This is a genomic window from Natrinema sp. H-ect1 (genome assembly GCF_041821105.1).
In the GTDB taxonomy this organism is placed as follows: domain Archaea; phylum Halobacteriota; class Halobacteria; order Halobacteriales; family Natrialbaceae; genus Natrinema; species Natrinema thermotolerans.
The window spans coordinates 1-187,822 of the sequence record NZ_JBGUBA010000006.1; the positions used below are offsets into that span (position 1 = coordinate 1).

Below are 187,822 nucleotides of genomic sequence, written 5' to 3' on the forward strand. Positions count from 1 at the left end.
TCCAGCAACATGGCAACTACTCCTATCAAACGTATATCCGGCGGTTAGGTGAGTCTCGCGGCGGTCTCGTTGGAAGCGAACAGCAAGCCGGATTGCGAAATTTTCAGAACTAATCGATGGTGGACCGGTCTTCCACTTAGAGATAGTGGTGCTAAAGCCACTAACAAAGGAGTCTGGGAGACTCCCCTCTCGTATTAATATTATTATATAATGTTTCTATGACGAGGGGGTAATAGCGGTTTCAAATACCGGTAGTTCGGCCTTCAAATGAGAGGTTATCGACATTCTCTTGGAGCAATTCGCGTGTACGTTTGTATAAACGTGTTCGGTCCTCACTGGCTATCTGTGCGCCGGTAAGATGCATTGTCCCAACTATCTGAGGTGAGGATTCAGCAGATGAAACTACCAGACGTTCTCGACCGCGTTTTTCGAGGACTTTGCTTTCGAGATCAAGCCGGTCAATTACTTTATCAAATGTTCTAATTCCAACAGTTAGAATCACATTTGGATCAACTCTATATATTAGTTCTTCTATATGATTCCAGCAGAATTTTTCTATTGCTAACCGCCGATCACTCGGTAGTGCGTCCCATTTGTCAATATCTGGTGATCGGAAGAAAATCACATTCGAAGCGACGCTATTATTCAACACTTCTTCATGTTCGCTAAAGAGTTTCTGCATCTCCTCGGCTAAGTCCCAATCGGAGTTTACGTAATGGTGTGTGTCCGGCGTGGAGAAATCACCATCATGTTCGGAACTTTTTCCATCTCCACCTGGCTGGAACCCCAGAATCAGGAGATCGGTCTCGGCATGTACCGGACTGTAGAAGGTTTTCACCCCATATGGCCAGTCATCATGCTCTTGGTCCCAATACTCCCACACATCTCGCTGAACTTCCGCCGCCCATTCCTCATGAGACATATTATTAAATTCTATTGAAATTACTAAAGCATTGTCATACAGTATTACTCGTCGTTAAAGTAGGATAAATTCTATCTGTACTGACTGTGGGCCCCACAGTATATTTAAATTCGTTATTTTCATCTAATGAAAAGGGTCGATAGCTAGTTCCCCTGCTTCACTACAGCGCTTCATCCACCTCCTGTAACGCGTTGATTGCTTGCTGGAGATGCTCTCGTAGCTCATTGCTGCCACTGGCATCATTTGCTATCGGTCAGCCGTCGCGGCCGAACACCGGCAATGGAAATCGTATGCATATGCTCGCTTGATCTTGTTGAACATCGTGTGCCACGAGATCCCGAGGACGTCCGTCACAGCACTCCGGTCACAGACACGTTCAAGTGCTTGCCTGACTTGCTCGTCTTCCATGCGTTGCAACAACAGTTGCTGGTCATCCGGGATGTGGCCGCGCACCGAGTTCTCAATCTGTTCGGTCAACCCCCACTCGCCGGTCTCGACGTCTTTATCGACGATTTGCTGGTCACGCGACTCGGCGCGGTTGTCGAGTCCCATCAGCACCCATAATCGCTCGCGGACTGCCGACACGGACAACTCCAACGTCAGTCCGGACGCGATGTCCCCGGTTCGCAGCGGCCCGTTCGCCGCGAGGAACCGCAGAATTTCGATGTCCTGCGGTAACAAGACACTTTGATCTTCGTCCGTGATCTCGACCGGCGAGTCAGCCGGCGTGGATTGTTGATGCAGCCAACTGTGACACGCGCGGCACAGCAGGGTGAGGTTCTCCATGTCGTGCTCGTTCCCAATCAACTGGTGTATCGCTTCAATCCGGATACCGATCGTAGCTACGATTCTGGACAGGGTAACGAGGCGTACTGGTGAGTGTGAACCGCGGGTTGCTACAGCGATTCTGCGAGGTCTTCTAACGCGTCGATCGCTGTTTGTACCTCGCGGTGCACGTCCCTGGGTGGTGTTTCCCTCGACGTGTCTGCCTCACCAGCTTGGTCGGGTCCCGTCGCAGCAGCCGGTCGTGTCTCGCTGGTTCCCCACGTCTCCATGGGTTCTAAGTCGTCGTCAGCATCATCGCGTTGGTGTTGCGTGTCCGCCGCGTCACTCTGCTGAGCCGCGGTTGTCTCCGGTTGCTGCCCGTCACTCTCCTCTTCCGACGGCCGCCCACCGCGATTGAACACGTCCAAGGGGAAATCGTACGCACATGCTCGTTTGTGCTTGTTGAACGTCGTTCGCCGTGAGATCCCGAGGACGTCAGTGATCGCGGTTCGATCGGAGTTCCGCTCAAGCGCTTGCCTGACTTGCTCGTCCTCCATACGCTGCAGCAACAACTGCGGATCGTCCGGGATGTGGCCGCGCGCCGACGTCTCGACCTGCTCTGTCAACCCCCATTCGCCTGTCTCGACGTCCTTATCAACGATTTGCCGGTCACGCGACTCGACCAAGTTATCGAGCCCCATCAACACCCAGAGCCGCTCACGCACCGACGACACCGACAAGTCCGCCGTCAACTTAGCTGCGATGTCACCCGTCCGCGCTGGCCCAGCGTCTGCGAGGACTCGCAAGATCTCGATATCCTGCGGTAACAGCACGCTTTGATCCGCGTCCGTGATCTCAACTGGCGAGTCATCAGGCGTGGACTGTTGATGCAGCCAACTGTGACACGGCCGGCACAGCACCGTCAAATTCTCCTTATCGTGCTCGTCCATCCCGTCCGGATCCCGCTCAATGTGATGCACGTGCAGCGTCGCTAACCCGCCTTTCTCAGGCCCGCGCCGCCCGCACGCCTGGCAGCGATGTGAATAGTCATCCAACACGTCCTCACGGGTCTCAGGATCCACCGTCTCGTGACACTCGTGCGGATCCGTCACCTCCGACTCATCACCATCACTCTCAACAGTACTCGTACTCGATTCCTCATCGTCAGGTCGTGGCTCAGGTTCAGCCATCTTTGTTCTCGAACAACCGCAGTCACTCACACTCGATACGACCGCGTCGCGCTGCAATCGACTGGAACTGGAATATCGCTTCAATCCGCACCGCATCCAGTTACGACCCGTCTGATACTGCCTCTCCACACCACACCCCGCAGTCACGAGTCGCAACCGGGGACAGGCCTGTTACTCATGTGTGGTTGCAGTCAATGATTTGAGTTTGAAGTCGGATTTCGAGCAGTACTCTTCGGCAAGCCGGCCTAACTGCCGGGTGCGCAGCACGTCCACGACGTTATGCACGACGAGGTCATCGAACCGCCCGTCCTCGAACGCTGTCACCGCTTCACTACTCTCCACGAACGGATCCAACTCATTGTACTCCCCGTCGCACAGCGTCTCGTAGACACCTGCCAAGTCACGCCGCTCATCATCCCCAACGGTCGTGTTGAACCGGTTCGTCACGACCGGCAGTAGATCTGCATAGGGAACATCCCGGAACGGCCACTCCACACCAACTCGTGCGAGTCGCGTCCGAAGGAACGGTAAGTCGAACCCTGACTTCCACAGTTCAGCGTTGAACCCGACCAGCAGCACGTCATCATCAACCAGTCGGTCCGCCGTGAACGACGCGACCGCCTCAAACAACGCTCGTTCAGACTCGTGGGTCGAAACACGCACGCGCGACTCGACGCGATCCCGCACCGCGTCCTCGACGTCCGGCGCAGCCCGCCCGTCAGTCTGCACGAACACGCGCACCCCAAGCGGCACCGCGAACCCAATTACCGTTACCTCGTCATCCACGGCGAACCCCGTCGTCTCAATATCAAACGCTACCTGCTCCAACGTCACGCCGCATCACCTCCGTCGTGTGCGACAACGCGTTCCGGAACGCGATCAGCGCCCGGCGGCCACACGCGAAGCTCATTGAACCCGAACTTGGAGTGTGTCCCAACTCGGTATACACCGTTGACCGCCGTTCGAACCGGGTTCGGCCCCGTGTACGGCACGAGCTGCCCGTGATCAACCGTCCGCACCGCGTACGTCTCGTTCCCGTTAACGAACCGCGTCTCCCGGCACCGTAACTCGGACTCGTCATCGACACCCCACCACCACGGGATCGACTGCGAATCTCCGCACGGATGCTCAGTCTCTAACACGTACGGCGTCACCAATTCGATCCAGCACGTCTCGTCACTGCCCTGCGCTGCTTCCAACCGCGAGAAATCCAGCGCCTCCACATCCACGAGCTGTGTCTCCACGACCGACAGTTCCCCAAATCCGTAGTTCCTCGCCCCGCCGACTCGCACGCCGTCGAGCACGTCCTCAGACAACGGGAGAACGTCGTCGCTAGGCTGGGCGTGCAAGTAGCAATGCAGGTACCACGACATGGACCGCCGATGATCTCGCATCTCCTCCGGGCGACCGAACCAACACGTCGAATCGAACGCCACGCGATCACCGTGGGTCTGTAGGTCATGCGTGTTATGCGCGTCCCGCGGGCGCGAGTCCAACAACCAACGCTGCGCCGGGTCACGGAACACGAACAAATCCTCGTACGACTCCACGTCCGGCAGCGACTGGCCAAGCTTCCCCGCGTACCCATCCTGCGAGGCAGCAGCCGGGTACTCCCCATATTCACCTGGTAGGAATACGCCATGACTCACGCTCAACGCTCGAGCGACCTGTTCATCCACGCGGCGCGCGATCGCGTTGAACAACGCGTTTCCGGTTACGAAGTACGGGTGCCCGAGGTACTGCCCGTCCAACTCGAACAGGACTTGCTGCAGTCGCGTCACGCACACCACCTCCCAGACCGACACCACGCAGCACTCACCGGTCCGCGCCGGCACCATCCGGTCAAACCACCGCACACTCCGTTTCCAATGCACCCCGCTCGAGCGGACTTCTTCCAAAAGCCCGGCAGGAGAGCAGGACTCCAGTCACGCACACCATCACGCCTCGACACGTCATCAAGAGACTCACTCACGGCGACCACCTCCCGATCCAGCACCGCCACGATCACGCTGAGGGTCCAACGTCAGGTCGAACTCCGCGGTGAAGTCCTCGATGTACTGCAGCGCCGCCGACCACGACCGCACCCGGCGAAGCTGCGCATCCAGCACACGCCATCGACGCGACGCGTCCACATCGAACGGGTGTTCCGGAAGCCGCGCCCACGTATCAGCGAACGACCGTGCCGGCACGTCACCCAGTCGCGCCGCCGGCCGGCCATCTGGGTCACCCGTCACATGGAACGCGAATTCTGGCGTTGCCAATACGGTCCGGTGGGGCACGATCTCCGGCGCAACGCCACGCGGCGTCACCGCGACGCACAACTCATCGAACTCGAACCCTGCTCGGTAGTTATCCAAGAGTGCTGCCGTAAGCAGCGTGTGGACCTTCAACGACGTGTACGGGTAGTACGGCGACTCGCTGAACAACGCCGGCACCGACGACTCCAACCACGCCGCGTGGAGTTCTTCCGCATCATCGCACCCGACCAGCTCACGTAACGCAGCATCAACATCACCTACTGTCCCGGTCGTCGACGCTACCTGTCCAGTCAGCAGCGACAACCGGAACCACGACTGGTGTGCGTCCACCGATTGCTCAGGCTCCCCACGAGGCCGACTCAACAACGCCGCGTCCGCATCCGCACCGTGCGGGACCTGCTCGTTCACCCGCACACCACGAAGCTCGTCCTCCGCATGCTCATGCGACCGCGACCGCGCCTTATGCACATCATGCCGGTACACCGCCACCAGCGGCTCCACGGAATCACTCGACACAGACACGTCACTCATCGGACCACCGTCACTCGCACCAGCCTCCTCATCACCAGAAGCCGCGTCCTGTTCCGCTGCCGCCCGCAACTCTGACGCCGGCGGCTGCAACTCATCCAACGCACCCGCAGCAGGTTCTGCGTCGCCACCCGACATGTCCTCATCTGCAGCCTCTTCCGCCTCCGCTTCAGTCGCCGCCCGCAACTCCGTCGCCGGCGGCTGCAACTCGTCAAGCCCATCACGCGCATCCTCGGGCTCGTCATCACCACGATCCGTCACGCCGACTCACCTCCGACGATCGACTCCGACTCATCCGGTATCGGCACGTCCGCATCACGCGCCGCCACACGCGCCTGTAACGCCCGCACGAACGCCGGTCGGCACTCCGACGCCCACACCTCATTCTTCCCCTCCATCGCCGACGTCGCAGCCTGCGCCCGATTAAACACGCGGCGAACCTCCTGTTCAGTGTACAGCGGGTTGATCACCCACGTGTCCGCGATTCCGGCACCGAAGTTCCTCGCGCCTCCGACTTGGAACTCGAACTGATCACTATGCGCGTCGAGGAACGACACGGCCTCCAACAGCAACCCGACGAACTCCGGCTTCAGCTCGCGGAGCGTCAGCTTCCACGTTCCCTCAACGTTCCCAAGCACGTCACGGTCTGCTTGACGGAGCGGCTTCCCGCCGTCCTCATCGTTCCGCGACCGAACCTGGTTCGAGATTTGTCGGTAGTGCGCTTCCGCCTCTCCGTCTAGGACATCCACTTGTCTCCGGATCGGCGAAAACGACACCGGGCGACGCAGCAGTTTGCCCGGCTGATCACCGAACCCGCCGAACACGTCGTACACCACGCACCCATCATCGTGATCGTCAAGGCAACTGCCCTTCTCGTGGTACCCGGAATCGAGATCCCTCTGGTACACGCCTTCACGCATGTAATCCGCATTCGACTCACCCGGATGGCACGCCGTCGCACCAGCAGCCTGGAGCACCTGCTCACAGCCATGCCGCAGCCAGCCCGACAACGTGAACGGCGAAATCTGGCCCTCAATCTGATTCATCGGATCATCCGCCTCATACCGGTCTGCTGAGGCATGGTGTCTATCCGTCACGATCCCATCACCAGGGGACAGCAGATCAATTTCGAGGCCGACGTACAGATCTGGGAGCAGCATCTCGTCGAGTGATCGCGGGAGATCCAGGTCGATGTCCAGATGCGACACGTCCAGCGCAGACTCGTCACTCAATGTCATCGCCCCACCTCGCATTCCCCGCTCGACGGATTCAGGTCAATCTGGTCCTCACCAGTCACGCACTTCCGAAGTGACTTCGTCGCTGCCGCGCTCACCCCAAGCACCCTTGGAGCCAGCAGAACCGGCCACGACGACTGCGTCGCCCCATCAAAACACCACCCAACACGGCCCTCGACAAGTAACTCGCGCACGCCGAGCGTGAACTCCGACGAGTATTCGTCCCGATCGTCATCACACAGAACGTACCCGACGTGAAACATTACTTCGCCAGCCGGCTGGAACACGTACGTAACAACCGGCTCACCCTCACGAATAGAAGAGCCGCACACCAAACATGTCGCGGCCCCTTCCCCGAGCGAAATCTGTTTTATTTTTGATATGTCTTCAGTTAGCCTATCAGCAACTTCTTCATCCTCTGCAGTTAATTCTTTCATGGGTTCTTTGGTGCTGTTGCTGAGAACCCGCCTCGGCGGCCCTAACCGCCGGGATTTCTCCGAGAGACGAGTTCTCACTCAGTTCTTGAGTCCTCACCGTCTTAGTAGTTTGTATATTCGCATACGTTTGCCTATTCGCAAAGTTTGTGTATTTGCAAATGGTGGGTGTATTTGCAATGAGCGACGGAAGCAAGGACAAGATGGCGCGGACTCGAGCATTACTGACAAAGACTGATAGAAAGCAAATCTCGAATACAGAGGAGGTCGATGAAAACAAGCGGTATCAAGCGATTTCACGTGTTAGGAGCCGTATCCAAGATGAACTTCCTAAAGACGTAGAAGTACTACGGGAACACCATCCAGAACTCTATGAAGAACTACAGGATGTAGTCTGCCAGGGAGACTCTAAATGACGATGTGAGGAAACACTTCGGCCGTGCAACCTAACGACTTCCATGACTGTAGCAATCAAAGGAATATTCCAAGACATGGAAAACATCGCTCGCCATTCATATCTGGTGCTGGCTCAGGTATCGGACCCTTCCAGTCTGGCCGTATACCGCCGACAATCTGACGGCCAGCCTCTATGGTCGCATCAAAGATGCATTCAACCATGATTCTGTCTCTCCGGAAGTGATGATTGGATTGCAGCTACCGTGACTGATAACCAGTATGACTGCCTACATACGTTCACCAGCCGTCCATTGGTTAAGTCCAGTGATACCCGTCCGTATCGAATTTATCTCGCCTCCATATCTTCTTCGCCACAGTAATATTTTAAGAGGTAATTCGGGCCCCTCATAAGATATACCGAATTATAATTTATCTGTCAATAGTTCGCGTTTTGAGAACATTCCACGGGCACGGTTAAATCGTATAACATTTAGTAAATTATTTCCAGCCTTACTCGTTTTGTCAGAGTTGTGCCGCTCAGCGAACTCTTCGACACGCCAGCGGTTAAGTCGCCGTTCATCTCGTCCGGCAATCTCGCTGACGAAGAGCGACTAGTTCACTTCCCGGCCACGACGAGAGTACACGCAGGCCTCCTTAACGCGATGTTAGAGCGTGGCCAGGACCTCATCGTCGTGACGCCGTCCGACAGAGCCGAATTTCTGCATCTCCATGCCCTTGAAGCACTCTTCGGACCCGGGGTAGATGGCCGTAACGCGGTCTTCCTGCTCAGCTCCAACACGGAATTCCGCGAACGGTTCCGGCAGCTTGCTCCGGCATCAATGCGGCCGCCACACGACAAGTCTCGCTACGCGCGTGAAGAGACCCCGATAGCTAACGTGACGAAAGACGGCTCTCTAGCGACAGTAACGAAGAACCTGAACTACCCCGACAAGCCTGCGCGGTTTCTCTTCTCGTACACAAGCACGCGTATTCCTTCGGATGATGTCGGAGACCGGGTTCGATGTGTAATCTACGACGACTCTGTGAAGTACGACGAAGAACGCCTCCTCCGATTATTGAAATGGAAACAGCGAAACGATGTACCCGCGATAGTCTACTTCACGAGCAATCCGACGTCAGACCTTGTGGAGAAACTACGTGGACGAGCGTTCCTCTGGACGTGGCCACCTCGGCTGTTGTCTGCCGTAGTCGAGAGTGATCGAGATAATGGGTACGAATGGATAGGTACCGACGAGGAAGTGAGTCCGACAACCCACCGTGCGCAGGTCGTCGCTAAGCGGGAGCAGAACCGCGTTTCGGGGCTTTCTATCGACGTCCATACGTGCGGTGACGGAGATCTCCTCACAGCCCTAAAACGGGCAAACGACCGTCGAGCGAGGTTCGAGTATTTAGCGCGAGAGCTGGACGCCGACATCCTCAAGCGAGGTCAGCAGCTCGTGCGGTACACTCTGGGGAGTTTCCGCGAACTCTTGACCCCCCTTGACGTGGCCGACTTTCATGCCCGGCGGACGACGATATCAAGCCGGCTCGCGCAACTTGGTCGGTTCGCGGGCCGCATCGCGTCCGATCCCGAGGCTAATCCCGCCACCGGCACGTTCCGGGATGTAGTCTCGGCTCTCGAAGAGTTGGAGGAGCTTTGGGACGATGTTCCTGCGAGCGACAAGAAACAGGGCGTGCTAGTTGACAACCTGCTCTACGGTGCACTCGACAGAGGGGACTCGATTTCCGTCGTTACTGCGACAGAGAGTCAACAGCAAGCACTCAAGACGTTCCTCCAGTCGGAGCACGCTGCTCTCTACCGTGACCTGGGTGACGACCTCTCGATACACGACACTCACAGTATTCGCTCGGCAGACCCGACGGACCACGTCGTCCTATATGGCGCACTTAGGTGGGGCGACCGTGGTCTCCTCCGAACCGCCGTCGCAACAGACGCTATTGTCCTGGCGTATCCCATCGAAATGGGTCTCCTCCATTCACAGGTGGACGCCTTGGAGGATTCCTTTGAGTCGATTGCGGACACGAAGTTCTGGAACGTGATCGACAACCTGACCCGTATCGCTACGGACGAACCCGCGGATGTCGAACGTGTGAACATCGACCTCCCCGAGTACGAGGAGCCCAGTACGAGCGATCTCGGTGAGGACATCTCCGTAGACGATGCCGAAGGAGAAGACCTGAGTGAAATCGTGCGAGGGTACGAGACAGATTACGAGGACAGCGAAGACTTTGACCCTACTGAGTACGAGACGTCCTCCACGCACCAGACGACCACCTCTGGGGGACGGACAGAAACCGACTGTCTTGATGTCCACTTTGACGACGGACTGTCCATGCATCTCCGCAAGGGTACCGAAATCTACACCGTACGCGAAGGCCACGACAAACTGTTCAAGAAGAACGCCTCGCGCCTCAAGGAACACGATGTCGTCGTCCACCTGGAAGATACCGACGAGATGCGTGACCAACTGTACGCGTTGATTCGTGAACGCGGAGACGTCGGACTGTACTACTATGCGAACCTGTGGAAAGTCAACCTTGAAGCCGCCTTGGAGAAGACCGGTGACGACCTAGACGACTTCGTTGAGAAGATGGAGCAACAGGGTCTCGACAAGAACCGCGGCACCTACGAGCGGTGGTACGAGATGGAAGTCCACCGAACACGCTCGAAGAAGAGCTTCTGGGCTATTGCCGATGCGTACGATCTCGACGGTGTGAAAGAGAACTTCAGCCAGGTGTGGAACGCCGTACAGGAGATGGAGACAATATATAGTCGTCTGAAGAAAGCACTCAGACAGACAGCACTTCGATCTGCCGCCAACGGAACGCTAGACGACGTAATGCTGTCGGAGAGTCCGGACATCCGACTCAGCGACTTCGAGATCGGAAAGTACCTCTTCCGACTCAACATCCAATCGATAGAGGAGGGTGTTGAGGCCAAGAGTTCACAGATAGGACGATTACGTGGGTTCTGACCACTTCGTATAGTCTCTGGTCAGTCGAGACCTTGTCTAAATGAACTGTGCCATCTGGTTTCTGCTGCTGCGCACCTCTAGTCACAGGCTGTTATACGGCGACTGGACTGAGTAACCTACTCCCCAGATAGATTTGTCATCCGGGATCGGACTCCTTCCCTAAACTTATGATACTTTGCTATGACGAGAGCATATGGGCCTTGGGCCGCGTGAAATTCCACCACAATCCGACTCCCGTGGATACGTTCGACCACCGGACGACGCGTACGAGATAGACGAAGACGACAAGGAGTATCAGCAGCACCAAGCTGTCAACAACGTTCTACTAGAACGACTCGTCGAACGAATCACGGGACGAGGCGACTACGGTCAGACCGTCTACGACGTCAACCCGAAGGACCAGTTCTTTGCGGGCGCATTAGCGAGCCAGTACCAGTACCGCGAAGCCCAAGAGTCCGACGACGCGTTCGGGAACATCGCCACGCGAGTCGCGCCCTTCACTATGGGGCTCCAGTTCAAGCTCCCGGCGTCAGTTCCGGACGACGAGACGGTGACGATCAATCCGACTGCGAAGGTCTACTATCGCCGTCTACCGACCTACGAGGAGCAACAGGAGTTCGGGGGGCCCGTCGGATTCGATCCGGAGATTGCTGAAGACGATGCGCTAACACCGCCTGAGGAGGACGAAGAGTCCGAGGACGAGGAATCCGAAGAGTATGCCGGAGACGAAACGTCACTAGAGGAACTCCGACCAGTGTACGAACGAGTTCAGATTGAAGCTGGCCCTCTCACAGTTACCGCAGGCGACCTAAAGCGAGCTGCAAAGTCCGACAGCGAGCTGCCTCCACTCACTGCTGACGATGCGCTGACGGACGCGATGGAGACCTACCGGCAAGACGAGCGCCGGTACCGGGAGCCGGACCCGCCTGAAGAGGTAGACAGTCGTAACGAGGACAAGATTCCGGAAACTGCTCTGGAAGACGAGGAAACCTTCGAGACGTTCTTAGAACAACGCTTCAGTGGAGACACGCCGACGCCGGTGTGGGATTTCGAGATATCTCTTACAGCCCAATACGACGAGGACGACATCATCGTCTCCATTTCCTTCGTGAACAAACACGGTGTTGAGTATCCCGATGCGCTCAACCCTAAAGGCGAGGAGTGGCGGGCTTTCTTCTTTGACGTCAACTCCGAAGTTTCTGTCGAGGAGACCCCGATTGAGCCGTTCGTCTCCGACGAGATCAGGAACGAGTACCATTACGACCCCGAGATGGATGGTCTCGGACGCAACTGTAGCGTCGAACGAACCGATCCCACCACGATAGAGACGGTGACCGTTCCGATTCACGAGCAGCGGAAGTACCGTAGCCGAGAGACTCTCTCAGCCCCGTTCAGCGACTTCGCGTGGGGGACTATCGAGACGCACTTAGACCGCATCTCTCGGGAGATGGAAGAAGCCCGGGAACAATACGAGTCAATGCGCTCCGAAGTCCTGACCGACCGGAGCGACGAAGCACGCGAGAAGTTCGACGAGAACCTGGAGGCTTTTGAGAAAGAACGACGGCGCTTCGACCAAGGCCGGAAGCTCATCCGGGACGACGTAGGCCACAGTCGAGCGGCGTTTAAGTTTATGAACCAGACGTTCGACCAGATGGGGACGAAGTACGAGGAGTGGTACCTCTTCCAAATCATCTACATCGTCATGGCCATCCCGGACGTAGTGGCCCAAACCGAAGATATCGACGCTGAGGACCATTGTTTGGACGAGGTTGACGTGATCTACTTCCCTACCGGTGGTGGGAAGACCGAGGCATACCTCGGCCTCGTCGTCTTCACTGCGTTCCGAGATCGACTCAGGGGGAAGGCTCACGGGACGACGGCGCTCACGAAGTTTCCCCTCCGGCTGCTCTCTCTCCAACAACTCCAGCGCATCGCAGACGTCTTCGCGCAAGCGGAACTGATTCGCCGTCGTGAGTGCCCTGAAACCGACGAGTTCAGCCTCGGGTACTTCGTCGGGAGCGGGAACACTCCGAACCAACTGATGGAGACTGACGAGGACGGCAACCTCACCGACAACATCAGTCTGGTGAAAGAGGAGGACAGCCGCTACGCAGAGAAGTGGAAGATCGTGACGACGTGTCCGTTCTGTGGTGAGGACGCCGTCAAGCTGGACGGCGACTACGACCGGATGCGCCTCCTCCACATCTGTACGAACGACGACTGCGACGAAGAGGAGCTCCCAATCTACGTGACGGACCGAGAGGTATATCGATACGCTCCGACCTTCGTGGTGAGCACTATCGACAAAATCGCTGTCGTCGGGATGCAACGTCGTTTCCGTACCCTCTTCGGCCGGTTGAAGAAACGCTGTCCGAAGCACGGGTTCTCGGGAGAGAACCGATGCTTGGTGGCGAACCGGGGGTACTCACGGTACAGTTGCGACGAAGACGTTGAGGACGTTGACCCAGTGGACCCGCCGTCTATCCTGATTCAGGACGAACTTCACCTCCTCCGTGAGGAGTTCGGCGCGTTCGACTCCCACTACGAGACGTTCCTCCAGGAGTGGGCCAACCGGGTCGGTGACGGCTGGGACATCAAGAACGTCACCGCGACGGCGACGATCAAGGGTGCTGAGAACCAGGTTCACGCCCTCTACTGGAAGGACGTGAACACCTACCCCTCTCCGGGCCCACTTCTCAAACAGTCGTTCTACGCGTACGAGGACCCCCACCGACTCGGTCGTCGCATCGTCGGTTCGGTCCCGCACAACGTATCGCGGACGTACGCACTGGTCGAGGTTCTCCGTGAGTACGCTGATATTGTCCAGCACTACCAGCGGAACCCGGACGAACTCTCGGCGGCATTAGAACGAGAGCACCATCGCACGACACCGCACGGGGAAGTCGTTGACCTCGGTCTTCCCGACGAAGATTCAGAGAGGCGGAACGCCATCCTAGACATCTTGGAGTACTACGATACGCAAATCGCGTACAATATCCAGAAAGTAGACAGCGACCGTCTCCAGCGTGCTGTCCCCTCCATGATCAACCCATGGCTGGAGACGCGGGAAGAAGAACGCGACCCGCTGAACTCCGTAGTGATGAGCGGTGAAACGGGGTTCGATGTCGTTCGTGACGTGTTAGGACGTCTTGAATCGGAGGATCCCGACGACCCCGTGGACATCGTCAACGCGACCAGCATGATCTCCCACGGCGTTGACGTAGACACTCTGAACTTCATCTCGTTCTTCGGGATGCCACGACAGACGGCGGAGTACATCCAGGCGTACTCTCGTGTCGGTCGCCACGTCACGGGTACCGTCTTCGACTTGTTCAACCCGGTCCACGTCCGCGACCGCTCTCACTACACGCGGTTTGACCGGTACCACGACTTCCAGGACCTCCTCGTCGAAGCGACCCCGCTAGAGCGCTGGGCCGAGTTCGCGGTGAACTGCACGATGCCGGGTATCTTCGCTGCGACGCTCCTTCAGTACTACGACGAGCAACTGGAATCCTCTGCCGGGCGCGTGTACCTCTACGACTCGTTCCGAGAGGCACAGCGTGCGGGCGATCTCGACAAGGACGAACTCCTCGAATTCGTGAAGCGGTCCTACTGTGTCACGTCCGACCAGCGCCCTGAGTGGGCGGAGGATCGGACGGTCGATCTCTACGAGAGGAAAGTTGAGCGGGAGTTCGAAGATATCTGGGAACGATGTATGTCCGGCCACCCGAAGGACGGTTACCAAGGTTGGATCGGGAACATGATCAAGCGTAGTGAGGACGACCGAGGACCGATGCGGAGTCTTCGGGACATCGACGAGCAGCTCCCGATTGACGTCGATACGGGTACCGCACAGGTGCTGAATATGTTCGACAGGAGGAAGTAACGATGGCAGATTCAGAGATGAAACGCGGTCTGGCACAGGTGATGTACCGATTCGGTCCCGAGTCGCTCTTCGACTATGGGCGGCGGGGACTATCGATGAAAGTGTCCCGTTGGGAGACCGACAAGATCGACTCGCTTGACGCGAACTACGTCGCGGAACAGATCGCCACTCACGCATCTAGTTTCCGGAACGACGACGAGGATCCCTGGGTAGACCTCACGGTAGACGACGTGGATTTCCGACGACCGAACCGCGTCGTCGGATCACTCTACCCGCTGACCATGTACTGTCAGAACCGGAGTTGCCACCGCGTCGTGAGTAAGAAAGAGCCCAGTCACTTCGTCTACACCAACGGGGAGTGCCCCGAGTGTGGCGGTGAACTCCGTCAACTCGCCTTCGTTCTTGTGCACGACTGCGGGAACATGATGTCGATTAACCCGCAACCCTGCAGCAACCCGGACCACGGATACGACCACATCTACCTCAACAAGCAGAACATCAACGACCCCCTTTCGTGGTACTTCTACTGTGGTGAGTGTGGCGACTTCTGTGGGAACATGTCGAAGCGTTGCACCAAGTGTAACAAGGAACGCGTCTACTTCCGTCCGATAGCGAGCAACTCCGTCTACTACTCCCAAGGCGACGTCCTCGTCAACCTTCCAATCGACCAACGATACAGCGGCGACATCGAATACGGTGAGAGCTGGGCCCGCATACTGATGGCCGCTCACCTTGGTGACCTTAACGACGTCGTTGAAGAGGAGGGGAAGACCTACGAAGAACTCGGCCGGATGACGACGGACGAACGCGACGCGAAACGCCGGGAGAAGCAGATAGAGGAGCTGAAGGAGAAAGTGGGTGCAGATCAGGTCGAAAAGATGATCGAGAGCGGAGTGGATCTCGGAGACGTCTTCGACGTCGCGGAAGACACGATAAAGGGTTCGACGCGAGAGGAGGTTGTGGAAAAGAACCGCGAACGTGTCGAGCTCCCCTCCCAGCGAGACGGCGATAGTGACGTTGATCAGGCGTACTCGACGCTCTCTCACGAACTCTTCACCTATCTGCGCTCGACTCAGGGATACGAAGGGAATCTAGACGCTACGGACGGGATGGAGCGGCAACCCACTCCTCTGTCCCTAGACGGTCTCTTGGAGCAGGATGATTTCCTCGAATCGAACCCGGAGGCAGAGGTATACCCGGAAAAGCTCCAGAAAGTGAACATCGCGTCGGCGTGGGTCGTGGACAATCTCCCCCTGCTGAACTACACGTTCGGGTTCACCCGCGACCGCCCCGAACGGTCGCGGACGGACCTGCAGCCCTTCCCACATCCCCGGGGTGAGGACAGCACTCCCGTGTACGTTGACCAAACGCCCTCTGAGGCAATCGTCCTCCAAGTGGACCGATCCGCGATCATCGAGTGGCTGGACGAGAAGGGCGCACTGCGTGGTGTTGAGCGTCCCGATACAGACGATGAGAGTGACCTCAAGGAGTGGTTCTTGGAGAACGTGGACACCAACGAACTCCGTGACCACTACTCGCCCATCGAAGACGGTCTCACACGGGAAGTGTACACGCTCCTCCACTCGATGAGCCACGCGTTGATGCGGACGGCAAGCGGACAGTGTGGTCTCGACAGTAACAGCATCTCGGAGTACGTGATGCCGAGCGTTCCGGCGATCTTCCTCTACGCGAGCAGCACCGAACACTTCTCCCTAGGAGGGATGCACACACTGTTCAAGACGAGGATTCACCCATGGGTAGACGAGACTATCGCGGACGTCCAGCAGTGCGTCTACGACCCCGTGTGTGAACACGAGGATGGTGCCTGCCACGCGTGCCTTCACATGAGTGAAGTCGCTTGCGAGAGCGCCAACGGGAACCTCGACCGCCGATATTTAGTCGGCGGCGACAGAGGTCGAATACCCGCGTTCTGGGAGTCAGGATACGTGTGACCGACGACCACGACGCGATTTGTACGAACTTCGCAGTGGTCCGCCAGTTCGACGACTTTGACCGTGTCGTCGCTATCCGAGACACCATCTTGGCTCTCGACCGCAGCGCCGTAACTCGGGACGACGTAGATCGGGGGTTAGAAACACCGCTGACTACCCGAGAGGCGGCTGCCCTCTTCACCTGTCTCCAGAAGAACGGAGCAGCGACTCAATCGGCGACTGACGAGCGGGGTTTTGCGGACTACACTTTCGAAGTCGATCCCTCTGAAGTAGACCGAGTACTGACCCAGCAAGCCGCGGTGATTGCATCTGACGGTCGTTCCTCCCACACGGGCCAGGACGACGTCGTCAAGTTCGTGGCTACACTTCCAGGAGGATTCGAACCGACCTCCGCACGCGTCCGTTCGATCCCCGACATCGCCTCTACGATCCGTAACCAGGTGTTCGACGCCGATTCGTCGGTACGGATCGCCAACCCGTACTTCGATCCATCACTCGAACTCGTGTCCGACCTTGCGAGTCTCCCCCGGCGAGGTGTCGAGACACGACTACTGACCCGAGAGACCGCAGACGAGGAAGGCGATACACGAACGACGCTCAACAAGATGTGGGACTTGATCGACGAGGACCACCGCGACAACTTCGAGGTGAGAGACCTCTATCGATGGGACGAGAGACAGGGGTCCCAAGCGTTTGCGACTCACGCGAAGATCGTGATCGTTGACGATAGGGTCTGCTACGTCGGAAGCGCGAACCTGACCGATACGAGTCTCTCGACTAACTTTGAGTTCGGCGTCGTCGTCGAAGGTGACATCGTTGAGGACGCTGCGACAGTGTTCGACGAAGTGTTCGAGTACTCCCATCCAGTTGAACTGCCGATATAGCCGGTGAAACTCCTTGAATTGCGGGTTTACGGGCTATCTGCCTTTGATGTCGTCTACCTCGTTGAAACCTTCAGGAGGCGATAGGTTTCTATACAGCGCGTCTCAGTCAGAGACTGACTTTGACCAGATCAAATTAGAAGCCAATCCCCCTGCGATAGCAAAGTAATATACTTCTATCGAAACGGTCGATATCAGGGCCATAAGAGGAGACATTGTATTAATCCAGAAGTATTATACTTGAGTGGGGTGTGTGGCTATACAATGCCTGAAATATCGGTATCTGGCGAAAGTATGGAGAAAGTGAATGAGATAACTACCGAGCTGCACCAAGCTCAGAAACTGATTAACCAGGGACGGCCCCGGATCATGGAGGAAATGATCGAGGTAGAGGAGGCGCTGAAAAGCCTAACAGAGAATCGTAGAGGCGTCAGACGAAACAAGATTGAAGACAAGGTGGATATAGAAGGCAGCGTGTATCAGCACTTGCAACTATTGCAGTCGTACGGAGTGGCCTCATCAAGCGGCCAGGGCGGTAACTGGAAGCACACCGGCGAATAAATACCAATGTCGAAATACTGGCTTGCCCTCCATAAACGCTTGAGCGGAAGTGACATTAACGACAGCGAGGATGCATGGAGATATCGGAGATTTACGACTAATGGTTGTAAGATAGATCCCCAATGGGAGGAAGGTCGGTATAATACATGCCATGATATTCCACAAAAAGCATCCAAAGGTGATTGGATATTCGACGCTGTTTGTCCTAAGAGCGCTGTAGATCTACGAGTAATCCGATCAGCATATGAAATTACTGATGAAAGAGGAGGAGTACTTCATTTTGAGTCGTATCACTTCCTGGATGGTGATTGGAAAGAAGGGATCGTGTTGACTAATCGGCGAGGTGCGCATGAAGTTGATCCTCATCGTGGTCAGGAGTGGATTAACGTTATTCAGAATTTGGAGACCTATAGCCACAATCTTGCTGGTGAAAAATCTCAATCTCATTCAAGCAGTAAGTGGGATGAGATGGTCACCCGGACACCACGGGACTAATCCTCTACGATATTATCAATTTAGACTCCTAGGGAATGAAAAGTCTCACACGACCGCTTCTTTCGGGGAGAATTGGGTAAATCATGTGATAAACTCCGCGTCGTTAACGATCTCCTTGCGTATTAACGTGCAAGATACGACCTTTGTAGCGCTTCTTACCAGTTGCTGAGGGTTTCAACAGAGCCAGAAAGATACTTATGGGAGTAGCAAATTGGTGTTAGTACACTTACTCTCACGTACTTCGTGTCGAATACTCAAACGCCCGTTCCCGAGGTAACACGGTAATGCATCCGGACGCCCCACCGGACGAGTCTAACGTCCTCGAAAAAGTCGAGACTGCCCTGAAACAGGCAGTAAGAGAACACTCCGACCTAAACTGGGAGTACGGGACTCGGATCAAGCGACAGAAGTACACGTACCTTGCGGTTGAACACTTCACCGGTGACGACGAGACGTTCCCGGTCACGTATAGCTGGTACAAGTTCGGGGCCGTGATGCCAGCAGCTCCGAAGTCGGGAACAGTCGGTCCAGCGAGCACGCAGATGCCTACACCGGACGCACGGGAGTCGGGGATATTCACGGCGGCCTTCGACGACATCGTCGATTTCTACCGACGCAGTGACTTCACACCCGGGTTAGACCAGGACTGGTGGTACGCGAGCGACCTGGACTTCCTCGCGGCGTTCTACGAGTCACACGCGCCAGAGGAGTATCGGGACTTGTACCTGGGGAACGTGGCGCTCCGACAGCACCTCAATTCCGCCTTAGAGGAGGTTCGGACGGCTCAGCGAGAATCATCAGCAGGTCGGCCTTCTCCGGTGTTCGGAACAGAACAGTACGAGGACGTCGGGCGTGCTGCAGCTCGAATGCACCTCGGCTTGGTAGGTATCGATTTCCTGAGTCAGACTCTCGACGAAGTTCGAGAGTTTACGAATCTAGTGGAGGACGCATTTCTTGTCCTCAGTCAGACGCGTGCTTCAGAAGTCACGGAGTCACAGGTGGCCGTGCTGGAAGAACTGAAGCGGGTCTACAACGAGTGGATCTGGGAGTATCCCGCCCTTTTGATGTCGAAAGAGACTGCGAAGGGCCCGAATGCCCCGACCTTGCGGAAGTGGTCTGCCCAGAAGCACTTCTCTGTGGAGGACAACCTACAGAAACACATCGACAGTATTAGCCAATCGTGTGTGGATGCTGGTCTAGTTCCGACCTCGGATCAGTACCCGGAACACGACGACGACGTGGAAACTATCGGTCGAGCCGTCGCACTCCAGGCGATGCGTCGAGATGAGTGAAATTGCACCCGCAGGGGACGTAGAGGACGTATTCACCGATACCTGCGTGTTGTTCGCTTACGCTGTCGAAGGGGAGGCAGATGCAAGAAAGCTCTTCGAAGACACCGCTCTCGACAAAGTAGCCAGCGAGCGCATCAAACGCGAGTTCGTCTCGGTAGCTGATCGGCACCAAGACATCCACCGCGAGCTCCTAAAGTTTGCTGCGACGGACGATCTGGACGAGTACGAGCCCACCGATCTGGACCAGAAGAACGACGTTCGGTACGTCATCGACCTATACTCCGACCTCACCGATATGGACGACGTGGAGGTGGTTCGTCGATTGAACGAACTGATCAACCGGCTGGAGAAAGCGAGAGACGAACTCTTCGACACCGACGGAGTCCTCACTATCTTGGCCCTGGATGGAGTTGACGCTCAGCTGGTTGGCCTGCTACGTGGTGTCGTCGAGAACGAGGACGATATCAGAGTTCTCTGTGATGCAGCCGCGTGGAGCCGAGACGGCGGCTCGGGTACATTCCTCACCGAAGACACTGAAGACCTCTTGGGGAGCGACGAGGATACAGGAAGCGCTGTAGAAGGTGGTGAAGCGGATGAAAGCGGTGATGGTCTCCCCGACTCCTTTGCGGATTTCTTGGGCCCAGAAAACAAGTCCGTACCGGAGCGAATCAACGACCAGATAGTGAGTCGCTACGATACTGACTCAGCGTTAGAAATTCTCTCGATAGAAGATTTTCTCACTATTGAGGCTAAGTGAAAGGTCCTTACCGAGACTCGGCAACAATCTGTCTAATCATCTCTCGTGCCTCGTTCTCCGACAGTCCTTCGAGCTGAACGTTCGTCAGTGCGTGATTGAACCGCCGTGTCGTCTCGTCTATGACACGCGACGGTTCGTCTGCGAGTTCGTCACACATGGCTCGAACGGCGGGTTGGTAGCGCGCGAACCAGCGGTCGAACACCTTGTTGACCATCGTCTGGTTGGCAAAGACCGAGTCAGTCGTCGAATAATCGTCGCCACGCGAAGTGAGTTCCGCGATCCACCAGAGACGGTGGATGGCGTTCGAGTACAAGTCAGAGCCTGCACCGAGGAATTTCTCCCTCATCGCTTCCTCGGAACGATACTCCCAACGGTGTCGGACGAGATCGGGATACCGGACGACTGCTAGCCAGTGCCAGAGGCCCGGATCGCCGGCGGTTCGTCTCGTGATGTCGAGACCACGGTGAATCTCTTCGGCGAGTGCGCCGTCTATAGCTGTATTATACTCCGGGTACTCCTCAAGCACTTGCTTTACTGCCGAATCAATCCTGTCCAGGTCGGCCGTCGGATGACCTGGCATGGGCTCCACGTACTCGTTCAGTTGTTCGTCGGTGAGCGTCACCTCACCCTTCATGAATGGTTCACCAACGAGGCGACGTCCGTCTTCGGTCAATCGGTGTAATTCTGTCTCGGTCACGTTAGATCTGGAGGCCTTCCTCCATGAGATGGATCAGTTGCTCTCGGGGGTTTATGTACTCCTGAAGTTCGCTATCGATTCGTTGTATCACGTGGGGTAGGGTCTGTGGGTCAGAGAGATCGTCGCTAAGACGGTGAGTTGCCTCCGACACGTCGCTGGTATCGTAGAGGTTACGAGCAAACGTCTGAAGTACCATCTCCTGCCACTCGTGTTCAACGTCACCCTCTGCGTCTACGGCACTCCCAGCCCGAACAAGCAGTTGCACCCACACACCGTAGCTCACCTGGTCGAGTATCACGTCACGCATCCGAGCCTCGGCCCCGACAGATCCTCTACTCTGGAGGACCTCGGCAATACGAGGATGGTCGGAGTTGATCCACAATTTAGGACGACTCTCGTTCCGGAAGTCGAGGTAGTATAGCTTGTTCCCATCTGGGAGGTGAGCATTTTGTGAGAAACGCACTCGCTCACCATCAATGGCGGCTCGCTCTTCGTCGTCGGGGCGGTCAACGACGACGTAGTACAGCGTCCCACTAGCGACGCGGAAGTTCTTTTGCTCTGCATAATCGTTTGATCCTTCTCCCGGATGAGATTCTGTGCGAACGAGATACGGACGTAGTTCGACAGTCCCTCGGACAGTGCTCTTTGGAACTTCTAGCGTGATGTTGTATTCACCGGGCGTCGTAGGAGCTTCAGAAATGATGACCCGGTCACGGTAGATCGTTTCGTGACAGCGAATGGCCACATAGAGCTTGGCCGGAGGCTGTGCCCGTTCGTCCTGCGGAAAGACTGCTTGAACCGTCTCCTCAGGCAGGCGTAGTTTCCCGTAGAGAGTGATGGTTTTCCAACCCGGATCATCACTACTGTCAGATGACGACACTGCCGACGCGAGGTCAATCTCTGTCTGTGCTGGGTTCAGTTCAAGTGCTGTTTTATTCCCGTCGTCAACGGTGAATGAGTCCAGTTCGAAGTCTATTCCCTTATCCCGATAATTGAACGGAAGTGTCGTAGTACGGTGTCGCTGCGAGTGCCTGGTCACGCTTGATCCCCCTCTGGTGTCTGTAACTCTGCGAGTATCTCTAGTTGTGTCGCGCCGACATCACCGTGTACTAAGTCAGCGGCTTCATCAGAATGGGAACGACCAGAGAACGAGACTTCATTGACGTGTTCGTCGGCGACAAGGTGAGCACATCCATCGTCGTACGACACGGTCACGCCGGATTGTTCGATCTCGACATAGTCAATAGGAATGTCGTCGTAACGGGATCCGTCCTCACCAACACCAGTGAGTGAGATGTCGGCACTCCATCCATCGAACTCCTCTGAGAGTACTTTAATTCGACCAGAGATCGTCCATGCGTCGCCATTGAAGCGAGACGAGCTGTCAATCTCAAAGGCAGGGTCGGCGGGCGACGTCGTGGATCGTGGATTCCCACTTCCGTGGATCGGGAATCGATTCAGAACGTTGTCGGAGAGGGAGTCACCGTTGCTGCCCTTCGAGATCAAGTGACGGAGGCCGTCGCGCAGCGTTCCGAACATATCGTCGAGTGCCATCCGGAAGCCACGTTGATACTGCTCACGGAGGTTCTCGGTGGACTCCCACTCGTCGTGTTCGGGTGGTTCGGCGAACCGGAGGAACCGGTCGATTTCTCGGTCACTCTTGGATGGAGTCCCTTCCGGCTGTGCTTCACCAGCGGCTAACACGCCGAAGAAGTTTCGGTCACCATAGGCGACACGGCTCTGGTCGTAGTACTTGACCACCATCCCTGCTCCCCGGAAGAGCGCGACATTATTCAGGTACGCATCGTTGTCTGCGGGGGATGCGAGACGTGCCGACAATCGGACTGAGCCGTCGGGAGTCTCGGCTCCATCAGCACGAGGCGGGAGCTTAACGGGAATATCAAGTCCAGCAACATCTCCGGGGTCTACCAGCGTCTGGGCGTCCGTAGTTCTCTCGTCGTAAGCCTCAACGAACGGTCGGATCGCCGGGACGCTCTCTACATCGGCTGTCTGTGTCTCGTCTGGCGTTTCGACCGTGATTTCGAGGTCTCCCCGATAGATCGCTGGCCAGAAGTACTTGACCGAAGCGTCAACGAATTCCTGTGCGAGGTCTTCAACCTCTGGTCGCTCGTCCCGCGTCGGATCCTGAAACTCAACGACCATAGCGCTCGTTCCACTGACAGCGGGCCGTTCTACGTGCAGTTGTTCTGCGAGCCGCGATGCGTGCTCTCCCCAGAAGGACTCTGGGCGAGGGCCATCGTCTGTCTCAATAGGCTGGCAAAGCCACCCCGCACCTTGGTACGTCGTGTCGTCCTTCGGGAGTTGGTGTGTCGGGAACTTAGAGCGGGCGATGAGTCGCGGAGAATCGTCCTCACGCTCACTGTGTGCGAGGTGCGAGTTGAAGACGACCGTCGAAGCACCCGAGAACGTCCAGAGTACGGACTTACCGAGGCCGTACGAGCCGCCGGCGGTATCGTCTTGCTTGCTGCTGTAGAGTTCGTCGCGGACTAGCGCGGCGTAGTTCGAGTCTTCGTCCCAGCTTCCGGTCAAGCCGGTCGTGTTTCTGTCTTCAACGACGAGGAGGCGGAGTTCGGAATCAGGGTCGTTGACTCGTTTAACGACCCGTTCGTAGCGATGGCCATTATGTGTGTCTGCGACCGCTCGCATCCGTTCACCGAGTCCATCGTCCCAGCCGAGTCCGTCAAGGAACTCCTCTTTCTCGTCACCCGTGAGCGTGACGAAACGGAACGTCACTTCAACTGGATCGCCATTCGAGAGGCCCTGATCGTTCGCGTTTTGGAGGACCTCACGGACGAATGCCTCGGAGTCATGGTCAACGGCGTGTTTGGTTGGATCGTCGCCGTAGCGTGGTGCTCCTGGTCCACCACTGAAGAAGAACCACTCAACCGCTTCGTTGATTTGTATCTGCTCCTGATCCATGTGAGAAACCGGTATGTTCGTACGGAACTAAGACCACCTAGTTAGTATTACTGTTACGAGTTGATGTAGTCCAGTCAGTCGAAATGAGCAGGGGTTCTAATCGGGTGATCTCACCGACTTTTCGCGCGGTAGGAAGTAGTCGGGATGGTGTTGTTACCGAACGCTTATATGACGATACACGGGAAAGAAGGTTATGAAGGTAGCCGCAGTGGATCTGTTCTGCGGGGCCGGCGGACTTAGCTATGGCCTCCAACAAGCCGGCATCTCGGTCGTTGCAGGGATTGATCAGGACCGAGACTGTGAGCACCCGTACGAACAGAACATAGACGGCGAATACGTACGAGCGGACATCCGCGCGTTAGCACAGGATCCCGAACCAATCGCACAGATGTATCCGTGGGATGCGGACCTAAAGGTTCTCGCAGCATGCGCGCCTTGTCAACCATACTCCACGATGGGGCATTCGAAGGGAGAGGGCCATGAGGACCATCAAAAATGGGGGCTGCTAAACGAGGTGTCACGGATCGTAGAATACGTCGAACCAGACGTAGTCGTCACCGAAAACGTACTCCAAGTGAAACAGGAAGATGGCGTCTACGACGCGTTCATTGAGAGCCTTGAATCCCAAGGTTATCAAGTCAACAGCGACGATAACAAGAACGTCTATTGTCCTGAATACGGAATCCCACAGAAACGGAAGCGGTGGGTTGTCATGGCGTCCAAGCGGGGCCCCCTCTCTCTGCCCGACCCCCCGATTCAGAACGAGGACGACTACCCGACGGTCAAGGACACGATCGATCACTTGCCACCAATCGAAGCTGGAGAAGTTAGTGACGTGAACGACGTACATAGAGTACGTTCTCTCTCGAAAAAGAACCTGGAACGTATCGATAACATGGAGCCCGGCGGAGATTGGACTCTCTGGGAAGAGGCGGGCCTTGACCACCTCCTTGCAGACTGCCACCGGAAGGCAAGTGGACGGTCGTACAAGGCACCCTACAGCCGGATGCGACCCGACGAACCCTCTCCGACGATCACGACGCAGTTCTACAATTACGGGAGTGGTCGCTTCGGACACTACGATACAGATCAGAATCGAGCACTCTCGCTCCTCGAGGGAGCATTGCTTCAGACATTCCCAGAAGACTACGACTTCTACGACGAGTGGGAGGACGTCGGCGTGTCAAATCTGGGCCGAATGATCGGTAATGCAGTCCCCCCGAAGCTCGGTGAGTACATGGGAAAGGCAATCCTCTCGCACGTCGGCGCAGCAGCGCCGTCTGTTGAGTCCACCGTCGCCGACGATTGAGTGAGAACTGATGTCGTCTGAGACGGAGCACCGATTTCAGACAAACCTGCTTGAATGGGGGAAAGAGAACCGCCGCGAATACCCGTGGCGGGAACCGGATCGAACACTGTACGAGGTATTCATAGCGGAGTTCTTCCTGACTCAGACACCGGCTGACAACGTTGCAGCGGTCTATCCGAGGTTCCTGGAACGGTTCCCCACGCTGGAGGAGCTAGCGGAGGCCAGTGAGCACGAACTCGTCGAAGCTATTGAGCCCCTCGGATTCCAAAACATGTGCGCAGAGACGCTAAAGCAGATTTCCTCATCGCACGATCTCCTCCCACCGAGCTGGACTCGCTGATGGAACTTCCGTGAGTGGGCCGGTACGTGGCGAACGCCACATTGTGCTTCGCTCGTGGTGACCGATTGCCGGTTCTTGACAGGAACGTTGAGAGGGTGTACAGTCGAGTATTTCGAGATGCATGGCCCGAGACAGAAGCAGATCAGTTGGCTTTCACGCGGAGATTAGTACCTGATGACGCCCGTGCGTACAATCTCGCCCTGCTTGATTTCGGTGCGCTGATCTGTCAGACTGAACCGTTGTGTGAGCAGTGTTTCGCCGACGAGTATTGTGTCTACTTCCAAGAATCGAGAAGGAGTACATAACGCTATGAGATCGCTAGCAGTTGTTCTCGGGATACTGTCGCATGACCAAATCGCGTTATAGATCCAGCACGACCACCGGAACTCCCTGCTGTGTGGGATTTCCGACAGAATCGGCTGAGTCGGACTATACTTTAGTACCGTTTTCAGATGGAGGCTTTAAATTGAGTCAATGTCTAAGCGCATAGCAGTGACAATCTACGTGAACGCTACACGGGTCTGCCCTACCAGATATTCTCTTAGTGGCTTCCAGCGTGCTGAACCAGTTGTGGGTGGTTCTGCGTGACATCAGATGGAGAGACCACACGCGAAGAGCCACTTATCCTCCACTGTTTCGCAGACTACGGAACGGAATCAGAGGTACTCAGCGACTTTGGAAACGTAATTCGTGTCGGAATCGATCCCAAGGATACGAACGAAAGTGCGCCGATCAAGGCAGACGCCCATATTGAAGAAAAAGAGTGGGACCTACCGATCAAGGACGGCACCACGTTTGATCTCGGGCTGTTCCACCCGGTCTGCTCACGGTGGGCCGCGACGACGAGTATCTCGGGAGATCCTGATGAGCACGAGAACATGATCCCGAGTGCACGGATACTCGCCGAGAAGTACTGTGATCACTACATCATCGAAAACGTTCCGCGCGCACCCCTCAACGATCCCGTTGTGTTGAACGGGCGGATGTTCGGTATGCCGATTGAGTATGAGCGCGCGTTTGAGACTTCGTTCAAGGTTCCACAGCCCCCCCGTGAGAAACGGTTCTTGACTACAGATGGATCGTCTGAGAAAGCTGAGACCTCGTCGTTCTTCTTCTCCGAACGGTCCCGAGAGTGGTGGGCAGCGGTCAAAAACTACTCACCAAGGTCGTATCCGAAGAGTCACATAGCGAAGAACGCGATTCCCGCGCCATTCATTTACTACCTGATTCGAGTGTGGTTGATGGTGTACGAGGACGAACAAGGAATCTCGGAGGGGCGAGTGGACTACTCCGACTACAACAAGCGGATGGACATTGAGCGCAAAAGTGAGGACAACCACCAATTAGACGAGTTCTGATGTGACACAAAACAGATATCCGATACGGACAAGTGGATCACAGATTTCGGTAAGAGGTACAGTCTGATGGGCGAGAACGAGTGTCACGTATATCTGGATCGAGAGCCAAACTCGTCATACGTCGGGGACCCGTTTGTCGGTGTGCCCATTTCCCGCGACATCGTTGAATCTGTCGCTACTCAGTATCACGTAGAGGCCGATTCACTCGCCAGAGCCCTGCGAGAAATGCGAAACACGTCCGTGATTAACGCTGAAACACTCTTCACGGGTTTTGATCCTCTTCCTGTCGGTCAAAGTGACGATGGGCTGTTGTACGTGCTAGCCGACGCGAATGGGTGTTGGGACACTGTGGCCAGCCGAATCGGACTCACAGAAGATGGCCAAGAAGCCGTAGCGGCCGCTCACGACTGGCAGGTCAGAGATGTGATTAAAGACAGAGAAGCGAGAGGTGACAGCGGGTTCGTCATCTCCTGCTCGGAGTTTCCCGCAGACGCTATTGACGATATCGTAGCGGTGGTGGCCAAGACCAGACTGACGAATCGACAGGCGACGTTTTGGATCCTCTCACAGTACGTCCCAGGTAGTGACGCAATCGCCCGAATCCTCTCGGTGCCCGAGTCAATCGTTCAGTCGGAGCTCGCCACCGTTGACCAGACTACGCGGCGGAGCGCGGCAGAGATACGAACTCTTGACGTCCCTGGACCACTCACTCGCCTTGAACCGGAGCCCCAGGCCTCAACGTGGATGGGGCTCAATTGGTCTAGATGGTTCAACCTTCAAGACTGGAAAACGCTCCGCAAAGAACTGCCACGCCGCCCAGGCCTCTATCGAGTTCGACACTCAGAACTCCCGGGATTAATGTACGTTGGGGAGTCGGGATCTAAAGGAGGCGTCCGACAGCGCGTAGGGCTAGGTCTGTCAGCCGGGGTGAACAAATCGGATCAACAGACTAGTGACAAACACGGTGCTGCCCGTCCCCTCCAGCAAATTACTGAAGTTGCGGGAGGTAAGATGGAAGTTTCTGTTGCTACACCCCCAATATCGTCGAATCGGAGACATCGCCGCGCCATAGAGGCGACTCTGGTGGCGGTTTGTCGGCGAGAAATTGGCTGGACTCCTATGGTCCAACTGAACCGAGAGCCTGCTGAGTACGCAAGCGGCTCCGACGGCGAGTTACATCATGAGTTGAGGGACATCGCAGAACGGTCCTCATATACCGTACCGTCATGGCAGCCCTGGCGTGACGTGACCGCCCCACAATGGTTGGGTCTCAACTGGACCGAGAGCCGTCCGCTCTCTGAACGAGACAGGATCGACAGTAGTGGAGTACATGCGTTTCGACTGTGGCGGGAGGATCAAACGGGGGAACGGTGGGGTCAAACGGTCCAAGAAATAGGTACAACCGGATCAATATCAAGTCGGCTGTTCAAACTGCAGAATGAGTACGGAGATGAGATGCGTTTCTCTGTCGTCGCCCTTAACGGGCTAAGCTCTGACACACAACGTCGGTCGCGTGAACTCAGAGAAGTCCGCTACGATCTCGTCGGCGCACACTATTTGGCCACTGGTACTCCCCCAAAGGCACAGTTCTGATCCTAATCGGAGGGCTACACCGGCGACGTACCGCACATATTTATGTCGGAAGGAGAGAGTTGTGGCAATTATGAATCGTAGCGCACACTTTTCCGACAGATCTGGGGTTACACCCGCTAGTGCCAGTGGGGTGTTGTGATGAGCGGTCAGTGGGGATTCACGACGTCTCGACCGACTGATGCTCGGTACGGTGACGACGTTGCAAAGTACGCGATGTCACACGGAGAACCGGGGCTGAAGACATTCGTTCGGGAGGTGTTGCAGAACTCAAATGACGCACGGTTGGACAACGATCAACCAGCACGGGTCACGTTCAAGTTGGAATCCTTACAGGGCGACGAGGCAATAGAGTATCTCAGAACACTTGATATCGAGACGTGGTCCGAACACGCTAATTTAGCGACAGAGACGGAGAGCGGTAAGCACATCGCTGAAGCAATCAAGCGCATAAAGGACGACGAGAAGATCCGTATTCTGACTATTGAGGATGAAAACACAGAAGGTCTACTCGGTGAGGAGAACGCCGACGAATCAAACTTCACCGCTCTGGTCCGCGACGTCCTGTTCAGCAGTAAATCAGGTGATACTGCTGGCGGGAGTTACGGTCTGGGGAAGGCTGTCCTCTGGCTGTACTCGGGTCTGTCACTCGTCATGTTCAACTCAACGCTGAGCGAACCTGACCCGAAAGACCAGTCCCCTCGATTGATCGGTCGGACGCGCTTGCCGACGCACAAGTCGGAGGACGGCGATACGGTGTACCAAGGGCACGGTTGGTACGGTGGTCTGAACGACGATGAGGAGGGCGCGAGGCCGGAGTCCATTTGGGGAGATGAAGCTGAATCAATAGCGGATGACCTCCAGTTGGGTCGTCCGGACGGACCGGGAACAAGCATCCAGGTTGTGGACTTCCGCGTACCTACAGCGGAAGAGCGACTGGACAACGAAGAGTTAGCGGACCAGATCACGGAGATGGCAATCGAATGGTTCTGGCCCGCGATTTATCGTGGTGATCTGGAGGTCGCAGTCAAAGTAGAGGGTGAGACGAAGCAAGCAAGTATTGACGAGTATCCGCAGTACGAACCCTTTACGAGCTGTCTGGCCGACCGTGCTAACTCGGTCAGCCAACTCAACGAACCCGGAGATGTCGCGCAAGCGACCATATCACTTGAAGTCCCAGAGAAGAGTGACGGAAGTGGCGGTGCGGATAGCCAACTTGATTTGCTAGTTCGGCGTGCAGATACGAGCGAGTATCAGCATCAGAACGAGGTGGCGTTCGTTCGAGGTTCGGGAATGGTTGTTCAGTACTACGACCGAGACCGAGTCGTCGTCGGGGACCAGGACTTTCACGCCATCCTTCTTGGTGGGCGCGCGCGACCTTGGGGAACCGATGAAAGTCCACGAGACGCAGATACTATCGTGGAAGAATTCTTGACCGCTGCGGAGCCGCCTCAGCACGACGAGTGGGTGCGAACGGAGACACTGGCGAACACCTACTCTCGGGGATTCCGAACCGCAGTAGAGGGCATCAAGTCTGACGTGACCGAGACGTTACGCGGACTCGTTGCGCCCGACGTTGACAGAGGCGCGACTGGGCCTCAGCGTCTGGGAAACCGGTTCAAAATTGGAAACGAATCACGAGGTGGTCGTTCTGATCGTGAGTCACCCAGTAGTCAGCGTGTCACCGGAAACACGAACATCTCGTTTGACGAAGTATATACACACTGGTCGTTCAACGGTGAGGTGGAGCCTTTGAGCGACCGTAACGAGATACGGGCAGTCACCGTCTCACTGGTCCGGATGGCAGAGGAGAGAGCAACGTCGGATCGCCTCCCCGTACAAAACATCTCGTCAGATACGGCAGGGGTTTCGATATCGCTCCCAGAACAGAAGGGAGTCCAAGTAGGGCGGCTGGAACCAGTACCTGGCACATCAAAGATCTCCTTTGAGGGCGTCTCAACAGAGGACCACAGACAAGTAGAAACCAGATTGAAGGTATCAGTTGACGTTGCAGAACGGAGGGACGAATAATGGCGACTGTCAACGAGGAAGTTGAAGCAGCAGAACTGGACGAAGAAGGAGAAGATAACGTCCAGACAGGTAGCTTAGTCAGCCAATCTCTCCCGCATGAGTACCAAGAAAACGCGCTCAAATTTGATGTCGAATCGTTCCAGCTAGATGGGGCCCCTCTCGGTGATAGAGGTGACCTTATTGAGGATGAGCAGTTTCTGTCGCTGGTGGATGAGAGTAGCTGGGAGACTCTGGAGTTAGAAGGTAAGGTTACCGTTGACCAGGATACTGTTGAGGATGTCTTCCCATTTGACGAGTGGGAAGAGACGCCAGGTCGTCTCGCACTGGTGAAGGAAAATCCCCTCGCAATGAGTCGAGACCGGCAGATACTCGCCGACTCTCCCTTGGATGGAGGGACCTACGAATTCACTTTGTGCATCAATCGTAACGACCACCGTGGACGAGTGAAAATCAAGCCCTTCCTCACCAGAACCAAAAAAGGCGACTCTAGTGGGTCGAAACACGCGTCCAAAGTCGGGGCACGAGTCGCTGACGGACTCTCGTGGGTCATTCGACTTGACGAGAGAGAGGACGGTGGGAGTCTTCTCATGCCGATCATAGAGGATTTCAGCGACTACGACAGCTTCCCTGACGAGAACCATATCCACTATCTCAGCCTGGAGGCACCTCGGAACCCGCAGCTCTACCTGAACGGGGAACATCCACAGGTGGTTGAGGTCTTGAACAACTCAGGGGCCACAGGTGGCCCACCACGGCTGCGTGACGTACTCTACGACTACATTGAGCACTCCGTCTGGACGCAGCTATTGATGCAGACGGCACGCGACACAAGTCCCGATACCGGCGAACCGGAGTACGGCTGGCAGGAAGACGTATTGGACATATTCTTGGACGATTTGTACCCGGATCTCGGAGACGATGAGGCGGCAATCCAACTTGCCGAGGACGTTCGGAGTCACGTCGATATCCCGAACCTTGTCCAGCAGATTGAACGTGCGGTACATCAGAAGTACGACATCCCGTCCGACACGACGAATCTGATTGAGGAGGCGATCCAAAGTGACGACTGAGCTTTACCATCTGCAGAGTGCGGCCCATCCGATGATCGACAATCGATTCCTTGCGGGCGAGCGTGAGCTCACGGAGGAGGATCTTCGTCCGTACTTACAGCCGCTAGGTCGTTCCGTAGACCTAAGTCCGGTAGACGAGCGGATTGAAGAGATCCGTACTGATGACGAGATTGACGCTCAGGACTCGCTTATTGACGCCGAGCTAGCGCCGACACTCCACCGTACTCTTGATCTGACACGCAATGAGGCGGCAGACGCCGGACTGTGGCACTACCTCTGTGTCGTTCGGTTCCCGGAGTTTGTTCACTACCGGTGGGATCACGTCTTCAATCCGGAGAGTCCAGATAACATGGAGGAGAAGTTCTTAAAGGCCGGAACGGATGCCTACTCCAACGCACTACACCGGATCTGGTGGGGTGCTGAGCTCACCTACGAGGAAGGAGAATCGGGAGAGGCCAAGGATCGGGACTACAGTAGAACGAAGCAAGTCCTCGGTTTCCAGGAACTTGCCAATGACATCCTAGACCACGACTTTGCACGGTACATCCCCGTTACGCACGCCTGTGGTGATCTCCTCTGTCACGACACACTGGACGGGATTAAGGAAGAGGGTACGTACGACGATCCACCGTCAAACAGTAATATCGTGAGCCGAACGACGACGCTACTTCGAGAAGAACTGACGGTTCGACGTGTCGAGATGATGGATGAAGACGACATTGTGGAGACAATAAAGGACCTCCGTGACGACGTGATGCGTCAGGAGGCTGGCTGGTCGTAGCGTCTAGGTCGTTTACGGTCCACCATGGAGACGGCGTGGAATAGAGAGAGTCCTTAATGAGTGTTCGTTGAAAGTCCGTTGGAGAAGAGGGTTTATGTGGGCTGGACTCCTACGGAGAGGGATGCTTGGATGAGCGATGGTGTACAAATGATGATCTTCTCTGGGATGAAACTGTGAGATGGCTCTTGGAAGGCCTAATGTACTACAGTAATCAGAAGCCACCGGTAGCACTCTTAGGTGGCGAGATTAATCTCGCTGAAAAGGAACGAGATAAAATTGAGCATTCGAGAATTAGCTCACATTGAATGGTCGTTGGTCAACCGGTAGGGGTTTCTACAGTGAGGGTAATACGATTCGTTGGTTGAACCTGAGCTGCGAATCAACGTAATCGCTTGATTGGTACAGGTATCGCCAGTAAGTGCGATCTGATAGAAAACTGATCCAGATTGTATTCTGCAAAGCGTTGAATCGTATTACTGGGAGCAACAGCGGAAATGGGAAGCCAAGTTCTGCTAACAGGCGACAGAAGCAGAGGTGAGATTGTGTTACTCGGTGTCCGCTGGATCGAAATCAACGATGAATGTATCTTCGTCCTGTACCCGGAATAGGATGCCGCGTTGATTGCCTTCCGGATCAGCAACGGGGTAGAGTTGCTCCCCGGTGTCCATCGTGAGTACAGGCGGCCGGTACCCAGAGACGGTTTCCCATCCACGATACTCCATCGCCGACAGTGCCATCGGGGTCAAATCCGTGATACGGGAACCGGTGATGGCATCCCAGTCGTCGACATCTTCTGCGTGGAATAACCCGGGCTTGTTGCCCTCCACGTCATTAACTGGGATGAGCAGCGAGCCGTCACCGAGTTCAAGTGCGATCGCTGTATCGGGGGCAGCGACTGTCCACATGAACCCGTCGGGGGCGTCGCCGGCCAAATGACGTACAGCGGTGATGACTTGGCCCTCAATATCGCTCATACCGTTTTCGTTGGAGACGGCATGGATAAACATTGCCGCCATCTGATTCGCTGTTCACCACACTCCATCCGTATTTACCTCGGTCCCATTTGGTGGACGCCCGCATGCAAGGGTTGATGTGCACAACACTCGGTAACTTACGCGGTGCGTCTATACTCCCAACGAATGATTACAATAGAACATAGTTGGTCTCACTATACTCTTCGTAAGACCGGTCGCTTACTCGCAGCGGTTGACGATTGATTCGTTGTAGTGGAGAAACGGTTTCCCGACGGTTGTTCTGATTGTCCTTGTTGTGATCGACCGTTCGTATCGGTTAAGGTCAGGTGAGCGAGGTTCGAAGAAGTGCCGAAATCATTGTCCGACGATGCAAGTGCTTGGTTCTAGTTCCTACACGGGTGGGAGATCAGCAACTGTCGCATTGGAGTTGAGTGAACCAACGTGAACAGGTTTCGGAGTGCCGATTTTCTATCCTATTGGAAACACATAGACTTATTGTCTATATTGAGTCGTCGTTGATTCGGGTAAGGAAGCTGGTTTCCGCTGGCGGGACCTGTGGTTGCCGAATGCTGAGTCTCTAAAGCGGTATCCAACGTTTGTTCTTCGACAACGACCGACTCTAGATTTAACGGGAAAGAATCATCATCTGGCATTACTACTGTTTCTGCATGCCAACTGATCGGCTCTGTAGTATCGTCCCGATGTTCGGCGGTGGGACGCGGTACGCTGAGACGTTGGATGCGGTGCTTGAGTTCGTGGAGGCACATCACCCGACAACAGACGAACTCGTTGGGTGGCATCGCGGATCGTTTGTGAACGTATCGAGCCGAGACTCGATTATGCGGCGAGTGAGTTATTTACAACAGGTTGGCTTCCTTCAGCAGGCGGATGAGCGGTGGGTGCTCGGTGATGCTGGCCGGGAGTACGTTGAGCAGGGTGATGTGGGGACGTTGCTTCGGATTATGTGTGATCGAAACGTTGGGTTGCGGAGTCTACTGTATGCGTTGTCTGCTGGGCCGATGACGCTCGGGGAGGTGAGTGACCAGCAGTTGGATACGCACCCGGAGTTAGGGTGGAGTCGCGGGGAGACGGACATGGCGAGACAGCGAGTAAATTGGTTGCGAAGCATGGGGCTCGTCGAGGAGCGAGGTGACGCGTACGTGTTGACGGATGACGGCCGGGCGTTCGTCAAGAACGCGGTTGCAGAGTGGAGTGACTCGAATTGGACGCCAGCGACGAGTAACGACGGGATGAGTACTGGGACGTACGAGACGACGATTCACGCTCGAGCGGTTGACCCTGAGTTCCGTGCGACAGTGATTTCGCGGCATGATCGAGAGTGCCCGATTTCGGGTGTTGACCATCCTGGACTGTTGGACGTGGCGCACGTATTATCGTGGAGTGACTACCCCGAGTACAGGGCGGACTTGACGAACGTGCTGCCGTTGAGTAAAACGCATCACGCTGCGTTCGACCGGGAGCTGTTCACGATCGACCGGGACTACCGGTTGCACGTGAACCCGTCCTTCGAGACGCAAAGCGAGTTATTGCAGCGAACGATTCTTGATCGAGACGGTGAGCGAGTCGCGCTTCCTGAGGAGAGTCTGAACCCGGAGTACCTCGCACAGCATAACGCGTCACTCGCGTGGGTGTAGAGATTAGCTGAACCGACGAGGTAACGTGGTGTGCGGCAGTGTTCCTGCTGATCCTAGACTCCTGATTATCTTCGATATTGTTCGCATGGCATGTAGCGGTTCTCAACGGGCGATTGAGTCCAAGCGAATATTCCTGATGAGACTGATGCGGATCACGAACAGTATCACGGCGGACATGGGCAAGTCACCGCGGTCTTGTCTGATGATAATTCGATTACCGACGATATGCGAGACTCTCGTCTGTGAAGATCCTACTACAACGATTGAAATCTAATTGAGCAAATTGAAAACCGCCCTGTAGAGAAATAGTTGGAGACGAGATATCATAGGAAACATTTCCCGAGTACTAGGGGCCACCATAACTTGATCAGAACAGATGAATCAGTTAGCGATGAACTCGCTGACACCATTGTTATATTAATTGTTCTACAATCCTATGTATGGACATCTCTGAACTCGCTCAGGAATTCGATTTTGTGGATACTGTCACAGTAGAGCGAAATGACGTAGGGAAAATCGATCTCAAAATGCCCCACCATCGCTACGAGAAATCAGACGAAACACCGGTTCATAAGCACGGGTGGGGCCCCTTCTGCAAGTTCTATATTGACACTGCCGACTATCAAAAGAAAGCTGGCGTCTACGTTTTCACGGCAAACCACAAGGTAATGTACGTTGGGGAGGCACTGGATATCCACAGTCGAATTTATAGCTATTCAAATATCTCTCCAAAGAACTGCTTTAAAGGCGGACAGCGGACCAACTGCCGAATCAACAACGCAATCCTTGAAGTAATTCGTAACCGAGGCCAAGTTGCACTCTGGGCAATCGAGACTGCAGACCGAAAACAACGGGAAGCAGCGTTAATCGAAGAATGTAGCCCACCTTGGAATTTCGAATCCCCAGCTACCATAACTGCCAACCAGCAGCAAATCACTCATACTGATGGCTCCGAAAGCGACCGAAAGTCTGCTCGTAGCGATCCTATGGTAAGCCAGCAACATGCAGGTGGCAAGTATGCACCGCTCTATAAGTACCTCAGAGAGGCAGATACTACTACTATTCAACTCACATTTGAGGGAATAGAGGAGATTCTGGATGCGCCATTACCAGAATCTGCTCGAAATTACAAGCCTTGGTGGCATCCTGCTGGCCATTCTCATGCCGAAGGCTGGGCAGAACTTGGTTGGACTGCAGACCCCGATCTTGATAGTGAAACGGTTACCTTCGAGAGGAGTAACTAGACGTTCCTCATAGCTGCAAAAATCGTGAAATCTGGTAGTCAGGCTGTTTTCTCAAACGCTAATTCGTCAGGTGAGTACGTGTAGCGCTTGATCCCGTTTTCTTCACAGTGGTCTGCGAGTTTCGACGGCCACACACCTTCGTCGTCGAAGTCACCGAGATAAGCCACGGTAACCGAATCGTTGTTTCCTCGTTCGACGACGACGGCTGTGTTCGGATCGCTGTGACTCGTTTTGATGACGCGGTCGCCTGGTACGTACGGGTTGTCGGCGAACTCTAGGTTCTCGTGTTTGTACGTCCAGAGTTTGATTTCTGTGTCGACGCAGTACGAGGCGAGAATCCCTGGGTGGTACTCACGCCAGTCAGCGGGCCCCTGATCGAGTGCACTCGGGAACGCTACTCGAACGGCCTCGCCGTCCAGTTCCTGCCCGAAGGCACTAGTGTTCTTCTCCGGCGGCATCACTTCGATGACGACGCCGACTGACGCGTCCTCGTCACTAGCCTTGATGACGCGATCCCCAGGATTGAACGGGTTCTCCGGCTTCTGATTCATGTACGCCGTGTTCGGTCCTAACTCCTGTAACTCGTTCATCGGCCGCGCTGCAAGGTGCGCTAGCTTTTCCGGCTCCTCACCCGAGTACGCCGCTTGTGTCTCCACCTTCGATTTGAGCGTCTCAGTCCGCTCCCACCCTAACAGGATCAGTGCATCCTCGTTGTCTCGATGCCAAACCATCACGATGATATCGTCATCAGGGTCGTTCTCCAGCAGGTTTGCCGGGCGAAACGCCGAGACGTCCCTCGACGTCTTCACGTCCACTTCGTACCCGAACACCTCGAAATCGTGCCCGGAGAAACTCTCCAGGTTACACCGCCGAATCGCCTCTTCGTTCTGCCACTCCCACATCTCGACCGGGAGATACTCTCGACAAAACTGCTCGAACGCGAGTTCACCGAGATTTCCAATCCGTTTCACGTCGATATCGTCGGCACCCTGTATGACGGCTTGGTGATTCGCTCGCTCCCGGTCGATCTCGTCCGGCGAATACAGATACATTACACGCAGATCATCTATTAGTCAGATATACTTTGGGTACTGGTTATCACTACTGGAGGTAGACTGACGGCACTGGATCGGTCACTGGGGATACGCGGAATCTGTATGGGGTATCCTTGATTCTTATGAGAAAGCCGATTTTCACTGTCGAGACTTATGGCCGCAGATAGAGGACTCATCTCAATGGTCTTCAAAGACGTGACCGCATCTGCTTGTATTGTGTTCTGTCAACCGGCGAGACGGCCCAAACTTTAGTGTAATCGTTTAGGTGGATAATCTAAACAAATACTACTTCAGAGAGTGGGTACGCCGAAGAGGTCTAGTCTTCGTACTCAGCCATCTGCGTCGCAACGGCATGAGCGGCGTTCGGCAACACATTCGTAATCCGGCAGTGGACGACATCGTCCTGTTCTACATTGAGTCCATCACAATTGACGAACGTTACAATGCCGTCTATTTTCCCGACTCCGCTGTCCGGGTCGCTTCCCTGACCTGGCGGATCGAAAATTTTGACCGTTTTTACATCACCTTCGGATAGTGTATCTCGTGCATCTCCCTGTTGTGCCTCTACGTGAGCAGTCTGTCGATCAAGAATAGCTGGAGCAAATATGTCTTCGATTGCGCTCATTCTATCCTCTAGCTCGTTTACTCTTTGTTCTAGCTCTTCGATGTACTTGTCTTTGTTCTTACTTGCCATACGACTCTAGAAGGATGTCTGACAGACCAAAATAGTATTGGAGTTGGTTTTCCAGTTAAGTTAAAATGTCTCGAAGATTGCTTCGTTCTGCTCTGCATCGCCAACGTCAATGTACAACTCGACGGAGGAATCCGTCTCGCCCATCTGAACGAGACACCGCTGATTCCTGCACCGGATATTATACAATTTGCTGAGTTAATCGGTTTCAACTTAGGCAGTGTTCTGCATAGGTATTGACAATAGTGGCAAAGAATTCTGGTATCCCTGTTCTCAATTTTGATTTTCTGGATGAGCTATCAGTCTGTAGGACTACTTTCCTCCTTTGTTTTGATCCCGTCATTTCCAAACGGATCAGTGAGTGAGTCAATATGGTACTTACTGTCATTATTTCCTGCTAACGATACTGTCTCAAGATCTCGAATGAAGCCCTTGAATAGGCGGACGGAATGACTCCGGTATAAATTGTATCTGTGACGCCTGATTTGAGGGTCATTCCTATACTCTGCTTCACTGTCTGGTGCCTCTGAAAGAGCTGCTAAGCGCCAATACTCAATCAATCCGTCTGCTACTCGCGCCTCTTGGAGTGGGGCTTGTGATGGCAAAATCTTGAGGTCGAGATCAATCGGCCCGTCAGAGAGGTCATGTGTTACTTCCCACGAGTCCGTGTTTCCCTGCTGCTGGAATCCGATTTGGTATCGAGGCGATCCATCCTCCGTGATCGTGATCGATCTGACTGTGATTCGGCCACAAGTTTTGAAATCCCGAATTGATTGCCACAGGGCCTGCTCTTTCCTCACCCGCTCGCTAATCTGATCCTGGACTGCCTGAGCACCATCTCCGTCATCACACCATTCAACGAGTATCTCGTGGACATCATTTGGAATCTTAGTGTCTGAGCTTGCTGTGCTTTCCGCAGTAGAGGAGTCATCCTCTCCAATTTGGGGGAGTCCATTGATGGCCAGATGCTCATCACTTAGTGTGGTCGGTTCAAGATTGAACGCATATTCTCTACTCCGATGCGGCTGTATGTTAAGAGATACGGCGAGTGATTCGCGCAGTTCGTTGTCTGCGTCGGTATATTCTTCCCCGCTGAATGGGACGGTCTGATAGTCCACTGTCTGCAGACGGCCGTATCCACTACTTTCATCAAATGATAGAATGACACCTTCTGTCTCACCCTCTCGTTTGCCTGATGTCGCGGCTGCAGCCACGTGTTCAACAGCCGGGAGGAATTCGTCTGGAAGTTCTTCTGGAGCGTCAGCAGCGAGATTCCATGATGAAACTTCAGGATGGTATCCCGGAACCTCATCACAGAACCAAACAACATCGGGATAGACAAGTAGCGCGTTCCGTACATCGTCTTTCTGAAGGTCACGATCGTCAACAGCTACCCAATCAATACCGTCTGAAGAGACGTTGAATAACTGCGTAAACCCATCTCCCGGACAGACGGTGAAAACCCAGTCATACGGGTGATCAACCCATCGCAAGTCAGTAGCCGTCCATCTACAACCGCCAGTACTGATAGAATACACCGGATTTCCGCTGTTCGACATCCGCGCTTCATCAATGTTAATTGGATGGTGCGGCCCGAGATGCCTGACCGATTTGATGGCCCCGTCTCGATCAGCGGCTTCAGTAAGAAACTCGGCCGTCTCCTCCTTACTGTAATCGGAGTTCGGACTCCACTTTTTTAGGAAACCATGGATGTCATTCGGAACGTCTACGTTACGTGACTCCGCGCCATCGGTCAGGAATTTCTCAAGTTTGTTCTTCTCTTTTCCGCTGAGCGAACTGGAGTCAATCTGCTTCTTCGTAACGTCACCTGCTTCAACTGTCGTTCCACTACCCCCAGTATAGATATGCCCCTGCTCCCAGAGGGGTTTAATCAACTGCCAACTGACACTGTCCTCATCAGTGTAGCCTAAGTCAGCAAGAAACGACTCTGCAGCCGGAGTTGCCTGTAGAGTGATAAATGAACCATCGATGTTGCTGTTGAGATAGATCCCGGAACCGTCAGCGTAGTCGTGAATGACTGGCACTGTTCTTCTCAAGAATAATCATCATACATAAGCTTTGAGTCTAGTAACCATGTGGCCTGCCTAGACGGGTTTTGGGGAGTTTCAAAGACGCATATTCTTCGAAGTGAATACGGCTGGAGACAGTAAATATAGAGTATCGAGCTTTCAGTCTAAGCTACCCTTGACCGCGTGTTCTACTATCCCCGTTCGGCTACGGACAGGTAGAGAGCGTAGTTCCCTGTCTGTTCTCCGGTCTCCTTGTCTTCTGTCTCTTTGAGGTTGATTTCGACACGCCGGCTGTAGTCTTCCATATCGACGATCCAGGAGAAGAGCCCTGCAATGGTTTCGATAAATTGGGGATCCCCTGTGAGCCGGATTGTGGAGATATCTGTAGGGAATGTACTCCCAGTGAAGTCACTCGGTTTTTCAAGCATGGCTCGACGAAGTTTTGCGCTTGATGGCCGGTCCCGGTTCTCTAACCATTCCATTGCGTCTGCTTTCTTGACGCTTCCACTGCTAGTCGTCGGTAACTCTTCTAATTCTGTTGATGATGTTTGGGTCGGTGCTCCACCATCTGTCTGTGCCTCCGCTGTGTCAGGCCGATCAAACGACGTTCCACACTGCTGGCATTCACTAATGTCCTTATCTGCAGGGGCAAGTGTCCCGCAGTTGTCACAGAACTCCATTGTTGAGACTGATCAGTAAAGCAGTACTGTTAATCTTGCGTAACTATTGCATGCTGGTAGCCTTAGTGACATTCGGTCTCTGGTTTTGTCCTCTGTTTTAGGGGGTAGTGCCGGCTATGACTCCTGATATTCCAGCGCTGAACTGCGCTATGAACCGAGTAGGAGTAAGTTCATGAGAAGACTCTTGGTGTCTCCTTCACAGTCCGCCAAACAATAATATTCATCCAATTAGAAGTACTGTCTACATGGTAGACAAGTATCGGTGGCGAAAAACTCTCGGTGACGGGGTGGTGATCGAGGTCGCGTGTAGGAGTCAAGGGGAGTTAGAGAGCCCCAGTGATGATCAATCTAAATCTCAGTTTAGCATCTTAGTAGAGAACGCTTCGACAGACGAGTTCTGTCTCAAGACTCCAAACGATGACGGAATAACGGTGGATCGAGTTTCGGACAGTTCCTGCCTTGAATTCCACGTTAGTATTCCAATTGGCTCCGGTCTCATTCGAACGTACGTACAGTCCAATGGGCAACGTGATCCGATTTATCTTCCTGGCCCTGACCTCGTAGCGAACTGTGTTGATGCGATAAATGGTGATACTGATGCCGCTAGAGCGATACTCAAGGAGTTCGCTGCTCCAACGCAAGTACCGGCGCTCTGTGGGGAGTTCCTGCCTATTTCAGAGGTTGGCGGGTTGATCGAGACACTCGCGGAAGTTAACAGCTATACAGCAAGTTTCCTGCATTCGTACCGGTACGATTTGATCCGAGGAGCGATTGTTTCCGATCACGGTTTGTCTGTCCAGTCTACTGACGAGCTAGAAGCGCTTGTCGAGAGGTTAGATTCTGTTCAGAATATTGGGCAGGTGGGGCTCGTTGATGCGATTTCAGATACGGTAGCAGCGATGCCCACCTCGGGTGAGGAGACGAAGGCGATGCTTGATTCTCAGGGGTTTGACCTTGATGCAGTAGAACGATCTAACGATGATTTGTTTTTCGCGGTGTACTTGGCACAGTTAGTCCTCACTGACGGGGTCAGAGCAGCGGAGGGGCATACAATGGAGCGGCGATGGCATCTAGATGGGAATTATAAACGGCGGAAGACGCAGGCGAAGAACGCGGAGTATCAGGACCGCGGTCAGGTCTGGCGGGAGCTTCTATGCCTCGCTGCTCGGCAGTCGTTAGACGAGTTTGCGTATGTTCTTGCGAATGCGTTGTACTGGTCGGGGGAGAACACCCATACGCATTCTCGGATGGACGAACTGCTTTTTAAAGCGGCTGCTCGTGTCGCGTCTGAAATTGGGCTTATACAGATCGAAGCGCGAGCACGGTACGAGGAGTATCTTTCACGGGGACATCGCCTTCGAAGTCAGAAATGCTATTCTCTGGCGAGAGCCGCGTTTGACCGGGCAGGCGATGTCGCAGCTGAACATGATTTTCTTCCGGCGTGGGAGCCAGTGTACACCAAGGCGACCGTTCATTCAGCGGAGTACGGATCGGCTGGCGAGCATGCACAGGCAGTAACGATCCTTGATGATGCTCTTGAACGACTCTTTGACTATGATATCGCTCCTGCGAAGCTCAACCACATCGTTCACCACTTAGAGGGGCAAAAGTTAGAGTCAAAGGCTAGATTAGCGGATTTTCAGTCAGATACTGATGACCCAGTATCGTTGCTGCAGGAGGCGTCCACGCACTACGATGTGATCGGGTTAGACCGGTCCCGTGAGCGAACCCAGCGGAAACTTGAGCAAGCAAAACGGTCTGCTCCGAGTCCGACGCCACAGAGTCCCGAGAGCGCTGAACAAATAGAGGAAACCACCTCTGAAAGTCAAGACGATCGATCGTCTACGTCAGCAACAGCAGCTAATTCGGAGACGAAGCAAAAGAGTACGACAAGTTCTGGAAAGACAGTTGACGCTGGAAAACGACAAAAGCAGGAACCACTGTCTGCACAGGCGAGTAGGCAATCGAAGCAGCAAAACCGAAAAACGGGCGGTCACGTCCGTTCTAACCACGCGCAGGAGGAATTTGAACCGAATCCTGAGTTGAATGACTTTCTCGCGCCATCAGATCCCGAGGAGGTGGGAAGTGCAGATCTTATGACATCCCCTGATAATCGAGAGGACCATCCGCATACCAGTGCAGATCGCGGGTGGGGGGACGAGAATCGAACCGGTTTTGAGGATAGCTATTAGCAGATCGGTCAGCCTCTACTGTCCAGTATTTGCCTGCTGGTCATCGTTTTCCCGATCTTTCGACTGCGGTTTTTCAACGTCTACGTTAAGATCAAGAGATGGAAAGGTCCGTCCATCAAGATCAATCGACGACGATTCTAATCGGTCAATAGTCCGTTCTGCCCTCTCAAATTTCCGGCGCACATCCATCAGAACTCCATTGATGGTCTTCTCATCGCAACCCCATTGTTCAGCAATCTCCTGTTTTGATAGTCCTGTTTCTTTCATCGATACGATCGCTGCTTCTTCCCTAGAGAGACTAGTCGGTTGGTGGAGCGCAGTATAGCTATGCCAGACACGTGCGACCTCATCTATAGTTTCTCGCCGCACACGGCCTGTGTCAGTCCAAGAATACGTCAACACCGCTTTTTCCCACTCACCGTCTTCCGTCTGAGTGATTGATACAGTGTAATAATCTTGATTATCGTGACGATAATCACTTTCAAAATCCAGAAATTGTACATGAACTTCCTCCGGATTATCTGAGGATCCGTTTTCACCTGCAGATGTCACAGGACCCGAGAGGCTTCCTTTCTCTTCAAGAACAACAGTTATCTCATCGTCTTCTCCGAGTGATTGCAGTACTTCGAATTGACGCTTCGGGGATTGCTTTCCAAGAGAATAATCTTTCAATCGGTCCATTGTGTAACACTGTACTGTGTAATCACGGTACAAATAACAGGTGGAATGTGTGGAGACCCTATCGATCCTGTACTATCTGCACCGGTAATGCTATCCGGTTGTAAATAACATGTCGTGGAAAGGATGGCAGGGTGTTTGACGGGGATATTCTGAATTCACTGGCTGAATATCCTGGGACAGTTGCTCAAGACCGGTCAATTCGGAATGATAATTACACTAGATGTAGTCTATATTTGAACGAAAGTAGTCCCGAGACCGGTTAATAGTTCCAGTAGTGAATGTATTCTAGTTGAGAAGGACTAACTGACAATACGCGAAAGGGGAAGCCATGCTCTGCCCGACCGACACCCAAGTTCTACTCAAGGTGGCTTCATGAGTCGCTCCTCGACTCGTACTTTCGATGGGACGTTGGTTACTGTCCCGTTCGGGACGCAGAACGTCGCTGAAGCAGTCCGTGACGAGTACAGCCGGCTTCTCGATAAGTATGATTCTGAGGATGTACTTGTCGTTACGGGTGCGCCGACGAGTACAGAGACGTTCCGTGATGTGTTAAGCAAGGAACTTCCGGGAGCAGCAACGCCGTACGTGACGTCGCTTGTCGTGCATGCAACGGACGTTCTTAACCAGACGGACGACCGTGTGATTCTCTCCGATGCGTTGCGACGAGAACTTCTTCACCGGTTTCTCGCGGACTACGACTGGGAGACGGAGTACCTCGCTCGTGCGTCCGAGCAGCCGTCGTTCATCGAAGACGTGGATCAAGTGATGGGTACGATTGCTTGGCAGACAGTTACTCCGACCGAGACACCGGAACTACACGATATCACTGCCGCGCTTGACGGATTCCACGAGTGGCTCGCTGAGAATGATCACGTGGAACGCGGGCAACTCATTTCGGAAGCACTCGATGTCCTTACAGCCGATTCGCAGACGAGCACCGTTGATATCGATGCGGTGCTCGCGGTCGAGTTTGAGGAGTTCTTCCCGCTTGATAGAGCGTATCTCGATGCGCTTGCGATGGAGTGTGACCTCGTTTGTATGGCTGAGGAACACGCGAGTGTTCGGCGGACGTGGGTCGAGCCGGGACCGGTGACTGGCTACGTTACCTTCCGCACACAACGGAGTGCTTCGTCGGTGACGCCGTCAACGCGGCCAGCTGCCACAGCAGCCTATTTCGCTGGCGAACCGGTCCCATCGGATCCAGAATCTGGATCCGTATCAGTGCTCGCTGCGGAGTCGAGTGATGAGCAACTCGCCGACGTTGCGAACGAGATCGAGGAACTCGTCGAGCAATCGGATTGGAGCTACGACGATATCGCGGTCACTACCAAACAAAGCGGCGCGAGCGTTACTGATAGTATTGAATCGCTCGAGCGGGCTGGTATTCCGACTGAATCGACGACTGTCACTGGGTTCGGTGATGACCCGGCGATCCGGGAACTCCTCGCGGTCGTTCGATATCTCGCCAGTGACGGTGAAGGAGGCGTTCCTGATCAGGGGCCTGCGCTTGATGCGGATCGGTTGGAGAGGATTCGAGCGATGGATGGCGTTGAAGCTCCGTTGCGTCGGTGGGCGACGGAGTCCGGGTTGAAAGCTCGGATTGCGGAGCGAGCGGCTCCGCTTGATGCGCGTGCACAGTTCGGGAATGTTCGTCGGGCGTTCCGTATGGCCGCGTTCCTCGAAGACACTGCGTTTGTGGATGCGACGTGGGAGTCATTCGAGGAGATGCTGGAACGCGCTCACGAGTATGCACCACAGCAGAACCAGACAAGCGCGACAGACCTCGACGGTGGTGTGCGGGTTGATCACCTGCAAGCGATTAAAAACGAGTCGTTCCGCGCAGTGTTTCTCGTGAATCTCGTTGACAGTGAGTATCCAGGCGACCCACTCCTCACGCGGCTGTTCCCAACCGAACGAGTCGCATCGATGCCGGACTACCCTGGCGTCACGCAACTTGCTGCGGCGGATGTCGAGGGGACGTTCTCGACTGCATCGACGGCGTCAAGCCGGCCGTTCGAACAGTATCATACGGAACACGCGCGGCGACGCCTGGCGATCGGTGCTGGCGCTGCAACAGACCGCCTGTATTGTTGTCTCTACGAGTACGAAGATACGGCGCTCGAAGAGCGGGCACAGGCATCGCGGTTTCTGACGGCAGCCTATGACGATCTCCCATGGGTCACTGAGGCCACTGACACGCGGATTACGAGTGAACAGGCTGCGGAAGACTACCTGCTGTCGCGGGTTGATGCTGCGCTCAAAGATGTCCGCCGCGCGAACAGTCAGGACGTGACGGTGTCGCTTGATGAGGTCGAATCGGAACTGGGGGAGATCCAGGAGTTGCTCGATAAGAGTGGGGTTCGCGGGGAAGAGCTTCGCAAGGCGTTGCGTGCGCGTGTTGAGTTCGCTACTGGGGAGGTGCGGCGATGAGTAACGACTCTCTTTCCCCGTCACGGTTAGCGACGTACGCAACGTGTCCGCGGGAATACGACTACAGCTACGTCCAGGATGTTAACGCGCCGGACCGCACCGAACTGTACCTTAACCAAGGGACGATCTATCACGAGACGATCGAAGACGTGTGTGAGGCGACTGAGCGTGACGACGACCCTGTGACGATCCATGACCGCGCGTTAGACATTTTCGACGCGAAGTGGGCTGAACACAGTACGGCCGATGATTACGAATCGAAGGCTCACCAAGAGTACCAGTACGCAGAGAACCGAGCTGGTATCGACACGTTCTTCGACCCCAATGGTGGTGACGGCATCGATCACGCGCGAAACTCAATCACGACAGAGTGCTGGGTAGAGTGTGAACGCAATGGTCGCGCGCTCCATGGGAAGGCGGACAACGTTCTTCGAACGGAGGACGGGCTTCACGTCATCGACTACAAGCGGAAAACCCGTGGAATGCTTTCGTCTGGCACAGCAGACTATCTCGGTGACCACCTTGACGGGAACGGTCATGAACCGAAGCGTGTTCGGAACGCGTTCCAGACGGCGACGTACATTGAGGGCGTGAAGAACGAACCGTTCTACGAGGACGGGATGGAAGTCCGGTTCAGTTTCTATGGGCTGCTCAACGACACGTCGTTCGAGAGTACCCCGTCCGGGTACCAGGTGTCTGCGCGCGGGTGGTCGAGGGAAACCACGGAAATCTACGATGAACACTATGACACGACCTGGGCGCTCATCCGCGACGCACACGACGGGATTACGAACGAAAGCTACGATCCGGCACCGTTCGACATCATTACCGAGGAGGCGTGCCCCGACTGTGAGTACCGTGAGATGTGCGTTGACCGACTAGCCACGGAGGTGCGGCGATGAGCGACGACACCGAGTACCCCTCGTGGTTCCCTGTTCCGGAGGAGAACCTCTCGCCGGAACCACAGCAGGAGGCGATCATCGACTCGGAGGCGTACCCGATGCGTGTCCTTGCCGGTGCGGGGACCGGGAAGACGTTCACGATGGTTCGGAAGATCGAACACCTCATTGACGAGCAGGGCGTGTCCCCGGACCGAATTCTTGCGTTGACGTTTACGAATAACGCTGCTGACTCGATGAGTGAGAAACTCAATGCGAAACTCGGGACAGCCGGGTACGACATTGACGCCTATACGTACCACTCCATTTGTAACGAGATCCTCACTGACTTCGCCTACGAGGCCGGGATTGACCCGGATTTCGATATTGCCACGGACGCCGAAAAGTACGCGATCGTCCTTGACGTCCTCGACGAGATCGAGTACCGGTCGGTCAAACCCAACGTGTACGGGAGCGACGGGTACGTGTCGGGAGCTGCGTCGAAACTCCTCAATTTCATCGGATCGATGAAGCGCAGCGGCATCACACCCGACGACATCGACACGTTCCTCGGCCCCGCCGACCGCGTCTACGAACTCGCTGACCTTCCCGCTCGCATTGAAGGAATCGCCAGCGACCACCTTGGTGGCCGGTCTGTGTCGAGCGTTTTGGGCTCGATTCCGGATGCCCGCTCAGACCTTGTCAACGAACGCGATGCGTTAGGGACGGACGGTCTCGAAGCCAGCGCACATGACTTCCTCGACCGGCTTATCGACCTTTGTGACGCGCTTGAAACCGCGTTCGAAGCATCCGAAGCCGGTGACCGCGACCTCCCTGAGAACGCCTACAAACTCCCGAAGTACCTCCTCGGCGGGTACAGCAGCGCACCGAAGGGCATTCCAGACGATCTGGACGTTGAGCTTACCGATCACCTCGATTCGTTCCTCTCCGAGTGTCTTACCGCTCGTGACCTCACGGCAGGCTACGCTGCATACGAGCGTGAACTCGACGAACGGGACCTCATCGACTTCGACGGTCTTGTCGTGAAAACAGCGGACCTGATGGAGTCACCGGTTGGTGACGAGATTGCCGACCGGTGGGACTACGTCTTCTGTGACGAGTTCCAAGACACGGATCGCCTCCAGTTCGACCTCGTCACATCCCTGGTTACTGAAGACAACCTGTTCGTCGTTGGCGACGATGACCAGGCGATTTACGAATGGCGTGGCGCACACGTTGCCAACATCACGGATGAACTCGACGCTGCGTTCAACGCGCTCACTGACGAACCTTTAGAGGAGAACTTCCGCTCCCGGCAGCCGATTCTCGACTTAGCGAACGAAGCCATCACGGAACTTGATCACCGCGAACGCCACAAGACACTCACTCGCGTCGATGAACCCGAGTACGACGGCGATACCATCGCCACCGTCGAGTTACCTGATGAGAACGACGATACGGACGGCGCTACCCAGCTTCGAACCGTTGTGCAGAATTTGCTGAGCGGTGCAGCTGAGAATCTCGACACGGCGTACGATCCCGGCGAGATTGCCTTGCTCGTTCGGAAAAACGACCATGCCACCCCCGTTATTGAAGAGATCGAAGACGCCGGCATCCCGTATCAGGTCGCTGGTGACCTCGCCACAGAATCAGTTGGCGTCGGCACTGTGACTGCCTACCTGAAAGCGCTCGCGCGGCCCGAAGATGAGGTGAGTTGGAATCGCGTTCTCACAATGCGGTACCGACTGTGTGACGACGACCTTCGCACCCTCAATACTGGCGACGCCCCGCTCGTCAAGACGCTCCTCGAAGCACCGCTTGACGAATTCGAAGAACCGACTCGCGTCGCGGAAGCCCGTGAGCATGTAACGGAACTTCTGGAACTCCGGGATACAGCGTCACTCTCCTACCTGTACCGTGAACTCAAGGACCACACGAACATCGAGTGGTATCTCAGCGAGCAGGAACGCCGTGACCTCGCACAGCTTACCGATGTCGTCGAGCAGTATGGCGACAGCACTGTCCAACCGCCACTCACGCCAGAGTTCATCGACTCGCTGGAACACTACGACTCGCTATTCGACGAGAGTGGTTCCAGCCCGGCGAGTCAACCCGACGTCGCCGACGACGCGGTCAACGTCATGACCATCCACAAGAGCAAGGGGCTGGATTTCCCCGTTGTTCTCATCCCGCAAATCACGGCCGACGAATGGGGACCGAGTTCGCGCACGTATGATGCGCTCGAAACCAGTCTCGCAGACGGGCCAGGAGCAACGTTTGATGAGGACTTCGTTGCGCGTGACGCGCGCGAAACGCGGCGTGTGTTCCACGTTGGAATTACACGTGCCGAAGACGTCCTCGTTCTCCAAGGCGGCCGTGAAGAAGAGGATGAGGACGACGATCCCCATCCGATCTCAGAGGCAGTCGATGAGATCCTTCCGTCACGGATTCCATGGCAGCCTGACCGCACGCACTTACCCATCTGGACTGACGTTCAAGCGTGTCTCCCAGCAGAGTCAGCGGACTGGACTGACACCTTAGCTCGTGAGACTACGGGACCGGTAGGCGGTACAATTCGGCACGAGAGTGAGAACTTATCCGTAAATGCAGCGCGCGAGCGAGTGTTGAGCCTCGCCACAGCATCCTTAGACGGTCGTCTTCCAACCGACGGTGTGCGGTCGAAATTCCGAGTCGAAGCACTCACTGGACCATCGACAGCCATGCCGGCACTCTCGCACAGTTACACATCACTGGCAGCCTACGAAGAGTGTCCTCGCAGTCATTATCTGGACTACGTGGTCAACGCGTTCCCCGATTACCAGGAGACGCAGAGTGACGACGCGGATGGTGTATCCCAACGCGAGATCGGGGTCCTTTTCCACGATACGGCAGAACAGGCCGCGAATCAAGATGCGCAGCGCCGTGAGGAGTGGTACGAAATCTGCGAACGGCTCGCCAGTAAACGACGCGGTAAGGATGCGTTGCCAGCAGCGAAGCAGTGCATCGACCGGTACTTCGAGTTAGAACTCTCCGGCTACGACTTACTCGACGCCGAACGAGAGTTCGAACTTGATCTCGACGGGCACGAACTCGTTGGATACATTGACGCGGTCTACCGGACACCTGATGATGAACTGCTCGTCATCGACTACAAAGCAACCGAACGCCACCGAGACTTACAGAGCGATAAGCAACTCCCGATCTACCTGTTAGCCTGTCGTGACCTGTATGATGAGTCAGTAACGCATGCGGGGTACGCCTACGTCGGGGAAATTGGGCCGAAAATCGAATCCAGAACGTTCCGCGAGTCAGACCTCCACGCCGTCAAGGATACCGTCACATCCAGAATGGACCAGATCGGAGAGGCATCGTTCCACCAGTACACTACAGGCAACCACTGTCAATGGTGTCAGCATAATCAGCTTCCCTGTGCCCCAGAATCACTTCCAGTTGGACCTGACTTTGAGGAATAGAATATCGATTAGGACTACTACACACTTCGTCCCTGTAGACGTTGAACGAAATGACGAAAGCTACTGTGATCGATCATTGACCCGGAACCTGAGCGGCAAATTGGGAGCCGTCTCTGCCGCTCTTCCTACGTGATTTTCGGATCGGTCGGTTACGGCCTGACCGGTGGTTCAGCGTGCGTTTCGGCATCAACAAGGCCCCTTAGATGTTAGAGGTGATCTGGAGCCGCGCTTATTGTACCAGGAGGCCACGAGTCCGGAGATGGCGTAGGTGTAATTAGCAGACAGATCTAATCTCGATGAAATCACTAAAGTTCACAAGTAGCAAGCGAGAAGAGCCGATAAATGAGGAATCGACCCGACATTGCGGAGACGGTCGAATGGTTACGGGGTCGAGGCTATTACGGAGGGCAAATCGCTCATCGGCGGGTTGTGGAGGGGCAGTCTGCGGAGACAGCTGACATCGCTGTCTCTGACTCGCTTTCGGTTGCACTGCAGCAGGAAGGGATTTCGAGTCTGTACTCTCACCAAGTCGAGGCTATTGAGGCGGTACGGTCTGGTGAGAATGTCGTTGTCGCAACGCCGACGGCATCTGGTAAAACCCTCACGTACGTCGTGCCCGGTATTGAGCGGGCGATCGAGGACGCAGGGAAAACACTCTATATCGCACCGTATCGCGCGCTGATCAACGATCAGGCCGACACGTTCGAGGAGTTTAATAATGAGCTAGGGTTTGGTGCTTCGATCGATGTTGGTGTGCAAACGGGAGAAACATCCAGAACTGTTCGAAAGGAGATTCGGCAGGCGCAACCGGATGTACTCCTCACAACGATCGACCAACTCCATCTTAGCCTACTGCCGTATGCTCACGGGAAAAATCACTGGCGGTGGCTGTTCCAGCAATTAGATACCGTCGTGATTGACGAGGTCCACATGTATCGTGGGGTCTTTGGAAGCCATGCCTCGCTGATATTTCGGCGGCTCAATCGACTATGTGACTATTACAATGCGTCGCCGCAGTACATTTGTTGTTCAGCGACGATCGGAAATCCCGTTGAGCATGCCGCAACCGTCACGGGGCAGAGCGAAGCCACGTTCACACTCGTTGATGAGGACGGGAGTGCGTCGGGTGATCGGCACTGGCTGTTCTGGAACCCGCCACTCAAGGAAGACGCCGACGGCGACCACGCAATTTCGGATCCAGCTGTCGGTTCAGACGGCGCTGTTCGTGCTGGCCATGATGAGCAACCACCCGAGCAAATCGCAACTGCTCTCGATACCGCTTCAAACGCGGAGACGGAGTCACACGTTGGGTCAGATGACCCCTCGGATTCCTCCGATGAGATTGCGCTCCCGTCCCACCAAGAAGTGGTCGGTGGGGAACGACGATCGCATCACGTTGAGTCCGTGCGTTTGTTCTGTGATCTCGTGACTAGAGGGTATCAGACGCTCGTCTTTACTGCTGCGAGGCAGGGAACCGAACAGTATGTCGATTGGGCGGACAACATGCTGCGTGAGCGAGGACAGCACGACCTTGCGGACAGCATTCATGCGTATCATGCCGCGTTGAATACGGACCGTCGCTTTGAGCTTGAATCAGAACTTCGCAGTGGCGATGCTCGTGGTGTCTGGAGTACGAACGCGCTCGAACTCGGGATTGATATTGGGACACTCGACGTCGTCTTACTCGACGGCTACCCCGGAACATCGATGAGTACATTCCAACGAGCAGGTCGCGCTGGACGTGGCGACGATGCCTGTCTTGTTGTTCTCGTTGGGGCAGATGACCCACTTGACCAGTATACGATTCGAGAGCCGGGCGAACTGTTTGAAGGCGGTGCTGAACAGGCTGCTGTGAATCCCTTCAATGATGCGATTCGCCCGGATCACGTCGTCTGTGCAGCAAGTGATCATTTCTTATCGCCAGATGACGAGGAGTACTTCGGCTCCGATCTTCCGGAGGTCGTCACAGAAGCGGAAGCCGATGATCGTCTTCGCCGTGTAGAGAGTGGTAACCGGATCCAATGGCGTGCCACGGATTCAGACGTACAGTGGAATACAAATATTCGAGCGATCGATGACCGCGAAATCGAGCTTATCGACCGGAACCGAGACGAGCATCTCGCATCACTTGAGTTCGGTGCTGCAGTACGGGATGCGCACCCGGACGCGATTTATCGCCATCAGAAACAGACCTACCGAGTTGTCGAACTAGACCTCGAAACCGACCGAGCACTGCTTGAGTCGACATCGACAGTAGAGTACACGCGAGCACTTCGAGAGAAGTCCGTTACGATCGAAGACACGTATCAGAGTCCGTCAGTCGAAACGCATGAGATGACAGCGCAAGCGACGCTTGGGGAACTCACCGTGGAGGAGACGGTTACAGGATACTTGCTGTACAGCGATCCCAGTGACGACACTCCACGGGAATGTGAGTTTGAACAGCCGTTGGAGTCCCGAGCGATCGAGACGACAGGGCTGTTCGTCACCGTTCCCAGCGATGTTGAGGCTAACATCGTCAATCAGGCAGAGTCACAAGATGAATATCTCAGCGCGCTTCACGCGATCGAACATGCGCTGATATCGTTGTTCCCGATGGAGGTGCTGTGTGATCGAGGTGATATTGGCGGGCTTTCGACGGTCAGTCATGGGCAGACAACTGGCGGGACGATTTTCATCCACGATGGGCATCCCGGCGGAGCCGGATTGACCCGTCAAGCCTTCGAACAACTTGATGACCTTCTTGAGAAGACGCTCACACTGCTTCAAGACTGTAGCTGCCAAGAGGGGTGCCCGTCCTGTATTCACTCACCGCACTGCGGGAATGCGAACCGGAATCTGAACAAGCAGTTAGCAATTCAGTTGTTAACCGAATTACAATAGCGAACTCATACCTTCCTGGGCACAACGGTAGTCCTTTCTGCGGCGAAAAATCATCCGGCACTTCAAGTTGGAACTCATCAACTATTATCTCACCTATGGGCGAGAAGGATGTGGCGCTGAGCTTCTGCACAATATTACGAGGTCAAAACGATTTCAGCCCTGATCTTCGCCACACATATCTCATTTCACACATTTGGATTACCCCTCCGATCGTACCATCAGAAGGTTTCACCGCCCATAACCTTAGATTACTAATTAATCTTTCCCGACTACAATCTGAGAAGTTTTACACACTCCATTGAGTATTTCAATTGGAGGGTGTGGGCAATGGGTTTTGGAAGACACATTGTACATATACATTAGCATTCCAAGCTGGTTCCATAGTGTGGTTCTTCATACACCATTGCAAAAATCAATTACCACTCTTCCGACCAAACCATCACCGCTTTGATTGATCCGAAATCGGTCCAATTCATCAAATATCTGTCCTTGACCAGTGCAGATTTGAGAGAATTAACCAGTGCCAGGTTTCACAGGAAGCATTACAAATATACATTGTTCCTGAGCCGGGCTGCGTATTGTGGTTTTGGCGATCCCATTCCATGTTTCAATTAGCTATTTTCGGTAGCTTAGACGGATTGAGAGAGGGGTTTCTGAAACGAGAGTTCAGAACCTGAAATACCCGGAAATCACACCCGTTCAGTAATACAGTTTCCAAGGGTGCGTTACAACTTTCAATAGGAATTAACGCAGATCGTCGAAACGACAGTTGAGAAGTCGAAATAAAGCCACGGTTTCTAAGAGTTTTAGAAACCGTGGGGACTCATATAATACTCTTATTTGACTCAGCCAGGGTTCTATACCCCCGGGAATTTTCCTAAAGTGGGCTTTGATGTAGAGGTATGGTTGGGGATTCACCCCCAGAAGCAGAGACCCTTGCGTCCGGTGGGGCCGCCCACATTCATGCGCCATGTGGGGTGGGGCTTGCTGGTTCCTGTCAGGTTGAGAACGTATACGAGAGTGTAACGACTCCCCACGAGGGGAGTCGCTGAGGGGTGGGTCTCGTACAGTTGAGTGAGACGCCGGGTGCGGCTGTGGGTCAGCAAGTTGGCTATGGCCAAGCCACAGGTGCGCGGCTGAACGGCCGCGCTTACACATTGAGCAGATGGATTTCAAATCGAGCGCCGCCGTCGGATCCCTCCGTAATTGTAATCGTCCAGTCGTGTGCATCGACAACGCGGGAAACAATATTTAGTCCGAATCCAGTTCCGTCCTCTGCCGTCGTATATCCGGCCTCGAAAATCTCGTCGCCCTCTGACTCTGGGATTCCTGGACCATCATCTTCGACATAGAATCCGTTGGCAGTTTCGCCGACAGTCACTGTTACGGTCTCGCCAGCATGTTCAATCGCGTTCCGAAACAGATTCTCGAATAACTGCTGGAGTTGATCTCGGTCAGCCGCAACCACGCGATCTGTTTCGACAGCGAGTGTTGCGTCTTTCGTCGCCACTGTACTCCAACATTCGTGAAGAATTTCGTCGAGTGGAATTTCTTCAATTTCCATTGCGTCATCACCGACTTGAGCGAGGGTGAGTAACTTTCAATGAGTGCATCCATCCTGTCAAGCGCGTTCTCGATATCGGGTATGTGGTCGCTATCGCACTTCTCTTGGAGTAACTCAAGCCTCCCCTGTGCGAGTTGAATGGGGTTCCGGAGATCGTGACTGACAATACTCGTGAATCGATCCAGACGTTCGTTTTGTTCGACTAGTTCTCGTTTCTGCTTCTTTTGTTCGGTGATGTCGCGGTCCATCGCCACGAACCGGTCTTTACCGTCCAGATCGATACGGATAAGGTGAACCTCAACGGGAATGGTCGTCCCGTCTTTCCGTTCAAGTTCGCCTTCGAACCGTTGCGGGGTGTTCGTCGGTAAGTTTTCCCAGAACGACCGTGCCTGATCCGGATCGGCGGTCGTGTCGAGTTCCCAGACGGGTTTCCCGATAACTTCATCCTCTGAATAGCCGAGTTCGGTGCAGAGACGCTGGTTGACATCGCAGATGATGCCGTTTACGTCGTGGATGGAAATCATGTCCGGGGAGTGTTCGAAGAGTGCTTCAAGTCGTGCAGTCTGTGAGCGTAACTGCTCTTCGTGCGTTTTCTTTTTCGTCACGTCATCTTGAAAGCCGACAAAATACTCGATATCGCCGTTGTCGTCAAAGAGTGGTGCGATGCGAACGCGGTTCCAGAATTCGGTACCGTCTGCGCGGTAGTTCCGGAGTTCGACAGTGACAGATGCCCTGTTATCAACTGCATCCCGAAGTTTGGCGACTGGTTCTTTGCGTGTTTGCTTGCCTTGGAGAAACCGGCAGTTCCGCCCGAGAACCTCGTCTTTCTCGTAGCCGGTAAGGTCGGTGAACTCGTCGTTCGCATAGATGATCGGGTTATCCTCGGCATGAGGGTTGGTGAGGATGATGCCGATAGATGCTTCGTTCATTGCTCGTTCTCTTACCGACAGTTCTGTTTGGACGGCCTTGTCGGTAGCTGGCTTCGAAAGCGTACAGATGAGTGAACCGTCACCCGTGTATGAGAGTGTGTGTTCAAGTTCGATTATGGTTTCATCTTTCTGGATAAACGATGTATGGCCGTGCCAGCCCCCGTCCCGAGCAGCGGGTAGCAACACATCATAGATCTCATCGACATCTTCGTTCGGGTAGAGTGTCTCCCAGTGAGTACCGATGAGTTCGTCACGTTCGTAGCCAAGTAGCTCTGCATACGCTGAGTTCAGGTATTCAAGATGGCCATCTTGACTCAGGATTGCGATCCCGTCATGAGCGGTTTCAATAGCTTCGAGGCCGCGGTCAAGATAGCGTTTAGCCCAATAGTGTTCAACAGCGTTCTGGATACGGTTAGCGAGTATCTGGTATTGTTCAGTGCCGCCGCCTTTTTGGAGGTACTCCGTGACACCCGCAGTGATCGCTTCACTCGCTATTTCTTCAGATCCTTTCCCAGTAAAGAGGATAAACGGGAGATCAGGATTTTCTTCTCGGACGTGATGGAGGACCTCAAGGCCATTCAGCCCAGGCATGTTGTAGTCACTGACAATGCAGTCAAACGTGATGTCACCATCCCGAATCGTGGTAAGTACGTTCTGCGGATCCGTTTCGGTATGGACAGCAAAGCTTTCGCATTCACGCTCAAGGAACGTAGCAACAAGATCTGCAAAGCTTTGATCGTCTTCGATATGAAGGATATCGATAGTGTTGGAACTAGGTATCACAGACGCATGGGTCGCAGAGAGTGAGTTCGGACTCATACTGAACTGATAGTAGTTAGGAATTAGAACCTATTGAATAACATGGCCTTTTCCCGGTTTACCATGAAGATGACTCCATCGTCAACATGGCAGAATAAGGGCTTTGACGGTTAATCTAACTGAGAATGATCTGGAACGCCCTCACACTGTATTCGAAGTGAAATCTGTTACAGAACCTATAGATAATCTACCCGCACACACCGTTTTCGAAATGAAACCAGGTCGTGAAACACAGATTCAAGGACTCATCCGCGATACTGCTAATAAATCTTGATTCTCCATGCCCCTTCTTCGAGTTCATTTCGATCACGGTGTCTTACCTTTTTAAATGACGGGTTCATGAAGCTGGAGTACTCCGATGTCACATACCGTTCCAGAAATGCACAGACTCCGATTGAGAAGCGCTGATGTCGGTGAATTCTATGACAGTCGAACTCCTGACTCGATCAGTGAGACACACCAGTATACAGAACCGGCGAGTACCGCGAGAGAACAGGACGGTCAGGGTATTCCTGAAGTAGAGCCCGACGCGGACCGAGTTGAGCAAGTCATCGACAAGCAACTAACCGAGCTACTCATCTCCGCAGCTGATACCATCCTGCCCGCTCTTGAAGGCGACCTATCTGACGGGTTTCGAGAGCGACTCGACACTTGGTGCGGTACGCACGGTCTCGGCGCTATCGACCGCGAGGCATCACGGACATTCGTTGCACGGCAAGCTGTCATCCACCTCTGGCTCAAGGCGGCGCTATACGAATGGTGCCATCAACGCGGCGACCTTCCTTCCCTCACGACTGATACGTGGAAGGCATTGCAACACGCGAAAAATCAAACCGGGAATCCGGGGTTCGATGAGTCCATTCTCGACGACGTTGCGCGACTCGCCGACGAGACAGCGCTGGAGACGGTCCTGACCGAACGGGATCGATTGCTGCGCTCAACGCAGCCCGCTGAGGACATCGGGCAGCTCTATGAGGCGTTGATCCCGAACGAGAGCCGTCGGGCGCTCGGTCAGTTCCGAACCCCGCGAGATATTAGGCGTCTGATGCGGGCCTGGGCGGTAAGTGGCGGCGATACCGTGCTTGATCCTGGGATAGGTGCTGGCGGGCTGTCGACGCCAATCCACCCACAATGGGACGTGAGTACTGACCCCGGACGCGTCGCCGGGATTGACCGGAGTCCACTTGCAGCCCTTATGGGCACAACAGCGCAGACGCTTGCGGGGCAGACTCACGACCTCCAAGTGGCTGACTTCCTCGATGTCGCACCCCAAGACCTACAGCGGGGCATTGATTCCGTTATCTGTAACCCGCCGTACACGCGTCACCAGCAGCTTAATGCGGAGTACAAAGATGAGATAAACACGGAAGCCGAGCAGCGGGTAGGCCTGAACGTCGCCGGGACTTCACCACTGTACGCGTACTTCTGGTATCACCTCGAACAGTTCCTGAGCGCAGGCGATCGGGCGTCAGTAATCACGCCGCATCACTTCCTCGCGGCCGACTACGGAACGTCGCTCAAACGGTTCCTGTTGCGCGAATTCGATATCAAAGCGCTACTCGTCACCGATCCAAACGGGGAGTCAGTTTTCGAGACAGCGCAGACAACCGACTTGATTGCGTTCCTCGAAGCAACCGGAGAGGAGGAAGCGACGGGGGCCACGCGGTTCATTCGCGTCGATGGCGACCCAAGCCTTCGGACAATGTTAGAGGCGGTGCGAGCCGGCGAACAAGGACCTACAGACTGGGGGTTCGTGAACTGCGTCGATCAGGCGCATCTCGAACCGGAACGGAACTGGCAACCATTGTTCGATCCGATTGACATTGACACGGGTCCGCTTACCCCACTCTCCGAGATCGCAGACATCAGTCGAGGCTTGCAGACCGGCGAGAACGACTTCTTCTGCCTCTCACAGATGACCGTCGATTCCTGGGGAATCGAGACGCGGTTTCTCTCGCGTATGCTGCCGGCACCTAGATACGTGGATGGATACGATATCCGACCGGACGACTGGGAGTATCATCGAGACCAAGAGAAACCAGTGTGGCTTCTCTACCACCTCGACGAGATCGAGGAGATCCCAGCGACGGCTTACAATCCCGAAACTGGGCGCGCCGGCTGGGATGAACAGTCGATGGACACCGATCCACGACTCCATGTGACTGAGTATCTCCGGCACGGCCTGACTGGGCACGACGACCTCCTCACGAGAGCCACCGTTCACGACCGGACGCCCTGGTACCGCGTCGAACGCGGCGATGCCGCACCGATTTTGGTCCCGCCGATGAGCCGGTCCGGGTTCCGGGCACTCCTCAACGACACGGACGCCCGGCACCTGAACAGCTACTACGGGATCTACCCGGACCCGTCGATAGGACGACCGGAGCAGAAAGCACTACTGGCATACCTGAACTCCGGGCTCGTCGATGAAGTCATCTCTCGATACCAGCGCACGTACGCCGGCGGGTTAGACAAACTCGAACCCGGCGACCTCGGAGACGTTCCAGTTATCGATCCGAGAGCGCTACCCGACGACGTCGTGACCACGCTCGCCGAGCGCTTCGACGACCTCCGAAAGGCAGCACAACGTGACGAGAACGACACAACCGAGGCGGCGCTGGTCCAGCAGATCGATACGGTACTCCGGCGGGAACTGTGCCACTCGAAGGACTGATGCGTTGCCGCGGGATTCAGTCGCCGAACAACCGAGAAAGGAACCCACCAGACTTGTCCTCGTCAGAAGCGGCCGCGGTTTCGACCGATTGATCGTTGCCTGTGTCCGTCTCTCCAACACCGTTCAGGAGTTCGTCGACAGAGTAACCCGATCCACTCTGCGAACTCCTCAGGTGCGCCGATGTAGACGCTCGTGGATGATTTCTCGGATATGAACCGTTTCGGCAGGCGCTTCTCGTAGTCATATACTTCGTACTCTTCGCGGTCGAAATCGGCGGTAATCGCATCGGGTTCTGGCTTGAACGTGACGCGGTCGCCTTGGATGTCACGCTGCCATTTGATCCGTCCCGTATCGTACGTTTTCTCTGCTGGTTCGTCAGCAGGAAAGTACTCTGGCTCCTTTCGATCGGCCTCATCGTAGAACTCACGAAAAATACGTCGAACGTCTTCAATGGTGCCATTCCACTGGTCTATGGTTGTTCGGTGAGTATCCGGCGAGCAACGTAACTGAAAATCGGTTTTTCCCGTTCTAGTACTTCTGCGAGGTCATCTTGTGCTTCTCTAAACACTTACCCATACTGTAAATTACCACTAGTTAAAATGAATTCATCTAAGAGCCGTAGTTGCTTCTCTCTATGTCAACTACCCTGTTCGCCTCTCTCAGAACCTGCGCCTGCTTGTGGTTCTAAAGAATTTGTTGTTGAAACGGTTCAGTAATCTGTTCTGGCGGTCACTAAGTCCGGTCAACTCTCCCAACTCACTTAGAAGGGACAAATGGTAATGTAAGCGAGCATATGACCAATATACGGGAGCGAGAAAAATTAATCTATACACGATATACATTCTCTATAACGAGGTTTTTTAATTGAGTGGGTGATATGCCGCTTCGTGCCAAATGACGAGTACAAAATCACCTGCCGCCATCACTGAAGCGTTGCAAGAAAAACTCGGTGATGCAGCAGAAGACGTCCAACGAGCGTATAGAGACCTCCACACGTGGATGATCGATAAGGGAAAGAATCCAAGGAGAGAAATCGGACTTAACGAATCGACGGCAAAAAACTACCTCAACCGTCTTGATCAACTCCATCGATTCTCAATCACGTATTTCGATCCGGACGATCCTACGAAAATCGAGGACGAGCATGCCGACGATCTCCTGTTGATGATTGATCGAGCAGAGATCACGAAACAACGAGGGAAGAACAAAGGCGAAGAGTACGGTGAATCGACGAAGAGGAAATTTGCCGACACTCTGGAGTGCTATTTCAGATGGCAGTATTACGAAGGGACGATGGACTACGAGTGGGAACCAAAAATCAACTTCAGTGACGAGAAAGGTGAATCCGCGTACCGATTCACCTACCGCGAACTGGGACTATTGTTTGAGGAAGCAGAGTCCTATGGCGCACTCCCATCGTACTACGATACGCCTGTTGACGAACGGGAGAAGATAGATGGTCTCGTTGCACAGCGGCTTGGAATCCCGAAAGAAGACGTGACGCGAAACGATTGGTTGCATGCTGATTGGAGTGGGAAAGTCAACTCCATGGTGACCGTTGGGTTCGATGCTGGACTCGCACCGATCGAAATCGGAAACGCCGAAACGCATTGGTACGACCCGAAGTCGAACACGCTCAAAATACCAACTAAGTACGCCTGCAAAGAACGCGAAAAAGAAGAGATAGGCCTGTCAGACAGGTCTGGAGATGTGCTGAGTGGGTGGTTTCAGGAGCGACGTCACCTCGAAAAGTACGATGGGAGCAACAAGATCTGGCTCAACAGGGAGGGAAACTCCTACCAATCCGGGAGTCTCTGTAACCTTCTGCGCAATCTATGCGAAGAAGCAGGGATCAAAACAGATGATCGGAAGATCGTCTGGTACAGTCTCCGCCAGACGATGGGGCGGAACGTGACTGCCGAGGGAGAACTGTCCGAAGCCAACGATCAACTGCGACACGAACGATACGAGACGACACAAGAGGCGTACAACCAGACCCCAGTCGAAAAGCTTCAACTCCGGCTCAACGAAACCCAGCGAAAAGCAGAGAAGGCAGCAGCAGATCCCGAATACAACCCCTTCGCAGAAGAGGCAGACGCGACCTCATCAACAGCCACTACGAACACTCGACCAGCACAGGAGACAAACGAGACAACTGCGGCAGTCTCCAAGACACATAGCGGCGGCCTCCACATCGATGCGGTGATTCCGGATACGACTGAAGCCCGTGTCGATATCACGAGGCAAATCCTTCAAGACGGGACAGAGGAGTAACGCTGCCCCACTACACTGGGAGCTACCCCATTCGATCTAACGCGTTCTTCCGGTCTTCGATCGGTGCTTGATCGTACTTCATCGTCGTTTCTGGCGACTTATGACGGAGTTGAGTCTGAGCAGCCGCGAGTCCTTCTTCACGCGCCATATACGTTCCTGTAGAATGTCTGATGGCATACCAGCTCATCTGGCGGTTCTCGGTGGAGATCCCTGCGATCTCACAGAGCCGGTGAAGCAAATTCCGGAGTGATGAGGACTGATATGGGTTGCTTCTTCTCGTCAACCAAAGCGCGTCGGTGTCGTCATACTTTTCGATCGTTGCTCGTTGTGTCAACCAGCGATCCAGCATCTCGACAGTCTGGGTCTGGAGACTAACGATCCAGTGCTCTGTATTCTTCGAGGATTCTTCTTTCGGGACTCGAAGGACACCGTTGTCGACATCAACCCACGACGTTCGTGCGCGTTCAACCTCGATCGGGCGTAGACCACCATCGAGGCTCGCGGCGACAAGGCTCGGTGTCTTCCATTTGTTCGCGCGTTTCCAGTCTGCTTCCGTCACTTCTGTTTTCGGCTTCTCGAAACGTTGTGCCAGGTATGCAGCCCACTGGTCTCGTTCGTCGCCGTGGACGCTATCACGACTAGGGACACTACCATACTCCAGTGACGCGTCACGGATGGCAGTCCGCTCTTCGCGCGTTAAGTAATCCCGTGGCGTCGTTGATTGGTTTTTGCGGGAGAACGTAATCTCTGGCTCCCACTTGTCTGCACCCCGTTGATGATGGCGCCACTTGTAGAGCATCATCAAGGCCTTCCGACACGAATTCTTGTGCGCGTTTGACTTCTGTTGGCCAGCTAAGTGGCGCAAGTAATTGTCAGCGTGGTCGTGAGTGAGGTTCGTGGTGTACCCGTCTTCCTGCTCCCAGACCCAGCGATAGAACTGGTCCATTCGGAACGCACGATTACTGACGGTTGTTTTTGCGTACCCATCAGCTGTCTTCGGATCTATACCGAATGTTAACAGCCAATCAAGGCACTGTTCTCGCTCACTCCGATAGTCGAGGAATTGTCTTTTATTTAGCAATTCTTCTGTCGTCCCAGGGATGAGCGTGACGTCTTCGAGGGGGTCGGTTGCCTGGTCCGCGTCGTTCATTGCCTGCCCTCCGTGGCGGGAACCCAGATCATTGCCTCTCGATTTCGCCAATCGCAAGACGGCAGCCGATTTTCCCCCTTGAACTTCATTGCCTCACGACGCAGTGGAATCGCAAGACGGCGTCGGGGTCGATGCACCATCTGAACCGCATTGCCCGTGAACATACGTTTACCTGTGGTTAGTTCACGGTGAAAACCACGAGAAGGCGGCGGGGTAGGATGCTCCGACAGGGATTCGAACCCTGGTCATTGCCGTGAGAGGGCAATATGATTGGCCGGACTACACCATCGGAGCGCGCTGCGTCGTGTCCCGACGCGTCGCGAGTGCATTCCATCGTAGCGCCGTCTGACGTTTAAGCATTCCGTTTCGTCCCGGGGGTGTTGAACGCTCTCACGCAGGTATTTGTCGATCGAGCTACTCTTCGAACGGCGACTTGGTCGCCTCGGGTTCGAACCCCTCGAGGCTGATGATGTTCTCGCGGCCGACGCGGAGTTTGCTGATCGTGCCTTCCTCTTCCATGTCGGAGAGCAGCATGCTCACCTTGGACTTCGACCAGCCGGTGTCCTCGACGATGTTGACCTGTTTCATTCGGCCGCCGTTCTCGCGGATGAGTTTGACGACGCGGTCCTCGTCGGTCAGTAACTCCTCGTTGGGGATCGACTCGGAGTCGTCCGCGGCGTCGGTGGCCGGATCGACGGTCGAGCCGGCACCGGTGGCCGCCCCTCCGGCAGGAGCCGCCGGTTCGTCGTCGTCAGACGCCGGTTTTCCGCCGCTGACGGGGCCGTATCGTCGGTACCAGACGGCGGCCACGACGCCGACGACGAGCAGCAGGACACCGACGAGGATCGGAACGAGGTTCCCGCCGAGCAGCCCCGCGTTGCCGTCGCCGATGGCGGCCGAATCGGGGCGGTCGAACACGACTCTCGGCCGTCCGTCGATGAACTCCCGTTTGCCGCTCCAGCGAACCGACTCCGCGTCCGTGAGCGAACCGCCGGCGTACTGGGCGTCATCGGGTTCGATCGACCGGAAGGTCAGATCGCCGGCGGCTTCGATGACGATCGCCTGATCCGCGGAGAGCGGAACCCCGTCGAAGACGTCCCCGACGACGATCCGGTCGTCCTGAACGTCGGCGAAGTTCGTCCACGTAAACGACATCTCGACGACCCCGGTCGGCGTGAACTGGTCTTCGACCCGTACCGATCGCCGGAAGTTCGTCGCTTCCATCTCCCGGCCGGATTCCTGCATGCCGGCCCGGGTCAGTTCGCGTGACTGGTTGGTAAACCGATCGTAGAGGCCCGTTTCGTTCGCCCGGAACTCCTCGGCGAAGGCCTCGAAGTTCTCCCGGGTTCTGGTCGCGTTCTCGTCGTCGGTAAACCGCTGTTCGTATCGGAACGTCCAGGTCGCGCTGCCGTTCTCGTGGACGCGGATCTCGAACGTCGTATTGTCGAACTCCCGCGTCTCCTGTCTGAGCAGTCCCCGCGAGTCCTGGGGAGCGATCGCGGCCCCAGTCTGTGGCTCGACCGGCGTCGTCGAGACGGCGTCGCCCGGCCCGCCGGCAGCCAGCGATGCCGTTGTGCCGACGGCGAGGACGGACGAGAGAACGAGAAGGACGACGAGTCCGACGGATCCCGGCCGATTCATTCGTCTTCCACTACGTGCCGGAGCTAAAAATGCTTGTGAATATCGCTACCGAACCGATGGGGTCGGCAGTTCGGTCGGTACGCTCGGCGTACCTGTCGTGGCGGACGCCACGGCTGCGTGTCGATACCCACAAACCGATCGGCCGCGTACCGCTGGCTATGATTGCCAATCTCGCGCAGGGCGTCCAGGTGTTTACCAGCAACGTCTTCCTCGTCGACGGCGACCGACCCGTCGTCATCGATACCGGTGCGAACTTCGACGTCGTCGCGGCCGCTCGTAACCACGTCGACGACCTCGAGGCGGTGATCCTCACTCACACTCACCGCGACCACGTCGGGAACCTCGCGGCGGTCAAAGACGCCTTCGGCGTCGACGCATGGGGTTTCGACCCGTCGATCGACGGCGTCGATCACGCCATCGACGACGAGGAGACGGTCCGGTTGGGCGACCACGAGTACGTCGCACTGCATACGCCCGGCCACAAGAACGACCACCTCTGTTTCTACTCGGAATCGGCCGGCGTCCTCTTCGCCGGCGACCTGATCTTCCAGAACGGGAGCTTCGGCCGCACCGACCTCGAGGAGGGCGACCGTGGGACGCTTGTCGAGAGCATCGATCGGGTCCGCGAGCGGATCGATCCCGACCTCGAGGAGATGCACACCGGCCACGGCCCGAGCGTGACGACGGATCCGTACGACCACGTCGAACTCTCGGGGCGGATGGCCCGACAGTCCTGACCTGCGGGCGTTTTTTGCGAGCTACACCCGCCCGGCGGCGTCCAGCAGTGCGTCGTACGCGTCCGCATACGTGCGAGCGATCCGTGCGGAATCGTCCCGTTCGTCGCCCCCGAGCGCCGGCAGTCGAACCCGCTCGAGGGGCTCGAGATACTCGAGAACGTCGGGGACGCGTTTCTCGACGGCACCGTCCCTGGGACTGGAACTGGCGACCTCGCAGGCGCGACAGTAGCGTTCACCCGGATAGATCCGGGCACGGCCCGGCTCGACGGCCGCGACGGCCGCGATCGACGCCGGCTCGAGGGAGTCGAGCGGGAGCGCGATGTCGCTGTAGGACTCGACGACGGCGACCTCCGTCGACTCGATCTCGGCGGCCAGCCGCTCGAACGCGGGGACGTACTCGCGCTCGGCGAGGGCGTTGAACTCGTCGACGGTCTCGACGGGGACGGCGTCGGAAAGCGGGAGCGCCTCGGCGACCCGGTCCGGAACGTCGGCGGTGGCGTTGCGAACGAACAGCGGGTCGTCGGGGTCCCGGCCGATTCGGTCGATCACGAACTCCCGGTCCGAGCGGCCGAGCAGTCCCGTCCCGCCGTCGGGAGCGGGCCGCCACAGCCGATGGACGGGGTTGAGCCGTTCGGGTAGCCGCTCGCGGCCGCCGGCCGCCGAGAGTCGCGCGGCGTCTTTGCCGTACAGTCGCCCGTCGGCGAGTGCCCGGCGACAGTCGTCGTGGTCGAACCAGAAGTCGTTGCCGGCACGGGGCTTGTAGCCGACCGCGCCGGTCCGCTCGAGGAGGCCGGCCGAGAACGTGGTCTTGCCGGCGTCGACACGGTCGGCACCGACCACGAGCAGGATCATTCCCGCAGGCCGTAGTAGCCGGGTTCGTCCTCGTCGCGGGGTTCGGCGACCACGAGGTCGTCCGCGTTGGTCATCACCCACGGAATCGCCCAGTCGAGCAGGATGTCCTCCGTCTCGCGGTCGATGTCGGCGTCCGGTTCGATCCCCTGGAGCAGGCGGGCGATCTCGTAGACGGTGTACATCCGGTCCTCCTCGAGCAGTTCCGCGGGGGTATAGAAGTCACACGGCGGGAGACTCTCGAACTCCGATTTGGGTACGGGCATACACCCTCGTACCGCCGGCTGACGCCTAAATGATTCGTTCGGGAGCCGGGACCCGGGCCGACGTCGATCGCAAGACCGGCGGGCTGTCGGACCCGACGTCGACCGATACGGCGCATCTATCGTCCGGTCACCGGCGAGACCGGTCCGGCCGGTACACTTTATTGACTCGTGACTCGAATAGGGACGATGGTACTGAGCGTCGACTCGATCTGGTTCGTTTACGTCGTCTCGACGCTTTTCGGCCTCCTGCTCGCGGCGTTGCTCTGGAAACACCGTCACCGGACCGGCGCGATCCCGCTGCTGGGGAACGTTCTGTCGGGGACGCTGTGGTCGGCGTCCCTCGCTGGGCTGGAACTCGTCGATCGACCGTCCCTCGTGTCCCTGCTGAACGGTGCGGTGTTCCTCGGCGTTGGCCTCGCAACGCTGACGCTGCTCGTCTTCACGCTGACCTACACCGGCAGAGAACGGTACGTCACGCGGCGGACGCTCGCTGCCCTCTCGATCCAGCCGGCACTGATCACCGTCCTCGCCGCCGTCAATCCGGCAGGCCTCTTCTTCGAAACGACCGAGACGGGCGTCGAGACCGGCGTCCTCTTCTGGATTCACCTCGGCTACTCGTATCTCATGCTAGCGCTGGTGACGGCGATGATCGTCGGCTTCCTCTTTCGAACCCGGTCGCTGTACCGGGGACAGAGCGCGGCGTTGCTCGTCGGGACGCTCGTGGCGTGGGTCGCCAACGGCGTCTTCGTCGTGGGCTACGTCGACTTCGATACCTCGCCGATCGGGTTCGTCGTCACCAGCGTCCTCTACACGGTCGCGATCCTCCGCTACCGACTGACCGACATCGTCCCCGTCGCCCGCGACCGGGTCGTCGATACCGTCTCCGACGCGATCTTCGTCATCGACGAGCGAGACCGCGTGATCGACGCCAATCCCGTCGGCCGGTCGCTCCTCTCGGCGTACGACGCGTCGCCGATCGGAAAATCCATCGGCTCGCTGTTCGCCGACGCTCCGAAACTGCTCGAGAGCTACCACGATCTGACTGCGACCGTGGAAAGCGACGGCCGGGAACTCGGGGTCGACGGCACCTACTACGACGTTTCGGTAACACCGATCGACGACGACCGGGACCGCTACATCGGCTGGCTCGTCATCGTCCGTGACATCACCGAGCGCAAGCGAAACGAAGTACGACTCAGACGACAAAACGAACGCCTCGAGCGGTTCGCCGACGTGGTTTCCCACGACCTCCGGAATCCCCTGAACGTCGCCGACGGCTATCTCGATCTGGCCCGGGAGGGGGACGATCCGGAGCCGTATCTCGACGAGGTCGACGAGTCGCTCGACCGCATGGAAGCGATCATCGAGGACGTCCTCGCGCTCGCCCGCCACGGTGCCGACGTCACCGATCCCGAACCGGTCTCGATCGCCGACCTCGCGGAGACGGCCTGGGAGACCGTCGACACCGGTGGTGCCACCCTGCGGGTCGCCTCGGACGCGACCGTCCTCGCGGACGGCGATCGGGTGACGCGCCTGTTCGAGAACCTGTTCCGCAACGCAGTCGAGCATGGCACGACAACCCCTGCTTCGAACGCTCAGCAGGACGCCGTCGAACACGGTTCGACGAGTCCCGACTCGCTCACGGTCGAAGTGGGTGCGATCGACGCGACCGAGGACGACGGTGAGACGGGGTTCTACGTCGCCGACGACGGGCGGGGACTGCCGGACGGAGCGGACGTCTTCGAGGACGGGTACACGACGAACGCGGACGGAACCGGGTTCGGGCTGAGCATCGTCCGCGGGATCGCGGCCGCTCACGGCTGGACCGCGACGGCCACCGAGAGCGAAGCCGGGGGCGCCCGCTTCGAGTTCACCGGCGTCGAGGCGACACCGGACGCCGACAACGAGGCCGCACCTTCGGCGTCCGACCGCCCCGAGTCAGCGACGGACACCACGTCGTCCTGACTCGCGCCGTCACTCGTCTCGCGTCCCGCCGTCGAGGTAGTGTCGGATCCGATCCCGGCTCGAGTCGGCTACCTTCCGGAACGCGACGACGCGGTCGCCGTCCTCGCGGCGGTCGGTCTCGATTTCGATGGTCAGCGACTGCTCGCGGAGGTGATCGAACAGCGCCTCGAGCGCGTCGGGGTCGCCCCTGACGGTGTGGCGCTGGCCGATCGGTTTACCGACGGCCACCGCACGGATCGTCGCGACCATCGGTAGCAGGATCGCTTCGCCGAGGCCGTGGGCTCGCTCCCGGAGCCGGTCGTCGCTCTCGGCGAACTCGGCGGCCCGAAACGCCTCGCGGACGATCCGCGAGAAGACGAAATCGCGGCCGCACTCGAACGGCAAGGAGAACGCGTAGGCCAGTTCCTCGCGATGCTGGGATGCCGTCGTGTACTTGACCATCGATTCCCCGTCGGCCGACTTCAACACGACGCCCTCCCGGCCGGCGGCGTCGAGGTCGGCGATGGCGGCCGCGGCTATCTCGACCGCGTCCGACGGGGCCGCCCGCCCGAAACACCGCGGCTGGCCGAAGTCGAACGCCCGACAGATCGCGCGCCGGTCGGCGACCGACATCGGCTCGCCGGACTCCCCGTCCCGAACGTCGAACACGCGGATGTCGTGGGGGTCGATCCCCTCGTAGTCGGTGGTCGTATAGGGCGTTTCCGAGCCGATCAGCTCCGCACAGAGAACCCTGTCCGGGTGTGCGTCGAAGAAGGGCTCAAGGTCGAGCAGGGCCCGCGCCCGGGCGGTCGTGTACGGACAGACGTAGCCGCTTCTGGTAAACGCCAGCGGCTCGCCGCCGACGGCTGCGATCCGGACGTTGAACCCGTCGAGTTTCTCCTCGACGACGACCGTCTCGGTGCCCGCGAAGAACGACTCGATGCCGGGCTCGAGAACGAGGATCCGCGGGATGCTCGGGTAGCCGCGGACGACGACGTCGGCGTCCTCAACGACGACGGTCCCGCGTTCGACGCCGTGGCGCGCGGCCGTGAGGACGTGGTGGGTCCGGCCCGCCACCGACCGCTCCTCGAAGTGTTCGAAGAGGTCCACGGGATCGTCGGTCGTGGCCGCGAGCCGCTCGCGATACGCGTCCCGGTCCATACGTCGTCCGACCACGCACCGGCCCAAAAACACCGGGCCGTCCTCGGACCGGTCGCGAGCAGCCGGGTCACGACCCGTTTTCGGGCCGACCTCTTTGTGTCGGACCGTCGAACCTCCGCGTATGTCCGGTGACCCCCCACGCCAGCGGTTCGTCCTCGACACGTCGCTGTTCATCACCGAGGAGATCCGACGGGACGACGAGGGAATAGAGACGGCCGTAATCCGCCTGCTCGACCTCGTTGCGACCGCACGGCTCGAACTCAACATCTCCTGTTATGTCCCCCCGTCGATCCACGACGAACTCGCGACGATGCTGCGCGAGCGCGACGTCGACGACGAGGTCTTCTCGCGGCTCGACACGTGGGTCGTCCGCAAGAGCCCCGACCGGTACGGCGTTACCATTCCGGCGAACATCGTCTACGAGTTCATCGACGAGATGAGCGACCGGGTCGATCGGGGGCTTCGCGTCTCCGAACAGGCGATCCGCGAGGTCGAACAGCTCGATCCGGACGAACTCGCCCACGGCTCGGGCGACGGCGACCGCGAGGAGTACATGACCGACGCCGACCGCGTCGTCTCGGACCTGCGCGACAAATATCGGCGGGCGCTCCGTCAGGGCGTCCTCGACTCCCGCGAGGACTTCGATCTGCTGATCCTCGCGCGCGAACTCGACGCCGGCGTCGTCACCGAGGACCGCGGGATCATCTCCTGGGCCGACGAGTTCGGCCTGCGGTACGTCCGCGGCGGTCGGTTCCCCACGCTGCTCGAGGAGTACCTGCGGGCGGTCAGCGTCGACGACGAGGGCTGATCCCCCGCGATGCGGTGGCGCGCGCTGGGTCGCGGTTCGCCGTCAGGGCGAACCGCGGCGCGACTTCGTGCGAGGGATGAGCGACCGACTGAAAGGAGAGAGCGTTAGCGCGGGACCGCAGGTCCCGCGAACCATCCGAACGGGTGCGTCGCACCCGTGAGGAGAAATCGGTTGGGGAGGGTGTGGTTACTCCGTGTTGCCACGGTAGCAGGACGCTCGAGCCGCTGTCCACTCGACGAAACCGGTAATCCACCCACCAAACCGCTGTTCACTCACCAACTACGCCGATTCGAGCCCTCGAGCGAGCAGTTCGACGGGGTGGACCGGCCGGTCGTACCCCTCGAGGTCACCGACCTGCGTCCGGCAGGAGGTGCCGGGCGCAGCGACGACCGTCTCGCCGTCGTTACCCGACGACTCGGCCGCGCTCGCCTCGAGTTGCTCCCGAAGCAACGACCCCATCGCTTTCGAGAGATCGTAGTGTTCGGCCTCGTAGCCGAAACTCCCGGCCATCCCACAGCACGTCGAATCGACCGGCTCGACGGCATAGCCCGCCCGCCGGAGGACGCCCACGGCGTGGTGGTCCGCGCCGCGCGCTTTCTGGTGGCAGTGGCCGTGGAACGTCACCGGCGTCCCCGCCGTCGCCGACTCGTCGACCGACAGGTCCTCGTCCAGTCGGCGCTCGTCGACGTACTCACAGACGCCGTAGGCGTTCGCCGCGAGCCGCTCCACCCGGTCGTCCGCGAGCAGCGATCGGTACTCGTCGACGACCATCGCCGCGTCCGAGGGCTCGACGAACAGGACCGACCACCCGCGCTCGAGATACGGCTCGAGGTCGTCGAGCAGCTCGCGGCCCTGCTCGGCCGCGGTCTCGAGCAGCCCCTCGGAGTAGGCGGCTCGCCCGGTCGGTCCGAGATCCGGGACCGCCACGCGAACGTCCGCGGCCTCCAGCACGTCGACGGCCGCCTTTCCGATCTCGGGATTCGAGTAGTTCGTATCCGTGTCGGGAAAGAGGACGACGCCGGCCGTTGCGTCCTCGGGTGCCACCCGCGGGCCGTCTCGCTGCTGGAACCACTCGACCAACGACTCCCGCCGGAACGTCGGCAGCGTCCGTTCGGGTGCGATTCCGATCGTCTTCTCGAGGACCGTCCGCGCGCCTGGCAGGTCCGTCGCGTGGTTCGTCACCGGCGCGAACGTACTCCCCAGCGACGCCAGTCGGTCGACGTTCGCGAACAGTCGCTCGCGCAGGCTCACACCCTCTCGCTCGTGATACCCGTGTTTGACTTCGGCCTTGAGCTTCGCGAGGTCGACGCCGGTCGGGCAGTCGCTTTGACAGCCCTTGCAGCCGATACAGAGATCGAGGACGTCGGACTGGAACCGCTCGCTGTACAGCTCCTCGGGGTCGATCTCGCCGCTGATCGCTGCCCGGAGCAGGTTGGCCCGCCCGCGGGTCGTGGCGATCTCCTCCTCGGTCGCCCGATAGGTCGGACACATCACGTCGCCGTCGGTCTGGCGACAGGTCCCACAGCCGTTACAGAGTTCGACGAGTTCCGAGAAGCCGCCCTCGTCGTCGAAGTCGAGGGTGGTCCGGGGCTCGAGCGAGGCGTAGTCGGGGCCGTACCGCAGGTTCTCCCGGCTGTCGGTCGGATCGCCGTCCCGGTAGACGACCTTGCCGGGGTTCATGCGCCAGTCCGGATCGAACGCAGATTTGAGGTCCTGAAACGCCGCCCAGAGGTCCGGCCCGTACAGCTTGGGGTTGAACGCCGTCCGCGCGAGGCCGTCCCCGTGTTCGCCCGAAAACGAGCCGTTGTGTTCGCGGACGAGGTCCGTCACGTCGTCGGCGATGGCCCGCATTTTCTCGACGTCCTCGCCTTCTTTGAGGTTCAGGACCGGCCGGATGTGCAACGTTCCGACGCCCGCGTGGGCGAAATACGCGGCCTCGGTGTCGTGGTCCTCGAGGATCTCCTGAAACCCCGCGACGTATGCCGCCAGTTCCGCGGGGGGAACGGAAGCGTCCTCGACGAAGGGGTAGGGCTTCGGATCGCCGTCCATGCTCATCAACAGCGGGATGGCGGCCTTCCGGAGCTTCCAGAGCCGATCCTGTTTCGCGGCGTCGAACGCCTCGAGCGAGTCGAACGCCGCCCCGCCACCGACGAGATCGGCCGTCGCGGTTTCGACGGCCGCAGGCAGGTCGTCGACGACCTCCGAGTCGAACTCGAGCAGCAGCGCGGCCGCGGTGCCCTCGGGAATCGGCTCGGCGTACTCGGCGTACTCCGCCGACTCGGCCGCCAGCCGGAACACCTCGTCGTCCATCAGTTCGACCGCGCTGGCCTCGAGTTCGAGCGCCTCGGGGACGGCGGCCAGCGCCTCGAGCAGGTCGTCGTAGCAGTAGACCGCGAGTGCGGTCTCGTCGGGCCGGGTCACGAGCGAGAGCGTGGCCTCGACGACGACGCCGAGGGTTCCCTCCGCGCCGACAAGGAGTTTCGAGAGGTTGAGGGCCCGGTTTCCCTCGGCGTCCTCTCGGATCACTTTCTGCAGGTTGTAGCCGCTGACGCTGCGCTTGAGGTCGGGGTAGCGCTCCTCGATCTCGTCGGCGTTGTCCTCGACGAGCGCCCGCACCGTCCGGTAGATCGCGGCCTCGCGGTCGTCTTTCGAAACGAGCCGCTCCCACTCCGGACTGTCGAGGACGACGTCTCGCGTCCGAATCAGCGAGCCGTCGGCCAACACGACCCGACACTCCTCGACGTAGGCGTCGGTGATTCCGTACCGGACCGAGTGTGCGCCCGTCGAGTTGTTCCCGATCCCGCCGCCGATCGTCGCCCGGTTCGACGAGGCCGGATCGGGCGCGAACCGCAGTCCGTAGGGCTCGAGGGCGGCGTCGAGGTCGTCCTGAACGACACCCGGCTGGACGACGGCAGTCCTGCCGTCGGGGTGGATCTCACGGATCTCGTCCATATGCCGCGATAGGTCGAGGACGACACAGCCCGGCCCCACGGTCTGCCCGGCGAGCGACGACCCCGCACCGCGTGGCAGGACAGGCACGTCGTGGTCGGCCGCGACGGTCATCGCCGCGCGGACGTCGGCGGTGTCCCGCGGGAAGACGACGCCGGCCGGCTGTGCGCCGTAGATGCTCCCGTCCGTCGCGTAGAGGACCCGCGTGTACTCGTCGAACCGAACGTCGCCGTCGACGGCCGCCCGCAGGTCGGCCGCGAGTTCCCCGCCGGCATCGTCGCCGCCCGCTCCCGTCTCGAGCGATGGCCGGTGTCGCGTCTCGTCTCGATTCTCGACCCTCGCGTCGACGCCGCTGTCCTCGGCAGCCATAGAATGGGGAATCGTCCCACGAACAGTTAAACCATGGCAGTCATTCACAGCCACTGTCCGCCAGTGAGCGCCGGACGATCGACTCGAGCGGGTTCGGCGATGGCGTCGGGTCGGAGCCGTCAGCGGCGGCTACCGGGACTGGCACAAGAAAAATTCGGGATCGACTGGCTCGTCGCTTACTCGAAGTGGTCGAGGCAGGTCTGGTACTCTTCTTCGGCCTTCTCCCAGTTGACGACGTCGAAGAAGCCGTCGATGAACTCGCCACGGTCCGGTCCGTAGTCGTAGTAGTAGGAGTGTTCCCAGACGTCCAGCGCGAGGATGGGGTGGGAGCCCCAGAGTGCGCCCTGGTCGTGCTTGTCGACCGCGACGTTGCGAAGCTGTTTCGCAACCGGGTCGTAGACCAGCAGTGCCCAGCCACCGGCGGCACCGGCAGCGGCCTCGAACTCGCCCTTCCAGCCCTCGTAGGAGCCGAAGTCCTCCTCGATGCGGTCGGCGAGGTCGCCCTCGGGTTCGCCGCCGCCGTTGGGGGACATGTTCTCCCAGAACAGCGTGTGGAGATAGTGGCCACAGCCGTTGTGGGTGACGTCGCTGAGCGCGCCCGGCGTCGAGCCGAAGTCGCCCTCCTCGCGGTTCTGGGCGAGGGTTTCCTCGGCTGCATTGAGGCCGTTGACGTAGCCCTGATGGTGCGTGTCGTGATGCCAGGTCAGTACCTGTTCGGACAGTGCCGGTTCGAGCGCGTCGTAATCGTACGGCAGTGGTGGAAGTTCGTGGTCAGCCATAGTATACACCTCATGAATCGTATCGGTTTCTCGCCTGTTAAGTTTTGAGGAGAGAGACGATATCACACTTCATAAAGTATCGCCGCTCCCGCTGGCGATTTCCCGATACGTCACCGGAACCACTACGGACTCGGACTTAAACCTTTCAGACCGTCTCCGGTCCGTCATTGCCGGTGGGACCGCGACTGGCCTGTGGTCCCAACGGGCTCGCGACAGCAAACCGCATCAGCGACCCCAACCCGACCGCTTACCGTCGTCTCCGCGTTCGCGGTCCGTGACAGGCGGTCTACGACATCTCCTTGTGATGTGCATGCTCGAGCCACTCCTCGAGCGACGGCTGTCCCCAGTACCGCACCGTCTCGCTTCGCCGGTCGTGTTCGAGAACACCGGCATCCTCGAGTTTCGGGAGGTGGACGTGTCGGAGTTCCACCCGAACGGTTTCCCGTTCGTCGGCGGGGTCCGCGTCCCGGTCGGGCGGCGACCGTTCCGAGTCGCGGTCGGCGTCCTCGGCGGCGATCCGCTCGAACGCGACGACGTTCTGTGCTAGGGCTGCGACCGTCGCGACGCCATCGGACTGCTGATTGAGGTAGTACAGCGCGTAGCGCCGTCGTCTGTTCGAGAGGAGATCGAAAACGAGGTCCAGCGACGGCATCGCGTCGGCCTGCAAGGTCGATACACCCTCCCGTTCACGCATCCACGAACCACCTACCGTCTGTTCCCATTCGAAACCACCACGGGCGTCTACTTCGGCCGCCACATTAGACTTTACGTCTGTCTGAAAATATATGTGTGACAACGTCTCAGCTCGCCGTAACTGATACTAGCGACAGCCAAAACCGGCGGTGAAGCCGCCGTTCGATCCGGAATGCGTTACTCGTAGAGCCACTCGGCGTCGTGCTGATCGTAGTCGATCAGTTCGTCCTCGTCGAAGTGGATCGCGATCTCGCGTTCGTTTGCGCCCTCGTCCTCGTGGTCGGCGGCGTGAACGACGTTCCGACCGAGGTCGAGCGCGTAGTCGCCCCGGATCGTCCCGGGTTCGGCCTCGAGCGGGTCGGTCTCGCCGATCATCTGGCGGACCTGCCGGGTCGCGTCCTGGCCCTCCCAGACCATCGGGACGACCGGTCCCGAGGTGATGAAGTCCACGAGGTCGTCGTAGAACGGCTTGTCCTCGTGTTCACCGTAGTGTTCTTCAGCCCGTTCGCGGGGCATGTTCTCGACTTTGATGCCGACGAGCTTGAGCCCGCGGTCCTCGAGTCGGGAGACGACCTCGCCCACGAGGCCGCGCGCGAAGGCGTCGGGCTTGACCATCACGAAGGTTCGCTCGTGATCGCTCATGCTTCCTCGGCCTCGGTTTCGGCGTCTTCGGCCTCGTCGGCCGCCGCTTCCTCGGTCTCGTCGACCGCGTCGTCACCGGCGGGCGCGTCTTCCTCGTCGTCGGCGTCCGTCTCGAGGTCCTCGTCCTCGTCGGTCTCGTCGGCAGGCGTCTCGTCCTGCGTGGGACCCTTGCCGCGACGACCCTCTTCGGTCCACTCCAGGTCTCGGGGTTCGCGCCCGAGCTTGTAGTTTTTCTCCGCCTTGGAGTCGACGAAGTGGAGTACGGAGCCGTCGTTTTTGACGTACATGATGCCCGTACCGGGTTCGATCTCTTCGCCCGTGTAGTCGCAGGTTCGTTTCTCGACCATTATTGTCCTCCGATGGAGTCGGCCTCGCGGGCGGTCTCGCGAAGCTGGAGTACGTCCCCTTCGCGGACCGGCCCGAGGCAGTTACGGGTGATGATGCGTCCCTGATTCTCGCCCTCCTTGATTCGGCATTTGACCTGCATGGCTTCGCCGTGCATGCCGGTCTTGCCGACGATCTCGATGACCTCGGCGGGCGTGGAGCCGCTTTCTTCCTCTTCAGCACTCATCTTTGGTCACCTCAGTCGAGGTCCTCGACCTTGTCGGCGATGTCCTCGACGTCGTCTTCTGCCTCGCCGGCGTCGACGATCGCCGCAGCGGCCGAGCCGACCTCGAGGCCGGCGGCGTGGCCGACGTCGTCCTGGGTCTCGATGAAGACGACGGGGATGCCCTTCTCCTCGGCGAGGTCGGGCAGGTGCATGACGATCTCCTCGGGGGAGACGTCTTCGGCGACGTAGACCAGATCGGCGTTGCCGCGCTCGATGGCCTTCGTGGTTTCGTTCGTTCCTTTCTTTACGCGTCCGGTGTCTCGTGCGACCTCGAGCGCCTCGAGGGCGTCGTCGGCGAGGTCGGCTGGGATGTCGGTGTTGACGTAGACTGACATGGTTGTTCACCTCTCCTACACGTGGGCTCGCGCTCCCCTGCCGTCCGGGCACTGGGTACCCGTGCCGGGCCGATCCCGGCGGAAGTCCTGTGAAGCTAGGAGCATCATCAACCCCGCGTAGGGTGTACACTCGAATAGCGTTGCCCCCCTTAAAAGCGTGTTCAAACGGATGGCGAAGTGAGACACCTCCGCACGGACGAGGTCGGTTCGGGTCGCCATCGGGTGCGAAAAATGACAGAATCGAACGGTCGTGTTCTCCCGGCCGGCGGTGGGTTCCCACACCGCCGGTGAGTACTCCGGTATCGGGGCTATCTGAACGCCGCTTTCGCGGCGTCGACGAGAACCTCGGGTTCGTACTGGTGCGTACTCACCGGTGGCACGTCCCGATCCACGTCGAGTTGGTCGTAGACGGCCGTCATCGCGGACCGTACCGAATACTCGACGGTGAACACCACGTCCCGGGGTTGCTCCGCGAACTGGCCGATGAACGCGAGGTTGTTCGATCCCGGTGGGACGACGTCCGGCCGATCGCCGGGCGTCCGCGGCATGAAGTGACTCGTGATAAACGGCATATTACAGGGGATACAGTTCGCGTCCTCGAGGACCGACGGGAGTTCATCGAGATAGCCGAGGTGGTAGCACAGTTCCTCGAGGATCTCTTCGCCGGTGCAGTTCCCCATCTTCTTCTCGACGTAGTTCCCCTCCTCTTCGGGGAACAGGCCGTATCCCCAGAAGATCTTCACGTCGTCGGGCTGGTTCGCGAAGTGGGGCTGGGCGGCGACGACGATGGACATCAGCCAGTTCGACTCGGTGAAGGTGATCAATCCGTTCCCAGGCGCTTCGCCCGTGACCTCGACGATGTGTTCGAGCAGGTCCGGCTCGTCGAGTGTGACGGTGTAAGACGGCCACTTCGTCTCCTGGACGTGGTCGGCAAACGCCGACGGCGTCCCGAACTCGGGGTTGTCCTCGGCGATGTTCTTCCACAGTTCGAAGGACGCCCCCGTCGTGTTCAGGTCGGGCGCTTCGGTCATCGATCCGAGATCCGAGCCGTCGGTCATCGAGCCGTTGGTCACGAAGACGAGATCCGTCGGCTCGACGTCGATCGTCTCGGCTACACCGTCGGCCTCGTAGTGGATCGTTTCGACGGTCTTGCCGTCCCGACCGGGCACGATATCCATATCGGTCACTTCACAGCCGCCTCGGAACTCGACGCCGTGGTCTTCCAGCCACCGCCGAATCGGTCGGACCATCGAATCGTACTGGTTGTACTTGGTCCGGTGGATCCCCTCCATGGTGTTCAACCGGGGGAACTCGTGCATGAAGCGGTGCATGTATCGGCGCATCTCCGCGACGCTGTGCCAGGGCTGGAAGGCAAACGTCGTCGCCCAGATGTACCAGAACGTCGTCTCGAAAAAGGAATCGGAAAACCACTCTTCGATCCGCGTGTCGCCGAGTTGCTCCTCGGGCGTCAGAACCAACTGGAGCAAGGAGAGGCGGTGGTCCATCTCGAGACCGTACGACGAGACGTCGAGGACCTCCTGCTCGTCACCCACTAACCGGGCGACGGCGTACGTCTGGTGTTCCTCGTTGAACTCGTCCATGACGTCCTTGATCGACCGTTCGCGGTCCTCGAGCGACGGAATCGTCTCGAGCAGGTCCCACGTACACTCGTACGTCGGGAAGTTGAGCATCCGGCCGCCCCGAATGACGTATCCCTCCTCGGGCGAGCCGGCTCCGTCGAGTGCCCCGCCCATCACGTCCAGTTTCTCTAGGACGTGGACGTTCTCGCCCGGCAGTTCGCTGTCACGGACGAGGAACGCGGCTCCGGCGAGGGATGCGATCCCCCCGCCGACGAAGTACGCCTCCCGTTCCGATCCGTCCTGTCGCTGGGGTTGTTCGTTACTCATATGATCTTCCCTCCGTGTTCCCGATCGACGTCCCGTTTCGCCGGCACGGCCAGTGTGAATCCGTCCTGTCGTACATGTACAACCACACTTAGATTATTGATACGACCGGTCTTGAAATCGGACAGCAGTTCTCATAGCGTGGAAATGATGAACAGGTTATGAGTTTCCGGGAATTGCCGTCCCGATCGGACGCGGTTCGACGGACGGAGACGGCGAAAGTCACCGAATCGATCCTCGAGGCGGACACGGAGTCGCGATGGTCGACGGTACCCTCGACGACGGCGTTCGCGCATGAGTGAATAATTATACCGGCACACACGAAGCGGGCGTATGAACGCGGACGCGGACGTCGTTACACTCGCGCGAACACTCCGCGCGGAAGCCGAGCGCGCCAACGAACGGCGGGCGTTGGTCCTTGCGGGAGACCGAGAGCGCGGGTACGATCGACTCGAGTCGATCCTCGATACCCTGTCGGTCCCGATTACCGCGACGACGCTGGTCGGGCCCGACGACCGACTTCGCTGCGAACAGTTGCCCCAGGCCAACGCGAGCGAATTGCTGGGAACGACGCGAGAGGTGATCGCCGTCGACGCTCACACGGAACTCCGGCCCAACGCCGTCGGGAAAGTCGCCGGTGCGGTCGACGGCGGCGGCCTCCTCGTCTTGCTCGTGCCGCCGCTCGAGGCGTGGCCGGACCGCCGCGACGGGTTCGACGAATCGCTTGCCGTCCCGCCGTTCGAACTGGACGATGTCTCCGGCCGCTTCCGACGACGACTCGTCGAGACCGTACGGGCGCACCGCGGCGTCGCCATCGTCGACCTCGAGTCAGGACGGATCGAGGCCGACGGCCTGACCCACCCGTCCCCGCGGCTGGCGACGGCCGATCCCGCGCCGCCGCCGGATCGACGGTTCCCGATGGCCGCCTACGAGGCCTGCCTGACGGGCGATCAGGCCGACGCCGTCGCCGCCCTCGAGGCGCTCGCCGAGCCCGATCGGGCCGTCGTCCTCGAGGCCGACCGAGGACGGGGCAAGTCCAGCGCGGCGGGGATCGCCGCGGGCGCGTTCGCCACCGCCGGCGAGGACGTCCTTGTGACCGCTCCAGCGGCCCGGAACGCGGCGGAACTGCTCGATCGAGCGGGCGAACTCTGCCGGACGCTCGACGACGACGCGACGGTCGAGTCCCGCCGGATCGAGACGAGCGCGGGCGGCTCGGTCCGGTTCCGCGAGCCGACGGCCGCGGCGGAAACGACCGAAACGGCCGATATCGTCCTCGTCGACGAGGCCGCTGCGCTTCCCGTTGCGACCCTCGAGTCGCTGCTGACCGCGGACCGGGTCGCGTTCGCGACGACGATCCACGGTTACGAGGGAGCCGGTCGGGGCTTCTCGGTCCGGTTCCGGGACCGGCTGGCCGAGAGCGACCACGAGGTGACCGACTGCCGGCTCGTCGAGCCGATCCGGTACGCCGGGGGCGATCCCGTCGAGGTGTGGGCTTTCCGCGCGTTGCTGCTCGACGCCCGGCCGCCGGTCGAGCCGCTGGTCGCCGACGCCGACCCCGACTCGGTCGAGTACCGCCGGCTCGAGCCCGACGCCCTCCTCGCGGACGAGCGCCTGCTCCGAGAGGCCTTCGGCCTGCTCGTCCTCGCACACTACCGGACCGAACCCAACGACCTCGCGCGCCTGCTCGACGCCCCCAACCTCGAGGCCCGCGCGTTGGTACGGGACGGCCACGTCGTCAGCGTCGCCCTGCTCGCGCGGGAGGGGAACCTGTCGCCCGAGCGCCGCGCGATGATGTACGAGGGCGGCCGGATTCGGGGTAACATGCTGCCGGACGTGCTGACCAGCCAGGTGCGCGACGAGGCCGCCGGCGAGCCCGCGGGCCTGCGGGTCGTCCGCATCGCGACCCACCACGCGGCCCGCTCGCGGGGGCTGGGCTCGTTATTGCTCGAGCGCGTTCGCGAGGAGTTCGGCGACGGCGCGGATTCGATCGACTGGCTCGGGACCGGCTTCGGCGCGACCCCCGGCCTGCTCGCGTTCTGGCGGGCGAACGGCTATCGGACGGTCCACGTCTCGACGACCCGCAACGATTCGAGCGGCGAGTACTCCGCGCTCATGCTCGCGCCGACGACGGACGCGGGCCAGCGGCTCCACGACCGCCACGCCGAGTGGTTTGCCGGCCGATTCGGGGCCTGCTGTTCGGACTCGCTCGCCGACCTCGAGCCCGACGTGGCCCGTGCCGTCCTCCGGAGCGTCGACGCCGAGGCCGCGCCGCCGCTCGAGTTGTCCGATCACGAGTGGCGGGTCGTCGCCGGAGCCGCCTACGGGCCGGGCCTGTTCGACGTCGATCCCGGCCCCTTCCGCGATCTCGTCGTTCGATACCTCGCCGACGACCCCGACGGTGTCGACCTGACCGCCCGCGAGGAGCGGCTGCTCGTCCTGCGCGTTCTGCAGGCCCGGGACTGGGAGTCCGTTGCCGACCGCCTCGAGTTCCATTCGACCGGCCAGTGTATGCGCGCGCTGGGCGACGCCGTCTGTCCGCTGGTCGATCGCTACGGGACCGCGGCGGCGCTCGCGGTTCGGGAGCGGTTCGCCGACGAGTGAGTCCGCAGTACCGCGAACGGCGGGCCGTCCCTCACCCCGTTTTCACGAACTTCGCCTTCCCGTTCTGTTCGACGGTGATCCGATACCGGTGATAACTGAACTCGACCTCCATCTGGGCCTCCGGTGCCGGCGGGTTCGAAAAGAGTTCGGCGAGCATCCCGTCCACGCAGTCGTATATCGTCGGGAGGTCGGTCGAATCGACGCCCTCGAGGTCCATGATCGCCTCGATGATCTGTACCGTCGGGTTCTCGCCGTCGGGGTCGAGCGTCCGGTGAACGATCTCACTCTCGGTCTGATCCGTCATCGTCCCTGCCAACGGGAACCCCCAGTATAGATGTCCGGCATGATTCCGCTCTCCGAGACGCCGTCCCCGGCACGCACCCTCAAAACAGCCGTCGACGCAGCCGCTCGGGAAGGAGATCAACGAGCCACGCGATGGCCCGCCAGCGCCGCGTGACGTAGGCGTGCGTTCGCTTCTTCTCGATCGCTCGAGCGATCTGTGCGGCCGCCGTTTCGGGCGAACACTCCCAGAAGCCGCCCAGCGACAGCTTGGTGTCGACGAACCCCGGCTCGATGGTCGTGATCGCCACGTCCGTATCGCGATCGCCCTCCCGATAGCGAAGCCCTTCCAGATACGTCGAGACGTAGGCCTTGGAAGCGCTGTACGCCGGCGCGTCGTCGTTACCGATGTGGGCCGCCACGGACGAGATCCCCACGAGGTGGCCGTCCGACTCGCTGGCGTGGTCCGGCGTCGACTCGAAGTATTCCATCGCGGCCGTCGCCAGCGCGGTAAACCCGCGGACGTTGACGTCGATCGTCTGCCGTTCGGGCTCCCACTCGAGGTCCCGATTGACGGTCGCGACCCCGGCGCTGAGGACGACGAGATCGACCGACGGCATCGCCTCCGCGAGGTCGAAAAAGCCCTGTCTGGCGTCCTCGACTGCGGTGACGTCCATCGTCGCGACGTAGGACTTGGTCGGTAGTTCGTTCCCGATCCGCCGCATCCGTTCGGTTCGCCGGGCTGCAAGTCCGATCTCGTAGCCGTCGGCCGCCAGCCGTCGGGAAAGCGCCTCGCCGATCCCCGAGGACGCGCCGACGACGATCGCACCGCGCTGTTGTGACATACCCCCACCTTCGGGGTTGGCCCCCTATAGTAGACACTGAAGGCGGTAGGCATTTGCCGCAGTCCGTCGTCGCCGTCAGTATGGTCGACGTGGTCCTCGTCGTCGCCATCGCGTTGCTCGCCGGTGCGATCGTCGGCGCGGCCGTCCCGATGGTGCCCAGCGGCCTCCTCTCGCTGGCGGGGCTCGGCGTCTACTGGTGGGGGTCCGGCACCGCGGAGATCAGCGTCCTCACGTTCGCCGTCCTGGCCGTCATCGCCGTCATCACGGCACTCGTCGAGTTCTTCGGCGGGTCGATCGCCGCCCGCGCCGGCGGCGCCTCGTGGCTGACCACCGCCGTCGCCGCCGGCGTCGGGATCGCCCTCATGCTCGTCACCGGCCCGGTCGGGCTGCTGGCCGGCCTCTTCGGGACCGTCTTCGTCCTCGAGTTCGTCCGCGGCGAGGAACTCGAGGGCAGCGCCCGGTCGGCGGTCTACACGACGGTCGGGACCCTCGCGTCGACGGCGGTCCAGGTGCTGTTGACGGCCACGATTTTGCTTGGCTTTCTCGTCGCGGTCTTCCTGCTGTGATCCGCGGGAAACACTGAAGTCGTGGGTATCGTTCACGGAGAATGATGGACTGTACCGAACCCGACTGTCAGCGCCAAGCGGCGGTCGAGTTACACGTTCCGTGGGACGAGAACCGGCACGTCTGTGCCGCCCACGCCCGCGTGCTGGGTCGGCAGGATGGCGTCGTCGCCGATCCGTTGCCGGATCGGGGTGACGACCTGCTCGAGTAATCGGCAGGAGCGTGGGAATCCCCGACTCGGAGAGCCGTCCCGTCTCGGAACGGCCTCAGGGATGTGTGTAGTACGCGACGGTCTCCGCGTCGTCCTCCTCGTCACTTTCGTGCCGATCGATCCGCGCGAACCCGACCCGCTCGAACTGCACCAGTTCGTCGGGCTCGAGGTCGGCGACGCCGGGCTCGGCGTGGCCCGTGACGTCGCCGTCGATCGTCCGCATGCGGAGGGGGACGCGGCCGTCGGCCGGCACCCAGTGGACGACGTCGACGCCCTCCTCGCGGACCACGTCGAGATCGTCGGTGGCGTACCGTAACGCGCCGTCCTCGAGTTCGAACCCGCCCAGTCCCTTCAGCCAGAGCCGCGTGTCCTCGACGGCCGGGTCGGGGAGGTCCTCGGCCTCGAGCATGACCGAGTCGCCGACGGGGATCTCTCGGACGCCCCGTTCCTCGTGGTTGGGGTGCAGCGGCGGGTTCGCCTCGGCGGGCGGGTCACCGGCGAGGGGGACCTGATTGCCGTCGCGGACGAAGAAGCGGCGGTCCGTCTCCTCGTCGATCAGGTCGCGGTTGGCGGCGTAGATCGAACTCATCGCCAGATCGACGTCGCTGGTCGAGGTGCCGAGGCCGACCATCGCCTCGACGATGGCCTCGCCCCGAATACCGCGCCGGCGCAGGCTCTTGAGCGTCGGCGCTCGCGGGTCGTCCCAGCCGTCGAGTTCGCCTCGCTCGATCAGCTCCGAGATGGTCGAGGTACTCATCTTGACGTCGTAGTCGTCGAGTTGGACGTGGCCCCAGTGGACGACTTCCGGATACTCCCAGTCGAAGTAGTCGTAGACGAACTGTTGGCGCTTCGCGGAGTCCTGCAGGTCGATCCCGCGGATGATGTGGGTGATCCCGAGCAGGTGATCGTCGATCCCCGACTGGAAGTCGAGCATCGGCCAGCAGCGGTACTCGCTGGCTTCCTCGCGGGGGTGTGGCGTATCGATCATCCGGAAGGCGACCCAGTCCCGCAGTGCCGGGTTCTTGTGTTCGATGTCCGTTTTCACGCGGAGAACCATCTCACCGCTTTCGTACTCGCCGTCGATCATGGCCGCGAACTCCTCGCGGACCGTCTCGACGTCTTTCTCGCGGTGGGGACAGGCCTCGCCGCTGTTTTTCAACTCGGAGAATTCCTCGCCCGAGCAGGAGCAGGTGTAGGCCCCGCCGAGGTCGATCAGCTCGCGGGCGTGGTCGTAGTAGGTCTCGAGGCGATCGCTGGCCTTGTAAACGTCGTCGGGCTCGAAGCCGAGATATTCGAGGTCCTCGAGGATCGCGTCGTAGGCCTCGAGATCGGGCCGCTTGGTCTCGGGGTCGGTGTCGTCGAAGCGCACGCAGAACCAGCCGTCGTAGCGCTCGCGATAGGTGCCGATGACGGCGGGCATCCGGGCGTGGCCGACGTGCCACGGGCCGTTGGGGTTGGGCGCACACCGCATCCGGATCTCGTCGTAGTCGTCCGCGTTCGGGAGGTCGGGGAGGTCGTGTTCGTCTTCTTCTTCCTCGGCCTCGATCTCGGCGAGTTCCGCGGGCGCGAGTTCCTCGAGGCGCTCGCGTTTCTCGTCGTAGCCGAGATCGTTGACCCGGCCGACGACGCCGCCGGCGATGCCCGGAATCTCGTCGCCGTGTTGGCGGAAGTCGGGGTTGTCGCCCATCAGCGGCCCCATGATGGCACCGACGTCGGCGTCGCTCTCGTGTTTGACGGCGTTCAACAGCGCGTGCTTCTCGACCTCGCGCTCGATGCGTTCGCGTAAGTCGTCGTCCATTACCGGCCGGTACTTCCGCCCGGGCCAAAACCCTCGCGATTCGGGCCGCAACCGACGCACACAACGGCGGCTACCCGTGACGGGTCGGGGAAGTCACTACCGGCACACCCATCCCCGTCCTGTGGCCGTACCGAAAGATCGGTACGATAGCCCGTCTCGGTCTCGAGGTCCCCCTCGTCTTCTCGGAGCGATGCGACCGGAACGTCGGTTCGCTCGACCAGCGTGTAGAACTCGCCGGCCGTCCCCTCACGGGGCTCGCTCGGCGCGACGGGTTCGATCTCGTTTTCGTTCGGGCCGGCGGTCCCGAGGACCGAGTCGAGACAGTCGGCGGTTGCGATCGCACCGACCGCCATTGCCGTCCCGAGTAGGTCGCGTCGGGAGAGCCCGCCGGCTCCGTCCGTGGAGCCGTCAGTCATACCAACCACTCGGTGGGGAATTCGCAACAGAATCCGGGCGAAATCGAACGCCGTCTCGAGCGGTGCGTCGCCCGTGCCGACCGCCAGCGGGTGCCCGATCGAGCGTCAGTAGCCGCGTTCGATCAGGTAATCCGCCAGCTCACAGAGCAGGTCGCGGGCCTCGTTGTCCGGCAGTACCTCGAGTCGGCGCTTGCCCCGTTCGACGAGATCGGTCGCGGTTTCGTCGGCGTAGGCGATCGAGCCCGACGCCTCGAGTTCGGCGACGGCGTCGTCGATCTCGGCCTCCGTGACCGCCTCGACGTCGTCGGTATCGACGAGGTTCTCGACGTCGACGCCCTGCTCGCGGGCGTGGACGGTGATCAGGGTCTGTTTGTTCTCGACGAGGTCGCTCCCGCGCTGTTTGCCCAGTTGTTCGCTCGGGACGGTCAGATCGAGGACGTCGTCCCGGATCTGGAACGCGCGGCCGATGTCGAGCCCGTAGCCGTAGAGTTCCTCGATGGTCTCGTCGTCGGCCCCGAGCAAGATCGCGGGGAGACACGCCGACGCGGCGTACAACACGGCCGTCTTCTGTTCGACCATCTCGAGGTACTCGTCGGGGGAAACGTCGGCCCGTTCCTCGAAGGTGACATCCAGCGACTGGCCCTCACAGATGTCCGTACAGGTCGTCGCCAGCACGTCGAGCGCGTCGACGATCCGATCCGACTCCGCACCCGTTTCGAGCATGATCTCGAAGGCCTTCGAGTAGAGCGTGTCGCCGGCGAGGATCGCCGTCTCGAGGTCGTACTCCTTGTGGACGGCCGGCACCCCACGGCGGAGGTCGTCGTCGTCCATGATGTCGTCGTGGATCAGGGTAAACGACTGGATGACCTCGACGCTGACCGCGGCGGCCATCATATCGACCGGTCCGCTCCCGTCGACGGGGTCGAACGAGCGGTAGTCCGCCGACAGCGGATCGACGTCGGTCAGCGCCTCCGCGGTCGTCAGCAACACCGTCGGTCGGAGTCGCTTGCCGCCCGCATCGAGCAAGTAGCGGGAGGCCTCGTAGAGCCGCTCGGGCCGCTTGATCGGTAGCTCCTCGGGAATCGCGTCGTTGACCTGCTCGCGGCGCTTCCGGACCGCCTCGAGCACCGCCTCTTCGCGTGCCTCTGGGCTCGTCATATCAGTCGACTAGCTGGATGAGGTTCCCGTTGCGTGTCACGTGAAGATCTCGGCCCATCTTGTAGCCCTCGCTCTCACAGAGATTGACGTAGCTGGAGAAGCCGCTCATGTCCTGGTGGGCAGGGATGACGTGTTGCGGTTGGAGCGCATCGAGCATCTCGTAGTGCCCCTCTTGGTTGAGGTGACCAGAGACGTGGATGTCGTCGTAGACGCGTGCGCCCTGCATGCCGAGCAACTTCTCGGCCTGGTAGCGCTGGCCCTCGTTGGTCGGCTCCGGGATGACCCGTGCCGAGAAGACGACTTTGTCGCCGTCGTCCAGTTCGTAGGGCGTCTCGCCGCGGGCCATTCGGGTGAGCATCGCGCGGGGCTCGCCCTGGTGGCCGGTGACGATGGGCAAGTAGTTCTCCTTGCCTTCGTTCATGATTCGTTTGAACGTCCGGTCGACGGATTTGCGGTGGCCGAACATTCCCAGATCCGAGGGGAAGTCGATGAAGTCGAGCCGTTCGGCAGTGCCCGAATACTTCTCCATCGACCGCCCGAGCAGGACCGGCTGCCGGCCGATGTCGTCGGCGAACTCGACCAGCGATTTGACGCGGGCGATGTGGCTCGAGAACGTCGTCGCGACGATGCCGCCGTCGTAATCTTCCACACTGTAGAGGACGTCCCGGAGGTGTTCGCGGGCGACCTTCTCGGAGGGGGTCCGTCCCTTCTTGTTGGCGTTGGTACAGTCCTCGATGTAACACAGCACGCCGTTGCCCTCGCGACCGATCTCGCGGAACCGCTCCATGTCGATCGGGTCGCCGATGACGGGCGTGTGGTCCATGCGCTTGTCAAGCCCGTAGACGATCGCCCCCTCGGGCGTGTGAAGGACCGGGTTAATGGCGTCGATGATCGAGTGGGTGACGTTGACGAACTCGAGTTCGTTGCGGTCGCCGATCGACATCGTCTCGCCGGCCTCCATCTTGACGAGGTCGTTCTCGACGCCGAACTTCTGTTCGCCCTCGATCTGTTGTTTGACCAGCTCGATCGTAAACGGCGACGCGACGATCGGCGCGTCGTATCGGTGTGCTAGCTTCGAGATGGCACCGATGTGGTCGAGGTGCCCGTGGGTCGGCACGATGGCCTTGACGTCGCCCTCGAGGTCGCTCATGACCCGATCGTCCGGGATTGCGCCCATATCGATCAGGTCGAGACTGTGCATCCGCTCGGTTTCGACGTTGTCGTGGATCAGGACCTGCGAGAGGTTCAGACCCATGTCGAAGATGACGACGTCGTCGCCGGCGCGGACGGCAGTCATCTGCCGTCCGACTTCTTCGTAGCCGCCAATGGTTGCGATTTCGATTTCCATGGTTCGTAGCACTGAAAGCCGCGTGATGGACTCTCATCGAAACTGTCCGCGGACGCCTAGTCGTACGGCCCCGGCGTCTTGCAGCGCGTCGGCCATCCCGCTATGCGCTCGCGGGGACGATCGTCCCCGTCCGGCTCACGACATCGTGAGCCACCGAACGCACTTGCCCGCGGGTTTCGTTGCTCCCTCCTACACGCCCGGGCATTAAAAACGCAGTGGGTTGGCCGTCCGGAGCGACCGTCTCGTGGGGGCGGTCCGGGCGGAACGCGGGGGGCTGTCATGGGTTTCGAGACACCGTAATCCATTTCTCTATTCGGCCGAAACCGGTGGGCAATACATGCTTTCGGAGGGATCGTCGTGTACGTAATCATCGTCGGTGCCGGCGAGGTCGGGCGCTCGATCGCCGCGAACCTCGAGGACGGCCACGACGTGGTCGTCATCGACCGCGACGCGAACGTCGTCGAGGAACTCACCTACTCGCTGGACGTGCTGACGATTCGGGGCGACGGGACCGACCTTGAGATCCTTCGTGAGGCGGACCTCGAGCGGGCGGAACTGGTCATCGCCTGTACCGACAACGACGAGACCAACGCGGTCGTCTGTGGCGCGGCCAAGGCCGCGACGGACGTCTTCACGGTCGCTCGAGTGCGCCGCCGGACGCTGCTGGAAACGTGGCAGGGATCGCAGGGTGCCTTCGGCGTCGATTTCATGGTCTGTACGGACCTGTTGACCGCGCGGGCGATCTTCCGTATCTCCGGCCTGCCCAGCGCACACGACGTCGACACGTTCGCCGGCGGACTGGTCCGGATGGCCGAGTTCGACATTCCGACGGATAGTCCGATCGTGGACCTGACCGTCAGCGAGGCCGACTGTTACGACTCGCTGACGTTCGCGGCGATCTTCCGCGACGATGAGATGATCGTAACCCGGGGTGACACACACATTCGGGCGGGCGACCGGGTCGTCGTCATCGGTAGTCCCGACTCGATCAACGAGTTCGCCGACGAGGTCGCGACCAAACCGGACGACGCCGAGGAGGTCGTCATCGTCGGCGGCAGCGAGGTCGGTTACCAGGCGGCCCGCGAGTTCGAGGACCACGGGTTCCGGCCGCGGCTGATCGAGCGGGACCACGAACGGGCCCGCGAGATCGCCGAATCGCTGCCGAACACGATGGTCATGGAAAGCGACGCGACCAACTCCGAGTTCCTCGCGCGCGAACACGTCGGCGAGGCCGACGTCGTCGTCGCCGCCTTAGACAGCGACGAGAAGAACCTGCTCGTCTCCCTGCTTGCCGATCGGCTCGGCGTCGACCGTACCGTCGCGATCATCGAGAACCCCGAGTACGCCGACCTCTTCGAGACCGTCGGGATCGACGTCGCGATCAACCCCCGCGAGGAGACCGCCGAAGAGATCATCCGGTTTACCCGGACCGACAACACCGAGAAGATCGCGATGCTTGAACACGACCGTGCCGAGGTCATCGAGATCGAGATCGGCCCGGAGAGCGTCCTCGCCGGGCGTGAAATCGTCGACGCGACCGACGATCTCCCTCCCGGCGTCGTCATCGGCGCGATTTCGCGGTCCGGCGACCACATCACACCCCGCGGGTCGACCGTCATCGAGCCCGGCGACCACATCATCGTCTTCGTCGACGCGACGGTCCTCGACGACGTCCTCGACCTGATCTAGCGCCGCTGCTCGTTCTCCGCAGTTTCCGTCGCCACAGCCTCCGCTCTCGTCGACCAAGCACTGTCACTCGTCTCGATCCCGGTTCGACAGTCGTCTCGAGGACGAGGCGACGGGCCACCACCAACCGTCAGCGACGGACACCGAGATAAAGGACGTATGCGACGAAGAAGAGAACGTACGCCGCTGCGAGACCGACCGTAACGGTCGAGCGGCCGAGGAAGGCGATGACAAGTATCAGGACCGGCCCCGCAAGCAGGAGCGAATCGAAGACCCGGTCCTCCGCGCCCGACTCGAGGAGGTCGCCGACGATCGGGATATCAGAGACGGTCATCGGTAGAGCCCCCCGCGGTCGAAGACCGCCCGCAGCGTCACCAGCACGGGAATGATCTCGAGGCGGCCGATCCACATGTTAAAGAGGAACATGACCTTGCCGAGCGTCGGGAGCGACTCCGGCCCGGTGATACCCGCCGAGAGGCCGACGTTCCCCTGTGCGCTTGCCACTTCGAAGATAACGTTCTCGAGGGTGTACTCGCCCTGCGGGAGCATGATGAGAAGCGCGAAGGTGCCGAGCCCGAGGAAGAGGAACCAGAGCGCGGCGATGATCGCCGCTTCCTCGAACTCCTGGCGTATTTCCTGCTCGTTGAGCCGGCGGCCGTTGATCTTCAGTCGGCGGACGGCCGTCTCGGGGTAGAAGACGTCCGCGATACGGAACCGGATCCCTTTCAGGAGGGTGAGCGCTCGGATCAGCTTGATCCCGCCGACCGTCGACCCCGCCGCGCCGCCGACGACCATCCCGAACACGACGGTGAGCTGGGCCTGTGCCGACCAGCGCCCCAGCGCGACGTTCGTCGCGTCGGTCGCGGTCTGGAAGCCGGCACAGGTCGCCGCCGAGACGAACTGGAACGAGCCGTACCGGAACGCGGTAAACAGGGAGTCGTACGTGTCACTGACGTACACCAGCACGGTCAGCAGAACCGTCCCGATCCCCATGTAGATGAACACCCAGCGGGTCTGCAGGTCCGAATAGAGGTTCCGCAGGTCACCCTGCAGGATGAGATAGTGGACGGGGAACGCGATGCTGCCAAGCAGCATGATCGGGAGGAGCGCGAAGTCGATGGCCACGCTGTCGTAGGTCGCGATCGAGTTGTCAGTGATCGAGAACCCGCCGGTCGCCAGCCCCGTCATGCCGTGGTTGATCGCCCCCCAGAGCGGCATTCCGACGACCCACAGCAGCAGGATCGAGACGAACGTAAAGAGGATGAAGATCCACCAGATCGTCTGCACGGTCGAGACGATGCTCGGATGGATCCGCTCGGAGCGGGCTTCGCTCTCGTAGAGGGTCAGCGAGCCGCTCCCCGGCCGGGCGAGGATCGCCGTCGTGAGGACGATCACGCCCACGCCGCCGATCCACTCGATGAACGACCGCCACCACTGCAGCGTCCGCGGCAGGACCTCCTCGTTGTCGGTCATCGTCAGCCCGGTCCCGGTGAAGCCGCTCATGCTCTCGAAGACGGCATTGATCGGGTTCGTAAACGCCGCGAGCGTCGACGTCTGGGATGGCTCGCCGAGGATCGGCGGCGCGAGTTCGACCGTCCACGCGATGAGGAGGAACGGCAGCGAACCGAAGATCGCGACACAGAACCAGCCCAGCGCGGCGATGATCATCCCGTGGAGCTTGCCGGGCCGGGCCGCGTCCCGGAACCGCGAGGTCAAGATGTAGCCGACGGCAAAGGGGACCAGTCCCGCGACGACCAGTGCCGGAATCGCGTAGTACTCCCCCCAGATGAGCGGCACGAGGATCGAAACGAACAGCAGTCCGGCCAGCGCCTGAAAGATGCGGCCCAGGTCCCGTCCGATGGTCCGTGCCGCCCCCTTCATCCGTCACCCTCCACCGGCTTCGGAGACGCCGGTACGGTGAGGGCTTGCCGCCCCGCTCGAGGCAGGGCTCCCGAAGACGGCCGTGCGGTACCAGCGGCGTCGGTCCGGACCCACCGTCGATCGACCGTCATTGGACTCGGTCTTCGGGATGGCCGAACACGTCCGTGAGTTCGGGTTCCGCACCGAACGCCGAATAGACCGTCAGGAGGTCCCCGGCCTCGATCCGCGTATTCCCCCGTGGCGTGATCGGCGGATCCTCGCCCTCGCGTTCGATCGCGACGATGAGGACGTCCTCGGAGAGGAGGTCACCGTCAGCCGCCTCGATGAGGGTCTTCCCGGCGATCGGCGCGTTTTCCGTCACCTCTATCTCGAACACTTCCGCCTGCTCGCCGATCCGCATGTAGTCGACGATCGCCGGGCGAGCGACCGCCCGATAGAGGTATTCGGCGATGAGTTCCTGCGGATTCTCCATCGTGTTGACGCCGATCTGGCGGAACACGTTCATGTGTTCGGGATCGTGAACGACCGAGACGATGTTGGGGACCTCGTGTTCCTGGGCGAGCAGACAGACCATGATGTTGGTCGCGTCCCGGTCGGTCGTACTGATCAGGGCGTCCGCCCGCTCGATGCCGGCGTCCTGAAGCGCATTGTGATCGGTTGCATCGTCCTCGAGAATCAGACAGTCGTACGTACCGGCGGCCCGATCCGCTCGTTCGGGATCGTTCTCAATGACGACGACTTCGTTTCCCGAACGCGTCGCGATATCGATGAGGGGTTGGCCGATATCGCCCGCACCGACGATGACGATATACATTAGATCGGTGTTCTTGCGTGACCGTTGAAAATATACCGCTTCGGTGACCGTCTCGGTCGCCCCGAACGAGAGGAACTCGATCCCGTGCGAATCCGTCGAGAGAGCTACCGTGACGGGATCATTTCCACGGCCAGTCCCGTTGGCGCTGCCGTCTCGATCGCTCCGTGGTTTCCGACAGAATCCGTTCGATCGCCCAACCGGCCCACAGGAAGACGACCGCGATGAAAACGGCCATCTCGAGTCGGATCACCTCCCCGTATCGGACGGCAAGGACGAGGGCCATGATCGCCACCGCGGCGGCGACGACGCCAAAGACGTCGTAGAACGTATGTGGGTGGCGAACGCTTGGTAATCGAACGTGCATAGTACTATCTACGCGCTGTCAGTATATAATCCTATTCACGAAACCGATCGATACTCCCCCTTCGAGGCCCATTTTCGAGGTGCTTTTTCGCCGGCCACAACGGTGTCACGGGTGGAAACCGTCTTACGATGGATTAATGGGACCGAATCGAAATGCGATAACTACCGTGTCTAGATGTACTTCCGCGAGCGGGGTGTTCCATGCGGCTCCGAACTGACTGGCGCGCCAGCGTCGCGCTCGTCGGAACCGTTCTCAAGTATCTCTCCGTGCCGCTGGTCCTTCCGCTCGTCGTGGCGCTTATCTATCGCGATCCAGTCGTCCCGTTCGTCGCGACGATCGCGCTGACGGTCGCAGTCGGCGAGGGTCTCGAGCGGCTCAGCCCCGAACCGGACCTCGATATCCGCGAGGCGATGCTGTTCGTCGCGATCTCGTGGCTCGCCGTCGCGGTCGTGGGGGCAGTGCCGTACGTGATCGCGGGCTGGGGGACCGAGTCGACGCTTGCCCATCCCGTCAACGCCCTCTTCGAGTCGATGTCCGGGTTCACGACGACGGGAGCGACCGTCCTGGGCGAAATTTCCCTCGAGCGCCATTCCCACGCGATCATGATGTGGCGACAGCTCACCCAGTGGCTCGGCGGGATGGGGATCATCGTGTTGATGGTCGCGATCCTCCCTGAAATCGCCGTCAGCGGTGCCCAGCTCGTCGATTCGGAGGCTCCGGGCCCCGAGCTACAGAAACTCACGCCGCGGATCGCGGAGACCGCCCGTATCCTCTGGCTGGTCTACTTCGCCTTTACCATCGTCTATATCGCTATTCTCTACGGCTTGCACCTCGCGGGAGCGGCACCTAACATGGGGCTGTACAACGCCATCGCCCACGGGTTCACGACGCTCCCGACCGGCGGGTTCTCGCCGGAGGCCGACAGCGTCGCGGCCTTCTCGGCGGCCGTGCAGTGGACCGCCGTGCCGTTCATGATCATCGCCGGGACCAACTTCGCGCTGTTCTGGCACGTCTTCAGCGGGGAGGGCCACCGCTTCGTCCGCAACTCCGAGTTCCGCGCCTACATCACCGCGATCGCCGGACTCACCGCCCTCTTGGCCGGGATGCTCTACGTTGGCACCGCGCCTGCCTTGGCGGAACTCGGCGGCGTGACCGAAGGCGTGTTCGAGAACTCGCTGCGCCAGAGCGCCTTCCAGATCTCCTCGCTGTTGACCTCGACGGGGTACGCGACCAGTGACTTCGTCGACTGGAGTTCGACGGGGAAGATCGTCCTCCTGTTCGCGATGCTCGTGGGCGGCTGTGCCGGCTCGACGGGTGGCGGCGTCAAGGTCGTCCGATGGCTGATCATCTTCAAAGTCCTTCGGCGGGAGCTGTTTACCGCGTCCCACCCCGAGGTCGTCCGTCCGATCCGGCTCGGCGGCAATGTCGTCGACGAGGACGCCATCCGGGGCGTCCTCGGCTTTACCTTCATGTACCTCATCATCTTCGCCGGCGCGACCCTGCTGATCGCGCTGGACGTCAGTCGGGCCAGCGCGATCGCGAACTTCTCCCCGCTCGAGGCCTTCAGCGCGAGCCTCGCGACGATCGGGAACATCGGCCCCGGCTTCGGCCACCTCGGACCGTTCGGCAGCTACCTGGATTTCCCGGTCCCATCGAAACTCCTGATGATCTTCCTGATGTGGATCGGCCGCCTCGAGATCATCCCGGTACTGATCCTCTTTACCGGCGGGTTCTGGACCCGCTGAACGGATCGGCTCGCCTCCGTGCGGTCGATCCCGCTCCCTGCTCTCGCGTTCATCCGATTCCCGTCAGTCCCGACACGGCCACGATCTGCACCACGGATGCGCCGGGACCCAGTAATAGCACCCCTCCTCAGTCGATCGTCGTCCCCGGGTTCTCGCCCGCGAGGAACGACGCCAAGCCCTCGAGCCCGAAGATCGACGCCTCGGCCTCGAGATCGAGCAGCGTCCGCACCTTGCCGGCCATCCCGCCGGTCACGTCGGTCGCCTCGCTGGCTCCCAGGACGTCGGCGACGGCGTCGAAGTCGTCGATCCGGTCGATGACCGCATCCTCGCCGTCCAGTACGCCGGGCACCGTCGAACAGAGCCCGACCCGATCGGCCTCAAGGGCTCGAGCCAACGCCGCCACCAGTTCGTCGCCGCTGACGACGGTCGCGCCTTCGCCTGCGTGGGCGATCATATCGCCGTGGAGGACGGGAACGAATCCCTCGGCGAGCATCGTCTCGACCTGCCCGGTCGGCAGATCGAGTTCGCCCTCGCCGTCGCGATGGCCCGCCGAGAAGGGATGGACCGGCACCGCCTCGACGTCGCGCTCGAGCAGCCGTCCGAGGACGAACTGATTGAGCGTCTTCATGGCGCCGTGAATATCGAGCGCCGCGGTCGCGTCGCGGGTCCCCGCCGTCGTGGTGACGCCGTGTTCGCTGGCGTTGTGGTGGCCGAAACTGCCGCCGCCGTGGACGACGACGAGGTCCTCATCGTCCTCGAGCGCAGCGATCGCGTCCGCCGCCCGCGCCAGGGCGTCGCCGTCGAGGGTCTCCGGCCGGTCCTTTGCGGTGATGACGCTGCCGCCGAGTTTCAGGACGATCATTCGACCCGCTTCACCCCGGTTTCTGCCAGTTCGGCGCGGAAGGCGTCCTCACAGCCCGGTGTGAACGAGAGTGCGGTCTCGGTCTCCTCGGTGGGATCGAGCGCGACGATACAGCCCCCGCCGCCGGCACCGGTCAACTTCGCGCCGTGAGCGCCCGCGTCGCGGGCTGCCCAGACCATCGTGTCCAGCGAGCGTGAGGAGACCCCCAGCGCGGAGAGCAGGCCGTGGTTGAAGTCCATCAGTCGACCGATCTCCTCGACATCGCCGTCGGCGAGGGCGTCCTCGCCGTTGCGAACCACGTCGCCGATGGCTTCGACCGTGTGGGCCGCGAAGTCGTACTCCTCGCGGAGGTCCCGGACGCCCGCGACCAGCTGGCCGGTCTCGCCCGCGCCGCCGTCGAACCCGATCACGATCGGGAGTTCCGGTGCCTCGAGCGAGCGACAGTCGTCGCCCTCGACCCGGACCGCGCCGCCGGTCGCCGAGCAGAACGTGTCGGCGCGGGAGGCCTGGCCGTCCTGGACCTGTGACTCCGTTCGATAGGCTCGCTCGGCGAGTTCGTCGCGGTCCAAGGTGACGCCGAGTTCTCGAGTGGCCGCGTCGATGGCGGCGACGACGACCGCCGCCGAGGACCCCAGACCCGCCCCGAGCGGGATGTCGCTCTCGATGGTCACGTCGAAGCCGGCCTCTTCCGCACCGGTGACCTCGCGGACCTGTTCGATCGCACCGTCGACGTACTGGGTCGCCGCCGTCACCAGCGATTCGGGGACGTCCACGTCGGGGCGAGCGTCGGCTGTCGCCCCGTACTCGACGGTGAACCCGTTCAGGCTCAGGTCCTCCGCGTTGACCCGGAGTCGCCCGTCGTCCCGTCGCCGGACCTCGACGCGGGCCCGCCGCTCGATCGCACACGGGACGGCGGGCTCGCCGTACACCACCGCATGCTCCCCGAAGAGGTACACCTTGCCGGGAGCGCTCGAGAGTGTCATGGCCGGCCGTTCGTCCGAGGGGGAGTAATAGCTGTCTGTGTCGCTGTCGCCGCGCTGTAGTCGGACTTATGTCGGTGCGTCCGCTGGTCGCCCGTATGTCGCTGGTCTTGCCGAGCGAACTCGTCGTCGACCGGTTCCTGCCGACGGTTCGGGCGATGCTGGCCGCCCGACTCGCGGACCGCGGGCTGACTCAGCGGGAGATCGCCGCCGAACTCGGCGTCACGCAGGCCGCAGTCAGCACGTACGTCGCCGGCGAGGGCGGCGGCGACGGCCGCTTTCGCGACGATCCCGAGACGGTTGCGACCGTCGACCGGATCGCGGACGGCCTCGCCGACGGTGAGATGGACGGCTACGACGCCCTGTCCGAACTGCTCTCGCTCGTCCGCAGCCTCGAGGACCGCGGGCCGATCTGTGAACTCCACGAGGAGGAGATGCCCGCGTTACGGGGACTGGGCTGTGACCTCTGTGTCCGGGGCCTCGATCCCGATGTCCGCGCCGAGCGGGACGTCCTCGCGAACGTCCGGACGGCGGCACGGACACTCGCTTCGGTCCCCGGGATGGTTGATGCCGTCCCGAACGTCGGGACCAACGTCGGGATGTCGCTTCCCGGCCCGACCGACGAGACCGACGTCGCCGCCATCCCCGGCCGGATCTACGCCATGGGCGGCCGGATAGAGATCCCCGCGAACCCCGAGTTCGGCGCGTCGAAACACGTTGCAACGGCCGTCCTCGCCGCCAACGACACCGACCCCGATATCCGGGCGGCGATCAACGTCGCTACCCACGACGGCCTGCTCGCTGCGGCCCGATCGCGGGGGATCGATCCCCTCGAGTTCGATGCCGACTACGAGGACCGCGGCGAGCATCTCGGCGACCGGTTCGCGGACCGCGGTGCCGTCCCCGCCGTCGCCTACCACCGGGGCGCGTTCGGAATCGAACCGGTGACCTACGTCTTCGGGGCAACGGCCGTCGAGGCTGCCGAACTGGTCGGGGAGTTACTCGCGGCCCGGTCCACGTCGGCGGCCGACGGTTCCGCCTAGCCGCTGAGTTCGCTCCCCCGATCTCCGCCCCGCCGTTCGCGTTCGAGCGTTCGACAGCCCAGGGCCAACCGATTCGGTAACGCCCCCGCGTTCGCGTACAGGCTCTGTAGGACGAGTCCGGCGTCCTCGAAATTACAGCCGCGGTAGGCACGCAACGGCTCCTGTTCCCATTCGACGATCCGTTCCCGCTCCAGCAGCGGGAGGTGATGGTGTCGCAACCGAAGCCGTACCCGCTCGAGATCCGTGTCGATGTTCGGGTTCGTCGCGACTTCCGGTAATGGAACCGACTCGCCGGCCGGGACGTCCAATAGCGCGTCGATGATCTGCCGGCGCGGCTCCGCGGCGAGTATCTCGAAGATGCGATCCCATCGGTCGACGGCGGCGGCCGCCTCGCCGGACACTGGCTCGGACATGGTCGCGGACACGGCGACGTGCCCACTAAACCTTGTGGCGAGTTTCCACGCCAGTATTTAGGCATCGGTCGCCGCGGTCGCCGACCCCGAACGCTCCAGTGCGACCGCTGATCGAGGCGAACGGTGGGAAAACGAACAGTATCGAAATCGACCGAATCAGACGCCGCTTTCGAAGTCCTCGAGCGAGTAGGACGGCTCGGCACCGCGTCGATCGAGAACCTCGTTGGCGAGCAGCCAGTAGACGACCGAGAGGGCCTTGCGACCCTTGTTGTTCGTCGGGACGACCAGGTCGACGTTGCTGACCTGGTTGTTCGAGTCACACATCGCGATGACCGGGATGCCGACCGTGATGGCCTCCTTGACGGCCTGGGCGTCGCCGATCGGGTCGGTGACGACCAGCACGTCCGGCTCGATGTAGCCGTCGTACTTGGGGTTGGTCAGTGTGCCCGGGATGAAGCGGCCGGTACGGGCGCGAGCGCCGACGGCCTCGGCGAACTTCTCCGCCGGGAAGCGACCGTACTGGCGACTCGAGGTGACCAGGATCTGTTCGGGGTCGTAGTTCGCGAGGAAGTCCGCGGCCGTACGGATGCGGCCGTCGGTCTTCGAGACGTCCAGCACGTAGAGACCGTCGGTCCGGACGCGGTGGATGAACCGGTCCATGTCCTCGGTCTTTTGCTGGGTCCCGATGTGGACCCCCGCGCCGAGGTAGTCCTCGACGGGGATCAGCAGGTCCGCCTCCTCGTCGGACATGACGTCGTCGTCGAGGGTCGGTCCGGCGTCTTCCTCGGCGTCGTCGGCGTTGTCGGCGTTGTCGGCGTCGGCCGCGGGCGTTCCCTCGGCGTCGGCGGGCTGTTCGTCTACTGGCTCGACGTCCTCCTCGGCGGCGGGGCCAGCCCCTTCGGCTGGCTCCTCGTCGATGTCCTCCTCGGCGGCGTCGAGCCCTTCTTGGGTTGCGTCGTTTTCTGTCATGTCGCGTCGTCTGCGATTCGAATGAGCTCGTTGAGCTTGGCAGTTCGCTCGCCGCCGACCGCGCCCGTCTTGATGTAGGGAGCGTCGGTCGCGACGGCGAGGTGTGCGATCGTCGCGTCTTCGGTCTCGCCCGATCGGTGGGAGACGACCGAATCGTAGCCGTTCCGTCTCGCGAGTTCGATCGCGTCGACGGCGTCGGACAGCGTCCCGATCTGGTTCGGCTTGATCAGGATGCTGTTTGCCGCGCCGCGATCGATGCCCTCGACGAGCCGATCGGTGTTGGTGACGAACAGGTCGTCGCCACAGATCAGCGTCTGGTCACCGACCTCGTCGGTGAGGTCGGCGAAGGCGTCGTAGTCGTCCTCGTCGAGCGGGTCCTCGACGTAGACGAGGTCGTACTCCTCGACCAGATCGGCGATGTAGGCGATCTGTTCCTCGGTGTCGCGGCTCCGGTCGCTGTACTCGTAGGTGCCGGAATCGGCATCGTACAGCTCCGCGCCGGCGACGTCGAGGCCGAAGCCGACGTTGAAGCCGACCTCGTCCTGGACACGGGAGACCGCCTCGGCGACGATCTCGAACGCCTCGCCGTCGTCGATCGACGGTGCCCACGCGCCCTCGTCGCCTTTGCCACAGGCGATGTCACGCTCCTCGAGCAGGTCGGCGACGGTCCCGTGAACGGCCGCGTTGGCGAAGACGGCGTCGGCGACGCTCGGCGCGCCGACGGGCGCGGCGAGGAACTCCTGGATGTCTGTCGCGTCGGCAGCGTGTTCGCCGCCGCCGACGACGTTCCCGAGCGGGATCGGGAAGTTGTCACCGCGGAACGTCCCACCCAGATGTTGGAACAGCGGGGCACCGAGGACGTCGGCACCGGCCTTGGCTGCGGCCATCGAGATCGCGACCGCGCTGTTGGCACCGATCTCCGAGAAGTCGTCGGTCCCGTCGGCGGCATGGAGCGCGGCGTCAACGTCGCGCTGGTTGCCCGCGTAGACCTCGCCGACCAGTCGGGGAACGGCGTGTTCCCGTGCCGCGGCGATCGCTTCGCCGGGCGGCCGTTCGACGGCCTCGTACTCGCCGGTACTGGCACCGCTGGGTGCCGCGGCGCGGCCGAAGCCGCCGCTTTCGGTCAGAACGTCGGCCTCGACCGTCGGGTTGCCCCGCGAGTCGAGGATGCGACGCAGCCGAACGTCGGTGATCAGCGTCATTTCCGGTCGTACCCCCGCTTGACGGTAAAGGGCAACACGCCGGCGTCGTACTCCTCGGCGGCGATGAGGATCGGTTGGGTCTGCTCCGTCTCGATCAACACCGGCGCGCCGTAGGAGACCTGCAGCGCTCGCGCGCCGAGGATGCGTGCCTTCTCGTAGCGGTTGTGTTGTTGTTGCATGGGTTACTGGTACGGGGAGACGACGTCGACGAGATCCTCGTGACTGACGAGCATGCGCCGACAGCAGTAGCGGTCGACACCGAGTTCGTCGAGGACCTTTTCGGGGTCCTCGTCGCCCTCGTTGGCCCGCTCGTCGAACTCCTCCCAGTGTTCGCCGACGACGTTACCACAGGTGAAACACCGGACCGGTACCATCATGATTGGATCACCTCAGCGGTAGGACTTCTGGTAGCGCGCCCGAGCGCCCGGGCCGCCCCACTTTTTCGGTTCGGACTGGCGAACGTCGTTGACCAGCAGCGAGCGGTCGAACTCCATGAACGCGTCGCGGAGTTCGGCGTCGTTGGTGTGCTGGACGATCCCGCGTGCGATGGCGGTGCGGACGGCGTCTGCCTGTCCGCTGATGCCGCCGCCCTCGACGTCGACGTCGATGTCCATCTCGCCGCGGAGGTCCTCGCCGACGATGCGGAACGGTTCGAGCATCTTGAGCCGGGACGTCTCCGGTTCGACCAGCTCGACCGGCTGGGAATTGATTCGAACGCGACCCTCGCCTTCGCGCACCGTGGCGCGGGCGACGGCCGTCTTTTTCTTGCCACTCGTGTTGGTTACCATGTGACGTTAGCACCTAACTGTTCGGACACTTCGTGCAGGTGGACGAAGCGGATGTTCGACAGACGGTCCAGCGACGTACCCTCGAGAACCGTCGACTCGTGGTCGTCGTCGTGTTCGTAGGGGTTGCCGACGTAGACACGGACGCTGTCGAGTGCTTCGCGACCACGGGGCTTCTTGTACGGCAACATCCCGCGAACGGACCGCTTGAAGATCGTGTCCGGCCGGCGGGGGTAGTAGGGCCCGCTGTCCGAGCCCATCTGGAGTCGCGTACGGTACGTCTCGAAGATGTCTTCCTTGTCGCCGGTGATGACGGCGTCCTCGGCGTTGATGATCGCGACGCTCTCGCCGTCCAGCGCGCGCTGGGCGACCTCGCTGGCGACGCGACCGAGGATGCAGTCACGGGCATCGACGACGGTATCGGCGTCGAACTCTGCGAGACTCATCGAATCACCCGGACGTCGGAGCCTTCGGGGTTTGCTTCGAGCGCTTGCTCGAGCGGTACGGATTCACCGACCTGGTCGATCTTCGTCTCGGCGGACGAGGAGAAATCGACTGCAGCGACGGTGACGTTCTTTTGTAGTGCGCCCGATCCCAGCACCTTGCCGGGAACGACGACAGTCTCTTCTTCGCGTGCGTATCGCTCGATGCGGCCCAGGTTTACCTCAGCGTGGGTGCGCCGGGGCTTTTCGAGTCGATCCGCGACGTCTCGCCAGACGTCGGCGTCCCGCTCTCGGGACGTCGACTTCAGCTCGGCGATGAGATCGTTGAGCCTCGGATTGGTTTTGCTACTCATTGTATCCTCCAAATACGGTCGTCTCGGCGAGGCGAGGAAGCGTCTCGCCGATGGTGGAATCGGTTCGCTGCCGGCCGACAACGCGCCGATCGCCGCTGATCGGTGTCGGTCGGCGGTGAAGAAGTGGATGCAGGGAGCAGGATTTGAACCTGCGGACTCCTACGAGACAGCGCCCTGAACGCTGCGCCGTTGGCCTGACTTGGCTATCCCTGCTCGCACTTCCGTGTATCCGCCGCCCCTTCAAACCCCTTTCGATTCCAGTAGGCGAGCGATCGCCGGCCTCGTGGCTGACGGCACCGGCGAGCGGCTCGACCAGTTCGGGTCGGGGGCGTCGGTTCATATCTATAGCTGTACTGCGTCTTCGAGTTCGGTCGCGCGTGCCTCGAGCGTGTCCGCTGCTCGAGTCACGAGCTCTTCGATGCTGAAGGAGCCGTCCGTCTCCACGTGGAAGACGAACGCTTCGGGCACGTCCTCGACGCGGACTTCCTTGCCCGGGTATCGGTTCGAGAGATCGTGATCGAACTCGTTTGTCGGCACGAGTTCGCCGTCGTCCTCGATGACGCCGCGAATGATCCGGCGCTCTTCGTCCTCGAACTCCGGTAGGTCACCCTCGACCTCCACGCGCTGGAGGTGTCGGTAGCCGACCGCGACCCCGCCCTGGTGTTTGGCGTGGTCTTTCCCGCGGTCGATGACGGCGTCGGCCTCGGCCTCGAGGCGCTGGCCGTCCTTGAGATCGATGATCGGGACGTTCTCGTCGGCGGGTTGGACGAGGTCGTCCTCAGAGACGAGGTCGCCGGAGTAGGCGGTGTCCGGCCCTTCGACGTCGATCGAGAGCGTGACGGTGTCGTCCTCGGCGAACTCGCCGACCGGCGGCGTCGTCAGCGGGACGAGCCCCATTCGCAGGGCGAGTTGCTCGTCGAACATGACCGACGAGTTCTCGACGAACCGGACGGTATCGATCGCCATCGTCGGCACGTCGGCGATCATCGCTCGGCGGATGCCGTTTGCGAACCCGGGTGTCACGCCGCGAACGAGGAATCGCGCTTCACGATCCTCGCGTTCGACGAACTCGACGTCGTACTCAGCAGTCATGATCTAGTAGCCGCCCTTGCCTTTCGGAGCGCGCGATCCGTCGTGTGGGATCGGCGTGACGTCCTCGATGCGCCCGATCTCGATGCCCGAGCGGGCCAGCGCGCGGATCGTCGCCTGCGCGCCGGGACCGGGGGACTTCTGGAGGTTGCCACCGGGGCCACGGACTCGCACGTGGAGTCCGGTGATGCCCGCGGCCTTGACCTCCTCGGCGACGGACTCGGCCATCTGCATGGCCGCGTACGGCGACGCCTCGTCGCGGTTCTGCTTGACCGCCGTCCCACCGGAGGACTTAGCGATCGTCTCCGCGCCCGTGAGGTCGGTCACGGTCATGACGGTGTTGTTGAACGATGCATGCACGTGGGCGATACCCCACTTTTCGTCGTCCTGACTCATGGTTTACTGGCCCTCCGCGCGTTCGGGGTGGAGTTCGTCCGCGAGCGGGCTGTTCTCCTCGAAGGCCACCAGCTCCTCCTCGTCGACGTCGACGACGTAGGAGGGGACGCGGTGACGCTGCCCGTCGACCACGATGTGGCCGTGGGTGATGTACTGGCGTGCCTGCTGGGTCGTGTTCGCCAGCCCCTTGCGGTAGACGACCGTCTGGAGACGGCGCTCGAGGATGTCCTCGATCTCGAGCGACAGGATGTCGCCGAGTTCGTCGGCCTCGTCGAGGATGCCGACGCGTTTGAGCCGACCGAGGAACTCCTCGGAGCGCCGTTGGACGACCTCGTCGCCCTGGGCCTGGCCGAGCAGTTCCCGGGCCTCGCGCCGGTAGGAGCGAAGCTCGGATTGGGCGCGCCAGAGTTCTTCCTTGTTCTTGAGGCCGTAGCGGTCGAGCAGCGAGTGTTCGCTGGCGATGCGTTCACCCTGGTAGGGGTGGTTCGGCGTCTCGTATTGTTTGGTGTCAGTGCCGAGTGGCATTATTCGCCCTCATCCTCTTCTTCGGCAGCCTCTTCGGCCTGTTCCTCGCGGATCTCCTCGACGTTGACTCCGATGGTGCCCTCCGTTCGGCCGGTGGACTTGGTCCGCTGACCGCGGACCTTCTGGCCGCGCTTGTGGCGCGTGCCCTTGTAGGAGTCGATCATCTTCATCCGGTTGATGTCGTGCTGACGCGTCAGCTGGAGGTCGTTGCCGATCTCGTGGGTCGTCTCGCCGGAGTAGAAGTCGTCCTGACGGTTGTTGAGCCAGTCGGGGACTTCCTCGGCGTAGTTCTCTACGAGTTCGACGACCTCGTCGATCACGTCTTCGTCGAGTCGACCGAACGTGTCCGTTCGGTCGACGCCCGCTTCCTCGGCGATGAGCCGGGCGGTCCGGTGACCGATCCCGTTCATCTCCGTGAGCGAGCGCTCGACGGACTTCGTCCCATCGAGGTCGGTTTGCCCGATGCGGACGAAGTAGCGGAGATCTTCGTCGTCTTCTTGCTCTTGAGGTTCTTCCGCGCTCATGTTGTCGTGTATGTGTGTCTAGTCTGCGTGCGTTGCAAATCGACTGGCGGGAAAACGCCAGCTGAGTTCCGACGTTGTGGCGGGGATTCGAACCCCGGAGGCTTGACGCCACATGGTTAGCAACCATGCGCCTTGGGCCGCTTGGCTACCACAACACCGTCGGTCTATCGTCGCCCTCTCGGACTCGGGGATCGCTCCCCTACACGTATCGCACCCGGACCTACCCCTGTCTGCTACTTAAGGGCAACGAAAGGCGGCCGGTTCGTATGCGATGCGCTCGCACGGAATCGACCGAGCAGCGGATGGAGAACCGACCACAGTAGGACCAGTCGTCGTAAATACGGCGCTCTGTTTCCCGGACTATCGGGAGGGGGCGACACATGTCCTTCGGTCCGTCGACTGGACTAATCACCCGCTACGCGGTGGCGCGCGCTGATGGTCGACCGAGCGCTAGCGAGGGCGACCGTCGATACTGCGCGAGGGATGAGTGAGTGACCAACGGGAACGAACGAATCGGCTGGGGAGGGCGTGGCTACTCCCTGTTGCCACGATAGCAGAACACCTCCTCGAGTACTCCGTCAAACCGCGTACCGAGCAGCCACCAAACCGCGTACCGAGCAGCCACAAAACCGCGTACCGAGCAGTGGTGTCCGCGAGTCCCGTCTTCCGCCTCGAAACCCGTTTATGCGCCGGCGTACTCCTCGATGTACTTCTCGTTGATCTCCCACTCCCCGTCGTCGTTTTGCACCATGTACTCCCCGTAGTAGGGGACCCGGTTGGCGACGACCTCGCGGAAGGCGTCCCGGATTTCGGGTTTGGTCATCTCGCCCATCGTCTTGAGGTCGTCGTTGCGGTTGAGACACCCTTTCAGGTAGCCCTCGTGGGTCACCCGAACGCGGTGGCAGTTCGCACAGAAGGTGGGGTTCTCGACGGGGTCGACGATCTCGATCATCCCTCGACCTTCGGCGTTCGACCTGCTATCGTTCGCATCGCTCGAGCCGTCGCTGACCCAGTAGCGCCTGCGGTCGTGCATCTCCCGGTGTTCGATCTCGTCGGCCTGCTCGGCCAGCCAGTCGTGGACCCGCTCGATGTCGATGTTCCACTCGGGCTTGCCAGTCAGCTCCGGCATGTACTCGATCAACTGGAGTTGGAGGCCGTCGTTTTCCGCGACGTGGTCGACCATTTCCGGGACGTAGCCCGCGGTGTGTTCGAAGACGACCATGTTGAGTTTGACCGGATCCAGCCCCGCCTCGAGCGCGGCCTCGACCCCCTCGAGGACCTTCTCGTACGCCCCGCTTTTCGTCACGGCGGCGAAGTCCTCGGGATCGAGCGCGTCCTGCGAGACGTTGACCCGCTCTAACCCGGCGTCGACGAGGTCCTCGGCTCGCCCCGGAAGGAAGGTGCCGTTCGTCGTCAGCGAGACCTCCATGCCCTCGGGCGTGCGTTCGATGATCTCCTCCAAGTCCTGCCGCAACATCGGTTCTCCCCCGGTGAATTTGACCGCATCGACGTCGAACTCGGCGGCGACCTCGAGAAAGCGGACGACGTCGTCGGTCGACATCTCGTCGTCCTGTGGGTCCATCGGCCCGCGAGTGTCCCCCAGCCCTTCGTTGTGACAGTAGACACAGTCGAAATTACACCGGTCGGTGAGGGAGACGCGTACCCCGGTTACCTCCCGCCCGAACTCGTCGGTGAGCATGCCAACGAGTTGCAGCCGGATCCGCTTAAACGCGCCGGGAATTTCGACCCGACGTAACCGGTTTCGGTTCGCAAACCCTGTCAGACCACTACGAGGATCGGCGACGCCGACCGGCGGAAGGTCTACGCCGCTCGCGCTCGAACCGCCGGCCATGGACGACGACATGCTCAAGGACCAGCGACGGCTGGTCGAACTCATCGAGGACGAAGGCTGGGACGTGACCGATCTCGAGATCTCGGCCTACGACAGCCCGTGGGCCGACGAGGACGACCCCGAGGCGACGGTGACGATCACCGCGCGAAAGCCATACGACAGCGAAGGCGACGGCGAGGACGAGGACAATCCGTACCGACTGAAGTGAACGCAAGCGGCGACGGTCAGTCCGTTTCTTCGAGTTCGGTTCGTCCCGCTTCCTCGAGGGTCGCGTCCAACGCGCTCTCTTTGAGTTCGTCGGCCGTTTTTTCGCTCCGTCGCGCTTCGTCGCGAAGGGCCTCGAGCGGCTCGTCCGGGACCGGAACAAGTACGAGTCGATCCCCGCGATCGATCAGTTCGAACTCGTCCCCGAATTTTTCCCGGATCGATTCGGGAAGACGGATACAGCCGTCGTCCGTACTGACCCGCATACCTGCGTTTACGTGGCAAAATCGCATTATTCTTCCGATGGGCAGCACGGAACGAGTCTATAAAAGCAGCAGACAGTTCCCAATCAGCCCTTGATGTTACAGACGGGGAACGTCCGCGCGACTTTGTCGCCGATCCCGAGCGCGTCCGAGACCCGGACGACCTCGTCGACGTCCTTGTAGACGCCCGGGGCCTCCTCCGCGACGGTCGCGCCGGACTGGGCCTTGACGTAGATCCGATCCTGCTCCTCGAGGTCCTGCTGGACGTCGCCGCCCCAGAACTCGTCTTTGGCCTGGGTGCGGCTCATCAGCCGACCCGCGCCGTGGGCGGTCGAGCCGAAGGTCAGGTCCATCGAGTTCTCGCCGCCCCGGAGGACGTAGCTGCCTGCGCCCATGCTGCCTGGGATGATCACCGGCTGGCCGACATCGCGGTAGGCCGACGGCACCTCGGGGTGACCGGCGGGGAACGCTCGCGTCGCGCCCTTGCGGTGGACGTAGAGTTCGCGTTCCTCGCCGTCCTCGCCGACCGTGTGGGTCTCTTTCTTCGCGATGTTGTGGGCTACGTCGTACAGCAGATGCATGTCCATCTCCTCCCAGGAGCGATCGAACACGCGCTCGAAGACCTGCCGCGTGCGGTGCATGATCAGCTGGCGGTTGACCCACGCGAAGTTGATCGCGGCGTTCATCGCCGCGTAGTAGTCCTCGGCCAGCTGTGAGCCGGCTGGGGCGGCCGCCAGCTCCGTGTCCGGCAGCTGGTTCAGCAGCCCCTCGTGTTGCTGCTCGATCTTCCGCAGGTAGTCGTTACAGGTCTGGTGGCCCAACCCGCGCGACCCGCAGTGGATGAGGACGACGATCTGGTCCTCGGAGAGGCCGTAGGCCTCGCCCACCTCGCCGTCGAAGACGTCCGTGACGCGCTGGACCTCGAGAAAGTGGTTGCCCGAGCCCAGCGAACCGATCTGGTTCTTGCCGCGGTCTTTGGCCTTCTGGCTCACCTTGTCGGGGTCCGCGCCCTCGCGCATGCCTTCGTCCTCGCAGTGCAGTAAGTCGTCCTCGACGGCGTGGCCGTTCTCGAGCGCCCAGTCGACGCCGCGGGCCAGGATCTCCTCGACGGTGTCGACGCCGGCCTCGACGATGCCGCCGCCGCCCAGGCCCGACGGGACGTTCGCGAACAGGGAGTCGACGAGTTCCTCCTCGCGGCCCTGTACTTCGTCGTAGGTGAGGTTCGTCCGCATCATCCGGACGCCGCAATTGATGTCGTAGCCGACCGCTCCCGGCGAAATACAGCCGTTTTCGGCATCGAGCGCACCCACCCCACCGACGGGGAAGCCATAGCCCTGGTGTCCGTCGGGCATACAGATCGCGTGGTCGGTGATCCCCGGCAGGTGAGTCGTGTTTTTGATCTGCGCTAAGGTCTTGTCGTCCTCGATCTGCTCGAGCAGGGCCTCGCTGGCCAACACTCGCGCCGGAACGCGCATGTCCCCCTCCTGTGGGATCTCCCAGACGTACTCGCGGACCCGCTCTAACGTGATGCCGTCGGCGTCGTAGGTAGTCATACCCGAGCATCCGACCCCGGCGATGAAAGATGTTCGTCTTGCCAGCGACCTCGAGAGTCCGTCTCACCGTCCGATCACGGCGGTTCGCGGACGGAATCGATCGGCCACTGGTCAGACGGATTGCTGTAACGGTTTCCCGGCGCAACCGCCGCCCGGGTCGCGGTTGCGCCGGTAATGACTCACAGGAAACCGTATCAGACGTCGAAGACGACGTAGGCCTCCCAGCCGTCCGCAACGGACTCGAGGCGCATCTCCGAGTAGGTCACGGCCTTCACCTCGCGGGCGTCGACCGCCCCGAGCGGGACGCCACGGGCGCTGGCCTCGAGGGACCACGCGGTTGCGTCGGTGTCGCTCTCGGCCCCGGTCGCTTCGATGCTCTCGACTCGGTTATCGACGGGCAACTCGGCGCGGACGTCCCGCAGGTAGATCAGTTCGCCGAGATAGTCGAACAACAGCGCCTCGCGTCGCTCGGCGGTCACGGTCAGGGAGAATCGCTCGCCGGTCTCGGGCGGGATGTCGTCGGAGGATGCGGCCGCGAGGCCGTCGGCCGTCGCTTCGAAGACCGCCTCGAGGGAGTCGCCGGTCGCAGCGACCGCGACGTCGGCCGTGTGATCGCGCAGTTCGAACCCCATGTGGCGGCCCTTCGCGGACGGGGGTGGTATGACCGTCGGTTCGGCCTCGAGGACGGCGCCACCAACGGCGTGTCGAGGAGGTACCACACCCCGTCGTCCGACGTTCCCGAGACCGCACTGCCGGTGGAATTATAGTGGACAGGCTGGTAGACTGTGATAGTGAGCGTCAACATCGATAGTCGCGTCGTCGCGCCGGGGAGCGACGATTTCGTCGACGACGCCTGGGAACTCAAAGAGGAGATCCGTCGCGAGGAGGGCGTACTCAAACAGCGCTACGACTTCTTTACCGACGCGTACCGACGGTCGAAGGTCCACTGCTACGTCCGGGACGACGAGTTGATCGGGTTCGCGGCGGTGCGACGCGACGGCTATATTCTCTTTCTCGCGGTCGCACCCCGTTATCGCAGCGAGGGGATCGGGAAGCGACTCGTCGCCCGCGTGGCCGAAGATCACGATACCATCACGTGTCACGCCCGGACGAGCAACGAGAACGCCCTCCAGTTCTACGAGCATCTGGGCTTCGAGATCAAGCGCCGAATCGACGACTACTACGAGGACGGCGGCGACGCCTACTACCTGAAACTGGGTGCGGACGTCGGGATCACGGACAAGATCTCGGATCTGATTCGGCGGTAACGACCGGTTCTGCGGCTCGTCGACGCGCTATCCGTCAGCCGCCGGCCCGTCCCTGACGGTTCCCGCGACGAACGCCCGGCGGAGGACCGTCGACAGCAGGTAGGTCTCGTACTTCTGTGTGCGGCAGTGTTCGCAGGGGGCCATCTCCCCGACGATTCGATCGATCTCCTCGCCGTACTCCTCGCGTAATTCCGCCACGAGGGCGGCGACCTCGGGGGTGATCTCGTCGGCCATCGCCGCGACCGCCGCGTCGGCGTCGTCGGGCAGCGCGTACGAGAGGACGATCGTATTCGCGCGGTAGTACTTCGTCGTCGCGCCGCCACGTTCCTCGAGGCGGGCGACCTCGACGAGGCCGGCGTCGCGGAGTTCGTTGACGTGGTGGCGTACCGTGTTCGGCGTCCGGTCGTATCCCCGCTCGCCCAGCGCCGCGTGGATCGCCGCGACGGAGCGTGCCCGTTCCGCCAGCATGTCGAGGATCATCGCACGCAGCGGTTCGTCGACGGCGCTCGAGACGTTCGTGTCCCGGACCGCGATGTCCTCGATCGTCACGTCCGACGTGAATTCGGCCATTGAGTGGTCGTGGTTGGGCGTCGAACGGTAAAAGTGATTCAGCCGAACGCCCTCGAGGGAACGCACTCATGTTCAAAAATTGATAGTTTCTTGATTCGTCGACGGACGGATCCGAACCGAGACAGTGTTCTGCGATCGGTACAGCAGAAGCGACGTCCCACAGTGTGTCGGTCGAGACCGGCCCGCCGTCTAGACGAGTCGTTTCACCGGCGGAATCCCCCGTCCGTGCGCCCAAACAAGTCATTTGAGTGAGGTATTTACGAACGGGGCTCCGACACGCATTCGAGCAACGATGTCCGAGATCGAATACCGCGTGACCGACTTCGACTGTCCGACCTGTGCGAGCAACGTCGAGCGGGCGCTGTCGAAAACCGACGGCGTCGACCGCGTCGAAGTCCACTACACGACCGGCCGCGTCGAGATCGAGTACGACGACGGTGTCGTCGAGACGGACGACCTCGAGCGAACCATCACGAAACAGGGGTACACCCTCCGGGTGCGGTGACGAAACGTGAACGCCAAGCGATACGTTCGCGCCCACCGGCAACCGATCGTCGTCGCGGCGAGCGGCCTGTTGCTTTCGCTCGGCTGGACCGTCGGGACCCTCCACGACGTGGCCCTGCTGAGCGCGGGACTGATGATCCTCGCCGCGGCCGTCGGCGGCTACGACGTCGCGAAGAAGGCCTTCTACACCCTTCGAAGCGGTACCGTCGGCATCAACACCCTCGTCACACTGGCCGCGGTCGGAGCGATCGCCATCGGCGAGTACTGGGAGGCCGCCGCCGTCGTCTTCCTGTTCTCGCTCGGCAACTACCTCGAGGCTCGGACGATGGCCAAGACCCGGTCGGCCCTCGAGGAGTTGCTCGAGTTGGCCCCCGATACGGCGATCGTCCGCCGCGACGGCGAGACTGTCGAGGTTCCCGCCCGCGAGGTCGAACCGGGCGAGACCGTCGTGATCAAACCCGGCGCGAAAGTCCCCGTCGACGGCGAGGTCACCGACGGTGAGAGCGCGATCGACCAGTCGCCCGTGACCGGCGAGAGCGCGCCCGTTCGCAAGTCCGCGGGCGACGAAGTCTACGCCGGGACGATCAACCAGGCGGGGGCACTCGAGGTCGTCGCGACCGACACCGGCCGGGACACGACCCTCGAGCGGATCATCCGCCGGGTCGAGGAGGCACAGGAAGCGCAAGCGCCGACGGAGACGATCATCGAGCGTTTCGCGAGGTACTACACGCCCGCGATCGTCGTGCTGGCGGTCGGAACGTACGCGATCACCGGAAACGCCGTCACGTCGCTGACGCTGCTTGTCATCGGCTGTCCCGGCGCCTTGGTCATCGGGCCGCCGGTCAGCATCGTCAGCGCCATCGGCTCGGCGGCACGGGCCGGCGTCCTGCTGAAAGGCGGGGAACACCTCGAGACCGCCGGGAAGATCGACTGCGTCGCGTTCGACAAGACCGGCACCCTGACCAAGGGCGAGCCGGCCGTCGCGAGCGTCGACGGATTCGGGGTCGCCGATGACGACGTGCTTCGCGCCGCGGCCATCGCCGAGAAGAAGAGCGAACATCACCTCGCGGACGCGATCCTCGCGGCCGCTCGAGCGGGCGACGCCAGCGCCCGCGAGACCGCCACCGACGGCGGCGTCGTCACCGACCACTCGGCTGATTCGGCGGGCCCCGAGCCCGACGAGCCGGCGATCCCCGATCCCGAGGCCGTCGACGTCGTCGCGGGCAAGGGCGTCGTCGCCCAGTACGACGGCCGGACGATCGCGGTCGGCAACCGCGCGCTCCTCGCCGACCGCGGCCTCGAGGTCCCGTCCGAGATCGCGGCTCATGCCCGCGAACGCGAGGCGGCCGGCGAGACGGCGGTCTACGTCGCGCTCGAGGACGAGGTCGTTGGCGTCGTCTCGATACGGGACGAACTCCGACCCGCAGCGAGCGACGCCGTGGCGACCCTGGAAGCTGCCGGTGTCCGCACGGTAATGCTGACCGGCGACAACGACCGTACCGCGCGGTCGGTCGCCGAGGCGGTCGGAATCGAGGACTACCGGGCCGAACTGCTGCCCGAGGAAAAACGAGACGCCATCGAGTCGCTCCGGGCCGAGGGCCACGTCGTGGCGATGGTCGGCGACGGCATCAACGACGCGCCCTCGCTCGCGGCCGCCGACGTCGGGGTCGCGATGGGCGCTGCGGGCACCGATGCGGCCATCGAGACGGCCGACATGGCGCTGCTGGCCGACGACCTCGAGCGGGTTCCCGAGGCCGTTGGGCTCAGCAAGGCGACCCGCCGGAACGTCTCGGAGAACGTTGCGATCGCCGTCGCGACGGTCGGTCTGCTACTGGCCGGCGTCGTCGCCGGGGCCGTCCACATGGCCGCCGGGATGCTGCTTCACATCGCCAGCGTGTTGCTGGTGATCCTGAACGGGATGCGGTTGCTGCGGTACTGACTACCGACCGATGCGACCTTCGAATCCACAATGACAGAGACGACCAACGACACCGACCGAACGAACTGGGCCGTCGACTACGACGATATCGAACCGATTCGGCTGCGCGACCCCGCCGCGGAGGCGCTGGCCGTCCTCGAGCCGGGCGATCCGATCGTCATCACCTACGAGGACGTGGTGAAGGCGGCGGGCCACTCCTGTCCCACGGCGGCGGGGGCGTACCGAATGGCACGGGACGGCCTCGAGGCGCTGTACCCGGACTCGCTCCCGGTCCGGGGCGAGATCGAAGTTCTCGCGGGCGGCCCGCGGAACGACCCCGCCTACGGCGTCACGTCGCGGCTGCTCTCGTACGTGACCGGGGCCGCCGGCGAGGACGGCTTCGCGGGGCTGGCCGGCGGCCACGGCGGCCGGAAAGACCTGCTCCGGTTCGGGGCGATCGGCACCGACGGCGTCGCCTTTGAGTTCACTCGCACCGACACCCACGAGACCGTCCGGGTCACCTACGACACGACGGCGATTCCGGAGGCAGGGCCGGGCACGCGCCACCTCCAGTCGCTGATCGACGGCGAAGCGACGGCCGAGGAACGCGCGGCCTTCGCCGAGGACTGGCACGGCCGCGTCGAACGGATCCTCCGCGGCGACGGCTTCGTCACGGTCGACGGCCCCGCGACTCGGCCCGGCGACGACTGAGCGCCGCTCGAGCCCGTGACCGCCGCCGTCGGCGGGCCGCGCGAGCCGCCCCGTCCCGGCCCGCCGCGCGGACAGTCCAATACAATTATACCGGCCCCTCCCCGAGTAGGCCAATCGTATGGAAGAGCGAACGAGGGCCTACCTCCGCGGGCGATTTCGCGACCACTACCGACGGACGGAGATCACGCCGCCGCCCGCGGCCAACGAACGCGAGTGGGGCTTCATCCCGTGGACGGAGGGCCCCGACACGACGATGGTCCGCCACCGTTCGCTGCTCGAGTTGGGGGATCTCTCCGAGTTTCTGGTCCGGAAGCGCCCGCGCCACGTCTACTTCTCGGCGGGGCGCTTTCGCGACCCCGGCGCGAGTTCGATGCACGAGAAAGACTGGCAGTCCGCGGACCTCGTCTTCGACCTCGACGCCGACCACCTGCCCAGCGTGACGCTGGGCGAGGACAGCTACGCCGAGATGCTCGCCAAGTGCAAGGACGCCCTGCTTCGGCTGCTCGATTTCCTCGAGACCGACTTCGCGTTCGAGGACCTCGAGATCGTCTTCTCCGGCGGCCGAGGTTATCACGTCCACGTCCGCGACGAGAACGTCCTGGGCCTCGATCGGGAACACCGCCGCGAGATCGTCGACTACGTCCGGGGGATCGGGCTGGAGTTCGACGAGCTGATCGAGACCGAGACGGTGGCTGGATTGGGACGGAAGACCCCGACCGAACGCCGAACCCTCCGGATCGAAGGGGGCTGGGGGGCGCGGATCCACGCCCACTTCATGGCCTTCGTCGACGAGTTGCTCGAACTCGAGGAGGAGGCTGCCCTCGAGCGGTTACAGGCGTTCGACGGCATCGGCAAGGGGAAGGCCAAAGCGACGCTGAACGCCGCACGCAACAACCGCGAGGGACTCGAGGCGGGCAACGTGACCGTCCACACCGCGATCGCGCAGTTGGCCGAGCGGTTCGCGAACGAGGCCGTCGAGCGGGACAACGCGCCCATCGACGAACCCGTCACGACGGACACGAACCGGCTGATCCGACTGCCGGGCAGCCTCCACGGCGGCAGTGGCCTGAAGACGGTACGGCTCGAGCGCGACGAGATCGCGGACTTCGATCCCCTCGTCGACGCCGTTCCCGAGACCTTCGAGAGCCACGAGATCACCGTCGACGTCACCGACGGCGGCGAGGTCGAACTCGGAGGAGATAGCTTTACGGTCGCGGAGGGTGACCAGTCACTACCCGAGTACGTCGCCGTGTTCCTGATGGCACGCGGCCGCGCCGAGAAGGAGAAAGAATGAACTTGGACGAACTGCGCTCGGTCCAGAGCAAGGAGCGCCAGAAGGACAGCCTCCAGAACCTGCGCCCCTCGTTCTACCAGGAGGTCGGGGAGTACATCGCCGATCTGGAGGCCGAACGCGACCGGGTCGCCGAGGCGTCCGAGGACCCCTTCTCCTCACCCGAGGTCCGTCGGCTCTCCGACGAGATCGAGACCGCCAAGGACGTGGTCGAGGCGATCTACGAGCGCCGGATGGGAAAACTCGTCAAGCAAGCCAGCCTCGCGGCGGCCGGCATGGCCGCCGACGACGAGGGACTGACCGCCGAGGAGGCGGACCTGTTCGACGACCTCGTCGACCGCATCGGATCGAACAAGAGCCGCGTCCTCGACGTTCTCGAGGGCGTCGAGGAATCGACCGGTGGCGGCGACGCCGTCCCGTCGAACGACACACCTGCCCCGGACGACGCAGATCCGGGACGCCCCGGTTCACCCTCGAGCGAGCCGGCACCCGAGCCCGACGACGACGCCCCACCGGCACCGCCCGAGGAGCCGCCTGCCGGAATCGAGTCCGGTCCGGACGACGGCGACTCGAGCGGCGTCTCCCCCGCGGACGTCATGGGCCGCGACGGACCAGCAGTCGACGACCCTGCTGACGCGGGCGGTTCTCCGGACACGACGACTCCCCCGGAGCCGTCCGGCGAGCCCGGTTCGGAAGCCACTCCCGAACCCGACCCGTCGCCCTCGAGCGACGGTGCGGACGGAGCGGCCGCCGATCCTGACACGGCCGACGAGCGCGCGACGGCCGGCGACGTGGACCGGACGACCGTCCGAATCACCGACGACATCGGGTCGATCTACGGCGTCGACGGTCGCGAGTACACGCTGAGCAGCGACGACGTGGTCGAACTCCCGGAACAGAACGCCGCCCCGTTCGTCGATCGCGGCGCGGCCGAACGCCTCGAGTGACCGGCCCTACCCGGCCGTTTTCAGCTCGCCCGACTTTCCATCCCTTGCTGACCGTCACGGACCGATCGGCGGGCACGGCACTGACCGTGTGAAACCGTAACGCCTACAGTAACCCCCGCTAACTCGAACCCATGCTCGACGTCGGCGACGACGCACCGGAGTTCGAATTGCTAAATCAGTACGGCGAGACCGTCTCGCGGTCCGATTTCGACGGCCAGCGGCTCGTCGTCTACTTCTATCCCCGCGCCAACACCGAGGGCTGTACGCTCGAGGCCCGCGGGTTCGACGAGGCGCTCACGCGCTTCGAGGACCGCGACGTCGGCGTCGTCGGTATCAGCGACGACCCCGTCGACGACCTCGAGTCGTTCGCCGACGAGTACGACTTCGGGTTCGACCTCCTCTCGGACGAGTTCGGCGAAGTCGCGACGCTGTACGACTCCTACGGCGAGAAACAGATGTTCGGGAACACCTTCGACGGCGTCTTCCGCAACACGTACGTCGTCGGCCCCGACGGCCGCATCGAGGCGGTCTACGAGGACGTGACCCCCGAGGGCCACGCCGAAGAGATCCTCGCGGACCTCGCCGACACGTCGGCGGAAGCCACACCGTAGCCGGGCCGGCGCTTGCCGTCCCGTCACCCGACGAACCGCTCGCCGTTCGTTTCCAAGTTCTGAAGTAGCCGGGCGCGAACCGGCCAGTATCAACCCTTCGACGATATGACGCTCAACGACAACGACCGCTCGATCGCGGCCTTCGCCATGCTCGCCCACGCGACCGTCCACTGGTTCGAACTGGCGATCCCGATCTTCCTGGTCGTCTGGCTCGAGGCGTTCGACATCTCCATCGCGGTCGCCGGGATCGCGGTCGCGGCCGGCTACGCGCTGTTCGGGCTCGGCGCGTTGCCCGCCGGCTTGCTCGCCGATCGCTACGGGCCGAAACGGCTCGTTCTGGCCTGCCTCGTCGGGATGAGCGTCTCCTTCGTGGGACTGTCGCTCGCGACCTCTATCTACGGCATCGCTGCGGCGCTGGTCTGTTGGGGCGTCACCGCGAGCGTCTACCACCCCGCGGGGCTGGCGCTCATCAGCACCGGCGTCGAGGACCGCGGGACGGTCTTCGCCTGGCACGGCATCGCCGGCAACCTCGGCATCGCGCTCGGTCCCTTCGCGACCGCGACGCTGTTACTCGTACTGGACTGGCGGCTCGTCGCCGTCGTGTTGTCGATCCCCGGCGCGGTCGCGACCCTCTACGGGCTGCGGGCCCGGTTCGATCCGACTGCGGCGGTCGCGGACGACGGCGAGGAATCGGGGTCGCTCGCCGCGAGCGAGTTCGTCGACACCTCCCGATCGCTGCTTACCGGCTCGTTCCTGCTGGTCTTTGCCGTCGTCACCGTCGTCGGTCTCTACTACCGGGGCGTCCTCACCTACCTGCCGGAGCTGCTCAACGGGCTGCCGGCGCTCGCGGGAATCGAGCCGCCGGCCGCCCTCGAGGAACTCTCGCTTGGCGACTACTTCTACGTCGCCCTGCTGGTCGCGGGGATGGCCGGCCAGTACGTCGCCGGAAAGCTGACGAGTCGCGTGCCCGTCGCCCGCGGACTGGCGGTGGTCTTCGTCGGGCTCGCGGTCCTCGCGGTCGCGTTCGTGCCGGTCTCGGGGCTGGGTCTCCTCCCGATCCTGCTATACTGTGGCGTCCTCGGGTTCGCGCTGTTCGCGATCGAGCCGTTCTACCAGGAGGCCGTCGCCGTCTACACGCCCCCGGACGCGCGGGGACTCTCCTACGGCTACACCTACCTCGGCATGTTCGGACTGGGCTCGCTCAGCATCGCACTGGGCGGCTACCTGCTCGATCACGCGACGACGGCGGCGCTGTTCGTGACCCTCGCGGCGATCGCGCTGCTCGGTTCGGGGATCGCAGCGCGGTTGCTGTTCAGCCCGACGCCAGTCGCGAGCGGGTCGCCCGACGCGGCGGACGCGAGCGCGGGCGACGACTGAGATCGGTGCCGTCGCTCGACGTTCGGGTCGCCCTGAAAAATTGAAACGGTCGGCGGCCCACGGACCCCAGTTCGCTTACTGGAAGGTGCGGCCGAGCTGCTCTTCTTCCTGAGCCGGTTCGGCGGTGTCGAACTGCTCTTCGATCTCCTCGTACTGCTCGCGGGTTTCGGGGGTCACGCTCGGGTTGACCTCCTCGAGGGCGTGTTCGAAGTGTTCCTTGCTGATGCGGACGTTGCCGACGGTGTCGGCCATCTCCTCGGGATCGACCGAGTTGATGAACTCGCGGCTGGCGGCCATCGAGGCCTCGCGCGTGACCGCTTCGATGTCGGCGCCCACGTAGCCCTCCGTCTCCGCGGCGAGCCAGTCGAGGTCGACCGCGTCGGCCAGGGGCTTGTCGCGGGTGTGGACCTCGAAGATCTTCCGGCGGCCGCCCTCGTCGGGGACGGGCACGTGGACGTGACGGTCCAGCCGTCCCGGACGGAGCAGCGCCGAGTCGATCAGGTCGGGTCGGTTGGTCGTCGCGATCACGACGACGTCTTCCAGTTCCTCGAGCCCGTCGAGCTCAGTGAGCAGTTGACTGACGACGCGTTCGCCCACGCCGGAGTCGCCCTGCTGGCGACCGCGCTGGCCCGCGATCGAGTCGATCTCGTCGAAGAAGATCACGGTCGGTGCGTTCGACCGCGCCTTCTCGAAGACCTCGCGGACGCCCTTCTCGGACTCGCCGACGTACTTGTTCAGCAGCTCGGGGCCCTTGATCGAGATGAAGTTCGACTGCGCCTCGTTGGCGACGGCCTTGGCGAGCAGGGTCTTCCCCGTGCCCGGCGGGCCGTACATGAGGACGCCCTTGGCGGCCTGCATGTCCAGTTCGTCGAACACCTCGGGGTAGTCGAGCGGCCACTGGACGTTCTCGCGGAGCCGCTCTTTGGTGTCTTCTAAGCCGCCGACGTCGTTCCACGTGACGTCGGGTACCTCGACGAAGACCTCCCGCATCGCGGACGGTTGGATGCCCTTGAGCGCCTCCTTGAAGTCGCCCTCGGTGACCTCGAGCGTCTCCAGCACCTCGGCGTCGATCTCGTCCTCCTCTAAGTCGAGGTCGGGACGGATGCGACGGAGAGCGTTCATCGCGCCCTCGCGGGTCAGGCTCTCTAAGTCGGCCCCGACGAAGCCGTGGGTGTTCTCGGCGTACCGGTCGAGGTCGATCCCCTCCTGGAGGGGCATCCCGCGGGTGTGGACCTGCAGGATCTCCTTGCGGCCGTCCTTGTCGGGGACGCCGATCTCGATCTCGCGGTCGAAGCGACCGCCCCGGCGGAGCGCGGGGTCGATGTCGTCGATGCGGTTGGTCGCGGCGATGACCGTGACCCGGCCTCGTTCCTCGAGGCCGTCCATCAGCGAGAGGAGCTGGGCGACGACGCGGCGTTCGACGTCACCGCCGGCGTCCTCGCGCTTGGCCGCGATCGAGTCGAGTTCGTCGATGAAGACGATCGCGGGCGCGTTCTCCTCGGCTTCCTCGAAGACCTCGCGGAGCTTCTCCTCGCTCTCGCCGTAGTACTTCGACATGATCTCCGGCCCGGAGATGGTCTCGAAGTGGGCGTCGATCTCGTTGGCGACGGCCTTGGCCATCAGCGTCTTCCCGGTGCCCGGCGGGCCGTGCAGCAGGACGCCCTTCGGCGGCTCGATGCCGAGCTGTTGGAACAGCTCGGGGTGGCGCATCGGCAACTCGATCATCTCGCGGACCTGGTCGAGTTCGTCGTCCAAGCCGCCGATGTCCTCGTAGGTGACGTTCGGGACGCCCTCGGCGGACGCGCCGCCCCCGGACTGAACCTGTTCGGCCGGCGTCTCGGAGATTTCGATGCTGGTCGAGTCCGTGATGACGACGGTGCCCGACGGCGAGGTGCTGGCGATCTTCAGCGGGACCGACTGGCCGGAGCTGGCCATCGGGCCGAACGAGAGCGAGAACGGCACCGTCTGGCCCTCGGTGACGGCCTGCCCGGAGAGCTTGTCGCGGACGAGCGGCCCGATGTCGCCCCGGATACGCAGGTTTTGCGGGAGCGCGACCGTGACCGATTTCGCGGGTTTGACGTCGGCGGGTTCGATGTCGACCGTGTCGTCGATCCCGACGTCGGCCTCCTGACGCAGGCGGCCGTCGATCCGGACGATGCCCCGGCCCTCGTCCTCCGGGTAGCCCGGCCAGACGCGAGCGACGGCCTGTCCCTCGCCCTTGCCCGAGATGACGATGTAGTCACCGTTCTCGAGGTCGAGTTCGTTCATCGATACTCGGTCGATCGCGGCGAGTCCGCGGCCGGCGTCCTTCTGTTTCAGTGGTTTGACGGTAAGCTTCATCGTTCCTCCTCTAACTCGATAGTGAGCACGCCGTTTTTCATAAACGTGTGCGCGTCCCCGGCAGCGGCCGGGAGTTCGATCTCGTACTGGTCGTCCGCAAGGACGACGATGGCGGTGTCGTCGACGACGTCGACCGAGACGTCCCCGACGTCGGTCCCGAAGTCGACGGCCATGACCGTGGCGTCGTCGTACTCGTACCGACGGGCTAACTGCCCCTCTTCGCGGGTGAATTGGTCGAGAGTCATGCTGTAACTAACCCAAGGTAAGTGTCGCTAGTATATAAATCTTTTGCCGATAGACCGCATGAAGGCGGCGGGGTGGATAGAGAGATCGTTGTTCGTAGTTCACGGTGTGCCGGTCGGCGAGGCAGCCGCCGGCCCGGGACGCGGTCGTTGGACCCGAACGGGGATACCCCTCGTGCCGGCGTTCTCCGGTGAGAACCGCCTCGAGTCTTTATGGCCGTCCCCCTCGTGTCCTCGCGTATGGAAACGGTAACACATCACGGCAGGGAGACGGCGTACGAGGTTATCGACCGAGGGGCCGACGGACCGCCGATCTGTTTCGTCCACGGCAGCGGGGGATCGCGCGACGTCTGGACGGGCCAGCACGCGCTGGCGGAACACCGTCCCGTCGTCGCGATGGACCTCAGCGGCCACGGCGACTCGGGCGATATCGACGCCAGCGCCGGCTACAGCACGTTGTCGGCCTACACCGACGACGCCCTCGCCGTCGTCGAGGCGACCGGGGCCGAGGTCTTCGTCGGGAATTCGCTCGGCGGTGCGGTCGTCCTCCAACTGCTCCTCGAGCGCCACGTCGATCCCGACGCCGCCGTTCTGACCGGGACGGGCGCGCGGCTGGGCGTTCTCGACGACCTGTTGACGTGGCTGCAATCGGACTTCGAGCGGGCAATCGAATTTCTGCACGGCTCGGACCGGCTCTTTCACGACCCCGACCCGGCCGTCCGCGAGCGATCGATGGACCGGATGGCCGACACCGGACAGGCGGTCACGCGACGGGATTTCTTGACCTCCCACGAGTTCGACGTCCGCGACCGCCTCGAGGAGATCACCGTCCCGACGCTCGCGCTCTATGGGGAACACGACCAGTTGACGCCGCCGTGGTTCCACGAGTTCCTCGCCGACGAGATCGAGGGAGGCCGGCTCGCCGAGATCGAGGATGCGGCGCATCTGGCGATGATCGAGCGTCCGGACGCGTTCAACAGGGTCATCGAGGCGTTTCTCGCGGATCTCGAGGGCTGATCGGGAGCGGCGACAGCCACCCGTACTACCGGAGGAGAACGGCGACCGTCCCGCGAGAGGGAGCTAACGGCGGTCCTCGAGCGCGACGAACGAGTCGGTCGTGGCGGTGAGCCACGCCGTCGATATCGCGTCCTCGTCGATATTCTGTGGAAACATCGTACACACTGCGATATCGTCGTGTTCGACGGTGACGTGTTGCAGTTCCGATCCGTGGTCGCTAGCCGACTCGCGTTCGCCGGTGGCGCGTTTCGATGATTCGGACATGATACCGATCCTCCGCGGTCTATCCGCGTCTTCCCCGTTCTGGCATATAACTGTCTGCCCTAAACCGAGAGTACAATACTATGTGGTATTATCACCCTTATATATTTACCGTCGAGCGACCCATGGGATTGCGAGCGGACCGTTCGGGCTCGGCCGCGCGAGCCGAGAACGGAGCCGTCAGTAGAGCTCCTCGAGATCGCTCTCCTCGTGGCCGTGTTCCGCGGCGGGGAACTCGCCCGATTCGACGGCCGAGACGTAGTCGTCGATCGCCGACTCCATCTCCCCGCGGACGTCCCCGAACTGTTTCGAGAACGAGGGAGTCCACTCGCTCAGCCCGACGGCGTCGTCGACGACCAGTACCTGTCCGTCGCAGTCCGGCCCGGCGCCGATCCCGATCGTCGGGATGTCGATGGCGTCGGTGACCTCCGCCGCGAGGTTCGAGGGGACGTGTTCCAGCACCAGCGAGAACGCGCCCGCCTCCTCGTGGGCCTCGGCCAGCTCGAGGATGCGTGCTGCGGCCTCCTGGTCGGTTCCCTGCCGGGGATAGCCGCCGTACTGATTGACGTGTTGGGGAGTCAGCCCGAGATGTGCCATCACTGGAATCCCGAGCTGGACCAGCTTTTTCGTGAGATCGACGGTGTGGGGACCACACTCGAGTTTGACGGCGTGAGCGTCCTCTTCCTTGAGCATCCGGCCGGCGTTCTCGACGCTTGCCGCCTCGTCGACGCCGATCGAGAGGAAGGGCATGTCGGCGACGATCAACGCGTCCTCGGTCGCCCGCGCGACAGCGCCCGTGTGGCGAGCCATGTCGTCGACGGTCACTGGCAGGGTCGTCTCGTGGCCGAGCGTCGTGTTTCCGAGGCTGTCCCCGACCAGAATGATGTCGACGCCGGCCTCGTCGACGATCGAGGCCGTCGGCGCATCGTACGCCGTCAACATCGTGATCGGTTCCTCGCCCGCTTTCGACCTGACATCCCGTACGGTAGGCATACCCATAGCTTGACCTCCCACGATTAAACCTCGTTGTTCTCCGGCCGCGCTCGGCCGGACCCGGCGCGCTTAAGAGGGACCGGTCGCCATACCCACGCGTGCCAGAACGCGTCGAAACGACCTCGCCCGACGGGGTCGACTACGGCTGGGTGATGCAGACGACGTTCGTCGCCACCATCCTGGTCGGCGCACCGATCGTCGTTGCCCTCTCGACGACCGTGACCCTGCCGTCGTGGGCCGACCGGGCCGAGTTCGCGATCCGAGTCGGGGCCCCCGTTTGGTTAGTCACGTCGCTCGTGGTCTTTGCCTACGCCAAGCGAAAGCAGACGTAATCGGAAGATTCGGCCGCCGCCGGTCGGTCTCAGACGCCCGACGGTCCCTCGCCGACGTACTCGAAGTCCATTCCCGCTCGTTCTGCGGTCCGGAGATCGCGCTCGGAGTCGCCGATGAACAGCGCTCGTCCCGGCTCGACCTCGAGCCGGCGCGCCGTCGCGAGCAACGGCTCCGGATCCGGCTTCCACGTCCCGACCGTGTCCCGACCGACGACCGCCTCGACCGCCGCCAAGAGGGCGTGTTCCTCGAGCGCGATCCGGCAGGCCCGCTCGCAGTTCAACGAGCAGACACCCGCGGGCAGCGACCGGTCGAGCAGATCGTCGGCGCGTGCGAGCCGCTCGGAGGCCCGCGCGCCCTCGTGTTCGTGGGCCGCGATGGCTGCCTCGACCTCCGCGTGGAGTCCGACCTCGGCCGCGCCCTCGAGCATGGCCCAGAGCCCCTCACCTGGGGGGTCGCGGTTCGCGCCGTCGTACACCTCACGGACGTCGGTGGCGACGGCGTCCCAGTCGACCACGAGATCGACGAGGGTCCCGTCCAGATCGTAGACGATGGCGTCGTACTCGCTCACGGACGGCCGTACGGGCGAGAGGAGAATAGGAGCTTCGGTGCGGTCGGCACTCGCCGGCCGGTCACCCCGGTCCCGAGCCGTGAGCGGCCGGCAGGGTCTCGCGGACCGCTTCCCGTTCCGCGATGAGTTCCATGGCGGCCGTTCGACGGCCGTGGTAAAAGGCCCCGCGACGATCGGGATGAACGGGGTCAGAACGGTCACAATATTAAATATGTTCGGAAGGTGAAAGCGACTGTGCAACGGAGAGATCTGTTACTCGGTGGGGGAGTAGCGCTTTCGGCGACGATCGCGGGCTGTAGTTCGGACGGAACCGACTCGAGCGACGGGGAGTCGGGGAACGGCAACAGTAGCGACGACGGGGCCGGTTCCGACTGGGAACGAACTGAACTGCTCACCGAGGGGTCGGACCTCGGACTTCGCGGTAGCGGGCGATTGACGAAAGAACAGGAGGACATCGGCTGGGAGATCGAGGACGCTTACGTCGATGCGTACGTCGACAACGAGGGGAGCGGGCCGTCGGGGACCGCGACGGTCCGCTGTACCTGGTACGACGAGAGCGGCGGAACGATCGGAACCGATACGACCGAGATCGCGACGATCGCCGCCGGCGAGACCTGGAAAGCGCGGGTGTACCACCACGGCACGGATCCCGGCGCGGTCGAGGGCTTCGACCTCGAGGTCGTCGACGAGACGCCCGCGGAGCCGGTCAATTTAGACGTCGGTGGCATGACGGTCGCGAACGTCGATCGCTATTTCGACGAGACCGGAGTTCGGTACACGGCCGGGTTCACCAACGAACGCGACGAGCCGATCGAGTCGGTGTACGCCGTCCTCAAACTCTACGAGGACGAGTTCCTCCTGAACACGGAAGTCGGTCACCTCGAGGACTTCCCCGCGGGTGAAACGAAAAGCGGCTACCCCTTCGACTGGAAGGACCGACGCGCGGACGCAGTGAACGACCGCGAGTTCCTGTTCGCCGACGGAGTCCCGTCGGCCGAGGAGGCCTAGACTCCCTCGAGGGGAACGTCGAGGTCGCGAAGCCGGTCGCGCATCTCGGCGGCGGACTCGTCGTCCGCGAGCCGCAGCGGACTCCGGAGCGGTCCGGCGTCGAAGTCCCGCATGCGAAGCGCCGTTTTCACGCCGGACATGTAGGAATCGCCGGTCTTGAGGGCGTCCCGAACGGCGAAGATATCGCTCTGTAGCTCGCGGGCCCGTTCGCGTTCGCCGGCGTCGTAGGCCTCGTAACAGTCGACGACCAGTTCCGGGAAGACGTTGGCGACGGCGCTGACCGCGCCCGAGCAGCCGACCGCGAGGCCGGTAAAGACCAGCGAGTCCGACCCCGCGAGGAAGGTCAGTTCCGGGTGGGCGTCGGCCGCCTGCGCGAGCCACGGGACGTCCTTGCTCGAGTCCTTGACGCCCGCGAGCGTGTCGATCTCGGCGAGGGCAGCGAGCGTCTCGAGGGAGAGTTCGTTGCCCGTCTTGCTCGGGATATGATAGACGTAGACCGGCAGGTCGACGGCCGCGGCGACCCGGCGGTAGTGTTCGATCGCACCCTCGTGGTCGAGCGGATAGTAGTAGGGCGTGACGACGACGATGCCGTCGGCGCCGACCGATTCGGCGTGTTCGGCGCGGGCGACGGTCCGGTAGGTACTCGGCGCGCCGACGCCGGCGATGACCGGCACCTCGTCGCCGACCTCGTCGACGACCGCCTCGATCACGCGGTCGCGTTCCGCCCCCGATAGGAGAGGGAACTCGCCGTTGGTTCCGAGCGGAAAGACGCCGTGGGCACCGCGATCGACGACGAACCGTGCGTGTGCAGCCGTCCGCTCGTAGTCGACGGACTCGTCGTCTCGGAACGCGGTGACCGTCGGTGGGACGACGCCGCGAAGCGACAGCGGATCCCCAGCGCCGGGGTCGTGCTGAGCCATGGACGATCGTCCGCCCGGCACGGGCAAAAAAGGCGCGCCGTCCGCTGCGTTCAGTGGTCAACAGCGGTGGCGCGTCGCTTACGGCGCGACGCGATTCAGTCCGGCGTCGCCACCTCGCCGGCGGGCTCGTCGAGCTGTTCCCCCGCGAGGACGCGGTTCGCCCGACGGAGCCGTTCGGACAGCGCCTGATGGGAGATATCGAGTTCGTTCGCCAACTCCTCGAGCGAGATCTCGCGGGGGACGTCGTAGTAGCCCTGCCGGTAGGCCTCGGCGATGGCCTCCTGCTGGGGTTCGGTCAGGGCCGCCGTCGTCTCGAGGTCCTCGTCCGTGCCGGCCTCGACCATGCGCCTGACGTCGATCCGGACGCCCTGTGCCTCGATCCCGGAGACGGCGTCGGACAGTTCCTCGCGGTGGGGAAAGAGCAATCGGAGGGTCCACTGCCCGTCCGCGACGCGGGCGTCAAGAACCGTCCCGCCGTGTTCGTACACACAGCAACAGACCGACCCGACCGCTTCCGTGTACGTGACGCGGTAGAACAGGTCGCCGTCCGCGGTGTTCTCGAGGAGTTGGCGGTAGTCGTCGACCGTCGAGTCGGCCTCGAGCGCCGCCTCGAGGGTCTCGCGGTCGACCTCGGAAAACCAGACCAGCGGGACGGTCCGGGTCGGCCCCTCCGCGACGACGCTTTCGACGCGGACCTCGAGGGCCGGTAGTTCCTGAAACGTCTCTGCGAGTGCGAACTCGTCCGTCGAAAGCGAGAGTTCTGCGATCGTCGTCATTGGACGGTCACCTCGGAACGTGCGGTCGAACCCGTTCGGCGACCGCTGTCGCCGTCAGGGGAGCAGTGTGACTCGAGTGGTCTCATTCGTATCCAGCCGATCCGCAGCGGCGTGGGACGCGGCGTCGAACGGCTCCGACAGCCGCTGACGACCACGCTCGACCGGATCGTGCTGGGAGAACGGAGGACTCCAGGACGCTTGATGAGCGGCCCTTCCGATTCCGGCCGTTTAAGTCGGCACGTCACCGGTTGAGACGGTCAAAACCACGTGGCGGAACGGCGATCGCGACTGTTCGCTCAGCCCAGTCGGGCCAGCCGATTGAGCGCGTACACCGTCCGAAGGACGTCGACGCTTTTCCCCCGATCGAAGACGAGTTCGTCCGTCTCGAGGACGTGTTCCAAGGTATCCCGCGAGGCGTGTTCGGGGGCGGCCGCGATCCCGGCGTTGTTTTCATCGACCCACTGCATCACCCGCAGATCGCTCTTTGAGTCGCCCATCACCAAGGCGAACGGATCGTCGACGCCAAGCACCTCCAGCGCGCGCTCGACGCCGATCACCTTGTTCAACTCGAGGCTGCCGATCTCGGCCGCGTCGGCCTCGTAGTAGGCGACGTCGATGCGCTCCAAGACCGCCGCGAGGGAGTCGGGCACATCGTCAGCGTTGAGGTCGGGATAGGCCCCCTCGCTCTCGAGGACGCCCCTGATCTCCGGGTCCTGGGCCGCGTAGAACGCGCGGGTCCAGGCGGCGACGGTCTGCCCGTCCAGCGTCAGCCCGTCGCTTTCTCCCGCTGCATCGATGCCGGCGTCGGTCGCCGCCCCCTCGAGGGTCCGTCCGACGGCGTCGGCGAGCAGGTCGATGAGATAGACCAGCGCCTCGTCGATGGTGTCGCGGGCGTCCGCGGAACCGGTCTCGTAGTTGGGCTTCATCGTGACGTTGAACTCGTTGCCCTGCAGGTGACAGCCCCGGCGGAGTTCCTCCGGGGCTTCCGGCAGGACCCGCGACCGCACGTCGTCGAAGACCGAGCGGATGGTCTCGTCTAGGTCCTCGTAGAGCAACTGTTTCGTCGCCGCGCCGTGGCCCGGCGTGAACACACCGGTCCCGGCCTCGTAGACGATCGAGAGGTTCCCCGAATGGACGATCTCGCTGCCCAGCCCCTGGATCGCGAAGCCCTTGACGTTCTCCAAGGTCTGGCCCGTACAGATGACGATCGGGACACCGGCGTCGTGAAACTCCGTCAGGAGGTGCAGCGTCTCCCGGGGGATCTCGTTGTCCGTGCCGCCGGCCGACCGCAGCGTCTCGTCGACGTCCAACACGAGGACGTTGACCGCCCGGCCGTACTTCGTCTCGAGGTCCAGGGCAGTAAAGGCCTGATCGCGGGTCGCCCGCGCGGCGATCTCGGCGAAGGTCTCCCCGGCCGCGAAGTCCGACCGGATCTCGTCTTTCCGGGCCTCGAGTTCCTCGGTCGCCTCCTGCCAGTGTTCCAACGCGACTCGGGAGTCGACGGCGGGGAAGACGTCGACGAACTCCTGGTACTCGCGGAGGGTCTTCGTGTCGTACTCGTCGTAGAGTCGGTAGACGAGATCGTACCGTTCCATGTGGTTTACAGGCATGGGCAGGCGGATAACCGTTTCCGGTATCGGTCGGTGCGAGACACGGTTCGGACTCGTTCGTGTGAGCGTGAGCGTTCGATCATCCGATAGTATGGTAGTTTACTCGGATAGGAATAAATATTTATCCTCACGGCCCCTATCGAGTTCACATGAAAGCCATCGCAGTTCAGCCCGGAGCGGGCGGCCCCGACGTCGTTTCCCGACCCGTTCCCGAACCGGCTCCTGGCGAGGCCCTCGTCCGAATCCATCGTGTGGGCGTCGATGGCACCGACTACGAGGTCATCGAGGGAACGCACGGCGGCGTCCCCGACGGTGACGATCGGCTCGTCCTCGGTCACGAGGCCGTCGGCGTCGTCGAGGACCCGAACGGCACCGGACTCGAGGCGGGCCAGTACGTCGTACCGACGGTCCGCCGGCCCCCGCCGGGCGTCGAGACCAACGACTACTTCGAGCGCGGCGACCCGGACATGGCCCCCGAGGGGGAGTACGTCGAACGCGGCATCGTCGGGGCCCACGGGTTCATGGCCGAGTACGTCACGAGCCCGGCAGCGTATCTCGTCCCGATCCCCGACGAACTTGCGCCATGGGGCTTTCTCGTCGAGCCGATCAGCATCACCGAGAAGGCGATCGAACACGCCCGCGCGTCCCGGTCGGCGTTCGACTGGCGGCCCGAGTCGGCGCTCGTGTTGGGGACCGGCGCGCTGGGGCTGTTGACCGCCGCAATGTTCACCGAGACGCTCGGCTACGAGCGGGTCTACTGTCTCGGCCGCAAGGATCGCCCGCACCCGACGATCGATATCGTCGAGCGACTCGGCGCGACCTACGTCGACTCCCGCGAGACGCCGGTCGACGAGGTCGCCGCCGCCTACGAGCCGATGGACGTCGTCTACGAGGCGACCGGCCACGCCACACACGCCTTCGAGTCGATCGACGCGCTGGCACCCAACGGCGTCGCCGCCCTGCTCGGCGTTCCCACCGACTGGACGTTCGAGATCGACGGCGGCCGCCTCCATCGCGACCTCGTCCTCTCGAACAAGGCCCTCGTCGGCAGCGTCAACTCCAACCGCGGCCACTTCGAGGCCGCCATCGATACCCTCGCGGCGCTGCCCGACTGGCTCCTCGAGTCGATCGTGACCGGGATCTACGGGCTCGACGAGATCGAGCGAGCGTTCCCATCGGCGACGGCCCCCGCCGCGACGACCGACGGCGGTTCGGGTGTGGGCCCCGATGACGATACGACTATAAAAACGGCGGTCGAATTTATGCCCATATGAAAAACGTCGACGACCTGATCGAGAGCGCGGCCGAACTCGCGGCTCGTGGCCTCTCGAAGGGCGAGATCGCCGACGAGTTGAACGTCTCGCGGGAGACCGCGAGCTGGCTCGTCGAGCGCAGCGGGACGACGCCCCAGCCGGCCGACCAGCAGACGGCCCAGCCCGACAACGGGGCAAGCGGGCCACAGGACATCCACGTCGACTGGTCGGCGATCGGCCGGGACAGCAAACGCATGAGCGCCATCGCGGAAGCGATGGCCGACATGCTCGCCAAACACGGCGAGGACGTCGATCTCACGATCGGCATCGAGAAAGCCGGCGGCCCCATCGCGACGCTGGTCGCCCGGGAACTCGAGACCGATCTCGGGACCTACACCCCCGCGAAACACCAGTGGGAGGAAGGCGACATCGACGATCTCGGCGGGACCTTCTCCCGGAACTTCGCCGGGATCCGCGACCGCGAGTGTTACGTCGTCGACGACACCATCACCAGCGGGACCACCATGCGCGAGACCATCGAAGCGATCCGCGCCGAGGGCGGCACACCCCTCGCCTGTATCGTCCTCGCGGACAAACAGGGCCTCGAGGAACTCGCGGGCGTCCCCGTCTACTCGTTGTTGCAGGTCATCAGCGTCGGCAAGGACGACTAGGCGACCGCCGGCCGCTGCCGTACGACTCGTTCGGCCTGCCCGATACGTACTCGAGCGACGGCTCGGTCCGGCGGGCCGATGCCCGCGATCCGTGCGTCTCGTGACCACGGGCAGACCGGTTGCTGTCGAGCGAGTGACCCAAAAAAGCGAATCGGAGACGGCGAACCCCTACCCGTGAATGCCCATCGCTTCGATCTGTTCCTGATACCGGTTGCGGATCGTCACTTCGGTCACCTGCGCGACGTCGGCGACCTCGCGCTGGGTCTTTTTCTCGTTACAGAGCAGCGAGGCGGCGTAGATCGCGGCCGCGGCGTACCCCGTTGGCGACTTGCCCGAGAGCAGTCCTTCCTCGGCCGTCTTCTCGATAATCTCGTTGGCCTTGGTCTGGACTTCCTCGGAGAGTTCGAGTTCAGAACAGAATCGCGGGACGTATTTTTTCGGGTCGACGGGACGCATCTCGAGGCCGAGTTCCTGCGAGATGTATCGATACGTGCGACCGATCTCTTTGCGTTCGACGCGGGAGACTTCCGAAATTTCCTCGAGGCTTCGCGGGATGCCCTCCTTTCGACAGGCGGCATACAGCGCCGAGGTCGCGACGCCCTCGATCGAGCGTCCGCGAATGAGGTCTTCCTTGAGCGCGCGCCGGTAGATCACCGACGCGACCTCCCGAACCGACCGCGGGACGCCGAGCGCCGAGGCCATCCGGTCGATCTCGCTGAGCGCGAACTGCAGATTCCGCTCGCCGGCGTCTTTGGTGCGGATGCGTTCCTGCCACTTGCGCAGGCGGTGCATCTGACTGCGTTTCTTCGAGGAGATAGAGCGGCCGTAGGCGTCCTTGTCCTTCCAGTCGATGGTCGTCGTCAGTCCCTTGTCGTGCATCGTCTGGGTCGTCGGCGCACCGACGCGGGACTTCTCCTGTCGTTCCTGGTGATTGAACGCCCGCCACTCCGGGCCAGGATCGATCTGTTCTTCCTCCACGACGAGCCCACAGTCTTCACAGATGAGCTCACCCCGGTCGGAGTCCTTAACGAGATTATCCGATTCACATTCGGGGCAGGCACGTACCCCCTCTTGTTCCTCGGTCTCGTCCGTCTCGCGCGTTCGCTCCCGCTGGCGGGTGGACCGTGTCATCGCACTTTTATAGTAGTATCACGACGGTATATAAACTTTTGGCCACTCGTTTCGGCCGACTACCCAAAACGCCCGAAAACAGGCAATACGGGTGTCGAGAGTCGAGGTTTACCATTCGGAATCGGAAACTCTTTATCCGGCTCTGCCCCACCTCGGGGACGAATGCCGGTCATCGAGTGCGACGTCGAGACGGCTCGCGAACGGCTCGAGGCAGCGGGGGTAACCGTCGAGTCGGGCAACACCGACCACGAACGCTGGCGGGCGAGCCGCGGCTCCGCGACCGCCGTCGCGTACGACGACAAGGTCGTGATTCAGGGGGCAGAGCCCCGCGAAATCGAGGCACTGCTCCGCGAGGGCGGGGGCCGTGCTCACGTCTACTTCGACGGCGGCTCGCGGGGCAACCCCGGTCCGGCCGCGATCGGCTGGGTGATCGTCACCGGCGACGGCATCGTCGCCGAGGACGGCGAGACCATCGGAACGGCCACCAACAATCAGGCCGAGTACGAGGCGCTGATCGCGGGACTGGAAGCCGCCCGGGACTACGGCTACGACGAGGTCCACGTCCGCGGCGACTCCGAACTCATCGTTAAACAGGTCCGCGGGGAGTACGACACCAACGACCCCGACCTCCGCGAGAAACGCGTCACCGTCCACGAACTGCTTCGGGCGTTCGACGAGTGGACCCTCGAGTACGTCCCCCGCGAGGTCAACGACCGCGCGGACGGGCTGGTCAACGAGGCGCTGGATCGGGCCTGACTCCACACGATACATCGTATCGGCCCGACCGGGGGATCTACGGTGGCGCGCGCTGTCGATCCGTCCGAACGCCAGTGAGGGCGGATCGATGACATCGTGCGAGGGATGAGTGAGCGAGCTTCGCGAGCGTTAGCGCGGAACCGAAGGTTCCGCGAACCATGCGAACGGGCGCTGCGCGCCCGTGAGCAGAAATCGGCTGGGGAGGGCGTGGCCGTTCCCTGTTGCCACGATAGCAGAACGCTTCCCCCGAATTCTCGCCGCGGCAATTCCGTCGGGATCCGGTTCCACCGATCGACTATCGATCAGAACGAACCGTCGAAACGGATCGGCAAGCGGAAACCCGCCCGCGTCCATACACACCCCTATGACCGATCCGAACGCGATCGATGCCGACGGTGCGGCCGACGAGCGGGACGGAGACGCCACCGACGACGAACCCGACGGGGACCTCCCGCGCGGCGTCGTCGACGAAGTCGAGCGACTGACCCGCCTCGAGCGCACCGCGGTCGACGACAACGAGATCGAGGCCTACGAGCGGCGGCGCGAGGAACTGCTCGAGAACCACGACTTCACGTCGCGGATTCGCGACGACGACGGCGACGACGTCCTCGTCTGTCACCCCGAAGAGTGGCACGACGACGAAGCCGGCGTCATCAGGACCGACCGCATCGAGGACATCGACCGCGCCGTCGAGATCCCGCTCGAGGGCACCGAAGACCCCGACGACTGGGCGGCCGTCGACGAGCGCAACCGGGATCTCGTCGCCGCGGTCAGGGAAGCCCACGGCGACGTTCACGGGGACAACGCGGCGCTGCTTGCGGACTTCGCGGGCAATCACTACGCGAAACCGATCGCGTCACTGACCGCCGACGAACTCGCGGAGTTTCGGGAGGAGTACCTCGTCAGGAACGCCTGGCCGTCGGAAAAACAACGGGAAGTGATCGCGGAGTCGATCGAACTCGTCTTCGAGGCCACCGGTGAATCGGCCCCGACCGTCGGCTCTCAGTAGCTCTCGTCGACGATCTCGCGGATCTCGTCGGCGCGGTCGTCGCCCGTGACGACCTTCGAGAGGGTCCACTGGATGCCGTCGAGGACGGCGTCGTAGCCGTCGTCGGTCAGCGAGTACTGGTTCGTTCGCTTGTCGAGTTCGCTCTTTTCGACCAGTCCCAGATCGACCAGTTCGTCGAGGTTGGGGTAGAGTCGACCGTGGTTGACCTCCGTCCCGTAGTAGTCCTCGAGTTCGCGTTTGATCGCCAGGCCGTACATCGGCTCCTTGGCGAGGATCACGAGGATGTTATTCTGGAAGGCTGTGAGTTCGCGCGCAACACTCTGCTCGTCGGTGATTGATTGTGCCTCTGACATGGCTATGTAAATGTCACCAGACTATTTAAGACTTGTCAACCATTCCGTCGTTTCAGTGGGTTGGATGGGCCGTACGGCCGCGATGCGGCCGGACGCCGGTGAAACGGGCCCGTTCGTCGTCTGTTCCATAGCTGGCAACCGTCAACTGACTAGTGACACTCGATTACGAAAGTACTTTTTGATCGACCGTCGATCCTCCGGTACATGGTCAACCTCTGGGAAGACCTCGAGACCGGACCGAACCCGCCGGAAGAGATCTACGCCGTCGTGGAGTGTCTCAAGGGCGAGCGAAACAAGTACGAGTACGATAAGGACGTCCCGGGCGTCGTACTGGACCGCGTCCTCCACAGCAACGTTCACTACCCGAGCGACTACGGCTTCATCCCGCAGTCGTACTACGACGACGAGGACCCCTTCGACGTCCTCGTCCTCGTCGAGGACCAGACGTTCCCCGGCTGTGTCATCGAGGCCCGCCCGGTCGCCCTGATGAAGATGGACGACGACGGCGAACAGGACGACAAGGTCATTGCCGTCCCCTCGGAGGACCCGCGCTACGATCACATCGAGGATCTCGACGACATTCCGCAGCAGCAACTCGATGAGATCGACGAGTTCTTCGCGACCTACAAGAACTTAGAGGAGGGCAAGGAAGTCGAGACGCAGGGCTGGGAGGACAAGCAGGCCGCCTACGACGCGATCGAACACGCCCAGGACCTCTACGACGAGAACTTCTAAACGGGACCCGCCGCGCTCGCGGCTCCGCCCGTTTTCTCTCGCTGCCGCGAACGGATACCCGAGAGTTATCCGTGGCCGACCGGCTGATTCGTTATGAGCATGGGTAATTTTATCCCCGTTCCCGCCGTAGTCGTTCCTGTATGGCAGCATCCGACTCCGCCCCGAGAACGTCATCGTCGGCCGACGACGCGGACGAGTCCGCAGCCGGTATGGCCCATCTCACGGTCGTCCCGGCCAACTTCGACCCCGACGACTCGAGCGCGACCGACGAGTAGGGACGACGGTCCATGACCCGTCGGTACGCTGCGTGTGCTACCGTCGTGTCCCCGCCCGACGGGCACCGCCGGTTCGTGCCTCGGCCGTTCGGAAAACAGTGTCTCGAAACGAACCTTCTTGTATGCGGTCGAACTACGTCCGTCCATGGGTCTGTTCGACCGATTACGGGGCGACGGTGACCCCCGGGTCGCGTTTATCGGGGTCGACGGCGTACCGTATAGTCTCCTCTCGGAGAACGAGGAACTGTTTCCCAACTTCGCTGCGATCGCCGCGGACGGAACCGCCGGCGAGATTTCGAGTATCGTCCCGCCGGAGTCAAGCGCCTGCTGGCCGTCGCTGACCACCGGGATGAACCCGGGCGAAACCGGCGTCTACGGCTTCCAGGATCGTGAAAACGGCACCTACGACACCTACGTTCCGATGGGACGTGACGTCCAGGCCGACCGCGTCTGGGACCGCGTCCAGGAGAACGGCCGTAAGGCCACCGTGATGAACGTCCCCGTTACCTTCCCGCCCCAGCGGGACGTCCAACGGATGGTCTCGGGCTTTCTCTCGCCCGGCCTCGACAAGGCCGCCTACCCCGACGACGTCCGCGACTACCTCGAGACGCTCGATTACCGGATCGACGTCAACCCGAAACTCGGCCATCAGGACGACAAATCCGAGTTCATCGAGGACGCTCACGCGACCGTCGACGCCCAGTACGAGGCCTTCCAGCACTACATCGAGGAGGACGACTGGGACCTGTTCTTCGGCGTCTTCATGACGACCGACCGGGTCAACCACTTCCTGTTCAAAGACTACGAGCGCGACGGCGAGTACAAAGACGAGTTCATCGAATTCTACAAGAAAGTCGACGACTACATCGGCCGCCTGCGGGAGTCGCTGCCCGACGACGTCACGATGATCGTCGCCTCCGATCATGGCTTTACCAGTCTCGACTACGAGGTCCACTTCAACGAGTGGCTTCGGGAGGAGGGGTGGCTCTCCTTCGGGACGGACGACCCCGAGGAACTGGGCGACATCTCCGACGAAACCAAGGCCTACTCGTTCATTCCGGGCCGGTTCTACATCAACCTCGAGGGCCGCGAGCCCCGCGGTGCCGTCCCCGAAGACGAGTACGACGCGGTCCGCGATCAACTCAAGGCCGACCTCGAGGCGCTCGAGGGCCCCGACGGGAACAAGGTAGTCGACCGCGTCGTCGAGAAGGAGGAAGCGTTCCGCGGCGACCACGACGACATCGCGCCGGACCTGGTCGCGATCCCGAACAACGGCTTCGACCTCAAATCCGGCTTCAAAGGCGAGGGCGAGGTCTTCGACACCGGCCCGCGCAACGGGATGCACAGTTTCGACGACACGTCGCTGTACATCGACTCGCCGGACGCGGCGATCGAGGACGCCGACCTCTTCGATATCACGCCGACGATCCTCGACCTGCTGGACCTCGAGTACAGCCGCGGCGAGTTCGACGGCGCGAGTCTCGTCTGACCACGGCTCGTCGCATCGACGACCGACGAAAGACTATTTTCGCCGCGGAATGATCAGAACGTATGAGAGACGCTCTCCTCGTCGGGGGCTGCTTCGCCTTGGCGCTGCTGTGTGCCGCCGTCGCGAGCGCGATCACCGAGAGCCCGGCCCTGCTCGGGATCACGCCGATCGGGATCGCGATTTACTTGATCGTCGGCGTCGGCCTACCGCAGTCGCTGTTAGCCCGCCGGACCGGGTCCGATCTCCAACTCGGGCTGGCCGCGCTGGCCGTCGCCGGCGGGGCGGTCGCAGTGATCGCCGGGATCGCGATGGGCTCACCGAACGCCGAACTGAGCGGTGGCGTCGTCGCAATCTTGCTTTTCGTCGTTCTGGGCAACGCCATCGGGGCAGTCGTTCGACAGTTCCGCGACGGCTATCGGTCGTCGACCGATGAGTGAGACCACCGCTTCCCCGCCCCGATTCGATCCCGTTTTCCCGGCGGCGACGAACCGCCGTCCATGGAAGAGGTCATTCACGCTCGCGGCCACGAGAACGTCACCGCCGAACACGCCAGCACATTCGAGGTGACGACCGACGACTACCTCACTCCCGCGGGCGACTGCATCCTCGCGATCGAGGCCGACCGCGCGCCGGCCGACTTCGATCCCGACTTCGTCGCGGCCTGTCGGGACGCCGACGCGACGATCACCGTCACGCTCGAGGCCGACGGCCATACGGAGTCCGTGACCGGACGGGGCGATCCCGACCTCGAGTTTACGAACGAACGCAGCGCGGTCGGGCGAACGAGCGACTACGTCGACGACCGGACGATCGTCAACAGTGCCGAGTTCGCGGCCGAGGGGTTCGACCGCGACCTCGTGGCGGCGCTTTCCGACGGTGCCGAGGCGACGGTGACGATCACCGTCGAGTAGGCGAGCCCCGGGCCACAACCGTCGGTCCGCCGACCGTCCGCCGCGGTTTTGGGGTCGAAGTCCGAACGGGACAGTATGAGCGACGATTCGGAGCCAGCGGTCAACATCAGCGGCGGGACGGCCGGTGGCGGACGGACCGCCGAGTTCGATCCGGCGACGGCCGACACCCGCGCCGAGGAGGTCGTCGACCGGCTGGGCGAACTGTTCTGGCGGAAGGAGTACGGTGGTCGTGACGCCTTCACCTGTCTCGTCCGGACGATCCTGAGTCAGAACACGAGCGACAAAGCCAGTCAGCCGGCCCACGACGCGCTGATCGACCGGTACGACGGTGGTGTGTCGCACCGCGACGCAAACAGTGCGAGCGATGCGAGGCGCGAACGACGTGAGGGCCTCGATAATGCGAACGACGAAGCCGTGAGCGGGCAACCGCGAGCCAAGGACATCGACCTCGCCGAATCGCTCGCGGCCGCCGAACAGTCGACGCTCGCCGAGACCATCAGCGGCGCGGGCCTGTACAACCAGAAGTCCGAGACCATCATCGACACCGCCGAGTGGGTCCTCGAGGAGTTCGGCTCCGCCGCGGCGTTCGACGCGTTCGTCAAGGACGAGCCGCCGGCCGAGGTCCGCGAGACGCTGCTCGGCGTCCGTGGCGTGGGGCCGAAGACCGCCGACTGCGTCCTGCTTTTCGCCGGCGGTCGAGGCGGCGTCTTCCCCGTCGATACCCACGTCCACCGGATCTATCGACGCATGGGGATCGCGGCTCCGGACGCCGACCACGAGGCCGTCCGCGAGGTTCTCGAGCGCGACGTTCCCGCAGCCAAGTGCGGCTTCGGACATACGGCGACGATCCAGTTCGGCCGCGAGTACTGCCGGGCGCGCACGCCGGCCTGCCTCGAGGACCCTGACGCCTGTCCCATGGCGGACCGCTGCGATCAGGTCGGCGTCTATCCGGAACCGGGCGAGGTCGTCGACCCGGCCGAGGCACCCGAGGCGGAGTGACGGACCCGGCCACGGTACGGTCCCGACCCGTCTCGCTCGAGTCGATGACGTAACGGGCAGTCAGCGCCTTTATACAATCGAACTTTCATTCGTGAAACAATGGTTGCGTTCAGCGACGCGGAACGGGACGCAGTGTACAAGGCGATCTTCACACGGCGGGATATCCGGCGATTCCGCGACGACCCGATTCCCGATGGCGTCCTCGAGCGACTCCTCGAGGCCGCCCATCACGCTCCGAGCGTCGGTTTTTCCCAGCCATGGGACCTCGTCGTCGTCCGTGAGACGGAGACGAAAGCCGAGATCGCCGAGATCGCCGACCGCGCTATCGCGGCCGCCCGCGAGGGGTACGAGGAACCGCGGCGAAGCGAGTTCGCCGACCTGAAACTCGAGGGGATCCGCGAGTCGCCGGTCAACGTCTGCGTGACCTGTGATCCGACGCGGGGCGCGCCCCACGTGTTGGGGCGAAGTTCGATGCGGCGGACCGACGTATACTCGACCTGTCTCGCCGTGCAGAACCTCTGGCTGGCCGCCCGTGCGGAGGGGATCGGCGTCGGCTGGGTGAGCGTCCTCTACCCTCACGAGGTCCGGGAGGTTCTCGACATTCCGGCCCACGTCAAGCCGATCGCGTATCTCTGTCTGGGCTATCCCGAGGACGGGTTCCCCGACGAACCCGTGCTTCAACAGGAAGGCTGGCGCGAGCGACTCGACGTGGAGACGCTCGTCCACGAGGGCCAGTGGGATCTGGATCGGGCGACCAACGCTGCTCGCGAGCGTGGCACTGACAGCGATCGCGGCCACGAGCCGCGTTCTCGCTCCGAATCACAGCCACGGTAGCGCCGTCCGGCAGTAGATGGCGGCCGGGAGTGCCCGCCGAGACGTCGACGGTGGACGCCAGTCGAGACCGGCTCCCCGCGAGCGACCGGTACAACTCCACGACTGCCACAACGTTAATGCAACTCGACGGTTGATACTCGGTGTCAAACGAAAAACGCCGTGTTTTACGTTTCCGCTTTCGGCCGGTACACCGCGAGGATGTCCGAGTCCGAACGGCCAGCGCTGTCAACCGGCCGACGGAAACGCGCGACAGCTGTCGCCCCCTCGAGGAGACGATACTGACCAATACAGGCCCTCTACCGAAATATGACGTACGAATACACGCCGATAGCGCTCCCGTATATCATCGCGGCGGTCGTCTGTACCGTCCTGTTGAGTACGATCTGGCAACGCCGCGACCGGCGGGGAGCCAAAGGGTTCCTGCTGGACATCGCTGGCGTGATCATCCTCTCCGTGACGGTGTCGTTGCAGTTGTTCGCGACGGCGGAGTCGACGAAACTCTTCTGGTGGAACTGGCGGTTCGTCGCGGGGTCGTTCATGGGGATCGGCTATCTGCTCATGGCGATCGAGTACACCAACAACGAGGAGTACATAACGTATCGAAACGGGGTGTTACTCGCCGTCGTTCCGGTCCTGATCCAGTTTGCGGCGTGGACGAACGACCGTCACGAGTGGGTGTACACCGCATCGGTCGATCCGGCGACTGGACTCCTCGTGCCCACGTTCGAACCGCTGTACTGGATCTACGCCGTGACCATGTTGGCGTATCTCGGGCTCGCAGTCTACCTGCTGATCCGGCTGCTCCGCTCGCTTCCGGGGTTCGAAAAGCAAGCGGGCGTCCTCATTGTGACGATCCTGTTCGTTACGGTCGGGCTGCTCGTCTGGTGGCTCGGGTACGTCCCCGTCGATACGCTCGCTCTGACGAGTACGGTGAAGGTCGTCGGCTTCTACGTCGCAGTGGATCGCTTGCAACTCCTCGATATCGTTCCCGTCGCGCGGACGAAAGTGATCGACAACATGCAGGACGCCGTCCTCGTCGTCAACGCGGCGAATCGGATCGTCGATGCGAACCCCTCGGCCAAACGACTCGCCGACACCGAGATCTCGATCGGTGACTCGCTCGCGGCGGCGTTTCCCTCGGCCCCGTTTGCCGAGTATACCGACACCGCCGACGCCCGAACGGAATGGGCGTTCGAAACCGACGGTGAGACGCGACACTTCGCCATCCAACTGTCGCCGCTCACGGACTCCCGAGGGAACCAGACCGGCCAGTTGATCGTCCTCCGAGACATCACACAACTGAAAAACCGGGAACGGGAACTGACCGTCCTCAATCGGATCGTTCGCCACGACATTCGAAACGAGATGAACGTTATCATCGGTCGTGGCGACCTCCTCGCCGATTACGTCGACCCCGACGGCGAGGAACACCTCGAGTTGATGCTCGAGAGCAGCGATCATGTCGTCGACCTCACGCAGGTCATCGGCGATCTCGTTGAAACGCTAACGACCGACGGCGATCTGGACCTCGAACCCGTTCACCTGCTGCCTGTCGTCTCGAATCAACTCGAGAAAGCGCGAACCAGCTACCCCGACGCGTCGTTCCGTCTCGATGACGAACCGCCGGCCGACGTGACGGTACGGGCCAACGAGATGTTGTCGTCCGTGTTCACGAACCTCCTCAACAACGCTGTGCTACACAACGACGCGGACGACCCACGCGTGGTGCTTTCGATCGCGGACCGGGACGAAACCGTCGCGATCCGCGTCGCGGACAACGGCCCCGGTGTTCCCGAGGAGCAACGCGACGAAATCTTCGGGCGCGGTCAGAAAGGCCTCGAGAGCGAGGGCACCGGAATCGGTCTCTATCTGGTCGATACCCTCGTCGAAGGCTACGGCGGCGACGTGTGGGTCGAAACTGCCGAGGAGGGTGGCGCGGCGTTCGTCGTGGAACTCCCGAAAGTAGAGGCTCGACGGGAGCGTCCAGCGCCGCTCGGGGAATGACCGGCGACGGTCGCGTCACGGGCGCAAGCGGCCGCCCCTGTTCGAATCCGTGCGCCGAGCCGGTGCCGGGCCTCGCGGCCCGCGGAAATCGACGATTTCTGGGCGGCCCAAACGCTGCAGACGCTCCAGGAGACGCAAAGAGTGCGTGCAGTGCGAGGTCACGAACCGACCTCGAACGGGACGGCGACGTCACGAAGCGATCGCGTGGGACCGCAGCGACCGCGTCGCGGTTTTCGCGGTTCGAAGCCGATCAGAGGAAGCGGAAGGTCTCCAAGTTCTTCGGCGCGAAGGTCCGCATATCGTACTCGTGGTAGAGTGCGGACGAGAGGTCCTGCGTGGAGCGTTCGTCGCCGTGAACACACAGCACCTTCTCCGGACGGGGGTTCATCGTCTTGACGAAGTTCTCGAGGCCGGCGCGGTCGGCGTGGCCGGAGAAGCCGTCGACGGTTTCGACGTTCATGTTCAGCGAGAGGGTGCCGCGGCCGCCGCCGTTGCCCATGGCACCGACCTCGCTGGTGGGGATCTCGTCCCAGCCGTTCTGGATGCGACGACCAAGCGTCCCCTGAGCCTGGTAGCCGACGAAGACGAGCGAGGAGTCCGGATCGGGGCCGATGTGGGAGAGCCAGGACATGATCGGGCCGCCGGTGACCATCCCCGAGGTCGAGAGGATGATACAGGACTCGCCGTCGGCGACGTCCTGCCGTTCTTCCTCGCCGCCGTCGATGTGGTTGAACTCGTCGGCGAGGAACGGGTTCTCGTCCTCGTGGAAGATCCGGTCGCGCAGGTCGTCCCGGAGGTACTCGGGGTAGGTCGTGTGGATCGCAGTCGCCTCCCAGATCATCCCGTCGAGATGGACCGGCATCGACGGAATATCGCCGTTGCGCATCGCCTCCTCTAAGACGAGCATGATCTCCTGTGATCGCCCCACGGCGAAGGCGGGGATGACGACCTTGCCGTCGCGCTCGTAGGTCTCGTTGATGACTTCCTTGAGGTTGCGCTCGGAGTCTTCCTGATCGGTCTGGTAGTCGTTGCGGCCGCCGTAGGTCGACTCGAGGACGAGCGTCTCGACGCGCGGGAAGTCGTTGACCGCGCCGTTGAACAGGCGGGTGTCGTCGTAGTGGATGTCGCCGGAGAACGCGACGTTGTAGAGGCCGTCACCGATGTGGAAGTGCGAGACGGCCGAGCCGAGAATGTGGCCGGCGTTGTGGAACGTGAGTTTGACGTCGGGCGCGATGTCGGTGACGTCGCCGTACTCGAGCGGGATGCAGTGTTTGATCGCCTCGCGGACCTGCTCGCTCTCGTAGGGCGGACTGCGGCCCTCCTTGGCCGCGACGTCGAGGTAGTCGAGCGTCAGTAGCCCCATCATGTCCCGGGTGGGCTCGGTACAGTAGATCGGGCCGTCGTAGCCGTACTTGAACAGGAGCGGAATCAGTGCGGAGTGGTCGAGGTGGGCGTGGGTCAGCACGACCGCGTCGATGGTCTGTGGGCCCGCGCCGAGCGCCTCGGGCGCGTGGAGGTACGGCACTTCGCCTTCCGCGCCGGGCTTGTCCCCGCAGTCGATGAGGATCCGCGTTTCGGGCGTCGAGAGGATGAAGGAGGCGCGACCGACCTCGCGACAGCAGCCCAGCGTGGTGATGCGGACGTACTCGTCGTCGGACATCTCCTCGCGGTGGATCTGTCGGCCGACCTTCTCCAGAATGTCCCGGCGCTCGTCGCGTTCCTGCTTGAGGAAGCTCCGAACGTTCGAGACGGTCGAGGACTCGATCGGCGGCGTGCGGACGACTTCGGGCGTCCAGCCGACGTTTTTCGTGATTTCCCGGAGTGTCGACCCGTGACGGCCGATGACCATGCCGGGCTTTTCGGCCTCGATGACGACCTCGCCGGTGTCGGCGTGGAAGTCGAGATCCGTGACTCCGGCGTCGTCGGGGATCACGTTCATGATCTCCTCGCGGGCCTGTTCTGGCCGCGAGAGGACGCTCGGATCGGGACGAACGGTGATCCGTTTGCGAAGCTTGCTCGCCAGTTGCCGAATGAGGTCGCCCTGCTGGGCGAACTTCTTCGGGTCGCGAGTGTAGACCACCAGTTCTGGGCCTTCGTATTTCACTGAGGAGACCGAGATATCGCTCGGTAACTCGCTCGTGATCTGTGCTTTGAGATCGTCGAGTTGCTGCTCTACAGTACTCATAGGTCGCCGAATGTGGATTGCGTGAACTCGCCGTCCAGAACCGAGTGTGACGTCAGATGGGTGGGGGAGATCGGGATCGGGGTGTCGGAACCGATCGCCCGCGGCGGACGACGATTCGCGTGCTGTTTCGTCTCCCGAATCATCGTTTCGACACCACGCCTGACGAACACGCTCCCGGATCGGTTATCCTGGTTCGTGCGGGAAATTCCAGGGAGAACCCGCTTACTCGAGGCTATTCTTTGCGGAGTATAAAAGCCTTCGCAAAACCCAGGGCACTCCGGACGGTAGTTGTCGTTCCATGCACGTCACGCCGACACGGGTCGTCGAAGAGCGAGACTGGGTCCGTGACCGGGCCGAGACAGTCGTTCCGATCATCAACGACGTTCGCGACGATCTCGGCGAGATCTTCGATACCGAGGTCGACTCGATCACGACCGAGCAGTACCGCACGGAAGTCGACGTCGTCTTCGCCGACGGCGATCTGGCCGTCAACGTCGCCGCGATGGTCGCGATCCTTCGGGAGTTAGACGTCGAGGGCGATTACCCCGGATTCGTCGTCGACGAACTGCTCGGCCGGGAGCTGGCCGCGACGATCGCCGGCCGCCAACCCCTTCGGACGCTGGGCGAGGCGACCTTTCACTACGCCGACCTCCACGTCCACGGCGACGCGAGCGAGAACGCGGGCGTCGACGACTGCGAGGCGGCGCTGGCCGCCGGCTTCCAGGAGCGACTGCCCGGCTGGGACTGGACCGAGCGGGAGAGCCCGTTCGGCGTCCGTTATAGTAGCTCTTGAAAGTCAATGCACACCCGATCGCAGGACAACGTTGCGATCGGTGTGTAAATCGTTTCAAGAGCTACTATAGCCGTCCGTCTCGGACTCGTTCGTCGAGCCGTTCCCGTCGGTCGATTCGTTGGTGTCCCCGGTGGACTCGTTCCCGGTTCCGGACTCGTTGCCCGTGCCGTCGCCTTGCTCGTCGATCGCGCTCTGCTGTTGCTCGAGTCGGGCCTGTTGCATGGCGAACTGCTCGTAGCTGTCCCCGGGGTAGATCGCGCTGATGTCGCCGTTCTGGAGGGCGGCGACGATCGTCTCGGCGGGTGCATCGACGAGGAAGAAGCCGTAGGCGGGCGAGGACTTCTCGATCGAGACGTCGCCGTTGGCGTCTGCCAGGTCCTCGACCGCGGTCGCGGCCTCCTCGGTCAGTTCGCGCTGTTTCTCCTGATAGCGCTGGCCGGCTTCCTGTTCGCTGATGTTGCCGTTCTCGATCGACTGACGAAGCTCCTGCTGGAGGCTCCGCAGCTGCTCCTGATCGGGGGTGACCGTCACCGTCAGGGGTCCGTCGGCGCTTCCCGAGTCGTCCTGTGTCAACGTCTCGAGGGCGGAACAGCCGGCCAGTCCCGTGGCAGCACCGGTGCCGGACAGTGCGAGGAACCCGCGGCGGGTCGGTAGGTTCGACATCGTGTCGTCGGCGGGGGGCGATGCGGATATACCTTCTGCGTCGGCCCGACTCGAGCGCGTGGCGTCGGCATCGTCGTCGGCCGAGGGCGCGCCCCTTTTGGTCGTCGCGGCGCTACCTCGAGCCAGTGACCGACGCAGCGCCCCGCCGACGGACGGAAACGCTTCAGGAGCCGACGCCGCCGGTCGCCCGCGACGCCGTCGCCCGCGGGATCGACCGCGAGGCGATCGTGACCGTCTACGGCCGCTGTACCGTCGACTACGACGGCCGAGCGACGAGTTACCTCGAGGCGGGGGATCGCCACCTCATGCTCAAGCCCGACGGGGCGGCGCTGGTCCACACCGACGAGGGCCAACAGCCGGTCAACTGGCAGCCCCCGGGCTGTGACCACGCCGTCAGCTGTGTGGACGGCGACCTCGTCGTCGAGAGCCTGCGGTCGACGCCCGACGAACGGCTCGCCGTCCGGTTCAGCGAGGTCCTGCAGGTCTCGGCCTTTTCCGGGACCGACGAGACAGACCTCGCACTGACCGGGACCGAGGAGGACCTCCGCCAGCGCATCCTCGAGGAGCCCGCCCTGCTCGAGGCCGGCTTCACGCCGCTGGCGACCGAACGCGACACGCCGGCCGGCGCGGTCGACATCTACGGCGAGGACGAGGCTGGCCGTGCAGTCGTCGTCGAACTGAAGCGCCGTCGGGTCGGCCCGGACGCGGTGAGTCAGCTCCGCCGGTACGTCGACGCCTTAGAGCGGGACCTCCACGCCGACGCGGCGGTCCGCGGGATCCTGGTCGCCCCCTCGGTGACCGACCGCGCCGGCCGGCTGTTGACCGAACACGGCCTCGAGTTCGTCTCGCTCGAGCCGCCGGCCGAGTGATCCGACGGGCCGCGTTCGGTCGGCTCCACTTCGTTCCCGTCTCTCCTCGCGGTCGTCCTCGAGCAGCGGTTTTGCGACCGTCCGCCGGGCCGCCCGGAATTGCGGAGAAAGGATCGCGCGTTCGAACTGGTCGATGTCGACGGCCGGCTACCGGCGAACGGTGAAGATCACGACTCCGAGGACCAGGAGGCCGACACCCCACCACCACGACTTCCCCGGGAGATACGCCAGCAACAGCGTGACGATACCCGAAGTGATGAGCGACCAGCCGATCGTCGTTCGATATGTCATGCTGTCAATCAGTGGGGGGAGCGAGTTGGGCGTTGTGCCGGAGGCTGCAAGATGGGTGTCCCGCCCGGACGGGACGCAAGCACCGGTCGTATCGTCCCGAGAGGACAATCACTCCTCGAGCAACCGCTTCAGCCGGTCGAGTTCCGTCAGCGCCTCGACGGGGGTCAGGTGGGCCAGATCGAGCGCGCGCAGTTCCGTAGCCACGTCCGTCGGCACGTCTCCTCCATCGGCGGTCGCAGCTGCCGTCTCGGCGGCCGGAGCGTCGCTCGAGGCAGTGGCGGCGTCGGTCGCCTCGTCCCCCGGCTCGGTGTCCGCGTCGGCCGCCGCGACCAGATCCCGCGCGCGGTCGACGACGGACTCGGGGACGCCGGCCGCGGTAGCGACCTCGACGCCGTAGGAACCCGTCGCCGCGCCGGGTGCGATCTCGTGGTGGAAGACGACCTCGCCGTCGACCTGCTCGACCTCGAAGTGCAGCGTGAAGGCGGCCGCGAGGTCGTCGGCGAGTTCGGTCAGCGGGTGGTGGTGGGTCGCGAACAGGGTCGTCGCGCCGACCCGGTCGTGGAGGTGTTCGGTGATCGCCTGCGCGATGGCCATCCCGTCGGCCGTCGAGGTGCCTCGGCCGACCTCGTCCAACAGGACCAGCGAGTTCTCGTCGGCCTCCCGCAGGATCGTCGCGAGTTCGTCCATCTCGACCATGAACGTCGAGCGCCCGCCCGCGATGTCGTCGCTGGCCCCGACGCGAGTAAAGATCCGATCGACCGGCGTGAGCCGGGCGGCGCTGGCGGGCACGAAGCTCCCGACCTGTGCCAGCAGGACGATCTGGGCGACCTGTCGCATGTAGGTCGACTTCCCCGACATGTTGGGGCCCGTGATCACCGCCAGCCGACGGTCGTCGGTAACACGAGCGTCGTTCGGGACGAACGACTCCTGCGTCCGCTCGACGACGGGGTGGCGACCGCCCTCGATCTCGAGGACGCGGCCGTCGCCGTCCGCACCGCTCCCGCGCTCTTCGATCTCGGGTCGGCAGTAGTCGTACTGCGCCGCGGCCGTCGCCAGCGAGACCAAGGCGTCGAGCGCGGCGAGGGCCTCCGCCAGCCCCTGGACGCGCTCGACCTCGGCGGCGACCTCGCGGCGCACCTCGCAGAAGAGTTCGTACTCGCGTTCGTCGGCCCGCTCCTCCGCGCCGACGATCTCGTCCTCGCGTTCCTTGAGTTCCGGCGTGACGAACCGCTCGGAGTTCTTCAGCGTCTGGCGGCGCTGGTAGTTTTCGGGCACCGACTCGAGGTTGGGGTTGGTCACCTCGATGTAGTAGCCATGCACCGAGTTGTAGCCGACCTTCAGCGAGTCGATCCCGGTCCGTTCGCGTTCGCGTTCCTCCAGGTCGTCGATCCACTGCTTGCCGTCGCGGGCAGTCCCCCGGAGGTCGTCCAAGTCCGCGTCGTACCCCTCGGCGATGACCCCGCCCTCGGTGATCTCGATCGGCGGATCCGACACGATCGCGTCGTCGATCAGTTCCCGGACGTCGGCCAGCGGATCGAGGGCGTCGTGCAGCCGCCGGAGCCGGTCGCAGTCGGTGTCGGCGAGTTCGTCGCGTACCTCGGGGACGACGGCCAGCGTATCCCGCAGCGAGCGCAGGTCCCGCGCGTTCGCCCGCTCTCGGGAGATGCGACCGATCAGGCGCTCGAGGTCGTAGACGTCCCGCAACAGGTCGTGAAGCCGCTCCCGGGTCCGGACCGCACCCGTCAGTTCCTCGACGGCGTCGAGTCGGGCCTCGATCCGGTCGGGCTCGAGCAGCGGTCGCCGGAGCCAGTCCCGGAGTTTCCGGCCGCCCAGCGCGCTCGCGGTCTCGTCCAAGACGCCGACCAGCGTCGCGTCGTCGCGGCCGTGGACCGTCCGGGGCTCGAACAGCTCGAGGCTCCGCAGGGCAACGGCGTCGAGTAGGAGGTATTCGCGGGGATCGTACCGCGTGAGATGGGTGAGATACTCGAGGTGGTGGTCCTCGTCGTCGAGTGCGTCGTCCTCGGTCTCCGCCTCGTCGGCGGTCTCGCCGCGTTCGCCCTCGTGTGCCCCGCCGCGGACGTACTCCGCGTAGGACAGCAACGCGCCGCAGGCCCGAATCTCGGCGTCGCTGGCGAGCAGGGCATCGGGGTTCCGGAAGTACGCCGAGAGCTTCGCTCCCGCTCGGTCGCGGTCGAAGGCGGTCTCGTCGTAGGGCGTGACCATGCAGTTCTCGGGGAGGAGGTCGGCGGGGGCGTCCGGGCCGACGACGGCCTCGGCGGGGTCGAACCGGCTCACCTCGTCGGCGATCGCCTCCCGGGAACTCGAGCTGGTCGCGAGGAAATCGCCTGTCGAGACGTCGAGCAGGGCCAAGGCGATTTCGCCGCGCTCGCTCCCGGCATCCTCGCCGCGGGCGACCGCGGCCACGAAGTTGTTGTCGTCGCCCGCCAGCAGTTCGTCCTCGGTGAGCGTCCCGGGCGTGATCACCCGCGTGACCGCCCGCTCGACGACCCCCGACGACTCGCCGGGCTCCTCGACCTGATCCGCGACGGCGACCCGGTAGCCAGCCTCGAGCAACTCCTCGATGTACGACTCGGCGTTGTCGATCGGGATGCCGGCCATCGGGTACTCCCCGGTCGAGTCCTCGCGGCTGGTCAGCGCGACCTCGAGCAGTCGCGCGCTGCGTTCGGCCGCGCCACAGAACGTCTCGTAGAAGTCCCCCACCTGAAAGAGAACGATCGCGTCGTCGTAGCGCGCACAGAGATCGTGGTACTGACGCATCATCGGCGTCAGCTCGTCGCGTTTCTCGGCCATCGCCTCGGGCGGGCCAAGCGCCGGATCCATACCCGGAATCGGCCGCCCGACGCTGAAATACCTTGCTGGATCGGCTGTTCCGCCGACGGCTCGAGGGCGGTTCGCGGACCGGGTCGGGGAACGCTTCAGGAGTCCGTCTCGAAGTACAGGTCGGCGTGCTTCGCACAGCCGGGATTGAACGCCGCGTCGCAGGCCGGACAGCGGTAGTCCGACTCGAGGTAGTCGGGCACGGTGAGCGCGGTGCCACAGACACCACAGAGGACGGACGGCTCGTCGAACCGGTCGCGTGGCCACGGGACGGCCTCGTGGTCGGTCACCGCCTCGTGACAGCGAAAACAGGGGAAGAAGTCCTCGCAGCAGGCGAGCTTGAACGCGACCACGTCGCGGTCGGTATCGTAGTGGGCACACCGCGTTTCCGGGCCGACATCGACGCCGCGGACCGTGTGGTCGTTAATTGATCGCACGCGTGGCTCGAGGGCCGGCGAGTGCTTCGGTGTTGTGGTTGGTGGGGAGTGGTCGAGAGGTGTTCGTGGCTCGAGAGACAGTTCCTCTGGTGTCCAGCGGTTTTCTCGATCTGTGCCCCTAAGGGGGCAGGGCAATTGCGCGGCGCGCAGAGCGCGCGCCGCTGGCGAAAATCGAGCGGGGCGATATCAGACGTAATAGCGGGGTTACCCTACTGGTAGATGTAGCGGGACCTCGTTAACCGTGATTGTCGAATATGCCTACAAGGGATTATCAGTGAAGCCGCGGCCAACCATGAACAGGTGTGACACCCACAAGATGACCTACTGATCGTTTACGCACTATCACTCCTTGCTAGGGAGCATAAAGGAACCGAGAGAGAAGACCGAGCATTGAATCTCGCGGCCGAGATTGCAAATCAACACGGACTAGCAGTAAGTGACGCAATTCGTCAACTCGAGTAGAGAGTATCGCTAAGGCGACAGCGCAAAAAATCACACGCTCCGCCCCATCTCCGCACAGCTATCTCCAGTTGAAACAGGCGAAACGTTGGTTGGCTAGATCATATTAGCTGCTGCTCCATTCTTCACTGATTTCCAATATTATGGCTTGTAGGGCTAGACAACATATTTATCAAATCACAGGACTAAAGGATGATATGGATATTGAGGAACTGATAGAATCTGCATTTCTGCTTGCAATGGTTCTAATTACAGGCATAATATTGTCCACAATAGACTTTTCTGCAACTTCTGACCCCAATACTGTACAAAATACAAAGAAGATTGTCCGGTTATTCTATGCAGGTGTAATGACTCTTGCACCCTCTACAAAATTGGCGATAATAATTGACTTTGCGACAGCGATTGTTGCTTCTATAGGATTGGTTAAAGGAGCCCGAAATTCAATTAAAGCTGGTATTTTCGTAGCAGCCTTCATATATTTCACTATCAGCTTCACCCTCAACTACATAGTTGCGCCAGTATAGATATTCATACAGCAAATGCGGTCATGTTACTTGCGAGTCTATTCACTATTACTGCTCGCTTGTGAGTACAGAGGAACGGAGAAAGAAGAATGGGCACTTGATCTCGTAGTCAAGATCGCTAATCAACATAGACTCAAAGTAAGCGATGCAATTCGCCAACTCGAATAGAAAACCTCCTGCTCTAGTAGCACAGGCTATTCTGTCGTTACAGAACCAAGAGCAAATTCCAAATCGTGGAGGCAATTTTTGAACTTATTCCGTTGGTGTACTCTTGTCCCGCTATCATCTACATACTGTTGAGCTGTTTGAAGACCTTTTGCGACAACCGGAATTTTAGCTAAAATCTCGTCTTTTTCTATATTCTTTATATCTATTCTCTCACTCACGTCACCAAATGACAGATTGTACGATTCACTCTCGATCACATAATCTAATTTAGACTCTCTTTTGCTATCTATTTCTTGGAGATATTCCTCATACGGACCATATCCGTGTAACGAGATTGCATCGCTGTTCTCAATAAATTCCTCAAACCCCTCTCGCTGACCTCTAGCAAATAAGATTTCTGCCCCTACTTTTCGAATATGACTGGTGTCTTTCGTGTTCAGTAAGATGTCCAATATCGTCCCAATACCACTGGTATGAAGCCAGTATATGCCCGGTAGCTGATAGCTTAAAGAACTGTTTGTAAGAAACTCAACTGCTTCTCTGTCTAAGTTCAAGGTTTCTGCTTTAGTATAGTAGCCCCAGAGAGGATGCCTGTCTAATCGATAAGAATCACGTACTCGCCACAGACTAATATCTTGGTTTAATTCCTCATCACCGGTTGTTGGTGGTTGTCGAGTGAATTGTTGTTCCACTCCGACACTTGCACCGTCATCATGGTCAATCGGTACACTCCCTTCCTCCACTGCGGAACTCATCTTCTCAATCAGTTCCGGTCCGAGTTCCACAGCTTTATGGACTGAATCTAGAATATCTTCTTTCTCCGAATCAATACGATAGTTAATGATCTTCTCAAGGTATTCGTGATCAATCATCTCATTACTAGATCCCTTCCTAATGAATATCTGCCCAGATCTGAGATAGATACTCTCGTCATCTTTTATTTTCTTACTCGTCACACATGGTCCTTTTTCGAGTCGAGGAATGGCCAGAGCGGCGGCCTTATCTCCCTCAAATTCGAAGGTATACAGAGACGGTTCGGGATAGGGGGAAAGATATGTATCTATTATTTGTTGTAAGTCAGATTCGTCATAAGCGAGGATATGCTTTTGTCCCTCCTCACTATTTTCAATCTCCTCCTCATTCGCGCCAACAATATTGCCACCATCATCTATTCCGATGAAGATATAGTGAGTATCTCTCCCAGAAAGAGTGTTTGCGAGTGCCGCAACGTCTTTGATAAATTCGGCTTTCCTATACTTGATACCCCCTCCATAGTAATCCTGCTTAAAATCTACCCAGGAATGCTCATCGCCAGAAAGGGTAGAAACCTTTTCTTCAAAGGTAGACTTCTCCATGTGTAGGCGTTCCCTTTCCCGTTATTAATACTGCCGGACAAATTACCGTCTCTCCCTCTGGGGTTGCACGTCGACAGAATCTGATTCCATAATATGCACACGAGTTGCCGATCATCGTGTGTATTTTTACTAGACTGCCGCCTGGAACTTTACCATACTATTGGGCTAGTGAGCGGATTTATAAGCAAACATCGTTCGGATGATCCGAACGGCCGTAGAATAGCGTGTCGTGTTCACGGCTGCGTCAATGCCGAAACCGATGCGCAGTGAAACACTGGTTCGATATCGACTATGAACAATAGCTTGTCCGGGTGACTGAATCCGACGGTGTGATCACTGATCCGGCGGACTGGCCCCAAGCAGTCGCATTCAGTTAGCCGTCGTCCAACTCGAGGTCGTCCGCCTCGAGATCGCCGTCGAGATACTGACGCCCTTTGTCGGTGATTCTGTATGGAGAGCCTTTCCCGGACTCCGTTTTCTCGAGGAGACCCGCATCCGATAACGTAGTCATTCGGCGCGAAAACGTACTCAGACTCTTGTCTAACATCCCGAATTCGGTGACCAAATTGTAGTGGACCGCGCCGGACTTCAGTGCCACCGGTTGGCCGTCGACATCTAGATCCCGTAGAAACTCGAGGATCGCATCGTCGACTTCGTTCATCCACGGTACCCGGGGGCGCATACCCCCGTGTTCTGATGATCGTTCTTTAACCGCACCGATGAGATTCGCTGTTACAAGTTCTAATTCACCTATGCACGTTCTATTGCATAGATTTAAATTGTAACGCATCGTCCGTGAGAGTAACGGATGCTGAACGGACCCACCGCTACGCGGTCGGTGGTTCGTGAGAACGCGGACCCGGTGTTAGGCCACCGGCCCGCTGGCCTCCGTGATCATGGGACGGAAGCATGCAATCGCACGACACTACAGGGCATAAATTCCCTGATCGGTCAACGGAACGAACGACGATCGAAACCGGTCTCCCACGGAGAGGTGATCCTGATGGATGAGAGTCGGACAGCGATCGGCGTCGACGTCGGCGAATACAACCTCTACACGGCCTGCCCGGCCGACCTCCCGGACTGGCGGGGCGCGCACGCGGTCTGTGGCGACGACCTCTGCGGGCTCCTCGACGACCTCCGACTCGAGGTCGCCGCCTTGCTCGCCAGTCCGTACGATCGGGCGACGATCGCCGCCTACGTCCAGCAGCGCCGCGACGCCCTCGTCGCGGAACTCGACGCCGCCGCGCGAGCGGTCTGCGAGTACGCGATCGCCTACGACGACCCGGTGCTGGTCACCGAGGACAGTCACTACCGACCCGACCTCTGGGCGTGGCTCACCGACCCCGACGCGCATCGGGGCTCCGCGTGGCTCCTCCCCGCGGCACACCTGCGGCTGCGGGCCGTCGCCGCCGAGTACCGACTCCCGGTGACGGCGGTGCCCGAAGCCTACTCCACGCAGGAGTGTCACGCCTGCGGCGTCCTCGGCACTCGAGAACGGAACACGACCGTTCGATGCACGAATTCGAACTGCCACGTCGACACCGTGGCCGCGGATTTCAACGCCGCGGCGGTCCTCGCCCGCCGCTACTACCCCGGCCGATGCTGTGACTACCGCCCGCGTGAGTCAGCCCACTCCGGCGATCGTCAGGCGCTCGCCGCCGACGGCGGACTCCGGGACTGAACGGCGGAGAAAACGACAGCAGTGGGCGACAGTGGCCGGCGTTCCCACTCGAGCGGCCCGAACGCGGCTCCGCTGGCCGGCAAACGGCGTCACTCGAACTGGGCGGTGTCGCCGCGCCGGTGGTGGTCGACCCGGTATTGGCTGGGATTTATATATCAAAAAATACACTTGGGAGTCGAGCAACTGAATAGATGACTGACTTCATCACCCCACCGGCCCTCGAACCAGGCGATAAGGTCGCGATTGTGTCCCCCGCATCCGGTCTCGCAGCAACCTTCCCACATGTCTACGAGCGCGGACTCGAGCGAATTCGATCCGTGTTTGATCTCGAGCCGGTCGAATTCCCGACGGCAACAGCGGACAGTGAATTCCTGTATAACCATCCCGAAAAGCGAGCACAAGACATCGAAAAGGCATTTTCCGACCCGGATATTCGCGGCGTGATCACGACGATCGGTGGCAACGACCAACTCAGAATTCTCGACCATTTAGATGGAGAGTTGCTCCGAGAGAACCCAACGAGATTCTACGGAATCAGTGATAATACGAATCTCGCACAGTTCCTCTGGAACCATGGGATCGTCTCGTATTATGGGGGACACGTCCTCACCGAGTTCGCCCTTCCGGGACCGCTGCCCGAGTACTTGGAGTCCGGCCTTCGATCAGCCCTCTTCGACGAGTCGATTGGGGCGATTCAACCCGCCTCGGAGTTCACAGATCAGGATTTGGGATGGGATGATCCAGAAAACATGACACAATCTCCCGAGATGGAGGAGAACCCGGGGTGGTTGTGGCGCGGCGGAGAGGCTCCCGTCACGGGGAAAACGTGGGGTGGCAATCTCGAGGTCACGTATTTACAACTCGCCGCAGATCGATATGTGCCGTCGATCGAGACACTGGATGGGAAGGTATTGCTATTGGAGACCTCGGAGGAACTACCTGACCCTGGCGTCGTCCAACGGATGCTCTTAGGAATGGGCGAACGAGGATTGCTTGAACGGTTCGACGGGTTTCTCGTCGGTAGAATCAAAGCACGCTCTCACCTCGTCGATCGGCCGAAAGAGGAACGCGAGGACTACCGAAAACAAGTTCGCAAGACGATCGTGGATGTTATCACTCAGTACAATGCGACTGCACCAATCGTCCTCAACGTTGACTTCGGTCATACGAATCCGATAGTCCCCGTCCCAATCGGTGAGACCGTCACAATCAACCCAAAAACCGGCCACGTTAGTTTCGGGTAACACGAAATTAGTATCCCCATCCTGTTAACTACGGTCTCTGTCTCGAGTTTAGAACCAAATCCCGCTCGAGCAATCCGAGAAATGGCGCGTCGTGTGTCCGACGAGACGATCCAGCGACAGCGTTGTCACTCGAGCCGGCTTACCACCACCCTCGAGCGAGCGAAGCTACTCGAACTGGGCGGTGTCCCCGCGCCGGTAGCGGTCGACCCGGCGGTAGCCGTGGACGGTCGCGCCGGGGTCGAGTTCGATCTCGTAGCGGCCGATGATGTCCTGGGTGTCGGGGACGGCTCTGCGTTCGACCACTTCGACGACGGCGCGCCAGCCGTCGTCGGTCGGGGTGATCTCGCTGACGCCGTCGAACTCGTGGCCGATGAGTTGCCCGGCGGTCGACTGGACCGTCTCGCGAACCGCGAGGATCCCCGCGATCTCCTCCTGCTCGACGTCGACCTCCTTCTCGACCTCGTCGGGGTCGGTCATCTCGTCGGCGGTCATATGGGTCGTCCCGCGGGAGCGGGGCTCCTCGATCTCGTCGCTCTCGTCCTGTTCCTCCTCCTGACTCGCTTGGCTGTCGCTCACTGTTGGATCACTCTCGTCGTGTTGGTAGCAGAAGCCGTCCTCGCCGGCCGGCCGCGAGCAGCGCTCGCCGTCCTCGGTGCGGGCCTTGCACTGCGCTCGTGATTGCGTGTCGGCTTCGGCCATGGTCTGTCGTCGGTGTTCGTTCGATCGCCTCCCTGCGGTTCAGACCGTCTCGGCGATTTTCGATCGTAGTTCCTCGATGTCGCCGCCGTTCCCGCCGGCGACCTTCGGCGCGAGGACGTCCGTGAAGACGTGGGTCAGCGTCTCGTCGTCGAACTCGCCGTCCCCGTCGTGGCCGTCGAAGACGGCCACCCCCTGCGCGGCGGTGATCGCCGCCCGGGTGCCGACGACGATCTCGAGTTCCGCCCGGAGCGCCCGCGTCTTCGCGACGATGGCTGCGATATCGTCATCGGAGAGATCGACGTGTGCGCCGACGATCTCGCGTTCGGTCTCGTCGTCGTAGTAGTCGACGTGGACGCCGATGAACCGATCGAGCAGGGCGTCCTGCTGTTCGTGGACGCCGGCGTACTCCACGTCGTTCGAGGTGAGGATCGCCCGGAACTCGGGGTGGACGTCGATCGTCCGGTCCTCGCCGCGCTTGCCCGGTCGCTCGAGGACGCCCTCCTCGAAGACCGAGAGCAGGACGTTGTGGGCGGCGGGATCACTGCGCGAGAACTCGTTGTAGACCAGCGTCGCACCCTCCCGGACGGCCACGGAGAGTGGGTTGTCGACCCAGCGCTCGCGAACGATCTGGGTCTTCTTGTCGACGCCGCTGACGTACCGGTCGTGTTCCTCGTAGCGCTCGCCACCGGCGTGGGAGCCGACCAGCGCGGCGGTGTCGACCGACTCGTCGCCGTTGAGCCAGACGACCGGGCGACCGCGCTCGGCGGCGGCCGACAGGGCAAGCGCCGTCTTCCCGCAGCCGGTCGGCCCGATCAGGTGGACCGGCTGGTCCGCCTCGAGCCAGCCGTTGATCCGGTCGCGCAGCGACCGGACGGCGTCGGTCTCGACGAACGGCTCGGGGACGACGTCGTCGGGGTCGGAAAGGGGACTGTCGCCGTTGCGTTCGCCGACGCTCGATGCCGTTCGCGCGAGCTTTTTCTTCGCTTTGCGACCTTCCTTCTGCTCGCGACTGGCACGGATCTTCGTGCCGCGGACCGTTCGCTTGCGCGACGTGTCGTCGGCCATGGGGAGTTACTCCGCCGACTTCGGCGACGACTCTGGGCGGGGCTCGACCTCGAGTTCCTCCAGCTCGTCGAGGTCGCCCTCCGCCGTGGCCTGCTCAATTTTTGCGATCTCCTCCGCGTAGTGCAGGAAGGTGTCGACCGAGGCGACCACGACGCGGGCCTCGATGGTCAGGAGTTCGATCCCGACGACCGAGATCCGCGCCCAGACGTCGATGACGACGCCCTTGTCGAGGACGCGGTCCAGTACCTCCGCGAGGCTCGAGGAGTCGGGTCTTCGTTGTGGTTGTGCCATACACCAGCTCTTCAGCGGGAGTTCGTAACACGGCTTGGACTGCGACTGCAAGCCAGGGGGAGCGGAACCCTTGCCGCCGCGACTCGGGTTGACTCGCCGGCAGGAGAGCGATGAGGGCTGCGACTGCAAGCACCACGGTAACCCGGGGCGGTGGTGTAGCCCCAACGACGATACTCGCGTACTCCCGCCCGCAGGGTTCGGACGAGTACCGCTATCGCCCCCACTGAAACGATGAGTAATCGATACGTCTACGGCGTCGTCGAAGCCGACACCGTCGAGTTCGAGACCGAGGCCGTCGCCGGTGCCGAGCGGGTCTACACCGTCTCGCATCGCCGGCTCGGGGCGGTCGTTTCGGACATCGACACCACCGACCCCGAGGAGACCGACGAGGACGCACAGCGCCACGACGAGGTCCTCCGCGAGATCATGGACTACGACGGCGGCACGACCGTCGTCCCGATGCAGTTCGGCATGGCCTTCGAGAGCGACCGGGCGCTGAAGAACGTCCTGCGCGGCGCGCGACCCGCGTTCCGGCGCGCGATGAGCGACATCGAGGGCATGGTCGAACTCGGGCTCAAACTCGTCAGCGAGGACGGGGCCGACGTCGACCGCGAGGCGATCGAGGCCGAAGTCGCGGATCGTCTCGACCCCATCGCCGCACAGGCCGTCGAGAACGACCTGTTCAGCGACCGACTCGTCCTCAATCGGTCGTACCTCGTCGCCGAGGACGATCGGGCGGCGTTCGACGACGAGATCGCCCGCTTCGAGGACGACCACGACGAACTCATGGTAAGGTACACCGGGCCGTTCGCACCCTACAGCTTCGTCGACGTGAAGATCGGCGCCCAACAGTAACCATGTTCATCCTCGACGACCTCCTGTTCCGACCGTTCGTCGGCATCATCAACGCCCTCCACTCGATCGCGCTCGACGAGCTGTACGACGTCGAGGCCCTCGAGGCCGATCTCAAGGAGAACCAGCTACTGTACGAACTCGGCGAGCGTGACGAAGACGAGTACCGGCGTCGCAAGGAGCGACTCGAGGCGGACCTCGAGGTCGCCCGCGACGTTCACGAGCGGCTCTCGAGCGGCCGCGTAGAGGTGAAACGATAATGACCGACAGCACCCCCGACGACCGCGACGAATCGGCCGACGACGGCGACTACGAGAGCGACAGCTGGCTCTCGAGCCTGCTGTCCGCACTGGAGTCTTTGGAGGGCGACACGACGTCGACCTCGGGCCGTCGCCGGAGCGACCGGGCGGTCTTCGATTACGATATCTCGATCCGATCCGGCGACGATCTTACCGCCGACCCATCGCCGTCGGAACGGCGTTCGTTCGGCGGGTGGCCGGGCGAGGGGACGGCCGGCCGCGACCGATCGCGGAACCGCCGCGTTCGGTCCACGAGCCCCTCGAGCGATCATCACGTCGCCACCCGGGAACACGAGGACGAACTGCTCGTCACGGCGGACGTCGCCGGAGTCGATCCGGCGGACGTCACGGTCGGGTTCGACGACTCGACGCTCGTCGTCGCCGTCGACGGGACCGAACTCGATCGGGTCGAGGTTCCGTGGGCGGAGCGGACCGCCGAGGCCGAGATGAGAAACGGCGTACTGACGGTTCACGTCCGAGCGCAAGCGGACGACGCCGCTACTGACGACGAGACGGCCGCCGACGATGGGACGGACGGCGGAGGCGACACATGAGCGACGCCGAGTCCGAGGAGAGTCTCGAGGCGCTGGTCGACGACGCGATCGAGAGCATCGGGCGACTCGAGGGGACGCTCGCGGACAGCGAGACGATCGACGACCTCGACGACGACACCCTCGAGACGGTCGTTGGCGACCTCGATACCCTCGTTCGGGTCGCCGAGGAGGCCGCCGAACTGCTCGAGGCGATCGACGTGAGCGAACTGCCCGACGCGGTCGACGGCGACGAACTCCTCGACGCGATCGAACTCGGGGAGATCCCCGACGCGGTGGCCGACGATGGGACGGGCGCAACCGACCTCGTCGATTTCACGGAACTCCTCGGCGCGATCGACCTCCTGAACGCTTGGAACGCCGCGGACCTGACCGACGTCTGGGAGAACAAACGCGAATTCGACGACGCGCTCGGGGACCTCGAGGACGGCGACGACGCGGGGATGCTCGAGGACGCGGTCTCGGACGTCGCGGACGGCGGGGACGACGGCGAGGGCCTGCTCGGCGACGACGAGGATGGCGTCCTCGACAGCGGCATGGACGCCGGCGCGGCGGCCAAGGAAGCGTTGGGCGATATCGATGTCGCCGAGGACCCGGCGGCCTACCAGGTCGCCATCCAGCAGCAGGCGATGCGAGGCATCGACGCCTTTCGGGCCGCACTGCTCGAGACCCACGAGAAGTTCGAGCGACTGTACGAGTTCAACCGCGAGAAGATGCGCCGCCAGGACAGGGGGACGAACTCGCGGAACCCGACGGCGTCCTCGACGATGCCCGTCGACCGGCGCGATCTCGGCGGCGGGGCCCGCTACTCGACGGTGCCCCAGGACGTGAAGCTCTCGACGGCACCCAGCCGCAAGCGGATCTACGGCCGCCGGTTCGAACTCGAGCGGGAGCGCCAGCGGCGGAACGAGCGACAGGAGAGTCAGCGGCAGACCGAACGACAGGAGACCCAACGATGACCGACCCACCACTCCGACGACCGACCGACAGCGAGGTGAGTGCGACGGCCGACCGCGCCGCGGCGATCCGTCCCAGGGGTGATCGCGGTGGTCGATGACTTCCAGCCCAGCCGCCAGAAGGCCGACCTGGCCGAGGTCGTCGAGATGCTGCTGGACAAGGGGATCGTCATCAACGCCGACATCGCCGTCTCGATCGGCGACACCCAACTGCTCGGCGTCCAGGTCCGGGCGGCAATCGCCTCCTTCGAAACCGCGGCGAAGTACGGCCTCGAGTTCCCCGAGGGAACCGACATGCGCCGGGTCGCCGAGGCGGTCGACGACCCCGCGATCGCGGAGCAGGATCGACCGAACCCGGTGATCGATCCGACTCGCGGCGTCAACGTCACGGCCGAGGACGACGCCGACGGTGAGGCGAACTCCTCGAGCGGCGAATCGACCGAGAGCAAGCTTGCCGTCGGCGACGAGGAACAGGTCAGCGAACGACTCGGTGCCAGACCCGACCCCGAGCGGCCCACCAGCGGCGGGTTCGATCTGCTCAGTGACGACGAGGCGGACTCGAGCGACGGAGACGCAGACGACGAGGCCGTCCCGGACGCGGAGTCGGAGACCGAATCGGGGGGTGACGACCCGTGACGGCGATCGACGTCGGCGACGGCGAGGACGCCCGTGACGGGCTGATGACGCTCGTCATCGCTGTCGTCGAGATCCTGATCGACGCCCTCGAGCGCGAGGCGGTCCGGCGCATGGAGTCGGGCAATCTCACCGACGAGGAGATCGAGCGGCTGGGCGGCCAACTCGCCAGGATCGAGACCGAGATCGAGCGGCTCAAGGACGACGAGGGGATCGAGGATGGCGTCGACGACCTCCGAAGCGATCTCGATGGGCTGGTCAACGACGCGATCGAACAACTCCACGGCGAGCCGACGGCGACGACGCAACCCGGCCACTCCGTCTTCGGGGGAGAGTCCGAATGAGCGACCACGATCTCGAGGACCACGCCGACCGACTCGAGACGATCGAGGGGGCAGGGACCGCGGAGCCGGCCGACGCCCCGTCGATCGACGAGGGGCGGTACCTCTACTGTCTCGTTCGGGCCGACGGGGACGCCGCGCTCGAGACGACCGGCGTCGACGGCGAGCCGGTCTCGATCGTCGTCGCGGACGGCATCGGCGCGGTTGTCCACGCCTGCGACGGCATCTACGACTCCGGAGATCTCGCCCAGATCAGGCGCTGGCTCGTCCGCCACCAGACGGTCGTCGACGAGGCGGGCCAGGCCTTCGGTACGCCGATCCCCTTCCAGTTCGATACGATCCTCCGGGGCGACGACGACGGCCTGCGCGAGTGGCTCCGCGAGGAGCGAACGATCCTCGAGCAGGCCCTTGAGGGCCTCGCCGGCCACTGGGAGTACCGCGTCGAGGTCGTCGAGATCGATCCGATCGACGACGCGGCGCTGATCGAGCGCGACGACCGCCTGCGCGACCTCGACGAGCGGATCGCCGACGCCGAGGAGGGAACCGCCTTCCTGCTCGAGAAGCAGTTCGACCAGCGGCTGACCGAACTTCGGGCGGCACGCCGGGAGTCGGTGACCGCCGACCTGCAGGAGCGACTGGCCGCGGAAGCCAGGGAGGTCCACGCCCTCGAGCGGTCGCCGAGCGCGGGACTGTCGGACGACGTGGCCGGGGGCGGGTCGGACTCGAACGCGAGCGCAGGCCGCGACGCGGACGACGGCGAGACGCTCGCCCGACTCACCCTGTTGGCCCACGAGGACGACGAGGGCGCGATCGGCTCGATCCTCGACGACGTGGCCGCAACCGACGGCCTCGAGGTCCGGTTCACGGGGCCGTGGCCGCCGTATACGTTCGCGCCCGAGCTTGGGGACAACGGCGACGGAACGGACGGCGAACACACGAACCCGAACCTATGAGACCGCGAAAGGACGACGAGAGCCTCGTCGATGTCCTCGACGTATTGCTCCGGGACGGAGCGATCCTCCGCGCGGACGTGATCGTCTCGGTCGCCGATATCCCGCTGGTCGGCATCAAGCTCACCGCGGCGATCGCCGGCATGGAGACGATGAACGAGTACGGGCTCTTCGAGGACTGGGACGCCCACCGGCGGATGGCGGCCGCTGGCCGCCGCACCCACTACGACGATCCGAACGCGGACCGGGAGGATACCGAGCCGGACGCGGCCCTCGAGGGACTCGAGGAACTCGGGATCGGCAGTTCGAACGCCGGCATCGACGAGACGGAAGAAACGAACGAGAAGGACTGATCAGGATCGCGCGAGGACCGCCCTCGTGATCGGCGAGGTCGATACGGTTCGCGGTCGGACGCCCCCGAACGGGGGCAACGGGTCAGGCGTACTTCGGGCGCTCGGTCGTGTGTTCGACCTCGCCGGTGACGGTCTCCTCGTCGCGGTCCTCGTCGTAGACGTACTTCCCGGTCGCGCCACAGAGCGTACACTCGTAGGTCTCGGAGATCTCGTTGATCATCTCGCCGTCCTCGAAGTAGACGCGGCTCTGCGTGATCTGCAGGAACTGGGCGGTCTCGCAGTTAGTGCAGGTGATCATACCCGTTCGATAGCCACGACCGGTTGTAGTTATCCGGCTTGTAACCGAAAGCGACGGGAAGCTATCGCCCTCTTACCCTGGTCTCGGCCGCTCGAGGTCCATCATGGTGACGCCGCCGACGTTCTGGCCCCCGTACGGCCGAGTAATAACACCGTAACCACCGGACAGAAGTGGGAACGCGGAACGACGAACCCGTCGCTGTTCGACGGACGAAAAATCGTCTTTCCTGACGAAATACCGTAATTACCGGGCACCGATTCGGCGGCTCCCGACCGGCGTCGAACCGGACTCGAGGCGTGGCCACGACCCGGGAACTCAGACGGTCTGCTGTACGTCATTTCCGGTGCGACCGTAGGCTGTGTCGCGGTCGCACCGATACATCGGTACAGCAAACCGTATCAGTCGCCGACGGGGACTCGTTTTCCGGTCCTCGCCGCCTCGTAGGCCGCTTCGGTCAGGGCCGTCACCCGGAGGGCGTCCCGGACCGTCGCCGGCGGCTCGGTCCCCTCGCGGACGCTCTCGAGGAAGGCGTCGGCCCGGGACCGCTCGCCTCGGGGGTCGACGTAGGGAGTATACTCGCCGGCGTCGGCGTCGATCTCGCGGACCTCTCGGGGGCCCCACTGGGTCCCCTCGAGGTAGACCGCGCCCGCGTCGTCCCACAGGTGGACGTGTTCCCGGACCGACGGCGCGTCGCCGTAGAAGGAAACCGTCCCGGTCGCGCCGTTCTCGAACGCGACGTCGAGGTGGGCGCGGCGGTCGACCCGGCCGGCCTCGTCGTGGAAGTCCATGCTGGCGGCGACCGAGGCGGGCTCGAGCCCGGTCGTCCAGAGAACGCCGTCGAGGACGTGACTGCCCGTGTCGTAGAGGAAGCCGCCGCCCGAGAGGTCCGGATCGAGCCGCCAAGTACCGCGGGAATCGTCGATCCAGTCCTGCGTGATCGAGGCGGTCACCCACTCCGGGTCGCGGTCGGCAAACCGCTCGCGGGCCCGTCGAAACGCCGTCTGGAGGTGGCGCTGGTAACCGACCATCACGGTCCGGTCGCTCGCCTCGACGCGGTCGGCGAGGTCCCGGGCCCGCTCGAGGTCTGTCGTGAGCGGCTTGTCGCAGTAGACGTGACAGCCCCGCTCGAGGGCGGCGACGACCTGTCCGTAATGAAGGGTGTGTGGCGTCCCCACGAGGACAGCATCGAGGGCCGCCTCGGCGAGCATGGTCTCGTACTCGGCGAACCGGCGGTCCGCGGGGACTCCGAACTGATCGCCCACCTTCTCGCGGACCGACGGCTCGAGGTCACAGATCGCGCCGACGGTCGCGTCCGCGTGGCGGTGGAACTGTCCGCCGACGGTCCTGCCGATGTAGCCCAGCCCGACGATGCCGATCCGGACCGGCCCGGCGTCGATGGCGTCGTTCATGGGGACCGACACGGCGTCCAGTGTCATCCCTTTGGAACCGTCACAGGCAAGCCTGGAACCGATCGCGCGGGGAACCATCGGTCCGTAGTAGCCGGCTACACCGGCGTTAGACGCCGCCTGCGTTCGATCAGAGGGGGCTACCGCCACCCAAGTGACTGCATAACAATGTCCACTGCCTGCATTGTCCGGCCTGCGGGGAGGAAAGGCCCCGCCGGGTACGCGTTCGGCCAACGGCGACGCGCTAAGCAGCCGATTGCGTGCGTTCGTGCCCGGATCGCTCGGATGTGGACTCGCCCCGCTTCGAGTACGCTCATGTCTCTCACGCCCAGGGCGGTTCCCGCCCCGCCCGGGGTTTCCGACGCTCGAGCCGCCAGCGGCGGCTACCTATCGCCGGTTAGAACTCCGTGACGACCGGAATACCGACCGTCTCGTAGTCGTCCATCGAGGCCAGCGTCTCCGGCAACTCGTCGAGCGAGAGTCGCTCGCCGATGATCTTGCTCGGCTCGAGGGTGCCCTGTGCGATCAGCTTGAACAGTTCCTCGTAGCGGACCAGCGGCATTCCGAAGGAGCCGTGGAAGTCGATCTCCTGCATCGTCATGACGTCGACGGGGAGTTCGATCTGGCCCTCCTCCTCGCCGGTCGTCAGCCCGACCTGGACGTGGCTGCCCCGCGTGCCGAGGCTGTTGACCGAGTTCTTGCAGGTGTCGGCGACGCCCAGCGCGTCGATGGAGACGTCGGCACCGCCGTCGGTGATCTCCTGGACCGCCTGGGCCGAACTGTCGACCTCGGTCACGTTGACCGTCTCGCGGGCGCCGAGTTCCTCGGCGCGCTCGAGCTTGTCGTCGACGAGGTCGATCGCGATCGGGTGGGCTCCCAGCGCGTCCGCGATGTGGATCGCCGAGAGGCCGACGCCGCCACAGCCGTGGACGGCGACCCAGTCGCCCGGCCGGAGGTCGGCGCGGTCGGCCAGCGCGTGGTAGGCCGTCATGAACCGACAGCCGAGGCCGGCCATCTCGTCGTAGTCGACTTCGTCGGGGAGTTTGACGCAGTTGAAGTCGGCTTCCCGGACGGCAAACGCCTCCGCGAACGCGCCCTGGGAGAACTCCGACAGCCCCAGCGGGAGTACCGTCTCACAGTTGTTGGCCCGCCCCTCACGACAGTGCGGACAGGTGCCGTCCCCGAGGTGGAACGGGACCGCGACGCGGTCGCCCGCCTCGAGGGTCTCGACCTCCGAGCCGACCTCGGAGACGACGCCGGCGGGCTCGTGGCCGAGGATCTGCCCCTCCGGGACGCCGGCCCCGATCCAGTTCCAGTCGCCCTGCCAGGCGTGCCAGTCACTACGACAGACTCCACACGCCTCGGTCTCGACGACGACCTGATCCGGTTCCGGTTCGGGATAGTCGACGTCTTTGACCGCGAGCGGTTCCCCATGTTCTTCGAGTACGGCTGCTCGCATGTCCTGACTGTTCGGTCAGCGAGTACAAAAGTGTGTGCGGTACGTGACCGATATGTCACAAACCCGTGTTGAGTTTCCCTCCGTTTTTCGCCGAGTCGATCCGCGGAACGGCCACGCTCGCTTCGACCGCGAACGGGGACGACGGTCGGAGAGTGACAACCGACGACCGATGTATTCGGTTCGACGAATATGTGTCGTGGTACACTGTATCGTATCGATCGTCAATGGCCATCGGTCGTCAGAGTGAGGTGTCGACTCGAGCGCCCTCGATGGCGTCACCGACTGCAAATACATCAATTCAAACTACTACTCGAAAATAGTATATGATTGTCCGATCGTCAACCGTCCAACCGGCTCGGAGATCGCGGCCCGGAGCGATAGCCCGCCACCGAAACCTCGGTACAGCCATTCGTGACGCGATGTTCGATTACGAACTGCGAAGAACTCGAGTTCCGATCGGAAACCGAACGCTGGGAAACAAAACCCCCTTCAAAACGCTGAGCAACCGGCTATACCTCGGATCTGTTTTCAATCGGTACCGACGGATGGTGTATTCGGAGTTTCGGACAAATATGAACACTATGTTATATAAATATGTTCCTATTAGATAGATTCTATTTTCTGACCAGCTGCAGGTGTTCTCGGGACGACCCGGTCGTGCCGGGTGAACACAGCGGCCACACGACGCCGGTTCAGTCCGCCTCGACGGCCCCCGTCGTCGAAACGTCGGGGTTGCGAAGCAGCGGCGCGGAGACGAACACCAGACAGCTCGTGACGAGGGCCGCACAGAGGACGTACGTCCACTGATACCCGAACCAGTTGTCGACGGCGGGGATCGCCACGAGCGGCCCGAGACTGAGTCCGATGTCGCCCATCACGTTGTAGACACCGCCCATTCGGCCGAGTTCGTCGCCGGGCGTGAGGTCCCCGAGAATGGCCATCAGCGCGGGTGCGGCGACGCCCATCCCGCCGCCGACGAGCGCGATCGCGACCAGCAACGCCTCGATCGTCGGGACGGAGCCGATGAGCAGAAAGCCCGCAGCCATCGACAGGAACGCCGGCACCGTCAACAGCGTCCGGTCGTTCATCCGGTCGGAGATCCAGCTGGTACCGAGCGTCGTCGCTCCCGAGGTGAGAACGCCGACCGCCATGACCACGCCGCTTACCCCCGCTGCGCCAAGCAGTGCGATCTCGAGGTCGTAGACGTTCGCGTAGCGCGCCAACGTCGAGAGGACGATCCCGCCCCAGAGGAACTGGACGGTGAAGTTGCCGAAGCCGATCAGGAGGACGGTGGGCCGACCGGTCAGCAACGACGGCAGTTCTCGCAGGCCGGTCGATCGGGTGTCGGTACCGCTGTGGACGTCGGGGAGGACGAGCGTCGCGATCGTGCCGGCGATCAGCGCGAGGACGCCCGCAGCGAGGAAGGCGGTCTCCATGGTGGCGAGGTCGGTCAGGACCCCGCCGACGATGAGCCCGGTCGGGAAGCCAAGCGACTGGCCGCCGCGCATGTAGCCGATCCAGCGGCCACGGTTGTCCGCGGTCGTCACGTAGGTGATGGTAGCGAAAGCACCGATGAAGACGAAGGCGCTGCCGACACCCCAGAACAGTCTCGAGAGGACGAAGACGAGACCGGGCAGCGACACCTCGCCGAGCCCCGGAACGGAGCCGAGGATCGTCGCCGGCGCGTTCAGGCCAAGGATGTAGCCGAAGGGCGCGAGCGCCTGCGTGAAGAGCCCGAAGATCATCGGTTTCCGCGCGCCGTAGCGGTCGATAATCGTTCCGGCAGGCGTGTTCATCAACAGTCGGGCGATGCGGTTGGCCGACAGGATGAAACTCAGCATGACCGCGGAGATGACGAGTTTCTCGTCGAGCAAGGGCAGCGTCGGGAACGCGACCCCGGTCGCCACCCCGCCGAAGAAGATGCCGGCGATGACCGCGAGTGCGATCGTCCGGATCTCGCCGGCCGTATGCGCCGTCTCCTCCGTCGACGCTTCACTCATCGTCGCCGCCGATCACCCGGTTCGTCCATACGCCCTCCCGTTTCGAACACGCGGCCTTCAACCTGCCTAGGTCGGACTCGCCCGCCGGCCCCGACAGCTGGTCTCTCGAGCGTCTCGAAAGTTGACTAAATCCGAGAGAACTCCCGAAATGGCAATAAACGTATGTACTGGCGGACGAGGTTAGGCGAGTAGACGCTCGAGCAACGATTAGCGCGTTTAGTATCGGGAGACTGCCGAAATAGTAGCTAATGCGGTCCGGGAGCGGTCTTCAGTCGACCGCTTGCTGGATAGGGACCGAGTGGGACGCTGGTGGGCAGAGGCGAGGTAACCACTGTATCGACGCACCGTATAGCGCTGGTTATCGGCACTTTTCCCGAAATCCGCGTACTCGATACTGCCCATACGGGATTGAAATCGTTTCGCAGCTGTGAGTCAATTTATGTCTCATTATCTACTACATAGGAATTCATATGTGTTGGTTGCTGAGTATCTCTCCGAAAGCCGAACTGGTACGGCTCGTTACACGCTTATGTCTGTAATCAGGATCGGGAGGCTCACGCTGTCTCGAGCGTTCGTCGGCCGACCCGGGCCGGCAGACGTACAACGGTTCGAGGTGCTGCACGTATCGACGGCCCGAGACGGAGCGATCGAACTGACCGCAACGCGTGCCGGCCCAACGGACGGCCGGGAGAGCCGATCAGGACTCGTCGCCTTGCGCGTCGACCGTCGCGACGGCCGCGAGGTTTACGATGTCTTTGACCTCGTCGCCGCGCTGGAGGACGTGGACCGGTTCGTCCATGCCGACCAGCATCGGGCCGATCGCCTCGGCTCCGCCCAGCCGCTGGAGCAGCTTGTAGCCGATGTTACCCGCCTCGAGGTTCGGGAAGACCAAGACGTTCGCGGGCTTCTCGAGGTCGGTGAACTCGTAGGTACCGGTCAGCATCTCCTCGACGACGGCGGTGTCGGCCTGCATCTCGCCGTCGACGGGGAAGTCGACGGCGGGGTCGTCGTGGAGCCGCTGGGCCGCCTCGCGGGGCTTTCGCGTCCCCTCGTTGTCGACGCTCCCGAAGTCCGAATAGGACAGCAGGGCAGCCCGGGGGTCGACGTCGAACCGCCGGGCCAAATCGGCGGTGTGACGGGTGACCTCCGCGAGGACGTCGGCGTCGGGGGCTTGATTGACCGTCGCGTCGGCGACGAAGACCACGCGGTTCTTGAACGTCAGCATGTAGACCCCGGCCGCGTAGTCGGCGTCGTCGGCCGTCCCGATCACCTGCAACGGCGGCCGCAGCGCCGAAGGGTAGTGGTTCGTCAGCCCGGTGAGCATCGCGTCGGCGTCGCCGCGATCGACCATCACGCTGCCGAAGTAGTTCGTGTCGTCGCGGATCATCGTCTCGGCCTCGCGGCGGGTCACGCCGTTGCGTCGACGGCGCTCGTAGAGGTGATCGACGTACTCGCCGTAGTCGCCGCTCCCGGGATCGACCACGTCCGGATCGAACTCGAGGGCGAGGTCCGCGACCGTCCGCTCGATCTCGGCCGCATCACCGATCAGGACCGGCTCCGCGACGCCCCGGTCGGCCATCTGGGCCGCCGCGCGGACGATCGTCTCGTCGGTCCCCTCCGCCAGCGCGATCCGCTTGGGGTCGGACTTGGCCTTGTTCAGCACCACGCGCATCATCTCGCGGGACTTGCCCAGTCGGGCCTCGAGGCGTTCGACGTACGCGTCGACGTCGAACTCGACGCGGGCCGCGCCCGAGTCGATAGCCGCCCGCGCGACTGCGGGCGCGACCTCGAACAGCACCCGCGTATCGAGCGGTTTCGGGATGATGTAGTCCGGGCCGAACTGCAGCGGCTGGTCGCCGTAGGCCTTGACGACCGCATCAGGGACGTCCTGTTTGGCCAGCTCGGCCAGGGCGTGGGCCGCCGCGACCTTCATCGCTTCGTTGATCTCGGTCGCGCGCACGTCGAGCGCCCCGCGGAACAGGAACGGGAACCCGAGGACGTTGTTGACCTGGTTCGGGTAGTCCGAGCGGCCGGTGGCCATGATGACGGTGTCGTCGCGGGCCGCCTTGGCGGACTCGTAGTCGATCTCGGGCTCGGGGTTCGCCATCGCGAAGATGATCGGGTCCTCGGCCATCGAGCGGACCATCTCCTGGGAGACGATGCCGCCGGTCGAGAGCCCGACGAACGCGTCCGCGCCGACCATGGCGTCCGCGAGTTCGCCCTCTGGCACGTCGCTTGCGAATTGGCGATTGTACTCGTTGAGATCGCCGGCCTCGGCCCGTTCGGTCGTCAAGATGCCGTCGATATCGACCATCGTGATGTTCTCCCGGCGGACGCCCAGTGAGACGTAAAAGCGCGCCGTCGCGACCGCGGCCGCGCCCGCACCGGCGACGGTGACCTCGAGGTCGGCAAGGTCCTTCCCCGAGATCTCGACGGCGTTGAGCAGCGCCGCGCCGGTGATGATGGCGGTGCCGTGCTGATCGTCGTGAAAGACCGGAATCGAGAGTCGCTCGCGGAGTCGCTCCTCGATCTCGAAACACTCCGGCGCGGCGATGTCCTCGAGATTGATCCCGCCGAAGGTCGGCTCCATGGCCGCGACCGCCTCGACGAACGCGTCCGTATCGTCCAGCTCGAGTTCGATATCGAAGACGTCGATGTCGGCAAAGCGCTTGAACAGCACGCCCTTGCCCTCCATGACGGGTTTGGAAGCCTGTGCGCCGATGTCTCCCAATCCGAGAACCGCCGAGCCGTTCGAGACGACGCCAACGAGGTTGCCCTTGGTCGTGTACTGGTAGGCGTCAGTCTCGTCCTCGTCGATCTCGAGACACGGCGCGGCGACGCCCGGCGAGTACGCCAGCGAGAGGTCACGCTGGGTGTTCGTCGGCTTGGTCGTCGAAATCTCGATCTTGCCCGGTGGATCCGTCCGGTGATACTCGAGCGCGTCTTCGTCCATTGTTGTGATCGAGTGTCTTTGCCGGACCGACAAAAGTGTACGGCTGTGGCACTCGCCGCCTCGAGATTCGATCAGTCGACAGCTCGCTTGGGTGCATGGCCACGATCACCACACCGCCACGAGCGGTCGTCGAACGCGAGATCCCCCCACAGTCCGGGCATCGGTCCGCTCGTCCGACGAGTTGCTGGTGAGCCATCATTACCGCCGCTGACAGGCGATAGTACCCCGGCTCCCTGTCGGGCCGACCTATCGTAGCCACTGAACGTTACTGCACACCTGATCGCACGACAGGAGCGCGGTTCGGAGCGAGCGACGTGAGCGAGAACCGCGGACAGTGCGATCAGTGTGTCAATCGTTTCAACGGCTACGAGAGACACACGGCCGTTGCCCACTGGAAAACGAGACCCGGCCGATCGATCGGTAGTCCTTACAGGCATATTCGTGTAATAGGGGGCGCCACGATCGGGCTCGGCCGCCCGCTCGTCGGACCGCTCGTCGATACCCTCCCTGAATTGATCGATAAACAAAAAACTGTGTTACTGTTATCCGACATTTCGGTCGGTTTCAGTTCGGTTCACTCCTACCGAACTGGTCTCCATCCGTCGGATTTCGGTGCCGACGATGTCGACGTCCTCGAGGTGGCAGCCGATCGTTACGTCTCGTGAACGAATGGGGATAGTTCCGACCGCGACCGACCGGTCAGCGGCGGTGGTTCGTTCGGTGGCCGCCGCCCCCGACCGAACCGGTGACGACCACAACATTTGTAGGAGAGGCCGCGGTGCCATCCGGTATGGCAGACGACTCGCGTGGTGGGCGGCGAACGAAAGTCGAGCGAGTGATGGACCAGTACGGCCTCGAGGAGTGGGGGGAGCGCCTAGAGGCGGAGTGGATCGGCGACGGCACGGACCGAACGAGCCTTCGGGACCTCGCGACCGAGTTCAACGAGGCCGTCCTCCGTGCCGCTGTGCGCGAGGCAGGTGGTTCGGCCCTCGATACGGACGTCGGGTCGCTCTATCGAACGCTGACCGACGACGATGCGTCGCGATCCGTCGCGGTTCGGCGACGGCGCGAACTCGAGCGGGCGGGCGTCGACGTCGATGCGGTCGAGTCGGACTTCGTTACCCACCAGACGATTTACTCCTATCTCACGAACGTACGCGAGGCCTCCCTCCCCGAGGAGGACACCGAGGATCGCATCGAGCGGAAGAAAGAAACCGTCCAACGGCTCGCCGGGCGGACGCAGGTAATCACGGAGTCGACGCTCGAGGAACTGGGGAACGCCGACGAAATCACCGACCGGGAGTACGAGGTGTTCGTCGACGTCCGGACGATCTGTGGGAACTGCGGTGCCGACTACGGAATCGCGGAGTTGCTCGAGCGGGGCGGCTGTGACTGCGACGCGACCGACGCCGCGTGACGCCGATGCGAAACCGGCCGTAACCACATAGCATTTAGTTCAGCGGCGTGAAAGAGCGCTCGTGTCATCTCAAGAGTCAGTCACCTCGTCGATTACCGTCGCGGCGGAGAATATCGGCGGAATCGATAGCACCGAGGTCACGCTCGCGCCCGGCGTGAACGTCCTGACCGGACGAAACGCGACGAACCGCACGTCGTTCCTGCAGACGATCATGGCGGCGCTCGGCAGCCGTCGGTCGTCCCTGAAAGGAGATGCGGACGACGGCCGCGTCGAACTGACCTTCGACGACGAGCGATACATGCGCTCGCTGACGCGGCGCAACGGCGAGGTCGTCTTCGACGGTGACCCATATCTCGACGAGCCGGAGCTGGCGGATCTGTTCGCCTTCCTGCTCGAGTCCAACGAGGCCCGCCGTGCGGTCCGGAGCGGTGACGATCTCCGTGAGATCATCATGCGGCCGATCGACACCGACGAGATCGAGGCGGAGATCGACCGCCTCGAGGCCGAAAAGCGCGACCTCGACGGCCGACTCGAGGAACTCGCCCAACTCGACAACGAACTGCCCGACCTCGAGTCCGACCGCGTCGCGCTCGCGGACGAGATCGAGACAACCGAAGAGCGGATCGACGACCTCGAGGCCGAACTCGAGGCGTTCGACCTCGACGTCGAGGCGAGCCGCGAACGAAAGGACGCGATCGAGTCGGCCTTCGCGGACCTCCAGGAGGCCCGGACCGAACTCGAGTCGATCGAGTACGATCTCGAGACCGAACGCGAGAGCCGCGCCGAACTCGAGGCCGAACGCGACGACCTCGCGGCCGAACTCGAGGCGTTCGACGACGACCCCGAGTCGCCGGATCGCCTCGAAGGCCGCGTCCAGGAGCTGCGGGACCGAAAGCGGTCGCTCGATACGACCGTCAGCGAACTCCAGAGCGTGATCCGGTTCAACGAGGAACGGCTCGCAGAGGACGGCTTCGACGTCGATCTCGAGGTCGACGACGGAGCGGCCGCGGACGACGACGGCGACGTGACCGACCAGCTGCTGGCGGACTCGGACGACGTCGTCTGTTGGACGTGTGGCTCCCGGGTCGACCGCGACCGGATCGAGGCGACGCTCGACCGACTGCGCTCGCTCCGCCAGCGGAAACTCGACGAGCGCAGCGATCTCCAAGAGCAGATCGACGACCTCTCCGACCGGCGAAAGGAACTGCGCGAGCAACGCCAAAAGCGCGGGGAGATCGAAACGCGACTCGAGGCCGTCGAGGACGAACTCGAGCGCCGCACGGACCGCATCGAGGCCCTCGAGGCCGACCTCGAAGAGCAGCGGGCGCGCGTCGAAGACCTCGAATCGGACGCCGAAACCTACGAGAACGCCGAGTACGGCGAGGTTATCGATACCCACCGCGACCTGAACCGGCTCGAACTCGAACTGGAGGACCTCGAGGCCGAACGCGACGAGGTCGAAGCGCGAATCGCGGAGATCGAGGAGAAGATCGAGGAGCGAAGCGACCTCGAGGAGCGTCGCGAGACGGTCGAGGACGAACTGACGGACCTTCGAACACGGGTCGACCGGATCGAAGAGAACGCCGTCGACGCGTTCAACGACCACATGGACTCGATCCTCTCGATTCTCGAGTACCGTAACATCGACCGCATCTGGATCGAACGCCGCGAGCGGACGGTCCGGGAAGGCCGGCGGAAGGTCTCGCGGACGGCCTTCGACCTCCACATCGTCCGGACGACCGAGGACGGCCGCACCTACGAGGACACCGTCGACCACCTCTCGGAGAGCGAACGCGAGGTCACCGGGCTCGTCTTCGCGCTGGCCGGCTACCTGGTCCACGACGTCTACGAGATCGTCCCGTTCATGCTGCTGGACTCGCTCGAGGCGATCGACTCGAACCGGATCGCCGACCTCGTGGCCTACTTCGAGGAGTACGTCGACTGTCTCGTCGTTGCCCTGCTCCGAGAGGACGCCGAGGCGCTGTCGGAGTCGTACACGTACGTCGAGGAGATCTAGCGCTCGGCGATCGCCGACGTCCTCGTTCCGTCGCCGCCTTCCGACCGATATCGATCGACCGGCCCTTATTCATCAGACTCCGAAGTTTTTCGACATACTTTCGGAATTCATACGTGAATTTCGATCGATCGGTTCCTCGGCCGGTTCGTCGGCGCCGGCCATCAGCCCTGAACGGAAAATCGACGGAACCGGCGGACAGGGGCCGTCCCTCTGGGGTATGATTCAGTTCGACCGGGACTATACACACGATGAAGTCAGCCAGTCCGTGATACGGCCGTGGCCGGTGATATCGTCTCTAAGCCCGTTTGAGTGATCGTCGGCGATTCGCTCGAGCGATACCGACGGCATCGAGTGAGTCCTTGCCTACTAGCTCGACCGAAATCGTACCAGAATAGAACGATAGTAACGGGACTGGTATTTCTATCAATCGCCGGGCGAGGAGTCGGGCCGGTAGCCGCGGCTGATGGCCTTCCAGTGGCCGGCGGCGAAGCGGTGGTAGGTGACGGCGGCCGGGACGAGCGTCTCGAGGATCAACGCGGCGTACAGCGCCCCGATTCCCAGCGGCGTCACGGCCCCGAGGCCCGGCAGGGGGACGGCGACGGCACCGAGGGCGGCGACGGGAAGCGCGAACGCATACAGCCCGAGTACCTGCCCGTAGAACGGCCAGCGGGTGTCGCCGCTGGCACGCAGCGGGCCGGTCGCGCCGCCGCTGATTCCGCGGAAGACGACGCTCACGCAGGCGACGACGATGAACGTCGTCACGAGCGGGAGGATCTCGGTGTCGTCGACGAAGAGCCGGCCGACCCGCTCGGCGGAGACGAGGACCAGTGCCGCGCTACAGAGGTAGACGGCGGTGCCGAACCACAGTACCTCCCAGCCGTAGGTGTCGGCGTCGCCCTCGTCGCCGGTGCCGAGTTCCTGCCCGACGAGGCTGCTCGAGGCCAGCGAGAACCCCCAGCCGGGCGTGTCCATCAGATCCCGAACGCGGCGCGCGACGACGTAGGCGGCCACCACGTTCGGCCCGAACAGGGCGACGATCGCGAGCATGGGAAACTGCGCGCCCCGGCGGGCGACGTTGGTGAAGACGAGCGGCGTCCCGATCTCGATCACGTTTCGGACGTCCTCGAGGGTCGTGTACGGCCGCGAGACGTCGATCCTGACCGGGAAGTCGCCGATCACCGGCAGCCGGCCGAACGCGAAGCCGGTGACGAACGCCGCCAGCACGAGGACGTTGGCCAGTACCGTGCCGATCGCCGCGCCGACGACACCCAGCTCGAGGACGAACAGCAGGACGGCGTTGACCGCGACGTTGACGACGGCACCGCCGGCTCGCAACGCCATCGGCGTCCAGGCGTCGTCGGCCCCGACGAGGGTCCGGCTGCCGATCAGGTTCAGGGCGGCGACGGGAACCCCGAGGGAGACGACCCGGAGGTAGTCGGCACCGTAGGAAACCGACGCGGCGTCGTCACCGACGAGTCCGATCAGCTCCGCGGGAACGAACCAGAACAGGGCCGCGAGCGGCACGGTGATCGCGACGACGACGAGCGCGCTGGTCGTCACCGCCAGCGAGAGGTCCTCGGTCGCGCCCGCGCTGAACCGCTGGGAGACCAGCCCGATCGTCGCGCCGGCGACCCCGCCGCCGATCCCGAACGCGAGCGCCCAGAACGGCGTCGCGAAGCCGACGCCGGCGATCGCCGCCGGTCCCAGCGCGATCCCGACCATCGCCACGTCCGCCGCCGACTTCGACATCCGGGCGATGCCCGTGACGATCCGCGGCCACGCGAGGTCCGTCGTCCGCACGACACGCTCCCGGTCGACGACGCCGGCCCGCGCGAGCAGGAACCCGATCGATAGCAGGAGCCACCGGAGCGGATTCGGCACTCGAGAAACCACGCCACTCGGTTCGTGATTCGACGCTAAAACGCTTTATACTGCCTTCGTTTCTCATGGACGATCGTTCGAATCGACCCCGTAGTGACGGTGTTCCCGGCCGACCGGTGGTCGGATTTATCCGACTCGAGCGCGTCGGATCGAGTCGACCTGAACCGATGACCAGCGACGATCGATACAAACTGTTCGGCGTCTACGTCTCGCCGCCGGTCTTCGACGCGCTCGAGACGATTCTCTACGAGGAGGCGGGCGTCGTCGACTACGCGAACTACTTCGAGCCGACCGGCTCGACGGTGCCGGTCGGCGATCCGGGTGCGGACGCGACCGCCCAGCTGGTCGCCGACCTCGTCGCGGACTTCGCCGGCCTGTACGACGCGGCGGACTTCGGGGCCGCTCGCGCCGTCGACCCCGAGGCGTTCGAACTCGCGCAACTCGCCGCCGAGCCGGAGACGGTGGCCCGCGCCCGCGAGCGGTTCCAGGCGGCGGCCACGATTCAGGAGACCGACAGCCGAACGGTCCACACCGCGATCCTGGCAGCGGCGCTCGAGAGGGTCGACGGCCCCGACGAGTGAGCCGTCCGCTCAGGCTTCCTGCAGGTCGACGATACGCACCCAGTGATCGCCGTGTTCCGCCTCGTGATCCCTGGCATCCCTGTTTGCGTCCGCCCAGTCCGCGTGTTCCCGCTCGAAGTCACAGCCGTCACACCGCAACTGGTACACCATGCGAGGAGCTACCACTCGAGGTGAGTTAAGTTTCGTCGCTACTATCTCCGGTCGGAGTTCTCGACGGTTCGATACCGTTCGATTCGCCGATACACGTCCGAACCCTCGGAACACACGTTCGTCAGTAATTGAATTGAGGAACATATTCGGGGAGTATGATTCGTGGGTTCCCGTGGTACGGTGTATCGAACGATGACCACCGCAGACGTGGCGATGGATGCCGCCGAGACGGCCGGATCGTGTACGTTACGCAGCCCGACCGCAGGGTGGTACCTCCTCACCGTCTCCCGGCTCGCCGCTCGGGGAACGGGACGGGTCGGAACCGGTGAACTCGCCGAGCGACTGGACACCAGCCCCGCAAGCGTCACCGAGATGGTCGGACGACTCGACGAGGACGCCGTCCTCGAGTACGAGAAGTACGCCGGCGTCGAGCTGACGCCCCGCGGAGCGGCGATCGCCGAGTTGCTCGCGTGGCGACAGTGCGTGGTCACGTCCTTTTTCGATCGCGTCCTGGCGTACGATATCGACGACTACACCGCTTATCGGATCGGATATACGATTCCCGAAGCCGGCGTCCACCGGCTGCAAGAGCGGATCGACGACCCCCGTGTCGACGCCTGCCGACGCATCGGTGAGGGGTCCGACGGCTGTCTCGTCGAGGCTCACGCCGAGGGCTAGCGGGACCTCCTTCCAGTCCCGACACCGATGGCGGGCGCTTGGCCCGACGGCGAATCGACAACGACGACCGGGACCGAACGGTCGTCAGCCGAGTTCGCGCCCTTCGAAACGCCGTTAGTCGGATCGGTGTGATTCCATCGCCGCACCGTCCTCCTGTGGCCACATCGCCCAGGCCAGGAGGGCGATGACGACCGCTAGCCCGACTACACCCGTCTCGAGGACGGACAGCGTGATACCGAACCACGAGAGGGCCGTCCGGAACTCGACGACGAACGGGATGAGGACGGCGATGACGACGAGAAGCGCACCCTTGGAAAGTCGCATATTTTGGTTCCCGTCATATATTGGGCCCGAAACCGCCAAAGGTTGGTGGTGAACATGTTCGTCACCGGTTGTCCGTCGTCGAGCAACCGCCCGAGATCAGCGACGCTCGGCTGACGTCGGTCCGATCGATTCGTCCCCGCGTCGCGGTCGCTCAGACCGTGTGGATCTCGTAGCCCTCGTCCGCGAGGGCCGCGACGTCCGGTGCGTGTTCGGTCCCGTCGATCTCGAACCCCTCGGCCTCGACGGCCGCCGCGACGCCTTTGAACGTCGCACAGTGGTCACAGACTCCGGCGATGAGGGCCTCGTCTTTCGCCCGTTCGTAGGCCTCTCGTGCCGGCGCGGGCCGGTCCTCGATATCTTCGAACCAGTACGTCGCGGCCCCGTCGAAGTAGACCCGCGCCTCGTGGCCCGCCGCGTCCAACTGCGCGGCGTAGGTCAAGGGGTTCGCGAACTTGCCCGGTCGCTCCGGATGCGAGAGGAGGATGAACGCGTGTTTCGTCATAGCCGGTTCGGGAGACGGCCGCGACCCGGATAGTAACCGTCTCGAATACCTTCCCCGGATCGACTTCGGGGGGTCCGACACGCGGTCTCGAGGCGGCAGGGCCGTCGGCTGCGGGTGTCGGGATCCGAGGCCGCTTTCGGTCGCGAGACGCGGGACCGTTCAATCGGCGCGGATCGAGATATCGGGCTGGTGTTCGCAGTCCCCCGTCACGAACTGTTTCAGGACGCGCTCCTCTAACCGGTGGAGCGTCTCGCTACACGTCGACTTGGCGATGTCGAGTTCGTCCGCGAGTTCGACCAGCGTGATCCGGCGCGGCGTGTCGTAGTAGCCGCGGTCGATCGCCTCGTAGAGGAGCCACTGCTGTCTGTCGGTGAGCAGCGACTCGGAGTCGGCCTCCGGTTGCACCCGCTCGAGCGAATACGTGATACCGGAGTCGGTCAGGCTCTCGCCGAGCCGCGAGAGTTGCTCCTGGGGGATCGTCGTCTCCAGGGCCATCCGCCCGTCGCTGATCTCGAAGGGGGTCCGAAGCGGCACGCCCGACGACTGGATCGCGGTCAACACCACCGGCGACGTCGTCTCGAGCTGGAGACGCCGCCGGTGACAGGCCGTCTCGAGGACCGTCAGATCGGTCACCGAGTCGTCGGCCCGGAAGGCCTCGCAGATCCGGTCGGCCGCCGTCCCGAGGACCTCGAGCCGGGCGGCTCCCGTCCCGTCGGTGGCCGTCGCCGCGAGGACCCGAAATCGAGCGTCGGGGTAGTCGCGCGATATTCGGCCGATCCATGCGTCCGCTGGAATCGTGACGGTGAGTTCGACGTAGGGCATGATGTGGGGCGGTCGCGATCGGCGTCGGTACGACACCGGTCGGACTCGAGCTACCCCACTGTTTTAGGCACACCTAAGAATAGGTTGGCGCGGATATGTTCGCCGCTCACGTAAATACGCCAGTCGTATGATGGGGTCGTCGGCTCGGTCGGATCCACCATATCGGCGATGTTCGCGGTAGTACCGAACGGCCGTGTTCGAACGAGCGGGCGACTCGAGTCCCGCGAGATCGACGCCCGACTCGAGGATCGACAGCCCGTCGATAGCCGTGTCCGGCCCTCGAGTGTGGGACGACCCGTTCGACCGCGAGCGGCGAGCGCGTATTTAAACGACGATCCGGATTGATTCGTCAGAGTCCCTATCCGCGATCCGCATGTGAGAACGACCGATGACTGATCACGACTCCGGCGTCGCCGTCACGTTCCACCCCCAGACGTGGACCGATTCGGCGGGCGCGGCACACGATTGGGACCGGAAACAGCTGATCCCCGCCGAGGGGCGGGACCCGGTCACCTACGTCGTTCCGCTCGAGGACGGGACTGACGAGGACGGCACCGTCTACCCGGACGAGTCCTACGAGGCGAATCAGTTGCAGGCCCACCCCGCGGCCCCGGACTGGGTGCGCGAGTGGGACGGGCCGTACTACGTCACGACGGAGTCGGTCTCCGAGACGTGAGCGATCGGCGGTCGGCCGCCGTCGAACCACCTCTATTCACAGACTATCCAGTAATTATAAGTTTCCCAGAGCGGTATCCGAGAACGGAAGCGCTCTCCCAGGGACTACGCGAAAGTCCCAGGTGTCCTAGCACCTGAGACGCGCTTCCAAACCTCCGCGGTTTGCAAGCATGATTCCGTACTTACTCGCGAGGCATAAAAGTCTCGCACGATCCGTCGCGCGTCGGTATTCGATTAGGTTTGGTTCGAGCAGGCTCGAGCGATACGACCAGTGCTGTCCGAAATCGCTGTACGAGAAATACGGCACTCGAGGTGACAGGCGATGAGTTCCGACGGCACGCTCGGGACGTGTTCACGCTGTGGCCGCGACGTGCTGATCACCCACTGTCTCGGCCCCGGTGAATGCTACGCGTGGCCCTGTGGCTGTCGTCAGCCACCCACGGCGGTAGCGAATGAAGACGACGCCTAATTCGGTAGTCAATCACTGACCCTCACCTGGGTCGTACTCAAGTAATCCACCTAACTGAAGACAGCTAATCTGGCTTCGATCTCTTCATGATGGAATAATGGCATAAAACCCACGCAGAACTTGGGTACTTTTTAACAACACCTATGATTCACTGATCCCCCAAATATGACTCTTGATTGAAAGAAACGCAGGGTGGTTCCACTACCGGTCTAGTACTCAAATAATAGAAGTTCTTAATACTCTAACTGTGTTTGACGGGATATGCCCGATTTGTTTGAGATTGAGAATTCACTGAGTAGGAAAGCCCCTACTTCAACACCGAAGTACGAAATAGTCCCATCTACCAATAAAATATCTGTGTCAAAAGGAGAGAAAGCCACACTTAGAATTTATTTAACTGGATATGGTGAGATAGAACGCCACAAATTGACGATGTTTTTGGAATATGACTCTCTTTTATCAGGTGAAGGAGGGAATTTCTCAATTCCTTTTGCAAAGAACGAAGACGGAGGTATATCCTATGGTAAACCCGCTATCGAAAGTGACGACCAGTTTGTACGTGAGATAGAGGGCAATTCAACTACTGTTTATATCACTGATTTCATTTTCTTTGATAGCCCAGCGTTTGAGTTTCCAGACGAGAAAGGCAGTGAAGATTGGATGTATCCAGTTATCATATCTGAAGGTGATTGGGGAAAGCATGCACCGATCGAGGTAGAATTAAACATTGACGAAGATGCTGAACCTGGTGACTATGATTTCCAGATGTTTTTGATGTATAGCGATCGCCTAGAATCATACCAATCGAGTACAACCGTTAAAATACATGTACAGTCGAAAGTAGAAGAATATGAACCTTGGCCACAACGGTTCGCTATCTTTGGTGCATTGGTTGCACTAGCAAGCCTGATTTATCAGACGGGATTTTTTGCACTATTCTGGTAATGAACGGGTAGATGTAAACCACGAAGACTCGCTACGCTCCTCGTCGGTGTGTCATCAGAAATGGGTTGGGGCGGATTTGAACCACGGTCGTTCCGCTTCGCTCCACTCCCTGATTCAAATCCGCCCAACGTCACGATACTGCCGCTCGCGTATTTGCTCGCGGCAGAAGTAGTGGGTTGGGGCGGATTTGAACCGCCGGCTTCCTCCGTGTGAAGGAGGTATCATAACCGGACTAGATCACCAACCCGCACGAGGCCCTTCCCGTGCGTCTGACTTAAGACTTCCTTTCAGCGGTCGTCGGCGTCGCTCGAGCGACCCCCATCAACGCGCCCACGCACGTCACCAGCGACCCCACGAACCCGATGGGCCGCACGCCGCTCGAGGCCGAGCGCATCCGCCCGGACCGCCTCGAGCCGACTCGGCTCGGGTTCGGTTTCGACCGCGAGCCCGAGCCGTGATCGGACGCGATCGGCGTGGGGCTCGAGCGTTTCCGCAACGCCCAGACGGGCGTGTTCGGCGGCGCGAGCGAGGTAATACCGGCTGTCGTGGAAGTGGTTGTTCATTGGTTCTCTCCCGTAGAAAGGTTAGCTGAGTATATAGTCCTATCGTAGAGGACGAATTTCGATGCCGCTCCCGCGGGCGATCTCGAACCCGACACGCGATCGATTGACATACGTCACTCCGTGAGAATTCCCGGCTATGAACGAGTTCCAGTCGGTCGCGCTCGAGCGCGAGGGGGCGACCGCCGACCTGGTCGTCGAGGGCGGGCAGGTGTACTGTTCGAACCGCCGCGAATTTCTCGACCGCGATGTCGCGATCGTCGGCGACAGGATCGCCGCCTTGCTCGCGGACGCCGAGTCGGTCACCGGCCCGGAGACGACGGTCGTCTCGGCGGCCGACGGCGTCGTCCTCCCGGGGCTGATCGACGCCCACACCCACGCCGACATCCAGCTGCTGTTCGACCGCGAAGTGCCCCATCTGCTTGCATCGGGGACTACCTCGATCGTCACCGAGAGTTCCGGCCTCGGGCTGCTCTTTGGCAGCCGCGGTGTCGAAACCTTCCTCGAGCGGACCGCCGACGCCCCGGTCTCGGCCTCCGTCTCCCTGCCGCCACAGGACTTCGTCGACACCTTCGAACCGGCGACGGGGACGCCGGCCGAACTCGAGGCGCTCTCGGACCTGCTGGATCACGACCGGGTCGTCGGCGTCGGCGAGATCGACTGGATCCACGTCGTCGGCCGCGACGCGCCGGTCGAGGACCTCTACGAGCGCACCCGCGAGCGCGATCTCCCGATCGTCGGCCACGGCGCGGGCTGTCGGGGCGAGGCGCTGCGGGCGTTCGCGACCGTCGTCGACAACGACCACGAGGCGATTTCGGCCGACGGGATCCGCGAGCGCGCCGCCAACGGGATCCACGTCGTCGGCCGCTCCGGCTCGATCCGAGACGACCTCGAGGCGCTGATCGATGCCTACCCGGACCTCGACCCGCGGAGCGTCTCGCTGTCGACCGATGGCGTCTGGCCCGGCGACCTGCTCGAGGGCTTTGGCATGGCCGAGATCGTCCGCCGGCTGATCGACGCCGGGATCGAGCCGGCCGACGCGATCGACGCCGCGAGCCGGAACACCGCAGCCCACTTCGGACTCGCGGACCGGGGCGTCGTCGAACCGGGTGCCGTCGCCGACCTCGTCGTCGTCGACGACCTCGAGTCGATGGCCGTCGAGACGGTCCTCTCCGAGGGCAAGGTCGTCGTCGCCGACGGCGAGCCCCTCGTCGACGCCAGGACCGATCCCTACCCCGACTACGTCTACGACACGATCTCGGTCGACGTCTCGGCCGAGCGCTTCACCGCGCCGCTCGAGGCCGGGCCCGAGGGCCGTGTCCGCGCGATGGCGGTCGACCGCGGGCTCGTGACGACCGAAACGACCGCCGATGCCGCCGTCGTCGACGGACCGGACGGCTCGAGCCGCCGGCTCGGCCCCGACCCCGCCACCGACGTCCTCACCGCGACAGTCCTCGATCGCGACCCGGCGACCGAGGAACGGGGCTTTACCGGCTTCCTCACGGGCTTCGGCCTCGAGTCGGGCGCGCTCGCTACCTCGGCCGTCTGGGAGGCGACCGGGCTTGTGACCGTCGCCGCGGATACCGACGACGCCGTCGTCGCCGCCGACCGCGTCGCCTCGATGGGCGGCGGGATCGCAATCGCCCGCGACGGCGAGGTGGTCGCCGACCTCGCCATGCCGGTCGCCGGGGCCGCCGCCGAACTCCCGCCCGAGCAGTTCGCCGCGGAGTTCGAGGCGCTCGAGGACGCCCTCCGCGAGGCCGGCGTCGACATCGACCGGCCGCTGTTGACCGCGCAAACGCTGACGTTCCCCGGCGTTCCGACGCTGAAGCTCACGGCGTCGGGCTACGCCGACGTACTGGGCCAGTCCGTCGTCGGCCTCGAGCCGGCGGCGGACACCGACGACTGAGCCGCGCGGATCGCGCTTCGGTCCCCGCCGGCCGAACCGACCCCATTCTCGGCTCCATCTACCATTATAATTCTACGGATAACCGGCGTTTCACCCGGTAACACTCCCGTTAGCGAGAATATAACCGGTTCTGGAACGAACCGGATACCGTCATGCAACGACGAACGCGGAACGCGGATCGAACCGACTCACGACCGATCGGACCGGCCGGCGCGGCGACGGCGGTGAGCCGCTGATGGCATTCGAGAGCGGCCCCGCCGCCGTCGTGTTGCTCGTCGGCCGACTGCTGTTCGGCGGGCTGATACTCTACCAGGGAATCAACCACTTCCTCGCGCCGGACGCGATGGCCGGCTACGCCGAGGCCAAGGGCGTCCCGGCGCCCACGTTCGGCGTCGTCGCCTCGGGCGTCGTCCTCGTTCTCGGTGGTCTCGGCCTCGTCCTCGGCGTCTACCCCGTCATCGCGGCGGGGGCGCTGGCTGTCTTCTTCCTCGTCGCGACGCCGCTCATGCACGACTTCTGGGCGGTTCCCGACGACCAGAGACAGAACGAGATGAACCACTTCACCAAGAACGTCGAACTGTTCGCCGCGTCGCTGCTCGTGCTGGTGCTGGCGAGCCAGCCGTGGGGCTACGCGCTGAACGTCGGTCTCTGAGCAGGTTTCTCAACGAGACGACGTCTCGCGGCCACAGGACGGTAGTACGAACGGCGGGCTCTCGGCCGACTCACCGGCTCGAGCGATGGGTTCCGACCCGGACCACCAACGTGGTTCGGCGAACGGTTCAAGCGGTTCGTCGCCGACCGGTCTCGTATGGCAACGAACGAACCGACCGCGGGGGCCGCCGAGACGAAGCAGTTCCTCGTGACCTGTGACAACTGTGCCTACGAGCGGTCGGCGACGGGCCGTGCCGAAGCGACCCGACTCGGCACCGATCATCACCGGGAAACCGGTCACGACCCCGTCGCCCTCGAGGTCCCGGCATCGGCCGCCGGCCCGTAATCCGGGCCCCGCCGGTAATACGGATCGCACCCGCGTCGTCTCTCGAGTACTGCGTGTGGCGGCCGCTCTCGCCGTGTCCTCGAGCGACGGAAAACACCGATTCAGGTCAGTACTCCGGCGATTCTTCGGGTTCGCCGTCGCGGGCATTGACGACGCGCGCGATCGTGAACAGGCCGTCGGAGAGCCGGTTGAGATACTGCACCGCGTCCTCGTTGATCTGTTCTTCGCCAGCGAGCGCGACCGCGCGGCGCTCGGCGCGCCGACAGACCGTGCGGGCGTGATGGAGCGCGGCCCCATCGTCGCTGCCGGTCGGCAGGACGAAGGAAGTCAGCGGCTCGAGTTCCTCATCGTAGGCATCGATCCAATCCTCGACGGTCTCGACGTGGTCGGGCCGGATCGCGGGGTCGTCCTCGTCGGGGTCAGGATTTGCGAAGTCCGCCTGCACGATGTGGAGGTGGTTCTGGATCGCCGACAGGTGGTCGTTGACGTCGTCGTAGTCGGTCGGGCGGATCGTCCCGAGCAAGGCGTTGAGTTCGTCGACGGTCCCGTAGGCCTCGATCCGGGCGCTCGCCTTCGAGACGCGGCTCATGTCGCGGAGGTCCGTCTCCCCGTCGTCGCCGCGGCCGGTGTAGATCGACATGACTGGACCGACGGACGGCGGCTACTTAATTTCCGCGTCGGCCGCGCCGTCGATCGGTCGGCCGAATCAGTAGTTTCAACTCGCTCGACCCGCTATCGCCGCGCATGGCTATGGAACTCGACCACGAGTGCCCCAACTGCGGGGCGGAAAAGACCTTCTACCGCGCTGCCAGCACGTCGCTGCACCTCGGCGAGAAGGTCAAGTGGCACTGCCCGGACTGTGACTACGGCTTCGTCCGGATCGGCGACAACGGCACCGCCGTCGACTCCAGCACCGCGTAAGCGTCTCGGGTACGCCGACGCCATTCGCTCGCAGGGAGCTGCCATGCGGCGACCGACCACACCCTTGTGAGGGGGTGGGTCACCCGAGCGAGAGGTTGATCGTTTTCGTCTGTCGGTAGTGATCCAGCGTGTCGGCGCTCAGTTCCCGCCCGATCCCGGACTGTTTGTAGCCGCCAAACGGCAGTCCCGGTACGAGATCGTGGTAGCTGTTTATCCAGATGTACCCCGCTTCGATATCCCTCGCGGCCCGGTTCGCTTGTGTAATATCGTCGGTGATGACGCCGCCGGCGAGTCCGTAGTCGACGTCGTTGGCCAACTCCATCATCGTCTCGTAGTCGCTCCAGCGGAACACTTCGAGTACCGGACCGAAGATCTCCTCCTGAACGGCGGTGTGGTCGTGTTCGAGTCCCTCGATGAGGGTCGGTTCGACGTAACAGCCCTCGGAGAGGACCTCGTCGTCGGGACGGTCGCCGCCAGTGAGGAACCGCCCGCCGGCGTCCTGTGCCGCCTCGAGGTACTCGAGCGTCCGATCGACCTGTGCCGTGGAAACCTTCGGGCCGAGGTCAGTCTCCTCGCGGAGCGGATCGCCGATTTCCATCCCGGCGATCGCATCGACGAGTCCGTCGAGGACATCGTCGGCGACGTCCTCGTGGACGAACAATCGCGAGCCGGCCTCACAGCACTCGCCGGTGTTGTAGAAGATCGCGGCCGTAATCAACTGAACTGCGTTCGGAACGTCGACGTCGGAGAAGACGACCACGGGGCTCTTGCCGCCGAGTTCGAGCGTCACGTCGGTGACGTTCTCCGCCGCGTTCGTCATGACCTGCTTGCCGACGGCGGTCGACCCGGTAAACGCGACCTTTCGAACGTCGGGATGGCGAGTCAGCGGGTCGCCAGCTTCCTCGCCGAATCCGGTAACGACGTTGACGACGCCGTCCGGAACGATCCCGTCGAGCAGTTCGGCCAGCCGAAGTGCGGAGAGTGGCGTCTGTTCGGCGGGTTTCAACACCGTACAGTTGCCAGCAGCGAGCGCGGGTGCGAGTTTCCACGACGCCATCAGCAGCGGGAAGTTCCACGGGATTACCTGTGCGACGACGCCGTACGGTTCCGAAATCACCTGTCCGTATCTCGAGCCCTCGGTCATCGTCTCGCCGCCGTTCTCGCGGACGATTCCCGCGAAGTAGCGGAACTGTTCTGCGGCCGAGTTGACGTCGATCCTCGCCTCCGTGATCGGTTTCCCGTTGTCGAGCGTCTCCAACCGGGCGAGTTCGTCGGCGTTGTCCTCGATCGCGTCGGCGATTTCTAGCAGGACCCGTTGGCGATCGCCGGGTGAGGACCCCGACCACTCCGTCTCGAACGCCTCCCACGCGGCATCGACCGCACGATCGATGTCCGCTTCGCGACCGCGGGCAACGGATGCGAGTTCCTGATTCGTCGTCGGATCGGTCGTTGCGAACGTTTCGCCGCCCGCCGACTCCACGAACTCGCCGCCGATATACAGCGACGTCCGCTCCGGGACGACCGCATCGGCCGTCTCGCGGTGGCGCTCCAGTACGTCGTTTCGGCGATCCTCGGCTGAGCCTGGGTGACTGGCCATGGGTCCCACTGATGCTCAGTCGCGTGGAAAAGGTTTGGCAATCGGCAACATGGATGTAATCGAACGTGGTTTATATATTGGACGTGTGAAAGGTACCGGGAGGCGAATTTGGCAGTCGACGTAACCTATTTTCGTTTCTACCACGGACCCAACACCGGCGAGACCCCGCGCTTGCTCCTGTATTGGCCGCCGTCGCGTCGACCGACGATCGCGGTCAACGCCCACAGAATAGGGTCTGCCGGTCAGGACTCGTCCGTGAGCGCCTGCCACGACAGCCGCGGGCTTCGCGCGGCACTCGTTTGATCGATCCGGCGTGCTGTCGTGCGTTCCGGCGCGGCCTCGAGCGTCGCGTCGTCCTCGCCGGCGACGGCGTTGAACGCGGCGGCGAGCCGATCGAGGGTGGCCTTGCTCTCGACCTCGGTCGGCTCGGTCATCAGGGCCTCGGGGACGATCTCGGGCCACTTGGTCGTCGGCGGGTGGACGCCGTAGTCGAGCATCCGCTTTGCGACGTCGGCGGCGTCTTGCTCGCCGGCGCTGGCGACGAACTCGTGGTGGAAGGGACCGTAGGGAACGTCGTACTCGATCCGCTCGGCGAGGTAGTTCGCGTTCAGTACCGCCGAGGCGCTGGCGTCGGCCAGCCCCTCGTCGCCGAGCCGCGCGATGTAGGCGAAGGCCTTGAGCAACACCAGCCAGTTGCCGTAGAAGCCGTGGACCTTCCCGATGGTGTGGTCGGGCTCGAAGCGTTCGTACCGGGGCTCGCCGCCCGCGGACTCGGCCTCGCGCTGGCGCACCCGGGGCGCGGGCAGGAACGGCGCGAGGTCGTCGACGACGCCGACTGGCCCCGCACCCGGCCCGCCGCCGCCGTGGGGCGTCGCGAACGTCTTGTGGACGTTGTAATGCATCACGTCGAAGCCCATGTCGCCCGGCCGCGCGCGGCCGAGCAGGGCGTTCAGGTTCGCCCCGTCGTAGTAGAGCAGTCCGCCCGCGTCGTGGACCAGCTCGGCGATCTCGGTGATGTCGCGCTCGAACAGTCCGAGCGTGTTGGGGTTCGTGAGCATGAGCGCCGCCGTGTTCTCCGAGAGGGCGGCCTCGAGCGCCTCGAGGTCGACCCGGCCCTCGTCGTCGCTGGGCAGGGAAACGACGTCGTAGCCACCCAGGGCGGCGGTCGCGAAGTTGGTGCCGTGGGCGCTCTCGGGAACGATGACCTCGTCGCGGTGGCCCTCGCCGTTGTGTTCGTGGTAGGCCGCCGCGACGCGGATGCCGACGAACTCGCCGGCGGCCCCGGCAGGCGGCTGCAGCGTCACCGCGTCCATGCCGCCGATCCGACCGAGGTAGTCCTGCAGGCGATAGAGCAGTTCCAGATTGCCCTGTACCGACCCCTCGGAGCGGTCGGGATGAACCGCCGCCGACGGCAGCGCGGCCACGTCCTCGGTGAATTTCGGGTTGTACTTCATCGTACACGAGCCAAGCGGGTAGGGACCGCTGTCGATCCCGTAGATCATCTGGGAGAGTCGCGTGTAGTGACGCGCCAGTTCGGGTTCGGAGAGTTCCGGTAGCTCGAGCGAGTCACGGGTGAGGTCGTCGGGCAGCGGCGACTCGCCGTCGGCCGTCTCCTCGTCACCGCCGATCTCGACCCGCGTCAGATCCTTCTCGGAAAGCAGCGGCTCGTACTCACCGTTCTCGACGTAGCGGGCCTGATCGTACCGGACCTGCGGGTCGTCCGGTCGCTCGTCACTCATCGGATCACCCCCTCGAGCGCCGCGACGAAGCGATCCAGCCGCTCGTCGGGGACGCCGGCGACGCAGACCTGAATCTCGTGGTCGCCGACGACGTGGACCGCAAAGCCCCGCTCCTCGAGGTCGTCGGCGACGGCGCGGGCGGGCTGGTCGACGCGGGCGACGAACTCCCGGAGGTGGTGTCGGTCGTGGACCGGCGCTTTCACGCCGACGATCTCGTCGAGTCGAGCCGCGAGATCACGCGCGCGTCGGACGTCGCGCTCCGCGAGATCGACCATGCCGCTCGGGCCGAGGACGGCAGCGTGCATCGCGGTCCGGAGCGCGACCCAGGCCTGGTTCGTACAGATGTTGCTCGTGGCCCGCTCCCGACGGATATGCTGTTCGCGGGTCTGGAGCGTCAGCGTGTACGCCCGGCGGTCGGTCGCGTCCTCGCTGGCCCCGACCAGCCGGCCGGGGACTTGCCGGAGGTAGTCCTCCCGCGTTGCGAACAGGCCCAATCCCATCCCGTAGCTCGTCGGGAGCCCCAGGACGCTGGCGTCGCCGATGACGACGTCCGCGCCGACGTCGGCGGGGCGCTCGAGCAGGGAGAGCGCGATCGGGTCCGAGCCGAGGACGAAGAGCGCATCGTTGGACTCGGCGAGGTCGCCGACGGCCTCGAGACGTTCCTCGATCGTTCCCCGTACCGTGGGGTTCTCGGCGTAGATCATGACGACCTCCTCGTCGGCGGCGGCCTCGAGTCCCGCGCGGTCGACGGTGCCGTCCTCGACGGGGTAGGACTCGACCACGAGATCGGTACCGGCGACGTAGTTCTCGAGGGTGCTTCGGCGCTCCTCGCGGAGCAGTTCGGGGACGAGGACGCGGTGCCCCGTGGTGTCGCGGACGCGATCGGCCAGCGTCGCGGCCTCGCCCAGCGCCGTCGCGGCGTCGTACATCGAACAGTTCGCGACCGGGAGCCCGGTCAGCTCGACCAACAGCGACTGGTACTCGAACAGGGCCTGCAGGAACCCCTGTGAGACCTCGGGCTGGTACTGCGTATAAGAGGTCAGAAACTCCGAGCGGTCCGCGAGGTGATCGACCAGCGACGGCACGTAATAGCCGTAGTGGCCCCGTCCGAGCAGTTCGGTCACCTCGTCGTTGCGGGCCAGCAGCGACCGTACCAGTCGCCGCGTTTCCCGTTCCGATCGCGCGTCGATGTCGAAGCGCCCGTCGAACGCGACCTCGGCCGGAACGTCGAAGAGGTCCTCGACGGAGTCCGCGCCGACCGCCTCGAGCATCGCCGTGCGGTCCTCCTCCGTGTGGGGAGCGTAGGGGCTCCCCGTAGCGTGTGATCCGTGCATAGCTAGCCGTGGTCCCGGTCGATCGACCCGATCGGTCGCCCCCTGCAGCGTCGGCGGCGTTCGATCCGAGACACGATACTGGTCTCTAGCGGAGGGGGCATAATGAACGCACCCGTTTCGGTGCGATCGACGGTGACCGCGGCCGCGCTCGCCGTCCCGGCCCCTGCAGTCGCCACACGGGCGACTATCTTTAAGCAGCGAGAGAAT

At 61.9% G+C, this 187,822-nt stretch carries 173 protein-coding genes, 4 tRNA genes and 2 pseudogenes; 80 read left to right on the top strand and 99 right to left on the bottom strand.

The genetic code is table 11. The features are described from left to right. Nucleotides 1-241 precede the first annotated feature (241 nt). From ACERIM_RS13430 to ACERIM_RS13460, 7 genes are all read right to left on the bottom strand, one after another. On the bottom strand, nucleotides 242-922 hold the full coding sequence (locus ACERIM_RS13430; protein WP_373633094.1) for a hypothetical protein: 681 nt from the start codon (nucleotides 920-922) through the stop codon (nucleotides 242-244). 246 nt (nucleotides 923-1,168) lie between these two features. Then, nucleotides 1,169-1,708 carry a hypothetical protein gene (locus ACERIM_RS13435; RefSeq protein ID WP_373633096.1) on the bottom strand — a complete coding sequence of 180 codons (540 nt, stop codon included), beginning with the start codon at nucleotides 1,706-1,708 and terminating at the stop codon, nucleotides 1,169-1,171. Nucleotides 1,709-1,818: 110 nt separating this feature from the next. Next, nucleotides 1,819-2,877 carry an HNH endonuclease gene (locus ACERIM_RS13440; protein WP_373633097.1) on the bottom strand — a complete coding sequence of 353 codons (1,059 nt, stop codon included), beginning with the start codon at nucleotides 2,875-2,877 and terminating at the stop codon, nucleotides 1,819-1,821. A gap of 171 nt (nucleotides 2,878-3,048) precedes the next feature. Beyond that, nucleotides 3,049-3,711 carry a hypothetical protein gene (locus tag ACERIM_RS13445; protein ID WP_373633099.1) on the bottom strand — a complete coding sequence of 221 codons (663 nt, stop codon included), beginning with the start codon at nucleotides 3,709-3,711 and terminating at the stop codon, nucleotides 3,049-3,051. Next, nucleotides 3,708-4,658 (bottom strand): hypothetical protein, encoded by a 951-nt coding sequence (locus ACERIM_RS13450; RefSeq protein ID WP_373633222.1) that lies wholly within the window; start codon nucleotides 4,656-4,658, stop codon nucleotides 3,708-3,710. The genes ACERIM_RS13445 and ACERIM_RS13450 overlap by 4 nt, the downstream gene beginning before the upstream one ends. A gap of 183 nt (nucleotides 4,659-4,841) precedes the next feature. Next, complete coding sequence (locus ACERIM_RS13455) at nucleotides 4,842-5,666, bottom strand: hypothetical protein (RefSeq protein WP_373633223.1); 825 nt, start codon at nucleotides 5,664-5,666, stop codon at nucleotides 4,842-4,844. A gap of 254 nt (nucleotides 5,667-5,920) precedes the next feature. Then, a complete protein-coding gene (locus ACERIM_RS13460; RefSeq protein ID WP_373633100.1) occupies nucleotides 5,921-6,901 on the bottom strand; it encodes a hypothetical protein in 981 nt (326 codons plus the stop codon). A 610-nt stretch (nucleotides 6,902-7,511) separates the two neighbouring features. Between ACERIM_RS13460 and ACERIM_RS13465 the strand changes: the two genes are divergently transcribed. The 8 genes from ACERIM_RS13465 (at nucleotide 7,512) to ACERIM_RS13500 (ending at nucleotide 20,548) form a co-directional block, all read left to right on the top strand. Beyond that, the gene (locus ACERIM_RS13465) at nucleotides 7,512-7,748 is read left to right on the top strand and encodes a hypothetical protein (RefSeq protein ID WP_373633101.1); all 237 of its coding nucleotides are present in this window, start codon (nucleotides 7,512-7,514) and stop codon (nucleotides 7,746-7,748) included. A 510-nt stretch (nucleotides 7,749-8,258) separates the two neighbouring features. Further along, nucleotides 8,259-10,724, top strand: coding sequence for a DrmE family protein (locus tag ACERIM_RS13470; RefSeq protein WP_373633102.1), 2,466 nt, complete (start codon nucleotides 8,259-8,261; stop codon nucleotides 10,722-10,724). 193 nt (nucleotides 10,725-10,917) lie between these two features. Next, nucleotides 10,918-14,610 (top strand): helicase-related protein, encoded by a 3,693-nt coding sequence (locus ACERIM_RS13475; protein WP_373633103.1) that lies wholly within the window; start codon nucleotides 10,918-10,920, stop codon nucleotides 14,608-14,610. A gap of 2 nt (nucleotides 14,611-14,612) precedes the next feature. After that, nucleotides 14,613-16,562, top strand: a complete 1,950-nt coding sequence (locus ACERIM_RS13480) for a Zn-binding domain-containing protein (protein WP_373633105.1) — start codon at nucleotides 14,613-14,615, stop codon at nucleotides 16,560-16,562. Beyond that, on the top strand, nucleotides 16,559-17,446 hold the full coding sequence (locus ACERIM_RS13485; RefSeq protein WP_373633106.1) for a phosphatidylserine/phosphatidylglycerophosphate/cardiolipin synthase family protein: 888 nt from the start codon (nucleotides 16,559-16,561) through the stop codon (nucleotides 17,444-17,446). Before ACERIM_RS13480 ends, ACERIM_RS13485 begins: the two co-directional genes overlap by 4 nt. 261 nt (nucleotides 17,447-17,707) lie before the next feature. Continuing rightward, the gene (locus ACERIM_RS13490) at nucleotides 17,708-18,004 is read left to right on the top strand and encodes a hypothetical protein (RefSeq protein ID WP_373633108.1); all 297 of its coding nucleotides are present in this window, start codon (nucleotides 17,708-17,710) and stop codon (nucleotides 18,002-18,004) included. Nucleotides 18,005-18,783: 779 nt separating this feature from the next. Beyond that, the gene (locus tag ACERIM_RS13495) at nucleotides 18,784-19,791 is read left to right on the top strand and encodes a hypothetical protein (protein WP_373633109.1); all 1,008 of its coding nucleotides are present in this window, start codon (nucleotides 18,784-18,786) and stop codon (nucleotides 19,789-19,791) included. After that, entirely contained in the window at nucleotides 19,784-20,548 is a 765-nt protein-coding gene (locus ACERIM_RS13500) for a hypothetical protein (protein ID WP_373633110.1), read from the top strand. The genes ACERIM_RS13495 and ACERIM_RS13500 overlap by 8 nt, the downstream gene beginning before the upstream one ends. A gap of 7 nt (nucleotides 20,549-20,555) precedes the next feature. Here the strand turns inward: ACERIM_RS13500 and ACERIM_RS13505 are convergent, their stop codons facing one another. From ACERIM_RS13505 to ACERIM_RS13515, 3 genes are all read right to left on the bottom strand, one after another. Beyond that, nucleotides 20,556-21,182 carry a DUF6339 family protein gene (locus ACERIM_RS13505; RefSeq protein ID WP_373633111.1) on the bottom strand — a complete coding sequence of 209 codons (627 nt, stop codon included), beginning with the start codon at nucleotides 21,180-21,182 and terminating at the stop codon, nucleotides 20,556-20,558. Between the two features lie 64 nt (nucleotides 21,183-21,246). Then, nucleotides 21,247-22,284, bottom strand: coding sequence for a hypothetical protein (locus tag ACERIM_RS13510; RefSeq protein WP_373633113.1), 1,038 nt, complete (start codon nucleotides 22,282-22,284; stop codon nucleotides 21,247-21,249). Continuing rightward, nucleotides 22,281-24,185, bottom strand: coding sequence for a hypothetical protein (locus ACERIM_RS13515; protein WP_373633115.1), 1,905 nt, complete (start codon nucleotides 24,183-24,185; stop codon nucleotides 22,281-22,283). The genes ACERIM_RS13510 and ACERIM_RS13515 overlap by 4 nt, the downstream gene beginning before the upstream one ends. Before the next feature lie 193 nt (nucleotides 24,186-24,378). On the opposite strand from ACERIM_RS13515, the gene ACERIM_RS13520 reads away from it, so the two are divergent. From ACERIM_RS13520 to ACERIM_RS13545, 6 genes are all read left to right on the top strand, one after another. Continuing rightward, complete coding sequence (locus tag ACERIM_RS13520) at nucleotides 24,379-25,494, top strand: DNA cytosine methyltransferase (RefSeq protein WP_373633116.1); 1,116 nt, start codon at nucleotides 24,379-24,381, stop codon at nucleotides 25,492-25,494. A 10-nt stretch (nucleotides 25,495-25,504) separates the two neighbouring features. After that, entirely contained in the window at nucleotides 25,505-25,834 is a 330-nt protein-coding gene (locus ACERIM_RS13525; protein ID WP_373633117.1) for a hypothetical protein, read from the top strand. A 584-nt stretch (nucleotides 25,835-26,418) separates the two neighbouring features. Next, the gene (locus ACERIM_RS13530; RefSeq protein ID WP_373633119.1) at nucleotides 26,419-27,192 is read left to right on the top strand and encodes a hypothetical protein; all 774 of its coding nucleotides are present in this window, start codon (nucleotides 26,419-26,421) and stop codon (nucleotides 27,190-27,192) included. Between the two features lie 1,806 nt (nucleotides 27,193-28,998). Then, nucleotides 28,999-30,813, top strand: a complete 1,815-nt coding sequence (locus ACERIM_RS13535; RefSeq protein ID WP_373633120.1) for a hypothetical protein — start codon at nucleotides 28,999-29,001, stop codon at nucleotides 30,811-30,813. Beyond that, nucleotides 30,813-31,883 carry a hypothetical protein gene (locus tag ACERIM_RS13540; RefSeq protein ID WP_373633121.1) on the top strand — a complete coding sequence of 357 codons (1,071 nt, stop codon included), beginning with the start codon at nucleotides 30,813-30,815 and terminating at the stop codon, nucleotides 31,881-31,883. Before ACERIM_RS13535 ends, ACERIM_RS13540 begins: the two co-directional genes overlap by 1 nt. Before the next feature lie 31 nt (nucleotides 31,884-31,914). Further along, on the top strand, nucleotides 31,915-32,664 hold the full coding sequence (locus ACERIM_RS13545) for a DUF6339 family protein (protein WP_373633122.1): 750 nt from the start codon (nucleotides 31,915-31,917) through the stop codon (nucleotides 32,662-32,664). Between the two features lie 545 nt (nucleotides 32,665-33,209). On the opposite strand, the gene ACERIM_RS13550 is transcribed toward ACERIM_RS13545, so the two are convergent. Continuing rightward, entirely contained in the window at nucleotides 33,210-33,638 is a 429-nt protein-coding gene (locus ACERIM_RS13550; RefSeq protein ID WP_373633123.1) for a hypothetical protein, read from the bottom strand. Nucleotides 33,639-34,306: 668 nt separating this feature from the next. Here ACERIM_RS13550 and ACERIM_RS13555 point away from each other — a divergent pair. Both ACERIM_RS13555 and ACERIM_RS13560 read left to right on the top strand, forming a co-directional pair. Further along, complete coding sequence (locus ACERIM_RS13555; RefSeq protein ID WP_373633125.1) at nucleotides 34,307-35,293, top strand: HNH endonuclease; 987 nt, start codon at nucleotides 34,307-34,309, stop codon at nucleotides 35,291-35,293. Between the two features lie 440 nt (nucleotides 35,294-35,733). Continuing rightward, a complete protein-coding gene (locus tag ACERIM_RS13560) occupies nucleotides 35,734-36,537 on the top strand; it encodes a GIY-YIG nuclease family protein (RefSeq protein ID WP_373633127.1) in 804 nt (267 codons plus the stop codon). Nucleotides 36,538-36,575: 38 nt separating this feature from the next. Here ACERIM_RS13560 and ACERIM_RS13565 read toward each other — a convergent pair whose 3' ends face one another. The 4 genes from ACERIM_RS13565 to ACERIM_RS13580 form a co-directional block, all read right to left on the bottom strand. Then, on the bottom strand, nucleotides 36,576-37,589 hold the full coding sequence (locus ACERIM_RS13565; RefSeq protein WP_373633128.1) for a hypothetical protein: 1,014 nt from the start codon (nucleotides 37,587-37,589) through the stop codon (nucleotides 36,576-36,578). 319 nt (nucleotides 37,590-37,908) lie between these two features. Then, nucleotides 37,909-38,286, bottom strand: a complete 378-nt coding sequence (locus tag ACERIM_RS13570) for a TRAM domain-containing protein (RefSeq protein WP_373633130.1) — start codon at nucleotides 38,284-38,286, stop codon at nucleotides 37,909-37,911. A gap of 296 nt (nucleotides 38,287-38,582) precedes the next feature. After that, nucleotides 38,583-40,328, bottom strand: a complete 1,746-nt coding sequence (locus ACERIM_RS13575) for a hypothetical protein (RefSeq protein ID WP_373633132.1) — start codon at nucleotides 40,326-40,328, stop codon at nucleotides 38,583-38,585. A gap of 176 nt (nucleotides 40,329-40,504) precedes the next feature. Then, the gene (locus ACERIM_RS13580; RefSeq protein ID WP_373633133.1) at nucleotides 40,505-40,993 is read right to left on the bottom strand and encodes a hypothetical protein; all 489 of its coding nucleotides are present in this window, start codon (nucleotides 40,991-40,993) and stop codon (nucleotides 40,505-40,507) included. A 245-nt stretch (nucleotides 40,994-41,238) separates the two neighbouring features. Here ACERIM_RS13580 and ACERIM_RS13585 point away from each other — a divergent pair, with 245 nt between their 5' ends. Then, on the top strand, nucleotides 41,239-43,185 hold the full coding sequence (locus ACERIM_RS13585) for a hypothetical protein (protein WP_373633135.1): 1,947 nt from the start codon (nucleotides 41,239-41,241) through the stop codon (nucleotides 43,183-43,185). 15 nt (nucleotides 43,186-43,200) lie between these two features. Here ACERIM_RS13585 and ACERIM_RS13590 read toward each other — a convergent pair whose 3' ends face one another. Then, nucleotides 43,201-43,866, bottom strand: coding sequence for a helix-turn-helix transcriptional regulator (locus tag ACERIM_RS13590; RefSeq protein WP_373633137.1), 666 nt, complete (start codon nucleotides 43,864-43,866; stop codon nucleotides 43,201-43,203). 372 nt (nucleotides 43,867-44,238) lie between these two features. Between ACERIM_RS13590 and ACERIM_RS13595 the strand changes: the two genes are divergently transcribed. From ACERIM_RS13595 to ACERIM_RS13610, 4 genes are all read left to right on the top strand, one after another. Beyond that, entirely contained in the window at nucleotides 44,239-46,296 is a 2,058-nt protein-coding gene (locus tag ACERIM_RS13595) for a DNA helicase UvrD (protein ID WP_373633138.1), read from the top strand. Continuing rightward, entirely contained in the window at nucleotides 46,293-47,198 is a 906-nt protein-coding gene (locus tag ACERIM_RS13600) for a PD-(D/E)XK nuclease family protein (RefSeq protein ID WP_373633140.1), read from the top strand. Before ACERIM_RS13595 ends, ACERIM_RS13600 begins: the two co-directional genes overlap by 4 nt. Then, complete coding sequence (locus ACERIM_RS13605; RefSeq protein ID WP_373633141.1) at nucleotides 47,195-50,647, top strand: ATP-dependent helicase; 3,453 nt, start codon at nucleotides 47,195-47,197, stop codon at nucleotides 50,645-50,647. Before ACERIM_RS13600 ends, ACERIM_RS13605 begins: the two co-directional genes overlap by 4 nt. 342 nt (nucleotides 50,648-50,989) lie before the next feature. Next, entirely contained in the window at nucleotides 50,990-53,530 is a 2,541-nt protein-coding gene (locus ACERIM_RS13610; RefSeq protein WP_373633142.1) for a DEAD/DEAH box helicase, read from the top strand. A gap of 1,150 nt (nucleotides 53,531-54,680) precedes the next feature. Here the strand turns inward: ACERIM_RS13610 and ACERIM_RS13615 are convergent. Next, nucleotides 54,681-56,842: pseudogene (locus ACERIM_RS13615) on the bottom strand (PAS domain S-box protein). Between the two features lie 358 nt (nucleotides 56,843-57,200). On the opposite strand from ACERIM_RS13615, the gene ACERIM_RS13620 reads away from it, so the two are divergent. Continuing rightward, on the top strand, nucleotides 57,201-59,516 hold the full coding sequence (locus ACERIM_RS13620; RefSeq protein WP_373633143.1) for an Eco57I restriction-modification methylase domain-containing protein: 2,316 nt from the start codon (nucleotides 57,201-57,203) through the stop codon (nucleotides 59,514-59,516). A 16-nt stretch (nucleotides 59,517-59,532) separates the two neighbouring features. On the opposite strand, the pseudogene ACERIM_RS13625 reads toward ACERIM_RS13620, so the two are convergent. After that, nucleotides 59,533-60,081: pseudogene (locus ACERIM_RS13625) on the bottom strand (hypothetical protein); the annotation flags it as partial. Between the two features lie 329 nt (nucleotides 60,082-60,410). Between ACERIM_RS13625 and ACERIM_RS13630 the strand changes: the two are divergent. After that, on the top strand, nucleotides 60,411-61,790 hold the full coding sequence (locus ACERIM_RS13630; protein ID WP_373633144.1) for a site-specific integrase: 1,380 nt from the start codon (nucleotides 60,411-60,413) through the stop codon (nucleotides 61,788-61,790). 22 nt (nucleotides 61,791-61,812) lie between these two features. On the opposite strand, the gene ACERIM_RS13635 is transcribed toward ACERIM_RS13630, so the two are convergent. The 3 genes from ACERIM_RS13635 to ACERIM_RS13645 all read right to left on the bottom strand — a co-directional run bounded on the left by ACERIM_RS13635 (nucleotide 61,813) and on the right by ACERIM_RS13645 (nucleotide 64,581). Further along, nucleotides 61,813-62,940 (bottom strand): tyrosine-type recombinase/integrase, encoded by a 1,128-nt coding sequence (locus ACERIM_RS13635; RefSeq protein ID WP_373633145.1) that lies wholly within the window; start codon nucleotides 62,938-62,940, stop codon nucleotides 61,813-61,815. 219 nt (nucleotides 62,941-63,159) lie between these two features. After that, a tRNA-Glu gene (locus tag ACERIM_RS13640) sits at nucleotides 63,160-63,234 on the bottom strand. Between the two features lie 120 nt (nucleotides 63,235-63,354). Further along, nucleotides 63,355-64,581, bottom strand: coding sequence for a helix-turn-helix transcriptional regulator (locus ACERIM_RS13645; protein ID WP_373633146.1), 1,227 nt, complete (start codon nucleotides 64,579-64,581; stop codon nucleotides 63,355-63,357). A gap of 158 nt (nucleotides 64,582-64,739) precedes the next feature. On the opposite strand from ACERIM_RS13645, the gene ACERIM_RS13650 reads away from it, so the two are divergent. Continuing rightward, nucleotides 64,740-65,318 (top strand): MBL fold metallo-hydrolase, encoded by a 579-nt coding sequence (locus tag ACERIM_RS13650; protein ID WP_373633147.1) that lies wholly within the window; start codon nucleotides 64,740-64,742, stop codon nucleotides 65,316-65,318. 21 nt (nucleotides 65,319-65,339) lie between these two features. On the opposite strand, the gene ACERIM_RS13655 is transcribed toward ACERIM_RS13650, so the two are convergent. Further along, nucleotides 65,340-66,170 (bottom strand): ATPase, encoded by an 831-nt coding sequence (locus ACERIM_RS13655; RefSeq protein WP_373633148.1) that lies wholly within the window; start codon nucleotides 66,168-66,170, stop codon nucleotides 65,340-65,342. Beyond that, nucleotides 66,167-66,433: a DUF5827 family protein gene (locus ACERIM_RS13660; RefSeq protein WP_006650732.1), complete on the bottom strand. Its 267-nt coding sequence runs from the start codon at nucleotides 66,431-66,433 to the stop codon at nucleotides 66,167-66,169. The genes ACERIM_RS13655 and ACERIM_RS13660 overlap by 4 nt, the downstream gene beginning before the upstream one ends. A gap of 186 nt (nucleotides 66,434-66,619) precedes the next feature. Between ACERIM_RS13660 and ACERIM_RS13665 the strand changes: the two genes are divergently transcribed. After that, on the top strand, nucleotides 66,620-68,398 hold the full coding sequence (locus ACERIM_RS13665) for a histidine kinase N-terminal 7TM domain-containing protein (RefSeq protein ID WP_006650731.1): 1,779 nt from the start codon (nucleotides 66,620-66,622) through the stop codon (nucleotides 68,396-68,398). Nucleotides 68,399-68,407: 9 nt separating this feature from the next. Here the strand turns inward: ACERIM_RS13665 and ACERIM_RS13670 are convergent, their stop codons facing one another. Next, on the bottom strand, nucleotides 68,408-69,538 hold the full coding sequence (locus ACERIM_RS13670) for an RNA ligase (RefSeq protein WP_373633149.1): 1,131 nt from the start codon (nucleotides 69,536-69,538) through the stop codon (nucleotides 68,408-68,410). Nucleotides 69,539-69,659: 121 nt separating this feature from the next. On the opposite strand from ACERIM_RS13670, the gene ACERIM_RS13675 reads away from it, so the two are divergent. Continuing rightward, nucleotides 69,660-70,346, top strand: a complete 687-nt coding sequence (locus ACERIM_RS13675; RefSeq protein ID WP_373633150.1) for an RNA ligase partner protein — start codon at nucleotides 69,660-69,662, stop codon at nucleotides 70,344-70,346. Nucleotides 70,347-70,625: 279 nt separating this feature from the next. Here the strand turns inward: ACERIM_RS13675 and ACERIM_RS13680 are convergent, their stop codons facing one another. The 8 genes from ACERIM_RS13680 to ACERIM_RS13715 all read right to left on the bottom strand — a co-directional run bounded on the left by ACERIM_RS13680 (nucleotide 70,626) and on the right by ACERIM_RS13715 (nucleotide 78,630). Further along, on the bottom strand, nucleotides 70,626-73,664 hold the full coding sequence (locus ACERIM_RS13680) for an FAD-binding and (Fe-S)-binding domain-containing protein (protein ID WP_373633151.1): 3,039 nt from the start codon (nucleotides 73,662-73,664) through the stop codon (nucleotides 70,626-70,628). A 176-nt stretch (nucleotides 73,665-73,840) separates the two neighbouring features. Continuing rightward, nucleotides 73,841-74,443, bottom strand: a complete 603-nt coding sequence (sod, locus tag ACERIM_RS13685) for a superoxide dismutase (RefSeq protein ID WP_006650727.1) — start codon at nucleotides 74,441-74,443, stop codon at nucleotides 73,841-73,843. 286 nt (nucleotides 74,444-74,729) lie between these two features. Continuing rightward, nucleotides 74,730-75,137, bottom strand: a complete 408-nt coding sequence (locus ACERIM_RS13690) for a hypothetical protein (RefSeq protein ID WP_373633152.1) — start codon at nucleotides 75,135-75,137, stop codon at nucleotides 74,730-74,732. 176 nt (nucleotides 75,138-75,313) lie between these two features. Further along, the gene (ndk, locus tag ACERIM_RS13695) at nucleotides 75,314-75,778 is read right to left on the bottom strand and encodes a nucleoside-diphosphate kinase (protein WP_076145109.1); all 465 of its coding nucleotides are present in this window, start codon (nucleotides 75,776-75,778) and stop codon (nucleotides 75,314-75,316) included. Continuing rightward, nucleotides 75,775-76,125 (bottom strand): 50S ribosomal protein L24e, encoded by a 351-nt coding sequence (locus ACERIM_RS13700; RefSeq protein WP_373633153.1) that lies wholly within the window; start codon nucleotides 76,123-76,125, stop codon nucleotides 75,775-75,777. Before ACERIM_RS13700 ends, ndk begins: the two co-directional genes overlap by 4 nt. Further along, nucleotides 76,125-76,349, bottom strand: coding sequence for a 30S ribosomal protein S28e (locus tag ACERIM_RS13705; protein ID WP_006064297.1), 225 nt, complete (start codon nucleotides 76,347-76,349; stop codon nucleotides 76,125-76,127). The genes ACERIM_RS13700 and ACERIM_RS13705 overlap by 1 nt, the downstream gene beginning before the upstream one ends. A gap of 11 nt (nucleotides 76,350-76,360) precedes the next feature. Next, complete coding sequence (gene rpl7ae / locus ACERIM_RS13710) at nucleotides 76,361-76,723, bottom strand: 50S ribosomal protein L7Ae (protein ID WP_006182179.1); 363 nt, start codon at nucleotides 76,721-76,723, stop codon at nucleotides 76,361-76,363. Nucleotides 76,724-77,031: 308 nt separating this feature from the next. Continuing rightward, complete coding sequence (locus ACERIM_RS13715; protein WP_006650722.1) at nucleotides 77,032-78,630, bottom strand: oleate hydratase; 1,599 nt, start codon at nucleotides 78,628-78,630, stop codon at nucleotides 77,032-77,034. Between the two features lie 330 nt (nucleotides 78,631-78,960). Here ACERIM_RS13715 and tmcA point away from each other — a divergent pair, with 330 nt between their 5' ends. Next, a complete protein-coding gene (gene tmcA, locus ACERIM_RS13720; protein WP_373633154.1) occupies nucleotides 78,961-81,228 on the top strand; it encodes a tRNA(Met) cytidine acetyltransferase TmcA in 2,268 nt (755 codons plus the stop codon). A gap of 31 nt (nucleotides 81,229-81,259) precedes the next feature. Here the strand turns inward: tmcA and ACERIM_RS13725 are convergent, their stop codons facing one another. Both ACERIM_RS13725 and ACERIM_RS13730 read right to left on the bottom strand, forming a co-directional pair. Then, nucleotides 81,260-81,532, bottom strand: a complete 273-nt coding sequence (locus tag ACERIM_RS13725) for a HalOD1 output domain-containing protein (protein ID WP_006650720.1) — start codon at nucleotides 81,530-81,532, stop codon at nucleotides 81,260-81,262. A gap of 79 nt (nucleotides 81,533-81,611) precedes the next feature. Then, nucleotides 81,612-82,352 (bottom strand): SDR family NAD(P)-dependent oxidoreductase, encoded by a 741-nt coding sequence (locus tag ACERIM_RS13730; RefSeq protein WP_373633155.1) that lies wholly within the window; start codon nucleotides 82,350-82,352, stop codon nucleotides 81,612-81,614. 80 nt (nucleotides 82,353-82,432) lie between these two features. Here ACERIM_RS13730 and ACERIM_RS13735 point away from each other — a divergent pair, with 80 nt between their 5' ends. Next, on the top strand, nucleotides 82,433-82,918 hold the full coding sequence (locus tag ACERIM_RS13735; protein WP_373633156.1) for a DUF456 domain-containing protein: 486 nt from the start codon (nucleotides 82,433-82,435) through the stop codon (nucleotides 82,916-82,918). Nucleotides 82,919-82,962: 44 nt separating this feature from the next. Beyond that, nucleotides 82,963-83,127: a hypothetical protein gene (locus ACERIM_RS13740; protein ID WP_172704592.1), complete on the top strand. Its 165-nt coding sequence runs from the start codon at nucleotides 82,963-82,965 to the stop codon at nucleotides 83,125-83,127. Between the two features lie 55 nt (nucleotides 83,128-83,182). On the opposite strand, the gene ACERIM_RS13745 is transcribed toward ACERIM_RS13740, so the two are convergent. The 4 genes from ACERIM_RS13745 to ACERIM_RS13760 all read right to left on the bottom strand — a co-directional run bounded on the left by ACERIM_RS13745 (nucleotide 83,183) and on the right by ACERIM_RS13760 (nucleotide 87,847). Further along, nucleotides 83,183-84,925 (bottom strand): glutamate--tRNA ligase, encoded by a 1,743-nt coding sequence (locus ACERIM_RS13745; RefSeq protein WP_373633157.1) that lies wholly within the window; start codon nucleotides 84,923-84,925, stop codon nucleotides 83,183-83,185. After that, nucleotides 84,925-85,341: a hypothetical protein gene (locus ACERIM_RS13750; protein WP_373633158.1), complete on the bottom strand. Its 417-nt coding sequence runs from the start codon at nucleotides 85,339-85,341 to the stop codon at nucleotides 84,925-84,927. Before ACERIM_RS13750 ends, ACERIM_RS13745 begins: the two co-directional genes overlap by 1 nt. A gap of 105 nt (nucleotides 85,342-85,446) precedes the next feature. Then, the gene (idsA3, locus tag ACERIM_RS13755) at nucleotides 85,447-86,499 is read right to left on the bottom strand and encodes a geranylfarnesyl diphosphate synthase (protein ID WP_006182169.1); all 1,053 of its coding nucleotides are present in this window, start codon (nucleotides 86,497-86,499) and stop codon (nucleotides 85,447-85,449) included. Between the two features lies 1 nt (nucleotide 86,500). After that, complete coding sequence (locus ACERIM_RS13760) at nucleotides 86,501-87,847, bottom strand: ribonuclease J (protein ID WP_006182168.1); 1,347 nt, start codon at nucleotides 87,845-87,847, stop codon at nucleotides 86,501-86,503. Nucleotides 87,848-88,204: 357 nt separating this feature from the next. Here ACERIM_RS13760 and trkA point away from each other — a divergent pair, with 357 nt between their 5' ends. Then, nucleotides 88,205-89,536 (top strand): Trk system potassium transporter TrkA, encoded by a 1,332-nt coding sequence (gene trkA, locus ACERIM_RS13765; protein WP_373633159.1) that lies wholly within the window; start codon nucleotides 88,205-88,207, stop codon nucleotides 89,534-89,536. 127 nt (nucleotides 89,537-89,663) lie between these two features. Here the strand turns inward: trkA and ACERIM_RS13770 are convergent, their stop codons facing one another. From ACERIM_RS13770 to ACERIM_RS13785, 4 genes are all read right to left on the bottom strand, one after another. Then, nucleotides 89,664-89,867: a hypothetical protein gene (locus ACERIM_RS13770; protein WP_006650712.1), complete on the bottom strand. Its 204-nt coding sequence runs from the start codon at nucleotides 89,865-89,867 to the stop codon at nucleotides 89,664-89,666. Then, nucleotides 89,864-91,414, bottom strand: coding sequence for a TrkH family potassium uptake protein (locus ACERIM_RS13775; protein ID WP_006650711.1), 1,551 nt, complete (start codon nucleotides 91,412-91,414; stop codon nucleotides 89,864-89,866). The genes ACERIM_RS13770 and ACERIM_RS13775 overlap by 4 nt, the downstream gene beginning before the upstream one ends. Nucleotides 91,415-91,541: 127 nt before the next feature. Then, nucleotides 91,542-92,228, bottom strand: a complete 687-nt coding sequence (locus tag ACERIM_RS13780; RefSeq protein ID WP_373633160.1) for a TrkA family potassium uptake protein — start codon at nucleotides 92,226-92,228, stop codon at nucleotides 91,542-91,544. Between the two features lie 118 nt (nucleotides 92,229-92,346). After that, a complete protein-coding gene (locus tag ACERIM_RS13785) occupies nucleotides 92,347-92,592 on the bottom strand; it encodes a hypothetical protein (RefSeq protein WP_049966672.1) in 246 nt (81 codons plus the stop codon). A 200-nt stretch (nucleotides 92,593-92,792) separates the two neighbouring features. On the opposite strand from ACERIM_RS13785, the gene ACERIM_RS13790 reads away from it, so the two are divergent. Further along, nucleotides 92,793-94,337: a TrkH family potassium uptake protein gene (locus ACERIM_RS13790; RefSeq protein WP_373633161.1), complete on the top strand. Its 1,545-nt coding sequence runs from the start codon at nucleotides 92,793-92,795 to the stop codon at nucleotides 94,335-94,337. Nucleotides 94,338-94,464: 127 nt separating this feature from the next. On the opposite strand, the gene ACERIM_RS13795 is transcribed toward ACERIM_RS13790, so the two are convergent. After that, nucleotides 94,465-95,199 carry an isopentenyl phosphate kinase gene (locus tag ACERIM_RS13795; RefSeq protein ID WP_373633162.1) on the bottom strand — a complete coding sequence of 245 codons (735 nt, stop codon included), beginning with the start codon at nucleotides 95,197-95,199 and terminating at the stop codon, nucleotides 94,465-94,467. Continuing rightward, complete coding sequence (gene mvk, locus ACERIM_RS13800) at nucleotides 95,196-96,182, bottom strand: mevalonate kinase (protein ID WP_373633163.1); 987 nt, start codon at nucleotides 96,180-96,182, stop codon at nucleotides 95,196-95,198. The genes ACERIM_RS13795 and mvk overlap by 4 nt, the downstream gene beginning before the upstream one ends. A 95-nt stretch (nucleotides 96,183-96,277) precedes the next feature. Between mvk and ACERIM_RS13805 the strand changes: the two genes are divergently transcribed. Further along, nucleotides 96,278-97,222, top strand: coding sequence for a thiamine-phosphate synthase family protein (locus ACERIM_RS13805; RefSeq protein WP_373633164.1), 945 nt, complete (start codon nucleotides 96,278-96,280; stop codon nucleotides 97,220-97,222). Here the strand turns inward: ACERIM_RS13805 and ACERIM_RS13810 are convergent. From ACERIM_RS13810 to moaA, 15 genes are all read right to left on the bottom strand, one after another. Then, the gene (locus ACERIM_RS13810) at nucleotides 97,219-97,635 is read right to left on the bottom strand and encodes a hypothetical protein (protein ID WP_373633165.1); all 417 of its coding nucleotides are present in this window, start codon (nucleotides 97,633-97,635) and stop codon (nucleotides 97,219-97,221) included. The two genes, ACERIM_RS13805 and ACERIM_RS13810, sit on opposite strands and share 4 nt — an antisense overlap. Before the next feature lie 156 nt (nucleotides 97,636-97,791). Next, nucleotides 97,792-98,604, bottom strand: coding sequence for a 30S ribosomal protein S2 (gene rpsB / locus ACERIM_RS13815; RefSeq protein WP_373633166.1), 813 nt, complete (start codon nucleotides 98,602-98,604; stop codon nucleotides 97,792-97,794). After that, nucleotides 98,601-99,806, bottom strand: coding sequence for a phosphopyruvate hydratase (gene eno / locus ACERIM_RS13820; protein WP_373633167.1), 1,206 nt, complete (start codon nucleotides 99,804-99,806; stop codon nucleotides 98,601-98,603). The genes rpsB and eno overlap by 4 nt, the downstream gene beginning before the upstream one ends. Beyond that, nucleotides 99,803-99,985 (bottom strand): DNA-directed RNA polymerase subunit K, encoded by a 183-nt coding sequence (locus ACERIM_RS13825; protein WP_006182151.1) that lies wholly within the window; start codon nucleotides 99,983-99,985, stop codon nucleotides 99,803-99,805. The genes eno and ACERIM_RS13825 overlap by 4 nt, the downstream gene beginning before the upstream one ends. Nucleotides 99,986-99,988: 3 nt before the next feature. Next, nucleotides 99,989-100,183, bottom strand: coding sequence for a DNA-directed RNA polymerase subunit N (locus ACERIM_RS13830; RefSeq protein WP_006182150.1), 195 nt, complete (start codon nucleotides 100,181-100,183; stop codon nucleotides 99,989-99,991). Between the two features lie 12 nt (nucleotides 100,184-100,195). Further along, the gene (locus ACERIM_RS13835) at nucleotides 100,196-100,594 is read right to left on the bottom strand and encodes a 30S ribosomal protein S9 (RefSeq protein WP_006650701.1); all 399 of its coding nucleotides are present in this window, start codon (nucleotides 100,592-100,594) and stop codon (nucleotides 100,196-100,198) included. After that, a complete protein-coding gene (locus ACERIM_RS13840) occupies nucleotides 100,588-101,037 on the bottom strand; it encodes a 50S ribosomal protein L13 (protein ID WP_006650700.1) in 450 nt (149 codons plus the stop codon). Before ACERIM_RS13840 ends, ACERIM_RS13835 begins: the two co-directional genes overlap by 7 nt. Next, on the bottom strand, nucleotides 101,034-101,387 hold the full coding sequence (locus tag ACERIM_RS13845) for a 50S ribosomal protein L18e (protein WP_006182147.1): 354 nt from the start codon (nucleotides 101,385-101,387) through the stop codon (nucleotides 101,034-101,036). The genes ACERIM_RS13840 and ACERIM_RS13845 overlap by 4 nt, the downstream gene beginning before the upstream one ends. A gap of 128 nt (nucleotides 101,388-101,515) precedes the next feature. After that, nucleotides 101,516-101,600, bottom strand: a tRNA-Leu gene (locus ACERIM_RS13850). Between the two features lie 129 nt (nucleotides 101,601-101,729). After that, nucleotides 101,730-102,479, bottom strand: coding sequence for a DNA-directed RNA polymerase subunit D (locus tag ACERIM_RS13855; RefSeq protein ID WP_373633168.1), 750 nt, complete (start codon nucleotides 102,477-102,479; stop codon nucleotides 101,730-101,732). Nucleotides 102,480-102,482: 3 nt separating this feature from the next. Beyond that, entirely contained in the window at nucleotides 102,483-102,872 is a 390-nt protein-coding gene (locus ACERIM_RS13860; protein WP_006182145.1) for a 30S ribosomal protein S11, read from the bottom strand. Between the two features lie 3 nt (nucleotides 102,873-102,875). Beyond that, nucleotides 102,876-103,397, bottom strand: a complete 522-nt coding sequence (locus ACERIM_RS13865) for a 30S ribosomal protein S4 (protein ID WP_049966664.1) — start codon at nucleotides 103,395-103,397, stop codon at nucleotides 102,876-102,878. Then, nucleotides 103,397-103,921: a 30S ribosomal protein S13 gene (locus ACERIM_RS13870; protein WP_006650698.1), complete on the bottom strand. Its 525-nt coding sequence runs from the start codon at nucleotides 103,919-103,921 to the stop codon at nucleotides 103,397-103,399. The genes ACERIM_RS13865 and ACERIM_RS13870 overlap by 1 nt, the downstream gene beginning before the upstream one ends. A gap of 72 nt (nucleotides 103,922-103,993) precedes the next feature. Continuing rightward, nucleotides 103,994-104,076, bottom strand: a tRNA-Ser gene (locus ACERIM_RS13875). A 527-nt stretch (nucleotides 104,077-104,603) separates the two neighbouring features. Beyond that, nucleotides 104,604-105,620, bottom strand: coding sequence for a GTP 3',8-cyclase MoaA (gene moaA, locus ACERIM_RS13880; RefSeq protein WP_006650697.1), 1,017 nt, complete (start codon nucleotides 105,618-105,620; stop codon nucleotides 104,604-104,606). Nucleotides 105,621-105,771: 151 nt separating this feature from the next. Here moaA and ACERIM_RS13885 point away from each other — a divergent pair, with 151 nt between their 5' ends. After that, nucleotides 105,772-105,981: a hypothetical protein gene (locus tag ACERIM_RS13885; RefSeq protein WP_373633169.1), complete on the top strand. Its 210-nt coding sequence runs from the start codon at nucleotides 105,772-105,774 to the stop codon at nucleotides 105,979-105,981. A 16-nt stretch (nucleotides 105,982-105,997) separates the two neighbouring features. Here ACERIM_RS13885 and ACERIM_RS13890 read toward each other — a convergent pair whose 3' ends face one another. The 3 genes from ACERIM_RS13890 to ACERIM_RS13900 all read right to left on the bottom strand — a co-directional run bounded on the left by ACERIM_RS13890 (nucleotide 105,998) and on the right by ACERIM_RS13900 (nucleotide 108,425). Then, nucleotides 105,998-106,243 (bottom strand): AbrB/MazE/SpoVT family DNA-binding domain-containing protein, encoded by a 246-nt coding sequence (locus ACERIM_RS13890; RefSeq protein WP_006650695.1) that lies wholly within the window; start codon nucleotides 106,241-106,243, stop codon nucleotides 105,998-106,000. An 83-nt stretch (nucleotides 106,244-106,326) separates the two neighbouring features. After that, nucleotides 106,327-107,793 (bottom strand): RtcB family protein, encoded by a 1,467-nt coding sequence (locus tag ACERIM_RS13895; protein WP_373633170.1) that lies wholly within the window; start codon nucleotides 107,791-107,793, stop codon nucleotides 106,327-106,329. A 194-nt stretch (nucleotides 107,794-107,987) separates the two neighbouring features. Then, on the bottom strand, nucleotides 107,988-108,425 hold the full coding sequence (locus ACERIM_RS13900) for an archease (RefSeq protein ID WP_373633224.1): 438 nt from the start codon (nucleotides 108,423-108,425) through the stop codon (nucleotides 107,988-107,990). Between the two features lie 159 nt (nucleotides 108,426-108,584). On the opposite strand from ACERIM_RS13900, the gene ACERIM_RS13905 reads away from it, so the two are divergent. Further along, a complete protein-coding gene (locus ACERIM_RS13905) occupies nucleotides 108,585-109,061 on the top strand; it encodes an N-acetyltransferase (RefSeq protein ID WP_006650692.1) in 477 nt (158 codons plus the stop codon). A gap of 27 nt (nucleotides 109,062-109,088) precedes the next feature. Here the strand turns inward: ACERIM_RS13905 and ACERIM_RS13910 are convergent, their stop codons facing one another. Beyond that, nucleotides 109,089-109,631 carry an ArsR/SmtB family transcription factor gene (locus ACERIM_RS13910; RefSeq protein ID WP_373633171.1) on the bottom strand — a complete coding sequence of 181 codons (543 nt, stop codon included), beginning with the start codon at nucleotides 109,629-109,631 and terminating at the stop codon, nucleotides 109,089-109,091. A 292-nt stretch (nucleotides 109,632-109,923) separates the two neighbouring features. Between ACERIM_RS13910 and ACERIM_RS13915 the strand changes: the two genes are divergently transcribed. The 7 genes from ACERIM_RS13915 (at nucleotide 109,924) to ACERIM_RS13945 (ending at nucleotide 116,990) form a co-directional block, all read left to right on the top strand. Beyond that, nucleotides 109,924-110,136 (top strand): heavy-metal-associated domain-containing protein, encoded by a 213-nt coding sequence (locus tag ACERIM_RS13915; protein WP_373633172.1) that lies wholly within the window; start codon nucleotides 109,924-109,926, stop codon nucleotides 110,134-110,136. 6 nt (nucleotides 110,137-110,142) lie between these two features. Continuing rightward, a complete protein-coding gene (locus ACERIM_RS13920; protein ID WP_373633173.1) occupies nucleotides 110,143-112,074 on the top strand; it encodes a heavy metal translocating P-type ATPase in 1,932 nt (643 codons plus the stop codon). Nucleotides 112,075-112,104: 30 nt separating this feature from the next. Beyond that, nucleotides 112,105-112,764 (top strand): FmdE family protein, encoded by a 660-nt coding sequence (locus ACERIM_RS13925; protein ID WP_373633174.1) that lies wholly within the window; start codon nucleotides 112,105-112,107, stop codon nucleotides 112,762-112,764. Between the two features lie 118 nt (nucleotides 112,765-112,882). Beyond that, nucleotides 112,883-114,058 (top strand): DNA primase small subunit PriS, encoded by a 1,176-nt coding sequence (gene priS, locus ACERIM_RS13930; RefSeq protein WP_049966655.1) that lies wholly within the window; start codon nucleotides 112,883-112,885, stop codon nucleotides 114,056-114,058. Continuing rightward, on the top strand, nucleotides 114,055-115,002 hold the full coding sequence (locus tag ACERIM_RS13935) for a hypothetical protein (RefSeq protein ID WP_373633175.1): 948 nt from the start codon (nucleotides 114,055-114,057) through the stop codon (nucleotides 115,000-115,002). The genes priS and ACERIM_RS13935 overlap by 4 nt, the downstream gene beginning before the upstream one ends. A gap of 131 nt (nucleotides 115,003-115,133) precedes the next feature. Continuing rightward, nucleotides 115,134-115,613 carry a peroxiredoxin gene (locus ACERIM_RS13940; protein WP_373633176.1) on the top strand — a complete coding sequence of 160 codons (480 nt, stop codon included), beginning with the start codon at nucleotides 115,134-115,136 and terminating at the stop codon, nucleotides 115,611-115,613. A 105-nt stretch (nucleotides 115,614-115,718) separates the two neighbouring features. Next, nucleotides 115,719-116,990: an MFS transporter gene (locus tag ACERIM_RS13945; protein WP_373633177.1), complete on the top strand. Its 1,272-nt coding sequence runs from the start codon at nucleotides 115,719-115,721 to the stop codon at nucleotides 116,988-116,990. Nucleotides 116,991-117,065: 75 nt separating this feature from the next. On the opposite strand, the gene ACERIM_RS13950 is transcribed toward ACERIM_RS13945, so the two are convergent. Both ACERIM_RS13950 and ACERIM_RS13955 read right to left on the bottom strand, forming a co-directional pair. Further along, nucleotides 117,066-119,330, bottom strand: coding sequence for a CDC48 family AAA ATPase (locus ACERIM_RS13950; RefSeq protein WP_006182129.1), 2,265 nt, complete (start codon nucleotides 119,328-119,330; stop codon nucleotides 117,066-117,068). After that, the gene (locus ACERIM_RS13955) at nucleotides 119,327-119,575 is read right to left on the bottom strand and encodes a hypothetical protein (protein ID WP_006650683.1); all 249 of its coding nucleotides are present in this window, start codon (nucleotides 119,573-119,575) and stop codon (nucleotides 119,327-119,329) included. The genes ACERIM_RS13950 and ACERIM_RS13955 overlap by 4 nt, the downstream gene beginning before the upstream one ends. A 237-nt stretch (nucleotides 119,576-119,812) precedes the next feature. Between ACERIM_RS13955 and ACERIM_RS13960 the strand changes: the two genes are divergently transcribed. Continuing rightward, nucleotides 119,813-120,589: an alpha/beta fold hydrolase gene (locus ACERIM_RS13960; RefSeq protein ID WP_373633178.1), complete on the top strand. Its 777-nt coding sequence runs from the start codon at nucleotides 119,813-119,815 to the stop codon at nucleotides 120,587-120,589. A gap of 63 nt (nucleotides 120,590-120,652) precedes the next feature. Here the strand turns inward: ACERIM_RS13960 and ACERIM_RS13965 are convergent, their stop codons facing one another. Then, nucleotides 120,653-120,853 (bottom strand): hypothetical protein, encoded by a 201-nt coding sequence (locus ACERIM_RS13965; RefSeq protein ID WP_373633179.1) that lies wholly within the window; start codon nucleotides 120,851-120,853, stop codon nucleotides 120,653-120,655. Between the two features lie 177 nt (nucleotides 120,854-121,030). Continuing rightward, nucleotides 121,031-121,843, bottom strand: coding sequence for a 3-methyl-2-oxobutanoate hydroxymethyltransferase (panB, locus tag ACERIM_RS13970; RefSeq protein ID WP_373633180.1), 813 nt, complete (start codon nucleotides 121,841-121,843; stop codon nucleotides 121,031-121,033). Between the two features lie 98 nt (nucleotides 121,844-121,941). Here panB and ACERIM_RS13975 point away from each other — a divergent pair, with 98 nt between their 5' ends. Further along, nucleotides 121,942-122,175, top strand: a complete 234-nt coding sequence (locus tag ACERIM_RS13975; protein WP_006182124.1) for a DUF5822 domain-containing protein — start codon at nucleotides 121,942-121,944, stop codon at nucleotides 122,173-122,175. Nucleotides 122,176-122,204: 29 nt separating this feature from the next. Here the strand turns inward: ACERIM_RS13975 and ACERIM_RS13980 are convergent, their stop codons facing one another. Further along, nucleotides 122,205-122,744, bottom strand: a complete 540-nt coding sequence (locus ACERIM_RS13980) for an HAD family hydrolase (protein WP_373633181.1) — start codon at nucleotides 122,742-122,744, stop codon at nucleotides 122,205-122,207. A 234-nt stretch (nucleotides 122,745-122,978) separates the two neighbouring features. Here ACERIM_RS13980 and ACERIM_RS13985 point away from each other — a divergent pair, with 234 nt between their 5' ends. Further along, nucleotides 122,979-123,752 carry an FxLYD domain-containing protein gene (locus ACERIM_RS13985; protein WP_049966649.1) on the top strand — a complete coding sequence of 258 codons (774 nt, stop codon included), beginning with the start codon at nucleotides 122,979-122,981 and terminating at the stop codon, nucleotides 123,750-123,752. On the opposite strand, the gene ACERIM_RS13990 is transcribed toward ACERIM_RS13985, so the two are convergent. The 3 genes from ACERIM_RS13990 to ACERIM_RS14000 form a co-directional block, all read right to left on the bottom strand. Beyond that, on the bottom strand, nucleotides 123,749-124,672 hold the full coding sequence (locus tag ACERIM_RS13990; RefSeq protein WP_373633182.1) for a dihydrodipicolinate synthase family protein: 924 nt from the start codon (nucleotides 124,670-124,672) through the stop codon (nucleotides 123,749-123,751). The two genes, ACERIM_RS13985 and ACERIM_RS13990, sit on opposite strands and share 4 nt — an antisense overlap. 95 nt (nucleotides 124,673-124,767) lie before the next feature. Next, a complete protein-coding gene (locus ACERIM_RS13995; RefSeq protein ID WP_006650676.1) occupies nucleotides 124,768-125,448 on the bottom strand; it encodes a helix-turn-helix domain-containing protein in 681 nt (226 codons plus the stop codon). Nucleotides 125,449-125,744: 296 nt separating this feature from the next. Next, nucleotides 125,745-127,043 (bottom strand): HAD family hydrolase, encoded by a 1,299-nt coding sequence (locus ACERIM_RS14000; RefSeq protein ID WP_373633183.1) that lies wholly within the window; start codon nucleotides 127,041-127,043, stop codon nucleotides 125,745-125,747. A 164-nt stretch (nucleotides 127,044-127,207) separates the two neighbouring features. On the opposite strand from ACERIM_RS14000, the gene ACERIM_RS14005 reads away from it, so the two are divergent. Next, on the top strand, nucleotides 127,208-128,332 hold the full coding sequence (locus ACERIM_RS14005) for a glucose 1-dehydrogenase (protein ID WP_373633184.1): 1,125 nt from the start codon (nucleotides 127,208-127,210) through the stop codon (nucleotides 128,330-128,332). Beyond that, nucleotides 128,329-128,982, top strand: coding sequence for a transcriptional regulator GfcR (gfcR, locus tag ACERIM_RS14010; RefSeq protein ID WP_006650673.1), 654 nt, complete (start codon nucleotides 128,329-128,331; stop codon nucleotides 128,980-128,982). Before ACERIM_RS14005 ends, gfcR begins: the two co-directional genes overlap by 4 nt. A 168-nt stretch (nucleotides 128,983-129,150) precedes the next feature. Here gfcR and ACERIM_RS14015 read toward each other — a convergent pair whose 3' ends face one another. After that, nucleotides 129,151-130,113 carry a transcription initiation factor IIB family protein gene (locus ACERIM_RS14015; protein ID WP_006182115.1) on the bottom strand — a complete coding sequence of 321 codons (963 nt, stop codon included), beginning with the start codon at nucleotides 130,111-130,113 and terminating at the stop codon, nucleotides 129,151-129,153. A 162-nt stretch (nucleotides 130,114-130,275) separates the two neighbouring features. On the opposite strand from ACERIM_RS14015, the gene rnhA reads away from it, so the two are divergent. Together rnhA and ACERIM_RS14025 are read left to right on the top strand one after the other, a co-directional pair. Then, nucleotides 130,276-130,869, top strand: coding sequence for a ribonuclease HI (gene rnhA / locus ACERIM_RS14020; protein WP_373633185.1), 594 nt, complete (start codon nucleotides 130,276-130,278; stop codon nucleotides 130,867-130,869). A 364-nt stretch (nucleotides 130,870-131,233) separates the two neighbouring features. After that, on the top strand, nucleotides 131,234-131,878 hold the full coding sequence (locus tag ACERIM_RS14025; RefSeq protein ID WP_006650671.1) for a hypothetical protein: 645 nt from the start codon (nucleotides 131,234-131,236) through the stop codon (nucleotides 131,876-131,878). Here ACERIM_RS14025 and ACERIM_RS14030 read toward each other — a convergent pair. Further along, the gene (locus ACERIM_RS14030; RefSeq protein WP_006650670.1) at nucleotides 131,872-132,231 is read right to left on the bottom strand and encodes a PadR family transcriptional regulator; all 360 of its coding nucleotides are present in this window, start codon (nucleotides 132,229-132,231) and stop codon (nucleotides 131,872-131,874) included. The two genes, ACERIM_RS14025 and ACERIM_RS14030, sit on opposite strands and share 7 nt — an antisense overlap. Before the next feature lie 204 nt (nucleotides 132,232-132,435). On the opposite strand from ACERIM_RS14030, the gene ACERIM_RS14035 reads away from it, so the two are divergent. The 8 genes from ACERIM_RS14035 to ACERIM_RS14070 all read left to right on the top strand — a co-directional run bounded on the left by ACERIM_RS14035 (nucleotide 132,436) and on the right by ACERIM_RS14070 (nucleotide 139,478). After that, nucleotides 132,436-132,966, top strand: a complete 531-nt coding sequence (locus ACERIM_RS14035) for an inorganic diphosphatase (RefSeq protein WP_006182111.1) — start codon at nucleotides 132,436-132,438, stop codon at nucleotides 132,964-132,966. A gap of 140 nt (nucleotides 132,967-133,106) precedes the next feature. Further along, nucleotides 133,107-133,241 carry a hypothetical protein gene (locus tag ACERIM_RS14040; RefSeq protein ID WP_006650668.1) on the top strand — a complete coding sequence of 45 codons (135 nt, stop codon included), beginning with the start codon at nucleotides 133,107-133,109 and terminating at the stop codon, nucleotides 133,239-133,241. Between the two features lie 145 nt (nucleotides 133,242-133,386). Further along, on the top strand, nucleotides 133,387-134,730 hold the full coding sequence (locus ACERIM_RS14045) for an alkaline phosphatase family protein (RefSeq protein ID WP_373633186.1): 1,344 nt from the start codon (nucleotides 133,387-133,389) through the stop codon (nucleotides 134,728-134,730). Between the two features lie 62 nt (nucleotides 134,731-134,792). Then, nucleotides 134,793-135,167: a hypothetical protein gene (locus ACERIM_RS14050; RefSeq protein ID WP_049966643.1), complete on the top strand. Its 375-nt coding sequence runs from the start codon at nucleotides 134,793-134,795 to the stop codon at nucleotides 135,165-135,167. 60 nt (nucleotides 135,168-135,227) lie between these two features. Next, on the top strand, nucleotides 135,228-135,641 hold the full coding sequence (locus ACERIM_RS14055) for a DUF371 domain-containing protein (protein ID WP_373633187.1): 414 nt from the start codon (nucleotides 135,228-135,230) through the stop codon (nucleotides 135,639-135,641). 75 nt (nucleotides 135,642-135,716) lie between these two features. Beyond that, on the top strand, nucleotides 135,717-136,640 hold the full coding sequence (gene nth / locus ACERIM_RS14060) for an endonuclease III (RefSeq protein WP_373633188.1): 924 nt from the start codon (nucleotides 135,717-135,719) through the stop codon (nucleotides 136,638-136,640). 99 nt (nucleotides 136,641-136,739) lie between these two features. Continuing rightward, nucleotides 136,740-137,474 carry a 5,6-dimethylbenzimidazole synthase gene (bluB, locus tag ACERIM_RS14065; RefSeq protein WP_373633189.1) on the top strand — a complete coding sequence of 245 codons (735 nt, stop codon included), beginning with the start codon at nucleotides 136,740-136,742 and terminating at the stop codon, nucleotides 137,472-137,474. A 306-nt stretch (nucleotides 137,475-137,780) separates the two neighbouring features. Further along, on the top strand, nucleotides 137,781-139,478 hold the full coding sequence (locus ACERIM_RS14070; RefSeq protein ID WP_373633190.1) for a histidine kinase N-terminal 7TM domain-containing protein: 1,698 nt from the start codon (nucleotides 137,781-137,783) through the stop codon (nucleotides 139,476-139,478). A gap of 250 nt (nucleotides 139,479-139,728) precedes the next feature. Here the strand turns inward: ACERIM_RS14070 and ACERIM_RS14075 are convergent, their stop codons facing one another. Then, entirely contained in the window at nucleotides 139,729-141,663 is a 1,935-nt protein-coding gene (locus ACERIM_RS14075) for a beta-CASP ribonuclease aCPSF1 (protein WP_049966639.1), read from the bottom strand. A 298-nt stretch (nucleotides 141,664-141,961) separates the two neighbouring features. Between ACERIM_RS14075 and ACERIM_RS14080 the strand changes: the two genes are divergently transcribed. Further along, nucleotides 141,962-142,456, top strand: coding sequence for a hypothetical protein (locus tag ACERIM_RS14080; protein WP_006650661.1), 495 nt, complete (start codon nucleotides 141,962-141,964; stop codon nucleotides 142,454-142,456). A 54-nt stretch (nucleotides 142,457-142,510) separates the two neighbouring features. On the opposite strand, the gene ACERIM_RS14085 is transcribed toward ACERIM_RS14080, so the two are convergent. Then, nucleotides 142,511-143,119: a hypothetical protein gene (locus ACERIM_RS14085; RefSeq protein ID WP_006650660.1), complete on the bottom strand. Its 609-nt coding sequence runs from the start codon at nucleotides 143,117-143,119 to the stop codon at nucleotides 142,511-142,513. Between the two features lie 125 nt (nucleotides 143,120-143,244). On the opposite strand from ACERIM_RS14085, the gene nucS reads away from it, so the two are divergent. Continuing rightward, the gene (nucS, locus tag ACERIM_RS14090; RefSeq protein ID WP_373633191.1) at nucleotides 143,245-143,988 is read left to right on the top strand and encodes an endonuclease NucS; all 744 of its coding nucleotides are present in this window, start codon (nucleotides 143,245-143,247) and stop codon (nucleotides 143,986-143,988) included. A 147-nt stretch (nucleotides 143,989-144,135) separates the two neighbouring features. Here nucS and ACERIM_RS14095 read toward each other — a convergent pair whose 3' ends face one another. From ACERIM_RS14095 to ACERIM_RS14105, 3 genes are all read right to left on the bottom strand, one after another. Beyond that, on the bottom strand, nucleotides 144,136-144,279 hold the full coding sequence (locus tag ACERIM_RS14095; protein ID WP_006182099.1) for a hypothetical protein: 144 nt from the start codon (nucleotides 144,277-144,279) through the stop codon (nucleotides 144,136-144,138). 108 nt (nucleotides 144,280-144,387) lie between these two features. Beyond that, the gene (gene mutS, locus ACERIM_RS14100; protein WP_373633192.1) at nucleotides 144,388-147,120 is read right to left on the bottom strand and encodes a DNA mismatch repair protein MutS; all 2,733 of its coding nucleotides are present in this window, start codon (nucleotides 147,118-147,120) and stop codon (nucleotides 144,388-144,390) included. A 95-nt stretch (nucleotides 147,121-147,215) separates the two neighbouring features. After that, nucleotides 147,216-147,554 carry a CHY zinc finger protein gene (locus ACERIM_RS14105; RefSeq protein ID WP_373633193.1) on the bottom strand — a complete coding sequence of 113 codons (339 nt, stop codon included), beginning with the start codon at nucleotides 147,552-147,554 and terminating at the stop codon, nucleotides 147,216-147,218. A 656-nt stretch (nucleotides 147,555-148,210) separates the two neighbouring features. On the opposite strand from ACERIM_RS14105, the gene ACERIM_RS14110 reads away from it, so the two are divergent. Continuing rightward, nucleotides 148,211-148,540, top strand: coding sequence for a hypothetical protein (locus ACERIM_RS14110; RefSeq protein ID WP_373633194.1), 330 nt, complete (start codon nucleotides 148,211-148,213; stop codon nucleotides 148,538-148,540). Between the two features lie 194 nt (nucleotides 148,541-148,734). Here ACERIM_RS14110 and ACERIM_RS14115 read toward each other — a convergent pair whose 3' ends face one another. Together ACERIM_RS14115 and ACERIM_RS14120 are read right to left on the bottom strand one after the other, a co-directional pair. Beyond that, nucleotides 148,735-150,063: a helix-turn-helix domain-containing protein gene (locus tag ACERIM_RS14115; RefSeq protein ID WP_373633195.1), complete on the bottom strand. Its 1,329-nt coding sequence runs from the start codon at nucleotides 150,061-150,063 to the stop codon at nucleotides 148,735-148,737. 373 nt (nucleotides 150,064-150,436) lie between these two features. Continuing rightward, entirely contained in the window at nucleotides 150,437-150,745 is a 309-nt protein-coding gene (locus tag ACERIM_RS14120; RefSeq protein WP_373633196.1) for a transcriptional regulator, read from the bottom strand. A 321-nt stretch (nucleotides 150,746-151,066) separates the two neighbouring features. Here ACERIM_RS14120 and ACERIM_RS14125 point away from each other — a divergent pair, with 321 nt between their 5' ends. Beyond that, nucleotides 151,067-151,747, top strand: a complete 681-nt coding sequence (locus ACERIM_RS14125) for a zinc ribbon domain-containing protein (RefSeq protein WP_373633197.1) — start codon at nucleotides 151,067-151,069, stop codon at nucleotides 151,745-151,747. 191 nt (nucleotides 151,748-151,938) lie between these two features. Beyond that, nucleotides 151,939-152,991: a S66 peptidase family protein gene (locus ACERIM_RS14130; protein ID WP_006650654.1), complete on the top strand. Its 1,053-nt coding sequence runs from the start codon at nucleotides 151,939-151,941 to the stop codon at nucleotides 152,989-152,991. Between the two features lie 165 nt (nucleotides 152,992-153,156). On the opposite strand, the gene gvpO is transcribed toward ACERIM_RS14130, so the two are convergent. Genes gvpO through gvpA form a run of 3 tightly spaced genes read right to left on the bottom strand, consistent with a single transcriptional unit; the run spans nucleotide 153,157 to nucleotide 155,046 of the window. Beyond that, nucleotides 153,157-153,690 carry a gas vesicle protein GvpO, halophile-type gene (gene gvpO / locus ACERIM_RS14135; RefSeq protein ID WP_373633198.1) on the bottom strand — a complete coding sequence of 178 codons (534 nt, stop codon included), beginning with the start codon at nucleotides 153,688-153,690 and terminating at the stop codon, nucleotides 153,157-153,159. 39 nt (nucleotides 153,691-153,729) lie between these two features. Then, nucleotides 153,730-154,755, bottom strand: coding sequence for a gas vesicle protein GvpN (gene gvpN, locus ACERIM_RS14140; protein WP_373633199.1), 1,026 nt, complete (start codon nucleotides 154,753-154,755; stop codon nucleotides 153,730-153,732). A 6-nt stretch (nucleotides 154,756-154,761) separates the two neighbouring features. After that, complete coding sequence (gvpA, locus tag ACERIM_RS14145) at nucleotides 154,762-155,046, bottom strand: gas vesicle protein GvpA (protein ID WP_006182094.1); 285 nt, start codon at nucleotides 155,044-155,046, stop codon at nucleotides 154,762-154,764. Nucleotides 155,047-155,277: 231 nt separating this feature from the next. On the opposite strand from gvpA, the gene ACERIM_RS14150 reads away from it, so the two are divergent. From ACERIM_RS14150 to gvpM, 8 genes are all read left to right on the top strand, one after another. After that, nucleotides 155,278-155,901, top strand: coding sequence for a GvpL/GvpF family gas vesicle protein (locus tag ACERIM_RS14150; protein WP_373633200.1), 624 nt, complete (start codon nucleotides 155,278-155,280; stop codon nucleotides 155,899-155,901). A gap of 2 nt (nucleotides 155,902-155,903) precedes the next feature. Further along, a complete protein-coding gene (gvpF, locus tag ACERIM_RS14155; RefSeq protein WP_006650650.1) occupies nucleotides 155,904-156,158 on the top strand; it encodes a gas vesicle protein GvpF in 255 nt (84 codons plus the stop codon). Then, on the top strand, nucleotides 156,158-156,751 hold the full coding sequence (locus ACERIM_RS14160; RefSeq protein WP_373633201.1) for an Hsp20/alpha crystallin family protein: 594 nt from the start codon (nucleotides 156,158-156,160) through the stop codon (nucleotides 156,749-156,751). The genes gvpF and ACERIM_RS14160 overlap by 1 nt, the downstream gene beginning before the upstream one ends. Next, nucleotides 156,748-157,707 (top strand): hypothetical protein, encoded by a 960-nt coding sequence (locus ACERIM_RS14165; RefSeq protein ID WP_373633202.1) that lies wholly within the window; start codon nucleotides 156,748-156,750, stop codon nucleotides 157,705-157,707. The genes ACERIM_RS14160 and ACERIM_RS14165 overlap by 4 nt, the downstream gene beginning before the upstream one ends. Before the next feature lie 78 nt (nucleotides 157,708-157,785). Then, complete coding sequence (gene gvpJ / locus ACERIM_RS14170) at nucleotides 157,786-158,340, top strand: gas vesicle protein GvpJ (RefSeq protein ID WP_373633225.1); 555 nt, start codon at nucleotides 157,786-157,788, stop codon at nucleotides 158,338-158,340. Next, on the top strand, nucleotides 158,337-158,681 hold the full coding sequence (locus ACERIM_RS14175) for a gas vesicle protein K (RefSeq protein ID WP_373633203.1): 345 nt from the start codon (nucleotides 158,337-158,339) through the stop codon (nucleotides 158,679-158,681). The genes gvpJ and ACERIM_RS14175 overlap by 4 nt, the downstream gene beginning before the upstream one ends. Beyond that, nucleotides 158,678-159,631 carry a gas vesicle protein GvpL gene (gvpL, locus tag ACERIM_RS14180; protein WP_373633204.1) on the top strand — a complete coding sequence of 318 codons (954 nt, stop codon included), beginning with the start codon at nucleotides 158,678-158,680 and terminating at the stop codon, nucleotides 159,629-159,631. Before ACERIM_RS14175 ends, gvpL begins: the two co-directional genes overlap by 4 nt. After that, nucleotides 159,628-159,981: a gas vesicle protein GvpM gene (gene gvpM / locus ACERIM_RS14185; RefSeq protein WP_006650644.1), complete on the top strand. Its 354-nt coding sequence runs from the start codon at nucleotides 159,628-159,630 to the stop codon at nucleotides 159,979-159,981. Before gvpL ends, gvpM begins: the two co-directional genes overlap by 4 nt. A gap of 82 nt (nucleotides 159,982-160,063) precedes the next feature. Here the strand turns inward: gvpM and ACERIM_RS14190 are convergent, their stop codons facing one another. The 5 genes from ACERIM_RS14190 to ACERIM_RS14210 form a co-directional block, all read right to left on the bottom strand. Beyond that, nucleotides 160,064-160,279: a hypothetical protein gene (locus ACERIM_RS14190; RefSeq protein WP_006182085.1), complete on the bottom strand. Its 216-nt coding sequence runs from the start codon at nucleotides 160,277-160,279 to the stop codon at nucleotides 160,064-160,066. 398 nt (nucleotides 160,280-160,677) lie between these two features. Continuing rightward, nucleotides 160,678-161,715, bottom strand: a complete 1,038-nt coding sequence (locus ACERIM_RS14195; RefSeq protein WP_373633205.1) for a Gfo/Idh/MocA family protein — start codon at nucleotides 161,713-161,715, stop codon at nucleotides 160,678-160,680. Between the two features lie 367 nt (nucleotides 161,716-162,082). Continuing rightward, nucleotides 162,083-163,144: a zinc-dependent alcohol dehydrogenase family protein gene (locus ACERIM_RS14200; protein WP_049966625.1), complete on the bottom strand. Its 1,062-nt coding sequence runs from the start codon at nucleotides 163,142-163,144 to the stop codon at nucleotides 162,083-162,085. A gap of 692 nt (nucleotides 163,145-163,836) precedes the next feature. Continuing rightward, the gene (locus ACERIM_RS14205; protein ID WP_373633206.1) at nucleotides 163,837-165,144 is read right to left on the bottom strand and encodes an MFS transporter; all 1,308 of its coding nucleotides are present in this window, start codon (nucleotides 165,142-165,144) and stop codon (nucleotides 163,837-163,839) included. A gap of 697 nt (nucleotides 165,145-165,841) precedes the next feature. Then, the gene (locus tag ACERIM_RS14210; RefSeq protein WP_373633207.1) at nucleotides 165,842-168,097 is read right to left on the bottom strand and encodes an NADP-dependent malic enzyme; all 2,256 of its coding nucleotides are present in this window, start codon (nucleotides 168,095-168,097) and stop codon (nucleotides 165,842-165,844) included. A gap of 790 nt (nucleotides 168,098-168,887) precedes the next feature. On the opposite strand from ACERIM_RS14210, the gene rdfA reads away from it, so the two are divergent. Together rdfA and ACERIM_RS14220 are read left to right on the top strand one after the other, a co-directional pair. Then, nucleotides 168,888-169,514 carry a rod-determining factor RdfA gene (gene rdfA / locus ACERIM_RS14215; protein ID WP_373633208.1) on the top strand — a complete coding sequence of 209 codons (627 nt, stop codon included), beginning with the start codon at nucleotides 168,888-168,890 and terminating at the stop codon, nucleotides 169,512-169,514. Nucleotides 169,515-169,575: 61 nt separating this feature from the next. Further along, nucleotides 169,576-171,531 carry an archaea-specific SMC-related protein gene (locus tag ACERIM_RS14220; protein ID WP_373633209.1) on the top strand — a complete coding sequence of 652 codons (1,956 nt, stop codon included), beginning with the start codon at nucleotides 169,576-169,578 and terminating at the stop codon, nucleotides 171,529-171,531. Nucleotides 171,532-171,954: 423 nt separating this feature from the next. On the opposite strand, the gene ACERIM_RS14225 is transcribed toward ACERIM_RS14220, so the two are convergent. Further along, entirely contained in the window at nucleotides 171,955-173,412 is a 1,458-nt protein-coding gene (locus tag ACERIM_RS14225) for an MATE family efflux transporter (protein ID WP_373633226.1), read from the bottom strand. Nucleotides 173,413-173,579: 167 nt separating this feature from the next. Here ACERIM_RS14225 and ACERIM_RS14230 point away from each other — a divergent pair, with 167 nt between their 5' ends. Then, the gene (locus ACERIM_RS14230; RefSeq protein ID WP_049905955.1) at nucleotides 173,580-173,993 is read left to right on the top strand and encodes a hypothetical protein; all 414 of its coding nucleotides are present in this window, start codon (nucleotides 173,580-173,582) and stop codon (nucleotides 173,991-173,993) included. A 9-nt stretch (nucleotides 173,994-174,002) separates the two neighbouring features. On the opposite strand, the gene ACERIM_RS14235 is transcribed toward ACERIM_RS14230, so the two are convergent. Beyond that, nucleotides 174,003-174,143 carry a hypothetical protein gene (locus ACERIM_RS14235; protein WP_006182074.1) on the bottom strand — a complete coding sequence of 47 codons (141 nt, stop codon included), beginning with the start codon at nucleotides 174,141-174,143 and terminating at the stop codon, nucleotides 174,003-174,005. Nucleotides 174,144-174,335: 192 nt separating this feature from the next. Here ACERIM_RS14235 and ACERIM_RS14240 point away from each other — a divergent pair, with 192 nt between their 5' ends. Next, entirely contained in the window at nucleotides 174,336-174,821 is a 486-nt protein-coding gene (locus ACERIM_RS14240; RefSeq protein WP_373633210.1) for a metal-dependent transcriptional regulator, read from the top strand. 114 nt (nucleotides 174,822-174,935) lie between these two features. Here ACERIM_RS14240 and ACERIM_RS14245 read toward each other — a convergent pair whose 3' ends face one another. The 3 genes from ACERIM_RS14245 to ACERIM_RS14255 form a co-directional block, all read right to left on the bottom strand. Next, nucleotides 174,936-175,145 (bottom strand): CbaC protein, encoded by a 210-nt coding sequence (locus ACERIM_RS14245; RefSeq protein ID WP_373633211.1) that lies wholly within the window; start codon nucleotides 175,143-175,145, stop codon nucleotides 174,936-174,938. Nucleotides 175,146-175,296: 151 nt separating this feature from the next. Beyond that, nucleotides 175,297-175,647 carry a hypothetical protein gene (locus ACERIM_RS14250; RefSeq protein ID WP_373633212.1) on the bottom strand — a complete coding sequence of 117 codons (351 nt, stop codon included), beginning with the start codon at nucleotides 175,645-175,647 and terminating at the stop codon, nucleotides 175,297-175,299. A 159-nt stretch (nucleotides 175,648-175,806) separates the two neighbouring features. Beyond that, a complete protein-coding gene (locus ACERIM_RS14255; protein ID WP_233274367.1) occupies nucleotides 175,807-176,505 on the bottom strand; it encodes a helix-turn-helix domain-containing protein in 699 nt (232 codons plus the stop codon). 352 nt (nucleotides 176,506-176,857) lie between these two features. On the opposite strand from ACERIM_RS14255, the gene ACERIM_RS14260 reads away from it, so the two are divergent. The 3 genes from ACERIM_RS14260 to ACERIM_RS14270 all read left to right on the top strand — a co-directional run bounded on the left by ACERIM_RS14260 (nucleotide 176,858) and on the right by ACERIM_RS14270 (nucleotide 178,558). Next, nucleotides 176,858-177,145, top strand: coding sequence for a hypothetical protein (locus ACERIM_RS14260; protein WP_373633213.1), 288 nt, complete (start codon nucleotides 176,858-176,860; stop codon nucleotides 177,143-177,145). A gap of 321 nt (nucleotides 177,146-177,466) precedes the next feature. Further along, the gene (locus ACERIM_RS14265) at nucleotides 177,467-177,613 is read left to right on the top strand and encodes a hypothetical protein (protein WP_373633214.1); all 147 of its coding nucleotides are present in this window, start codon (nucleotides 177,467-177,469) and stop codon (nucleotides 177,611-177,613) included. A 261-nt stretch (nucleotides 177,614-177,874) separates the two neighbouring features. After that, entirely contained in the window at nucleotides 177,875-178,558 is a 684-nt protein-coding gene (locus ACERIM_RS14270) for a hypothetical protein (RefSeq protein ID WP_373633215.1), read from the top strand. A 172-nt stretch (nucleotides 178,559-178,730) separates the two neighbouring features. Here ACERIM_RS14270 and ACERIM_RS14275 read toward each other — a convergent pair. Both ACERIM_RS14275 and ACERIM_RS14280 read right to left on the bottom strand, forming a co-directional pair. Next, nucleotides 178,731-178,805: transfer RNA gene (locus ACERIM_RS14275), tRNA-Val, on the bottom strand. A gap of 40 nt (nucleotides 178,806-178,845) precedes the next feature. Further along, nucleotides 178,846-179,121 carry a hypothetical protein gene (locus ACERIM_RS14280; protein ID WP_373633216.1) on the bottom strand — a complete coding sequence of 92 codons (276 nt, stop codon included), beginning with the start codon at nucleotides 179,119-179,121 and terminating at the stop codon, nucleotides 178,846-178,848. A gap of 136 nt (nucleotides 179,122-179,257) precedes the next feature. On the opposite strand from ACERIM_RS14280, the gene ACERIM_RS14285 reads away from it, so the two are divergent. From ACERIM_RS14285 to ACERIM_RS14295, 3 genes are all read left to right on the top strand, one after another. Next, nucleotides 179,258-181,027: an adenine deaminase C-terminal domain-containing protein gene (locus ACERIM_RS14285; RefSeq protein WP_373633217.1), complete on the top strand. Its 1,770-nt coding sequence runs from the start codon at nucleotides 179,258-179,260 to the stop codon at nucleotides 181,025-181,027. Nucleotides 181,028-181,262: 235 nt separating this feature from the next. Next, nucleotides 181,263-181,679, top strand: a complete 417-nt coding sequence (locus tag ACERIM_RS14290) for a DoxX family protein (protein WP_049966611.1) — start codon at nucleotides 181,263-181,265, stop codon at nucleotides 181,677-181,679. Between the two features lie 156 nt (nucleotides 181,680-181,835). Beyond that, entirely contained in the window at nucleotides 181,836-182,024 is a 189-nt protein-coding gene (locus ACERIM_RS14295; RefSeq protein WP_373633218.1) for a hypothetical protein, read from the top strand. A 106-nt stretch (nucleotides 182,025-182,130) separates the two neighbouring features. Here ACERIM_RS14295 and ACERIM_RS14300 read toward each other — a convergent pair whose 3' ends face one another. Next, nucleotides 182,131-182,664: a cob(I)yrinic acid a,c-diamide adenosyltransferase gene (locus ACERIM_RS14300; protein ID WP_006179301.1), complete on the bottom strand. Its 534-nt coding sequence runs from the start codon at nucleotides 182,662-182,664 to the stop codon at nucleotides 182,131-182,133. A 104-nt stretch (nucleotides 182,665-182,768) separates the two neighbouring features. Between ACERIM_RS14300 and ACERIM_RS14305 the strand changes: the two genes are divergently transcribed. Continuing rightward, entirely contained in the window at nucleotides 182,769-182,945 is a 177-nt protein-coding gene (locus tag ACERIM_RS14305) for a hypothetical protein (RefSeq protein ID WP_172704590.1), read from the top strand. Nucleotides 182,946-183,024: 79 nt separating this feature from the next. Here the strand turns inward: ACERIM_RS14305 and ACERIM_RS14310 are convergent, their stop codons facing one another. The 3 genes from ACERIM_RS14310 to gcvPA all read right to left on the bottom strand — a co-directional run bounded on the left by ACERIM_RS14310 (nucleotide 183,025) and on the right by gcvPA (nucleotide 187,615). Continuing rightward, entirely contained in the window at nucleotides 183,025-184,542 is a 1,518-nt protein-coding gene (locus ACERIM_RS14310) for an aldehyde dehydrogenase (RefSeq protein WP_373633219.1), read from the bottom strand. 242 nt (nucleotides 184,543-184,784) lie between these two features. Then, nucleotides 184,785-186,281 carry an aminomethyl-transferring glycine dehydrogenase subunit GcvPB gene (gcvPB, locus tag ACERIM_RS14315; RefSeq protein WP_373633220.1) on the bottom strand — a complete coding sequence of 499 codons (1,497 nt, stop codon included), beginning with the start codon at nucleotides 186,279-186,281 and terminating at the stop codon, nucleotides 184,785-184,787. Continuing rightward, a complete protein-coding gene (gene gcvPA / locus ACERIM_RS14320) occupies nucleotides 186,278-187,615 on the bottom strand; it encodes an aminomethyl-transferring glycine dehydrogenase subunit GcvPA (protein WP_373633221.1) in 1,338 nt (445 codons plus the stop codon). The genes gcvPB and gcvPA overlap by 4 nt, the downstream gene beginning before the upstream one ends. Between the last annotated feature and the right edge of the window lie 207 nt (nucleotides 187,616-187,822).

Bases quoted from the DNA above. Each gene is read 5' to 3' on its own strand.
- ACERIM_RS13560 (WP_373633127.1), top strand. From the start codon at position 35,734: ATGGACATCTCTGAACTCGCTCAGGAATTCGATTTTGTGGATACTGTC.
- ACERIM_RS14195 (WP_373633205.1), bottom strand. From the start codon at position 161,715: ATGACACTGGACGCCGTGTCGGTCCCCATGAACGACGCCATCGACGCC.
- ACERIM_RS14250 (WP_373633212.1), bottom strand. From the start codon at position 175,647: ATGACGAAACACGCGTTCATCCTCCTCTCGCATCCGGAGCGACCGGGC.
- ACERIM_RS14265 (WP_373633214.1), top strand. From the start codon at position 177,467: ATGAGTTCCGACGGCACGCTCGGGACGTGTTCACGCTGTGGCCGCGAC.
- ACERIM_RS13840 (WP_006650700.1), bottom strand. From the start codon at position 101,037: ATGAGTCTCGCAGAGTTCGACGCCGATACCGTCGTCGATGCCCGTGAC.
- ACERIM_RS13760 (WP_006182168.1), bottom strand. From the start codon at position 87,847: ATGGAAATCGAAATCGCAACCATTGGCGGCTACGAAGAAGTCGGACGG.
- ACERIM_RS13770 (WP_006650712.1), bottom strand. From the start codon at position 89,867: ATGACCGTCTCTGATATCCCGATCGTCGGCGACCTCCTCGAGTCGGGC.
- ACERIM_RS13570 (WP_373633130.1), bottom strand. From the start codon at position 38,286: ATGGCAAGTAAGAACAAAGACAAGTACATCGAAGAGCTAGAACAAAGA.
- ACERIM_RS13805 (WP_373633164.1), top strand. From the start codon at position 96,278: ATGTCGCTGGTCTTGCCGAGCGAACTCGTCGTCGACCGGTTCCTGCCG.
- rpl7ae (WP_006182179.1), bottom strand. From the start codon at position 76,723: ATGTCAGTCTACGTCAACACCGACATCCCAGCCGACCTCGCCGACGAC.
- ACERIM_RS13960 (WP_373633178.1), top strand. From the start codon at position 119,813: ATGGAAACGGTAACACATCACGGCAGGGAGACGGCGTACGAGGTTATC.
- ACERIM_RS14005 (WP_373633184.1), top strand. From the start codon at position 127,208: ATGAAAGCCATCGCAGTTCAGCCCGGAGCGGGCGGCCCCGACGTCGTT.
- ACERIM_RS14115 (WP_373633195.1), bottom strand. From the start codon at position 150,063: ATGGAGAAGTCTACCTTTGAAGAAAAGGTTTCTACCCTTTCTGGCGAT.
- mutS (WP_373633192.1), bottom strand. From the start codon at position 147,120: ATGGATCCGGCGCTTGGCCCGCCCGAGGCGATGGCCGAGAAACGCGAC.
- ACERIM_RS13940 (WP_373633176.1), top strand. From the start codon at position 115,134: ATGCTCGACGTCGGCGACGACGCACCGGAGTTCGAATTGCTAAATCAG.
- ACERIM_RS14045 (WP_373633186.1), top strand. From the start codon at position 133,387: ATGGGTCTGTTCGACCGATTACGGGGCGACGGTGACCCCCGGGTCGCG.
- ACERIM_RS14240 (WP_373633210.1), top strand. From the start codon at position 174,336: ATGACCACCGCAGACGTGGCGATGGATGCCGCCGAGACGGCCGGATCG.
- ACERIM_RS13895 (WP_373633170.1), bottom strand. From the start codon at position 107,793: ATGACTACCTACGACGCCGACGGCATCACGTTAGAGCGGGTCCGCGAG.
- ACERIM_RS14070 (WP_373633190.1), top strand. From the start codon at position 137,781: ATGACGTACGAATACACGCCGATAGCGCTCCCGTATATCATCGCGGCG.
- ACERIM_RS14025 (WP_006650671.1), top strand. From the start codon at position 131,234: ATGACCGATCCGAACGCGATCGATGCCGACGGTGCGGCCGACGAGCGG.
- ACERIM_RS13645 (WP_373633146.1), bottom strand. From the start codon at position 64,581: ATGAATCGGCCGGGATCCGTCGGACTCGTCGTCCTTCTCGTTCTCTCG.
- ACERIM_RS13430 (WP_373633094.1), bottom strand. From the start codon at position 922: ATGTCTCATGAGGAATGGGCGGCGGAAGTTCAGCGAGATGTGTGGGAG.
- ACERIM_RS14130 (WP_006650654.1), top strand. From the start codon at position 151,939: ATGACTGACTTCATCACCCCACCGGCCCTCGAACCAGGCGATAAGGTC.
- ACERIM_RS14050 (WP_049966643.1), top strand. From the start codon at position 134,793: ATGAGAGACGCTCTCCTCGTCGGGGGCTGCTTCGCCTTGGCGCTGCTG.
- idsA3 (WP_006182169.1), bottom strand. From the start codon at position 86,499: ATGACGAGCCCAGAGGCACGCGAAGAGGCGGTGCTCGAGGCGGTCCGG.
- ACERIM_RS14055 (WP_373633187.1), top strand. From the start codon at position 135,228: ATGGAAGAGGTCATTCACGCTCGCGGCCACGAGAACGTCACCGCCGAA.
- ACERIM_RS13730 (WP_373633155.1), bottom strand. From the start codon at position 82,352: ATGTCACAACAGCGCGGTGCGATCGTCGTCGGCGCGTCCTCGGGGATC.
- ACERIM_RS14235 (WP_006182074.1), bottom strand. From the start codon at position 174,143: ATGGTGTACCAGTTGCGGTGTGACGGCTGTGACTTCGAGCGGGAACAC.
- ACERIM_RS14280 (WP_373633216.1), bottom strand. From the start codon at position 179,121: ATGAACAACCACTTCCACGACAGCCGGTATTACCTCGCTCGCGCCGCC.
- ACERIM_RS14305 (WP_172704590.1), top strand. From the start codon at position 182,769: ATGGCTATGGAACTCGACCACGAGTGCCCCAACTGCGGGGCGGAAAAG.
- ACERIM_RS13660 (WP_006650732.1), bottom strand. From the start codon at position 66,433: ATGCCCGTACCCAAATCGGAGTTCGAGAGTCTCCCGCCGTGTGACTTC.
- ACERIM_RS13965 (WP_373633179.1), bottom strand. From the start codon at position 120,853: ATGTCCGAATCATCGAAACGCGCCACCGGCGAACGCGAGTCGGCTAGC.
- ACERIM_RS13810 (WP_373633165.1), bottom strand. From the start codon at position 97,635: ATGTCCGAGCCAGTGTCCGGCGAGGCGGCCGCCGCCGTCGACCGATGG.
- mvk (WP_373633163.1), bottom strand. From the start codon at position 96,182: ATGACACTCTCGAGCGCTCCCGGCAAGGTGTACCTCTTCGGGGAGCAT.
- ACERIM_RS13630 (WP_373633144.1), top strand. From the start codon at position 60,411: ATGACGAGTACAAAATCACCTGCCGCCATCACTGAAGCGTTGCAAGAA.
- ACERIM_RS13580 (WP_373633133.1), bottom strand. From the start codon at position 40,993: ATGGAGTTCTGTGACAACTGCGGGACACTTGCCCCTGCAGATAAGGAC.
- gcvPA (WP_373633221.1), bottom strand. From the start codon at position 187,615: ATGCACGGATCACACGCTACGGGGAGCCCCTACGCTCCCCACACGGAG.
- ACERIM_RS13540 (WP_373633121.1), top strand. From the start codon at position 30,813: ATGGCGACTGTCAACGAGGAAGTTGAAGCAGCAGAACTGGACGAAGAA.
- ACERIM_RS13495 (WP_373633109.1), top strand. From the start codon at position 18,784: ATGCATCCGGACGCCCCACCGGACGAGTCTAACGTCCTCGAAAAAGTC.
- ACERIM_RS14230 (WP_049905955.1), top strand. From the start codon at position 173,580: ATGACCAGCGACGATCGATACAAACTGTTCGGCGTCTACGTCTCGCCG.
- ACERIM_RS13885 (WP_373633169.1), top strand. From the start codon at position 105,772: ATGGACGACGACATGCTCAAGGACCAGCGACGGCTGGTCGAACTCATC.
- ACERIM_RS13545 (WP_373633122.1), top strand. From the start codon at position 31,915: ATGATCGACAATCGATTCCTTGCGGGCGAGCGTGAGCTCACGGAGGAG.
- ACERIM_RS13520 (WP_373633116.1), top strand. From the start codon at position 24,379: ATGAAGGTAGCCGCAGTGGATCTGTTCTGCGGGGCCGGCGGACTTAGC.
- gvpO (WP_373633198.1), bottom strand. From the start codon at position 153,690: ATGGCCGAAGCCGACACGCAATCACGAGCGCAGTGCAAGGCCCGCACC.
- ACERIM_RS13535 (WP_373633120.1), top strand. From the start codon at position 28,999: ATGTCACACGGAGAACCGGGGCTGAAGACATTCGTTCGGGAGGTGTTG.
- moaA (WP_006650697.1), bottom strand. From the start codon at position 105,620: ATGCTCACCGACGAGTTCGGGCGGGAGGTAACCGGGGTACGCGTCTCC.
- ACERIM_RS14200 (WP_049966625.1), bottom strand. From the start codon at position 163,144: ATGCGAGCAGCCGTACTCGAAGAACATGGGGAACCGCTCGCGGTCAAA.
- ACERIM_RS13945 (WP_373633177.1), top strand. From the start codon at position 115,719: ATGACGCTCAACGACAACGACCGCTCGATCGCGGCCTTCGCCATGCTC.
- tmcA (WP_373633154.1), top strand. From the start codon at position 78,961: ATGAACGCGGACGCGGACGTCGTTACACTCGCGCGAACACTCCGCGCG.
- ACERIM_RS13740 (WP_172704592.1), top strand. From the start codon at position 82,963: ATGGACTGTACCGAACCCGACTGTCAGCGCCAAGCGGCGGTCGAGTTA.
- priS (WP_049966655.1), top strand. From the start codon at position 112,883: ATGGAAGAGCGAACGAGGGCCTACCTCCGCGGGCGATTTCGCGACCAC.
- ACERIM_RS14080 (WP_006650661.1), top strand. From the start codon at position 141,962: ATGCACGTCACGCCGACACGGGTCGTCGAAGAGCGAGACTGGGTCCGT.
- ACERIM_RS13555 (WP_373633125.1), top strand. From the start codon at position 34,307: ATGCCAACTGATCGGCTCTGTAGTATCGTCCCGATGTTCGGCGGTGGG.
- gvpN (WP_373633199.1), bottom strand. From the start codon at position 154,755: ATGGCCGACGACACGTCGCGCAAGCGAACGGTCCGCGGCACGAAGATC.
- panB (WP_373633180.1), bottom strand. From the start codon at position 121,843: ATGCCTACCGTACGGGATGTCAGGTCGAAAGCGGGCGAGGAACCGATC.
- ACERIM_RS13995 (WP_006650676.1), bottom strand. From the start codon at position 125,448: ATGACGACGATCGCAGAACTCTCGCTTTCGACGGACGAGTTCGCACTC.
- ACERIM_RS14075 (WP_049966639.1), bottom strand. From the start codon at position 141,663: ATGAGTACTGTAGAGCAGCAACTCGACGATCTCAAAGCACAGATCACG.
- ACERIM_RS14285 (WP_373633217.1), top strand. From the start codon at position 179,258: ATGAACGAGTTCCAGTCGGTCGCGCTCGAGCGCGAGGGGGCGACCGCC.
- ACERIM_RS13665 (WP_006650731.1), top strand. From the start codon at position 66,620: ATGGTACTGAGCGTCGACTCGATCTGGTTCGTTTACGTCGTCTCGACG.
- ACERIM_RS13725 (WP_006650720.1), bottom strand. From the start codon at position 81,532: ATGACGGATCAGACCGAGAGTGAGATCGTTCACCGGACGCTCGACCCC.
- ACERIM_RS14150 (WP_373633200.1), top strand. From the start codon at position 155,278: ATGAGTAATCGATACGTCTACGGCGTCGTCGAAGCCGACACCGTCGAG.
- ACERIM_RS14290 (WP_049966611.1), top strand. From the start codon at position 181,263: ATGGCATTCGAGAGCGGCCCCGCCGCCGTCGTGTTGCTCGTCGGCCGA.
- ACERIM_RS13475 (WP_373633103.1), top strand. From the start codon at position 10,918: ATGGGCCTTGGGCCGCGTGAAATTCCACCACAATCCGACTCCCGTGGA.
- ACERIM_RS13525 (WP_373633117.1), top strand. From the start codon at position 25,505: ATGTCGTCTGAGACGGAGCACCGATTTCAGACAAACCTGCTTGAATGG.
- ACERIM_RS13700 (WP_373633153.1), bottom strand. From the start codon at position 76,125: ATGGTCGAGAAACGAACCTGCGACTACACGGGCGAAGAGATCGAACCC.
- ACERIM_RS13550 (WP_373633123.1), bottom strand. From the start codon at position 33,638: ATGAGCGATATTGAGGGCCAAGTCATCACCGCTGTACGTCATTTGGCC.
- gvpL (WP_373633204.1), top strand. From the start codon at position 158,678: ATGAGCGACCACGATCTCGAGGACCACGCCGACCGACTCGAGACGATC.
- ACERIM_RS13750 (WP_373633158.1), bottom strand. From the start codon at position 85,341: ATGACTGACGGCTCCACGGACGGAGCCGGCGGGCTCTCCCGACGCGAC.
- ACERIM_RS14245 (WP_373633211.1), bottom strand. From the start codon at position 175,145: ATGCGACTTTCCAAGGGTGCGCTTCTCGTCGTCATCGCCGTCCTCATC.
- gvpA (WP_006182094.1), bottom strand. From the start codon at position 155,046: ATGGCACAACCACAACGAAGACCCGACTCCTCGAGCCTCGCGGAGGTA.
- bluB (WP_373633189.1), top strand. From the start codon at position 136,740: ATGGTTGCGTTCAGCGACGCGGAACGGGACGCAGTGTACAAGGCGATC.
- gfcR (WP_006650673.1), top strand. From the start codon at position 128,329: ATGAAAAACGTCGACGACCTGATCGAGAGCGCGGCCGAACTCGCGGCT.
- ACERIM_RS13620 (WP_373633143.1), top strand. From the start codon at position 57,201: ATGTCACATACCGTTCCAGAAATGCACAGACTCCGATTGAGAAGCGCT.
- ACERIM_RS14160 (WP_373633201.1), top strand. From the start codon at position 156,158: ATGACCGACAGCACCCCCGACGACCGCGACGAATCGGCCGACGACGGC.
- ACERIM_RS14110 (WP_373633194.1), top strand. From the start codon at position 148,211: ATGGATATTGAGGAACTGATAGAATCTGCATTTCTGCTTGCAATGGTT.
- sod (WP_006650727.1), bottom strand. From the start codon at position 74,443: ATGGCTGACCACGAACTTCCACCACTGCCGTACGATTACGACGCGCTC.
- ACERIM_RS14095 (WP_006182099.1), bottom strand. From the start codon at position 144,279: ATGACATATCGAACGACGATCGGCTGGTCGCTCATCACTTCGGGTATC.
- ACERIM_RS13505 (WP_373633111.1), bottom strand. From the start codon at position 21,182: ATGAAGGGTGAGGTGACGCTCACCGACGAACAACTGAACGAGTACGTG.
- ACERIM_RS13785 (WP_049966672.1), bottom strand. From the start codon at position 92,592: ATGCACGTTCGATTACCAAGCGTTCGCCACCCACATACGTTCTACGAC.
- ACERIM_RS13605 (WP_373633141.1), top strand. From the start codon at position 47,195: ATGAGCGACGACACCGAGTACCCCTCGTGGTTCCCTGTTCCGGAGGAG.
- ACERIM_RS13705 (WP_006064297.1), bottom strand. From the start codon at position 76,349: ATGAGTGCTGAAGAGGAAGAAAGCGGCTCCACGCCCGCCGAGGTCATC.
- ACERIM_RS13565 (WP_373633128.1), bottom strand. From the start codon at position 37,589: ATGTATCTGTATTCGCCGGACGAGATCGACCGGGAGCGAGCGAATCAC.
- ACERIM_RS13910 (WP_373633171.1), bottom strand. From the start codon at position 109,631: ATGGCCGAATTCACGTCGGACGTGACGATCGAGGACATCGCGGTCCGG.
- ACERIM_RS13435 (WP_373633096.1), bottom strand. From the start codon at position 1,708: ATGGAGAACCTCACCCTGCTGTGCCGCGCGTGTCACAGTTGGCTGCAT.
- ACERIM_RS13655 (WP_373633148.1), bottom strand. From the start codon at position 66,170: ATGATCCTGCTCGTGGTCGGTGCCGACCGTGTCGACGCCGGCAAGACC.
- rdfA (WP_373633208.1), top strand. From the start codon at position 168,888: ATGGCAGACGACTCGCGTGGTGGGCGGCGAACGAAAGTCGAGCGAGTG.
- ACERIM_RS13610 (WP_373633142.1), top strand. From the start codon at position 50,990: ATGAGGAATCGACCCGACATTGCGGAGACGGTCGAATGGTTACGGGGT.
- ACERIM_RS14085 (WP_006650660.1), bottom strand. From the start codon at position 143,119: ATGTCGAACCTACCGACCCGCCGCGGGTTCCTCGCACTGTCCGGCACC.
- ACERIM_RS14125 (WP_373633197.1), top strand. From the start codon at position 151,067: ATGGATGAGAGTCGGACAGCGATCGGCGTCGACGTCGGCGAATACAAC.
- ACERIM_RS13500 (WP_373633110.1), top strand. From the start codon at position 19,784: ATGAGTGAAATTGCACCCGCAGGGGACGTAGAGGACGTATTCACCGAT.
- ACERIM_RS14000 (WP_373633183.1), bottom strand. From the start codon at position 127,043: ATGGAACGGTACGATCTCGTCTACCGACTCTACGACGAGTACGACACG.
- ACERIM_RS13595 (WP_373633138.1), top strand. From the start codon at position 44,239: ATGAGTCGCTCCTCGACTCGTACTTTCGATGGGACGTTGGTTACTGTC.
- ACERIM_RS14205 (WP_373633206.1), bottom strand. From the start codon at position 165,144: ATGAGTGAAGCGTCGACGGAGGAGACGGCGCATACGGCCGGCGAGATC.
- ACERIM_RS13600 (WP_373633140.1), top strand. From the start codon at position 46,293: ATGAGTAACGACTCTCTTTCCCCGTCACGGTTAGCGACGTACGCAACG.
- ACERIM_RS13680 (WP_373633151.1), bottom strand. From the start codon at position 73,664: ATGGCTGCCGAGGACAGCGGCGTCGACGCGAGGGTCGAGAATCGAGAC.
- ACERIM_RS13990 (WP_373633182.1), bottom strand. From the start codon at position 124,672: ATGGCTCAGCACGACCCCGGCGCTGGGGATCCGCTGTCGCTTCGCGGC.
- gcvPB (WP_373633220.1), bottom strand. From the start codon at position 186,281: ATGAGTGACGAGCGACCGGACGACCCGCAGGTCCGGTACGATCAGGCC.
- ACERIM_RS14310 (WP_373633219.1), bottom strand. From the start codon at position 184,542: ATGGCCAGTCACCCAGGCTCAGCCGAGGATCGCCGAAACGACGTACTG.
- ACERIM_RS13845 (WP_006182147.1), bottom strand. From the start codon at position 101,387: ATGAGTAGCAAAACCAATCCGAGGCTCAACGATCTCATCGCCGAGCTG.
- ACERIM_RS13715 (WP_006650722.1), bottom strand. From the start codon at position 78,630: ATGAGTAACGAACAACCCCAGCGACAGGACGGATCGGAACGGGAGGCG.
- ACERIM_RS14015 (WP_006182115.1), bottom strand. From the start codon at position 130,113: ATGACACGGTCCACCCGCCAGCGGGAGCGAACGCGCGAGACGGACGAG.
- ACERIM_RS14300 (WP_006179301.1), bottom strand. From the start codon at position 182,664: ATGTCGATCTACACCGGCCGCGGCGACGACGGGGAGACGGACCTCCGC.
- ACERIM_RS13440 (WP_373633097.1), bottom strand. From the start codon at position 2,877: ATGGCTGAACCTGAGCCACGACCTGACGATGAGGAATCGAGTACGAGT.
- ACERIM_RS13795 (WP_373633162.1), bottom strand. From the start codon at position 95,199: ATGATCGTCCTGAAACTCGGCGGCAGCGTCATCACCGCAAAGGACCGG.
- ACERIM_RS13460 (WP_373633100.1), bottom strand. From the start codon at position 6,901: ATGACATTGAGTGACGAGTCTGCGCTGGACGTGTCGCATCTGGACATC.
- ACERIM_RS13855 (WP_373633168.1), bottom strand. From the start codon at position 102,479: ATGACTGCTGAGTACGACGTCGAGTTCGTCGAACGCGAGGATCGTGAA.
- ACERIM_RS14120 (WP_373633196.1), bottom strand. From the start codon at position 150,745: ATGCGCCCCCGGGTACCGTGGATGAACGAAGTCGACGATGCGATCCTC.
- rnhA (WP_373633185.1), top strand. From the start codon at position 130,276: ATGCCGGTCATCGAGTGCGACGTCGAGACGGCTCGCGAACGGCTCGAG.
- ACERIM_RS13585 (WP_373633135.1), top strand. From the start codon at position 41,239: ATGGTAGACAAGTATCGGTGGCGAAAAACTCTCGGTGACGGGGTGGTG.
- ACERIM_RS13490 (WP_373633108.1), top strand. From the start codon at position 17,708: ATGCCTGAAATATCGGTATCTGGCGAAAGTATGGAGAAAGTGAATGAG.
- ACERIM_RS14030 (WP_006650670.1), bottom strand. From the start codon at position 132,231: ATGTCAGAGGCACAATCAATCACCGACGAGCAGAGTGTTGCGCGCGAA.
- ACERIM_RS13515 (WP_373633115.1), bottom strand. From the start codon at position 24,185: ATGGATCAGGAGCAGATACAAATCAACGAAGCGGTTGAGTGGTTCTTC.
- ACERIM_RS14190 (WP_006182085.1), bottom strand. From the start codon at position 160,279: ATGATCACCTGCACTAACTGCGAGACCGCCCAGTTCCTGCAGATCACG.
- ACERIM_RS14165 (WP_373633202.1), top strand. From the start codon at position 156,748: ATGAGCGACGCCGAGTCCGAGGAGAGTCTCGAGGCGCTGGTCGACGAC.
- ACERIM_RS13860 (WP_006182145.1), bottom strand. From the start codon at position 102,872: ATGAGTCAGGACGACGAAAAGTGGGGTATCGCCCACGTGCATGCATCG.
- ACERIM_RS13915 (WP_373633172.1), top strand. From the start codon at position 109,924: ATGTCCGAGATCGAATACCGCGTGACCGACTTCGACTGTCCGACCTGT.
- ACERIM_RS14035 (WP_006182111.1), top strand. From the start codon at position 132,436: ATGGTCAACCTCTGGGAAGACCTCGAGACCGGACCGAACCCGCCGGAA.
- ACERIM_RS13465 (WP_373633101.1), top strand. From the start codon at position 7,512: ATGAGCGACGGAAGCAAGGACAAGATGGCGCGGACTCGAGCATTACTG.
- ACERIM_RS13925 (WP_373633174.1), top strand. From the start codon at position 112,105: ATGACAGAGACGACCAACGACACCGACCGAACGAACTGGGCCGTCGAC.
- ACERIM_RS13745 (WP_373633157.1), bottom strand. From the start codon at position 84,925: ATGGACGACGACTTACGCGAACGCATCGAGCGCGAGGTCGAGAAGCAC.
- ACERIM_RS13775 (WP_006650711.1), bottom strand. From the start codon at position 91,414: ATGAAGGGGGCGGCACGGACCATCGGACGGGACCTGGGCCGCATCTTT.
- nth (WP_373633188.1), top strand. From the start codon at position 135,717: ATGAGCGACGATTCGGAGCCAGCGGTCAACATCAGCGGCGGGACGGCC.
- ACERIM_RS13900 (WP_373633224.1), bottom strand. From the start codon at position 108,425: ATGGGGTTCGAACTGCGCGATCACACGGCCGACGTCGCGGTCGCTGCG.
- ACERIM_RS14210 (WP_373633207.1), bottom strand. From the start codon at position 168,097: ATGGACGAAGACGCGCTCGAGTATCACCGGACGGATCCACCGGGCAAG.
- ACERIM_RS13870 (WP_006650698.1), bottom strand. From the start codon at position 103,921: ATGAGCGCGGAAGAACCTCAAGAGCAAGAAGACGACGAAGATCTCCGC.
- ACERIM_RS13950 (WP_006182129.1), bottom strand. From the start codon at position 119,330: ATGAAGCTTACCGTCAAACCACTGAAACAGAAGGACGCCGGCCGCGGA.
- eno (WP_373633167.1), bottom strand. From the start codon at position 99,806: ATGACGCTGATCACCGACGTTCGGCTGCGTCGCATCCTCGACTCGCGG.
- ACERIM_RS14270 (WP_373633215.1), top strand. From the start codon at position 177,875: ATGCCCGATTTGTTTGAGATTGAGAATTCACTGAGTAGGAAAGCCCCT.
- ACERIM_RS13635 (WP_373633145.1), bottom strand. From the start codon at position 62,940: ATGAACGACGCGGACCAGGCAACCGACCCCCTCGAAGACGTCACGCTC.
- ACERIM_RS13790 (WP_373633161.1), top strand. From the start codon at position 92,793: ATGCGGCTCCGAACTGACTGGCGCGCCAGCGTCGCGCTCGTCGGAACC.
- ACERIM_RS13675 (WP_373633150.1), top strand. From the start codon at position 69,660: ATGTCCGGTGACCCCCCACGCCAGCGGTTCGTCCTCGACACGTCGCTG.
- ACERIM_RS13890 (WP_006650695.1), bottom strand. From the start codon at position 106,243: ATGCGGGTCAGTACGGACGACGGCTGTATCCGTCTTCCCGAATCGATC.
- ACERIM_RS13955 (WP_006650683.1), bottom strand. From the start codon at position 119,575: ATGACTCTCGACCAATTCACCCGCGAAGAGGGGCAGTTAGCCCGTCGG.
- gvpM (WP_006650644.1), top strand. From the start codon at position 159,628: ATGAGACCGCGAAAGGACGACGAGAGCCTCGTCGATGTCCTCGACGTA.
- ndk (WP_076145109.1), bottom strand. From the start codon at position 75,778: ATGAGCGATCACGAGCGAACCTTCGTGATGGTCAAGCCCGACGCCTTC.
- ACERIM_RS13835 (WP_006650701.1), bottom strand. From the start codon at position 100,594: ATGGTAACCAACACGAGTGGCAAGAAAAAGACGGCCGTCGCCCGCGCC.
- ACERIM_RS14040 (WP_006650668.1), top strand. From the start codon at position 133,107: ATGGCAGCATCCGACTCCGCCCCGAGAACGTCATCGTCGGCCGACGAC.
- ACERIM_RS13455 (WP_373633223.1), bottom strand. From the start codon at position 5,666: ATGAGTGACGTGTCTGTGTCGAGTGATTCCGTGGAGCCGCTGGTGGCG.
- ACERIM_RS13865 (WP_049966664.1), bottom strand. From the start codon at position 103,397: ATGCCACTCGGCACTGACACCAAACAATACGAGACGCCGAACCACCCC.
- ACERIM_RS13830 (WP_006182150.1), bottom strand. From the start codon at position 100,183: ATGATGGTACCGGTCCGGTGTTTCACCTGTGGTAACGTCGTCGGCGAA.
- ACERIM_RS13690 (WP_373633152.1), bottom strand. From the start codon at position 75,137: ATGCGTGAACGGGAGGGTGTATCGACCTTGCAGGCCGACGCGATGCCG.
- ACERIM_RS13590 (WP_373633137.1), bottom strand. From the start codon at position 43,866: ATGGACCGATTGAAAGATTATTCTCTTGGAAAGCAATCCCCGAAGCGT.
- ACERIM_RS13650 (WP_373633147.1), top strand. From the start codon at position 64,740: ATGATTGCCAATCTCGCGCAGGGCGTCCAGGTGTTTACCAGCAACGTC.
- rpsB (WP_373633166.1), bottom strand. From the start codon at position 98,604: ATGACAGAAAACGACGCAACCCAAGAAGGGCTCGACGCCGCCGAGGAG.
- gvpF (WP_006650650.1), top strand. From the start codon at position 155,904: ATGTTCATCCTCGACGACCTCCTGTTCCGACCGTTCGTCGGCATCATC.
- ACERIM_RS13780 (WP_373633160.1), bottom strand. From the start codon at position 92,228: ATGTATATCGTCATCGTCGGTGCGGGCGATATCGGCCAACCCCTCATC.
- ACERIM_RS13825 (WP_006182151.1), bottom strand. From the start codon at position 99,985: ATGCAACAACAACACAACCGCTACGAGAAGGCACGCATCCTCGGCGCG.
- ACERIM_RS13735 (WP_373633156.1), top strand. From the start codon at position 82,433: ATGGTCGACGTGGTCCTCGTCGTCGCCATCGCGTTGCTCGCCGGTGCG.
- ACERIM_RS14260 (WP_373633213.1), top strand. From the start codon at position 176,858: ATGACTGATCACGACTCCGGCGTCGCCGTCACGTTCCACCCCCAGACG.
- ACERIM_RS14295 (WP_373633218.1), top strand. From the start codon at position 181,836: ATGGCAACGAACGAACCGACCGCGGGGGCCGCCGAGACGAAGCAGTTC.
- ACERIM_RS13935 (WP_373633175.1), top strand. From the start codon at position 114,055: ATGAACTTGGACGAACTGCGCTCGGTCCAGAGCAAGGAGCGCCAGAAG.
- ACERIM_RS13670 (WP_373633149.1), bottom strand. From the start codon at position 69,538: ATGGACCGGGACGCGTATCGCGAGCGGCTCGCGGCCACGACCGACGAT.
- ACERIM_RS13480 (WP_373633105.1), top strand. From the start codon at position 14,613: ATGGCAGATTCAGAGATGAAACGCGGTCTGGCACAGGTGATGTACCGA.